Below are 230,686 nucleotides of genomic sequence, written 5' to 3'. Positions count from 1 at the left end.
CAATAATGTAGAGCAAAAGGTGCGAACGATTGAATATGGATATACGGCATATAGTTCTACTGCAACCTTTGAGACGATTTTTAAGAAGCCGTTATCAGGAAAAGACTTTGATACATATCGTGATATAAAAAAAGAAATCAGTTATATAGAAATGATGGGGATAGAAGGAAGTCAACATAATCTGATCAGCTTAGCAGAAAATTGGGGAATAATTGACGGCTCTTTAAAGAAATTATCGGAAGAGGAAATAGCTGGGTATAAGGAAAAGTATGTGGAAGAGGCGACGCAAAGCTTATTTTGGAGACCTACAAGTATTGGAATTGAGATGATTATGACCTTGCCTGTTTATCAGCGGGATAAATTTGCTTTAGGGATATCTAATATTCCAAGAAGCAGCATTGATGAGATTGTTGATAATGAACAAGATAGTTTAGTAGAAATTTATAATAGTAAAAATGAATTATTATATTCAAGTAGAAAAAAGGAAAGGATATTGTCTCACGAGAATTATGAGAAAATGATAAATGAGGGGGAGAATATCAAAATAGTAGACACAGATGATAAAAAGTTTGTGTATGCTCAGTCAGACTATAATCGCTGGATTTATGTTGTACAGATTAATCCAAAAGAAATCTCTAATATGATTAATAATACAAGGATTGGTTTACTAATTGTCTCGACCTTATTGATTATTTTGGTCGGTATCATTTCCTATATGTTAGCAAATTCTTTTTCAAGACCTATCCGCAAATTACAGGAGAAATTAGCAATAGATCATCTAAGTGGGCAGAAGAATGAACTTTCCCTTGTTGCTGATTCTGTTGATAAGATTATTGGTCAGAATGAAACATTAATGGCTAGCTTAACCATGCAAAAACCACAACTTGAGACGCTGTTTGTCTTAAGCTTATTTAGAAATAGAATAACAACAAATGAAGCAAAGCACAGGTTAAAACAATTTGGCTATTTCTTTAATGATAGGCATCATTTTTACACAGGATTAATACAAATTGACAATATGGATAGCCAAAAAATTGTTGAGAAAGATTTATACTTATTGGCTTTAAATAATATTGTCGAAGAAATAGTCCCTGCTAAGGAAAGATTGATACCTATTGTATTAAATGATGAGATGCAAGCAACCATATTTATAACCGATGTAAATGATCATGATTCCAGTCGAAGAATTATGAAGTATTATGAGGAAATACAATCTGCGGCAAAGGAATATTTAAATATTACTATCAGCATAGGGATAAGTCCGGTTTATCAAACATTAATTAGTAGCAAAAAGGCAGTTGATTTAGCAAAAGAAGCGCTGCATTATCGTGTAAATGTAGGACCAGAGTCCATCATTTTTTATGATGATATTGCTCCTCTCTTGAATGATGCTTCTATTTCTAAATATCCTGTAGAATTACAAAATGAACTTTTAAATACGATTCGCTCAGGTAATGAGGAGGAAGTGCAGGAGACAGTAGATACGTTAATTAACGAAATCTTCCGGATGAATAAAAATCCAGTCAGCTTAGAGGTGACACTTATTCGGTTAATTAATGAGATTATTCAACTTGGGCAGCTGTTAGGTGCAGAGGCGAAGATTTTTGATAGTATAAAGCCACTTTATTATGAAGCGATTAATGCCTATTATCCTGCTCGAATTAAACAAATGCTAATTGAGCATCTTATTACGCCAATTATTATCAGCACACAGGATAAAACAGATAAGGAGTTTCGGTCTTTATCTGATAAAATTGTTCAAATCATTCAGACAGAGTATGACCAGGAAATTTCTTTAGACATTATTGCTGACCGTCTTCATTATAATCCGAATTACTTAAGCAGCGTATTCAAGAAGGAATATGGAGAAAACTTTGTTGACTATCTAATGGGATTCCGACTGCAAAAAGCTAAATCCTTGCTCGAAGAAACAAATATACCGATTAAGGAGATTGCCGAAAAACTCCAATATCGAAATTCTCAAAACTTCATCCGCTTTTTTAAGAAAAAAGTCGGCATGACCCCAGGAGATTATCGGAAACAATATAATCATTAATTAAAAAGCGTGCAAGAAAGAGCTTAATCTTGCACGCTTTTTATGAACCGCAGAGCACATCCGGTATTTCTAAGATACCCTCTTAAACGGTAAGGGGCAAGCTGGATGAGAAATGGCACGCTTTTAAATGTATGAGGTTATAAGTTACTAGAATATCGTTTTTTTAAAGGCTCCTTTTTTTCAGTAACGTCACCCCTTTACAGAGCCTACTAATGCCCCTTTGACAAAATATTTTTGAACAAATGGGTACGCAATAAGCATTGGTACTGTTGCTATAACAATAACGGCCATCTTAATCGTTTGCGCAGGTGGAATAACGTCAACTGACGAACCTTCTGCTTGCATACCGCTTGAAACGATAACAATCTGTCGCAATAAAACTTGAATTGGCCATTTTGTAGAATCATTAATATAAAGAATAGCTGTCATATAAGTATTCCAATAGGTAACAGCATAAAACAAAGAAATGGTTGCAATTGATGGTAGTGCCAAAGGTAGCATAATCTTCCAAAAGACACCTAAATCCGTGCAGCCATCCATTTTAGCCGATTCTTCTAAACTATCCGGTAATGCTTGGAAAAAGTTTCTCATGATAATTAAATTAAACGCATTAATTGCTACAGGCAGTATCAAAGACCAATAAGAATCAATTAACCCAAAGGCTTTAACTACTAAGAAGGTAGGAATCATTCCACCGCTAAATAACATAGAGAATACAACAAGAAAGTTAAGAAATCCCCTTCCATGAAGATATTTACGTGATAAGCCATAGGCCATCAAAGAAGTTAGGACCATACTTACTAAAGTACCGACGCCAGTAACGCCAACCGATACTGCTAAAGATTTAAAAAGTGTGGGTGTAGAAAGAATATAACGGTATGCATCTAACGAAAAAGTTTCAGGAATTAGAATAAATCGTTTAGCTACAACCTCTTGTGTAGAAGCAAAGGAACTAGCTATAACATTTACAAAAGGCAGAAAACAAATTAAGGCGATAATGATTAAAATGGTTCCATTAATAATAGAAAAGACCTTTCCTCCTTTTGTTATTTTCCTATTTTTATGCGTTTTCTCCATATAGATCCTCCTTATTATTTTGTTTAGCTAGTTGCTTTACTGAAGATGTTTTAATTGCTCGGTTAAGACTGTTAAACGAGCAGCAAGCAAACGGAGAAAGGCCGGTTTAATAAAGGTGGTTCGCCTAAATCCACTTTGCTTTCCGCAGGTGCGTATCTGCGGATTCTCACACTTTAGAAGCCTTCGTAAAGTCAAGACTCTTTGTAGAAAACAGCGTAAGAAATAGATCTACTCTCTTACTATAAAGTTACTTTATCAAGAGAGGATAATTACGTATATAATCAATATTTCAGAAAAGGAAAACGCTTACCAAGTGCGTTTTTTTCGATTGAAAAGGCAGATAATCATTTGGACAAAATGGTAATCATTACATTGGGTGGGGAAGAGGAAACTATTGATATAACAAGGTTTTGTAAGCGTTATCAAATAATGATTATATACGTAATTATGCTTTTTCCATATGCTTAAAGTATGAATTGAACATCACATCATAAAGTAAGGGGGTAAATAATGGAAAGTATCATTAAGCCTAGTGATCAGACATTACCTGAGTTAACTATGAAGCAGCGTAAGAAGATTAGAAGACAAAAAACTTGGGCTAATATGAGAAAGAACAAACTTCTATATTTAATGATTTTCCCTGGCTTTCTCTATTTTATTATTTTCAAATATTTACCGATGGGCGGATTGATCATTGCTTTTCAAGATTATCAACCGTTTTTAGGAATTTTGGGCAGCCCATGGGTAGGGATGAAGCATTTTATTCGCTTATTTACAGAACCAACCTTTTTTATGCTTTTAAGTAATACACTTATTTTATTTGCTTTAAATATTTTCATTTTCTTTCCAATGCCGATCATCTTAGCGCTTATGCTAAATGAAGTCAAAAACAAATATTTTAAATCTGGTATCCAAACGTTAATTTATATCCCCCATTTTATGTCATGGGTAATTATTGTTTCCATTACATATGTCTTTTTAAATGTTGATGGTGGATTGATTAATGAAATGTTAGCAGCAATGGGCTTCAATAAAGTCAGTTTTTTAACTTCACCTGATTGGACGCGAACCGTTTATATTGCCCAAGTAATTTGGAAAGAACTAGGCTGGTCTACTATCATATATATTGCCGCTATTACAGCTGTAGATACTCAATTATACGAAGCAGCGGAAATGGATGGAGCAGGACGACTGCGCAAAACATGGCATGTAACATTACCGGCCATTCGACCAGTAATTATTACATTATTAATCTTAAAAATTGGCAGCACGTTAGATTTAGGATTTGAACACATGTATCTATTATTGAATTCATTAAATAGAAGTGTTGCAGAGATTTTTGACACCTATATTTATACTGCTGGTTTGAAGAATGGACAATTAAGTTTTAGTACTGCTGTTGGTTTATTTAAGGGATTAGTAGGATTAGTTTTAGTTATGCTTTCAAATAAGCTTGCCAAGAAGTTTGGTGAGGATGGGGTTTATTAAAGTTAGGGGAAAGCGAGGAATTGGATGTTAAAATCAGTGGAAAAAATAAATCACATTTTTATAACAATCTTAAACTTAGTTTATGTGAATTTCCTCTGGTGGCTCTTTACTTTATTAGGATTGGGGATATTTGGGGCAGGACCAGCAACCTATGCACTAGTTAGTATCATCCGACAGTGGATGAGGGGAAATACCAGTGTCCCTATCTTTTCTTCTTATTGGAAGTATTACAAAGAGTCCTTCAAGGAATCCATGGTTACTAGCTGGATTTATTTACTACTCGGCTATGTGTTAGTAATCGATTTACTCCATGTTACAAACTGGTATCTCAAAGTATGCTTGATGATCATATTCTCGTTATATTTCCTTTCTGCCGTTTATATTTATCCATTAATGGCTCATTATAACTGGAAGGGAATATTCTTTCGCATAAAGATGTCCTTTATCTTTGGTTTTTCTTGCTTGCAATATTCTCTATTATTGTTTGTTGTGATTGGAGCTACCTATTGGACAGCAATCACACTTTTTCCTGGGATTCTCACTTTCTTCGGTATTAGTTTCTTATTTTATATGATTACTTGGACAGCAAATCAAGTGTTTACTAGAATGGAATTACAAAATACAGAAGAAGTAGAAGATACAACTGTCTATCCTACGCTTAACGGACAATAAGACTTAACTTTCAGCTTATCCAATTCGGGGAAGATAGGTGGGAGAGCATCGATATAGACCCGAATGGTTCCACTAATCAGTGCGAACATTCATTGATGGAACTTCACTTTATCAAATTGTAAAGGAGCGTTTAAATGAAAAAACTATCAAAGTTAGCTAGTGTTAGTTTAGCAGGTATGTTGTTATTAGCAGGATGTAGTGGAGGAAAAGAACAATCATCTGGGACGTATGATGAAAATAGTAAGGCTGAAATTACATGGCTGAATATTCTACATACGGCATCTCCTCCAACAGATACTATTTTAGACAAAATTGAAGAGAAAACTAACGCTGAAATCAAATTTTCGTGGATTCCAGATGCTTCAAAGGAAGAAAGAATTAATACAGCTTTAGCATCTGATTCATTAGCAGATATTGTTACTTTAACCATTCTAGATAATTCCTCTGTCCGCAATGCATTGAAGTCTGGAATGTTTTGGAATGTAGAAGATTATTTAGATGAATTCCCTAATCTGAAGGAAATTTCACAAGATGTACGGGTTTCTGCTTCCATAGAAGGAAAGCTTTATGGCATTCCCTTCCAGAAGGATTTAGCTCGTAATGGTGTCGTTTTACGTAAAGACTGGCTTGATAATTTAGGCCTGAAAGTCCCGAAGACTGTTGATGAATTAATGGAAGTTTCGAAAGCGTTTACAGAAGGTGATCCTGATGGTAATGGGAAAAATGATACGACTGGATTTGTAGATAGGAACGATTTAATATATGGAGCCTTTAAAACATTAAGTTCTTATTTCGGTACACCTAATGTATGGGAAATGGATGAAAATGGAGACTTCATCCCGGAATTTGAAACGGATGGTTATGTAAAAACAATGGATTATATGAAGGAGCTGTATAGCAATGGCTGGATAAATAAAGACTTTGCCGTTACCGCAAAAACAGACCAGCAGCAAAGCTTTGCACAGGGAAAAGCAGGAATTTATATTGGCGCACTTTTCGATGCTAAAAACCTACAAACGATGGCTGCAGGCATCCAAGATAACATGGAATTAGCATTAGTGAACGATATGGTATCGGATTCAAATCCTGAGCGTGCCATTTGGGCTGCGAATAATGGAATTGGCGGATTATTGGCATTTCCGCGTTCCGAAGTAAAGGATGAAGCAGAATTAAAGAGGATTCTCAAGTTTGTAAATGATTTACTAGATCCAGAAATTTACACATTAATGACATATGGTTTGGAAGATGTCCATTATAAACTAACAGATGATGGTGCATATGAAATTACCAATCAGGATTTATGGACACAGGAAGTGCAGCCATTTGCGGCTTCTAGACCAAAAGAGTCAGGCTATGATTTAAAAGATCCCAACCCTATTAAAGCATTAGCAGATGAGATGATTGCAGACAATGCGAATTATGCCGTGTTAAATCCTGCTTATTCTTTAGAATCTGCAACCAATACATCACAAGGATCGGAATTACAAAAGATTATTACTGATGCCACATACCAGTATATTTTAGGCGAAATAGATCTGGATGGTTTCAAACAAGCTGTAAAGACATGGGGAGATTCTGGCGGAAACACGATTAAAGAGGAATATAAAGCAGCATACGAACAAACGAAATAATTTTGAATAAAGGTGAGGGGAAAGCAGATTTCGGCTAGACACTCACCTTAAAAAATTTAAAAACAAGATTTTTATAAGGCAAGCAACAATCTTCATGAAGAGGCTTTATAAAGAATCTAAATAGGATGGGAGAATATAAGAATGGCAGAAATGAGTTGGTCAGAGAGAACAGCACAATCCATTATGGAAAGACTTCCACGATTATATGAAGATAGAGGCTATAACGGAAAATGGTCTTATGATTATGGAGTTGTTTTAAAAGGGTTTGAAAACCTTTGGAAACGAACAGGCAAGAAGAAATATTTGCATTTTATAAAAGAAAACCTCGATTATTTTGTGCAACCGGATGGAACGATTAAAGGATTTGAAGTATCAGAATTTAATATTGACCATATTAACAATGGAAAATTACTATTTCAACTTTTTAAACAAACGGGGGAGGAAAAGTATCGGCAAGCAGCCGATTTATTGAAATCCCAATTAGAGCTGCATCCAAGAACATCAGAAGGTGTTTTTTGGCATAAGCAAATTTATCCATATCAAATTTGGCTGGATGGCTTATATATGGGGGCGCCATTCTATGCGCAATATCAAATGGAATATCGAGATGGAGAAGGTCTTGACGATATACTTCACCAATTCAAAATCAGTTATCAACACTTATTAGATGAAAAGACAGGGCTTCTTTATCATGCATGGGATGAGAAGAAAGTCCAGCCATGGGCTAATAAAGAGACAGGACTATCAGAGAATTTTTGGGGAAGAGCTATGGGATGGTATGTCATGGCATTAGTAGATACATTAGAAATTATTCCAAAGGATACACCTGATCGCCCTTTTTTAGAAAAAATTCTTAAGAATACATTGGCAGCATTACTAAACTATCAGGATAAGGAAAAGGGTGTTTGGTATCAGGTAGTCGATAAGCAAGGGGAAAAGGGAAATTATTTGGAGGCGTCTGCAAGCAGTATGTACGTATGTTCTATTGCAAAAGGGATACGGCTGGGAGTTCTAGAAAAACAAGAATGGCTGCATCCATTAAAGAAAAGCTACCAAGGATTATTAGATGAATTTGTTTTACTGACAAAAGAGGGATGGGTCAATTTAAATAAAAATTGTCAGGTAGCAGGACTTGGCGGAGCTGACAAACGAGACGGAACTTATACCTATTATATTAGTGAACCAATTATTTGCAATGACCAAAAAGGCTTAGGGGCCTTTTTACAGGCATTAGTGGAAGTGGAGGAAGTCATTAACGAATAAGGAGATTATAAAATGAGCGATTATATTATCACTGAATTCGGTGCAGAGAATGATGGGAGTATATGTACAGAGTCGATTCAGAAGGCGATAGATAAGGCATATGAAAATGGAGGAGGCAGAATTGTTATCCCGCCAGGCGAGTTTTTGACAGGTGCGCTTTTTTTAAAGGATCATATTGAACTTCATTTAGCCGCAGGAGCAGTATTGAAATTCTCTAATCAGCAAGCAGACTATTTCGTTGTTACATCTAGATGGGAAGGTGTAGTTAGAGAAGTATATGCTTCATGCTTATACGCAGAAAATAGCCAGCATATTGCGATCACTGGCTTTGGAACCATTGACGGAAATGGAGAGAAATGGTGGCAACTTTTTCGAAATGAGCGAGAGAAGCTGCTTTATCCGCGGCCAAAATTGATTAGCCTAGATGGTTGTGAAAACATATCGATTAAAGATGTGACCTTAATAAATTCTCCAAGTTGGACGGTTAACCCCATATGCAGTAACAACATTACGATCGATAATATAAAAATCAATAATCCGCAAGATTCACCAAATACAGATGGCATTGATCCGGAATCCTGCATGAATGTTAGAATCAGTAACTGTCATATTGATGTAGGGGACGATTGTATTGCGATTAAGGCAGGAACAGAGGACACTGCAGAACGGATAGCTTGTGAAAATATAACGATTACAAATTGTACCATGGTTCATGGACATGGAGGAGTAGTGCTTGGCAGTGAAATGAGCGGAAATATCCGAAATGTCACCATAAGTAATTGCGTCTTTCAAGATACTGATCGTGGCATTCGGTTGAAGTCGAGACGAGGACGTGGGGGAGTAGTTGAAGACATTCGTGTAAGCAATATCGTAATGGAAGGTGTAATGTGTCCGTTCATTTTAAATTTATATTATTTCTGTGGGCCTAAAGGAAAGGACAAATACGTATGGGATAAAAATCCTTACCCAGTAACTAATGAGACTCCGATGTTTAGGCGCATTCATTTTGCCAATATAACGGCTAGGAATGTTCAGGCTGCAGCCGGATTTATTTACGGTTTAGCCGAGCAATATATATCAGAACTAACTTTTAATCAAGTGGATATTTCATTGGCGGTAGATGCGATTCCTGGAAAACCAGCAATGATGGCAGGCATAGAAGATATGAATAACCGGGGCTTTTATGTAGGCTTTGCAAAGGATATTTTATTTAACCGGGTGACGATTGAAAACCATGAAGGTCCAGCTTTTTTTCTAGAAAATTGTGAGGATATCGAGTTAATAAACTGTAAGTCTAAAAATACAAAGAAGGAAGAAGCGCTTTTAAAGGAAGTGAAGGCATAAGTGGAAAAACAGCGAAAAAGGCTAATCGAGTTATTAGGGGATTATCCACATGCAAAGGATAGGAAGGTGCAGCTAATAAGGAGAGAAGAGAAGGATAACTATGTATTAGAAAGCCTCATGCTGCAATTAAATGAGGAGGAATCCGTACCCGCTTATGTTGCTAAACCTCTAAACAAGGAAGGTCCACTGCCTATCGTCCTTTTTAATCATTCACATGGAGGGAATTTCGATCAAGGAAAAGAAGAGCTGTTAATAAGTAACAGTTATTTACAATCTCCCTCTTTTGTCGAGGCTATAACGACTTTAGGATATGCCGTTGGATCCATTGATATGTGGGGATTTAATGAGCGGAAAGGTAAATTAGAGAGTGAATTAGTTAAAGAAATGTTATTAGATGGAAGATCGCTATGGGGGATGCGGATCTTTGATAATATTGCTTTTCTAGATTATCTTGTAGACCGGCCAGATATCGACCAAAACAGAGTAGCGACGATTGGAATGTCAATGGGAGGCCTTATGAGCTGGTGGATGGCAGCACTAGATGAGCGTATAAAAGTAACCGTAGATATAGCTGCACAGGTACATATAGAAACATTAAGGCAGAAACGGGGGCTAGATCATCATGGTTTTTATTATTATGTGCCAGGCTTTTTAAAGCAGTTTTCTACTTTAGCTGTACAATCGTTAATTGTCCCAAGACCGCGCTTGAGTCTTGTTGGAAAAGATGACCGCATGTGTCCGCTGGAAGGCGTAATGCTGCTAGATGAGGAATTAGGAAAAATATATGGAAAATATGATGCAAAAAATCAGTGGAACAGCCAAATTGTAACTGGCGGTCATCAAGAGACAAAGGAAATGAGAAAGCAATGGGAAAACTTTTTGCAGAAGCATTTATGAAAAATGAACTTCAATTTGTCATTGGGAAAGGCAATGATTGTGATTTTACGAGTATTCAAGAAGCCATTATGCATTGTTCCAATATCGAGAGACCTGTTACATTCATCATCCTAGGTGGAGATTACTATGAAAATATCCTTCTTTATCAATCAAATCGCAAGTTGTTTGGAATAGGGACGGTCAGAATTATTGGAAATAAATATGCACGGCAATTGGATGAGTTTGGTTGTGAAATTGGTACTTTTCAAACAGCGACTCTTTTTATCAATGGAGAGAATATCTGGATAGAAAATATCGAAATCATAAATAATTCGGGGCCGGGAGAAATAGTGGGGCAAGCAGTTGCTTTATATAATGAAGGAAACAAAGTTAGCTTTAAAAATTGTTCCATAAAAGGGTACCAAGATACCGTTTGTCTCGGTCCATTGCCAGATGTACAAAAGGATGGAACTCCTTTTACAACTCCAGAAATAAAAAATAACTTTCAGAACAATATAACAACCTTTATCCATTGTTCTATTGAAGGAACCGTTGATTATATATTTGGTGGAGGAGAAGCAAAGTTTGAAGAATGTGAATTGAAATCTCTTAAACGGCCTAACAACCTGCCAGGATATATTACGGCAGCAAGTACTGCAACCGGGAAAAATGGCTTCCTATTTTCTCGTTGCTATTTAACAGCAGATAAGGATGTAACAAATGTCTTTTTAGGGCGGCCGTGGAGACCATACGCCAATGTAACCTTTTCTCAATGTAGAATAGGGACTCATATTCACTCGGATAAATGGGACGATTGGGGAAAGAAGGAGAATCGAGAAACAGTAACATTTCGGGAAATAGAAAATTACTACAGGTAGAGACTAGGAGAAGGGAACGAGGGAAATGAAACGGAAATGGGAAGTAATAATTGGGATGGCAGGAATGGTGTTATGTGTCCTATTTCTAGGAGGATTTTCACTAACAATGACCTCTATGGATATAGAAACATATAAAGAAACAGTGTTTCCTATTCTGCAGGAAGGTGTCTCTTTCGGTGAGATGCAGGATAGTTTAGAAGCCATGAATGTCTTAGCTATATGGTTCGGTATTACACTAGTACTTGTCCTAGCATTTGTTATAGTTGCGACAGCTTTCATCTGGAGAAATCGACATCCGAGATGGGCTGGAGTCCTCTATCTCGTTGCTGGATTTTCAACATTGATAGGTACCCAGTTTATTGCTTTTCCTATCGCCTTTCTCTTTTTTTTAGCAGGAACGTTATGTTTGTTGCGAAAAGGAGTTAATGTGAGTCAGAAAGGAGAAGGCTATGTATCGAACCACTGTTAAAAATCCTATTTTACGGGGGTTTAATCCAGATCCCAATATTTTAAGAGTAGATGACACTTATTATATTGCTGTTTCCTCTTTTGAATGGCTGCCAGGAGTACGAATCTATCAGTCTAATGATTTAGTAAATTGGGAACACGAAACAGATATTATTACGAATCAAGTTGATTTAAGAGGCAATCCACAAAATGGTAGCATATGGGCTCCGCAAATTAGTTATTCAGAGGGGCTGTTCTACCTAATTTATACAGATGTTAAAAGTACAAAAAGACCATTTAAGGATTGTCATAACTATTTGATTACCGCGCCAAATATAAATGGTCCTTGGTCAAGTCCTGTATATCTAAACAGCAGTGGATTTGACCCATCCTTATTTCATGATAAAGATGGACGTAAATGGCTGTTAAATGAAATTTGGGATTATCGCATGATAACAGGAAATAAATCAGCAGGTATTGTCATGCAGGAGTATGATGCTAAGAATCAAGCGCTGATTGGATCCGTTTATAAACTATTTGATGGGACAGAATTAGCTAAAACGGAAGCTCCTCATCTCTATCAATATGGAGGCTATTATTACTTAATAACGGCAGAAGGAGGGACTGGGAAAGGGCATTCAGTAACTGTCTGCCGCTCAAAGGCAATAACAGGACCCTATGAATTAGATCCAGAATATCCTATGCTTACAGCTAGTGATAAACCTGAGTCATCGCTCCAATGCTCAGGACATGGAAGCATCGTGCAGACGCCCCTTGGAAATTGGTATATGGTTTATTTATGTACTAGACCATTACAAAATAAAGCTGCGATACTAGGAAGAGAAACAGCGATAGAAGAGGTTTATTGGACAGAGGACGGCTGGCTGCGCCTTTCATCTGGTACAAATGGTCCCAGTCTGGTGACTGAAATTGTTACGCACGAACAAGTAATTTTTCAAAACAATACAGATTTTGAGGATGACTTTGCTGGCCCTTTAAAAAAAGAGTGGAATACTTTACGTATTTTAGCAGATGACTCTTGGTGTGATTTAACAAGTAGATCTAATTATTTACGTATGTTTGCAGGGGAATCCATTCAGTCCATGTTCGAGCATCATATTCTTGCCATTCGTCAAAAGGACTTTCACTTTCAGGCAGAAACAAGCGTAGCATTCCATCCTACTACCTTTAATCAAATGGCTGGTCTCATGCTTTATTTAAATGATAGCAATTATCTATATGCTTACGTGACATTTGATGAAGAAAAAGGCCAAGTTCTTCGCTTTATGCGTTGTGAAGATGGGCAATTTCAACTAGATCCAGCCATCATCACTATTACTGCAGGAGAAGTGCAGCTAAAGGTTATTGGAAACGGAGCGAGAGGAACCTTTTACTTTCGTTCAGATGAAGAACATTCTTGGCAAGAAATAACCAGCAGCCAAGATATTCTATTTTTAGCAGGGGGATTTACCGGAAATTTCATTGGGATAGCAGTCCACGATATGGATAAAAAAGCAAGTACATACGCTGATTTCGCATACTTCCGTTATGAGGGATTAGATAATAATTGAGTGGATCTACTTCTGTCATTTCCCATAGTAATGTAATAACGAAGCGGATCGGTGCTAGCGCTGTGGATAGCAATCCTCTTTCCAAAAATAAAAAAGCCCGAACAATTATATGAAAATCGCATAAGAATCTCCATATAATTGTTCGGGCTTATATTGGTTGGAATATCGGTGTCCCAACCGCTTCATTATTTATTTCCCTAACATAGCATTTACTTTATCCTTATTATTATCGATCCATTCCTGTGCAACTTCTTCCTCATCAGCGCCATCTTCGATTTTAACAATCATTTCTTCAATATCCTCAACAGGCATGCTCCAGTGGCTGAGGAATTCATAAACCTCAGGGGATTTTTCTTTTAGACCATTATTTACGACTACGTGAACTTCTGATGTCTTAAAGAAACTTTTTGGATCTTTCAATACTTTTAAGTCATAATCAACAAACATTGGATGTGGGCGCCATCCTAAGAAAAGGACAGGATCGCCACTTTTGATAAACTTAGAGGCTTGTGCCAGCATACCACCTTCACTAGAAGCAACATATTCTAAATCTAATCCATATTCTTCAATCATTTCCTTAGAAGTGACGGTCATTCCGGCACCTTCTTCAATACCGTACACTTTTCCGCCAAAGAGATCTTCTTTTCCTTTTAAATCTTCTACGCTATCAATGCCCTCTACATTAGAGGGAATGACCCAGCCGAGCTCCCCTTCTTTATAGCTGACTGCTAAATCTTCCAATTGATTTTTGTATCGACTCATATAATTTGCATGCATATCAGGTAGCCAAGCATCCATAAATACATCTAAGTCACCGCGGGAAAGTCCTGTATAAACGCCGCCGGCATCAGCATTACTCTCCTTAACCGTATAGCCCATATCTTCTAATAATAGTTTAGCAACTTTTGTTGGCGGAATAGTACTAGTCCAAGGAGTAACACCGAAAGTAACAGTTTTAGAATCTCCTGACTCGCTACCTCCTGTATTTTGGTTTTGGGAGGAACAGCCAATTAAAAGAGTGAATAGTAGTAACATCAAAAAGCTAAGTTTTAATTTTTTCATAAATTCGTATACTTCCTTTCTCCTGTTAATTTGGTAGATTGTTTGTTTTTATGCTTTTTTTCCTAATCCCTGTGTTATTCGATCCAGGATGATGGCGAGAACAACAATTCCAAGTCCACCAGTAAGACCTAATCCAACATTTACACTAGAGATACCGGATAAAACAGTGCTTCCTAGTCCAGGAGAACCAATCATAGATGCAATAACAGCCATGGATAATGCCAACATAATCGTTTGGTTAATTCCAGCCATAATAGTTGGGATGGCATTAGGTAACTGAACTTTTACGAGCAACTGCCAAGAAGTAGAACCAAAAGCTTTAGCAGCTTCTACAATATCAGCGGGAACTTGTTTAATGGCCAAGCTTGTCATACGGACTGCTGGCGGAGTAGCAAAAACAAAGGTAGAGATAACTGCTGGGACTTCCCCTAAACCAAAGAGCAGGATAGCAGGGATTAAATACACAAAACTAGGTAGTGTTTGCATGAAATCAAGTAATGGTCGGATAATATGATCCAATGTTCGATTTTTAGCAGTGAATATTCCTAAAGGAACCCCAACAACAATAGAGAAAAAGGTTGCTACAATAACAATAGAGAGAGTTTGCATAGCGCCTGTCCATAGACCTACCGAACCTAAGTAAAGAGCACCAATAATGGTAAAAAGAGCTATTCCTTTTCCCGCAAGGCGCCAAGCTAAAAGAGCTAAAAGGATTGCTATTATTTCAGCAGGGATGAAGGTAAATAAATTGGTGACAGCATTTATAAATACGCTTAACACTCCGCTGAAGGAGTTGAAAAAGTCACCTAAAACTGGCAGCAGCCAATTGTCTACAAATTGATTTGTCCATTCTTCTAATGGAAAGAAGAAGTAGTTCATATGATAGCCTCCTTTTGTTCTTTTCCGAGAATCAGTCCAGACAATATAGAGACTCGAACGATGATTCCTAACAATCTATTATTTTCTGTAACGGCAATAGGGAATTTTGATTCTGCTGCAACCCCAATTAAATCGTTTAATGGGGTATCGTATGTAGTAGAATGGAAGTCGTGTTCTAATACGTCTTCAACCCACTTATTTTCCTTATAGGCATTAATGGCAGCATCAATAGTAAGAATGCCTTTTAACTGTTTATCCTTATCTACTACGAAGATACTGGATAGACCAGCTTCTTCCATTTTTCTTACGGCCATTCTCGGACCATCCTTCCAAGTGGTAATAAGATCGGGCTGTTTCATAATTTGACCAGCAACTAACACTTTCGAACGGTCAACATCTTCTACAAATGTCGATACATAGTCATTCGCTGGATTTTCTAAAATTTCTTCAGCTGTCCCTAACTGTACAATCAAGCCATTTTTCATAATGGCAATACGGTCACCGAGTTTAAGAGCCTCATCTAAGTCGTGAGTGATGAAAATAATTGTTTTTCCAAGCTTGTTTTGTAAACGGATGAGTTCATCTTGCATTTCTTTACGAATAAGAGGATCTAATGCACTGAATGCTTCATCCATTAGAAGGATATCACTATCATTTGCTAATGCTCTAGCAAGACCTACCCGTTGCTGCATCCCGCCACTAAGTTGATTAGGGAAACTTGCCTCATAGCCTTTTAGACCGACATCATGAATGGCTTTAAGAGCTTTTTTTGAACGATCACTTCACTCTGCGGATGTCCTTGGATTTCTAAACCATATTCAACATTTTCTTGCACGGTTCGATTTGGAAATAACGCAAAATTCTGAAAAACCATACTGAGCTTTTTACGTCGTATATCGATAAGTTCCTTTTTATTCATGGTAGTAATATTTTTCCCGTCAATTAGCACTTCACCTGAGGTTGGCTCAATCAGGCGGTTAATGAGACGTATAAGCGTAGATTTTCCACTGCCGGATAATCCCATTATGACAAAGAATTCTCCTTGTTTTACTTGGAAAGAAGCATTATCAACACCAATTGTCATTCCTGTTTCTTTCAGTATTTTTGTTTTATCTTCGCCAGCCTTTAGTCTTTTCAGCCCTTCTTTTGGGTTTCCCCCAAATATTTTTGTAAGATTTTTAACTTCAATTTTAGGCATTAATCACTTCTCCTTCTTTTTTATTTGAGAGAATTTCCGAATATGGATAAATAAATAGGAAATAAAAAATAAAACTGATTATTTATAGAGGAATAGTAGGAATTAAGCGAGTATTATGGCAATACTTTTAGTGGAACTTTGGGTGAAAATTAGTGTGATATAGTATTACTTGCTTGTTGTTACTCCCAGTATGGTAATGGGACTTATCCATATCCTTCTCCTGTAGAGTCCTTCTTATTATATAAAACAAATAAAAGACAGTGCAAACGTGAAAATATAGCATATACAGTTTATATCGTTCGTAAAGTTTTTTCTGATTAAATTAAATATACTGTATACTTATAAATACTACCTGATTCACTAAATAACTCAAGATTCTGCACTTTTAGTGTATAAAAAGAAACGTACGATCTAAAACTGGCAGTTAGTTCTATATTTTGAGTAGAGAGATTGTTTGATTTCACAAAATGTTGTTTAAAAGTTACTAGATAGGATTGAAAAAGTTCCAAAAACAAGGTAGTATGTAAATGAGAATGATAATCAATTTAACTAATAAACAGAATGAGTTAATCATATATAGATAGTATAAAACTTTCATTATAGGAGTGAGCGGGTTAATGGAGCATACAGAACTATTCGATGTGACGATAATTGGCGGCGGGCCAGCAGGTCTATATTCTGCTTTTTATAGTGGGCTTAGAGAAATGAAGACAAAAATTATTGAATTTTTACCACAGTTAGGCGGAAAGCTGCATTTATATCCAGAGAAAATGATCTGGGATGTTGGCGGCATCACTCCAATGCCAGGGGAAAGGTTGAGAGAACAGCTTGTCCAACAGGGGTTGACCTTTAACCCCGAAGTAGTGACAAATACGAAGATTCATTCTATCTCCAAAAATGAAGAAGGAATTTTCTTGCTGGAAACAGATTCCGGAGAAGTTCATTATTCCAAAACAGTCATTGTGGCAGTAGGAAGCGGAATCGTCACTCCACAAAAATTAAAAATTGAAGGTGCCGAAAGATTTGAAGTGGCAAACTTAAACTATACGGTAAAATCTTTAATGCATTTTAGAGATAAAGTGGTTGTTCTTTCTGGAGGAGGAAACTCTGCAGTGGACTGGGCTCTTGAACTAGAGCCGATAGCTAAGAAAGTGTATTTAACATGTAGAAAAGATACACTTGCTGGTCATGAGGCAAAAGCGAGAGAATTGCTAGAAAGCAATGTAGAGTGTTTGTTCCATACCTCTATTACTAAACTGATTGCGAATGAAAATCATGATCGTATTGATTCTGTTGAATTAACGAATACACAATCAGAAGAGGTTAAGACTTTAAAAGTAGATGAAGTAGTTATCAACCATGGCTATGAAATGGATTCGTCGCTTTTAAAAAATAGTAAATTAAAAATTGACATGCTTGAAGATTTTTACATAGCAGGTAATGTTAATAGTGAGACATCTGTGCCAGGAATATTTGCTGCTGGAGATATTCTAAAGCATGAAGGCAAAGTCCATTTAATTGCTGGTGCTTTTCAAGACGCTGCAAACGCAGTCAACAAAGCTAAATTGTATATCCAGCCAGAGGCAAGTAATAGCGCAATGGTCTCATCACATAATGAACTATTTGAAGAGAAGAATAAAGAATTAATAAAAAATATGATTCAATGCGATGATTGTTCAGTAATGAAAATCCGTGCTTAATTTCAATTGATCGTTACATGGTGCAATATTTTTAATAGCATAGACAAAAGAGCTATTGGAGAAGGCGGATTTCCGCTTATCCAGTAGCTCTTTTTTGTTAGATGAGAAATGGCTGCAAAGTAGCGTGTTTGGCTGATACCCGTGTTGCTTTGGCTGATAAATTTGAACTTTGTCTGATACCCGTGTTGTTTTGGCTGATAAATTTGAATTTTGGCTGATACTCGGGTTGTTTTGGCTGATAAATTTGAACTTTGTCTGATATCCGTGTTGTTTTGGCTGATAAGTTTGAACTTTGTCTGATACCCGTGTTGCTTTGGCTGATAAATTTGAAATTTGGCTGATACCCCTGCTGTTTTGGCTGATAAATTTGAAATTTGGCTGATATCTGGGTTGCTTTGGCTGATAAATTTGAAATTTGGCTGATACCCGTGTTGTTTTGGCTGATAAATTTGAAATTTGGCTGATACCCGTGTTGCTTTGGCTGATAAGTTTGAATTTTGGCTGATATCCGGGTTGTTTTGGCTGAAAAAACCGAACTTTGGCTGATATCCAGGTTGTTTTGGCTGATAAAACTGAATTTTGGCTGATACCCGTGTTGCTTTGGTATAAAAAATCAAGATTTAACCGGAATCCAGTTGTTTTTCACTAAAGCAATACGAATTATTCTGTTGAGACAGTCATCATTAAAGCATTTATCGGTACTTCTCCTGTTTCTAAAGTATAAACAATATTTCCTTCTTCCCATCTCGCCATACTCTCAACTTTATCGGCATTTTCCGGATAATTTACTTCTATTCTTCCATTTTCTTGTGGGACTGGCAGAGCATTTTCCTCCAAATAATCTACCATTTTTCTTGCGATATCAGTAGTGTCTAACTTATCAGCAGAAATGGATTTAATTTGTACTACCCATCGTCCCTCTTTCCAAAGTAAATACGAACTTCCCGCTGCTCCTTCCTTCATTCCTGTAATTTTATGTCCTAAATCTACCTTCATTTCATCTGGAATAGAATCTAATGAAGTCTCGGGAAAAAGCTCCTCTTGGTTGTTTTTATCATGGAATGTTTCTGCTTTAAACGTAGCAAGCAAATTACCATTTGTGTCTAAAGATTTATCATTGATAGAGACAGGTTCTTGTGTTCGATAGAACGAAATAGAATATTGGTCTGTTTCATTTTTATTAATTTTAGCTCCAACATATTCGGAATCAGTGATTGGGAATTTCATCGGTAATTTATTACCTTGCATCTTGAGCATAGAGCGAATTTCTTTCATCTGTTCATTGTTTGATGGGGATTTCTCCGTAGTTTGTTCCGTCTTCGTATTAGCTTGTCCAGCTGCGTCGGCTTTCTCCATTGTCGGCAGTTTTGATTGACTTTCTGCTGGTCCATTGGAGCAGCCACCTGCTATAAGTGAAAAGATAAAGAGTGAAGAAAATAGAATTTTTTTCATTCATCGTACTCCTTTCTATACCTTATTAATACTGTATATTCCCTAAAATAAGAAAAAAATGAGTTATATAAAAAATTTTTAAAAATTTATGGATGAATTTTTGAGAAGGAAAGTCGCGATTGTGTGAGAAAAAGTAACTTATATCCATGACAAATAGGGATGAATTGTTAAGGGGACATGGGAACCTTTTTATTTTGGTAAAAATACTAACAAAAGTAAGAAGATTTATTTTATATTTGACAGAATTGTTAAAAAATATTTGAAATTTATTCCTTTAAACGTTAGAAATAGTAACGTTATGGTGAAGTTTGTCGGCTATTGATTATTTTTGTCTTGTTCGTTATGATTAATTTCGCAATATAAAAAAGATTAGAATAGTCTGACTAGTTAAATTAATGGATTTGATAAGCACTTATAATTAATAGGTAGTATTATTTTCTTTTTATTGTCAGAATAATCAAACAAAAGGAGGATTTGTATGAAGAAAAAATTAAGTCTTTTAATTACCGCTTCTACCTTAGTTGCTGGAATGTTGGCTGGGTGTAGTGCTGGTGGTAAAAATGCATCAAAAGAGGATGAATTTAAGGTTGGAGTGAACTTGGAGCTTTCTGGAGCTGTTGCATCATATGGACAATCATTAGAAAGCGGTATTGATTTAGCTATTAAAGAGATTAATGCAGATGGTGGAATAGATGGCAAGAAAATAGTTCCTGTTAAGGTAGATAATAAATCTGATTTAACGGAGGCAACTAATGGTGCATTGAAGCTAATCGACCAAGATAAGGTTTCGGCAATTATAGGGGCAGCTACAAGTGGTGATACAGTAGCACAAGTGCAAATAGCTAATGACAAGCAAACAGTCTTATTAACTCCATCGGGTACAGCACCAAACGTTACGGTTAATGAGGATGGAAAGCTAAATGAGTATGCATTCCGTACATCCTTTATTGATCCATTCCAAGGAAATGTGGCTGCAAATTTTGCTATCAATGATTTGAAAATTAAAAATGCTGCCATTTATGCGGATAGTGCAAGTGATTATGCAAAAGGATTAGCAGCAGCATTTAAAGAAACCTTTACAGCTGCTGGTGGAAAAATAGTTTCAGAAGAATCTTATGTTGCAAAGGATACAGATTTTAGCGCAACACTAACGAGAATTAAAGGGAAGAATCCAGAGTTTGTGTTTATTCCTGGCTATTATGAAGAAGTGGGCTTAATTATTAAGCAAGCGCGCGAAATGGGTATAACAGCTCCTTTTATGGGTGCTGATGGCTGGGATTCTCCAAAATTAATTGATTTAGCAGGAGCAGAGAACTTAAATAATACGTTTATTACAAACCACTATTCTTCGGAAGATCCAGATGAGAAAATTCAAAAGTTTGTTTCAGCATTTAAGGATGAATACGGAAAAAGCCCAGATGCATTTAATGCTTTAGGCTATGATTCTGTTTATCTATTAAAAGATGCTGCTGAAAGAGCAGGAAGTACTGATTCGGATAAGATTAAAGAAGAATTGGCAAAAACAAAAGATTTATCGCTGATTACTGGGATAGTGACAATCGATGAAAATCATAACCCAATCAAATCAGCAACAGTTTTAGAATATCAAGATGGAAAACAAGTATTTAAAACAAAGGTTGATCCAAAATAAGACTTGGTGGATGGGGAGGGTGAGCCTCCCTATTTTCCATGGAAGGAAAATTAGAGATAAAAGAATGATAGAGATAGAGAGTATAAACAAAAACGTTTTTTATAAGAATTAATTAGTAGTAGGCTATGTGAAAAAGTTATTGCTTAGCAAAAGGGAGTGAATAAATAGATGGAATGGATACAACAGCTAGTTAACGGCATTTCCTTGGGAAGTATATATGCTCTTATCGCCTTAGGATATACGATGGTATATGGAATTATTAAACTTATTAACTTTGCTCATGGCGATGTATTTATGGTGGGAGCATTTATTGGCTTTTATGCTATTACTGGTTGGGGACTTAGTTTTTTTCCAGCATTGATTGTTTCCATGATTGCTTGTGCTATCTTTGGAATTATCATTGAAAGAATTGCATATAAACGGTTGAGAAATGCGACAAGAATTGCTGCCCTCATTACAGCAATCGGGGTTTCTTTATTGATTGAGTATGTTTTTATTTATTTTAGAGGTGCGGGCTTAGAAACCTATCCAAGTGTTTTACCAACAAAGACATTTGATGTGTTTGGGGCACAAATTACAAGTAAGTCCCTAATTATTTTAGGAACGTCGGTTGGATTAATGTTGATTTTGCAATTTATCGTTCATAAAACGAAGACAGGAAAAGCAATGCGGGCGGTTTCTCATGATATAGACGCTGCAAGATTAATGGGGATTAATGTAGACCGGACTATTTCCGCTACTTTTGCCATTGGTTCTGCTTTAGCGGGAGCAGCAGGCGTTATTTTTGGCGCTTATTACACCAAAATTGAACCGCTAATGGGAGTTATTCCAGGATTAAAGGCATTCGTTGCCGCTGTTTTAGGGGGGATAGGCATTATTCCAGGCGCGATGATTGGCGGACTTATCTTAGGGGTAGTTGAAACGGTTGTTAGTGCTTTAGGTTTTTCTTTATGGAGAGATGCTGCGGCTTTTATTATTTTAATTTTGATTCTTATCTTTAAGCCATCAGGCATTCTTGGTAAGAATACAAAAGAGAAAGTGTAGGTGACTGGAAGGGTGAAAAAATCAAAAGCTTTTTGGATATTCCTTATACTGTCCGCACTTATTTACGGCGTAATTCAGTTCCTGATGATTGGAGGCTGGATTGACACTTTATACAGCAATATGATTATTTTAATGGCTATCAATATTATGCTGGCAGTTAGCTTGCATCTTGTCATAGGAATTACCGGACAATTTTCAATTGGGCATGCTGGCTTTTTGGCGGTAGGGGCATACGTATCAGCAATTGCAACGATGAAGTTTCAAATGCCTTTTCCAATTGCTATTTTAGCTGGTGGAATTGTTGCCGCACTAGCTGGACTATTAGTTGGAATTCCAACCTTGCGATTAAGAGGCGATTATTTAGCCATCGCCACATTAGGATTTGCAGAAATTATTCGGATTTTCTTCTTAAATATTGATTATGTCGGTGGGGCAGCGGGAATGCAGATTACTCATTTGACTACTTGGACAAGTACGTTTATTTGTTTATTTATTACTATTCTAGTCATTGTTAATTTTACTAATTCAAGACATGGCCGTGCAGCCATTGCAATTAGGGAGAATGAAATTGCAGCAGATGCAATGGGAATTAACACAACTTATTATAAGGTTGCCGCTTTTGCATTAGGGTCTTTATTCGCTGGGGTAGCCGGTGCGCTTCAAGCTCATAACTTTTATATTATTAACCCAACTAACTTTGGATTTTTAAAGTCCTTTGACATTTTGATTTATGTGGTCCTTGGAGGATTAGGGAGTTTATCAGGATCTGTTATTGCAGCAAGCTTCTTGACTATTATTTCTACTTATCTTCAAGATTATCCAGAAACGAGAATGATTATATATAGCCTTGTTTTAGTAATCGTCATGCTCTATCGTCCAAAAGGATTAATGGGAACAAAGGAAATTACAGATTTGTTTAAACGCAAAGGAGGTAATTCTAATGACTAAGAAGGAACCTTTATTGCAAATGAAAAATGTCGGTATTTCTTTTGGAGGTTTAAAAGCAGTGTCCGCGATTGATGTAGAGCTGAATCAAGGAGAGCTAATTGGACTAATAGGCCCAAATGGAGCGGGGAAAACGACTACCTTTAACATGTTAACGGGTGTATATGCACCAACAGAAGGAGAAATTCTTTTTGACGGAAAAAGCTTAAAGGGTTTGCAGCCTTTTCAGGTAACACGCAGAGGGATTAGTAGAACCTTTCAAAATATACGTTTATTTGAAGAACTATCTGTTTTAGATAATGTAAAGGTAGCATACCATTCTTTGGCTAAGCACTCTATGCTAAGCAGTATTTTGCGGCTCCCTTCCCATTTTAAAGGGGAGAAAGAAATGGAGGAAAAATCTATAGAGTTTCTTAAGATTTTTCAACTCGACCGATATATGGAGGAAAAAGCGAAAAATCTTCCGTACGGCCAGCAGCGCCGCTTAGAGATAGCAAGAGCTTTAGCGGCAGGTCCTAAATTGCTGCTATTGGATGAACCTGCTGCAGGGATGAATCCCCAAGAAACACATGAACTGATGGAATTGATTGCTTTTATTCGCAAAAAGTTTCAGCTGACCATTTTACTTATAGAGCATGATATGCCTCTTGTTATGGGGATTTGTGAACGAATTTATGTTTTGGATCATGGGCAACTGATTGCAGAGGGTACACCTGAAGTGATTAGAAATCATCCAAAAGTAATCGAAGCTTATTTAGGAGAGGAGGTTGCTGAATAATGCTCCATATAAAGGATCTAAATGTATATTATGGAAATATTCAGGCGTTAAAGGGAGTAACGCTTGATATTAAGGAAGGAGAAATAGTAACGCTTATTGGTGCGAATGGTGCGGGGAAAAGTACATTATTAAAGACATTATCCGGTCTAATCAAGCCCAAAAAGGGTTCTATAGAATATTTAGGCAAGTCTATTGCAGGAAAGCCTGCACAATCGATTGTAAAGGCAGGTATGTCACATGTTCCAGAGGGAAGACGTGTCTTTTCTAATATGACTGTGGAGGAAAATCTTGAACTAGGTGCCTTTTTACGAAAAGATAAACAGGAAATTCAGAAGAATTTACAAAAGGTTTATGAGATTTTTCCGCGGTTATTTGAAAGAAAAAAACAATTAGCTGGTACTTTATCTGGTGGAGAACAACAAATGCTGGCAATGGGAAGAGCTATAATGGCAAAACCGAAATTGCTTCTTTTAGATGAGCCCTCCATGGGATTAGCACCGATTATTGTTCGTACCATCTTTCAGGTTATTCAAGAAATTAATGAAGAAGGAACGACGGTTTTATTAGTGGAGCAAAATGCCCATATGGCATTATCGATTGCACATAGAGGATATGTCATTGAAACAGGAAAAGTGGTTTTATCAGGATCTGCACAAGAATTACAGGAAAGTGATGAATTAAAGCAGGCTTATTTGGGTGGGCATTAATAGTAGATTTGGAAGAACTGGTTATTCACTGGAATAACAGTTCTTTTTTTATTTCTTGAAGAGTCTCCCGGTTGAATCAACATTTCATTTTCTCTCTTGCTCTATCATAAATGACAGATACACTTTTTAAGTGGAAAAGAATTTTGTTAGAATAGTAGTAAATATAGGAGGAAAGATGATGACCCCTTTTACAAAAAAAGCAGTGGAGATTATTGCAGATATTCCAGAAGGAAAAGTAATGACCTATGGGCAGATAGCTGCTGTAGCTGGAAGTCCTCGGGCAGCAAGACAAGTTGTTAGAGTTCTTCATACCTTATCAGAAAAATACCAACTTCCTTGGCATAGAGTGCTTAATAGTAAAGGCTGTATTGGATTAAGCGGTGAACATGGCCAGCTTCAAAGAAGATTGCTAGAAGCAGAGGGAATTGTATTTCAACAAAACGGATCGATTAATTTAAGAGAATATGGATATGAACCGCTGAATTTTATCGATGAACGGATCTAGGAGTGATTAGTAGACTGCTGAAATCATAAAAAACATAGCAGTAAAAAAACCTATTGCTGCGTTCGCAATAGGCTTTTATCCCTTATTAATTTAGAGCTGATTTCATTGTTTGTTGTAAAATTTCGACAGAATGGTTAAATTGTTCTGTTTCCTTTTCATTTAATTCTAGCTCCAGTACTTCACGGATTCCTTGGCGGTTAATAATGGCAGGTACGCCAATATAGATGTCTTTATGACCATATTCACCATCTAGGTATGCAGATACTGGTAAAATAGAGTTCTCATTGCCAAGAATAGCTTTTGTAATGCGGACAAGTGACATGCCAATTCCATAATAAGTGGCACCTTTGCGCTCAATAATATGATAAGCTGCATCGCGGACGTTAATGAAAAGTTCATCTAAGTCTTTTTGAGAGTATTTGTCATTTTTAGCAAGCTTTGTTTCAATGCTTTCTAATCCAATCGTTGTACTGCTCCATACAGGCAGTTCCGTATCTCCATGTTCACCGATAATAGCAGCATGGATGTTTCGTGTATCAACATCGAAATACTCACCTAGCATATAGCGGAAACGGGCAGAATCTAATGTGGTTCCAGAACCGATTACGCGTTCCTTCGGAAGTCCAGATTCTTTCCAAACCACATAAGTCAGAATATCAACAGGGTTTGTCGCAATTAAATAAATTCCATCAAAACCGCTAGCAGTAATTTCTTTTACAATACTTTTAAAAATAGCTGTATTTTTGGCAACTAAATCTAAACGAGTTTCTCCTGGCTTTTGAGGTAGACCAGCAGTAATGACAATTAAGTCAGCTTCTCCACAGTCTGAATAGTCGCCAGCCCATACTTTCGTTGGTGCTGGGGCAAATGGGATACCATGGTTTAAATCCATTGCTTCCCCTTCAGCTCTTTCTTTATTGACATCAATCAGAACAAGCTCTTCTGTAACGCCTTGATTAATTAATGAATAAGCATAGCTGCATCCTACGGCACCTGTACCAATTAAAACGACGCGGTTAATATTTTGCTGTTTCATTATTTTGCAACTCCCTTTTTCTAAATGAATAGATTAATAGTTTTTAGAGCTATTTATTACTAAATGGAGAACAAATTCGTTAATCATTTACTTTGCTGTTACTTTTCTCCATAATATCTTATCATTCTTTCTTTTGTAAAATGTTATTACTGTTTATATAGTGATTATACACTTAAACTTTGTGAAAAACATCACATGAATATGTCTATTTTGTGAAAGTTTCTAAAAGATCAACGGAAAATATATATTTAAGTTTCCCTTCTAATAGGAAGGATAAACAGAATAATCAAAAAGTATCAGTGAAAAATGATTGACAAAAATTATGTGTATTCGGTAATGTAGTAAGTAATTGAATAGGAAAATCCACTAGGGGAGCCTTTTTGGCTGAGACAAGATTACTTGGACCCTTTGAACCTGATCTAGTTCATACTAGCGTAGGAAAGTGGAGTCGGCCCATTGAATATTAGTGTTTTATTTATTCATTATAAAGCCACTCCATTTTTTGGAGTGGCTTTTTTGTATACAAAGTTACTCCATGTTTTCCTTTTCAATAAAAATTAAAGGAGGAAATGGACATGAGTTTTTCACAAGAATTACGTGCACAGGCAGAACCAATTTTTCAGGCAATTATGGAACATCCATTTGTACAAGGAATTGCTAAGGGGGATTTAAAGAAAGAGCAGCTTATACATTATGTGAAACAAGACTTTGAATATTTAAATGCTTTTATGAAAATTTATGGATTGGCGATTTCAAAAAGTACGAACAGACAAGACATCGAGCTATTTAATAACCAAATTTCCTTTGTGCTTCATAGTGAGATACACCCTCATAATAATTTTTGTGAGGTAGCAGGTGTTAAATATGAAGACCTACAAGGATTCCCAGTAGCTCCCGCTGCTCACCATTATATTCGCCATATGCTAACAGTTGCCCATCAAGGAGGAATTGCTGATATTATCGCAGTGCTTTTACCTTGTCCATGGACGTATGTAGAAATCGGGAAAAAACTTTTAGAAGAGGTAAACCCAGATAGTACCCATCCTTTTTATGACTGGATCCATTTTTATGGGGATGGTCCTATGACAGTTACTACTCCGCTTTGTCAGCGATTAGATGAACTTGCTGAAACCCTTAATGAAGAACAGAAGGAAAAGTTAAAGGAATACTTTTTATTAAGCTGTCAGCTAGAATATAAGTTTTGGGATATGGCATACCAGGTGGAGGAGTGGCCAGTAAAGACGTTTGAGGTGTCTATATGAACTGGAAAGTTAAAGAGGTTGTCTTACTAGTAGTGATTGCCGTAGCATGCGGTGTTCTCTATATGGGCTGGTCCACTTTATGGCTCCCTATTTCGGCACTTGTCGGCCCAGTTGGTGCTAACTTTATGTTTGGTATATGGGTGATAGCCAGTCCCATAGTTGCCTTTATTCTGCAGAAGCCAGGGGCTGCTTTAATTGCAGAGGTAGTAGCAGCTTCGGTCGAGCTCTTGATTGGCAGTCACTTTGGTTTATCAGCACTTTTAATTGGCGTATTCCAAGGAGTCGGGGCAGAAATAGCATTTGCGATTTTTCGTTATAAAAAATACCATGTTTCTGTCTTAATGTTATCTGGAGGATTGGCAGCTTGTGGCAGCATACTATATAGCCTTCTAGCAAATGGTTTTTCTTATTATACGACAACGACACTTTTATTAACCTTTGTTATTCAAGTAATAAGTAGTCTTATTTTGGGTGGATTATTAGCAAAGGCAATTGTAGAGGGACTTGGAAAAACAGGAGTCTTAAATGGTTATGCGATTTCTAAAGTGAATCGAAAGAAGGAGAGTAATGATGAGTTCATTGTTAGGATGTAACCATCTGTCTGTGCGCTTCTTGGAGGATAGGGAACCTGTCCTCCAAGAAGTGACACTACATATTAATCAAGGAGAAAAAGTATTAATCCTAGGTCCAAGCGGCAGTGGAAAATCTACTATTCTATCTGTTTTAGCGGGCATTATTCCAGAACATATCGAAGCATATGTATCGGGAGAAGTGATTAGGAGAAAAGGCACAGGGGTTCTTTTCCAAAATCCTGATACCCAGTTTTGCATGCAGCATGTTGATGAAGAAATTGCCTTTAGTCTCGAAAATAGAAAAGTACCCAGGGAAGAAATGGATGCCATTATTTTTGAACTTCTTGAAAAGGTAGGACTAACAATAGAGCCGCATACTCCTATTGCAAATCTTTCAGGGGGAATGAAACAGCGTCTAGCACTGGCCTGCCTTTTAGCATTGGAGCCAGAGGTGCTTTTTTTAGATGAACCAACAGCACAGCTAGATCCGGCAGGTAGAAAAGAAGTCTTTGAGGTAATGAAAGATACTGCCGCTGGAGCTGGGCAAACAATGATAATGGTAGAGCATGTGTTAGATGGCTGTATCGAATGGATGGATCGTGTCATTCTTTTCAATAAAAAAGGGCAAATAATTGCTGATGGCGCCCCAGCTATGGTAGTTAAACAATATAAAGCGGAGATGCGAGAGGCAGGTATATGGCTTCCACAAGTTTTTCCATATAAGTGGGAGGATATAATCCAAAATGAAAATCATTCGAGAAGACGAGAATTAATAAAGGCATATGAAAGAAAAAGGACAATGGCTCTTGAAATAAAACCCGACCCTATTCTGGAAGTGAACAATTTAACAGCTGCTTACCTTAAAGAGAACATTTTAGAAAACATCGAGTTAACCGTAAATAAAGGAGAATGGATTGCTGTTATTGGTAATAACGGTGCGGGAAAAAGCACCTTTTTAAAGCTGATTGCTCATCTTAAAAAAAGCCAAAAAGGAGACATCTGCTTTCATGGCAAAGATCTGAAAAAGTGGAAAGACAGAGAGCTGTATCAGCACTTAGGATTTGTATTTCAAAACCCTGAGCTCCAATTTATTACTCAAACGGTTTTTGATGAAATATCATTCTCCGGTATTCAATATCAATGGGAAAAAGCGGCTATTCATAAAAGAACGACAGAGCTTTTGCAGGAATTTGGATTAGAGCCTTATAAAAATCAACATCCTTTCACCCTTAGCTTTGGGCAGAAAAGAAGATTAAGTGTAGCTACGATGCTGTTATTAGATCAAGATATTCTTCTATTAGATGAACCTACCTTTGGGCAAGATGCAAAATCGTCGCATGATTTATTACAGGTTCTTGAAAAAAGAAAGAAAGAGGGAACTTCCATTATTATGGTTACACATGATATGGATATAGTGGATCAATATGCAGACAAAGTCGTTGTCCTACAACAAAAGAACCTAGTTTTTGCTGATCAGCCGTACTCGCTTTTCTCCAATCAAGAGCTTTGTAAAAGGCTAGCTATTATTCCTCCTATTCATTATCAATTAATCGCTGATTTAAAGGAGGCGGAAGACAATCAAAAGCAACGAGTCTTATCTATCACAACTTAATCCAGCGATGAAATTAATGACCCATATCATACTAATGGTTATTTTAATGACGATTCAAAGCGCCTTTTCGACTGTAGCAATTTGGCTATATGTGTTAATACTTGGTTTAACATTGGGGGGATGGAAAGGTAAATTTCTTGGTAAAGTGCTTCTCCCATATTCTATTTTTTTTGTACTTACCTTTTGGATGTTAGCGGCATTTGGAAAAGGAGAAACAGTCGTTTGGAAGTGGGCTTGGTTTCAAGTAACTGAGGAAAGTATCAATAGTGGTTTGCTTATTGCCATGCGGATGCTGGCATTTGTGACTATCGGATTGCTTTTTACAACCACCACGAATTTATACGAATTAATGATGAGTCTTATCCATCAATGGAAATTATCTCCGAAATGGGCATATGGAATGATGGCTGGTTTTCGCTGTATACCGATGTTTCAATCAGATCTTGCCCAATTAAAGGAAGCCCATCGAATCCGAGGTTATAAACATAGCGGTACCTGGAAGGCTTTCCTCCGCTATGCAGTTCCCTTGTTAACACAGGCAATTCGCCGTTCCGAGCAAATGGCGATGGCAATGGAAGTAAGAGGATTTACAGGAGAAAAAGATAGGACATATTTTCAAAAAACTTCTATTACATTATTTGATTATTTATATTTTAGTATGATGATAGTTATTGCTATTTGTATTGCTGTATTTATATAGGTCTTGGCAGTTCAGATCCCACATTTATTCATATCTTCCGGAATGTATACGAAGGGAAATGAATAAATTGTAGGGATCTATTTTTATTAGGAAAATATGGACAAATAACGCCTTTCTCCCTAATCTCAAATATTTATTTTAATTGTATTGACACTACCTGTATATACAACTATAATGAAAACGTAATCAATACTTGTATATACATGTATTGATTATGCAATAGGAATTATAATCGATTTAATAAATACAGGATAGTATAGTCAAAAGGGGGAAGAACGATGGGGAAGTACACAGAACAGGCAAAAGAACTTCTTGAGCATGTTGGTGGAAGCGGAAACATTTCTGTGGTGACACACTGTGCGACAAGAATGCGCTTTGTTTTAAATGATCCATCTAAGGCTGATATTGACAGCATTGAAAAAATCAAGCTTGTAAAAGGAACGTTTACTCAAGCAGGTCAATTCCAAGTTATCATTGGCAATGAAGTTTCATCTTTTTACAATGAGTTTATCGCTATTGCGGGAGTAAGTGATACTTCTAAAGATGAAGCGAAAAAGGCAGCGAAGCAAAACATGAATTTTCTGCAAAGAATGATTGCCCATTTAGCAGATATCTTTACTCCGCTCATTCCAGCGATTGTTGTGGGAGGATTAATTCTTGGTTTCCGTAATGTTATAGGCGAAATTAAATTAGTGGAGGGCGGAACTAAAAAATTAGTAGAAGTATCGCAGTTTTGGGCCGGAACAAATGATTTCTTATGGTTAATAGGAGAAGCAATATTCCACTTCTTGCCTGTCGGAATTACATGGGCAGTTGCAAGAAAGATGGGGGCTACTCCCATTCTTGGAATTGTATTAGGGATCACACTGGTGTCGCCGCAATTATTAAATGCTTATGCAGTAGCTGGAGCAGAAGAAATTCCATTTTGGGATTTTGGGTTTGCTCAAGTAGACATGATTGGGTACCAAGCTCAAGTAATTCCCGCTATTTTAGCAGGTCTATTACTTTCATTTCTAGAGCTGCGTTTGCGTAAAATCATTCCAAATGCAATTTCGATGATTTTTGTGCCATTCCTTGCATTAGTACCAACTGTATTAATTGCCCATACCGTATTAGGCCCAATTGGATGGACAATTGGTTCTGCCATTTCCGATGTTGTCTATTCTGGACTAACTTCTTCGGTAGGATGGTTATTTGCGGCCATATTTGGCTTTGCTTATGCACCACTTGTTATTACAGGATTACATCATATGACAAATGCAATCGATTTACAATTAATGAGTGTATTTGACGGAACAAATCTATGGCCAATGATTGCTTTATCTAACATTGCCCAAGGATCAGCAGTATTAGCGATGATTTATTTAAATCGTAAAGACGAACAAGAAAAACAAGTATCCGTTCCAGCGGCAATCTCTTGTTATTTAGGCGTTACAGAGCCAGCCATGTTTGGTATTAATTTAAAATATGGCTTCCCATTCTTAGCGGCCATGATTGGATCGATGGTGGCAGCAGTTATCTCAGTTGGATCAGGAGTTATGGCTCATTCTATTGGGGTAGGAGGATTGCCAGGATTTTTATCTATCAAAGCAGAACATATGCCTACATTTTTAATTGCAATGGTAATCGCAATTATTATCCCGTTTATTCTAACAATGGTTTTCTCTAAGCTTAATATGGGGAAAGTTTCTTTGAAAAGAGTAAGAGGATAAAGGTTAATAAAGTAAGAGTCGAACCAGTTCCCCTTGGGAGGATAGCTTCGACTCTTTTTTAGTTAACATTCTGTTATTTGTACATGGATGAAGAGGCTCTCTAATTTAATAAAAAAGGATCGGACAAAGGTAATCAAATTCTATTGGTCCATAGAAATATACATACTTTTACGGACATTACCCAATAATAGCGTAATTTATTCATTGTAATGTTTTTATGTTACATTCTGTTATCGGTAACACTGAGAAAGCGATTGCATTAAAACGGTTTCAAATCTACAATAAGAATGTGAGATAAATAAGGAGGGAAAATTTCATGAAGAGTTATAAAAAACTATTAATGTCAGGAGTAGCGTTACTTACTGCATTCTCTTTAACCGCTTGTGGCGGCAATGATACGAAAGAAAGCTCAAAAGGCGGATCTTCTGACGGAAAACAAACATTAACAGTGTCAGTAGATGGAGATGGGTATAAAAAATATATTGATAGTATCAAAGGCGATTTTGAATCTAAAAATAATGCTGAAGTAAAAGTTGTCGTAATGGCGATGACAGATCAAGCTGACGCATTAGCGCTAGATGGTCCTGCAGGCACTGGTCCAGATGTTTTTATCGCACCATATGACCGTGTTGGTTCAATGGGAAGTCAAGGGCATTTAGCTGAAGTAACAGCACAGCCTGAAGGAATTACAGAAACGGAAGAAAAACTAGTAACGTTTGATGGCAAACAATATGGAACACCATTTGTTATCGAAACTTTAGTAGGGTTCTATAATAAAGATTTAATTAAAGAAATGCCTAAAGATTTCTCAGAGGTAGAAGCATTAACAAAAGATAGCAAGTATGCGTTTGAAGCTGAGTCTGGCAAGAACACAGCTTTCTTAGCAAAATGGACGGACTTCTATTTTAGTTATGGATTAGTTGCTGGATATGGCGGATATGCATTTGGAAGTGAAGGAACAGATCCAACTGACATTGGGTTAAACAATCAAGGTACAATCGATGCCATTAAATATGCAAAGACTTGGTATGATCAATGGCCTAAAGGTATGCAGGACGTAACCGGTTCTGGTGATTTTATCACAGAAATGTTTACTACTGGGAAAACAGCTGTAATTATTGATGGCCCATGGATGGCAGCTACTTTTAAAGATGCTGGCGTTAATTATGGAGTTGGTGCAATCCCTACATTACCAAATGGTGAAAAATTCGCTGCATTTGGTGGAGGAAAAGCGTGGGTAGCTTCTTCTTATGCGAAAGATCCGGAATTAGCTGCAAAATGGTTAGAGTATGTTGGGAATGCTGATAATTCAACAAAATTCTTTGAAGCTACAAATGAAATTCCTGCAAACACAATTGCACGTAAAGCGGTACCAGCAGATAATGAATTAGCTCAAGCAGTTATTGCAAACTTTGAAAACGCTTCTCCAATGCCTAATATTCAACAAATGGCTGAAGTGTGGGATGGCGGACAATATCTAATGTTTGATGCAGTTTCTGGTGCGAAAACACCTGAACAATCTGCAGAAGATACAGTGAAAAATATTAAAGAATCGATTGATCAAAAATATAAATAAGGTAGCTTAAAGGAAGGGAGATATTCCACTCCCTTTTAGTCGAAATTTCTAATTGTCATAACTGATAATTAGAAATTTCGTCTTTCCATAACGCAATCGTTTGCATTGAAAACACTTTCAAAAAGAGTTGGTTTATCAAAAGAAGTTGGGCGAGTGATGATTTCTTTTGGTAAATCAATAAATTACCATTATGCAACAATATGCAATTTTATAGAAAGGGGATAGCCCACAATGAGTCGAAATGAAACAAATCATAAAAAGAAAGCATCCCTGTTATCCATTATTCCTGGGTTAGGTCAGTTTTATAATAAACAAGCATTCAAAGGAATAGTATTTTTTGCTCTCTTCTTGGTTTTTGCAATAGAGATGGCATTAACTGGATTTCAGGCTTTGGAAGGCTTAATAACATTAGGAAGTATACCTCGTGATGATCACTCGTTATTCCTAATGATTAAAGGAACATTACAGTTAATTTTAACTGTTATCTTTCTCTTCTTCTATATACTAAACATTTATGATGCTCGTAAAATAGGGGCATTAAGAGATAGAGGAGAAAAAATCAATACGAAGACGGTTGATATATTGAAAAATCTTTGGGAGCAAGGATTCCCTTACATCTTTACATTCCCGTCTTATATTTTAATGGCTTTTATCATTATTTTTCCGGTATTAGTGACATTATTTATAGCATTTACAAACTATGATTTTCAACATATACCGCCATTTAAGCTGATTGATTGGATTGGTTTTGAGAACTTTACCAACATCTTTTTCTTAAGTTCTTATCGTGCAACATTTATGAAAATCCTTGTTTGGACATTAATTTGGACATTTGGGGCAACCACTTTACAAATCGTTCTTGGTGTTATTGCTGCTGTAGTGCTACATCAGAAGCATGTAAAAGGGAAAGCATTTTTCCGAATTCTTTTCTTATTGCCATGGGCTGTACCAGCATTTATTTCGATCATGGGATTCTCTAATATGTTTAATGACAGTATCGGTGCCATTAACGCACAAGTAATCCCATTGATCAATCATCTTCCATTCATTGATATACCGGCAATTTCTTGGAAGACAGATGCGACTTGGACAAAAACAGCACTTATTATGATTCAAGGCTGGCTTGGATTCCCATATATTTTTGTAATGGTAACAGGAGTATTGCAATCTATTTCAGATGATTTATATGAAGCAGCAAACCTTGATGGAGCAACTGCTTTGCAGCAATTCCGCAATATCACATTACCGATGATCCTTTTTGCAACAGCGCCAGTTATGATCACACAGTATACATTTAACTTTAACAACTTCTCTATCATCTACTTGTTTAATGAAGGTGGTCCAGGAAGTATTGGATGGAATGCAGGATCGACAGATATCCTCATTTCGTGGATTTATAAATTAACAACAGGGCAAGCACCGCAATATGCAGTTGCAGCAGCGGTAACATTGATTATTTCCGCAATTGTAATTGCAGTATCACTCATAACATTTAAGAAAACAAATGCTTTTGGCAATGAGGAGATGATGTAGGATGAGCATGAAAGCATCGCGACTTATCAATAGAATATTAACATATGGTTTTCTTGGAATCCTATCAATAGTAATCATTTACCCATTATTAGTAACGGCATCAAGTGCCTTTCAAGCTACTAATATGGCGGCATTTACATTGAAATTGGATGCAAACTGGGGACTTGATAATTTCCAAAGACTTTTTAGTGAAACGAATTATTTAAGCTGGTATAAAAATACGATTATTATTGCGGTTGCAGTAATGGTTGTGCAAGTAACATTGGTCACTCTTTCTGGATATGTATTCAGCCGCTATCGCTTTGTTGGAAGAAAATATAGCTTAATTTTCTTCCTTGTTATTCAAATGGTTCCAACAATGGCAGCATTAACTGCTTATTACGTACTAGCAACAGTACTTGGAGCAATTGATTCTTATTGGCTGCTGTCATTAATCTATATCGGTGGTGGTATCCCGATGAACGTATGGTTAATGAAAGGGTATTTTGATACCATACCGCGTGAATTTGACGAAAGTGCAAGAATTGATGGAGCAGGTCATTTAAGAATCTTTGTACAAATTAACTTACCATTAGTGCGCCCAATGCTTGCCGTTCAAGCTTTATGGGCATTTATGACACCATTTAATGATTTCTTATTATCTAAGTTTTTATTACGCTCCAACGAATTATTAACATTGGCTGTTGGATTACAAACATTAATTTCCAACCCGCGTGAACAAAAGGTAGCGCTATTTGCGGCAGGAGCGGTTCTCGCAGCATTACCAATTGTTGTCTTATTCTTCTTCCTGCAAAAGAACTTTGTATCTGGTTTAACTAGCGGCGGATCAAAAGGCTAATCGGTGACCAACTGAAGAAATGTTAGAGACGTCTGCTAGTAGTGGCGCGGACGTCTTAGGATAGAAAGAAAACAACAAAGAATTTTAAAGTAAGAGAGTGGGATTACAATGAAGAAGTCGGAACCATTTTTGATGCAATATTTCAAGTCTATTATTACACCGACAAATGTATTTAAGGGTAAGAATCTATTAACATGGCCGAAAATGATTTTCCTTTTTATTTTCTTAATTGCATGTATGATGATGCCAACCTCTATTCAAATGGCAAAACTAACAAATTTCCCATTTGAGTTTTTGTTTCCACAAACAGCTGAATTAATTACAGATGATTTTGCTAAGTCATTGTCTTCAAAACAAGTGAAAAACGGCAAGTTAGTGGGAATAGACAGTCAATATGCAGAAGAGACAGGCGGAAATGTGATTGCGATTGATAAGGACAATAAATATCAGATGACTGGAGAAGATCAGACAATTGGTATTAAAGGATATGCAAATGCCGTTGTTTTTAAAGAAGACTATGCTGTAATTGCCGAAGAAAATGGGTTTGGGTTTCAATTGTATTACCCAATGAATGAGGAGAAATATCCTTTCAAAATAGAAAACAAGGAAGATGTCCTGCAATATATCGGAACATTATGGTATGTACAGAACAAAGCGTACCTTCTGCCAATCCTGTTACTATTACTAGCAGGTGTTTATACAGCGATGAATGTAGTGCAATTTCTATTTATGTCACTCGTATTATGGCTGACAAAGAAATCCAATATTACCGATATAAGAACCTTTAAAGAGGCAGCAACCATTGTCCTGAATGCAGCAGGACTACCAACCATATTAGCTGTAATCTATGGATTTATTCAATTTGATGTTGCAACCTTCATCATGATACAAGGACTTGGAACGGTATTAATGATTGCATTTGCTTTTTTTAGAACAGGATTTAAAGAAAAAAGACTAAAGATAGATTCAGATAAAGCATAGGGAGAGAAGATTATGACAAATAAGCGTCTTTTCGAAATAAACAGCTGGAAATTAATATCAAATAAGTTGGAAAAAAAAGAAAAGCGACTGCAGGAAAGTCTAACCTCCATCGGAAATGGTTATATGGGGATGCGTGGTAACTTTGAAGAAGGATACTCAGGGGATTTCCATCAAGGTACGTATATTGCAGGTGTATGGTTTCCTGATAAAACAAGGGTTGGCTGGTGGAAAAATGGCTATCCTCAATATTTTGGCAAAGTGATCAATGCGCTGAACTTCATTGGTGTAGATATTTATGTAGACGGTACCAAAGTAGATTTGTATAAGGAAAACATTATTGATTTTCACCTAGAGCTCGATATGAAGGAAGGCGTTTTAAGAAGAAGCTTCATCCTCCAAAAAGGAGAAAGTCAAATCAAGTTTGAGTTTGAACGCTTTTTAAGTATTGTTGCAAAAGAAGTTTGTGCAATAGATATAAAGGTAACAACGCTAACAGGAGCGCATAAGATTGAATTGGTTCCATATTTAGATGGTGATGTGACTAATGAAGATTCCAACTATGAAGAAAAATTCTGGGAAGAGACTGGCAGAAAAGTAGAAGCTAATGCTGCCAATCTAATAATGAAAACGGTTGATAATCCTTTTGGAACACCAAGATTTGCAGTATCTGCTTCGATGGCAAATACCATTAATCATCTAGAAGTAACTTCTTACAATGAAAAGCCAATGTATGTTGCTAATGCATATAACAATAAGCTTAAACAAGGAGATACAATCCACCTCCAGAAATATGTGGCAGTTTCGACCTCTCGCGATTGGGAAGAAGAAAGATTAGGGGCTGTTTCTGACTTGTTAGCAAAACAAGCGAAAGAAAAAGGATATGATTCCTTAAAAGAAGAACATATTGCTGCATGGGCAGCCCGCTGGGAAAAGGCGGATGTTCAAATTGATGGGGATGAAGAAGCACAGCAGGGGATCCGATTCAATATTTTCCAATTATTCTCTACGTACTATGGGGACGATGCGCGTCTCAATGTAGGGCCAAAAGGTTTTACAGGAGAAAAATATGGTGGAGCAACCTACTGGGATACAGAAGCATATATCGTTCCAATGTATTTGGCAGTAGCAGAGCCTAAAGTAACAGAGCAGCTATTACGCTATCGTCGCCAACAGCTGCCAGGTGCGGAGCATAATGCCAAACAGCAGGGACTGAAAGGTGCATTATATCCGATGGTAACCTTCACAGGGGTAGAATGCCATAATGAGTGGGAGATTACCTTTGAAGAAATTCATCGTAACGGTGCCATTGCCCACGCCATTTTTAATTACACAACGTACACAGGTGACGAAACCTATGCACTAAATGAAGGATTAGATGTGTTAGTCGGAATCAGTCGCTTTTGGGCAGATCGCGTACATTATTCGAAAAAAAATGATCAATACATGATACATGGAGTAACAGGACCAAATGAATATGAGAATAACGTGAATAACAATTGGTATACGAATAAGATTGCGACGTGGACATTAAGATATACTTTAGAATTACTTGAAAAAACAACTTCAAAAAGAAAAATAGATTTAAATATTGGCAAAAGTGAATTAGCAAAATGGCAAGAAATCATTGACAAGATGTATTTCCCAGTAGATGAGGAATTGGGAATCTTTGTTCAGCACGATACATTCCTTGATAAAGACTTAAGAACCGTAGATACCCTTTTAAAAGAAGAGAGACCACTTAATCAAAATTGGTCTTGGGATAAAATCTTACGTTCTTGTTTCATTAAGCAGGCAGATGTTTTACAAGGGATGTATTTCTTAAATCATGAATTTAGCTTAGAAGAGAAAAAGCGCAACTTTGATTTTTATGAGCCAATGACTGTCCATGAATCAAGTCTTTCCCCTTGCGTCCATTCTATTTTAGCAGCAGAGATCGGGCTGGAGGAAAAGGCATATGAGATGTATCAGCGCACGGCAAGATTAGACCTTGATAATTATAATAACGATACAGAAGATGGATTGCATATAACTAGTATGTCAGGAAGCTGGCTGGCTATTGTCCATGGCTTTGCTGGAATGCGCACAGCAGCAGGAACTCTTTCCTTTGCACCATTTGTTCCGAAAGGATGGAATAGCTACACCTTTACAATCAATTATCGGAATCGATTAATTCGGGTCACAACGACTTCAGAGGAAGTGAAATTAGAACTTCTATCCGGGAGTTCGCTAAAGATGCAGTTATATGGAAAAGATATTTTACTAGAAAAAGAGTTTGTTGGAAAGAAATAACTAGTTAGAAGAAGGGAGCCGCTGATTGATTGTATTCTATTGCTAGAGAAGAGCGCTAGAATAAAGCAAGCACGGCTCCTTTTATATAGGGAGGCCAATTAATATGTTAAAAGGAATTATCTTTGATTTAGACGGTGTTATTACAGACACTGCAGAATATCATTATTTAGCGTGGAAGAAAACAGCTGAGGCCATTGGAGTTCCTTTTGATCGTGAGTTTAATGAAGAATTAAAAGGTGTTAGCCGCATGGACTCTTTATATAAAATACTAGATCATGGGGGAATTCGCGGGCAATTCTCTGAAGCGCAAGTGGAAGAGCTGGCACACGATAAAAATACCTATTATCAAGAGCTAATTAAAGAAATTACCCCTCATGATTTATTGCCAGGGATAAAAGACTTCTTGGTAGAATGCAAAGAAGCCGGCTTACAGCTTGGCCTTGCTTCTGCAAGTAAAAATGGTCCAGTGATATTAGATCGATTAGAAGTAACAAACTTTTTTGATACCATCGTCGATCCCGGAAAATTAAAAAAAGGGAAGCCTGATCCAGAAATCTTTGTAAAAGCAGCAGAGCAGCTGCAATTACAAGTGCGTGAATGTGTGGGAGTGGAAGATGCGGAAGCTGGCATTCAAGCAATAAAGGGAGCAAATATGTTTGCAGTTGGTGTTGGCACCCCTGACCGCATGAAATTAGCAGATTGGCAAGTCGGAAGTACCGCAGAAATAACCCTTGAACGGCTAAGAGAGAAATTAGGAGAATAATAGAGTGAGAGGGAATGGAGTGTATTGTATGCTCTGTTCTTTTTTATTGGCTGGGGAAAGTGCTGTTTTGGGGAGAGGGGATAAAAGTAGCATTCTAAGAGAGATGAAAGCCAGAAAAAGAGGGAGAGTCGGAAAAAGTGGCGTTCATGTGAGCGATAAAAGCCAGAAAAAATGATATTCAACACATATAAGTCCCAGCCAAGTTAATAACAATAACAAAAAGCGTATTCCCTTTGCATAGCGCAGAAGGAATCCGCTTTTTAAAAGAGGTTGGTGTTAGCTTTTCACCTTGAATTGTAAAATTGAAAACGCACCTGGAGACAATGTTAATTCTTTTTCTAGGTCCCAAATAATCTCTTTATCATGATAGAGATCTTGAACATTTTTATTATCGATATACTCAACGGGAATCGTGAAAGTTTGTTCTTGATCTGTGTTATTAATAGAGAAAATAATATGTTCCTCTTTGTATGTTTTTTGGTACATTGTAATATTATTATTATTGGAATCCAAGAAAATAAATGATCCTTTGTTACCAAATGCCGGATGGTTTTTACGAAGTGAAATTAATTTTTGAATATGGGCAAATAAGTCAAGATCTTGCTTCTCTTTTTCCCACACCATACACTTTCTGCAGCCTGGATCCTGTGGGCCATCCATCCCTATTTCATCGCCGTAGTAGATACAAGGTGTTCCTGTGAAAGATAAAAGGAATAAATAGAGTAGTTTCACTCTATCCTTTCGATTATTTGCAAGGGTCAAAATACGAGGCGTATCATGACTATCTAATAGATTAAAAGATACTTCATTAACACTATTTGGATACATATGAAGGACATTGGTAATCGTATGTTTGAATTCTGTCGAAGTAATCGAATCCTTCGCAAAGAAATTTACGGCACCTGTTGTGAACGGATAATTCATAACAGCATCAAACTGGTCTCCTTGCAACCAAGGCATAGAGTCATGCCATATTTCTCCGAGAATATACACATCGGGCTTCAATGCTTTCACCTCTGTGCGGAAATCTCTCCAAAATGGATGATCTACTTCATTGGCAACGTCCAGCCTCCAGCCATCGATGGCAAATTCTCTTACCCAATATCGGCCAACCTCTAATAAATATTCTTTTACTTCTGGATGGCTTGTGTTTAGCTTTGGCATAAACGGGGTAAAGGCAAAAGTATCATAGTTTGGAATTGGTGCTGTTTGAATTGGGAATTCACGAATATGGAACCAATCTTTATAGATAGATTCCTGCCCCTTCTCCATGACATCTTGCCATTGAGGGAAGAAATAGCCACTGTGATTAAAAACAGCATCTAACATAATCCGAATCCCATGATCATGAAGAACATCTACCATTTTTTGAAACGTCTGTTTATCGCCAAACTGGGGATCGATTTCCATATAGTCAATCGTATCGTATTTATGATTAGAGTAAGCTTTAAATATTGGAGTGAAATAAACACCATTAACTCCTAAATCAACTAAATGATCAACATGATCGATAACACCTTGAAAATCGCCACCAAAAAAATTGGTAGGGGTAGGCTCTGTACTTCCCCATTCGAGCGTATCAGCAGGATTAAGCATAGGATTCCCGTTGGCAAAACGTTCTGGGAAAATTTGATACCAAACCGTATCTCTTACCCAGTCGGGAGCATGAAAAGAATCCTCTTTATGCACAAAAGGGATACAAAAATAATAGGCAGTATCGTCTGTTGGAATTGCTTCATAAAATCCTTTTTCTGTATAGATAAGTGTCTCCTTTTCAGATGAAAGCTCAAATCCATAGCGTAAGCGTCGATACTCAGGCTTTATTTCAATAAACCAATAATCATAAAGCTCTGTGCTGCCACTTTTTTTCATGGGAGCTTTTTCGTATTGCCAAGCTTGATTTACAAAAATGTAAGGGTCTCCAAAAATAAGCTGAACAGATTCCATTTCTGCTTTTTTTGTCTGGAGACGGATGTGGACTAGATCGTCTTTATAAATATAAGAAAAATTATTGCCAGGCCGATGATAAATAGCTTCTTTTAACATAAAATCTCCCTTTCTACGCAAGCGTTTGCATTATTAAAGAGTTGAGTATCTAGCAAAAAACAATTATAATATAAAAAGATAAAAGGAAAACGTTTGCACCCCTCTATTATCAACCCATTTTCGTTATTTATCAAGCATAATTATAAAAAAGTTTAGTTTAAATATAATAGTGAATAATTATTTGTTGTAGAATAAATGAAGTAGTATAATAAATCGCTTTCAATAATTAGTAATCTAATGAATAGAGAAATCTAAATTTAATACTGGGGGAGTTCCATTGGCAACACTTTCAGATGTGGCAAAAAAAGCAAATGTCTCAAAGATGACAGTTTCAAGAGTGTTAAATCATCCAGAGCAAGTAACAGATGAATTAAAACAGCTTGTATATAAAGCAATGGAAGAATTAAATTATGTTCCTAACTATGCGGCAAGAGCATTGGTTAATAATCGAACACAAGTGATTAAATTACTTATTTTAGAAGAAATGGACACGGTTGAACCTTATTATATGAATTTATTAACGGGAATGAGCAGGGAGCTGGATAAGAACCATTATTCCTTACAGCTAGTAACAAGGACATCACTTAATATAGGAAAGTGTGATGGCATCATTGTTACGGGTATGCGCGAATCTGACTATGCTTTTATTGAAAAGTTAACAATTCCGGTTGTATTATTTGGAGAGAATTTGCATGGATTTGATTTTGTCGATGTGGATAACAAAAAAGGGACATATGTTACGACTAAACATATTTTAGACCAAGGATATAAGCAGCTAATTTTTATCGGAATTGATGAGAAAGAGCCTTTTGGGCAACTTCGCGAGGCAGGGTACCTAGATGCAATTTCAGAGAATGCTATAGAAGGAAAAATTATAAGAGTAGCAAATAGTTCAAGAGCAGCCGAGGCAAAGGTTTCTGAATTCCTATCAAAGAACGATGGTAAATTTGGGTTTGTTTGCGCCTCAGATCGCATTGCAACAGGAGTAATTCGTGCTATTCAGAAGAAGGGGAAAAGTGTGCCAGAAGACTACGCAGTAACTGGGTTTGATGGCGTCTTTCTAGATAGAATCTCCTCACCAAAAATTACCACAATTAAGCAGCCCTTAATGGAAATGGGAGAGGCTTGTGCACGCATGCTCCTAAAAAAAATTAATGAACGGAACAAAAATCAAGGCAAACATATTTTTGAGCCGAAGCTTATTGTTCGAGGATCGACTATTCTAGAAGAGTAGAGTGATTTAACCATTTTAGTAATTGTCAATTTGTGTTTTGGCGAGGATAAACAATAGCAGTGAAAATAAGAGGATTGTTCTTTTATGATAAAAACAGCCGATATGCTCTTCAAAAGAGGCACAAAATACCCGCTTAGGAGCACGTAAACTCAGTCACTCGCTTCTACGGGTATTTATCAAGCATTATTATTCCATATTGCTATGTCTCTTAAAGGCTTCCTCAAATCCAATCTCATTTAGCTCAGCAAAATTTAGACAAATGGTATCAAAGACAATATGGGCACACTGATCAAATAATGAGCCTAAGGGCTGGATAGACTTCATCTCATTTGCCTGCCGATATTTCGTGCTTGCCGGAATGCAGATTGTATGGGTTGCCTCTTCCACAAGTGGAGAGCTAGGGTCAGTAGTTAAGACTAACACAGTGCATCCTAGTTTATGAGCAGTTTCAGCTGTCCAAATAACAGACTTTGTTTTCCCAGAACCAGAAATCGCGACTAATATATCTTCAGAAGAAATAGAAGGAGTAATTGTCTCGCCCACTACATAAACGGTTGCTCCTAAATGCATTAATCTCATGGCAAAGGATTTGGCCATGAGCCCAGATCGTCCTTCTCCCACGACAAAAATTCTCCTTTTTTCTCTAATTAATGCTGCTGTATCAATTAATAAGTTCTCATCGACTTGTGACAAAACGTCTTGGATTTCCTGTTGAATAGCTGTAAGCTTACTCATTGGACAATACCTCCTGATTAAATTGTCTTGCCGCCTTTGCTGGATCGGCAGCCTTCGTAATAGCGGATCCGATAATGGCTATATCAATGCCGTTTGTTTGAAGCTGTGGGATGGAATCGATAGTAATTCCGCCTGCCGCTGCAATTGGGGTTAGATAGGCAGTGCCGGTTTCCCATTCGCTTTTCCCATTTAGTTCTTGCTCATCCTTACTTATATGGTAGCAAAAAATAGCATCCTTAATCGTGGCAAGTGATATCATTTGTTCTCTGGAAGTGTTTAATAAATCAATCATTACTTTTTTTTGCTTCTTTTTTGCTACTTCCATACATGTCTCAATGGTTACTTTTGGGGCTGTTCCCATAACCGTGATGATATCTGCCCCGGCAGCAAAGCTAATCTCTGCTTCATATTTCGCATTATCCATTGTTTTCGTGTCAGCAAGGATCTTTTTATGGGGAAATGCTTTTCTCATTTGGCGGACGCTGTCTATTCCAAATTCCTTGATTAGAGAGGTCCCAACTTCAATCCAGTCAATATCAGCTTCTACTAACTGGGCTATACGAATTGCTTCCGAAATAGTTAATCGGTCCAAAGCTAATTGAATGATCATTGTTAACCGTCCTTTCTTTCAATACTAAACCGGTTTATTTAAACAGTAAAAATTTTTAATAGAATAATGGAACAGTATAGAAGCGTCATTCTGCTCATATAGAAGGAACGCTTCTCCGATCGATTTTTTATATTTTCTTTATGGAGGATGGTCTAACAATTAATTCACAAGGATAAATAATTTTTTCTACTTTAAAATGTTCCTTGTTAACTTGTTTTAATAATATTTCCGTAGCCTTTTTTCCCATTTCAAAGGCAGGCTGTGCAATCATCGTCATTGGAGGATTGGAAAGATGTGCAAAAGGAAAATTATCAAAAACAATTAGGGATACATCTTCAGGAATACGCAGTTTCTTTTCCTGTAAAAATGCTAAAGTCTCTAAGAATACTAAATCATTACCTGCCAGGATAGCAGTGGGCGGGTTCTTTTTCTGAAATAGGTGATGTAATTCAGTTTTCACATTTTCTATTTCTGAGCTGATAATATAGTCTTCGCATATGTCTATAGAGTTTTCTAGCAATGCTTTCTTATAGCCTTCAATTCGTTCTTTTCTTGTTGAGATAGTTAATGGCTGTGTCAAAATAGCAATATTCTTGTGGCCATTTTCCAAAAATAATTTGATTGCATGATAGCTTGATTCTATATTTGTGGATAAAATAAAAGAAGCATTTATTTCCGGAATATCTCGATCCATAAAAACAACGGGATAATCTTCCTCTATCATTTTGGCATAAATATCGGTGTTTTGCCCTGTAGGAAAAATAATCAGACCATCTACCTGTTTGGCACGCAATGTTTCGATATATGTTCGTTCCTTTTTGGGATTGTTGTCAGCGTTGCAGATGATTGCCTGATAATCATGCTCGAAGCAGTAATCTTCAATAGAACGGCAGATTTCTGTCGAAAAACGATGAACAATATCGGCTACAATAATTCCAATCATAGAAGTTTTCTTTTGCTTAAGGCTGCGTGCAATATAATTGGGATGATAACCTAGTTGTTCAATGGCACTTTTGATTTTTTCCCTTGTGTCTTCTCCCATATATTCATAACGCTTGTTGATATATTGTGAAACGGTGCTTTTAGAAACACCTGCATATTTCGCTACATCCGCCATGGTTACTTTCGCCATTTGTTTTCCTCTCTCGCTACTTTAATAGATTCTTTTTCTAGTATAAAACAATCTATCGTTACAAGAAAGCGAAAGAGGAAAACGCTTAAAAATTACTCATGCAATGGTTGCTGTGCTAATTTTCCTAATACCTTCTTTTCCTTTTTTGTAGCAATAATTGTTAAAATAGCTGACAATAATAAGGAAATTGCCATGAAATTATAAGAAGCTCCAAAACCACCAGTTAAATCATTTAAATAGCCAACGATATAGGCTCCAGCAAAAGAGCCTAATGCTCCCATACTATTGATTAATGCCATTGCCCCACCAGAGACGTTTCTAGGAAGGATTTCTGGAATAATCGCAAAGAACGGACCATAAGGTGCATACATTGCTCCTCCTGCAATAGAAAGGAGAATAAAGGATAACCAGAAATTACTTGTGCCAATTAAATAGGAGCCGTAGAAGCAAATTGCCCCAATTAAGAGGAATGGATAGACAAATAGTTTGCGATTTTGAAATTTATCTGAGAAGTAAGAAACCGCTAACATTAACACACATGCTAATACATAAGGAATTGATGCGAGCCAGCCCGTTGTTACAATACTTGCATTTGGGGCTGAATTAATAATAGTAGGAAGCCACATCACAAAACCGTATACGCCAATGCTCCAAAGCGCATATTGAAGACTGAGCAGAATAACAGTCTTTGACTTAAATGCTTCACGATAGTCCTTAACTGGTTTAAGTTCCTTTTGTTCGTCCAGCAATGATTGATGAATGGCAGCCTTTTCGTCGCTGTTAAGCCATTTTGCATCTTTTGGATGATCATTGACGAGTTTCCACCATAAAAATGCCCAAATCACGGCAGGTAAACCTTCTAATATAAACATCCATCTCCAACCGAGTGATTCAAGAATATAACCAGATACAATACTCATCCATAAAACAGTTGCCGGATTTCCTAGAATGAGGAATGTATTTGCTCGAGAACGCTCTGCTTTTGTAAACCAATGACTTAGAAATACTAGCATCGCAGGCATAACAGCACTTTCTACTACCCCTAAGCTAAAGCGTATGACGAATAAAACGTTCACATTTGAAATAAGACCAGTAGCTGTTGCTAAGAAACCCCAAAGGATTAATGCCCAAAATACTAGCTTTTTTGCACTCTTATTCTCTGCGTAATGAGCACCTGGAATTTGAAAGAAGAAATAGCCTAAAAAGAATAATGCACCAAGTAGAGAAGAGGTAGCCGCAGTAATATTTAAATCCTCAGCTAAGCCGCCAGCAGCTCCAAAACTATAATTTGCTCTGTCTAAATAAGCTAAGCTATAAGTAATAAAAACAATCGGGATAAGACGAATCCATCTTTTTTTAGAAAGGGTATTCATATACGTACACTCCTTTGAGAATGATTGTTTATAAACTGCCTAAGTTCTTGTTTATCCGGGTAGCCAGTATTGTCACCCAGCGATTGTACAGCTAACGCGCCAATTGCATTTCCGCGCTGCACAGATTCCTCTACAGGAAGACCTTCTAAGAACCCACTTATTACTCCAACAGCAAAGCCGTCACCTGCACCAACTGTATCAATCACCTTTGCTACAGGGTAGCCATAGATGGTTCCTTCTTCTGTAGGGGATTTATAATAGGCACCTCGCGCGCCAAGTTTGATGATAACTAATTCTACGCCAGCGTCTAAATAATAGGAAGCAATATCGGCAGGCGTTTGATAGCCCGTTAGTTTGATGCCTTCCTCTACTCCTGGTAACACATAGTTCGCTTGTTTCGCGAAGAAATTGATGGTATCTACCATTTCCTTTTCTGAATTCCAAAGTTTTGGTCTCAAATTTGGATCGAAAGAAACCTTTTTACACTGCTTTTTAAAAAATGATAAAGCATGCTGAGCAAAGTCTCTAGTTTCCAAGGAAAGCGCTAATGGAATACCAGTCATATGCAGATGCTTTGCCTTCTGAAAATAATCTTCATCAAGATCAGCAATAGCTAGATGGCTTGCAGCAGAGCCTTTTCGGAAATATTGGACTTCTGGATCACCTTTGGTTACCCGTGATTTTAATTGAAATCCGGTTGGGAAATATGCATCTGTCATGATTTTTTCTACATCAACTTGATTCTTTTGGAGGTTTTCCATAATGAATTTTCCAAAGGCATCAGCACCAACTTTACTTACAAAGCTAGCTTTATATCCTAATTTAGCTAAGCCGATTGCTACATTTGTTTCCGCCCCTGCCAGTTCCATTGTATAATGCTGTACCTCATGTAGTGGGCCGCAAGAGTCGGCTATAAACATCGCCATGGCTTCGCCGAATGTAATGACATCAATTGAGTGCATGTAATTTTTCCCTCCTTTGATTTGAATGGACAATATCTATAAATTTATTAATCTCCACCATTGATCTCTCCAAGGAAAACTCCAATGCTCTCGGAATGGCAGCTGGAATCAAATGATCCATTTTTCGCCAATCAGCATTTGGGTCAAGTGGCAAGGGCTCGGTAAAAAAATGCTTGCCTTGTTTAAATACATGTTTTAAATGAAAATAAAAAATATAAGGCTGGAAAATTTGGAATGCTGCCAATGCATCTTCCTCCTGAATGGTCCAATTGCCTATATCAAATGTCATTTTGATTGGCATCCTTAAATTAGAAGCGTTTTCAAAAAAGGATGCTAACGGCTGGATTTTCCCCCCTTCCCTTGTTTGATCATTTTCCACTAATAATGAAAGAGAAGGGTAGTTGTGGATAATTTTCCATAAGTCGTGTAGATCTGATTTATTCTCCAGATAATGTCCCAAGGGTAGCTTAACCCATTTTGCTGAGAGAATCTCGCTCTCTTCCAAGATAGTATGAAGTGCTTGCTCATTTACAGCCCCAGCATTGTTCCAGATTGGAATAGGAGCAGAGTAAACGGTAAATAAGTTAGCTTGCTGGAGAATAGGCTGTATATGTTGTAAGGTTGTTAGCAACTCCTCTTCATGTAATAATTCTCTCCTAATTTCAATTCCGGAGGCATTTGATTTTTCAATAATTGAAATGGCTTGAAGTAAATCTTTCGTTGCTATTTTTTTATCAAAAAAGGAATTTAAAGGGATATATATAGTAGACATTTATATCTCACCTCTCATAAAACGATTTAGTAAACCGGTTTAGTGATATTATAAATGGAATGAAAGCGCTTTTCAATGATTAGTTTGTAATTTTCAATAATTAGGGAAAAAGTAGGAGAAGGGGATAATATGAATTATTGGGGGGATATTCGCGAAAAGAGGGAAGGTATTCGTGAAAACACTTGAGAAATTCGCGAAAAAGAAGAGAAAATTCGCGAAAAACACTAATTATCAGCCAAACCAAAAAAAGGTCTATGTAAAACACTCTTTTACATAGACCTTTCCAAAATAGTTTTATGCAATCGAACGATTAACTTTCACTCGTTCCCAAGGTTTTGTCTTCCAGCGTCTGAAGGCAAATATTCCTCTAAACCATTCATCTATCCCTTGAGCCAACCAGATACCAAGAAGTCCCAACCCTAATGTAATTCCGAGAGCATAGCTCAACGTAACGGCAATTCCCCACATGGAGATAATACCAATAATGACAGGAAAGCGAACATCACCGGAGGACTTTAAGGAACTCATTAAGACAATATTCATTGCTCTTCCTGGTTCTGTAAAGACCACTGCCCAGAGAATAGGTAGCCCGATAGCAATAATTTCATAGTTATCTGTAAATAGCTCTAATATTGGCTGACCGATTAATGCCATTACAAGAGCTGCCGCTAATGAAACGACCATGGCCAGTCTAAGTGTTTTAATGCCTCGTTTCAATGCACGGTCAAACTGCTTCCCGCCGATATAACGTGCAACCAGGAGCTGAGTACCTTCAGCAATTGCTAATGTAAATAAGTAGCAGATCATGGAAATATTACTAATATAAACTCTGGCTGCTAAGGAGGCATCTCCTAAAGAAGCAACCATTGCAGTAATCATAAGCTGAGAAAATTGATACGATAAATTTTCTCCCGCAGAAGGAATGCCGATATAGAGCATATCTCGAATATCTTGTTTATTGACTTTGATGAAATCCTTAATGGAAAAAGTTAAAGCAATTCTCTTATAAACAAGATAAAGCAAAACAAGTACAGCAAATGTACGGGCTATAACGATAGTCCAAGAAACACCAATGACACCTGTAATAGGTAAACCAAAAACACCAAGAATACTAATGGCATAACCGGTTACGCTAATTACATTCATCAAAACACTAACAATCATGGATTCTTTTGTAAAGCCGTGACTTCTTAATATGGCACTAAGTGCAAGTGAGAGAGATTCTAAGAAGAGGGACGCACCACATATACGAACAAATATTAATCCATATTCTAATACTTCACCGCGAATATCGAAAAGTTGTAATAAATGTTCACCGAAGATAACAACGAGGGCTGCAATAATTATTCCGAACCAGAAGTTTAAACCAACCGCAGAGCGTGCAAACCTTCTAGCAAGGTTAAGCTCATTAGCCCCAAGTTTTTGCCCAATTAGTATCATGGCAGCAATGGATGTTACATTAAAGACTAGAATAAAAATTCCCAGAAGCTGATTGGCAACTCCTACACCTGCAGCTGCGCTATCAGAATAATGGCTTAGCATTAAGGTAGCAGTTACTCCCATACCCATGTGTAAAGCAAGTTCAATAAACAGTGGCCAAGATATATTAAAAAGAGACTGATTTTGTATTTTATTTGTTGAAACACTCAACAGTTAAAACTCCCCTTTACATTTAAAAATAGAAAACATAACAATCATTTTATGCTTATTTGGAAGAAAGTAAAGGGAAAGATAACATTTTTTTTTAGAAATTTTTCAAAAATCTTGAATATAGTAGTAATTAACGCTTTTTTTGGAATTATTTAAATGAGGATAATCCATTATTTACCGCAATTTTTGCTAAAAATGTTTGAAATGTAATGAATAGTGTCATGACAAGTGTTATTATAATAGTTAGTTTTCATAATTACACCTATCAGTGGAAACCTAAGGGGAAAATGGGAGGATTACAATGAAAAAGGAAATATCTCAAAGAAAGATTCTTGGTATCGCAGGCTTAGGGTGGATGTTTGATGCGATGGATGTTGGAATGCTTTCATTTATTATTACTGCTCTCCAAGCAGATTGGGGTTTATCGGGCAAGGAGATGGGCTGGATTGGCAGTATGAATTCAATAGGAATGGCTGTCGGTGCACTTGTTTTTGGATTAATGGCAGATAGAATCGGAAGAAAACATGTATTTATGATTACATTATTACTCTTTTCTATTGGCAGCGGGCTCTCTGCCTTTACTACTTCCTTAACGATCTTTCTAATTCTACGTTTTTTCATTGGAATGGGACTTGGTGGGGAGCTGCCGGTAGCATCTACACTTGTTTCTGAAAGTGTTCCAAAGGAAAAACGAGGCAGAGTCGTTGTCTTACTTGAAAGTTTTTGGGCATTTGGCTGGTTACTCGCTGCAGTAATTTCCTACTTTGTTATCCCAAAATATGGATGGCAGGCAGCACTTATCATAAGCGTTCTTCCAGCTTTTTACGCTATATATTTACGTTTGCATTTACCGGATTCACCGAAATTCTTAAAAGTAGAAAAAGAGAAAAAGCTGACAATTAAGGAAAGCCTGCAAGCTGTATGGTCGAAGGAAAATCGGAAGCAAACAGCAACCTTATGGATTTTATGGTTCTGTGTAGTCTTCTCTTATTATGGAATGTTTTTATGGCTTCCAAGTGTCATGGTATCTCAAGGATTTAGTATGATAAAAAGCTTTGAATATGTATTAATTATGACACTAGCACAATTACCGGGATATGCTTTGGCAGCCTATTTAATTGAAAAAGCAGGAAGAAAGTTTGTACTCGTGCTATTTTTAATTGGGACAGCAGGAAGTGCCTTTATGTTTGGGTTAGCGGGAAGCACAGCGATGCTTCTTACAGCAGGAATTCTTTTATCCTTCTTTAACTTAGGTGCATGGGGAGCTCTTTATGCCTATACACCAGAACAATACTCTACAAAGGTTCGAGGGACAGGTGCAGGAATGGCAGCTGCGATTGGAAGAGTTGGCGGAATCTTAGGACCATTATTAGTTCCTTATTTAACAGCACAAAATGTCTCCATTCCCTCTATTTTTACTATTTTTTGTATTGCTGTATTAATCGGGGCAGCAGTAGTTCTGTTTTTTGGAAAAGAAACAAAGAATACCGAAATTATTTAGAGTGGTTCGCCACTCTTTTTTTTGTTAAATAATCTAACAAAACTTCAATTGAGTAAAAAAATCTACATATAGCCTTCATATTGATTTTATTTTTCTTGAATAATAATCACTTTTTACAGAAAGAAAAGATGAAGATTGCATTCTGATTTTGATGATAGCGTTTTAATAAAAACTGAAATAAAAAAATTATTTACATATTCTGAATATTGATGATATTATAGCTACACACTATTAAACGGTTTAGGAGGAGCATAACATGAAGATCAAAACAAATACAGCACTGATTATTATACTCATATTATGCTCTTAGGATTAAATAATCCCTCTGTATTATAACGGGAATTGTTTAGTCCAGTTTTTGTTATTAAAAACAAGGCGCTAAACAGTTTGTAAGACTTGAAGGTGCCTATCCATTATTGGACAGGCTTTTTTGTTTTTATCTAGCTAATAATTATTTTTAAATAGAGGAGTAGAAAATGATGAAGACTAAAGAATATTTTATGGAACGAATGTATAAAGCCTCAGCAGGAATGTCAAATGCAGTCCTTGTAACGTTAGGAATGGGATTGTTGTTAGAATCGATCGGAAAAGCATTTGGCTGGGATGTCTTAGTTCAAATTGGCGGAGTGGCAAAGGTATTGTTAGCCCCGGCATTTGGAGCGGGAATTGCCTATCAGTTAGGTGGAAACACATTAGTTATTTTTAGTGCGATGGTTTGTAGTACGATTGGGGGGAACGCGCTGCATGCAACGGATGCTGGAATGGTGCTTGTTTCCGGACAACCAATCAGCGCAGTATTAGCAGCGGTAGTGGCAACATATGTTGGGAAGCGGGTTAACGGAAAAACAATTTTAGATATGGTGGCCATTCCAGCTGCAGCAATTTTAGTTGGAGGAATTGCTGGAGTAGGTTTGGCGGCAGTTACAACTCCGATGCTAGAATGGATTAGTGCCCAAATCACTTCATCGGTACAAGGCTCACCTTTAGTAGCGCCAATGGTTATCTCGTTAGTATGGAGCATCCTACTGATGACCCCAGCATCATCAGCAGCTTTAGCAATTGCATTACAAATGGATCCAGTATCAAGTGCGGCTGCATTAATCGGGTGTACGGTCCAATTTGTTGGATTTACTGCGATGTCTCTTCGTCAAAATGATTTAGGGGGATTTCTTGCACAATCGATCATTACACCAAAAGTACAATTCCCTAATTTGGTGAAAAATCCGCTGTTAATCATTCCACCTTTTGTAGCAGCCGTCATTTGTGCCCCGATTGCAACATTAGGATTCGGATTCACGGCAACGTATGAATTGGCTGGATTAGGATTGAATTCTTTAATTGCGCCAATCAGCATTATGGCCACTCAAGGCTTGCAGGGATTCTTAATTTATGTGGCAGTAGGTATGGTTCTTCCAATTGTGATTACCCTTCCTCTTTATTTCGTAATTCTTCGCGTAGGCTGGGCAAAAACTGGAGATTTGGCTATGAGGGTTCAGTAAAACTTATGAATGGAGGCTTCCGATAGATAGGAAGCCTCTTTTAATGAAAATGGATCAAAGATATTGTAGTGGAGGTGGTAAGAATGAATCAATCGGGCATTACAGTTAATGATTTATTACGACTCCCTGTTTTAAAGGAGGCAAAGGTGATAAGTGGGAGGGAAGGATTAAATAGAAACGTGCAAAATATTGATATTATGGAGGTTCCCGACATCGACGGCTGGTTAAGAGGGGGAGAGTTGCTGCTCACAACAGCTTATTCCATAAGACATGATCTTTCCTTATTGACAAAGCTTGTGGAGAAATTAGCGCAGGCAAATGCTGCTGCATTAGCAATAAAACCGGAAAGGTATTTACATGAAATGCCAAAAGAAATGATGGAGGTAAGTAATAAATATAACCTTCCCATTATTCAGCTTCCAGTTGGTGTGCCATACATTGATATTACAAATGCTGTCATGGAACAAATTGTGAATAAGCATGCTGCTTTACTGAGAAGGTCGGAAGAAATTTATAAGAAGTTAACGACATTGGTTCTTGAAAACAGTGGGATACAAACGGTTGCTGATAATGTATCACAAATGATAGAAGCACCTATTATTCTCTTAGATAAAGATGGTAAAAAAATTGTTTGCTCCCCAAAGGAAGGATGGATGAACGAATTTACGCATATAAAGCAGTGGGATATTACAGTAGATAAGGAGCGAGTTGGCAAATTTTTAATTGAAAAAGAACAGTTGGATGAAATGGATAAAATTTGTGTAGAACAGGCACGTCTAGTTTTTTCTTTAGAACTAATGAGAAGAAAAACAGCAATGGATACAGAGAATCATTTAAGAGGAAACTTTATTGAAGAACTGCTTGCAGGCATATTTCTCCCCCAAGAGGAAGTAGTGAATAAAGGAAGGCAACTTGGATTGGATCCTGAAATAATGTGGGAAATAATCGTGATGGAAAGTGCAACCCTTATGGAAGAAGGTTCATCATTGTTACATGATTTAAGCAGCATTATAGAATCCATTAATCTATCCCATGCTAATAAGATTTACACACAGAAACAAGGAAGCCGGCTTGTCATCCTATCAGCCGTTCCCTATCAACCAATTATAACAAAAGAAACAAATCAACTATGGATGGATAAATTACTCCCTCTTATCAAGAAATATACCGATTTTCAAGTAGGATTTGGCGGAAGAGCGCTATTATGGGAGATACATTTAAGCTATTTAGAAGCTAGAAATTCACTTTTAATTGGATCCAGTCTTAATAAAGGGAAAAGAATGTACCTTTATGAAGATATTGAGCTATTTAAATTGTTACTAGACAGTTCCGACTATGTCAATATGGATCCAGTAATCGAAAGGAAAATAGGTAAGTTAATACAATATGATAAAGAAAATGACAGTGATCTTGTCAAAACACTCTTTTATTATTTGACTTTTAATGGCAGTTTAAAGGACACAGCAAATCAATTATATATTCATCGTAACTCAGTAAAATATCGCATGGATAGAATAAAAGAAATTGCAGATATTAAATTAGATACTTTCCAAGAGAAGGTTTTATACTATTGCTGTATATTCTTTCATAACTTTAAGGGTTCCTAAAACAGAGGGGGCTATTGTACTCGGAGCACAATAGATCCTTCTGTTTTTTGTTTTTTTAGGACATTGTGACAAAAAGACAGAAAAGTTAAAATGAAATATAAATATTCAGAAAATTTAAATTAGGAGAGTGGGGATATGATTGGTGTCATTCGTGTTTTTACAACGGAGAATAAAGCAGTCTTGGACCATCATGGCAAAATAATTACAGAATTGTTTGGATTGCCAACAGTAAATCAATGTATTCCAGATCAAGCGTTAGGTATTTATGATGATGCTTCAGAAAAAGAAGCAATACCAAAAATCGTAGAGTTAGGAAAAAAGATGGAAAGGGAAGGAGCAAGGATACTTGCTATTAGCTGTGCGGCAGATCCTGGGATTGAAGAACTAAGAAAAGCGGTGTCTATCCCAGTAATAGGGGCGGGAAGTGCTGCTGCATTAACAGCTTTTTCTTTAGGAAAACCTGTTGGGATATTAGGGATAACTCAGGATGTTCCAGAAGTTATGAAGAAAATTTTAGGGGAGCTGTTGGTTGGCTTCAAAGTTCCAGAAGGTGTAGAAAATACGACTGATTTACTGAAAGAGGAAGGGAAGGCAAAGGGGCTAAAGGCTGCTAAAGATCTGTTAGATCAAGGAGCCAAGGTAATTGTGTTTGCTTGCACAGGTTTTTCAACAATTGGACTGGCAGACCAATTGCGTAATGAATTGAAAGTTCCCGTTATCGATGCAGTCGAAGCAGAAGGACAGTTTGCAGCACAGTTATACTGACCAAATAGTTCGTTTCTTTGTTTTAGTATTTTATGTTGTCATATGGACAAATAAAACTTTCATTATTTGCCAGATTTTATTTGTTACTAAATAAGCATAACAAATTAATTGCCTTATTTTTAATATTCTTTATTCAAACCATCAAATGTACCACTTAGTTTAGTATGACTCCACTCTTTAACATCAAAATGCTATTTAAAAATAATTTGGAGGCTAGTATATGAAACAAGTAGAACCAGTAAAAAAACACCCTCGTCTATTTGAACCTGTTTCCCTCATATTTACCATTATTACAGCAGTGTTTGGCGCCATTATCGGGATGCAAATTATCGTCTCTTTAGGAGTGACACCAAATACATCTATTATTGGTGCGCTTCTAGCAATGCTGATTGCTAGAATTCCAGTTACTATCTTTAAAAGGTATAAGTCTATTCATAGACAGAATTTAATGCAAACCTCTATATCTGCAGCAACTTTTGGGGCTGCAAATAGTTTATTAATTCCTATCGGTATTCCTTTTCTAATTGGGGAACCAGATTTGATTGTTCCGATGTTGATTGGAGCAGCATTGGCCATGTTTGCAGATGCTGCCATTTTATATAAACTATTTGACTCCAAGCTGTTTCCTGCATCAGGTACATGGGCACCAGGAGTAGCAACAGCACAAGCTATCGTTGCTGGTGATAAGGGAGGAAAACGGGCAGGGCTTCTTGGAATTGGAACACTTATTGGCGTTATCGGTTCGATTTTGCATATTCCGATGTCTGCCTTTGGGGTTGCTTTTATCGGTAACATTTGGGCTTTAACGATGTTTGGGATTGGCTTACTATTCCGACAATATTCTATTCCTGTTTTTGGTGTAGATGTAAACGCCCTTTACATTCCACATGGCATTATGATTGGTGCAGGAATTGTGGCGTTAGTCCAAGTTACGCTATTAATCTTTGGAAAAGATAAGAGAAAGCAAAAGGGAAAAAATCAAGAGGTAGCTGCAGCTATGGAAAATGAGGTTGACGACTCGAATTATACAACACCTATTTCAGTAGCAAGAAAGACTTTAGGAATTGGCTTTATTGTTTATATTGCGATTGCTTTAATTATTGCTTTAACAGGCGGACTTATTACAGATATGTCATTTGGTATGTTGATTGGATTTCTGATTTTTGCCGCATTTGCTGCATTTGTTCATGAATTAATCGTTGGTATTGCTGCCATGCATTCAGGGTGGTTTCCGGCCTTTGCGGTTGCCTTTATTACCCTCCTTATCGGTATGATGATTGGTTTTCCGCCTTTAGCACTTGCTTTACTTGCAGGATTCAGTGCTGCAACAGGACCGGCCTTTGCAGATATGGGCTATGACTTTAAAACAGGCCATATTTTACGAGGAAATGGTGCTGATAAAGAATATGAAATAGATGGAAGAAAGCAACAATATATGACGTCATTAGTTGCCTTTGGAGTCGCATTGCTGACAGTGCTAATCACTTATAAAGGATATTTTGCCAATAACCTTGTTCCTCCAATAGACGCTGTCTATGTTTCTACGATTCAGGCAGGCACTTCAATGGAAGTCGCTCGGCAATTATTAATATGGGCTATTCCAGGTGCTATCTTACAAATACTTGGTGGTTCAAGCAGACAACTAGGAGTAATGTTTGCAACAGGTTTATTAATTTTAACTCCATATGCAGGCATTGCAGTATTGGTAGGGATTGCGATTCGATTAATGTGGGTGAAGAAAAAAGGAAAAGAAGCAGAGACGCCAATGAGTATTTTAGCTGCAGGGTTTATTGCTGGGGATGCACTGTATAGTTTCTTTAACTCTGTATTTAAATTAGGGAAATGAGGAGATGAAACGTGACAATAAAATTAGATGAACAAATCGTAGAATTTGCTGTATATGGTGGTGCCATACTAGGCGGCGGCGGAGGAGGAAAAATAGAAGATGGACTTCAAATAGGACGCCTTGCTTTAGAGGTTGGTCAGCCTATCTTAAAAACAGCAGAGGAAATGGCAGATGAAGACTTCCTTGTAACGGTTTCGCTAGTTGGCGCTCCAGCTGCTAAAGAGCAGTACGTAAAGCCAGTTCATTATGTCAAAGCAATGGAGCTATTGGCAAGTAAGCTAGATAGACCACTTCAAGGAATTATTACCAATGAAAATGGAGCTGGCACTACAGTAAATGGCTGGTTTCAATCCGCTATGACAGGATTACCAGTAGTAGATCTGCCTTGTAATGGAAGAGCTCATCCAACTGGCACAATGGGGTCATTAAATTTAACAGAGATGCCTACTTATATTTCTTATCAAGCAGCCGTTGGCGGGAAAGGAGATAAGTATGTAGAAATGCTTATCACTGGTTCCCTTGATATAACAGCAAAAGCAGTTCGCCAATTGTCTGTTGATGCTGGCGGGTTAGTAGCAGTGGCAAGAAATCCTATAACAGTGGGATATGCAAAGCAAAACGGAGCGAATGGAGCCATATCGCAAGCAATTACAGTTGGCAAAGCCTTGCTGTCTAATAAAGGAGAATCTGCTATCGAAGCAGTTGTGTCTGAACTAGGAGGATCTGTAATCACAGAAGGAACAGTAACGGCATGTACTTTAGAAACAATAGGAGGTTTTGATGTAGGAAAAGTAACGATTGAGGATTGCTATGATATGACCTTTTGGAACGAGTATATGACAATTGAGAAAGATGGAGTGCGTTTTGGCACCTTTCCAGATCTTATTATGACATTGGATACAAAAACAGCTAGACCTATTGTAACCGCGGAAATGGCAAAAGGGCAGCAAGTAGCTGTTATAACCGTTCCTAAGGAAAAATTACGCTTAAGTAGTACGATGAGTAACCAAAAGTTAATCCAACCAATTGAAAAAATAATAAACAAAGAAATTCTAACTTATCTTTAAAAAGGAGAGATTGATAGGATGGTTTTAAAACAAACTTTAGTAGCTTTAGAAACGTTAGATAATGCATTTGTAACAGGGGAAATAGTTGCCGATTTATTTAAAGAATATCCAAATGTACAAACAGATGTTGTAAAAGTAACAGGGGAAACAGGAAGCACAGATTTTATTAAGATTACCATACCGGGAGCAAAAGGGAAATCTGCTGGTGGCACCGTTCCGACATTGGGGATTATTGGGAGATTAGGAGGGATTGGTGCACGACCAAGCAGAATTGGGCTAGTATCTGATGCTGATGGTGCCGTAGCGGCAATTGCTTCTGCTTTGAAACTAGCTGATATGCAGGTAAAGGGAGATGTACTTGCTGGGGATGTGATTGTATCCACACATATTTGCCCAGATGCACCAACAAGACCACATGAACCAGTTGATTTTATGGATTCTCCAGTTGATATTTTAACAATGAATAAACATGAAGTAATTCCAGAAATGGACAGTATTATTTCAATTGATACCACAAAAGGAAATAGAGTGATTAATCATAAAGGGATTGCTCTTTCTCCAACAGTAAAAGAAGGTTACATTCTTCGAGTTAGTGAGGACTTACTAAGAATTATGGAAATGACGACAGGGAAATTTCCCGTCACCTTCCCTGTCACTTCACAAGATATAACGCCATATGGAAATGATTTATACCATATCAATTCTATTTTGCAGCCATCTGTGGCGACAGACGCACCAGTTATTGGCTTGGCAATAACTGCTCAATCAATCGTCCCAGGGTGTGGAACGGGAGCTAGTCATGAAACGGATATTGCAGATGCAGTTCGTTTTTCCATAGAGGTGGCAAAGGAAACAGCTAATGGTACTTGTGAGTTTTATGATAAAGATGAATTTAATAGAATAACAACCTTATATGGTTCCATGAAAGTCCTGCAAACAATGGGAAAAGCTGCTTCTCCTCAGTCTTAACCAAGTAATGCAGAGAGGGAGCATTGCTTCCTTTCTTTCCTTATAGTAGAGGAGAGAGTGACTTATAAAAAGGAGTTGTTTATATGAAAAAACTTGGAATGATTACAATTGGTCAAGCTCCAAGAACAGATGTTGCTCCAATTGTAGAGAAGTATGTAAACAAAGCGGAGCTTGTCCAAGTTGGAGTATTAGATGGGATGTCGAAAGATTATATTGAGACAAATCTATATCCTGAAGAAGGCGATTATGTTTTAACCTCTAGACTAGTAACAAATGAGTCGGTAGTTATGTCTCGCGAAAAAATAAAGCCAATTTTACAGGAGAAAATCTATTATTTAGAGAATATGGGAATAAGCCAAATATTGCTGTTGTGCACGGGTGTTTTTCCAGGGCTGCAAACAAGGAAAGCTTATTTAATTGAACCTGATCATATCATTCCCCCCACCATTAATGCGTTAGTAGGAAATAGAAGACTGGGAGTAATTGTTCCACTTAAGGAACAAATAAAGACGTCTCTTCCTAAATATGCCCCCTTAGGATTAAAACCTATTTTTAGTGTGGCATCACCATATAATATGAGTAGAGAGACCTTTAAGAATGCGGCTCAAGAATTAAAGAAGGAAGCAGATATAATTTTGTTGGATTGTATGGGGTATACAGAGAATGCTAGAGAGATGGTAGCCGAAATAGCTAATAAACCAGTCATTCTCTCCAATGCAATCATGGCAAAATTAGTATCAGAAATGATATAGGAGAGGGTAAAATGAATGAAAAAATGATAGAAACAAGCAAAAATGTTCTTGCTAACTGTTTAGGCATAAAAGAAGGAGAGTCATTTCTCGTTGTCACAGATGAAGCAAAGAGGGAAATAGCTGAATCCATATATGAAGCTGGCAAAGCGTTACGTGCTGAGACGATGTTTATTGTTATGCAGGACAGAGAAAAGTCGGGACAAGAGCCACCAGCAACTGTCGCAGCGGCCATGAAAGCAGCAGATGTGGCTGTTTGTGTAACGGCGCATTCCTTAACCCATACACAAGCTAGAAAAGAAGCAGTAGAGACAGGAACAAGGCTTGCAACAATGCCAGGAATAACAAAGGATATGTTCTTAGAAGGAGCCATTTCTGCAGATTATGAACAAGTGAGAATTCTTACGGAAGAAATAACAGACCAGCTTACAAAGGGAAAGCATGTCAAAATTGAAAAAGACGGCTATTGTTTAGCATTGGATATTACAGAAAGAAAGGGCATCCCAAGTACGGGGATGTACTTATATCCAGGGGAATCAGGTAATCTGCCGTCAGGAGAAGCATATATAGCACCAGTAGAAGGAACTGCAACTGGCACAATTGTCGTGGATGGCTCTGTGGCTGGAATAGGAAAGCTAAGTAATCCACTTAAGCTTACAATAAAAGAAGGTCGCCTAGTCGAGGCAGAAGGAGAAGAAGGAGAGCAATTATTAAAGATATTAGGCAATGGGGAAGGCAGAATGCTCGCAGAATTTGGGATAGGAACAAATGATAAGGCAAGGATCACAGGTGTGGTATTAGAGGATGAAAAAGTATACGGGACCATTCATGTAGCTTTTGGAAGCAATGCCACGTTTGGTGGAATAGTTTCAGCAGGCGTTCATATAGATGGAGTTGTCACCCAACCTACCGTATATATAGATGATGCATTATTGATGGAGAAAGGCGTACTGATCAAATAGCAAGGTGGTGGCATGAGTGAGGGAATATACAAAAAGGGAAACGAGAATTGAGTTAGAAGGCTTATCAAAAGAGGAGCATTTACTTAATGAAACGATCGAGGTACTTACTGCTCATGAATCAGTAAGGGCTTTTCAATCGAAAGATATTCCGGCCAATATTCTTCAAACGATTATAACTGCAGCTAGAAGTGCACCAACTTCTTCAAACTTGCAGGCGTATAGCATTATTGTAATAAAGGATGAAGAAAGGAGATCACGGTTAGCTACCCTTTCTGGCGAACAGTCATTTATCCATGAGGCACCTGTGTTTCTAGTTTTCTGTGCAGATATTTACCGTTTGAAATATGTGACAGAATCACAAGGATATTCTTTTTTAGCCAATACGCTAGAAATGTTTCTTCTTTCCTCAATGGACGCCACCCTCGCCCTGCAAAATGCAGTAGTGGCTTCGGAATCATTAGGGTTAGGTTGTGTACCTGTTGGTTCCATTCGTAACCATCCTGATGCGGTTGCAGAGGAACTCGGCCTCCCAGCAGGCGTATTTGCTGTTTCGGGATTATCGATCGGCTTTGAAAAAGAAGGAACAAGGCGAGGCGTAAAGCCGAGATTGCCAGAAAAAGTAATGGTTCATCAGGAAAAATATACAATAGAAAATCTTGACGAGCTGCTAGAACAATACGATCATACGATGATTTCTCGTAAAACCTACGATGGCCGTAGAGTCTCCTTAGCTGGAGAACCAGAAAAGCAGGGAAAGGACTATGGATGGAGAGAACATACTGCTAGAAGATGCACGAGACCAGAAACGATCGCTGCCTCAGCAAGTTTAAGAGAAAATTTGAAAAAAGTATTAGAAAGTAGAGGCTTTTCTTTTTAAAGGAGGAATGGATATTGGATGTACTGGAGGCAATAAAAACAAGAAGAAGTTCACGCGCATTCGCAGAACGTGGCGGATTACCTCTAGAAATAGTTGATTCAATTGCACAAAGTATTTTACATAGTCCGTCAGGGAGCAATGCTCAAGAATCTCATTTCCTCATAGTCCAGAACGAAGAACAGATAAAAAGAATAAAAAGATTTTCCCCTGGTCTATCAGGAGATCCCGAGGCTATTATTGTGTTGTGCTCCAACCCTGCAGAAGCCCTCCATAAAGGCGGAAAAGATTCGGAAGAAGTATTGCGTTTTGTAAATTTAGGAATAGCCGCTGCTTATATTCTTTTATCTACCCATTCATTAGGTATCGGAAATTGCCCAGTTAGATCCTTTCATAAAGAAGCCATTAAGAAATTGTTGGAGCTTCCACATGAGATGGAGCCAGAGCTTCTCATCAGTTTAGGCTATTCAAAAGAATCTCCAAGAAAGAAAAAAAACAGGGAAAAAGAGGAGGTAATTTCTTTTGACAGATATGGAAACACGCAAAAATGAGAAGCTAGTAGAACTTGTTAGAGATTATAGCGGCTATATTCTTACAAGTGCAAAAGGACTATATCGAGAGCCTGCTCATTACGGACCACTAAGAATGGTTGGTGCATTGGAACGTACCTTAGTCTTATTAACAGAACTTGGAATAGAGGATAAGGAAATGGAAGAGGCGTTATCCTTTATACGAAAAGAGGGTTGGCGTGCTTTATCAGATCCGTTGGGATATGAGGAAGCATTAGACCAATCGATTGATCAGCTAGTTGAGCTTACCGTGCAAAATAAGGCGTAGAAGCATTAAAAAGTGTTTTTGAGTTGGCAAATAATAGAGGTTTTTCAACCGAAGACAAACCCAACTAATGATAGCGAAAATATTATAGGTTGGGTTTTAATTCATTAAAAAAGAAAGATTGTTGCATTATCGGTAGACTGAATAAGAGGTTTTGCTTTCTATTTAAACCTGGAATAAATTTCCGCGTTTCCTTTTGTGAATTTAATCACAAAATACTTGCATTAAGAAATATTCGATGTATAATAAAGATGTGAACGGAATGTGAATTCTATCACAATATATGTGATTTTTTTCACTAATTAAGTGAAAGGTTTCACATTCAATCTATTACAAAAGGAGTTTTTATACATGAAAGTAGTTGTAATTGGATGTACACATGCTGGGACAGCAGCGGTCAAAACGTTAGCAAATGTAAATAAAAATATAGATATAACTGTTTATGAAAAAAATAATAATGTTTCCTTTTTATCTTGTGGAATTGCTTTATATGTTGGCGGTGTTGCCAAAGATGCGAGTCAGTTATTTTATTCTTCACCAGAAGAGTTAAAAGCGCTTGGCGCAACGATGCATATGGAGCATGAAGTCCTAGAAATTGATACAGAAAACAAGCAAGTACATGTGAAGGACTTACAAACAGGCAAAGAAAAGATTGATCCATATGATAAGTTAGTAATGACTACAGGCTCTTGGCCAATAATCCCACCAATTGAAGGAATTAATCTGGATAATATATTGCTTTCTAAAAACTATAATCAAGCAAATGAAATAATTGAGCGCTCTAAGAATGTAAGAAATGTTACCGTAATTGGAGCGGGATATATTGGTGTTGAGTTAGTAGAGGCATTCGCGCTTAATGGAAAAAATGTCACGTTAATTGATAGTGAGGACAGAATTCTAAATAAATATTTAGATAAAGAGTTTACAGATGTGGTTGAGGCAGAATTTGCGGAGCGTAACATTCACTTAGCTTTACAACAAACTGTAACAAAATTTGCAGGTGATGAACGAGGAAAAGTAACAAAGGTTTATACCACAAAAGGAGAATATGAAACAGATTTAGTTATCTTATGTGTGGGCTTTAGACCAAACACAAATCTGTTAAAAGGTAAAGTAGATCTCCTTCCTAATGGTGCTATTAAAATTAATGAATATATGCAGTCAAGTAATCCATATATTTATGCAGCAGGTGACAGCTGTGCTGTTAATTATAATCCAACTGGAGAAAAAATGTATATCCCTCTTGCAACAAATGCTGTTCGAATGGGAACACTTGTCGGCTATAATATTGCTGGACGACCATTGAAATACATGGGAACACAAGGGACTTCTGGCTTGCATATTTTTGGCTTAAATATGGCATCTACCGGATTAACAGAAGTTACGGCTAAATTTAATAATATCCCTTATGAAGTGGCAGAAGTAATCGATAATGATCGCCCAGAATTTATGCCGACATTTCATGAAATTCGTTTAAAAGTACTTTTCCATCAAGAGACAAGAGAAATTTTGGGGGCACAATTAATTTCAAAAGCAGATGTTACGCAAATGATGAATACATTATCTGTATGTATTCAAACTAAAATGACGATTGACGAATTAGGATTTATCGATTTCTTCTTCCAACCGCATTTTAACAAACCGTGGAATACATTAAATCAAGCTGGATTGGCAGCTATAGCAAAACAAAAAGAACTTGTTAAGCACTAGGTGAAAAGGATCATCTCTTTTTATAAAGGGGTGATCCTTTCTTTTTTGGGGGAAAGAAACGTATACTAGAAGAAATATAATAGGAGAGAGACAAATGATTGATTATATAAACCAGTCAACAGAAGAAATAGCACAGTTACTTTTAGGAAAAAAGCTTATTCATAAAACGCCGGCATATACGTATAGTGGTTATATTGTAGAGACGGAAGCCTATGTTGGGATAGAAGATATGGCTTGTCATAGCTATGCAGGCAGACGCACGCCTCGATTGGAATCGATGTATAAGTCAGGTGGGACCATCTATATTTACACGATGCATACCCACCATATGTTAAACATTGTTACAAAAGAAGAGGGAAATCCTCAGGCTGTTCTTATCCGGGCGATTGAACCTTTTGAAGGAATAGAAGAGATGGAAAAGAACCGAAAAACAAATGGTATAAATGTATGCAATGGACCTGGGAAGCTAACAAAAGCAATGGAAATCACCAAGGCTTTAAATGGTGTCTTTATAAATGAAGAATCTTTATGGATTGTAGATGGGAAAGTACCATCCCAAATAATCGAGTCTCCGAGAATTGGGATTCCAAATAAGGAGGAATGGACGCTAAAACCATTACGATATTATGTAAAAGGGCACCCATACGTATCAGGAATGAAAAAAGGCGAGGTGCTGTCTGCTGCAGATTATTGGCATTATGGATAACGGATAATTTGTTTAGAAACCGCTTTCTAATAAAAGGCTGATAAGATATGATGGATATAACTAACATAGAAGGGAATTGGTTAAAAGGAGTGAGTGAAATTGTTACCAATAAGACAACAAAAGATACTGCATCAGCTTATGCAGTCAAAGTCTCCGCTTTCCAGTGATTACTTAGCAAATGCCCTGGATGTAACCACGCGAACAATTAGAAGTGATATGAAGGCATTGATCGATACATTAAAAGATAATGGAGCAGAAATAGTACTGACAAGAGGGAAGGGGTATGAATTAGTTATAGGAAATTATCATTATTTTAAACCATTTTTAACAAAAATAATGAATGAAAATAACGTAAGTACACCCCTTCCAACGGAACCTGAGGAAAGAGTCGACTATATTCTAAAACGTCTATTATTGGCGGAAGAATACTTGAAAATTGAACAGTTTGCTGAGGAGCTTTTTGTAAGTGAATCCTCTATTAAAAATGATCTGAAAGAAGTAAGAAGATTATTAAAAGACTTTAATTTAAATTTAGATAAGAAGCCAAACTATGGTTTAAAAATCATGGGACAAGAAGCTAAGCTGCGTTATTGTCTTGCGGCATATGTGTTTGACCAAGATGAAACAGATTGGATACTTCCAAATAAAAAACTAGAAGAAATAAGAAAAATTATTATCGAACAAGCCGAAAAGGCGTCTATTTTTTTATCAGATATTGGCGTAAATAATTTAGCAACACATATTGCGATTGCCTGTATTCGCATACAAAATGATAATTATGTTTCCATGCCTTTAAAGGAAATGGAGCCTCTTAAAGAAAAGAGAGAATTTGCGATTGCCAAACAGATTGTCTTTTTTCTAGAAAAAACGTTATATGTTACTTTTCCTGAATCTGAAATAGCCTATATAACCATCCATTTATTAGGTGCGAAAATGGTAGTTTACCAGTCTGATAGCAGAGAGAATATGTTAGAAATGATTGAGGAAGATATTCTAGCATTAACAAAAGCGATGCTCCAAGAAGTGGAGCAAGAATTGGATCTAGAAATAGCCTATGATGAAGAATTAATCTACGGGTTATGTCTGCACTTAAAGCCTGCTATCAATAGATATAAATATGATTTAACTATAAAGAATCCTCTTCTTGCTGAAATCAAGAAAAATTATCAAATGTCCTTTGACGCTGCTGTTATTATGGGGAAATACTTAAGCAAACATAAGAGGATGGACATTAATGAAGATGAAATAGGCTATTTGGCATTACATATTGGCGCAGCGCTCGAGCGAAAGAAAGCAAAAGGCAGTGTAAAAAGATGCTTGATTGTCTGTGCTACTGGGGTGGCAAGTGCTCAATTACTGTATCATAAGCTTCAGTCCACCTTTGGCAATAAACTTGAAATTGTAGGAACTGCTAATATGTTTACCATTGATAATTATGATCTAAGTACATTAGACTTCATTGTTAGTACCATTCCTATTAACAGGGAATTAACCATACCTGTTATTGATGTACATACTATTTTAAGAGAGGAAGACATTAGTAAATTAGAGCATATGGTTGTGGATAGAGTTGAAACTACCTTACAATATTTTTATCCTGACCTTGGATTTTTTCAACAAGAGTATCAAACGAAGGAGGAAGTATTAGCGTTTTTAGCAAGAGAAATTATACAGAAGGGGATTGCGCCAGATCATTTCTTTGAGTTAATCATGGAACGAGAAGAGATTGCTCCAACAAGCTATGGAAACTCCATAGCCATTCCTCATCCTCTAAAACCAATCACTGACAGTACTTTTTTATCTATTTGCACGTTAAAAAAACCAATTCAATGGGGCGAAAATAAAGTGCAGCTTATTTTCTTATTAAGTGTCCAAAAAAAGTACAAGAAAGATATTCAAAAGCTATATCAGCTGCTAGTCAAAATATCAGGAAATGCCTATATGGTGAATCAGCTATTAAAGGTAAAGTCCTTTGACGAATTCAAAGAATGTATTTTAGCTATTGGCCAATAGGAATTTATAGAAGGGAAGGAACTCCGGATTAGAGTTCCTTTTTTTGAGTCAGCCATTTCCAGTTTAACGTGGAAAATAAGTGTATGTAAATGTAAGCGCTTATCCAATAGAATGGAAAACAAGAAATGAATCATATCATTTCCATTTAAATTAGGAATGGAGGTTAATCAATGAGTTTTAAAGACAAAGCTACCGAGACCCTTGGAAATGTTGCTTACAAAATAACAAATCAGAAATATATTATGGCCATAAAAAAAGCTTTTGTGACGTTAATGCCTGTCATTATAACAGGAGCATTTGCCGTTTTAATCGCGAATATGGTGATGGGAACAGAGAGTGGTTTAGCCCATTTTAAAGCATTTGCCTTTTTGGCTGATTACCAGCCAATTATGAAAGCGATCCAATATGCTACCTTGAACTTCCTTACAATTGGGGCCGTTTTTCTTATTGGGATAGAGCTCGGACGGATCAATGGCCATCAGTCGTTATTCCCTGGAATATTAGCATTAATGTCCTATGTTTCTGTCGTTCCAACAACGCTAGAACTGCTTGTTAATGAGAAGAATCAATTAGTGGTTGATGTTTTAGCCAGGCAGTTTTCTGACCCAAAAAGTTTATTCCTCGGAATGATTATCGCCATTGTATCGGTTGAAATTTATTGCAAGTTATCGAAAGTAGATAAGCTGCAAATTAAGATGCCTGATAGTGTTCCGTCAAATGTTGCGACTTCGTTTTCAGCACTAATTCCTTCTATTTTAACTGTAACGATTGTTGCTACTTTTGGATTTCTTTTTTTCAAAGTTACAGGGATTTATTTATATGAAGCAGTATATAACATTGTACAAAGACCTTTAGAAAGTGTCATGCAAGGACTGCCAGGGATTTTGATTCTTATGTTTGTCGCCCAATTTTTCTGGGTGATTGGTATTCATGGAAATCAAATGGTAAAACCGATAAGGGAACCACTGCTGCTGGCATCTATTACTGTTAATATGACGGCATTCCAAGAGGGAAAGGAAATTCCTAATATTATCACAATGCCGTTTTGGGACGTGTATATGAATATTGGTGGTTCAGGAGTAACCATTGGTTTATTAATAGCGATCTTTATGGTATCTAAACGAGAAGAAATGAGAAGTATTGCAAAACTTTCCGCAGGACCAGGTGTGTTCAATATAAACGAGCCAGTTATCTTTGGATTACCAGTTATGTTAAATCCGGTTATGGCGATTCCCTTTATTATTACCCCGCTGATTACAGGGACAATCGGTTATATTGCTACAGTAACTGGCTTTGCTGCTAAGGCTGTTGTTATGGTTCCATGGACGACTCCGCCTATTATTAATGCATACCTATCTACGGCCGGAAGTATTGGAGCGGTTATTACCCAGATCATTTGTATTGTCGTATCTGTTCTAATTTACTTGCCATTTGTATTGATTGCCAATAAGGCTCCTGCTGTTCCGGAAGAAGAGTAATTTAATAGGGAAAGGGAGGGGGAGATAAATCTGACAATCGGATCGTATAGGAAAGAGGGGATGATTCCTCTTTTCTCCTATCCGACCAATACTTGTGAGGTGGTCTATGATGGATCATTAGGCAATGCAGTTAACAGCTACTTGTGAAGGGTAAGGAGGAAAAAATAATGGAACAAATGAAAGTTACTATTCCAGATCATTTTATTTTAGGAGCAGCATCATCTGCGTGGCAAACGGAAGGATGGGCTGGAAAGAAGGATTCACAAGATTCCTATATGGATATCTGGTATAAAAATAATAAAAATGTTTGGCACAATGGCTATGGACCAGGAATCGCTACAGACTTTTACCATCGATATAAAGAAGATATCAGCATAATGCAGGAAATTGGGTTAACGCATTACCGGACATCGATCAATTGGTCCCGTTTCTTGGTGGATTATGAAAACGCAGTGGTAGATGAGGAGTATGCTCGATATGTCGATAATGTTATTAATGAGCTGATAGATAAAGGTGTAGAGCCAATGATTTGCTTAGAGCATTATGAATTACCGGCTGCTCTTTTTGAAAAATATGGCGGTTGGAACGATAGACATGTTGTGGACTTATTCGTCAAATATGCAGAAAAAGTATTCGAGCGTTACGGTCGTAAAGTGAAGCACTGGTTTACTTTTAATGAACCAATTGTTGTGCAGACCCGTGTATATTTAGATGCAATACGTTATCCATTTGAGCAAAATACCCAAAAGTGGATGCAGTGGAATTATCATAAAGCACTTGCTACTGCTAAGGTTGTTGCCTTGTTTAAAGAAAAGCAGCTGCATGGAACAGGAGCTAAAATCGGGGTTGTTTTAAACCCAGAGGTAACATATGCGAGATCTTCGGCTCCGCATGACCAAGATGCTGCCCGCATTTATGATTTGTTTTTTAATCGAGTATTTCTAGATCCCTCGATTAAAGGAGAATATCCAGCAGAATTAATGGATCTTTTACACAAACACGATATTTTATTTGAACATACAGAAGAGGATTTAACGGTAATAAGAAATAATACCGTTGATTATGTGGGGATTAACTTATATTATCCTCATCGTGTAAAGGCAAGGACAACGGCATGGAACGAAAATACCCCTTTTCATCCGGCTTATTATTATGAAATGTTCGATATGCCAGGTAAGAAAATGAATCCATTCCGAGGCTGGGAAATCTATCCGCAGATTATGTTTGATATGGCAACTCGCTTGAAAGAGGATTATGGCAATATTGAGTGGTTTGTAGCCGAGAATGGAATGGGTGTGGAAAATGAGTTTAAGTATAAAGACGAAAGTGAAGTAATCCAAGATGATTATCGCATTGAGTTTATTAGCGAACATCTTAAATGGTTATTAAAGGCAGTCGAACAAGGTGCAAACTGTAAAGGATATATGCTCTGGGCATTTACGGACAATGTTTCGCCGATGAATGCTTTTAAAAATAGATATGGACTAGTTGAAATTAATTTAGAAGAAAATCGAAACCGAAAAATGAAAAAGTCAGCTTATTGGTATAAGGAAATCATTAAATCTCGAGAAATCACCGTAAAAAATGATGATTTTATTAAATAATAGGAGGAATGAAGAATGAAAAGAATAATATTAGCTTGTGCAGCAGGTATGTCTACTTCCATTGTAGTATCAAAAATGAAGGCAGCTATTAAGGCAAGAGGCGAAGAAATTGATGTTTATGCCATTCCAGAAGGAGCAATTGCTGATGAATTAGCAACTTCAAGCGAAGGGGTAATGGCCATTCTTCTAGGGCCACAAGTACGATTTATGAAACAGGCGGCAGAAAGTGCTGCGAAACCATTTGGAATTCCAGTGGATGTCATTGATACAAGATTATACGGTACAGCTAATGGAGAGAAAATACTAGATCATGCATTATCATTAGCTAAAAATTGACGAAGAGAATAGGGGTGGTGAAATTGAATACTTTAGAGGAAATGCAGACAGCAGCTTTTCAGATTATTTCATTCGCTGGAGAAGCAAGAAGTTGTTATGTAGAAGCTATTCAGATTGCAAGAAATGGAAAAATGGACGAAGCGAAGCAAAAAATAGAAGAAGGTGTTCAATTTTACAATGAAATTCATAAAGTCCATGCTTCTCTTATCCAAAGAGAAGCTGCTGGAGAACAACTGCCATTCTCCCTTATTCTCATGCATGCAGAAGATCAAATGCTCACAACCGAAACATTAAAGATTATGGCAAGTGAGATGATAGAAATGTGTGCCATGATTATAGAGAAAAAATCATAAAAATTAACACGAAGCAGACACATAGATTTTTATAGGATTAGCGAGCAGAAGAAGTCAAGACCTCAAAGGCTAAGTTGAGGAGACCGAAAGTCAGCAGCTTAGAAAGTGAAATGGATTTTAGTCTGCGGGTAATACCCACAAACTAATAAAAAACCAAACGATTGATAAGGAAAATATTAGTAGCATTTTCTTATCAGTCGTTTGGGATTATCCTCGATTAGAATACTTAAAACCTCTTAATTTTCAAATGAATTAAGAAATTTTCCCTTCCTTTATTTTCCCTATTACAGGCTTTTCATAGACTAATTTAATGAAGTACCCATATAAAGCTGCTAGAATTTGTTGGAATAGCATGCCAATCACAACGGGAACTGCTACTGCTGGAGGGAAAAAGCTCACAGCGAGAACTGCTCCAGCACTAATATTTCTCATCCCGCCAGAATAGATCATTGCTATTGTTTCTTCTTTGCTTCGTTTGGTAACTACTCCTAATATCCACGCAAAAAAGTATCCGGATAATGCTATTACAAAAACAGTAAGCGCTACTTGGAGAAACTTTTTATCAATATTTCGTAAGTAAGGGGCTACTACAGAACTATTAATACTAACAACTAGTGCTAACCCAATTTTAGAAAAAGGGGATAGTGTGTGATTCCACTTTTTAGCCTTTTCCACTGAAAACTGATTGATCACCATACCGAAAATAGATGGCAGAACAATCATTCCAAGCAACCCCTTCATCATCCCCCAAACCTCAAGCTGTACCGTTTCTCCTACAAAAAGGTTCATACTTAATGGAACAAGGAACGGAGACAGTAAGGTGTCGAGCAAGATAATCGCAAGAGTAAGTGCAATGTTTCCTTTATAGAGGCTAACCCAGATAACACTCGTGATTCCAGTTGGAATAACAACAGCTAATGTAAGCCCTGTAATCGTGTAAGGTTCATTTTGGAAAAATAAGTGACCAATCCAAAATGCCCACAAAGGAGTAAGAATATGTAGAATAGCCAGTGTTAAAAGCAAAGAAAACGGATGGGTGATTGTATATTTCACTGATTTTAAGTTAGATGTCAAGCTCCCTATAAAAGTCATCACTGCAAAAATCCATGGAACTAAGAAAGAGACATGATGAAGGATATCTGATAGCAATACCCCAATTAGGACACTAATCGGGGTTAAAAGGGGCATCCACTTCCCAAGAAAAGCATTGATTTTTTCTAACATGTACAGGACTCCAGTTCTTGTAAAAATATAAGTTCATTTTAACATAGAAATGCTGTGGATAAGCTGTAGTTGCGAAAATTTTCAGAATATTGATTTCGGAATAGTCTCCTGTAAAGCCTTCATTTATTCGAATGAACTTTTTTCTATAATAATTACCCATTCGCCTAATTTTACATATAGTATAGCAAGAGTAAATTTAGAAGCATGGCATATTCATTGACAATAGGGAGTTTTAAAGGCTGTTGATCACTTTTTTTCTCTACACGAGACCATGTGAAGTGAACGATAATTCAGTTGAGTATAACAGGCACGAGAATTGGTCTATAAAAAACACCTTAAAAATATGAATATTTTAGAACGGAGGGCTGTAATTGTATAAATTAGAGGTTAAGGACAGTAGTAAGGTTTTTCGAAAAAATGGCAAGGAGTTTTTCGCATTAAAGGATACAAATTTACAGATTCCAGAAGGGAAATTTGTCAGTATTATCGGTCCAAGTGGATGTGGAAAATCAACGCTATTCAATATAATTGCAGGATTAATAAAACCATCAACAGGCCATGTCTTGTTAGACGGAAGGGACATTGTTGGAAAGAGTGGGCATGTTGGCTATATGCTTCAAAAAGACTTGCTCCTTCCGTGGAGAAATATTCTTCATAATGTGATTTTAGGATTGGAGGTAAAGGGTGTTCCTAAAAAGGAGGCGATCCAAAGAGCACTGCCTTTACTAGAGAGATATGGATTGGAAGGCTTTGAAAAACATTTTCCGGAAGAACTTTCTGGAGGAATGAGGCAGCGTGCAGCTTTGTTGCGAACATTGCTTTATGATCAAGATGTTATTTTACTGGATGAACCTTTTGGTGCTTTAGATGCACAAACACGCTTATTTATGCAGGAATGGCTTTTACAAATATGGGGAGATTTTAAGAAAACTATTTTGTTTATCACCCATGATATAGATGAAGCTATTTTTTTATCAGATGAGATATATATTTTGACGCCGAGACCAGGCACCATTAAGGAGAAGGTATCGATCCAATTACCAAGACCAAGAAATGAACAAACACTGCTAGACTCTAAATTTATTCAGTTAAAAGAATATGTACTACAAGCACTAAAATCAACAGAAGAAAAAGAATAGGGAGGGAGGAATGGAGATATGGAATCACAGGATAAAACGAAAGTTCTTTATATAGAGGATGATGAGGCCATTGCCAAAAGAAGAAAGAAATTCACCCGCATTGGACAATGGAGCTTTGGACTTATTTTTCTTCTTGCGTGGGAGCTGCTTTCTAAGTGGAAAATAATTGATTCGTATTATTGGAGCAGTCCGTTTACTATTTGGAAAACTGGTTATGTAGCTTGGACGGAAGGAACTTTATGGAGTGATCTATTATACACATCAGGAGCCACTATCTTTGGCTTTGGATTAGGTACCTTTTTTGGCGCTTTATTAGGTCTTTCCTTCTGGTGGTCGTATTATTATTCTCGTATATCTGAACCATATTTAATTGCCTTTAATGCAGTGCCGAAACTGGCTCTTGCTCCTGTCCTTGTTATTTTATTAGGAATAGGCTTTAGCTCCAAGGTAGTTCTTGCTTTTATGATGACCATCATTACAACAGCTCTTGCAGCATATAGCGGCGTAAAGGCAGTTGATAAAGATTTGGAAAAATTGATGTATTCCCTTGGCGCAAAGAGATGGCATGTCTTCACAAAGGTGGTGGTACCGACTACAATGCCATGGATTGTGAGTAGTTTAAAAATAAACATTGCTTTAGCTTTGGCAGGTACGATCGTTGGCGAATTTATTAGCTCTAGACAAGGGATTGGCAGAATGATTCTATATGCAGGACAAATTATGAATATCAATCTTGTTTGGGTGGGCGTAGCTGTGCTGTCTATTCTTTCGATTGTAATGTATTTTGCTACAGTATGGATAGAAAGGCTTCTTTTGCGAGGAAGAAATGTGGAATAGAATATTTTCCCCCTTGAAAAGAACATAAAGAGAAAAAATGTTCCATATATATGAAATAGAATATGTATTTCCATTATCCGCAATATACTTCTGGTTCATCTTCATTTTCTTATCTACTACTAAATTTCCCATTCTATTCATATATGAAAAAGGGGGCTTTACCTTGAAAAAGTGGAGGCTTTTTCTACTTATGTGTTTTAGTTTTGTCTTAATCCTTGCAGGATGTTCATCAAAAGAAGAAAAGGGAACGAAGGATGGGTTGCGGAAGATTGTTATTTCAGAGCCAGTTCATTTGATCGGCTATCTTCCACTGTATGTTGCCATAGAAGAAGGTTATTTTAAAGAAGAGGGATTGGAAGTAGAAGTGATTACGGCAACCGGAGGAGCACATGTTACGTCTGTTGTTAGCGGTGATGCCTGGGGCGTTATGGGCGGACCAGATTCTGTGCAAATGGCCAATTTAGGAAGTTCTGATCCGATTCAGTCAGTAGTAAACGTCGTTAACCGTGCTAATGTTTATTTGATGGGAAACTCAGATGAAACGATTGATAGTACAAACGATGAAGAGCTGGCAAATTACTTAAAAGGGAAAGTTATTGCAGCTGGGCGTTATGGTGGTAGTCCGAATCTTTTAACTAGATGGCTGTTAATGGAGCTAGGATTAGATCCGGAAAAAGATGTAAAGTTAGAAGAACCAGCTGATGCCAGTGCCGTAGTTTCTCTTGTAGAATCCGGAAATGCGGATATTGCTAATGGTGGAGAACCGCAAATCACAGAAGGAATGAAAAAGGGAGCATGGAAAGAGCCATTCTACAGTTTTGCTAGTTTGGGAGACTACCCTTATTCTGTTGTCAGTGTAAAAAAATCTACGATTGAGAAAGAACCGAAAGTTGTGGAGAGCTTTGTAAAAGCAGTTTTAAAAGGACTTAAGAAAGTGGATGAAGACCCAGACCTAGCCATGAAAGTGTTAAAAGCAGAATTTCCAACTACATCGGATGAGATTTTACAAGCATCCTTGGATCGTGCTTATGCTGATGAATTATGGAGCAAGGACGGTTACATCTCAGAGGAAGCTGTTGCAAAACCAATGGATGTTGTCGAGAAAACGGGTGTCTATACGGAAGGCTATAAATACGAAGAATTAATCGATATGCAGTTTGTGGATAAATTGTCCAAGAAACAATGAGAATAATTCTTTGCGTCCTAAATGAAATAAGTTAAAATGAAGGTATAAGCATATATGGACTACTAGGGGTGCCAGTTGGTGGCTGAGAGAAAAACAAATTCGTTTTTTAACCCTAACGACCTGATCTGGATCATACCAGCGTAGGGAAGTAGCGGATTCACTCTATTTCTTTTGACTTTAGCAGTCAGGTCTATTTAGATCTGGCTTTTTTAGTTTGTAAAAAGCTGTCGTGTAATTGCCCTGTAAGCCTTATGGGTCTACGAGTCAATAGAAGGTTTGCTTAGTCTCCATGCTTAAAACTTTTTTGAGTGGAGGAAATAATTACGATGAAAAGAATTAAATTATTGGTGATTATGGCCATGTTTACGGCAATTGGGACATATGGCTCAACCTTAGTATGGTTTCCGGCAGGTATTGCCAAGGCATATCCTGTTCAGCATGCTTTAAATGTAATAGCGGGAGCAATACTTGGACCGGTTCCAGCAGTTATCATCGCTTTTGCTACTTCCTTGTTAAGAAACCTATTAGGAACGGGATCCTTATTAGCATTTCCAGGAAGTATGATTGGCGCACTTTTGGCAGGCTATCTATTTCATAAAACAGCTAAGCCAATCTTTGCAGCTTTAGGTGAATTTATTGGAACAGGCGTCATCGCCTCCTTAGTGGCAGTACCATATGCATCGTTTTTCTTAGGGACAAAAACGGGTGCTCTCTTTTATTTGCCATCCTTTGCTGTTAGCAGTTTTGCAGGATCCATCATTGGTGTCATCTTAGTAAGTCGTTTAGTAAAAATAAAATCAATTCAAATGTTAACTCAAAATTAGCAGCATAATAGATGAAGGACCGGTTAGAACATGCTTATGGGATAACCGGTCTTTTTGTGGATAAATATACTGATTTTGTGGATGGTATGTGGATAACGCAGGTGATTTTTATTGTATTTGTGGAAAACCAAGTAGGAATCAGGTGATATTTAGTAGGAGAAAAGATGTTCTGTGGATTTATTGTGGAAAACTAGGCGAGGGAGAAGGCTAGGAAAGAGAAGTTAGAATGAAGAGAATAGAGGAAAAACAGTTGGAACAAAAAAGGATATTTGTTATTACAAATATCCTTTTGATTGCCTTCTTCAATAATTCCGCTCAATAACAAAGTGTGCTCTGTCTCCTCGGAAAATAGTTTTGGAGTATTCAATGGCAGTTTCATCTTCTGCATAAGCAAAGGTTTCAAGTAGAAAGCAAGGGGATCCTGCAGGAATTTCCAATTTCTTAGAAATAGTGTCATCTGCTAAAACTAATTCTAAGTGCTCTATTGTTTTGCGGATTTTAATATTATACTTCGTTTCCAGCATCTTGTATAAAGATTTTTCGCAAGCAGCGCTATCTAATCCTGGTGCCTTGTGCCAAGGCAGATAAGAGATTTCATATTGTAGTGGAGCATCATTTACATAACGCATGCGTTCTAAGCAGTTAACGGGATCCCCTATATTTTGGTTGAATTGCTTAGCTAGAAAATCGGTCGCTTCAATAACCTTCAGCTGAAGCACCTTGATAGAAGGGGCTTTCCCTTGCAAAGTAATTTGTTCAGAGAATTGCTCTACTGTACTAGTTAAAGATTGTTTGATTTTATTTTCGGCTACAAAGGTACCTTTTCCTTGTACTCGATAAACATAGCCCTCAACTGTTAGTTGTTGAAGGGCTGTGCGAATCGTTGTTCTGCTGACACCGAATGTGTTACAAAATTCAGCTTCGGTTGGTAATTTAGTATTTGGTTGATATTCGCCGCTTTTAATCATGTCGATAATGGACTCTTTTACAATCGAGTGTAGCGCAGCATCTTTGTTCATTTCTTCCACAATCGTTTCCCTCCATATTGTCCCTAAATATAGAATATCTTTTCTATTCCTAATAAGCAAATAAATAACAAATTTGTAGTAACAAATAAATTTGTTATTGAAATATGTCATATTTGTTATTACAATATGAATATAAGATATTACTACTTTCCGAAGAAGGGTGGCTGATAAAAAGACGTACGAAAGGAAACATTTTTTAGAATGAAATATCGGAATAATCTATCAATTAAAAGGGGATGGAATAGTGAATATTTTACTATGTTGTTCAGCCGGAATGTCTACAAGTTTATTAGTTTCAAAGATGGAGCAAAGTGCCAGAAACCAAGGGATAGACTGCAAGATTTGGGCAATAGCAGCCTCAGAAGTGAACAACGAGATAGAGAAAGCTGATGTTATTTTGTTAGGTCCTCAAGTACGATTTCTATTACCACAAGTAAAAAAAGCCGGCGACCAAAGAGGAATTCCAGTTGCAACAATTAATCCACAGGACTATGGATTATGTAATGGTGAAAAAGTGTTAGAACATGCCACAGCTTTAATAAAGGGGGAATAAAGAGATGATGGGATTTATTGAAAAATATATTATGCCTTTTGCATTAAAGCTTGGTAATCAAAGACATTTGCTTGCTATCAGGGATACGTTAATTGGAATGATTGCTATTACCATTGTAGGTTCATTTGCTGTACTTTTTAATAATCTAGGTCAAATTATTCCCCCTTATGGAAAAATGATGGAAGCAATATTCGGAGCTAACTGGTCGACTTTGGGTGGGGACATATGGTTTGGAACATTTGCTTTTCTTTCTGTATTTGCAGTCTTTGGGATTTCCTATAAATTAGCTAGATCCTATGGGGATGAAGGGTTTGAAGCAATGCTTATTTCTGCTGCATGTTTCTTTTTACTTTTGCCCCAAACAGCAAGTGTCACGTTACCAATAGATGAAGCTGCTACTGAAACAGTTGCAGGTGGAGTCTGGGGGCTAGTATCTGTCAATTACTTCAATGCCACTGCCCTTTTTACTGCTATTATCGTAGCGATAATCGCCACAGAAATTTTCTTGCGTTTATCGAAAATCAAGGCTTTAATCATCAAAATGCCAGATGGAGTACCGCCAGCTGTTTCTAAATCCTTTGCAAAATTAGTACCAGGTATGGGAACTATTTTTCTAGTTGGCGTGTTTGGCGTTATCTTCAGAATGATAACAGATGGAAAAGTTCTAAATGATTGGTTAAATACGGTTATTGTCTCTCCATTAACAAATGCAGTTGATTCTCTTCCATTTGCAGTATTAATTGTTTTATTAGTGCATTTATTCTGGATGGTTGGACTTCATGGTCCAAACATATTAGGTGGGATTACGACACCATTATTTGAAAAAACAGGAGCAGAAAACATTGATTTAGCGCAATCAGGAATTCAAGCATTAGGAGAATATCATATATTAGCTGGATCCTTCCTAGATGCATTTGTTTACTTGGGCGGATCAGGTGCTACTTTAGGATTAATTATTGCGATGATAATTGCAGGGAGAAAACGGTATAAACAAATGATTGGTCTTGGCGGGGCGCCTGGGGTATTCCAAATTAATGAACCAATCCTTTTTGGTTTGCCAATCGTCTTAAACCCTATTTGGTTTATTCCATTTGTAATTGGGCCAGTTATTACAACTGTCATTTCTTATCTTGCTGTGCAGTATGGCATCGTTCCACCGGTAACGGCTAAGATTCCATGGGTTACACCACCGATAATTGGCGGGTACTTAGCGACGGGGGGAAGCTTTTGGGGAGCTGGTTTGGCAGCATTAAATTTAGTGATATCAACAGTTGTTTATTTACCATTTGTTTATGCACAAGTAAAAATTGATTCCAAAAATAAAACAGAGCTTACGAAAGATTCGGATTCAGTTAGTCTCTAAAGGAAGAAGGGTGCAAACATGAATAAGGAAGAATTATACCAACTCTCCTTTCAGCTGATATTACATAGTGGAAATGCGAGAAGCTTTGCGATGGAAGCAATTCAAGACGCGAAAAAAAAGGATTTTGCTGAAGCCAAAAAGAAGATAACAGAGTCGGAAGCAGAACTATCGGAGGCTCATAAAATCCAGACCAAATTACTCCATCTTGAAGCCGGCGGAGATCAATTTATGATTCCGATTATTCTTATTCATGCACAGGATCACTTAATGAATGCAATGACATTGAAGGATCTTGCGGTTGAAATAATTGATTTACGGCAGGAGTGTATGCAACAGACAACGAGAAAGGGGTCGGTAGAATGAGTCGCGGTTTAAAAATTGTAACTATTGGAGGTGGCTCAAGCTATACACCGGAACTAATAGAAGGCTTTATTAAATATCATAACGAGTTACCAGTTAAAGAAATTTGGCTGGTAGATATTGAGGAAGGAAAGGAAAAGTTAGAAATTGTTGGGGAGCTTGCGCGTAGAATGGTAAAGAAAGCGGGAGTTTCTATTGATATTTTCCTTACGCTGGATCGAAAAAAGGCTCTGGAGGGAGCGGATTTTGTTACAACACAATTACGAGTCGGTCAGCTCGCTGCAAGAGCACTTGATGAAAAAATCCCTTTGAAGTATGGAGTCATCGGACAGGAAACAAATGGACCTGGGGGGTTATTTAAAGCTTTTCGAACTATTCCGGTTATTTTGGAAATAGCGAAAGAAATGGAGGAGCTTTGTCCGAATGCCTGGCTCATAAATTTTACAAATCCAGCTGGAATGGTAACAGAAGCAGTTCTTCGCCACAGTCGTATCACAAAAGTTGCTGGCTTGTGTAATGTGCCAATCGGGATGGAACGGGGGGTTGCTGATTTACTAGCAGTTGATCCTGCCAGAGTGAGAATTGATTTTGCAGGGTTAAATCATATGGTTTACGGGCTAGACGTTTATATAGATGGTAAAAGTGTAAAGGAACAGGTCATTAAGTTAATCACAGATCCGAAAAAGGCTATTACGATGCAAAATATTCACGCGATGGGCTGGGAACCTTCGTTTTTAAGAGGATTGAATTTATTTCCTTGCCCTTATCACAACTATTATTATAAAACAGGAGATGTGCTCGCTCAGGAATTAAAGGAAGCAGAAAAGGGGGAAACGCGAGCAGAGGTTGTACAGAAGTTAGAAGAGGGTTTGTTTGAATTATATAAAGATCCAGAATTAGCGATTAAGCCTCCTCAGTTAGAAAAGCGCGGAGGAGCTTACTATAGTGACGCTGCTGTACGTTTAATTTGCTCCATTTATACAGATAAATGTGATATTCAAGCGGTGAATACTGCTAATCATGGTGCCATTACAGGAATTCCATATGAATCAGCGGTAGAAGTAAGCTGTATAATTACAAAGGATGGTCCCAAGCCAATAACAGTGGGAGAACTTCCAGTAGCAGTTCAAGGATTAGTAACCCAAATCAAGTCCTTTGAAAGGGTAGCGATAGAAGCAGCTATTTCCGGTGACTATGATAAGGCATTGCTTGCTATGACCATTAATCCCCTTGTCCCAAGCGATCGAATTGCTAAACTGATCCTAGATGAGATGCTTGAAGCACATAAGGAATATTTACCACAGTTTTTCACGGAAAAGGAAAGTATTCGTATGTAAAAAGCGGAGTTATGCTGAATGTGACTAGCTTTAAAAGGAGACGAATCCATGACAAAAATAATCATTAATGCAGATGATTTTGGTTTTAGCCGAGGAGTTAATTATGGAATTGTTGATTCCCATCTTAAGGGAATTGTTACTTCCGCAACCATGATGATGAATGCAACAGCAACAAAGCATGCCATCACTTTAGCAAAGGAGACACCTTCTTTAAAAGTTGGTGTCCATCTTGTATTAACATGGGGAAGGCCACTTTTACATGATGTTCCAACACTTGTAGATGAGTCTGGTAATTTTAAAAAGCAGCCTTTTGTATATGGCGATCCAGAATCTATAAGCTTAGATGATTTAGAAAGAGAATGGACCGCACAAATTGAAAAGTGCTTAAATGCCGGCCTTGCCCCTTCCCATTTAGATAGTCATCATCATATGCATGGAATAAAAGAATTTTATCCGGTAATTAAAAAGCTTTCGGAAAAATATAAATTACCTGTAAGAAATGGAGGCACTCATTTTACGGATATTCCAACATTAACAGATGTTTTTCTTGATGATTTCTATGGTGAGGGAATTACAGAGAATTATTTTGAAAAATTAGGAGAGCGTGTGAAACCTGGAACAAGCATTGAAGTAATGACCCATCCTGCTTATATAGATGAGACATTAATGCAGGAATCATCCTATAATATGCAAAGGATAAAAGAAACAAGGATATTAATGGAAGCAAGCCTAAAAAACGGCTGATTTAATCCTGCGTGACAGACCTTTCAAAGGAGTAAATTCTTTTGAAAGGTTTTTTGTTGAAGAAAAGGTAAAAGGGAACCAACCCATCTTAGGTTTTACTGGCGAGAACAAGCAAACGAGAAGTGATACCGTTTTGGCCGAAAGAATATAATCTTCTAAAGATTCTTATTGTTGAAAGCGTTATAAACGAGATAAAATAAAGATATAACAAGATTGAACGATTTTAGTAAGCGTTTTGGAGAGGAGTAGATGGATGACAGCTGAGCCGCGAAACCCGTTTAGAAGGGATATGTATGATTCCCTTGAAAGTTTTGTAGATCATGTTAGTGAATTATTAGGATGTCCGATTACGTTGGAGGATCCTCATCATCGTGTGCTAGTATACAGCAGTCATGACGAAGAAACGGATATGGTCAGAATCTCTACCATAATTAGCCGCAGGGTTCCGGAGAGGGTAATCAATCGTTTATGGAAGGATGGGGTGATTCCGCAGCTTCTTCAAAGTAAAAAGCCAATTCGAATTAAAGAGAAAAAGGAAATCGGCCTTGGAAATCGGGTGGCAGTTTCCATTTGGAGAGGGGAGGAGGTAATCGGATATATTTGGGCCATTGAAATGGGTACCTCTCTAACAGAAGAAAAGATGGGGTTTTTAGAGAACGCGGCATCAGTAGCGCGTCATTTATTGTCACGCTTTGCTACAAGCAAAACTCCTACTTTACAGGACAATCAAGAATTTTTTTGGAGAATGTTAACTGGGTATGTGAAAGAGACAGATATAGACGAAAAATTAAAGGAAATGGGAATGTCTGCAGCAGCTTGCTTTACGGTGATGATTTTTCCGTTTTCTAAAATGATTACAAAGGAAATAGAAAAGCATATCCTCTATCTATTGAAGGTATCCCAAGATGTAAAAATTTCTTTCTCCACTATTGAAGATAACGAATTAATTATTTTGGCAACTCCCCTTGAGGATAACGGGGACTCTATTGCTTGTTATAAAAAATTCATTAAAAGTTTTCAACAAAACCTAGAAGAAAGATTTTCTATTAAAGAAGTAAGGGGTTCCTTTGGAGGGATTTACAAACAGCATCGAGATATACCAAAGAGTTTCAGAGAAGCGAGGACTGTTTTAGAGGTACGTGAGAAATTCCCTCAGGAAGCAGGGGCATTCGTTCACTACCAAGAGTTAGGTATCTATCAGTTTTTAGATATCCTTTTAGAAAAACGAAGACAAGATGGATCGGAAAATGTTGCCATTCGAAATCTAAAAAAATATGATTCAACCCATCATACAGAATTATTAGCAACACTAGAGGCTTACTTAGATGAAAGTGAAAATATTCAAAAGACAGCTGCGCGTTTGCACATCCATCCTAATACGCTTACTTATCGTTTAAAGCGGATGGTAGAAATCATGGAAGTGGATTTGTCGGTTCCTAGTCAAAAATTTATGATCTACTTAGATTTAAAATTAATGCATTGGCAGAAAGAATAGAAATAGGATTAGAAACCTTTCCTCTTTTCCCTTTGTGTTTTTTCACAAATGAGCGATTTTTGTTTCATTAATTTTAACAAAGATAATTTTCTGAATTCGTCCTATTATAATATTAACACAACTAACAATTAATGTTAGTTTTTATCACAAGGGGGAATTCTCATGATTATTGGTATCCCAAAGGAAATTAAAAACAATGAAAATAGGGTCGCAATTACTCCTTCCGGTGTGTCTTATTTAAAGAATGGCGGTCACGAAATTTTAGTAGAACAAAATGCAGGAATCGGCAGTGGCTTTACAGATGAAGAATATACGGCGGCGGGTGCGCAGATAATCGACTCAGCTGCTCGAGTATGGAATACAGCAGAAATGATTATAAAAGTAAAAGAACCGCTCGCTTCAGAATACCAATATTTCCGTAAAGGACTTATTTTATTTACGTACTTACATTTAGCGGCAGAACAGGAACTAGCAAAGGCGTTAACAGAGAATGGTGTGACTGGAATCGCTTATGAAACAATTGAAGTAAATGGTAAATTACCATTATTGACACCAATGAGTGAGGTTGCAGGAAGAATGGCTGTTCAAATTGGTGCTCAGTTCTTAGAAAAGCCTCATGGAGGAAAGGGAATCTTATTAGCAGGTGTCCCTGGTGTCAAAAAAGGGAATGTAACCATCATTGGCGGTGGAGTTGTGGGAATGAATGCAGCGAAAATTGCCATTGGCTTAGGGGCGAATGTAACGCTGTTAGACTTAAATCCAGAAAGATTAAGAGAGTTAGATAATCAATTTGGTGCAAGCCTAAGTACTGTTATTTCTAACCCAGTAAACATTGAAGAAGCTGTGGTGAATGCAGATTTGGTGATTGGTGCTGTATTAATTCCAGGTGCAAAGGCACCGAAGCTAGTAACAGAAGCGATGGTGAAGAAGATGGCTCCAGGTTCTGTTATTGTGGATGTGGCAATTGATCAAGGCGGGATTTTTGAAACAGTAGATCATATCACTACCCATGATAATCCTACCTATGTGAAGCATGGAGTTGTGCATTATGCTGTAGCAAATATGCCTGGTGCTGTTCCGAGAACATCTACGATTGCCTTAACAAATGTAACAATGCCATATGCACTTCAAATTGCTAATCTAGGCGCAGTAGCGGCAATTGAAACGAATTACGCTATTAAACAAGGTGTAAATACTTTTGCTGGAAAAATCACCTCTGCTCCAGTAGCAAAAGATCTTGGTTATGAGTATAAATCAGTTCAAGAACTTATTAACAATTTATCTACAACCACTGTTTAAACATACAAGTTCTATAGGAATATCCATAGCCGTTCCCTCTGAATAAATCAAAGGCGAGCGGTTTTTTATTTATTTTTCCTAAGAGTTATAGCGGATTTGGTCTGCTCCCACTAGAAAAAATATGTAATCAGCCAGCGTGTTGTCAGTATGGAGAAAAAAATTTCCAAAAAAGTTTATTTAATTGAAACTTTTCCTAAAAAAAACCGTATTAGTATACGGAAAGTGAAGGAATACATCTTGTGGGTAGACGGAACTACTTAAGAGCAATTATATAGAAGGGAGAAAAAAATGAGCTTAAATGCATTAGAGGTCACAAATCTCACTAAGAGAATTAAAGGCAGAAACATTGTTGATAATGTTAGTTTTTCTGTGGAAAAAGGGGAGATATTCGGATTATTAGGTCCTAACGGAGCGGGGAAAACAACGATTATCCGCATGATTGTTAACCTAATAAATAGAACGAATGGAAAAGTAATCATCGATAGCTATAATGTGGATGATAATTTTTCAGAAGCGATGAGCAGCTTAGGTGCGATTGTAGAAAATCCTGAGTTCTATAAATATATGAGTGGATATAAGAATTTAAAGCATTATGCAAGAATGGCTAAGGAGCCAATTTCAGAAGAACGCTTTAATGAAGTTATTAAACTAGTAGGATTAGAAAATGCCATTCATCAAAAAGTGAAGACCTATTCGCTTGGTATGAGGCAGCGTCTTGGAGTTGCTCAGGCGTTATTACATAAACCAGCACTTCTTATTCTAGATGAACCTACAAATGGTTTAGACCCCCAAGGGATTCGCGAATTTCGTGATTATTTGCATTTATTAGCGAGTGAAGGGATTTCTGTTTTAGTATCCTCTCACCTTTTATCGGAAATGCAATTAATGTGTCATCGATTTGCGATTATTGAAAAGGGAAAATTAATTCATATTTCTAATATGGACGAAACAGTTTCGGATGAAGAAGTAAGTGTAAGGGAAGTAACGTTTGAATTAGACTCGCCCGAAAAAGCAGTTGAACTCCTTCGTAATAGTGAATATGAAGTCGCGGAAAGTTCCGTGAAAGGCAGAGAGTTGATGGCGAAGCTGCCTAAAGAAACGATTCCTCTTGTTAATAAATTGTTTGTCGAGAACAATGTTGCTGTATACGGCATTTATGTTGTAAAAGCTACATTAGAGGATCGCTTCTTAGAAATAACCAATCAGAAGAGAGAGGAGGAAACAAAATGATTGGATTAGTACAAAATGAACTTATAAAGATTTGGGAAAAGAAAAACAGCTGGATATTTCCCATCATTCTCTTATTTGCCCTTATTGGCGGAAGTTTCTTGGAAACGAAGATAACTCCCCAATATAAAGGAGATGACTGGCGTGCAAAAGTACAAGCAGAAATAAATGAACTGGAACAGAAACTGCCTACAGCTGAAACAGAAGATACTTTAATGAAAAGTGGAAAAGATTTTGATTGGGATGATACGAAAGAATCGATTGAAACGAAAATCCAAGATTATCAAAATAATTTAAAGCAGGACGTCAGTCCGTATTCAAATACTTGGTCCAATATGAATGGAATAGTTATTGGAATGAAATCTCTAGTAACTTTATTTGTGGTAATTATATGTGCGGGTAGCGTTTCCTCGGAATTCTCAGATGGAACCATTAAGCAATTGTTGATTCGACCATATAAGCGTTGGGCAATCCTACTATCTAAATATATTGCTTTATTGATATATACTGCCATATTAATTGCGTTCTTAATGGGTGTTGGCTATTTAGTAAGTATTGTATTTTTCGGAGTTGGAAATTTTGAAGATAAAGTGCTTGTTTTTGGGACAGTTGACCAAATTGTAGCAAGTGGTGGACCGTTCTTTTTGAAAAGCATCCTATATTATTTACCGGGATTATTGTTTGTATTAACTTTATCCTTTATGCTATCGACATTATTCAAAAATCAAGCAATCGCAGTGGGAGTTGGGGTATTTATATTGTTTGTTTCCTCAACAATTGGTCAACTTATTCAATCGTTAGCTGAAAAGTATGCCTGGCTAAAACTGTTAGTGTTCCCACACTTAGACCAAACGGTTTTCTTGTTTAAAGATAAAATAATCGAAACAATAACCATGCCGATGTCTCTAGGTATCTTATTTATCTACTATGCGATAATCATGATCATCACTTTTTGGTTTTTCAAAAAGAAAGATGTTAGTATTTAATGATCACAACCATCTGTTAGTTCCCCATTTTATTGGGGACTTAACGGATGGTTTTTTTGTTAGATTATTAAAAGAAATAGACAATCACTTGCGATTGTAGGTAAATTCTTATAAAATGATGTTAAGTTTATTAACAATAAAGTAACATGATTTGTTTCTTTGAAAGTTAATGAATGATAGAGTCACTGTTTATAAACAAAAAAGGAATCCATCAATCGTTTTTGATTGGGAATTCCTCTATATAACAACATGAATTGTAAAGGTTATACAGTTTGTTTAGCTATTCTGAACAATTCGAAGAAGTTCATGGGCGTGTTCACCCGCAACTTCTGCTAAGTGTTCCCAAATTTCGTCTCTCAAAAGATCAAGTTCCACAATCTTTTTAGCTAAATCGACTGCTTCTTTGGTTATCATCTAAGAAGGCTCCTCTCCATTTACAAAAAATAATACCTATTACCTATTCCTTGGCTGGAAAATAAGAAATAGTTTATACATTTAGCATTTTAACGAAAAGTAAAGAAAAAATCATTAAAAATGTAAGGAAATCTTACCTATTTTTTAATTTTATGTTAGGAAATATAACAAAAGGTGTTCTGTTTTATCTGAAAAGTATTATAATTAGGATAAATGAGAATACTACTTTACTTCATGAGGTGAGATGTAATGGATCATGAACCGTCCTATAAGAAAAGAAAGGTCATTACTATTGGTGTTGTAAGTGAACTAACTGGATTAACGGAAAGACAAATTCGATATTATGAACAGCGAAAATTAATTTTTCCGGAGAGACCAGAAAGAGGAAATAGAAAATATTCATTCTCTGATGTAGAAAGACTGATTGAGATTGCTAATAAACGAGAAGAAGGAGTTCGGACACATGAAATTAGACAAGAGATTATGAAAAAAAACAAGGAAGAAGAAGAGCGGAAAGTCAAAAAGCAAATGCTCCGTGGTCAAATCAATGCGAGATTTGGCATTCAGAACGATTAATAAAAAACACTATATGTTATTTTTTTAGTCCATTTGATGTCATAATGGACTTTTTATTTTGGAAAAAATTTTTTTCACTCTTCTGTTTTGTTAATAAAAATTCCTCTATTTTATTTTCCCTTCAATTATTGATAAAATAGCCATATTTCATATAAACTGTAATTTGTTGCTTATGATAAAAATAGCTTTTTTAAATGACTAATAAAGAATGCTAAAAGTACTAATGAGATGAAACTTCTTGTGGATGATTTTGAGAGTACCTATACTGTTCTAGTTGGAGAGATAGTATGACATATATATCAGTGGAAAAAACATATGACATTATGGAGATCTGCATATTAGCAGGAAGTATTATGCTGCAAAATGGAGCGGAGACCCATCGAGTAGAAGATACGATGACAAGAATTGCAACTGCTTATGGTGTGACCGATTCTGACTGCTTTGTTACCCCAACAGGCATTATTTTATCATTAGAAGGGGAAGAACCGACAAAGACGAAATTAAATCGGATTATTGAGCGGACAACTAATTTAGAAAAGGTAGCTCGTGTAAATGATATTTCTCGTAAAATAAGTACAGGAACAGTAAGTATGAAGGAAGCGTACCATTTATTGAAAGATGTGGAAGATGAAAAATGTACGTATTCGGATTCCTTTCAAGTCATCGCAGCTGCCATTGCAAGTGGTTGTTTTTTAATCATGTTCAATGGAGTTTGGGGAGATTTTATCCCTGCCTTGCTAGCTGGTGGTTTAGGCTTTTTGTGTTCCTTGTATTTTCACAAAGCTTTGCAAATAAAGTTTTTTGCTGAGTTATCGGCAGCCTTTGTTATTGGGCTAGTGGCATTTTTCTCTGTTTCCATTGGCTTTGGACAAGAGGTGGATAAGATTATTATCGGCTCTGTAATGCCGCTTGTACCAGGTTTGCTTATTACAAATGCAGTGCGGGATCTAATAGCAGGTCATTTAGTATCTGGTATTTCAAAAGGAGCAGAGGCTTTTTTAACAGCTACAGCAATTGGTTCAGGGATCGCCGTTGCATTTTTTATTTTTTAAGGAGAGGAATAAGTAATGAATGAATTTTTAGCACAGGCAATAACTAGCTTTGTTGCAACGTTTGGCTTTGGAATTATTTTTCATATTCCTCGGAAATTATTAATCCAATGTGGATTTGCAGGGACAATTGGATGGATGGCATATTGGACAATTGTTCATTTTCATCAAAATGAAGTAATTGCGGCCTTGTCTGGCTCTTTTCTTGTCGCCGTCATAAGTCAAGTGTTCGCCCGAATATATAAATCACCAGTTATTATATTTAGTGTCGCTGGGATCATTCCTTTAGTTCCGGGGGGAGCTGCTTATAATGCGATGCGTAATTTTGTCGAGAATAATTATTATGTAGCGGTAAGCTTAGCAGCAAAGGTCTGCTTAATTTCAGGATCTATTGCAATGGGTCTAATGTTATCGGAAGTAATTAATCAATTAATATTCCGGGCAAGCGCTCGGAAAAAGTCACTTGATAAAGGGTAAAAGCTCTTTATCAAGTTTTTTTATAAGCAAATAGAGCAAAGGAATTCTATTGTTTTTTTAGAGGGGGCAGTATTCCTTGTGGAACAGCATGTTTTTCTTTTGGAACACGTTCCAATATGTGTGAAAAAAACCTATTTCCCAGCATCCTATTTACTCGGGATTAGTTAGACGTTAAGGTTGTAAGTGAAGAGATATTCGTTTGATTTTTATCGGTAATTTTGTAAGGGATTGCAGAAATAAACGGAAAAGGAAGGCGATCTATTATGGGAAAAGGGATTAAAATTGTTACTATTGGCGGTGGGTCAAGCTACACACCTGAATTAGTGGAAGGATTTATTAAGCGATATGATTCATTACCTGTGCGGGAACTTTGGTTAGTAGATATTCCTGAAGGACAAGAAAAGCTTAATATTGTTGGAAATCTAGCGAAGAGAATGGTGAAGAAAGCAGGTTTACCAATTGAAATTCACTTAACTCTAGATCGAAGAGAAGCGCTTAAGGATGCTGATTTTGTTACAACTCAATTTCGAGTTGGTTTACTAGCTGCACGTGCAAAAGATGAAAGAATTCCTCTAAAGTATAATGTGATTGGACAAGAAACGAATGGTCCAGGAGGACTGTTTAAAGGATTAAGAACCATTCCTATCATTTTAGATATTGTAAAGGATATGGAAGAGCTTTGTCCAAACGCTTGGCTCATTAACTTTACAAACCCAGCTGGAATGGTGACAGAAGCTGTTCTTCGTCATAGTAATTGGAAAAAGATTGTCGGGTTATGTAATGTACCGATTTCTATCCAAATGGGTATCGCTAAGCTATTAGAAGTAGAATCTAGTCGTGTACACGTTGATTTTGCTGGCTTGAACCATATGGTATTCGGGTTAAATGTATACTTAGATGGGGAGAACATTACACCAGAATTTTTAGAGAAAATGTCGAAGCATAAAAGTGATACGATGAGGAATATTGCTGCTATTGACTGGGAGCCAGACTTTATAAAAGCATTAGGAGTTATTCCATGTGGGTATCACCGTTATTATTATAAGCAATCAGAAATGCTGCAAAATGAGCTGGAAGAAGCAGCAGAACAAGGTACACGTGCTGAAGTCGTTCAGCAATTAGAAAAAGAGCTGTTTGAACTTTATAAGGATGAAAACTTAGACATAAAACCGCCGCAGCTAGAAAAAAGAGGTGGCGCTTATTATAGTGATGCAGCTTGCAGCTTAATTGATTCTATGTACAATGACAGAAGAGATATTCAGCCTGTCAATACAATAAATAATGGAGCTATTGCAAGCATTCCAGATGAATCAGCGGTAGAAATTAGCAGTATTATCACAAAGGATGGTCCAAAACCGATTGCAATCGGCGATTTACCTGTTGCAGTTCGCGGACTTGTTCAACAAATTAAGTCCTTTGAAAGAGTGGCAGCAGAAGCGGCAGTTACCGGGAATTATCATACAGCATTATTAGCTATGACGATTAATCCGTTGTTGCCGTCAGACAAAGTGGCAAAACAAATTTTGGATGAAATGCTAGAAGCACATAAAGAACACTTACCGCAATTCTTTAAAGAAGAAGTAGTATCTTCATAAGATAGGATTAAATGGCTATGTATTCGGGAATCCCGTAATACATAGCCATTTTTTAATTTTGCCCATTTCGGACAGTATTTTGGAAGAATAAGAATAGTTTCCACGTAAAAACTAAAGAAACAGGATTGACTAAAAGAAAGAAGGGAAAAAGATGGCCGAAGTTCTTGATTGCATTATTATAGGCGGTGGCATAGCAGGATTGCAGGCAGCGATTCAATTAGGAAGATATAATCATGATGTGCTTATTATTGATGCAGAGGATGGTCGATCTACGATATGTAAAAGCTATCATAATATTTTAGGATATCCTGATGGAATCAGCGGCTCAGAATTGCGGAGCTTAGGAAGGAAGCAGGCAGAAAACCTTGGGGTAGAGTTTCTGAAGAGTACTGTTACTTCTTTAAAGAAGGAAGAGGGGCATTTTACGGCAGCAACGGCAAAAGGCTTGTTTCAATCTCGGAAAATTTTGCTTGCAACAGGTGTCATGGATAATATTCCTCCATTTACAGAATTGTATCCTTGTCTTGGAATCAGTGTTTATTTATGCCCGGATTGTGATGGATATGAAGTAAAGGATAAAAAAACAATAGTGATTGGAAATGGAAGTGTCGGGGCAAATATGGCCCTTACTTTGTTGTATTGGACAAGTGATATTACGTATATTAATCATGGTGGGGAGGCTATTTGCGAAAAGCTGGGAAGACAATTAAGTGATAGTGGAATTTCCGTTTTTACAGAGAGAATAGATCGTGTATTAGCAGATGATTCCCAAATCAAAGGGTATGTATTGGGAAATGGGAAGATGCTCGAGACGAGTCATAGTTTTATTGCATTTGGCGGGAATAAAGTAAAGTCAGATTTGGCAGTGCCTTTAGGGGTCGAGATAATGGAAAATAATCATATAATCGTAAATGCGCGTACGAAAATGACCAATATAGATGGGGTTTGGGCAGCGGGTGATGTTGTGGCTCATTCGGAGCAGGTTACAATCGCAATGGGAGAAGGATCGCAAGCAGCTATATGGATTCATAAAGCTTTACTAAAGGACAGCTGAAAATAAAAAAGGAGGTTACTCAAATGGATGCTAATCTTTTTGAGTAACCTCCTTTTTTTACAAACTAGCTCTATAGACTCGATAACCGATTATATCACCATAGGTATAAAGAATATAGGAATGGTCCATCAATTTACCTTCTAATTGGACATTCGTTGGTACGGTTCTATCAATTGCTTCATCTTCTTTTTCCATTCCCGTCATCATATGGGAAAAAACAGAGTGCCCAAGTTTTATTTCTACTTTGGGAAAACCAGCTTCCGTCATTAAATATATCCATTCTTTTTCTGTATAAACCTTTTCAATGCCATATACTTCACACATATTCTGTTGTTCTATTGCATGGAGACTTCTTTCTGCCGTCATTTCTAACAATAGTAGGATGCCGCCTGGTTTGAGTACTCTTTTAATTTCGGCAAGGGAGTTTTTGCAATTAGTGAAAATTAGTACAGATTCTATTAAAATGATGTCAAAGCTGTTGGAAGGAAAGGGCATCTTCTCTAGGCTTCCTTGCACTAATTGGATCGACAGCTTTTCTTTTTTAAATCGTTCTTTTGCTCTTTTCACCATTGTAGGATGATAATCAATACTTGTAACAGCACAAGGATAGTTCTTTTTTATATAAGCTGATGTTTGGCCTGTGCCGCAGCCGCCATCAAGTAATGTTGTATGGCTCGTAATTTTTTCTTGTTCCAATAAAAACTTTGTTAATGTTAATCCACCTGGATGTGCACCGCTCACCCCGAAATAGGCAAGGGCATCTTGATAGGTCGGTTTCATTTTATTCCTCCCAGCAAGTCGATTTCTACTTTCCATACTATATGAAGAATATGATGCTTTGGTTCTGCAATAATTAATACTCATTTTGGGTGGCGATATGATATGGTTTAATTAGAGAAAATTTACCAGCGTTAGGAAAGGAAGTGTATATAGCTATGGCTATTACCAAAACAAATGCAATGCGAATTTTGGATGCCGAAAAGACTCCCTACAGTGTACATACCTATGAAAATAAGGATGGAAAAATCGATGGTATATCCGTTGCGGGTAAGATTGGTAAAGAAACCGAAATGGTGTATAAAACACTTGTGGTGAAAGATACGGGGAATGGAATTTATGTATTTGTTATCCCTGTTGAAGCAGAGCTTGATTTAAAAAAGGCAGCAAAAGTAGTCAATGCAAAAAAGCTAGAAATGATTGCCGTAAAGGATATTCAAAAAACAACTGGTTATATTCGGGGTGGCTGTTCGCCAATCGGCATGAAGAAAAAATATGAGACAATCCTGGATGAGAGTGTGAACAAACAATCCTCAATTATTGTTAGTGGAGGGAAGATTGGTGTTCAAATTGAAATGGAAGTTAACAATTTAATCCAAGTAACAGAAGCAAGAGTAGAAGATGTAATTCATTAAATTTTTAAGAGCAGGGCAGGCCGTTCAACATGTCTTAGTAAAGAGGTATCCTCAAAGGCTCTTTTGCGAAAACCGAAGAGTGAAAAGGTAACAGAGGAAGAACCGAAACAAATAAAACATTAAGGCGGCCTTCTTTAATGAAGACTCGCCTATTACCGGATTCATTCTGGATGATCTAATGCATATAATTGCTGGTAGCGGCTGCTTGTAGCTAGCAGTTCTTGATGGCTTCCTCTCAGAACGATCTCTCCTTGATCCATAAAGATAATTTCATCCATCTCTTCTACACCTACAAGATGATGGGTAATCCAGATGATTGTTTTTCCTTCCAATGTTGTAAAGATTGTTTTAAGCAATGCTTTTTCTGTTTTTGGGTCAAGACTGGCATTTGGTTCATCCATAATAACAATAGGAGTCTTTTGGAGCAATATTCTGGCTAGTGCTACTCTTTGTCTCTCTCCGCCAGAAAAACGTTGGCCAGTTTCCTCCATAAAAGTATCCAACCCATTTGGCAAGGAGGAAATTAACTCCTCTAATTGAGCCGCTTTAATCGCTTTTATTAGTTCTTCATCGGATGCTTCTTCTACCCCTAGTAAAATATTATTTCGTAAGGTTGTTGCAAAGAGGTGAGGTGTTTGATTGAGCACAGATATAATCGAAGAAGTCTCTGCATGAAACGAAGCAGATGTCTCTCCATTATAAGTGACTCTTCCTGTTGTTGGCTGGATTACTCCTTGAATCAATTTCAGTAAGGTTGATTTACCAGCACCGCTTCTACCGATAATGGCAATCTTTTTCCCCTGTGGAATATCTAAACTTACATTAGATAGGGATAAAGTTTGTTCTTTCTCATACTGATAAGAAATTTGATCAACTTGAATATTGACTATATCGGTGTCCAAGATCGGACGAACTCTTTCGTTTTTTTGTTCAGGAACATTTAGTTTGTTAAGTCTAGCTAGCGAGTCTTGATAGGCTGGCAGTTTTTCAAATGCATCAGAAACGACTAGAAAAGCGTCCAAGATTGGCAAGGCAACTAGAATAATAGCAGCAATTAATGTAACAGGAATAGCGCCACCGATATATTGCTTACTAGACCAGAAAACGAGAGAAAGGATAATCAATGCCGCAACTGCTTGGGAAGCAAAGTTGCGCCACCGAGTAAATTGAACAAGTTTATAATTGATTTGCGCAACAATCGCTTCCTCTTTTTCATATTCCTCTATAAAGCTTTTCGACCGACCGCTGATAACCCAGTCGCTAATACCTAAAATACTATCCGTTAATTTTTGATATAGCCCGTTTCTTTTTTGTTTAAATTCTCTTTGGTTTTCGCGCATGAGCACTAAAGAAAGAATAGGAAAGACGAATAATAATAGGCCTAAATAAATGGCCATAAGAATGGCGAAAGGAATATCTAATATCCCAATAGCACATACCACTAAAATATATAAAACAGAGGTTGCAAAGGTAGGGAAAATGGTCCGTAAATATATATTTTGCAGTTTCTCAATGTCATCAGAAAGAATCCCGAGCATGTCGCCAACTTTAAATCTGCTTTTTAAAAACAAAGCTTGTGGTTCTAAAATTTGATATAGCTTTATCCTCATTTTCGATAAAATGCGCAGAACGGTATGATGACCAGCCAATTTTTCTAAATAGCTTAAAACAGCCCGACTAATACCAAAGGTTCTCACGCCAACAATTGGTACATAAACCATTAATATATTTTCGACTGGGATGGCTGATTTAGAAATAAGATAGCCAGAAGTAAAGGTAAGCATCGCAGCTGTAAGTAAAGCTAGGACACTCAAGAAAAGAATTAAGACAATTCGGCCACTATTTGCTTTCAGAAATGGAGAAATCCATTTGTTTTCATTCATTTTTAGAGTCATCCTCCTTACTGTTGTAATAGCTTATAATAAAAGCCCTTTGCTGCGACTAGCTCTTCATGTGTGCCTGTTTCTACGATGGTGCCTTGATCCATGACAATAATCGAATCCATCTCTTTCATCCAATGAAGACGATGAGTTGCCAGGAATACTAATTTCTCATTAAATAAAGGAAGCATCATTTCTTTTAATTCAAACTCCGTTTCAATATCTAAATGGGAAGTTGGCTCATCTAACAGCATGATTTTTCGATTGGTTAAGAATGCACGTGCCAAAGCAATTCTTTGTTCCTGCCCGCCACTTAAATTTCTTCCTCCATCTCCTAATATTTCATCTAGACCATTAGGAAAAGTGGTGTAAATGTCGTATAGCCCAGTTGCTTTTAATGCTTGGATAATTTCCTCGTCGGTAGCATCTGGATGATAAAAGGCAATATTTTCTCGTAACGTCATGCTAAATATATAAGGAGCTTGCGGGATATACGTAGTCAGCTGTCTCCATTCCTCTGTCATAAGGCTAGGTAAAGAAACACCATTTACAGAAATACTCCCCGCGCAATGCTGAGAAAACCCGCTTAGGAGGTCAATAAGCGTAGACTTCCCCGCGCCACTTTCACCGACAACACCAATTTTTTTATAACCATCAATCGTAAAGGAAAGGTTTTTTAAGGTTGCCTTTTCCTTTGGATGATGCTGAAAGGTAACATGGTCAAACGTTAAGAAAAGATTATTACCTAAAGAAATAGACTGTCCTGTCATTTTGGTAGATTTTTGGGTTTGGATAATCGTTTGGATTGCATCCCCAGCTTCTTTTCCGTCTAATGTTGCGTGATAATCAGCTCCGACCATTCGAACAGGCAGGAAAAATTCTGGTGCTAAAATAAGAATCATTAAGGCAGGTAATAAAACTAAATCACCGTTTATTAAGCGTAATCCTAAGTTTACTGCTACCACTGCAACAGAAAGCGAGGTAAAGAAGTCTAAAGAAAAGGAGGATAAGAATGCTAATCGTAATGTTTTCATCGTTGCCCCGCGATATTGTTCACTTACTTTTTCGATATTTCCGCTATGCTGTTTGCTTCTTCCTAGAAACTTCAGTGTTTCTAGTCCTCTTAAAGAATCCAAAAAGTGATTAGATAAGATTTTGTAGGTGGCAAGCTGCCGATTCATTTGGCTGCTAGCTGCCATGCCCACAAGTATTAGAAATCCGATTAAAATCGGCGTTGTAACTGTTAAGATTACACCCGATAGCCAATCATTCCAATATACATATAGAATAATCATGCCTGGAACTATTCCGGTAGCCAGCATTCTTGGTAGAAAAAGCTCCAAATATGTTTTATATTGGCTAATCCCTTCAAGGACAAGTGTAGCAATGTTTCCACTTCCTTGTTTCTTGGTGAACTTAGGACCTAATTCAAATAATTTTTGCATTAACTGAAGACGAAGCTCTTTACTCGTTTTTTCAGCAAATGCGGTAGCGATATTTTGTTGGATAGTGTGTAAAAAATGCCGCCCTAAAAAAGCTAATAAGAACAATATGATCTTTACATATTGTTCTTGATAGGCCTCTCCGTTATATAAAGAGGCTATTATTTCTGCAAGCCATTTGGCCTGCAGAATAATAGCAGCTCCTTCCACAATGGTTAATATTCCTATAGTTGCGAGAATCGGCTTGATCCCAGTAAGTTTTAAAAGATTTTTATCCATTAGTATTCTAAATGGGACTTCTCAGTAATACGTTTCCGGAACACAATATAGCTCCATATCTGATAGCCAAGAACAAATGGCAGAAGCGTTAGGGCTACAATTGTCATCACTTTTAAAGAATAGTGACCGGAAGCTGCGTTGTGAATGGTTAAACTAAATGCATCACTTATTGAGCTAACCATTACTCTAGGGAATAAGCCGATGAAAATGGAAGCAAAGGATAAGGTGATAACGGCACCAGTCATCCCGAAAGCCCATCCATCCATTTTTCGAGAGATAAAGAATCCGCCAACGACAAAAGCAATAACCCCTAATGAGAAGATAAAGGAAAGGATTAAGCCGCGTTCTTGGAAAATATCTGTTTTAATATAGGTTAATGCAGAAAATAACGTTAATAAGATACCTAGTAAAGGCAAAAGCTTTTGTGCTAAATTTCTTGCTCTTTCTCGTAAGTCACCAACGGTACGTAAGGTAGTAAATACTAGTCCGTGTACAAGGCAAAGGACTAATACTGTAAGCCCTCCTGTTAATGTATAGTAGTTTACAACATCAAAGAAGCCAGCTTTTAATTCCATATTTTTATCGATTGGCAGTCCTTGCATAAAGCAAGCAAAAACAACGCCAAATAATAAAGGTGGAAGAAAGCTTCCTAAGAAAATACAAAGATCCCATGCCTTTTTCCATGCAGGGTGGCTATCTTTTGCACGGAATTCAAATCCTGTTGCCCGAACGATTAATGCTAATAAAACAACTACAAGCGGTGTATAAAATCCGCTGAACATCGTAGCATACCAATGAGGGAAAGCGGCGAACATGGCGCCCCCTGCAGTAATTAACCACACTTCATTTGCATCCCAGTAAGGACCAATAGAATTAATGAGTATTCGTTTTTCCATATCATTTCTTGCTAAAAGCTTTGTTGACATTCCAACCCCAAAATCAAAACCTTCTAAAAAGAAGAATCCAATAAATAAAACAGCGACTAAGATAAACCAAAGAACATTTAACTCAAGCATGGAAACCCTCCTTCGCAAACGGGTCATTCGTTACTTTTGTATCTTCTTTTTCCATCAAATATGGCCCTTTTTTAATAACTTTTACATATAAGTAAACCATGATAGCACCTAGAATCGCGTAGATGGTACAAAAGGCAATGATAGAGAATAATACTTGCCCGGCTGAAACACTTGGGGAAATACTATCTGCTGTTGTCATTAATCCAAAAACGGTCCATGGCTGTCTGCCAATTTCTGTCATAATCCATCCAGAGGTATTAGCGATAAATGGCAGGGAAATTCCTGCTACCATGAAACGGTAGAACCATTTATTAGGTTTAGTAACTAATTTCTTTTTCCAAGCCAGAAATACGCCATATATCCCAAGGAGAATCATTGCTACTCCTGCTGCAACCATAATGCGGAAACTCCAGAATGTTGTTTTAACTGGAGGAATATAATTGCCATCCCCATATTTCTGCACATACTCTGCTTGCAGGTCATTCATCCCTTTTACGCTGCCATCTAATGTGTTGTAAGAGAGGATGCTTAGTAGATAAGGGATTTTTACTTCTCCGCTATTTTGTTTGTTTTCAACATCAATATTGGCAAAAACGGTCCATGGTGCTGGATCTTCGCTTTCATCCCATAGTCCTTCACTAGCAGCCATTTTCATTGGTTGTGTTTCTACTAAAAATTGCGCTTGGGCATGACCAGCAACAAGTGTTAGAAAAGTAGCACTTAATGCAACGGTAATACCGATTTGAAAAGATTTTTTAAAGAAATCCACATCTTTTTTGCCTAGCAATTTAACAGCACTAATTCCACACACTAAAAATGCGCCAGTAGCTAGTGCTCCAAATACAGTATGAGGGAACTCAACAAGAACTTGGCCGTTTGTAATAAGTGCAAAAAAATCATTCATTTCAGCGCGGCCATTATTAATCTCAAATCCAACTGGGCGCTGCATAAAGCTGTTTGCTGCTAAAATCCAGAAAGCGGAAATGGTTGTTCCAAATGCGGTAAGCCAAATACATGCTAAATGTACTTTTTTTGATAAACGATCCCAGCCGAATATCCAAAGTCCGATAAAGGTGCTTTCCATAAAGAAAGCGAGCAATGCCTCAATCGCAAGTGGTGCCCCAAATACATCACCAACAAAGCGAGAATAGTTAGACCAGTTCATACCAAACTGGAATTCTTGAAGAATCCCTGTAACAATACCAATAACAAAATTGATTAAAAATAATTTGCCCCAAAACTTTGCCATTTTTTTATATTCTTCATTCCCAGTTTTCACATAAAAAGATTCCATGATTGCGATAATAAATACTAAACCAATAGAAATGGGAACGAATAAAAAGTGGAATATGGTCGTTGAAGCAAATTGTAAACGCGATAGAAAAATCATATCCATGAATTTCTCCTCCTTTTTTGTATTTTGAACAGATTTGTGAATCTTCCAGTTCGCTAAAGCGATAAAAATCATTGCATAAGATGAAATTCAATTAGATTTAATTGAGGTAGTAGGATAAAAAAGCTTGTTAAAAGTGCTATTCCTTGATGTTCATCCTATGTAATTTATTGATGGAAAAAGTCGATAAACATTGATATAAAAGGTTTTTAACAAAGTTGATTTTTCCGATCGTCTCCTTTTGGTAAATGATAGGTATATCATAATGAAATTTCGTCTGTTTGCGGTAAAGTTCACTCATTGTTTGAAAAATGTTCACATATCCGTTCACAGAAAAGACAAAATAGAAGATGGTTTAGGAAGAAAGCTGAGAAGGGAAAGAGGACAGCAGGGATATTTCATTAGTGGGTTAGTGAAGGTATTAGATAAGAAGCGCCGCAAGAAAAGAGTGGAAAGCCGCAAGTAAAGGCATTCCTATTCCTAACCTGTGCTCCTGCATATAAAGCAAGCAGATAAATAATTTACAAAAAGACAAGCATCTCTTAAAGTTCTCTTCCTTTTGCTGCTTGTTCTTTCATGTTATGATGATAAAGGAATTAGAAAATTTTGATGAAGCTGAATAAATTATTGAGGGTGTTTAGATGATTAAATGCATAGCAATTGATATGGATGGGACGTTGTTAACATCCACACAAGAAATTACGAAAGAAAATCGAGAAGCAATTAAAGAAGCACAAGATAAAGGAGTAGAGGTAGTAATTGCTACTGGTCGTGCTTATGAAGAAGCAGGAGACCTTTTAAAAGAGGCAGGTATTATTACACCGATGATTTGTGCAAATGGAGCAGAAATTAGAACGAATGAGCATATTATCGTCGATACAAATCCATTAAGTAAAGATCTAGCCAGACAAATGGCTGAAATTTTACATAAATATCAAGTGTATTATGAAGTTTATACTAATAGAGGGACGTATACGCTTGATAAAACAGTAGCAAGATCACTGATTATGGATATTTTTACAGTAAGTGGCCATGTGAAAGATATGGAAGAGATTAAAAAAGCGGCTGAGGAACGACTTAAGGAAATTCATCAATTAGATAGTTATGAAGAATTATTTGAGGATGATGACCAGGTTATTTATAAATTATTAGCATTCCATTTTGATCCCATTGTTTTAGGTAATGTTAGAGAAGAGTTGACTAAGCTTGAAGGAGCAGCAATCAGTGCTTCCGGTAAGGAGAACTTAGAAATTACTTCTGTTGATGCCCAAAAAGGGATTGCGCTTGAGAAATTTGTGAAAGCTCGTGACATTTCTCTTTCTGACACGATGGCAATTGGGGATAATTATAATGATGTTTCCATGTTTCAAATGGCCGGCAGAGCAGTAGCAATGGGAAATGCGGTGGAAGATATTCAACGCCAATGCCACTTTGTGACAGGAACAAATGAAGAAAGTGGAGTTGCTCAAGCAATTAGAAAAGCATTAGAAGAATAATATAGTCAAAAAAGGTAGATGAACATGGATAAGTTCATCTACCTTTCTTTGTAAACTTCTATAGGTTTTAATCCGCAAAGAAAAATTCCATTTCTTCCACTAGAAATCAATTATTCAATTAGTCATTTATCCGTTATAATAGTAATGATAAACCTAAAAAGATAGATCCTATTGAGGTGGAAAATGGCTGATTTTCATGCAAGTGTTATTATTTGTGAGCCCATTGAAGAGGTTTTTGCGTATTTTGCTGACATGGCAAATGCTTCCGCGTATATGAATAAAGTAATATCGGCAGAGAAGTTGACAGAAGAGCCAATTGGCGTTGGCACAAAATATAAAGAAATAAGAAATGTTCGTGGAAATAGAGTGTATGCAGAAATAGAATATCTTACATTTGATAAAAATAAGGCATTTACTAGAAGAAGTAGCTCCAATGGACTGATGGTTGACTATGCTTATCGCTTTTCGGAAATTCCTGAAGGTACACAAGTAGAGTTTGAAGGCACTGTACATGTTAAGGGACTAAAAATGCTGCTTATGCGCAAGTTTCTTGTCAAAATGGTGAAATCTGAAGATAATGATCATGTGCAGAATGCGAAAGAAGTATTAGAAGAAAGAGTAGAAAATTTATAAAATATATCTTTTTGATGAAATGCTGAGGAAAAAGACTTTTCCTCAGCATTTTTAATAAAAAATAAATTGACTTTGAATGAGGAAACAGTTATCATGAAATTAAATTGTGCACAACCTAATTTGCGGGCAGCAGATTAAACTAACTACTTATACTCTTTATGTAAAGGAACAGAAAACATAGGAGCAAAAAATTTTAATCTAATAAGTTGTGCGCAATTAAATTTTAGAAAATTAAAAAAGGAGTAATTTGCTATGAATAACAAAAATGAAATTGTATTAGAAGAAGCGGCTAAAAAATTTACAGAAGACACAGCTGATCCCCCATATTTATTTGAGTTGGAGCCAGCAGAAGGAAGAGTAGCAGTAGATGAAGTGCAATCTAGTGAAATAGATAAATTACCAGTGATAGAAAACGAATTTTTTATTAAAGGTGGACCGACCAATCAAGTATCAATTAAAATTGTTCGTCCAGAGAACAGCTCTACAACTAAATTGCCAGTGATTTTATATACACATGGTGCAGGATGGGTATTCGGTAATGCACATACACATGATCGCCTAATTCGTGAATTAGCAGTAGGTTCGAACGCTGCCGTGGTATTCACCAATTATAGCCTTTCTCCAGAAGTAAGATATCCGGTTGCGATTGAAGAAATATATACGGTGTTAGAATGGATTGCAGCAAAAGGAGAAGAGTATGCCTTTGATATTAATAAAATTTCTGTAGCAGGTGACAGTGTGGGAGGAAATATGTCCGCAGCTATCACATTAATGGCAAAAGAACGCAAAGGTCCTGCTATTCAAAAACAGCTACTATTTTACCCTGTTACAGACGCATCCTTTGAAACAGATTCTTATAAACAATTTGCAGAAGGGTACTTTTTAAGAAGAGATGGTATGCAATGGTTCTGGGATCAATATACTGTTGATCCAAAAGTAAGAGCAGAAATTACAGCATCTCCTTTAAGAGCAACAAAAGATCAATTAGTTGGGCTACCAGATGCTTTAATCATTACAGCTGAGGCAGATGTGTTAAGAGATGAAGGAGAAGCTTATGCGAATAAACTTCGTGAAGCGGGAGTAAAGGTAACCTCTGTTCGTTTTGGTGGAATCATTCATGATTTTGTTATGCTAAATGCATTGGCGCACACTGAGGCAGCAAAAGGAGCGCTTCTACTTGCAAATGCTTGGCTGAAAGCTTAATTTAGGCGATTATTCTTTAATAAAAATCATACAGGGACAAAACAAAATAGATAATGGGAAAAGATGAACAATATCTAATATAGCGATTTAATAACGATTGCTTTCACAACTTTGGGTATTTAGGTAAATAAAAACCCAAGAGGCGAAAGCAATTCGTTCTGTTACTCTACAGACAAACAATGTACTAGGGAAAAAGAAGGGGCTAAGGCGTCTCTTTTCTCGCAGAAGCAGATGTTACCACAAACCTTTTTATATTCGCAATACGTATGCCCCTATCACTTTCCCTGTTTTTTTAAAAATTAAAATTTATATGTCCAATATTTTTCCGTATATAGTCGAGCTAAAACTTCTGGATCCTGATTCTTTATTCCTTCTTGCAATACTGCCACATATTGTTGTGTTTGAGAAAGATGGGCTGCAATCGTTTTGATTTTCTGGTCTGCAAAATTTTCCACATCAATTTCAATATCTGGCTGTCCAAGATCTTCCTCTGTGTTCTTGGAAAACGCTACACAATAAAGTTTTGGTCGTTTAGAAGCTTCTCTCTTTGCGATGGCTTTTACAACAGCTGCTCCTGTAGCATCGTGGTCCGGATGCACAGAATAACCTGGATAAAAAGTAATTACTAAGGAAGGATTTAATTCATCTAGTAATGCTGTAAATTCATCGACTAATATTTCCTCTTTTAGGAATTCGATTGTTTTATCACGATAGCCGAGCATACGGAGATCTTCTAGTCCCATTGCTCTTGCTGCTTCCTCTAATTCATTCCTGCGAATTTCTGGCAAGGATTCTCTTGTTGCAAATGGTGGGTTTCCTAAGTTTCTTCCCATTTGTCCAAGGGTTAAGCAAGCGTAAGTAACTGGAACTCCTTCGTGTAAAAATTTTGAAATGGTTCCAGATACGCCGAATGCTTCATCATCGGGGTGAGGAAAAATAACTAATACTTGTCTTTCTGTTTCCATCTGAGTTCCTCCTTTCATGTAATGAAAAAAAGTATGTTCCATTAATTGTTTATTCAAATGGTGTTTCGCTTATTTCTAAGGCTACTGCTAATTTTCCAGTAAAGTCTAAGCCTGCCAATAATAATCTATTTTTATCGTCAATTTCATAGTGGGTAATACCTTCAGCATAAATCCAGCCTATTGCTGTTTTTAAGCCAATTCGATAAGGGCCGTTTCCTGTAATTTTGCCATATTCATAAGTTAGCTGGGCGTTACGGATATAGGCGCCTGAATTGAAGAAGGTTTCATCATTATGGTTGGCATAAGCGCCATTTGTTGTTTCTAAGTGGATATAGATTTCCTTTCCACTAAAACGGTCGATTTCGTTTTGCACTTTTTCCAGTTGTACAAATTCCACAGAATATCCCTCCTTGCTAATAGTTTATTTAAATAATAAAAAATGGTAAGGGCATACTCTCCTTTTATAATAGCATGGCAAAAGGAGAATATATTGAACTGCTGTTTTTATTTTGCACTGAGCTTTTCTTTTTCGTTACGATATGCTCCATGCATAGTTGGTCCTACATACTCGTTTAATTTAAAACCATTGCGGATAGCTGCTGTAATAAAATCTTTTGCTGTTTGAACAGCTTCCTCTACGGTAGCACCTTTAGCTAGTTCAGCTGTAATAGCAGCCGAGTTTGTGCAGCCTGCCCCATGAGTATACGTTGTATCTATTAGTTCGCTCTCAAAGAGAGTAAATTCTTTTCCATCGTACAGAAGATCAATTGCTTTTTCATGTCCTAACTTACTGCCGCCTTTGATGAGAACATATTTAGGTCCAAGTTCGTGAATTTTAACTGCCGCTTCTTTTAGATCCTCTACTGTTTTAATTGGTTTATCAGTTTGTGCAAGCTGCCAAGCTTCAAAAAGGTTTGGTGTTACTACAGTTGCTCTTGGAACAAGCAATTCACGTAGGGCATCAGCTGTTTCTGGATGAAGAACTTCATCTTCGCCCTTACAAATCATGACAGGATCAATCACAACATTTTTGATATTATTTTCATCAATTAGCTTTGCCGCTGCTTCAATGATTTCAACAGATCCAAGCATTCCTGTTTTCATAGCATCAATTCCCACAGATAACACGGTTTCTAATTGTGCGTTAACTGTATTAATATTCTGTGGAAATACGTTATGGTGCCAATGATTTTTAGGGTCCATTGTTACAATCGTTGTTAAAGCAGTCATACCATAAACACCTAGTTCTTGGAATGTCTTTAAGTCTGCTTGAATACCTGCACCACCGCTTGTGTCAGAACCTGCTAAAGTTAGTACTTTCTTCATTTGTTACGCCTCCTATGTAATGGCTATTATTTCAGCGAAAAGTAATTTTGTTTGATTGAATAATTGTAGACCATTTTAATTAATCATACAACTTTTCAGCACCCTTTGCTTAGTCTGCTTTACAAGATGATTTTGCATACCAATGATAAAAAATATGGAAAAGAGCAAAGAGTAGTAAGAGAATTCTGTCTTTGTTTATGGTAACCTTTAAATATAATCTTTCCGTTTGAAAGAAAAATAGAAAAATCGATAAGAAAAAAAGGTAAGAGTAGATCGAGAGAGGAATTCATATGAGATTTGAAATAACGGACCGTCCAATTAATTTGCAAGAGGTTATTGATAAGGTTGTAAGAAGAAATGCAGGTGCGATTACTACTTTTATTGGTACGGTAAGGGAAATGACTGCTGGAAAAAAAACATTATTTTTAACATATGAGGCATATGTGCCGATGGCTGCGAAAAAACTTGCGCAAATAGGGGAAGAGGTAAAGGAGAAGTGGGGAGACATTGATATTGCAATTACTCATCGAATCGGCAAGCTGGAAATCAGTGATGTAGCGGTAGTGATAGCAGTTTCGACTCCTCATCGAAAGGATGCTTATGAGGCCAATCAATATGCGATAGAAAGAATAAAAGAAATCGTGCCAATTTGGAAGAGGGAACATTGGGAATCTGGTGAAGAGTGGATTGGGAACCAGAAAGGAACGAAAAGGTATGAAGATGGCACACCAAGTGAGGAGGAATTAAATTGATCCAATTACTTTTCTTTGCTGGAGTGAAAGAAATAATAGGAAAAGAGGCAATGGAATTGGAATGGCAAGGGCAGACGATTGCACAGCTTAAGGAATATTTATTAAATGCATTTCCTTCGCTGTCTCTTCAAGGAGTAATGGTTGCGGTAAACGAGGAATTTGCATTGGAAGAAGATACAGTGGAAGAAAACGATACAATTGCCTTTATTCCACCTGTTAGCGGGGGATGAGGAAGGAGTAGTTACAAATGGATCAAAGCAGATATTCACGCCAAGTTTTGTTTTCCTCTATTGGAAAAGAAGGGCAGAGAATAATTGGCAGGAAGCATGTATTAATTATTGGTGCAGGTGCATTAGGGTCTTCCGTTGCAGAGATGTTATGCAGAAGCGGTATCGGAAGCTTAACCATTATAGATAGAGATTATGTCGAAAAAAGCAACCTGCAGCGGCAGCAGCTATATACAGAAAAGGATGCTGATGAGAAAATACCAAAAGCATTTGCCGCCGAAAATAGACTAAAGGAAATTAATAGAGACTGCACAGTGAAAGGAATAATTGGTGAGGCAACGGCTGCGCTATTAGAACAGTTAGTTGAGAATATCGACTTAATAATAGATGCTACTGATAATATGGAAATAAGAATGATAGTAAATGATATGGCTGTTAAGCATAGAATTCCCTGGATTTATGGGGCCTGTGTCGGGAGTTCGGGGATGAGCTACACAATAATACCAGGTGAGACACCTTGTCTTCATTGCTTATTGAAAACAATGCCTATGACTGGTTTAACTTGTGATACGGTTGGAATTATTGCGCCAGCTGTACAGATGGTCGTTTCTCATCAAGTAACAGAGGCGTTGAAGCTTTTAATAGAAGACAAAGCTGCTTTGCGCGGAACTTTTTTAACGTTTGATTTATGGAATAATGAATATCACAATGTGAAAGTAAGCCGTGCGAAGGGAAGTGATTGTCCTACATGTGGTGAAAAACGGACATATCCTTTTCTCGAAAAGGAGAATCAGACAAGGGTAGCTGTATTATGTGGAAGAGAAACGGTCCAAATTCGCCCCTCTATTCCAAAAAATATTCCTTTTCAACGATTAACTGAAAGCTTTCAAAAGAAAGGCTACAAAGTTCGACAAAATCCTTTCCTCCTATCTGTTCAGCTAGAAAGGAACAGAGTAGTATTTTTTAAGGATGGGAGAGCGTTAATTCATGAAACAAATGATGCTGTCTATGCAAAGAAGCTCTATGACCAATTATTAGGATAATAAAAAAATCCCGCTAGAAGAAAGCGGGATTTCAGACTGTCGACAAACTCCTAATTCAGTAATTAGGAGTTTGTCTTAGTTTATACATATACATTCTTTTAAATAAGAGTTGATTTCCGTTGCAGGGATTCGCTTTCCGTGGGGCTCGCGCTGAGCCGCTTCGCCCTAAAGGCCTGCAGGGTCTCAGACTGTCTCGCAGATCCCACAGGAGTCTCACCCCTTCCACTCCAATCAATGCATAATAATTCCTTTTGCATTTCCTAAATTCCTTTTGTCAACAAGCTGAAATCCCGCTAGAAGAAAGCGGGATTTCTTTTTATTCTTGTGAACCAACGATTACTAATTTACCTGTATCTAATACTTCCTCGTATTTGGCCGCTTCGGCATCTGTTAAGCCAACTGATTGTAATTTAGAACGCAATTCATCTCCTCTTTTTCGGAAAACGTTGCTGATAGAATCAAGTAAACCTTGCTCCTTCATCGATACATTTCCAGTTTCCGTTGCATTTGTTAAATCCTCAGAACGGTCTTTATCGTGAGCAAAAATGTAAATATTCTCTTTTTTGTAGCCTTGATTTTCTAATGCATTAATAATATTTGTTGCTTGTACACCGTTTTCTACTACTTCTACTTTATACATAATGATAGCCTCCTAAAATAGTGGAATTTATCTATGTTTTTTATATAGCCTCTTAAAATGGTAATGAAACAATTTTTTCGTTGGTAATTTTTTCATAGTCTGCGATTTGGGAAATACTACATAGACAAATATCCCCACAATCGACAAATTTCCCTATATAATAGAAGGAGACAATAATAGGATCAGGAGGGGTTAAATGGTAAGTAAAAAAGAAAAAGAACGAATCAACCGGGAGTTAAGTGCAGGGAAAAGGGAACAGGCAAGTACAGCAATGGAGTTAAATAACAGAAGGGGAATTCGCTTTCCTTTTTTTGGTTTATATAGACTAAGGAATCGGTTAAATAAAAAAATCATGCTTTTTTTAAGTGTGTTAATCATACTTTTGATAGCCGGAATAGTAGGTTTGTGGAAAGTAGCCTTTCCGAAAGAGTCTGTTCTAAAAACAACAGCTTATCTAGAACAGATGAAAGATTTATCCACTTTAGCCACCTCTCAAGCTTTTGTAAAAACAATTCTAGAAAAAGAGGATAATGAAATTTTTGGTAAGGAAATTGAAACGGATTTCCCTGGAACAAAAAGAAAAATATTGTTAGTTGTACCAGGGACACTAACAGCTGGTGTAGACTTATCACGAGTTACGGAAAATCAATTAAAAGTAAATGAGGATGAGAAAAGCATCCATATCGAGTTACCAAAGGCAGATTTTCTTCAGGATCCTTCCATTGATTTTGACAATGTAGAAACATATTCTGTTGCAGGCATTTTTAGAGGAGATGTAAAGTGGGAAGAAGCATATAGTTTAATGGATGAAGCAAAGGAAACGATGAAGGAAGAGGCTGTAGACCAGGGGATTTTAGTGAAAGCAGAGGAAAATGCTCAAAAAACATTGAAGGAATTCTATGGAAGACTAGGCTATACGCTTGAAGTCAGCTTTGCAGGAGAATAAAGGAGGAGATAGTATGGCAGCATCATGGGAGCAATTATTGGAACAGGAGCGTCAGAAGGAGTATTTTATCCAATTGGAAACCTTCTTAGAAACAGAATACAGAGAATCTACTATTTATCCTAAAAGAGAAGATATTTTTAATAGTTTAACCTATACTCCTTATGACAGAGTAAAGGTTGTTATTTTGGGACAGGACCCTTATCATGGCCCGAATCAAGCTCATGGCTTAAGCTTTTCCGTTAAGCCAGATGTAAAAGTTCCGCCATCTTTAAAAAACATTTATAAAGAGCTTCACGCTGATCTTGGCTGTTCTATTCCGAACCATGGCTATTTAAAAAGCTGGGCAGACCAAGGAGTGCTTCTATTAAATACCGTTTTAACAGTGAGAGCGGGACAAGCAAATTCTCATCGTGGAAAAGGATGGGAAGTATTTACAGACAAAGTAATAAAGATGTTGAATGACAGAGAAGAACCAGTTATTTTTGTGCTATGGGGAAATCCAGCTCAAAAAAAGCTTGCTATTATTGATCAAGAAAAGCATGGCACCATTTTATCGACACATCCAAGTCCACTTTCTGCTCACCGTGGTTTTCTAGGAAGCAGACCATTTTCTACTATAAATAGGATGCTTGAAAATAATGGACAGTCCCCGATCAATTGGTGTATAGATGATTTTTTGTGAAAAGAAGAATATAATAAAGGAAATATATATGAGGGTCATTTCTATTAGATAAATAGAAGTATCTACTCATCATGTATTTCCTTCTAAGGGATTAGAAGGGGTTTGGAATGGAAAAGAAGAAGGTTAATTGTTATAAATGCAAATTCTACTATGTTACATGGGATAGTCAGTTCCCTAAAGGGTGCAAGGCATTCCAATTTAAAGGCAGAATGATGCCATCTGTCGAGGTAAAAAGAGCATCTGGACAAGAATGCCTGCGATTTCAGGCAAAGGAGGGATGAAGTGAATATATCAATCCAGCAATTATTAGCTAAAATAGAGGATCAGCTGACAGAAGCAAAAGCAAGCAATTCTGACGCAAGAATAAGAGAAAGAGTTTACGCAATTAAATCCTTATGTGAATTGGTTTTAGAACAGGAAAGAAAAGAAGGCATAACCTATCAGCAACCCGTTCAGCAACCATCCTTCCAAGCTGTTCAAGCACCAATAAGCATTCCAAAACAAACTATACAAACACAAACAAATAAAATAAAAATGGACGAAGGAAATGGCGATTCCTTATTTGATTTTTAAGCATACTTGTTTTACGATCGTAAATAAAAGGGGTAAGCAATATCCAAACTATTTACATAGATTCTGTTAGCAAAAAGCCTTAAAAAAGGAGATAAAAATGAAAGCTTTCATTATTATTGGAGCAATTAATGCATTATTATCCGTCGCTTTAGGAGCGTTTGGTGCCCATGGCTTAGAGGGGAAAATCACAAATAAATACCTTGAAGTATGGAAAACTGGCGTTACCTACCAAATGTTTCATAGTACTGGTTTAATTCTAATCGGTTTACTCTTAGGGAAGTTTCCAGAAAGCGGTTTGTTAAACTGGGCAGGCTGGCTGATGTTCATTGGGATTATCCTCTTTGCAGGAAGCCTATACATATTGGCTGTTACCCAAATAAAAGTATTAGGCGCTATCACACCACTTGGCGGAGTAGCGTTTATAGTAGCGTGGCTCTTAGTGATTATTGCTGCATGGAAATGGATGTAATAAGAGTATATTAAAAAGGATAGGTGAGCAGATCATAATGTTCATCCTATTCTTTTTTGTCTCTATAAAAAGAGAAACATTATTAATCTTAATAAAGAACAAAAAAAGTACATCACTAAATGAGTGATGCACGGGAAGGCTTTTTGGTTATCTAGGCGGGGATGTTGCTAACCCTGGCATGCCAGCGGCAAAAGGATATTCATACTCTATTTCTTCATCAAATGTAACATAATCGATATAGAGCATTAGAATTAAATAGCGAATTCCAGATTGTGGATCACTTAAGATAACATGATCTCGCCCTGCTGCTTCAATAATTCCCTTGAAGATTTTGGCATTCCATTCTCTATTGTTTTCAAATGTTGCATAGACAGTAGCAATTTTCCCTTTGTTAAGGCGTAAAATATTCTCGATATAGGATGCTTCTATTGGCAACTGTCCTGGTAATGTAGTAGGTGTAGCAGGCGGTGTTGGTGTTGGTGCCTGTGTAGGCATAGGCATTCCTTGCTGTATTGGTACTTGTTGTTGAAACCCTTGCTGATTTCCATAGGTAGGAATTTGCCCAGAAAAATTCCTATATCCTTGTGGATAACCATAGTTCCCATAATTTGACTGACTCATTTTCATCCCTCCATTATCTTCTATCCACTCTTCACTACATACTTCCGCCATTCGAAGTTGACCATAAATTTTAGAAAGTAGACGGTGAATGTTGTTTCATTCATAGGTCATCGCTCACTATTTCATCCTATGAGAAAAAGGAATAAGTTATGACAAGGAGAGTTGAATTTTATATTTAAATTAATGAGAAAATTTTATAAAAAAAATGAAGAACTCCTAAATTATCTATCAGCTAGATTCTTTAGGGAATTCTCCATATTGTGTTAGTTTACATGTAAATATTTAGTGATTGCTTCTTGTTTTAGAAGGGTTCCTACAAAGAAAGAACCAAATTCACCATAACGGGCGCTTACTTCATCAAAACGCATTTCATATACTAACTTTTTAAATTGAAGAACATCGTCTGAGAATAAGGTTACTCCCCATTCATAGTCATCGAAACCAACAGATCCTGTTATAATCTGTTTTACTTTCCCTGCATATTGGCGGCCAATCATGCCATGGCTGTGCATTAGGCTTCTACGATCTTCCATAGGTAGCATATACCAGTTATCTTCTCCTTGACGACGTTTATCCATCGGATAGAAGCACACATAGCTGGATTCTGGTAGGATTGGGTATAGTCTAGATTTTACATATGGGTTCTCATATGGATCTTTATCGGAATCGGAAGGCAGGTAATTGCTTAATTCTACAACAGAAACATAGGAATGAGCTGGAACCGTAAACTCAGCTAATTTGGTTTTATTAAATTCTGTTTCTAATTGCTGTAATTCTTCCATAGTGGGACGGAGAATCATCATCATGAAGTCCGCTTTTTGCCCAACAATTGTATATAATGCATGGCTGCCGCTATTATTTTCTTGAACAGTGTTCCATTTTTCCAATAGACCTAGGAATTCAGTGATAGCTTCTTGTCTTTCTTCGTCAGGTAACATTTTCCAGGTAGTCCAATCTACTGTCCGGAAATCATGAAGACAATACCAGCCATCTAATGTTTTTGCTGCTTCACTCATTTATATGTTCACTCCTTATTAATAACGTTAATACGATTTTAACTATATCATAGTTTCTCCAGATTTTAGTGGAATAACCCTTAGGATAATTGTGAACTTATTGTGACTTCTAAAAAATGGAAGTTTCAGTTTGGTCAAAAGAGTATAAGGAAGATAAATATAGGGAAATATCACATTGTATAAATAGAACTACAACCAATGTTTTTTCTTCTCCATCTTCTTCTGAGTGAGATGAGTAGATCTTGCTTTATATGGGATAAAAATAGAAGAAAGTAAGGAAAATTTCTTGAAATTTTATGATGGTAGAGTATCCTATTAAGTGTACATAAAAAGGAGGAAGAAAATTAATGAGTGATTTATTTACAGGTTTAAAGGAAAAAGTAACTGGTCAAAACGTAAAAATCGTTTTTCCAGAAGCTTTAGATGAGCGAATTTTAAAAGCTGCTGGTCGTTTAGCAGAAGATAAAGTGTTAATCCCTGTTTTAATTGGTGACATAGAAGAAATTCAAACAAAAGCAGACAATCTTGGTGTTTCATTAGAAAACGCAGAAATTTATGATCCAAAGAAATATGCTCAGTTTGATGCACTAGTTGCTTCTTTTGTGGAAAGACGTAAAGGAAAAGTAACGGAAGAAGATGCTCGTAAAATTCTTTTAGATGAAAACTATTTTGGAACAATGCTTGTATATGCTAATCAAGCAAATGGTTTAGTAAGTGGCGCTATTCACTCAACAGCAGATACAGTTCGTCCAGCTTTACAAATCATTAAAACAAAACAAGGTGTGAAAAAGACATCTGGTGTATTTATCATGGTGCGCGAAGATGAGAAATATGTATTCGCGGATTGTGCAATCAATATTACTCCAGATAGCCAAGATCTTGCTGAAATCGCTGTGGAAAGTGCGAAAACAGCAAGAATGTTTGACATTGATCCACGTGTTGCAATGTTAAGCTTCTCTACAAAAGGCTCTGCAAAATCACCAGAAACAGAAAAAGTAGAAGGTGCATTAGCAGAAGCTAAATTAAGAGATCCATTATTAGTAATCGATGGTGAATTCCAGTTTGATGCTGCATTTGTTCCATCTGTAGCAAAACAAAAAGCTCCAGATTCTCCAATTCAAGGTGATGCAAATGTATTTGTATTCCCTAGCCTTGAAGCTGGTAATATTGGCTATAAGATTGCCCAAAGACTAGGTAACTTTGAAGCAGTAGGACCAATCCTTCAAGGATTAAATGCTCCTGTAAACGATCTTTCTCGTGGATGTAACGAAGAAGATGTTTATAAATTAGCTCTAATTACAGCTGGTCAAAGCTTAACAAAATAAATTTAAAAGCAGGCGTCTCCTTAGAATGGGAGGCGTCTTTTTTGTTTATGTCATCTACCTTTTATCTTATCCCTCTCATAAAATTTTCAAGTTATACAACATATGGGTAGTATCTGTCCCGGATTAAAGAAAAAGTAATTAGAGCGAATGAACGAAGCAGATTTAAGTTTATTCCTAAAAAAGGATGCAAAAAAATATCAAAAAAGAGAGGATTACTTTTGAAATAGCTATAAATTCGTTATAATAAATCATTGTGATGAATAAAGAGGACTAAATTTTTTTAAAATAGAATAGATAGTTGGTATAAACAGAAGGAGCTAAGTGATGGTTGGCAATACTAGTTTATTAAAACAAGAAAAATGGAGAATTATTGATCAGTCTACAACAGGTTTACATGTATCCGCGCTTACATCTTTTGGTATGGATGATACCTTATGTTCTTCCGTGGGAAGCGGGATGGCACCAGCTACGGCCAGAACATGGGTGCATGATCGGACAATTGTATTAGGAATTCAAGATACGAGATTACCACGTTTGAAAGAGGCATTAACTTTTTTAAAGGAGCAGGGATACCACTATATTGTTCGTAATTCAGGTGGTCTAGCTGTCGTATTAGATAAGGACGTGTTAAATATATCACTTATTCTCCCAGAGCAGGAGAAACGAATTGATATTAACAGTGGTTATGATACGATGTTTGAATTGATTAAATATATGTTCCGTGAGTATGGAAAAACGATTGAAGCAAAAGAGATTGTTGGTTCCTATTGCCCTGGCAGCTATGACTTAAGTATTGATGGAAAAAAATTCGCTGGAATTTCCCAGAGACGCTTAAGAAACGGAGTTGCTGTGCAAATTTATCTTTGCGTAAATGGAAGTGGACAGGATAGAGCAGGGATCATCAAACAATTTTATTCTTCTGGTCTACAAGGAGAGACGACAAAGTTTGAGTATCCCGAGATAGACCCTGAAGTAATGGCATCCTTAGCAGAATTGTTAGGAGTATCTTTAACAGTTGATCAAGTTATGACCAAATTGTTACTAGCTTTAAAGGATCATGCAGAATTTTTATTTGCAGATCAATTACAAGGAGAAGAGCTTTCGCTATTTGAATCTTATTATGATCGGGTTGTGGAAAGAAACGAGAAAATCATGCAGCCATTTCGCTAAAACCAAAAAGAGGATAAGGAAGGGGGTTTCAAGTAAAGAAAATCCCTTTTCTTATCCTCTATTTATAATCGAGAAATGTGCTGCCAACTATTAATCCTCTCTCTTTTTAATAAATTTGGACCGCTACAGGTAGATTAGATAATGGCTTCACAACCTCTCCCTACGATAAGTCAACATCGACTCACTGGCGTTCGCCGTGTATCCTTTATCTCAGTCGAAGCCCTTCGACGTATAGGATGTACTAGTGTCGACGTTGCCACAGGACGTGGCGTTTTTAGTCGACCAGTTTGTACGCTGATGAGCAAGGCGCTTCCGCTTTTTAGTTACTCTGCGACTTTTTCGAGGTTTCCGTTTCGGTCCATTTTAAATTTGGTTGGGCGCTCGTCTTCTTCTAGGAGGACGAGTTTTCGGGCTCTGTTCATAATTTTCATCAGTGTCTCGTAATCTTCTTGCATGGTTTCTGAGTTGTTTTCGATTTGATGGAGCTTGTCTTCTAATTCCTTGTTTCGACTTTTAATGGAAGTCATTTCTCTTTTTAATCTTTCATTCTCGCTTTTTAAGATTTCCATCTGGATGGTAGCATTTCGGAAATTTTGTAAGTAGGAAAGAACCATGTCGAAATTTAGTGTGCCAGCTTGGCTATGATTTACAGATGAATAGACAGGTGCTTGTTTCGCTTCATACGCTGGTAATGGCTGCTCATCTTCTTCTGATTGATAGTTTGCAAGCTCTTCTTCTTGTGGACTATTAACATTTGTATCTAATGTTTCTGCTGTAATGAATGTTTCCATAGCATCTAAATCCATAGAACCCATTTCTAAGCTAGTGGATACAGTAAGTGCTTCGAAATCATCCACTGTTGGCACAGGTGGTGAATATAATAGCTTTTTCTTGCCGCCTTGATCTTTTCCTAACATCCGTTGTCGTTGCTTTCGTTGTTTTTTGGCAAGCTGAAGTGCTTTTTCATATTGATGGCGAACGACTGCATTCCAGCGGAATCCACAGGCTGCCGAAGTTCTGTTTAGTTTATCCCCAACTTCTTCAAAGGCATTTAACTGTGTGCTCCCTTCTCGTACATGTCTTAAAACTGTTTCTGCTAATAATAGGTCATTTTCTTCTGACCATGCATCTTGTCTAACTTTCATTGATAACTCAACTCCCAACTTAATCACGATAAATAAATATTTCTAGTCCCATCTTTTCCAGAAACTTGGATGTTTATACAAAAGAAATACAAGGATAGTAGATTTTTTTATAGAATTGAAAAAAGGGAAATTAGCGGATAAAGAGGATTAAAAAAACAGCCGGCGATAAACCGACTGTTTTTGGAACAAAGAAGATGGGAATCTCTATACATTTTTTTCAACTAAAGCTTCTTCGTTTCGAATGAAGAATGCAGAAAGAAAAGCAAATATGCTAACAATAAATCCAAATAGGAAGAGATGGTGAATGCCATCCATAAAGGTTGTACCACTATTTAGCAATGATCCCATAATCGTTACGCCAATAGCTGTTCCCATGTTTCGGCAAAACATAAAGAAGGAGGTGGAAATTCCCTTTTCATGGTTTCCAACTAGTGCCTGGGCACCAATCACACCTACTGTACTTAGTAAGCCGAAGGCAAGACCTTGTACGACCATAAGAATAAATACGTACCAGAAGCCATTTGATTCATTTAATAATACTAATAATATTCCTGAAAGCAGCAATAGGGCATTTCCAATAATTAATAGAATGCGATAGCCATATTTTAATATCCATTTCCCTGCAGGAACAGACATGGCCATCCATCCAACCGATAGGCCAAGGAGAGAAACCCCACTCCATAATACAGACAACCCTGCCTGATTTTGGAGGAATAATGGAATATAGCTCGATGTTCCAAATAAGGCCAATGTTCCAACAAATCCATTAATAAACATCCAAGTGATCGTCTTATTTTTGAAAATGGATAATGGAACAATAGGAGATGTTTGTCTTTTTTCAAAGAAATAAAAGGTGATTAACAGAAGGACACCTATTATAGCATAAAGATAAAGGTAGCTTTCAAGGACTGTAACTAGTAATAAACAAGTTATTCCGATTCCAAATAGCATTGCTCCGATGTAATCCACCTGTGCCTTTTTAGCTTGATAAACTTCTTTATATGGAATTAAAGTTAGGAGTGCAATAATGCATACTGGTAAATTGATATAAAAAATCCATCTCCAACTCATAAATTCTACAAAGAGAGAACCAAGAGTAGGGGCTAATATGGCGGATAAAGCCCACATGCCAGTAAATAATGCTTGGATTTTCCCTCGCTTTTCAATAGAAAAAAGATCCCCAGCAATGATTGCAGGAAATGGCATCATGAATCCAGCTCCCATCCCTTGCAATGCTCTAAAAATAACTAATTGAGTCATAGTGGATGAGATTCCGCATAGCAGGGAACCAATTAAAAAGACAATAATTCCAAAAGCAAACAGCTTTTTTCTTCCAAATAAATCGGAAAGTCTTCCTGCAATTGGTGATAGAATTGTGCTTGCTATCATATAAGCAGCAAAAGACCAAGCGTATAATTCCGTACCGCCAAGTTCTTCTGCAATAATTGGCATAGTTGTATTCATAATAGTCGTATCAATAGAGGCAATAAGCATCGCAAGAACAATGCTGCACATTACTAATATTCTACTTTTGTTCATTGTATAACCTCCCTATATTCAAGAGAAAATTATAACCCATATTGCTTAATTAATATAGAGAAGCGAGCTAGTTTACAAAAATTATTGTTATAGTAGTGGGGGAATAATACTGTTGGACTAGTGGATTTTCTCCACAAATTCGTCACTATTTTACAATCTTTTGCATCTTGCATTGCTAGTGGAGAAGGGGTAAAATACCATATAGTAATAAGTGAGAATGTTGTCGAATAAATTTTCGATAACGTAATTGGAGAGCATGTATAGAAAGGGTTGTCCAAATGGCAAACGAATTTCGTGTTTGCGACGATTGTCAGGCAGTGAATTTAAAAACGTTAATACCCCGTTTAAAGCAAATTGATCCAGATGCTAAAATTGATATAGGCTGTCAATCCTATTGCGGTCCTGGTCGTAAAAAAACATTTGCTTTTGTCAATAATCGTCCACTAGCTGCATTAACAGAAGAAGAGTTAATGGATAAGATCAATGCGAAGCTGAAAAAATAATCTTCGTATAAAACAACAATGAAAATGAACAGAGCCTTAGTAAAACAGAGGAGTTTCCACTGGATAGTTATTTTATGGAGAAAGCCATGATTCTTTTCCCTTTTAAAATGCCTACACGGAACCCTCTTTTTCTATCTTTAGAATATGGAATTACTCTAATTACTAGAATGAATAAAAAATAGCCAATGAATGAAAGAGAGTGAGAAAGATGCCATATTCGACGGATAAGCTAAATGAAGAGAAAGTATTTAAAGATCCAGTCCATCGCTATATTCATGTTCGCGACAGAGTGATATGGGACTTGATTGGAACAAAAGAATTTCAGCGACTGAGAAGAATTAAACAGCTGGGCACGACTTATCTTACCTTTCATGGTGCAGAACATAGCAGGTTTAATCACTCTCTAGGAGTATATGAAATTGTTAGAAGAATCATTGACGATGTTTTTGAAGGCCGAGAAGAATGGAACAATGACCAAAGGTTGCTTTCTTTATGTGCCGCTCTCTTACATGATTTAGGCCATGGCCCTTTTTCTCATTCTTTTGAAAAAGTGTTTGATCTTGATCATGAAGAATTTACACGCAGAATTATCTTAGGAAAAACAGAAGTTAATAAGGTTTTGACAAAAGTAGAGAAGGACTTCCCTAAAAAGGTTGCCGAAATAATTGCCAAAACCTCCAAGGAAAAACTAGTAGTTAGTTTAATTTCCAGTCAGATAGATGCAGACCGAATGGATTATTTGCTAAGAGATGCATATTTTACAGGGGTTAGCTACGGGAATTTCGATATGGAACGAATTTTGCGCGTAATGCGCCCGCGTGAAGATCAGGCTGTTATTAAAAAAAGCGGAATGCACGCGGTAGAAGACTATATTATGAGCCGTTATCAAATGTACTGGCAGGTCTATTTCCATCCAGTGACAAGAAGTGCGGAAGTAATTCTTACGAAAATTCTACATAGAGCGAAATATTTACACGAGCAATTCTACTCTTTTAAATATCACCCTATTCATTTTTACTCAATTTTTGAAGACGAAACATCGTTAGAAGACTACTTAAAATTGGATGAGGCTATTATTCTCTACTATTTTCAGATGTGGCAAGAAGAAGATGATGCCGTTTTGAAGGATCTCTGCCGCAGGTTTATGAACCGAAATCTTTTTAAATATGTGGAGTTTGATCCAGCTAAAGAATATAAAAAGCTTCAAGAATTATCTGGTTTATTCCAAAAAGTAGGTTTGGATCCGGAGTATTATTTAGTTGTCGATTCTTCGTCAGATCTTCCCTATGATTTTTATCGACCTGGAGAAGAGGAAGAGCGATTACCGATTCATCTATTGATGAAAAACGGAGAAATTAGAGAGCTTTCCAGAGAATCAGAAATTGTTGATAGTATTTCTGGAAAAAGAAGAACCGATCACAAGTTATATTTTCCTAAGGATATTTTAAAGGATGACAGTTCCAAAGGGGAAATAAAAAAACAAATTCGTCAATTGTTGGATATTCAATAGATGTATGTCTTAGGATTAAATGGAGTAGGAGATGACCCAATTTGTTAAAAGATCATGCCAAAGTAATGAAAGCAATTGCTGCTTCGGGCGAAATTATTGGAAGAAAAAAGCTGCAAAAAATGATATATATCGCAAAAAAGCTCGATTTTCCATTTCATGAAAAATATCAGTTTCACTTTTTCGGTCCCTATTCAGAAGAACTAACCTTGCGAATAGAAGAATTATGCAATATGGGTTTTTTGAATGAAGTAAAAGAGAAAAAGGGAGGATATTTCCAATATCGATATACTTTAACCGATAATGGAAAGGAATTTTTGGACCTTAATGAGGTGGAAATGCCTGATTTGTCTCCTTGTCTAGAAGATATGAATGGCCAGAATTCTCGCTTCCTTGAGCTTGTGTCAACCGTTCTTTTCTTTGATAGCCTTCCAAAGGAAGAAGTGAAGGAAAAAGTATTCACATTAAAGGCCAAACAAAAATATACGGAAGAAGAAATAGAGATTGCCTATGCGTATATTGAAAGCTTAAGAGAGAAAAGAAATCATTAAAAAAAGGTCCTGCCGTGCAACGATTTGATTTGCTGGGCGGGACCTTTTTGAACTGCTTTTACTGATCGCTTAGGCGTTTGCCTGCAACAGCATAATGGTTTGTAGGCATTTCTTCAATAAAGACTACTACTTTTTCCTTTGATGCGCCTGTTGTCTCCACAACTGCTTCTGTTACTTTCTCTACTAAATTTTTCTTTTGCTCCTCCGTTCTACCTTCTAACATTTTTACAGTGACATATGGCATTTGTTCAAATCCTCCTTAGTTTTGATTGTAGTTTTTCATATTTCTTGGAAAAGTGCAAGTTTCTAATCAGCGTATATGCATGTAAATAGAGTCTTATGAAGAGGCAACAAAAGAAAATTTTCCTTTCCAATTTAATATCATGTATAATTTTAAAAGGAAACATTACTAGATAGAGAATATTCATTTTCCATAGAAACTGTGTATAGAGGGGAGCTAATCATTTGTTATTTTCGCAAAATTTGGCGGATTTGCCATATATTATTATTTCCATTGTAATAGGTTTTACCTTCCATGAATTCGCACATGCATTTGTAGCCTATAAATTTGGAGATCCCACGGCGCAAAAGCAAGGAAGGTTAACGCTAAATCCAATCGCTCATATTGATCTCATAGGGGCAATTTTTATCTTAATCGCAGGATTCGGATGGGCGAAGCCAGTACCGGTTAATCGTCATTATTTTAAGCGGCCAAAATTAGCTGGAGTATTGGTGACTTTAGCAGGTCCTGTTAGTAACTTAATACTAGCTTTTCTTGGTTTTATCATTCTTGCAATATTAATAAAGTTACAAGTACCAATGGGAAGTAATTTTGATTTATATCCGTTTTTTGAAATTTTTGTTTATATGAACTTATTACTATTTGCTTTTAATTTGCTTCCTTTGCCCCCTTTAGATGGTTACCGAATTATTGAAGATCTGGTTTCCTCACGAGTCAGAGCAGCGATGTCCAAGTATGAAGTTTATGGATCTATTTTATTTATTGTATTAATTGTTACAGGTTTATCAAGCTATACGATATTCCCTTGGATTGAAGTGATACGATACTTTTTTCTGTCGCTGTTTAATCAATTGTTATTTTGATTTTACAGAGGATAAAAGTCGGTTTTATATATACGACTAATAAAAATCGTCAAGCTATACCAATCCGCGATCGTTTATAATAAATCGCAAAAGGAGTATGAAAATGGAAGAAAAAAAGAAGAAAACAATAGGCTTTAATATTATTAAAAATGACCCAACCGATGGGCATAAAGGCTTTGGAATTGGCAGTCTTAGTTTAGAAAATGTATCTCCTGTTATTATTGATGTAGAAGAGGGAGAAGCGATCGTTGATATCGGCGCCATGCATGCAAGAAGTGCAGTGGAACGTGGCATCAAATTTTTGAAAACAAAGGAAGAGGTTCCTAATGGCAAGCCTTACTGGTTAGTTTGGGTGACAATTGACCGTAAGCCTGAAGGTCCTTATTATGCTGGTGTAACAGCATGTGAAATGACTGTAGACCGTTCTATTCGAAGAGGTTATAAGTCTCTTCCAGAGCATGTGAATAAGATGGATAAAAGTATGAAAAGACATATTATGGTCGATCATATGGATGAGAAGTCTAAAAAGGTGCTGGCAGATTTTCTGAAAAAACATGATCAGCGCCTATGGGATAACTCTGTAGAACAGCTGAAACAAGACTTGTTAGGATAATTTTTTTGAAAATGTTGACAAATGAGCGAGGAAATCGATAAACTGAAAGAGAAATTATAATAAATAGCCCTTTTAAAGGAGATTGTTTTATGAGTGTGAGTGTTCTTAACTAACCGTTAATTATATACGGCCTTGAATTTTGTTAAAAAACTGGGGATATACCGGTTTATTTAGCATGGGAATTTCAAGGAAGGTTAAGAATAAGCCTCATAGCAAGCAATAGATGATAAAAAGCTATGGCATATTTGTCATAGTTTTTATTTTTTTATTGTAAAGGATCTCCTACTCCGCTTCTTAAAGTGGATAGGTCTACCCAAAAAGCTAGTGTGAGTGTTTGTTCACGCTGGCTTTTTCTATTTTTAAGGGCTATTGGAAGAAAAATAGGAGGAATTAAAATGAATCAACAGGCATTTGAAGTATTAGGTTTTTATAAAATTTTAGAAGAGATAGAATCCTATGCCAAAACAAATTTAGCGAAAGAGACAATACGAAAACTGCGGCCGCTGCAGGATAAAAGAAAAATGGAGCAGTCAATCAAGGAAATAGAAGAGGCGATGAAAATCATAGAAATATCTAGTAGTGTGCCGATTCATACACTTGATGAAATGTCTATTTATTTAAGCCAAGCAAAAAAAGGGATTTATATTCGGGCAGATCAATTTCCGTTTGTTATTTCCTTTTTGGAACATTGTACAAAGCTTAAACAATTTATGCGGGATAAAGAATATGCGGCACCAAATGTCTCGCTTTATGTTCAATCCATTCCTGATGTTAGCGAGCTTACAGAGGAAATAGCAAGATGTATTAGACATAGTAATGTGGATGATTATGCTTCAAGTGATTTAGCCTATTTAAGAAGACAGCTGTCCATCCTGACAGATAGAGTAAAAGAAAAAGCGAGCCAATTAGTGAAATCCAAAAAATATGCGAGTTATCTTCAGGACAAAATTGTTTCGGAACGTAACGGTCATTTGACACTCTCTGTAAAAAGAGAATATCGAACAAAAATCCAAGGTAGCGTACTGGATACATCCGCATCTGGAGCAACTGTATTTATTGAGCCAATCGAACTTGCTGACATGCAAGCAGAAATCGAAACCATGAAGCTAGCAGAAGAATCTGAAGTAGAAAGAATTCTATATGAATTAACGGAGAAGCTTTTGGCTGAGGAAGAGGCTATTAATTTAGCGATAGAAACGATGCACTATTATGATGTTTTATTTGCGAAAGCAAAATATAGCCGAGTGATTGCTGCAAAGCCGCCTTTCTTATCAGAAGATTATACGATTTATTTAAAAGAGGCTCGGCACCCAATGCTTGGAGACAAAGCAGTTCCTTTAACTCTTTCATTTGGAGAAGAGCATCGTGCCCTTGTTATTACAGGACCAAATACAGGTGGGAAAACAGTCACATTAAAGACAATTGGTTTATTAACAATGATGGCTCAATCTGGTTTACTAATTCCGGCGAAGGCAGGGAGTAAAATCGCTATTTTTCAACATATATTTGTGGATATAGGCGACGGACAAAGCATTGAACAAAATTTAAGTACGTTTAGCTCCAGATTAGTGAATATAATTGATATCTTAAGAACAACCAATGATCGCTCCCTTGTATTACTTGATGAGCTGGGATCAGGGACTGATCCGGGAGAAGGGATGGCGCTTGCTATTGTCATTTTAGAACAGCTTTATCAAAAAGGAGCAACCTTATTTGCGACCACACATTATAGCGAGATGAAAGAATTTGCAGATCAAACAGAAGGTTTTTTAAATGGAACAATGGAATTTGATATCAATACATTGCGACCAACATATAAGCTATTACTGGGACAAAGCGGAAGAAGCCAGGCGTTTGAAATTGCAAGCAAATTAGGCTTGCACCCTAAGCTCATCGAAAAAGCGCATCAGATAACGTATAAAACATATCGGAATTTCCATCATGACCAGAATTTAAAGGAGCTGGATTTTCAGCAGCAAATTGTAGTCAATAAGTACGCGCGAAAGTCAGTTGAGAAAAAAACGGTTAATCCCACTCCATCCCGGGAGCCTATTTTTGAGAAAGGGGATAATGTGATTCTTACAGAAACGGATGAAATGGGAATTGTTTATCAAGGTCCTGATGTACAAGGAAGATATATAGTCCAGGTTCGGCAGGAAAAAAGAACCGTGAACCAAAAACGATTAAAGCTCTATATAAAAGGAACAGAGCTATATCCAGAAGATTATGATTTCGATATTATTTTTAAATCGAAAGAATATCGGAAAATAAACAAGCAGCAAAAAAGAAAGCATGTAGAAGATGTGTGGTTGGAGGAGGAATAGGAGCAAGAACCGTTGTCTATGCCATCTGGGGAAAAGGAAGTAAGAGGAAAGATAATAGAGAGAGACCCCCGTTCCCGTTTGGAGGGAGAAGAGAGAGAAAAGGGAACAGAGAGAGGCCCTCCGTTCCCGTTTGGAGGGAGAAGAGAGAGGAAAGGGAACAGAGAAAGGCTCTCCGTTCCCGTTTGAAGGAAGAAGAGAGGGAAAAGGGAACAGAGAGAGGCCCTCCGTTCCCGTTTGAAGGAAGAAGAGAGGGAAAAGGGAGCAGAGAAAGGCTCTCCGTTCCCGTTTGGAGGAAGAAGAGAGGGAAAAGGGAACAGAGAGAGGCCCTTCGTTCCCGTTTGGAGGAAGAAGAGAGAGAAAAGGGAACAGAGAAAGGCTCTCCGTTCCCGTTTGGAGGAAGAAGAGAGGGAAAAGGGAGCAGAGAAAGAGCCTTCGTTCCCGTTTGGAGGAAGAAGAGAGAGAAAAGGGAACAGAGAAAGGCCCTCCGTTCCCGTTTGGAGGAAGAAGAGAGAGAATAGGGAACAGAGAAAGGCCCTCCGTTCCCGTTTGGAGGAAGAAGAGAGGGAAAAGGGAACAGAGAAAGGCCCTCTGTTCCCTTTTGGAGGAAGAAGAGAGAGAAAAGGGAACAGAGAGAGAGCCTCCGTTCCCGTTTGAAGGAAGAAGAGAAAGAAAAGGGAACAGAGAGAGGCCCTCCGTTCCCGTTTGGAGGAAGAAGAGAGAGGAAAGGGAACAGAGAAAGGCTCTCTGGTACCATTTAGAGGAAGAAGAGAGCTTTACCCTGTCGCACCTAAACAAAAAAGCATACTTCCCACAAAATAGCTGGTAGTATGCTTTATCAAGTTTATCCTACCAAGGTAAAATTCGTTTATACCATGGTACTTTTTCTTTTCCTTTTTCCTTATTTGCTGGTTTTTCGCTAGAATCTTCTTTTGGTAAATCAGCACAATATTCTGTTGGTACAGTGTCTTTGGTAAAATACATCATTCTTTTTGTATTACATGCAGCTGATGCGAGTTTGCCGCTCGTAGGATCGATATAAACGCCAACAGTACCTTTGGTAGGTGTAAATCCTTTGATCGGCTCCTTTTTTAAACTTTGTTCCATGAACTGAACCCAAACTTTCTTTGCATATGTTTTATCAGCTGCTAAAGTTATAGGCTCTCCTTGATCATAGCCTGTCCAAACAGCGGATACTAGCTGTGGAGTATAACCAATCATCCAACTATCTGATTCAGTGGAGCCAGATTTTCCTGCATAAATTCTTGTGATGTCGTCTTTAATAGTACTTCCCGTTACCGAGGCATAGCCATTGAGAGTAGGGTCAAACATGCCTGTCATCATTTGATTCATCACAAACGTTAAATCCGTATCTAAAATCTTTTCTGGTTTTGGCTTATGTTCATAGAGTAATTGCCCATCATTTGTCTCAATTTTTGTAATGAAAACAGGAGATACCCTATTTCCTCCGTTGGCAAATATACTATAGGCATTTGCCATATCAATCACACGAACATTGGAAGTTCCAAGAGCGAGAGATGGAACCTCTTGTAAATCGGTTGTAATGCCGAATTTCTTTCCTGTTTTCACTAATGTATCTTGCCCTAAAAAAAGATGGGTTTTAACAGCATAAACATTATCAGAGACAGCTAGTGCCTGTGCCATGGTAATATTTCCATCGGCATATTGATTGTTAAAATTATGCGGGGTATATGGATCTCTCCCATCATCAAAGCGAAAGGTTGTTTGTTCGCTGCTCATCATCGTAGCAGGTGTAAATCCATGTTCAAGTGCTGCATAATACAATAAAGGCTTAATCGTTGAACCAGGTTGCCGAGTTGCTTGAATTGCTCTGTTGAATGGGCTTTCTTCATAATCTTTTCCGCCTACCATTGCCTTAACATTGCCTGTAGTTGGATCCATAGCAACAAAGCCAATCTGTATATTACTAGCCTTATTTATCGTCTGATTAATCGTTTCCTCTGCTATTTTTTGCTGCTCTGTGTTTAAGGTTGTATACACTCTTAATCCACCTAATTGAATCGTTTTATCATCTAAATGAAGCTGGTTTTTCAGAATGTTTTTTACAGTATCTTGAAAATAAGGTGCTGTTTCCACACTAGCATTTGGAAATTTTCCTACTAACGATAGTTTTTCCTTTGCTGCTAACTTTTTATCTTCCTCTGTTATATATCCATTTTCAATTAAGGAATTTAGGATGATGCCCTGTCTTTTCTTCGCATTCTCCATCGATGAAAAAGGAGAATAAATACTAGGTCCCTTCGGAATACCAGCAAGCATGGTTGCTTCTCCTAAAGTTAGTTCGGAGGCCTTTTTTCCAAAGTAATATTGGCTTGCCGCCTCTGCTCCATATGCTCCATGACCATAATAAATAGTGTTGATGTAGCCTTCTAGTATTTCATCCTTTGTATAGAATATTTCTAATCGAAGGGTGTAAAAGGCCTCTGCAATTTTTCGCTTCCACGTCTTTTCATGCTCTAAAAATAAGTTTCGGGCATATTGCTGGGTTATTGTGCTCGCCCCTTGAACTTTTGCCATTGCTTTTATGTCGGCTAAAATAGCACCGCCAATTCGTTTATAGTCAAAGCCGTGATGGGAATAAAAATTTTTATCTTCAATAGAAACAGTAGCGTCTACTAAATAGGGACTAATATCATCAATGGACACCCAATACCTTTTCTGTCCATTGCTGCTTTCGCCAATAATGCTGCCATCATCTGAATAGTAGATTGTTGACTGAGAAACAGCAAGTGGTGGAGGGCCTAGTGTACGAGCATATACATATATACCGATAAAAATGATGCTGGCGGTTATCATGAAAAGAAGCCCTAATATAATCAATAGACGTAAATACTTGCCAGAGTTTTTAAGTTTATTTACAATGACCTCCAAAACATGACACCTCCTAAATAGAAACTTCTTTGTTCTTTTATCACATTAAATGAAAGGTAAATAGATAAAACTAGTATGTGGTAAACATTGGCGTTTTAAACATTTTTATCATGGAATATAAAAAAAATCTTTGCATTTTAACGAATATCCACTATACTTTTTTCGTGTTTGTTATTTGTTTGATTGGGAAGTATAAAAAGAAGATTGTACTCACAAGAAATGAAGAAATAAGGAACTTTTAGCATATAAGAAACTTTATACCAATCAAATGAATGGAGGATATGTCAATGGGAATTTGGTTTACAGAGAAGCAGACCGACGATTTTGGAATCACGATGAAAATCAAGCGTACATTACATACAGAACAAACACCATTTCAAAAGTTAGATATGGTAGAAACGGAAGAATGGGGAAATATGCTATTATTGGATGATATGGTGATGACTTCTGTTAGAGATGAGTTTGTTTACCACGAAATGGTAGCCCATATTCCACTGTTTACACATCCCAACCCTGAGTATGTTCTAGTTGTTGGCGGTGGGGACGGCGGAGTTATTCGAGAAGTTTTAAAGCATCCTAGTGTCAAAAAAGCGACGCTTGTTGATATCGATGGTAAAGTAATTGAATATAGTAAGAAATTTCTACCAGAAATAGCAGGTAAGCTGGATGATCCACGAGTAGATGTACAAGTAGGCGATGGGTTTATGCATATTGCCAAAAGCGAGCAGGAATACGATGTCATTATGGTCGATTCAACAGAACCAGTGGGTCCAGCTGTTAATCTGTTTACTAAAGGCTTTTATGCAGGAATAGCGAAAGCGTTAAAGGACGATGGACTTTTTGTTGCTCAAAGTGATAATCCTTGGTTTAAGGGAGAGCTCATTCGTTCCGTGCAAAGAGATGTAAAGGAAATATTCCCGATCACCAGATTATATATCGCCAATATTCCGACGTATCCAAGTGGCATGTGGGCATTTACAATTGGATCTAAAAAGTATGATCCATTAAATGTTCCAGAAAGTCGATTCCATTCGATAGAGACAAAATATTATACGAAAGAGTTACACAAAGCAGCCTTCATCTTACCAAAGTTTGTTCAAGATCTCTGTGAAGGGGATAGTAACAAAGCAAGTGAATGATTGGACTGTCTTTGAATAAAAAGGAGAGATGACCAATGCGTTTTGATGAATCATATTCAGGAAATGTATTTATTAAAAGTTTTCCAAATTATGAAGAAAGCCAAGTAGTATTGTATGGTATGCCAATGGACTGGACCGTTAGCTTCCGTCCGGGCTCCCGTTTTGGCCCAGCAAGAATTCGAGAGGTTTCTGTAGGGTTAGAAGAGTACAGTCCTTATTTGGATAGAGAGCTTGATGAAGTAAAATACTTTGACGCAGGAGATATTCCTTTGCCATTTGGAAATCCGCAACGCAGCTTAGATATGATTGAAGAATTTGTGGACAAAGTATTAGATGATAATAAATTTCCGCTTGGAATGGGAGGAGAGCATTTAGTATCTTGGGGCGTGTTCCAAGCAATGTATAAAAAATATCCAGATTTAGCTATCATACATATGGATGCCCATACAGATCTTCGCGATGAATACGAAGGAGAGCCATTATCTCACTCCACACCGATCAAAAAAGCAGCCAATTTAATTGGTCCAAAAAATGTTTATTCTTTTGGGATTCGTTCTGGAATGAAAGAAGAGTTTCAGTGGGCAAAAGAAGTAGGGATGCATATTTCTAAGTTTGAGGTGCTAGAGCCATTAAAAGAAATCTTGCCAACACTTGCAGGCAGACCTGTATATGTAACTATCGATATTGATGTATTAGATCCTGCGCATGCCCCTGGAACAGGTACGGTGGATGCAGGGGGGATTACTTCAAAAGAATTATTAGCATCCATTCATGAAATAGCACGTTCGAATGTTCAGGTAGTTGGAGCAGATTTAGTTGAAGTAGCGCCAATTTACGATCCATCTGAACAAACAGCGAATACAGCAAGTAAATTAATTCGTGAAATGATTTTAGGGTTTGTAAAATAATATAATTTTGATAAGTGGGGACATAGTTCCAGCTAGAAATAAAGCCAAACAATTGTACCAAAGATTTCATATGGTTGTTTGGCTTTATTATTACTGGTTAGTGGTTTTCCTCCGTAACTGGATGCACTTTACTTACCATCGGAAAAATGGATAAATATGTTAAAATATAGAAAGTGAGAAGTTAATCTATTTAGTAGACGCTTTAAAATTCAACCATTAACTTTAGAAAAAGGCTACTATCAATTTTTACTAGATAAGTGCCGTTTGGCAAGAAAATTCCCCTCGAGATTGGAATGGCAATGAAAATATTGTAGCTTTGTAATGTAGATATTAAGAAACTGAAATAGTGTTCTGCTAGACTACATATGGAGCATTTTGCGCATGCTTGTCCATGAAAAAAAGAAGCTTGATTATACATAGGGAGAAGGATGGAAATGGGAAAAAGGATTTTTGTTCTATTAGTAGGAGTAATGGTTTTATTTGCTGGCTTTCATTCGGTAAATACGGCTCAAGCTGCTAGTAAAAAAACGAAATATGTGACAGCAAGCACTCTTAATATAAGAAGCGGGGCAGGTACTTCTTATAAAATAGTGACAACCGTTAAGAAAAATCAGGCTGTAACAGTAACCCAGACAAAAGGTTCTTGGGATAAAGTGACAGTTGGAAAGAAAACCGGCTGGGCCTCTAATAAATATTTAACGACAAAAAAGCCAGCAGCAAAAGCTACGACATCTACAAAAACGATGTATGTTACAGCAAGTACGTTAAATGTAAGAAGTGGTGCAGGAACTAACTATAAAGTAGTTACGACAGTCAAAAAAAATCAATCTTTAAAAGTATCTCAAACAAAGGGATCTTGGAGCAAGGTAACGGTGGGCAGTAAGACAGGCTGGGCATCAAGTAAATACCTAACAACCAAAAAACCCGCATCACCAAAAAATTTAGCAGCAGGCCTAAAAACAGTAGGAAAAAATAAACAATTGATCCTTGTTACTTCAAATGGCTATAATACATCCTCTGCTGATATTCGTACCTTTGAAAAAAATAAAAAGGGTGAATGGATTCCAGTTTTAACGACAACTGGACATATTGGGAAATACGGCTTTACCTCAAATATGAGTGAAGGCGGAAAAAAATCACCCATTGGTAAGTTTACGATCGGAACAGCGTTTGGTACACAAAAAAACCCTGGGACAAAATTACCTTATCGAAAAATAACCAAAGATGATGTATGGGTAGATGATCCGAAATCTAAGCTATATAATACTTGGCAGTCGAAAAAGAAAACAAAAGGTCAATGGAAAAGTGCTGAAAATATGAATGTGCCGGCATATAAATATGGATTTGTTATTGACTATAATACAAAGCGAATTCCTAATAAAGGAAGCGCAATCTTCTTCCATATTGCAAATAGTTATACACTAGGCTGTACAGCAACGACAGAGGCAAATGTTGTGAAAATTTTAAAATGGCTAGATCCATCTAAAAACCCTGTGATTATCCAAACACCAATCAAGGAACTAAGCAATTATTAAAGAGAAGAGGCTGGGACAAAACAAAATATATATTGGATAAAGACGAACAATCTCTAATTCAGTGGTGAAACCAATTCGTTCCATTACACTACAGACACACGATGCGCCGGGGAGCAACCTAAGTCTCCTCGGCTAAAGCCTGTGGAGTCTTAGGCTTTGCTCTGCTTCCCGCAGGAGTCGAGTATCCTCCGTTCCATTTCACTCCTTTTTTAAAGCTTATTTTGTTTTTAAGCAAACTAAAATTACTAGGAAAAAACAGAGCAGACTGAATACACGTAGACTCCTATGGGAGCTGCGAGAAAGTCCAAGACCCCGCAGGAACGAGGAGGCTTGGCGCTCGCCCCATGGAAAGCGAAGTGTATTCAGTCTGCGGGTGATTACCACAAACCTTTTTTCTTAAAATAAATAAAAACCCCCAAACAATTATACGAATATTCTCTAATATGTACGCATAATTGTTCGGGGTTATATTGGGTTGAAATACTTATGTCTCACCCTTTTTACACATGCAGGGTTCTGTCAAGAGAGAATATCTTCGTTCTTTTGCGAACCATCTTGCACTTCCCCTTTAAAAAATTTATACTTATAAAGTTACACAGTAAATGAAAAGGAAGTGTTGTCGTTGTCTCAACCATCAGGGCAACAGGTGCCTGTAAAATTACACGTTACAACACATATATATAATGGGAAAAATAAAGAAAGTATTGAGTGGATTGGGTTTGGTCAATACTTAGAAAAAGATACTAGTAAATATATAAAATATGAAGAAATCATAGAAGAAGGAACCATTAAAACAATTATTAAAATTACAGAAAAGGAAGGACTAATCCTTCGAAGTGGAGCGGTCAAAATGCGCCTTCCTTTTCTTATTAATAAACAAAAGATCGGCAGCTATGAAAGTCCATACGGTGTATTTCAGCTAGTTACCGATACAAAGAGACTTGCGCTAGAAGTGGAACAGCAAGCAACCACAGGTTCATTAGATATTTTATATGATTTAAAGATGCAAGGCAGCAATAATGGAACCTATCATATGACTATTTCATTTAAGGAGGAGACAGAGTAAGAATGAATATTGTAGATCAAATAAAGGACAAGCTAAAGGAAGAAATTAAACAAAGCGTCATAAAAGCTGGATTAGCAGCAGAAGAACAAATTCCAGAAGTAATCTTGGAATTGCCAAAAGATAAAGCCCATGGTGATTATTCAACGAATATGGCGATGCAATTAGCGAGAGTTGCCAAAAAAGCGCCAAGAATGATTGCGGAGGCTATTATTGAGAATTTCGATCAAACGAAAGCTTCTATTAAAAAAGTAGAAATAGCAGGTCCAGGTTTTATCAATTTTTATATGGATAACAGCTATCTAACGGATTTAATTCCAACCATCCTTCAAGCGGGAGAGCAATATGGACAAACTACAGTTGGAAATAATGAAAAAGTACAAGTAGAGTTTGTTTCAGCTAACCCAACTGGCGACCTTCACTTAGGTCATGCGCGTGGAGCAGCTGTAGGAGATTCTCTTTGCAATATCTTAGACAAAGCTGGCTATGAGGTATCAAGAGAATACTATATTAATGATGCTGGTAACCAAATTAATAACTTGGCATTATCTGTAGAAGCGCGTTATTTCCAAGCGTTAGGAATGGAAAAAGAAATGCCGCAAGATGGCTATCATGGGGAAGACATTATCGGAATCGGGAAAAAGTTAGCAGAAGAATATGGGGATAAGTATGTCCATGTTTCAGAACAGGAACGTTTTGACTTTTTCCGTGAATACGGACTGAAGTATGAAATGGCTAAACTGAAACAGGATTTAGAAGATTTCCGTGTAAAATTTGATGTGTGGTTCTCCGAAACATCTCTTTATCAAAACGGAAAGATTGATATAGCGTTAAACAAGTTAAAGGAGAATGGCTATATTTTTGAACAAGATGGAGCGACATGGTTACGTTCTACTGATTTTGAAGATGATAAAGACCGTGTGCTTATTAAAAATGACGGATCTTATACGTACTTATTGCCAGACATCGCTTATCATAAGGATAAATTAGATAGAGGCTTTGAAAAGCTTATCAATATTTGGGGTGCAGATCATCATGGTTATATTCCTCGTATGAAAGCTGCAATCCAAGCATTAGGATATAACAAAGAAGCATTAGAAGTGGAAATTATTCAGCTTGTTCACTTATACAAAAATGGCGAAAAAATGAAGATGAGTAAGCGTACAGGAAAAGCTGTAACAATGAGAGACCTAGTAGAAGAAGTAGGCCTAGATGCAACTCGTTATTTCTTTGCTATGAGAAGTGCAGATACGCATTTAGATTTTGACTTAGATCTAGCTGTATCCCAATCGAATGAAAACCCAGTATATTATGCACAATATGCCCATGCTCGTATCTCTAGTATCCTTCGACAAGGAAAAGAACAAGGAATCGAGCCGAAGGACGAGCTAAATGCTGCACTAATTACGGCGGAAAAGGAATTTGACCTATTAAAGAAATTAGGAGAATTCCCGCAAGCAGTAGGAGAAGCGGCATTAAAGAGAATGCCACACCGTATTACGAATTATATTTACGACTTGGCATCTACTTTCCATAGCTTCTATAATGCTGAAAAAGTATTAGATGCAGACAACTTAGAAAGAACAAAAGCACGTTTAGCATTAATCCAAGCAACGCAAATCACATTAAGAAACGCCTTGGCGCTTATTGGCGTATCTGCACCAGAAAAAATGTAATAAATCAAAAAGAGGAAAGCGAAAATAGACGCTTTCCTCTTTTTAATAAGTTGTTTCTTCAACATTTGCAGAGCTTCCGATTTCTCCTTTTCTTTTTTCTATTCCTATAATACTCTTCAGTCTTTGTAAGATAATATAAGAAATAAATAAAGAGATGATGAAACTGAATATTATATTAGCATTGCTGTCAGCATCGATCATCATCAGCATTTTCATTTGCCTTTATATAGCGCGAAGCATTATAACCCACTTCCAGATAGGGCGTGGGTTTAATGATTTCTATATAAGGGTATTTTCACTCGCACTTCTCCGCCACCCTCTATCGTGTTTCCAAGAGTCAGTTCTCCATTATGGAGATTCACAGCATTTTTTGCGAAGGTCAACCCCATTCCATAATGACCTTTAGACTGACGGGCCTTGTCATCCATGTAAAAAAGTTCTGTTGCTTTTTTTAGCCCGCTTTCCGAAAATCCATTTCCTGTGTCTTTTACAAAAAAGTAAAGAGTATCAGAATCGCATTCCGCATGCACCGAGACAGTCCCATCTTCCGGTGTATAATCAACCGCATTTGTTAAAATATTCAATAACGCCCTATGTAACAGCTGCCAGTCTATTTCCGCCTCTTTCTTGAGATTTTCTTTTTTAAATGAAATAGTTATTTTTTTATTCCCTTTATAGGCGGATATATCTTTCTGCAGAGTTTCTGTCAGCTTATCTATAAAGGCTTTCTCCAAATGAATAGTTAAGGACTCCTCTGTTTTCGAAAGATAAATCAGCTGAGAAATATATTGTTCAATTTGATTTCCTGCTCCAAGAATATACTTTGTATACTCAGCTTGTTCTTCGTTTTGAATAGACAAACTGAGTAATTCAGCATTTCCCTTAATAATGGTAATCGGGATTTTGATATCATGTGCCAAAGCACCAATTTGCTCTTTCTTATTTTTTTCTAACCGCCACTGAGCCTCGAGTGATGACCGAAGAGCATCTCTCATTTCAATTAAGGAGTCAATTACATCGTCAAATTCCTTAATATGTGTAAATTCGGGGGTAAACTGCAAATTTTGCTCTTTTATATATCGAGTAATTACATTCAGTGTTTCAAAATGTATTCTTAATCTATTAGCAAAGTACGTTGTTATAATAGAAATGTCTATAATGAGCAAGACTATCAAAATACTGATACTCGTTAATTCATAATTAGGAAGGTATTTTCTTAATAAAGGTGAGCTAAAATCTGCCCGTAATGAATATTGCAAAATACAATACTCATTTTTTCTTTCTATAACCAAATATCCTTTTTGTTTATAATTAACATACGGTTTTTTTTCAATCTTCTTTTTTACCAGTTTCAGATCTTTTACTTTAATAGTTCCAGCTGTTTTTTGTTTTGTTTCTTTATCAAGGAGGGCAAATGACATCGTATCGGGAATCATATCAGCAGTTATTTTATCTACATGTTCCAGCTTCGGCATAAGTTTCTCTGCTTCTCGTTCATTATAATTTGCTGGATGTGAGAAGCCCATATTCATAGCGATGGTATTCATAAATAAATAGAGTAAAGCAAGTACAATCAAACTAATACATAACGCAGCTATATACTTTATCAGTTCTCTAAGAAGTGTTTTTTGGCCTTTATGATTTATTCCCATTTGTACCCAAAGCCCCATACCGTTTTGATAGGGTCTGCATTATGCTCGTTACATTTTCTGCGAATCGTTCTGATAAACTCCGTAATTGTTGAATACAAGGCATTCCCCTCTAATCCATATATCTCTTCGTAAATTTGTTCTCTTGAAAAAGTTCTCCCTTTATGTTGAGCTAAAAATTCAAATATTTTATATTCATTTTTTGTTAAGTTAAGTTTTTGGTTATTGATAAATACTTCTTTACTATCAAAATGAAATAAAAAACCAGAGATGACTCTTTTCGATTGATGTTTGTCTCTCCGTTCCCTTCTTAAGTGAGCATTAACTCTAGCACTAAGCTCCCTAACGCCGAAGGGCTTTGTAATATAATCATCTCCGCCAGTAATGAGGCCATTGATTATCGCTTCCTCTTCGGTTTTAGCTGTGAGGAATAATATGGGACAATCCACCAAAGGGCGTATCTGTTTACATAGCTCAAAACCGTCAATGTCCGGCATCATAACATCAAGCAAAATTAAATCATATCCTTGAAATAAATCAGGCGGCTGGCCTTTAACACGATCTAAAGTGTCGACTTTATGCTGGTCACGGCGCAAAATGTTTTGTATCAGTGCAAGAATATCTTTTTCATCATCGACAGCAAGGATTTTTGCCATTTCCCGTCCTCCTCATGCTATTCAAATGTTTTTCTGCCTTCCCATCTGTTAAACCATATTAGACCGGCAATGATTATACAGATTGTACCAAAAATCACAATGAATACTCCTGAATTTATTTCATGCATTAATAAAGAATAATTATCTTTTTCTATAAAATGGAGAACCCCATTTAAACCTGATAGTCTAATACTCCAAGCCCAAGGATTATATTTCCATATCGCATCTCCTAATCCAGTATTCATGAGTGCTGTCATAAGCAGGCCTGCTCCGCCTATCAGGACAGAAGCACCCATTCCAAACATACAGCTGATAAAAAAATAAATAACATATAGAATGACACTACCTGCAACCAGCCAGGCAGCACCTGTTATAAAAATATCATAAGACAAATCCGGCACATTTAAAATAAATGTTAATCCCATTATATAAAGGAAAAGCGCTATGCCAATTGAGCAAAGTTCCATGAGAAGAAGCATTAACATTTTACTGGCATAAGCAATAATTTTTGGAGATGTGCCTCCCAGCAACACTTGAAATTTTCCAGCCTGTTCTTCTAAAGATGCGGTCATGCCGCATAAGACCCCTATGAGCAACGGCAATGCAATAGCAATAGCTTCCATAAAAGATTTATACAAGTGAAATTGGCTTTGGTCTCTTCCATAATAATACAGGATTAATACAACTGAACAAACTATAGGGATAATGAAATGCAGCCACATAAAGGAGGTGTGCCTGTTTTTTTGAAAATCAGCTTGTAAACACCTCAAAAGCAGTCTCACTTTACATCGCCCCTTGCTTTTTTATTCTATAATCAATGGAAGAAGCAAACGAACGGCTGGTCAAAAACGCCATTATCAAAAATAATAGTACAGAAATCAATATAGCAGGAGGGACGACCATCCAACTCAACAAAGGATTATTTTTTTCAAGCAACAGACCGTTAGGGTGAATACCTATTGTTGGACACATCATTCGAATTGGCCAGCTCCAAGGAATAAACCACCAAAAAGAGCGAGATGCCGGCATTATACCCAGAATAAATGTTCCTATGAGATTCAACATTACCGCTATCGTAAGACCCCACTTTTTGGCCACAAATAAACAAAGTGGAACCTGCCAAAGGCTTGTTACCCAAAGCAATAAACTTGCGGCAACTGTAGAAAGCGTAACAATGGTAAAATCAGCTATAACGAATCCCATGAGTAACATAAACAATAAAAATACAATTTGAGATAATAACGAATAAATCATAATAATGACAATCTTAGAATACCATAATCTCCCCAAATCAATAGGCAATGAATATGTGCCAGTATAATTAGAGGCTTTTTTTTCTTTTTGATGAGATAATGAACAAAGTAAAGCAATCATCACCGGCATAAAAATAATAGACCACCAGTTAAAAGTACCGGAAACAAAAAATTGATTGTTCATTAAAAAAGAAAAACCTATATTAAGGAGCGGTACAAAGATTATCATTTTTCTAGAAAAAGTCCGCTTAAACTTCAGGTTTTCGGCCTTCATATAATTTATCATTTTTTTACACCCTCTTTTTCACGGCTTGCCTTTACAACTTCCATAAACAAATGCTCTAAATCATCAATTTTATTTATTTCGCCCTGGTATCCAAGGTGACCGCCGATGATAATCCCAATATGATCTGCTATTTGTTCGACTTCTGAAAGGATATGACTAGATAAAATAACGGTTATTCCTTCTTGAGGAAAAGAGCGGATAAGGTCTCTGAGCTCCTGAATACCGATTGGATCAAGCCCGTTCGTAGGTTCATCAAGAATTAATAATTTAGGATGATTTAATAAAGCAATAGCGATTCCCAGTCGCTGCCTCATCCCCATAGAAAACTGGCCTGCTCTTTTCTTACCAGCATGCTGCATATCTACAGTTTTTAGCACACTGTGTATCCGCTCCTCAGATAGGCCCAGCAACGTGGCATGTACTTTTACATTTTCAAATGCTGTTAAATTATCGTAAAGGGGCGGAGCTTCTATTAAAGATCCAATATTTTGCAAATCAGAACGTTTCCATTTATGTCCGTCGAAGAAAACCTCACCAGAAGTCTTCCGTAAAATTCCTGTCAAAATTTTTAGTGTTGTTGATTTCCCAGCTCCATTTGGTCCAAGTAGACCATAAATACTGTTTTTCTGAACAGTTAGTGAAACATCTGAAACAGCTGTTTCTTTGCCAAACTTTTTTGTAAGACTTTTGGTTTCTAATAAGGCTGTACTCATGTCACACCCTCCCTTATTCCTTTTCATTCTTAATCAAAACTGCCCGATAATACTCACGATTAAACTCCACAATGATTTCATCTTCGGCATTGGAATCCTCGTTTGCACTGTAAACCTTCCCATAGCGTAAAGGTTTTTTCTCTTTGATTTCATCAGGGTCTAGAGAGAGATACGGTTCTTTCAGTTCTTCTTCTGACCATCTCTTTCCATCGCTATCTACAAAGAAAGTTTTGCCTATTGCCCCTATGACTTTTCCTTTTTTGTCTTCATCAACTTTTTCTTTCAGCTGATAAAGTTTTTCGTTGTAGACCACTTGATCGAGTTTTCCCTTATCAATCAACCTCTCCATTGTTTCAGCTGTTTCGTTTTCGTTACCCTCAGTAAAATGCATTGTTTTTTTTGTTTCTTCCATTGTTTTATCTTTAAACTTTGTTAATGATTGACATGCAGATAACATAAATAAAACAATAATACAGCCTGAAATGTTTATACATCTTTTTAAAAACATATACATCACCTCAATCTTATGACTTTTCCCCCTGTGCGTGTCTATGTGGGATGTTGATTATTTTAGAATACTTTTATCAAAATTTAATCAAGATACATTTCTAACTGGAAACTAAAAACATTTGGGCTACTGGCAATACGATCAACTTGTCCAATAAATAATCTTTAAGGTTATACAATTTTAATTCTTTAAAACAAAAATTATGTGGAGTGAATAACTGATATTCAAGATTTTCTTTCCTGCACTGCCTGTTTCCAAAGTATAAAAAATTCCTGCTGTCCAATTTTCAAGAAATAAAATAGAAAAGTGACTGGAATCGTCAAGTAAGGGCAGTGAGACTTTGGATTCGATGACATCAAAAACGTAATTAAAAGTATAGAAAATAGATTTTTTAGGAACGGAAGGGGGAGGAAGTGCCTGTAGAAGAGAAACAGGGAATGTATATTTATAAACTAAGACAAACCCCTAATTACTGAATTAGGAGTTTGTCGACAGTCTGGAGTTCCTTTGTATATCTTATCAAAGGAACATTCATGCTGCTTAATTAATAACCCATTTATCCTTCAAAAATAGCATTCTGCCAATCAAAAATGAAATAATGATAAAGACTAAATTAGATCCTAGGGTAAGAAGCAAATGCTGATAGATTATTTCCCCGAATATTAACTCCTTTAAAGTGCTAAATACATTAACAAAAGGAATAATAAAATGGTTAGTAGTTAATTCATTTATTCCAGTAGTTGATAAGAGCATCATTGGAAAAATAGTCAGAAGCAGTATCGGCGTGCTATAACTTTGAGCCTCTTTAATCGTTTTACCAATAATACTAGTAATCATAAGCAAGGAAGCAATTAACATAGAGTAAATAATCGTCATAACCAAAGCGAATACGATAATTAATGCAAAATTATTATGCACAGGAACAGCATTCTTCAAGTTTTCCGTAAAAAAGGCAATTTCAAGCACAACTACCAGCAAAGTGATCAAACCAGTTAAAACCCCGATAGTAGTGATTGTTAACCATTTAGAAATAACTAAAGTTGAACGCTTTACGGGAGTCATTAATAATGCCTCCATTGTTTTCTTTTCTTTTTCTCCTGCAAACAGATCTGCAGCGGCAGGAGAAGCGCCGATTCCTAAAGCTAATGATAGGATTAATGGAATAAGCATAGCGACTAAATTAATGGTTGGGTCCTCTGCAGAAATTTCTTGCTGTTCAATAGAGAAAGGCTGCACAACCGTACTTTCGACACCTGCTTCATTTAACCGTTCTGTTACCACCGTCTTTTCGTATTCATTTAATGCATTCATAACAATTGAAAGTAATGTAGAAGATTTTTCACTAAAAGAATCTCCAATGAGAACGATATTGGTATTTTCTCCTTTGCTGAGTTTTTCGCTAAAATCATTCTCTATCAGAATGGCAGCTTGTGCATCTCCGTCTTTTACCATTTTTTCGGGATTATCAGCAGCTACTAATTCAATGTTTGTATAAACAGCTAAATTTGCTTGCATCTCTTCATTTATATTTGTTGGAATGGCTAATTGGTAGGTGTCTCCTTCATCACTAGATACTAACTTTTCATAAAAGAGGGTTAAGCCTGTCATCATAATAATCGGTAAGAAAACGGTAAGTAATAATGTTCGTCTATCACGAAATGAATCCTTTAATTCTTTCAAAAATAATTTAAATAGCATATGTGTTTCCTCCTCTAACTAATTTGCTCATAAAGATGTAGTTTAGGTCCTTGCTGCCTTCCGCTTTGTATAAATCGTCAAGCTTTCCATGATAGACAAGCTCTCCTTTATGTATCATTGCAACGCTATCACATAGCATCGCAACTTCCTCCATAATGTGGCTGGAAAATAAAATGGTTTTCCCTTCTCTTTTTAATTGATGAACAAGCTGACGGAATACATTTGAAGCAGTAATATCCAAGCCTGTTGTAGGTTCATCAAAGAGAATAATTTCGGGGTCATGAATAATCGTTCGGGCAATAGCCACTTTTTGTCTCATTCCTTTAGAGAATCCGCCAACTTTTCGATCTAAATAATCTCGCATCCCAAACATTCTTGAAAGCTCATCGATTCTAACCTTTGTTTCATGTTTTCCTAATCCATATAGATTGGCAAAGTACTCTAGATTCTCTCTTGCAGTTAATCGCTCATAAAGACCAGTTTCTCCACCGAATAGAACACCAATTTTTTGTTTAATTTCATTGGGGTTTTTCTTTGTATCATATTGATCAACCGTTATAGTTCCTTCTGTTGGTTGGATAAGGGTGGCAATAGAACGTAGAAGCGTTGTCTTGCCTGCTCCATTCTCTCCAAGTAAAGCAATGGTTTCTCCTTTTTGTATGGAAAATGACACGTGTTTAAGGGCTGTTACAGAAGTTTTTTTATCTTGAAATTTTTTAGTTACCGTTTGAATCGTTATCATACTCTTTCACCTCGTATTGGTTTCGTTACATTTATCATAATTGGAGAGCCTCTTTTTTTCTGCCATTATGTCACGAAAATGGCTTATCATGTCGTGAAAAGGGAAGATGTCGCATATAGGAATACTTGTGGGGATGGAAAATGCGGTGAAACCCATCCGAACGTAGAGAAATCATGGTAAAATAAAAAGGGTAATTTCTGTCAGTATTTGTGGGGATGAAGGGAGAAAGAAGAGTTGAGAGTTGGTTTAGTAGATGACCGTATGATTGATCTAGATAAATTAATAGGCATTGTTTCCGGTATTCCTGATGTTGAGATTATCTTCTCAACGATATCGGCGGAAGAAGCTTATACGGAAATAAAAAAAGAAAGCATTGATTTATTAATTGCGGATATTGAAATGCCAGGTTTATCGGGATATGAATTAGCGGACATTATTCATTCTCATGCTTTGAATATTTTGGTCATCTTTGTAACAGGTACTAGTGGCTATGCTGTTCATGCCTTTGAACTGAATGTCCATGACTATATTATGAAGCCTTATAATAAGGAGCGTCTTACTCAATCGGTACAGCGAGCGTTAGAAAAGACAAAGTCTACAGAGATTGCAGGAAGACTTTATATTAAACAAAAGAGTGAAATTCACATTATCCAAAAGAAGGATATTGTTTTTATTGAACGATCCGGAAGGTCAACAACCATTTATACTAAAGCCGAAGCGATCAAAACATATCAAACGCTAAATGAATTAGAGGGAGAGCTGAGAGAAAGAGATTTTATACGCTCCCATCGATCTTTTATTATAAACATTCATTATGTTAAAAATTTTTCTCTTTATGCAAAGAACTCTTATGCTGTAGCATTCGAAGGATTAGAGGAAAAGGCAATGATTACAAAGGAAAAAGTAGATTTTCTTCAGGAAAATTACTTTTAAAGAGGTATATATGATTAATAATAACCATTTTTATTGGCTGCTTATTGCTGTTTATAGCACCATACATAGCAAAAGAGTAATCGACCACGTAAGTTTTTCGGTGCAAGCATATTGGATCTTTGCATTCTTTGTGGGGATATGCTTTGTTCTTTCGAAATATTTACATGCAGATAAAGCTGTTATTACTTCCAGAATAGAAGTTCTCTTTTGGCTTGTACAATCATTGGTTTTGCTTTTGCATATTCAAGTTGCATTCACATACTGGAATATATTATTCCTTCTGTTGTTCGTACTAATCGAAATAGTGCGGTTTATGATTGGAGCAAAAATTTTTTCACTGCAACAGGCAAAAGAGTCCTATGAGAAGGAGATAAGCCAATATAATGAACTTTTTCAAGTAGTGCGCAGCGAAAGACATGATTTTCTAAAGCATATTTCAGCAGTGCATTTTATGCTGGAAAAAGAGGGTTCCTCCCATGCTAAATCTTATTTAGACGAATTGGTAGAAGGATATGAAGAAACAAATCTATCTATAAAAGGGGAAAGTGGATCTGTAGCTTCTGTCTTACATAGAGTTTATAAGCAGGCGGTCCAGGAAAATATCGCGCTAAAATATGATTTTGATATCCCTTTATCAACGTTGCCGATGAAAGAAAAGGATATCGTCGGTTTAGTAGGGAATTTATTGTCTAATAGCTTAGAAGCAAGTCGAGAATGGCAGCAAAAGTATCGACGAGAGCCCCATATTATTATTCGGCTCTCCAAAAGAAGTGGGCTTTACTTACTGACATGCAAAAATGACTGCTTGCCTATTCCAGTTTCCATCTTAGACTCTTTATATAAGAAATTTGGTAAGTCGACGAAGAAGGGGAAAGAACGTGGATATGGAACAAGAATCATCCTTGATATCGTGAAGAAGCATCATGGCTATCTTGATTACACCTATAAGGAGGAATCATTTTTTGTCAAAATAAAAATACCAGTCATAAAAAACAGCAACGATGATTAATTGGATATTGGTTGCAAATCCGAAGCAGCTTAGGTGTAGCACCATGAAAAGTCCGTCTGCGGGAAATACCTACAAGTAATTCTTTTTTTAATAAAGACCCAAACAGTCGCAAGATGTTTTATTACTTCTTCGTATAATTGTTTGGGTTTATGTTTGTTGGAATACTTATGTCCTGGGCATGTCTATGCAAATCGTCTAGGATAGTTCCGTAATCGCTAATCCATTTATAGAAATGGAGCGAAAAGGCGGGCTATCCATTCTTTTAGCTTACTTCTGATTGTGATAGTATCTAAACCTTCAAGCGATAACTCCTTTGCCTGCTGTAAATCTTCTGTTGTAATCTTGTTCATTCTTTCTATAAAGCCTTTGTCGTAGATACAACAATTTAACTCATGATTTAAAAAGATGCTCCGTCTATCAAAGTTGGCTGAACCAATAATAATAATTTCATTATCAATGTTAATTAATTTACCATGAAAAAAACCATTCATATACTGATAAACACTTGCTCCATGTGCAATCAATGTACGTAAATATGGAAAGGAGGCCTCTTTGACTAACAAGTGATCTGCCTTATCAGGTATAAGGATGGTAATGGAAATATTTCTATGTAATGCTCTTAGTAACTCCTTTGTTATTTGTTTACTAGGTATAAAATAAGGAGTGGTAATTAGAAGAGAACTTTTGCAGTTTTTTATGACATGACAGACTATTTCCTCTAAATAAACCCCTTGTGTAGGAATTATTTGATGTCTAGATTCTCCCTTTTTTTGCAGGGGAAAATATACACGATTTTGCAGTAAATTTATCTTAGAAGCTTTTAACCAATCCATTAAAAATTCTCGTTGTAAGTCATCGACCCCTTCACCAATCAATTTAAGATGATAGTCACGCCAAGGGCTCAATTTATAATTAGCATGAATATAATCCTTGCCAATATTAAAGCCCCCCATAAAACCAACCTTACCATCGATAATAGCAATTTTTCGGTGGTTTCTAACCTGCAAGGAATAAAAAAGATAAGGGAAAATTGGAAGCTGACAAAATGCAAACTGAACGCCGGCCTTTTTTAATTTTGCCCTAACCTTTTTTCTTATTTTATAACTTCCTAACCAATCTAAAATAAGTCGCACTTCCACTCCTTCATGTGCTTTTGTTTTTAAAAGATTGAGAAACTCGTTGGAAATACTGTCTGTTTTAATAGTATAGAAAAGAATATGGACATGTTCAGCAGCCTCTTCAATTGCTTGAAAAAGGGCTGGAAATAGTTCTGTACCGTCCGAGTAAATGTGAAAGTCACTATATCTAAAAGGATGATTTTTTCGATTGCTTTTTTTTTGCTGAGCTCTCTTTCCTAATTGAAAGTCCAGGTAAAGAAGGAAAATAAGTATGGCAATAATGCTTAGGATAATCAGGAATGTCTTCATTCATAATGCCCTCCTTAGAAGGATAGTATTGCCGATATTCCCTTCTTTTCATACCTTGCTTGGTCATGTCCGTAAGAGATTGCTATTCACCAAAAATACAATAGATAATGGAAGAGAGAAGAAAAAATAGCGTTTAGACTTGCGTGCCCCTTGATAGAATCGTTATCCTAGAAGTAAGAATATTCTACATTTAGTTGGGGTGGATTAACAGTGCGGAAATTATGGATATGGCTGGGAATGCCTGTATATATAGTGGTGTTTTCTTTCCTTTATAAGCACCAATTAGGTTCCATTGGCTTCTTTCTTTTATCCCTTCTGTTTTTTAAACTAGCTAAGAATAAACACTCAAAAATAACGGGAAAAGAGAAGGAAAACTTTTATTTTGAAGAAAAGTTAAATAAACCTTAACTAGAACTAGCATATTCACCTAAAATTTGTTTATAATGGAGAATATGTATTTTTACTATTTTAGTTAGAGTTCTTTTCAAAAGGCTTTAAAATAGGTTAGAGGATTTATTGCAGAATGGTCAACAAAAGCATAAAAAAATAATAAACTCCCGAAAAGTGAAACTTCCACCTGAATTTCGGTCCGAGCTTTCAGGAAAGGGATAAGAGTAGATAAGAAAGGAAGTGCGAAAGAATGAGTATTGATAAATACACTCAAGAAGAACTAAAAGAAATGTCGCTAATTGATGTAGCACATGAAATTATGAATGGTGGTAAAACACCTTATGCATTTAATGAACTAATGGATCAAGTAGCAAAATTAGTTGGGTTAAGTGAAGAAGAGGTTAATGAAAAAATAGCACAATTATATACAGATGTTAATATTGATGGTCGCTTCTTATCATTAGGAGACAATCGTTGGGGACTTCGTTTATGGTACCCTGTAGATAAATCAGAAGAAGATGTCGTAACAGTTACAAAACCGAAGAAGAAGAAAGCGAAAAAAGCTGTTGATGATGACTTCGATGATTTTGATAGCCTTGATGAGGATGACGATTTTGATGACTTTGATGCTGATCTAGATGACGAAGAGCTTCTAGATGAGGATGAGGATTTAGATGAAGAAGATGATGATCTATTAGATGACGATTTGTCGGAAGAAGATGATGATTTCGATGAAGATTATGAAATCGATGACGATGAGCTAGATGAGGATGAAGAGGAAGAAGACGACGAATTTGATGACGAGGATGAGGATAAATAATCTCCTAGTCTTGACATTTATAGTCGTTGCTAGTAAAATCTTTTTTGGGCTCCTTAAAAAGAGGAACGAACTAAATTCGCTAAATATAGCGCTCCCTTACTTTTAGAAAGTAAGTGGAGCGCTTTTTATTTTTTAGTAAAGAAAGTAAATAGCAATCGTTTCATACCCCTCTAAAAAAATTAGTTAATTCGTCTTAAATAAAGAGGAATTGGAGCAAACTTAAATCAAGGGGGATAATATAATGACAAAATATATTTTTGTAACAGGTGGAGTAGTATCTTCACTCGGAAAAGGTATTACAGCAGCATCACTAGGACGCTTGCTGAAAAATCGTGGTGTAAGTGTAACGATTCAAAAGTTTGACCCGTATATCAATGTGGATCCTGGTACAATGAGTCCATATCAGCATGGAGAAGTGTTTGTAACAGATGATGGCGCAGAAACAGACTTAGACTTAGGTCACTATGAGCGTTTTATTGATATCAATTTAACGAAATATAACAATGTGACAACAGGAAAAATCTATTCTACTGTATTAAGAAAAGAACGTAGAGGAGATTATCTTGGTGGAACAGTGCAAGTAATTCCGCACATTACAAATGAAATCAAAGAACGTGTATTTAGAGCTGGTCGTGAAACAAATGCAGATGTAGTAATTACAGAAATTGGCGGAACGGTTGGAGACATTGAATCTTTACCATTCTTAGAAGCTATTCGTCAAATTAAAAGTGATATTGGTCGTGACAATGTTATGTACATTCATTGTACATTGGTACCATACATCAAAGCTGCAGGGGAAATGAAAACTAAACCAACACAACATAGTGTAAAAGAGCTACGCAGCTTAGGAATTCAGCCAAATGTGATTGTAGTAAGAACAGAAAAACCTATTTCTGAAGATATGAAGGATAAAATTGCTTTATTCTGTGATATAGACAATAAATCTGTTATTGAATGTCGTGATGCAGATACACTTTATACTATTCCGTTAGCTCTTCAAGAGCAAAATCTTGATCAAATCGTATGTGACCATTTAAAGCTTAAATGCCAAGAAGCAGATATGACAGAATGGATTGAACTAGTAGATCGCGTTCGTCATCTTTCTAAAACAACAAAAATTGCCCTTGTTGGTAAATATGTTGAATTACAAGATGCTTATATTTCTGTAGTAGAAGCATTAAAGCACGCCGGGTATGCATATGATGCTGACATTGAGATCGATTGGATTAATGCAGAGCAGGTAACGAAAGAAAACGTGCAAGAAATATTACAAGATGCAGATGGAATTCTCGTACCAGGTGGATTCGGAGACCGTGGTGTGGAAGGAAAAATTCTTGCAACGCAATATGCACGCGAACAGAAGGTTCCTTTCTTTGGGATTTGCTTAGGTATGCAGGTAGCATCTATCGAATTTGCTCGTAATGTTTTAGGGTGGAATGATGCTCATTCTTCTGAAATTAACGAAGCAACAACACATCCAGTTATTGACCTTCTGCCAGAACAGAAGGATGTGGAAGATTTAGGTGGAACACTTCGCTTAGGTTTATATCCATGTAAATTAAAAGAAGATACAAGAGCGTATGAAGCATATCAAGACGAGGTAATCTATGAGAGACATCGTCATCGTTATGAGTTCAATAATCAATATCGTCAAGAGATGGAAAATGCAGGATTTGTATTCTCAGGAACTAGCCCAGATGGCCGTTTAGTGGAAATTGTTGAATTAAAAGATCATCCTTGGTTTGTTGCTTCTCAATTCCACCCAGAATTTATCTCGAGACCAACTCGCCCGCAACCTCTTTTCCGTGAGTTTGTCGGTGCATCTATCCGCTTAGCAGAAAAATAAAATTTTGGCGAACTTAAAAAAAGAGGCTATTCCATTTATTTGGAAAAGCCTCTTTTTGTAATGTTTTCTAACGTTTAGTGTAATGGTAATTCTTTTTTATAAATCATATTCTTTCAAAATTTCATCAGTGGTAAATTTAATGCCATGATAAATAAAAAGAGCAACAATTAACGATGGATAGCCATATCGCTTTCCTTCATCGTCAGGCAATAAGCCTTTAGAAAGTCTTAAGTCGATAGAAACATCTGCAAAGTCTACCAGTGATTCAATATCAGGATTGGTAATAGAACAGATGGAAATAAAAGGAACTTGAGCATCGTATAGTTGTTTAGCAAATGTGTTTATTTCTTCCTCTTCATTTGTTCGAGCAAAAAGAATAAACCGATCGTTTGAGGTAATAGATTCAAGCGATGCATTTGCCCATTTTTCTGTATTTAGCATCGGCTCCATCCCAGTTGTAGCCTCTGCTATCACTCCTGCCATTTCATTTGTTGCATAGATATAAACCTTTCCGTCACTGACAATGGCTTGGGCTAATAGTCTTGAGCTGTCTTCGATTGCTTCCTCTTCTTTCTCATGCAATCTTTTAAATAACCCACTTAGTTGAGTGGAAAACATTTTAAGCAAGTGGAAAACCTCCATTTTATTAAATTAAAACAGTAATTTGCTTCATATAGTAGATAATTATAATTAAATTGAAGGAAAAGGTAAAATTTAAGGGGATTAGCAGGAAAAGTCGAGTAAATAGTAGAAAAAGATAAAGTATGATAAAAACGAGAGAATACATACATATAACTTGAGTTAGAAGGGAAGGTTCCTTATGAAAGGGAAAATATTAATTGTTGATGATCAATTCGGCATTAGAATCCTTTTGAATGAAGTTTTTCAAAAGGAAGGATATAAGACATTCCAAGCTGCAAATGGAAATCAGGCGTTAGAAATTGTGACAAGAGAATCACCTGATTTAGTGCTGCTTGATATGAAAATTCCAGGAATGGATGGAATTGAAATATTAAAACGAATGAAAAAGCTTAATCAGGATATTCGTGTGATTATCATGACAGCTTATGGAGAACTAGATATGATTCAAGAAGCGAAGGACCTCGGTGCCCTAACGCATTTTGCTAAACCGTTTGATATTGATGATCTGAGAGAGGCTGTTAAGAAGTACATTAATTATTAATCGCCATATTTTATACATATTTATTAGCCAGCCAGTTCCTATATGTTTTCCCTTAACCCGAAAAATGTAGTTTCTGTTTTGAAGCTATTGGTTTTCGAAAACTAGATCTGTGATATTTTTTACTAAGCCATCATGGACCATATTTTCAATACCTATTCTATAGTTTATAAGTGGATTTAGAATTAAAGTGCTTTCATTCGACAAAAAGTCTACTAATTTGTGACAAAATAGAAAAAAAAGCTTGAACGATAGCATTTCTTGATTTATTTTGGTATGATTACAATTGAGTTTTTAAATGGAATGATTCGTTTTGTTTTACTTGAGGTATTATATACATATTCAACTTTCCTTTGGGAAATTTAATAAAGATTCTCTTGTAAAAAAGAACGATCATTAAATAAGGAGGAAGAAATATGCCTTTAGTTTCAATGAAAGACATGTTAAACAAAGCAAAAGCAGAAGGCTATGCTGTTGGTCAATTTAACTTAAATAATCTTGAGTTTACTCAAGCAATTCTTCAAGCTGCAGAAGAAGAAAAATCTCCAGTTATTCTTGGAGTTTCTGAAGGTGCAGGCCGCTATATGGGTGGCTTCAAAACTGTTGTAAAAATGGTTGAAGGTTTAATGGAAGACTATAACATCACAGTTCCTGTTGCTATTCATTTAGATCACGGTTCAAGTTTCGAAAAATGTAAAGAAGCAATCGATGCTGGCTTTACATCTGTAATGATCGATGCTTCTCACCATCCATTTGATGAGAACGTTGAAATTACTTCTAAAGTAGTAGAATATGCACATGCTAAAGGTGTTTCTGTAGAAGCAGAACTTGGTACTGTTGGTGGACAAGAAGATGACGTTGTAGCTGAAGGTGTAATTTATGCTGATGCTAACGAATGTGTTGAACTTGTTAAACGTACTGGCATTGACACTTTAGCTCCTGCTTTAGGATCTGTTCACGGTCCTTACAAAGGTGAGCCTAACTTAGGTTTCAAAGAAATGGAAGAAATCGGTAACTTAACTGGTTTACCATTAGTATTACACGGTGGTACTGGTATCCCAACTAAAGATATCACAAAAGCTATTTCTTTAGGAACAGCTAAAATCAACGTTAACACTGAAAACCAAATTGCTTCTGCAAAAGCAGTTCGCGAAACATTAGCTGCTAAACCAGAAGAATACGATCCACGTAAATACTTAGGACCTGCTCGTGATGCGATTAAAGCAACTGTAATCGGCAAAATCAAAGAATTTGGTTCTTCTAATAAAGCATAATTTTATTTGTAGGAAAGAGAGGATATCTTTTTAGGGGCAGACCCTTAAAGGATATCCTTTTTTTTATGGCATTCTTCAAAAAAAGCTGTTTTTGGAAGGGGGGAAAGGTAATATCTTCAAATAATTGCGTAGGTAAATATTTCGAAAATAACTTCCCTATTTATATTCCAAAAGGTTACTAGCAATCATCAAGCGAGCGGTTTCAGTTGATTTGTGAATTACCAAGGGATATCATGACTTGTTTATGGAAAAAGCGTATATGAAAGTGGAAGATTATAGTAAAAGAAAGTTGTCGATGAATTGGTTCCAAGTATCAGGACTCCTTATATAGGTAATACTAAAAATGTTTGTACTTTGTTAACACAATAGAACGTAAAGTTCATACATATATACTTTTCCATTGAGTCTTAATATTTGGTATAATAAGTAACAGTAATTCAAACAAGATTCTACATCCAAGCCTCATCTTGATTAACTTATAGCAGAATTCGTACTTTTGCATTGGCTTAGAAGGGAGCTAGAAATGGAAAAACTTATGATTGCAGGTGGATCACCTTTAAAAGGAACGGTTAGAGTGAGTGGTGCAAAAAATAGTGCAGTGGCACTTATTCCAGCAACCATTTTAGCTGAATCTCCCGTTACAATTGAGGGACTGCCTGACATTTCAGATGTTCAGATATTAAAAGAGATTATGGAAGAGTTAGGTGGAACGGTATCTATATCAGAGTCTGATATAACAATTGATCCCTCTTCTATGATTTCTATGCCTATGCCGAATGGGAAGGTAAAAAAATTGCGTGCTTCTTATTATTTAATGGGAGCCATGCTAGGACGATTTAAAAAGGCGGTAATTGGCTTACCTGGTGGCTGTCATCTAGGACCAAGACCGATAGATCAGCATATTAAAGGATTTGAAGCACTTGGTGCACAGGTTACAAATGAACAAGGAGCCATTTATCTTCGGGCAGATGAGTTAAGGGGAGCAAGAATTTACTTAGATGTAGTAAGCGTAGGGGCAACAATTAATATTATGCTTGCAGCAGTACGAGCAAAAGGGAAAACCATCATTGAAAATGCAGCTAAAGAACCGGAAATTATTGATGTGGCAACACTTTTAACCAATATGGGAGCGAAAATAAAAGGTGCAGGGACTGATGTGATTCGGATTGAAGGGGTAGATCATCTTCATGGTTGCCGTCATACTATTATTCCGGATCGTATCGAGGCAGGTACGTATATTATTATTGGAGCAGCGGTTGGAGATGGTGTGCTTGTGGATAATGTAATCCCCCAACATTTAGAGTCTTTAATTGCGAAATTAAGAGAGATGGGAGTCTCGATAGAATCAAGTGATGAACAAGTGTTTATCAGCTCCAATAATTCTTTGAAACCAGTAGATATAAAAACACTTGTATATCCTGGGTTTCCAACAGATCTTCAGCAGCCATTCACATCCCTTTTAACAAAGACAAATGGTACAAGTATGGTTACAGATACAATTTACGGTGCTAGATTTAAACATATTGATGAGCTGCGTCGAATGAATGCCACAATAAAAGTAGAGGGACGATCTGCCATTATTAATGGTCCAGTTCATTTGCAAGGTGCCAAAGTAAAAGCAAGTGACTTACGTGCTGGTGCCTCCTTAGTAATAGCAGGGCTAATGGCAGATGGAGTGACAGAAATTACAGGTCTTGAGCATATTGATAGAGGGTACAGCCATATAGTAGAAAAACTTACTGGTTTAGGGGCGACAATATGGCGAGAAAAGATGACCGAAGAGGAATATGAACAAATAAATAATGGCTAATCAATTGTGAACTAGTACAGCGCCGTGTTATTCGAATCATGTGTTGAACCTTTTTCTAGTTATTAGCCAATATAGGATAGCAGGGGAGGAAGTTCCCTCTGTTCTAAATTCATTAATAACTTTTTGGAAAAAGAAAATAAGTCTAGATAAATTATTTATACGTATTTTAAAAGCAGATTTTTGCTACTAAAGGCATGTAGGGACCATCCTTTTAAATTTGTTTATGAAAGAATAAATGTCCTCCAATACGGGAATATTCATTAAGCTTCCTCCATACCTTCCTTTTCGAAAGACCCTAAAAAAGAAGGATGAAAAACGAAACTTCATCCATATTCTGCTTCCATTATGGAGTGAACAAGTGTTGGTAAAAAAATTCTTGTTGCACATTTTTCGTAGATGGAGGTAAAATAGAGATTGCTTTTAATTGATTCTCGTCGAAGCTAATAGAAACATGAAGGATAAAATAAAAACTCCTCTTAAGATAAATTTATATTCAAATCACGGCTCCTTCCGCTTTATTGAAAGACAGCCATTCTTATGAAAAAGTTATAAGAAAATGAAAGTATACGATTTATCGATAGCTGGAGAAGAAGCAGGATTCTTCTTTTCCATCCTTCACTTTAATTATTTCTCGCATCAAAATTTCTCTTCAAAAAAGCTTTCGCCTCAAACAGAAGAATAACCTTCCCACATTTCGAAATAAATGGTAGGGATAACTGAAAATATAAAAGAGTGGTGTAAAAATGGGATTAAATATATCTAGTTTAGAAAATATGAAATTAAAAGAGCTGTATGAATTAGCTCGCGAATATAAAGTTGCCTATTACAGTAAGTTAACTAAAAAGGAACTGATTTTTTCCATCTTAAAAGCAAGAGCAGAGCAAGAAGGCTATTTCTTCATGGAAGGCGTTCTAGAGATTATTCAGTCAGAAGGATTTGGCTTCTTAAGACCGATTAATTATTCTCCAAGTTCACAAGATATTTATATCTCAGCATCTCAAATTAGAAGATTTGATTTGAGAAATGGAGATAAAGTTTCAGGGAAAGTTCGCCCGCCTAAAGAAAACGAAAGATACTTTGGCTTACTTCAAGTAGAAGCTGTTAACGGAGACGATCCAGAGTCAGCGAAAGAAAGAGTTCATTTTCCAGCCTTAACACCTCTATACCCGAATCGTCAAATACATTTAGAAACAACACAGAGAAATGTATCTACTAGAATAATGGATGTGTTAGCTCCTGTTGGCTTTGGACAACGTGGTCTGATTGTAGCTCCTCCTAAAGCAGGTAAGACAATGCTGATTAAGGAAATAGCAAATAGTATTACAACAAATCATCCAGAGGCAGAGCTGATTGTTTTACTCATTGATGAAAGACCTGAAGAAGTAACAGATATTGAAAGATCTGTAAGTGGAGACGTTGTTAGCTCAACATTTGATGAAGTTCCCGAAAATCATATTAAAGTTGCTGAATTAGTATTAGAAAGAGCAATGCGTCTTGTGGAACATAAACGTGATGTTATTATCTTGATGGATAGTATCACAAGATTAGCACGTGCATATAACCTAGTCATTCCTCCAAGTGGAAGAACTTTATCGGGAGGAATTGATCCAGGGGCATTCCATAGACCAAAACGATTCTTCGGTGCTGCACGTAATATCGAAGAAGGCGGTTCTTTAACGATATTGGCTACAGCATTAGTTGATACTGGTTCACGTATGGACGATGTTATTTATGAAGAATTTAAAGGAACAGGTAATATGGAGCTTCATTTAGATCGTGCATTAGCAGAAAGAAGAATATTCCCTGCTATTGATATTAGACGCTCTGGAACACGGAAAGAAGAACTATTGATTCCTAAAGAACATTTAGACAAGCTATGGGCTATTCGTAAGTCAATGTCTGATTCACCAGACTTTGCTGAAAAGTTCTTAAGAAAATTAAGACAAACGAAAAGCAATGAGGATTTCTTTGCGATCCTTGGTGAACAAATGAAAGCAGGAACTGCTAAACGTTCCTAAATATATAGAAGTGATTTTAAATAGTTTATTTCTATGATGGAAAGCTTTCAGTATTTTTCAATATTTGGTAATTAATGCATGGTTAATAGTGTTGCAAAACAAGAATGTACTTGTTATAATATAATCAATGTGTTTTACAATTACAGTGTCTAAGCACTGTTTTAGAACTCTGTTTCGAAAGTTGCAGGGCGGAAGGAGATGAAAAGGAATGAAAACAGGAATTCATCCAACTTATAACGAAATTACGGTGAAATGTGCTTGTGGTAACGAGTTCAAAACTGGTTCTGTTAAAAAAGAAATCAAAGTTGAAACTTGTTCTGAGTGCCATCCGTTCTATACTGGACGTCAAAAATTTGCTGAAGCTGGCGGACGTGTTGATCGCTTCAACAAAAAATACGGTCTTAAGTAATATGGAATATCAAGAACAGGCAAGAAGTTACTTCTCCTTGCCTGTTTTTTATTTGGACTGATAGTAGGATTTTTAAGAATGAAAGTCATGATATAACTTTTATTCTTAAGTATCTTATGTTATTTTTCTTCTATTTTTCACTCGAGATGCTAGTGAAAAAATGATATTTGAAGTGAATCTATTATTTCCATTAGCATGGATAGCTGTTAAAGTATGTAAGAGAGAATATGAATAGTGATTTTCATATCTTGACTATTAATTAGAAAAATATAAATAGAGTAATGGAAGAGACAAGTTGTTTTATCTAGGAAGGAGCGGTTTCATGTATGTAATGAAACATCATGGATGGGTAGAAGTTATTTGCGGAAGTATGTTTTCAGGAAAATCAGAAGAACTCATCCGTCGTGTAAGAAGAGCGCAATTTGCTAAGCAGAAGTTTATAGTGTTTAAACCAAGTATCGATAATCGCTATAGTGAAAAATCTGTCGTTTCCCATAATGGAACTGCAACTAATGCGATTCCTATTAGTAAATCAGCCGACATTTTTGAATATGTTACTTCCGATATAGAGATAGTTGCAATAGATGAAGTGCAGTTTTTTGATGATGAAATTATTGGAGTTATACAACATTTAGCAAATAGTGGCCATCGAGTGATTTGTGCCGGTTTAGATCAGGACTTTAGAGGCGAGCCATTTGGAAAAATGCCAGAATTAATGGCGATCGCAGAATTAGTGACGAAGCTTCAGGCAGTTTGTGCCGTTTGCGGTTCTCCAGCAAGCAGAACACAAAGGTTGATTAATGGTGCCCCAGCTAACTACGAAGATCCTGTAATTTTAGTAGGTGCTTCTGAATCTTATGAACCAAGATGTCGCCATCATCATGAAGTACCTAGAAGTACAGAGAAAGCAAATAAAGATAATACCTCAACGGCTTTATAAGAAAAAGCTCTTGTTAGGAATGGTTGGTCCTTCTTAACGGGAGCTTTTTTTTATTGTTTATAAAAAAGCTCGAAAAGCCGTACAAAACCGTAGAATTGATAAAACTCATGGAAGTCATTCGCTATACTTAGTTATATTCAGTAACAACGTGAATGATAAACCATAACGTAATACTGTACGGATTTTTTTTTTCATGTTACTATATAATTAACTTATAAACAGAAAGGGGTTTTTTCATTGGGAAGGCGTTATTGCGTATTGGCCAAGTGGCGAAATTAAGTGGATTATCTACAAGAACGATTGATTATTATACAAGTAATAAATTGCTTCCGGTGACGCGATCTGATTCCAATTATCGCCTGTATTCCGAAGATGTTCTCTATACATTGGAACGAATAAAACTTTTGAAAAAACAACGTATGTCGATTGGAGAAATACGAAATGTTATTCATTCAATGGAAGACCAAGAAATTGAACCAATAATGGATGAGGTACAGGACGAAATTGCCTGTTTGCATAAAAAACTGGCCTCTTTGGAAGAACGATTGAAAGATGCGCCGCAGGAAGAGAAAAAGAAAGTGTATCGTACACTTGAAACAAAATTATTAGACGTAATGAAATTACTGTCTTTAATGTAACCATTCCTGGAGGTGAATCCCTCGAAACGAGGGAAATAATTGGACATAATAACGATAATCAATTTATTTTTACTGGTGCTATTATTAGCGCTAACAGCTTTCTTTGTTGGTGCTGAATTTGCTGTTGTTAAAATTCGTATGTCAAGAATTGATCAGTTAATAGCAGAAGGAAATAAGAAGGCCATTATGGCGAAGAAAGTAGCAAGTGAGTTAGATTACTATCTTTCTGCCTGTCAATTAGGTATTACCGTAACAGCGCTTGGTCTTGGTGCTTTAGGGAAACCGGCAATTGAGCAACTATTGTATCCAATCTTTAATTTACTGAATGCTTCTCCCTCTGTTGCTTCAGTTGCTTCCTATGCTATTGCTTTTGCATTGGTAACTTTCTTGCATGTGGTGGTAGGAGAAATGGCTCCGAAAACACTTGCTATTCAATTCGCTGAGAAATTAACCTTGTTGCTGGCACCGCCATTATATTGGTTTGGTAAGGTAATGAAACCTTTTATATGGGCATTGAATGGTTCGGCACAAGTAGTACTTCGTTTAATGGGGATTAAACCTGCTAAGCACGAACAGGCTTATTCTGAAGAAGAATTGAAAATAGTAATGACACAGAGCTATCAAGGTGGAGAAATTGACCAAACAGAGCTTGAGTATATGGAAAATGTATTCTCCTTTGATGAAAGAGTAGCGAAGGATATTATGGTTCCTAGAACAGAGTTGGTAACACTAAATAAAGATATGTCTTATGAAGAGATTGTAAAAGTCTTGGATGAGCATAATTATACGCGTTATCCTGTAACAGAGGATGGAGATAAAGATCATATTATTGGTGTCGTGAATGTAAAGAAAATGCTAACACAGATGGCTTGGGGAAGAAATCGTCAATTAGACGAATTCGTTCGCGACCTTCCTGTTGTGTTAGAAGTAACAAGATTGCAGGATGCTCTGTTAAAAATGCAGCAGGAGCGAGTGCATATGTTATTGGTTATTGATGAGTATGGTGGTACCTCTGGTATATTGGCAATGGAAGATATATTAGAGGAACTTGTTGGAGAAATCCGTGATGAGTTTGATGCAGATGAAGTGGCGGACATCCGGGAGTCAGGTAAAGATAAATATTTCATTAATGGCCGTGTATTGCTAGATGAACTAGAAGAACGTTTTGGTATTCCATTTGAAGAAAGGGAAGAACTTGATACTATTGCCGGTTGGATTCAATATCAGCTATTAGATACAGCGAAAATTGGGGATCAAGTAGAACAAGGGGACCGGTTATGGACAGTGACCGATATGGATAATTATCAAATCAAAGAGGTTAGCCTTATACAAAACGCTTTTAAAACAATCTAGATGTCAAAACTGCTTTATCGATAACTCATGGAGGTGAATCCCTTTAAAAGAGGGAAATAATTGGACAGTATAATACTATTGAATTTGTTTTTAGTAGCAGTATTTATTATGTTAACGGCGTTTTTCGTTGGGGCGGAATTTGCTATTTTAAAAGTAAGAACGTCACGATTGGATCAGCTTATTGCCGAGGGGAATAAAAAGGCAATTACTGCAAAGAAAGTAGCGCATGACCTGGATTATTATTTATCTGCCTGTCAGCTTGGAATTACCATTACGGCATTGGTTTTAGGAGCATTAGGAGAACCGACAGTAGAAAAAATTCTTCATCCTTTATTTGAGAGGTTTGATGTGCCTAATGCTTTATCAACAGTACTCTCCTATGCAATTGCTTTATCTGTTGTTTCTTTTTTACATGTTGTAGTCGGAGAATTAGCTCCAAAGACATTGGCTATTCAATATGCTGAAAAAATGACGTTGATGCTTGCTCCTGGTTTATATTGGTTTGGGCGGATTACAAAGCCGATTATCCATGCTTTAAATGGATCATCAAGAGCGATCCTCGGTTGGTTTGGTATCAAACCAACTGGACATGAAATAGCCCATTCGGAAGAGGAATTAAAGTTGATTGTGACTCAAAGTTACGAGAGTGGCGAAATCAATCAAACAGAATTAGCTTATTTAAAGAATATTTTTGCTTTCGATAATCGAATTCTCAAAGAAATTATGATTCCGAGAGAACAAATTGTAAATGTAGAAATAGAAATGTCACTGGAAGAGATGCTGACAGTCTTGGATAAACAAGAATACACTCGTTATCCTGTTACAAAGAATGGTACAAAGCTAGTAGGGTATGTAAATACAAAAGAGATGCTAACAAATGTGGTAGCGGGAAGAGAAACAAAAATGGAAGAATTTATTCATGAGATGCCTATTTTTCTTCAAACGTCGCCTATTAAAAATGTTCTTCTTAAAATGCAGCAAGAGAGAGTGCATATGGCTCTAGTGAAAAATGAAAGAGGCGTAATTGTAGGTCTTGTTACAATGGAGGATATTCTAGAAGAAATTGTTGGCGAGATACGTGATGAATTTGTAGGAGAAGAGATTCTGAATAAAGGATTCTAATTTCGAATTTACTAGTTCAATAGAAAAAGAGTAAAAACTCTGCTAAATCATTTATTGTTACGCAGGAAATCAATTTCCTGAGTGGTGTAAACAATTTAGCGGAGTTTTTTATGGTTTATGCTTTGCGAAAAGGCAGTGCATTTATGCTGGAGGCTGCGACTTCTAAAGATTTTCCCTGTAAAGATAGCGCTTGTTTGAGCGTACTAAATGTGGAAACCTTTCCTAATTTAATTCCCAAGGCAGCAATCATTTGAGCAGTATCAGGACTGAGTCCAGAAATAGTAGACTCGATACCAATAAAAGAAAGTATTTTTGTTAGTTTCATTAACTCATGCAAAACCATTGTATCAATGGAAGAAATACCTGATAAATCAATGAACAAATGCTCAATGCCTTCCTCTTTGCAGCGTACAGGAACGGTTTCTAATATTAGTTTTGCCCGTAGGCTATCAATGTCACCGATTAGGGGAAGAACACCAATCGATTCAGTAATTGGGATAACAGGAACACTTAATTGTTGGATAAGCTCCTCCTGCGAGTGGATTTTTTCTTTTGTAAAAGCATGATACATACTGGTAAATTGATTTGTCAATTGATCAAAAGTAGATTGATATTTAGAGCTCCATTGTAAAACTAAGGCTGTTGAAACCTCTTTATGCTCCAGGATAAACTGTTCAATTGTATTCCATATTGCTTTTCTGGTGATGCTTAATGCCTCTAATACTTCATGAACTGGCGTTGCTAGTTCTACCCTGCTTTTAGCAACCTCATTTGCCCATACTTCTAGGTTATTAGCAAAGATGCTTTCATCCTCTAGAAATGCACTGATGACAGTCTGAATGGTAAAAGCATGCTGTTTTTTTAGCAATTTTTCAACAGCAGGGGAGGAGTTTTTTGAATAAATAGAGCCTGGTTCTCCATCTTTAATAGCAAACCAAGTTTTCGTAATAGAGGGTGCCTTGTCCATCACATATTCATAAATGGAATGGTTTGTTAGGGACATAGTTCATTTCCTCTCTTTTTAGTGTTATATCTATTATAATAGATAATAAAAAAATTGGCTTTACATTCTTCTGTTTATTTAACTAATACGCTATTTTTCATAAGAATTGGTTTTGACGAGGAAAATAGCCTATAATATAATGAGTACGTTATGGATAAAAACGAGGTGAATAGTGTGTTTGATCGTCTTCAAGCTGTAGAGGATCGTTATGACAAGCTTAATGAATTATTAAGTGATCCTGAAATTGTGAATGATACAAAAAAACTGCGTGACTATTCGAAAGAACAATCGGATATTCAAGAAACAGTAGAAGTTTATCGTGAATATAAAGAAGTAAAAGAACAGCATTTAGAAGCTAAAGCAATGCTGGAAGAAAAGCTAGACCCTGAAATGCGTGAAATGGTAAAAGAGGAATTGGATGAAACGGCTGCACGTATTGAAGAGCTAGAAGCACGTTTAAAAATATTATTAATTCCTAAAGATCCTAATGACGATAAAAACGTTATTATGGAAATAAGAGGTGCTGCTGGAGGGGATGAAGCTGCTTTATTTGCAGGAGATCTTTTCCGTATGTACAGCCGTTTTGCGGAGGCGCAAGGATGGAAGATGGAAGTCATTGATGCGAGCTCAACGGGTGTTGGCGGCTACAAAGAAATCATCTTTATGATTAACGGAAAAGGGGCATACAGCAAATTAAAGTTTGAAAATGGGGCCCACCGTGTACAACGTGTGCCGGAAACGGAATCTGGCGGACGTATCCATACGTCTACTGCAACAGTTGCTTGTTTGCCTGAAGCAGAAGAAGTAGAGATTGAAATCCATGAAAAAGATATACGCGTAGATACATTTGCTTCTAGTGGTCCTGGAGGGCAAAGTGTTAATACAACGATGTCTGCTGTCCGTTTAACGCATCTTCCAACAGGTACAGTCGTTTCCTGTCAGGATGAAAAATCACAGATAAAAAATAAAGAAAAAGCAATGAAAGTATTACGTGCGCGTGTTTATGATAAATTCCAGCAAGAAGCACAAGCAGAATATGATCAACAACGTAAATCTGCAGTTGGAACAGGGGATCGCTCTGAACGTATTCGTACGTATAATTTCCCGCAAAACCGTGTGACTGACCATCGTATCGGATTAACTATTCAAAAGTTAGACCAGATTCTTCAAGGGAAAATGGATGATATAATCGATGCCCTCATTTTTGAAGAACAATCTAGTCGTTTGGAAAGTGCTTCTGATGTGTAAGGTATTCGAGGCCCTCAAATGGGCTTCTTCTTATTTAAAGGAGCATAATAGAGAAGAATATGCAGCGGAGTTATTATTAAGGCATTCTTTACAAGTGAGTAGATCTGAATTGCTTATAAAATTTCGTGAAGACATAGATGAAGAACAATTTAAGGATTTCCAAAAGTTAGTCTCCTTACATGCTGAAGGACAACCAGTCCAATATATTATTGGTCAAGAAGACTTTTATGGCAGAGCTTTTAAGGTGAATAAGGAAGTGCTCATTCCTCGACCAGAAACGGAAGAGCTTGTACAATCCGCACTTACGCGGATAGATAGACTGTTTGGAGAAGGTGCGGACTTAAAGCTAATAGATGTGGGGACAGGAAGTGGTGCAATTGCTGTGACTATGAAGTTAGAATGTCCATCCTTGCAGGTGATAGCTAGTGATCTTTATGAAGTTTCTTTAGCTGTTGCAAAGCAGAATGCTGCGAATTTAGGGGCAGAGCCAATAGATTTTGTACAAGGAGATTTATTACAGCCTTTTATTGCTCAAGGGAAGAGCTTTGATGTTGTACTATCCAATCCTCCCTATATACCAGAAAGGGATGTTGTGACGATGTCTGACGTTGTAACTGAGCACGAGCCGCATAGAGCACTGTTCGCTGGAGAGGATGGACTCCTTTTATATAAAAGGCTATGTGAAGAACTACCTCAAGTCGTCAAGGAAAAAGCTATTATCGGCTTCGAAGTAGGCGCAGGCCAGAGCGATGCTGTTGCAAAGCTTTTAGAAGCCGCCTTCCCTCAGGCAAAAGTAGAAGTTCAATATGATATCAATGGCAAAGATCGCATGGTATTTGCAGAAGTGGGCTTTTGATTTGTGGGATGCTGGCAGTAGAAAAGGCATATGCTATACACGGTTATACGGTGTATAGCATATGCCTTTTTTATTTGGGGATGAGCCGTTGTTAAAGAAAGAGAGGTTGAGTCGCAAGAAAGAGGGGTGGAATTGCAAGTAGAAGTGTGAAAATCGTAAGAAAGAGAGAGGAGGTCGCAAGTAAAAGTGTGGGAATCGCAAGAAAAAGCAGCAGAACCGCAAGATAAATGAGGGCAAATTCCAAATCTACAAAAATTACTCTAAAAAAATGAAATTTACTAGTTTAAGATTCTATTAATCTGCCCACACTGTGTTAGTGAAGGGGCGGTGCTAAAGATGAAAAATAAACCGATGGCAACTATTTATTTATTTGTACTTATTTTATCTACAATGATGAGTTTATATATTCCCAAAAATGAAGTGACAGCTAATAATGAAGTAATTATTCCAAACGATGCGATTCGTCTAAGAATATTAGCGAATAGTGATAAGGAAGATGATCAGGAGTTAAAAAGAAAAGTAAGAGATGCTGTAAATGAGGAAATTACAAACTGGGTTTCCGAATTAACTTCTAAAGAAGTGGCTAAAGACTTATTGAAGGAAAAGTTACCAGAGATTCAACAGATTGCAGAAAGAGTAGTAGAAGATGAAAATGCCAACCAAGCCGTAAATGTTACGTTTGATAAAGTAGATTTTCCAACAAAGCTTTATGGGGAGTTCTTATATCCAGCTGGTCAATATGATGCCATTCTAATTACTTTAGGAGAAGGTGAAGGGGCCAATTGGTGGTGTGTTCTTTTCCCACCATTATGCTTCTTGGATTTCTCTAATGGAGTTGCGGTAAGTGATGGATTTGAGGAAGGGGAAGCTGAGAAGAAAGAAGGAAAGGCAGATAAACCAGCAAAGGAAGAAAAGAAAGAACAAACTAAAGCGGAAGAGAAACAAGATCCTGTATTTGTAGAAGGAGAAAAAGAAGAGGAAGTAGAAGTGAAATTCTTTCTTGTGGAGTTATGGGAGAAGATATTTGGATAACAAAATAGTTTTTAAGAGAGATGCTGTTAATAAAGGCATCTTTTTTATTGAATGTTAGTAAAGTTACTTAAAAAAATTTACCTAATTATGATTAAATCATTGACATTTTTCGGATAGTTAAGTATTTTGTATATAAACATAAAAGTTTCCTTGAGGAAACAAATTGTCCAATGGGTATATTTGTTGAGATAAAGAAAAGGAGGAATAAATAATGTGGAAATTGATACTAACAGGATTGCTAATGTCGTTTGTTTTTCTAACAGGATGTTCAGCTGAATCAACGGGATCTAAAGAAGATGGTAAGCTTACGATTGTTACTACAATTGCGCAAATTGCAGAGCCTATGTCGGTTATTGGCGGCGACAAAGTAGAGGTGCAAAGCTTAATGGGACCTGGAGTGGATCCACATTTGTATACAGCGACACAAGGAGATATCCAGAAAATGGATGGGGCGGATATCGTTTTTTATAGCGGGTTGCATCTAGAGGCCAACATGGTAAAGGTTTTTGCAGAAATCAGCAAAACAAAACCAGTTCTTGCGATCGGGGATGTTATTGCAGAGGAGAAGCTTTTGAAGGATGAAGAAGGAGCGATTGATCCCCATATTTGGTTTGATGTTGATTTGTGGAAAGAGGCACTTGATGCTGCAACAACCGAGTTAAAGAAAGCATCACCTGATAATAGTGACTATTTTGAACAAAATAAACAGGAATATTTTGCGAAATTAGATTCGTTAAAAGAAGAAGCAAAAACACAAATGGAATCATTGCCTGAAGATAAGCGGGTATTAGTTACAGCACATGATGCATTTGGTTATTTTGGAAGAATGCTAGATATAGAGGTTGTTGGTTTACAAGGTTTAAGTACGGAAGCTGAAATTGGGTTATCGGATATAGAGGATACTATTGCATTACTAGTAGAGCATCAAGTTCCAGCAGTTTTTGTTGAAAGCAGCATTAACCCAGCCTCCGTCAATGCGGTTGTGGAAGGAGCAAAAAAACAAGGGCTTGATATAGAACTTGGAGGAGAATTATTCTCTGATGCTATGGGCGATGCGAAATCGAAAGAAGGAACATATATTGGGATGTATGAACATAATGTTGCAACCATCTATCAAGCATTGAGCAGAGGAGTGGAATAAAGATGGAAACAATACTTACAGTGGAAAATGTGTCCGCTGCTTATCGAAAAAATGAAGTGTTATCTGATGTTAGTTTTCAAGTGGAGAAGGGAACTCTGACGAGTATCGTCGGACCAAATGGGGCTGGAAAATCCACTTTGTTAAAAGTAATATTAGAGCTTCACCATGCTATTAGTGGAGAGGTGAATTTTTTCGGTGAAACCTATCAAACAGCAAAATCGAGAATTGGGTATGTGCCCCAGCGTGGTTCGGTAGACTGGGACTTTCCAACAAATGCTCTCGATGTAGTTACAATGGGCTTATATGGGAAAATAGGGTTGCTCAAGTGGCCGAAGAAAGAGCATAAACAAAAGGCGATGGCAGCTTTAAAAGAAATGAAGATGGAAGACTATGCAGATCGTCAAATTAGTCAGTTATCAGGTGGCCAGCAGCAGCGCGTGTTTCTTGCGCGCGCGCTTGCGCAAGATGCTGATCTATACTTCTTAGATGAACCGCTTGCCGGAGTAGATGCGACAACGGAAAAGGCGATTATGGAAACCTTAAAGATGCTGAAGGAGCGAGGTAAAACAGTCATGGTCGTCCACCATGATTTGCAGACAGTTGAAGAATATTTTGACCATGTTCTCTTATTAAATAAAACGGTCATTGCCCATGGTCCTACAAGTGAGACTTTTACAAAAGAAAATATTAGGAAAGCGTATGGTGGTACATTGCACTGGATGGGAGAGAAGAGATAATGTTTAGTATTCTATCTTATAATGCGCAATCTGTATTATTCAGTACGTTCTTATTAGGAATGGCAGCAGGTGTTATTGGAAGCTTCGCTTATTGGAAGAGACAAAGTTTAATGAGTGATGCTCTTTCTCATGCTGCGTTACCAGGAGTGGTATTAGGGTTTATACTACTGGGAGAAAAAAATCTCTTTGTTATGATAATTGGAGCAGCGATTACCGCTTTATTAGGTGCATTTCTTATTCAGTGGATCAGAAGCTCCAGTCGTGTGAAAGAAGATGCAGCCATGGGAATTGTGTTATCTGTTTTCTTCGGCTTAGGGATTATGCTGTTATCATTTGCTAATCGAATGCCTGGCGGTAATCAGAGCGGGCTGGATAGTTTTATATTTGGGCAAGCGGCATCCATGGTATCAAGAGATGTCTGGACTATGATGATGGTGGCTATTATTGTACTTTTCTTAACAGTAATTCTTTTTAAAGAGTGGAAAATCTTTTTGTTCGACCCAAGCTTTGCAAAAGGAATAGGTATATCCATAACTGGGATGAATGCACTCTACATGGCAATTCTTGTTTTAGTTATTGTGGTTGGTATTCAAGCGGTCGGCGTCATATTAATGGCAGCCTTATTAATAATTCCAAGTGTAAGTGCTAGATATTGGACAGAATCCTTTAAAGTGATGGTGATTCTTTCCGCCTTGTTTGGAGGAGCCTCCGGAATGATGGGGACATTTTTAAGCACAATTGGAAAAGGATGGCCAACTGGTCCGTTTATCGTAGTAACCGCAGCTGCTATTTTCTTTATCTCCTTATTTTTAGGAAGTAAAAAAGGATTGGCTGTTGTCTTTTTTCAACAGAAAAGACAAAGGAAGGGCATGGAGTTAGTAAAAATGACGAGGGAGGTAGAACAATAATGAGCTATACTGGTTGGATATTGTTGACTGCCTCATTAGTAGGACTAAGTTGTGGTTTAATTGGCGTTTTGTTGATTTTAAGAAGAATGGCAATGATGGCTGATGCTATTAGTCATACCGTGTTATTGGGGATAGTGTGTGCTTATTTAATAACACGAGAATTAACAGGAATTCATATGTTAATTGGAGCGGTTATTGCTGGACTTGTTACTGCGGTTGTCATTCAGTGGCTGCATACACACGGAGTTCAGCAAGAAGCTTCGATTGGAATTGTCTTTACTACACTATTTGCGATAGGGGTCATTTTAATTGCAACAAAAGTAGGTAATGCTCATTTAGATGTGAAACATACGTTGATGGGGGAAATTACTTTCATTCCATGGGAAAGAGTAGAAGTTCCGATTTTAGGAAGGGTTCCAGAGGCAGTAGTATTACTAAGCGCCGTGCTATTTGTAGTTCTATTGGTCATTATAGCATTCTATAAAGAATGGAAAATTACTTCATTTGATCCAGCACTTGCAGCAAGTCTGGGCATTCCTGTTATCTTTATGCATTATTTATTTATGTCTTTAGTATCCTTAACAACAGTGGCTGCTTTTGATGCTGTCGGTGCCATTATGGTAGTAGCGATGCTTATTACTCCAGCGGCCGCCGCTTATTTATGGACAGATCGATTATCCTTTCTTTTTCTGTTAAGCAGTGGGTTTGGGATTCTAGCGGCGTTTATTGGCTATTATATGGCGGTATGGTTAGATACCTCTATTTCAGGGGCGATGGCTTTTTCTACAGGCATCATTTTTATGATAAGCTTCCTTTGCTCTCCTAAATATGGAGTATTAGCAAAAAGAATGACAAGAAGAAAACACAACGCGAGAACATACAAAATTAGTTAAGAGATTGTCTATGAAGTACGCTTTTAAAAGAGGGGTTAGAACCTTCTTTTAAAAGCGTACTAGTCGGACAGTCTTTTTTATGTGATCGTCAGCCTCATTAATCACTTCTTATACTCTCCCCTCTAAATTTTAAGCCGCAATCAAAAGAAAAAATTATGCGCTTCCAGTATTTTAATAATAAAAATTAATCAGAAAATTATAGATTTCAAAGCTGGTATTATTGTATAATCGAAATATGAATTATACACAAATGTACAGTGTTTAAATTTTAAACAAAAGTGTTCAAAAGGGGAGCTTGATAATGGAAGTTGCATTGAGAAATATGTTTCAGTCATTAGCTAAGAATAAGTCCGCCAATAAACTAGCTCGCAAATATGGTTTACGCTTTGGAGCGAAACGATTCGTTTCTGGTGAAACGATAGCAGAAGCAATTTCAAAAGTCAGCGAATTAAACAAATCTGGTAGAGTGGTTACGCTTGATCATTTAGGAGAGTTTGTCTACACGAAAGAAGAAGCCGATGAATCAACGAGAATGTCTTTAAAAACACTAGATGAGATTCATGCATCTGGCGTTCACTCCCATTTATCAGTCAAAATGACATCACTGGGGTTGGATATTGATAAGGATTTATGCTTGAATAACATGCGGAAAATTGTTTCTAGAGCCAGCCAATACGGAAACTTTGTCCGCATTGATATGGAAGACTACGCTCATTGCCAAGTAACCATTGATATTTATGAAGAGCTCCGCAAGGAATATGATAATGTTGGTTTGGTCATTCAAGCCTATTTGTATCGAACAGAAGAAGATATGAAACGTTTGAATGAATTAAATGCAAATCTGCGTTTGGTAAAGGGAGCTTATAAAGAGCCACCGGATGTTGCCTTTCCAGAGAAAAAGGATGTAGACGAAAATTACAAAAAAATTATTGAAATGCATATGCTGAATGGAAACTACACAGCTGTTGCCAGCCATGATGAAAAAATAATCCAATTCACTAAAGAGCTTGCCGCAAATCAGGGGATTGCTAAAGACAAGTTTGAATTTCAAATGCTGTATGGAATATGTGAGGATTTGCAAAATAAGCTAGTGAGAGAAGGGTACAAAGTAAGAGTGTATGTGCCATACGGAAAAGATTGGTTCGGCTATTTTATGAGAAGATTGGCAGAAAGACCAGCAAACGTTTGGTTTATTTTGAAAAACTTATTTAAGTAAGTCGATTGAATCGAGCTCCCCTTTTTATATATTAAGTTTGCAAGACTTAGGATGAAAAAATATAAACAAAAAAGGAGAAATAAAGATGACGAATTTGACAAGTATCCCACCGTATAAAAATGAACCGTTTACCGATTTTACTCAAATCGAGAATCAGCATGCAATGGAAGCGGCTATTCAAAAAGTAAAAAGGGAATTAGGAAAAACATTCCCTCTTGTAATTGGCAAAGCCAAAATAATGACAGAAGAAAAAACGGTATCGATTAATCCGGCGAATGTGGATGAAGTCATCGGAGAAGTAAGTAAAGGGAATAAAGAGTATGCGGAAAAGGCTATGCAGGAAGCCTTGCATACGTTTGAGACATGGAAGAAAGTAAAACCAGCTGAGCGTGCTGAATATTTGTTTAAAGCTGCACAATTAATGAGGGAAAGAAAACATGAGTTTTCCGCATACTTAATCTTAGAGTCAGGGAAGAACTGGGTTGAAGCAGATGCAGATACTGCGGAAGCAATTGACTTCCTTGAGTTTTACGGGAGAGAAATGATTCGTTTAAGTGAGACATCGATCCATCAACCGCTGTACCCGACAGCTGGTGAAGTAGATAATAAGATTACCTATATTCCGCTTGGGGTTGGAATTGTTATTTCTCCATTTAACTTCCCGCTTGCTATTATGGCAGGGACAACAGTTGCTGGAGTCGTATCGGGGAATACTGTTATCTTAAAGCCGTCCGATAATACACCAGTTATTGCCGCTAAGTTTGTGGAATTAATGGAAGAAGTGGGTTTACCATCAGGTGTTATTAATTATCTTCCTGGCGATAGCTTGGAAGTAGGAGAATATTTAGTGGAGCATCCCAAAACAAGATTCATTTCCTTCACTGGATCTCGTGCTGTAGGCTGTCGTATCTATGAGCGTGCGTCTGTTGTACAGCCGGGCCAAATATGGTTAAAGCGAATTGTAGCCGAAATGGGTGGGAAAGATGGCATTGTAGTCGATGAAACAGCAGATCTTGATGCAGCAGCAGAAGCGATTGTGGCAGCGGCATTTGGTTTTCAAGGTCAAAAATGTTCTGCCGGATCTAGAGCAATGATTGTGGAATCTGTGTACGATAAAGTAGTAGAAAAGGTACTAACACGAACAAAAAATCTAGCTATTGGCCTACCAGAGACTAATGCAGCAGTAGGGCCAGTAATTGATGAAAAAGCATTAAACAAAATACTAGGCTATATTGAAATTGGAAAAAACGAAGGGAAACTAGCAATAGGCGGGTCGCGTGCAGAAGGAAATGGCTACTATATTGAACCAACCATTTTTATCGATGTTCCTGCAGATGCTCGCATTATGAAAGAGGAAATTTTTGGTCCAGTTCTTGCAATTTGTAAGGTACCTGATTGGAAAAAAGGTATTGAAGTATACAACGATACCGAATATGGCTTGACTGGCTCCTTTTTTTCTTCTCAAGAAGATCGAATCGAGTATGCATTAGAAAATCAGCATTGCGGCAATTTGTATATTAATAAGAAATGTACTGGTGCATTAGTAGGGGTGCATCCATTCGGGGGCTTTAATATGTCTGGAACGGACTCCAAAGCAGGAGGATTCGATTATCTGCTGCTTTTCACACAAGCGAAACTAAGCACAAAAAAAGTAGTGTAATCAGTGTAATTGCTAGCTCTAGCTGGCTTTTGGAAAAGTGCTAGCAAGCAGTGTTAAATCCATAGTCGAAAATAAATCAACTTTATCAAGCTGACTCTATTAGGAACACAAGAATATTACTAGAAGGAAGTAGTACCTTCTGCATTTTAATCATTCGAGTGTAGTCCTATTAGAGCCAGCTTTTTTCTATAGCATAAATCGCATCCATTTTCCCTTATTGGAAAAAACGGTTATTTAGTGATAAATTAACAATAATAAGGAAAGAAAGGATAAAGATATGTTTACAGATTCACAAATGAAGATTGAAACTTCATTTACCATCCTCTCAGACAACGAAAAAATTAGCACGCTAACAGAGGTGTTAGCAGATTATTCCTACGTTATTATTGAAAGTGAGCAGCTATTTACGATTGGAAATGAAGAGCAATACCTTTTAGCAGCTGTAAGGAATAATCAAACAATAAAAGATTGGCTAGAAGTAAGTAATATATTACCTTCAGAGGTAATTGCTGTACAGGATATAAAGAGAGAAAATCTAAGTTGGTTAAGACCAGTCATTATAAAGACACAAAATGAATTTCAAGGGATTGTAACTGCAGCAGCAAGAATCCAAGCTTTACAAAAGGAAAATAAATATCTCGCTACTTATTTTGAAACACTTGCAGAGACAATGAATGATGCTGTAACAGCAGTAGATAGTGATGGAACCGTTTTTTACTGGAATAGTGTAGCAGAAGATACCTATCAAATTACAAAAGCAGCGATTATCGGCAAAAAAATTGGCGAGCATTTTGAAACAGATTCGATTCAATTGCATCGTATTTTAAAAGAAGGCAATCCGATTAGAGGAACGTATCATCACCCAAATGAACATACACATGTGTTAATTAATGCTTCACCTGTTCTTGTAGATAATAAAATAATCGGTGGCATTTCAACAGAACATGATATTACGAAGCTAATACACCTAAATCAAGAATTAGATTCGACTACCTCTATATATGTACAAAAAGATGAGCCTTTTTCTTCTATTTTATCAAGCAGCAAAGAAGTGAAAAGAGCGGTTGAAATGGCACAAAAAATAGCCTCGGCTGAAATACCTGTTCTTATATCTGGAGAAACAGGTACCGGAAAAGAACAGCTAGCGCAAGCGATTCACTATGGGGGATCGAAAAGAAAGAATCAGTTTTTATCGTTAAATTGTTCCACTGTTCCAAAAGATTTGGTGGAGATGGAACTGTTTGGATATCAGAAAATGACTTTTAATGCAGGAGATCCAGAAGAAATAGAAGGAAAGATAGAACAGGCTGAGTCAGGGACACTCTTTATCGAAGAAGTAGATAAAATGCCTTTAGCCGTTCAGGAAAAACTTTTGCACTATATGACAGAGCGATCCTTTACTAGGGTTGGTGGGGAGCAGCAGAAAAAGCCAGCAACAAGACTTATTTTATCTTCTACCCAGCCTCTAGGAGAGTTAGTAAGAAAAGGGGAATTTAACGAAAAGCTTTATTACCAAATTAGCGTTGTCCATATTGAAATTCCTCCCCTCCGCAACCGAAAAGAAGATATACCGCATTTAGTTAATAGTTTTATAAAGATGTACAATGAAAAATATCAGAAAAACATAATAAAAATAAATGAACAAGCAATGCATATTGTATGTTCATACGATTGGCCAGGTAATATAAAAGAGTTGAAGAATGTGATAGAGCATAGTGTATTAGTATGTGAGGGGAATAGAGAATTAACGCTTGAACATATCCCGGCAGAAATTGTGGAAAAGTATAAGGTTTCTATTCGGGGTGAAAGAGGGAATAGGGAAGATAACGAAATGGAACGAATAGAAGAAGCGCTCAAAAAAACCTATGGAAATAAGAGTGCTGCAGCAACATTGCTAGGAATATCAAGAGGAACGCTATATAACAAAATAAAAGAATTTGGCCTTAAGTAAGAAATCTCGCATTTTTTCCTCCATCATTTCATAGTAATAGATTAAATACTAGATGGTGAGGGGATGAGGAAGATGCATATCATTCGACAAGCAGAAATAGGAGATTTAGAAAGAATTGCTGCTTTTTTAACAAATGCAGAAGTGACAGTAGAAGGGTTGCAAGAATGGCTGGACTACTTTTTGCTTATGGAAGCGGAAGCTGATCAAACTCTGATAGGCACAATTGGAATAGAACCTTTTGGGAAAACAGGATTACTGCGTTCGATGGTTCTTTCTAAAGGAAATGTGGAAGATATATTGTTTTTAATACAGCAAGCGTTAAAATTAGCGAAGGATAAAGACCTGGATGCTATCTATTGTAAGGTTCATAATCCGCATTCCATGCAATTATTTCGTTTATTAGGATTTCAAGCGATAGAAGAAGAAAACATTCCAGCAGCAATGAAAGAGTCGAATACTGTAAAAAACGTTTACACTGTTGATAAGTCACATTTTATGTATATTCCGATGAATATTGTGGATAAATAGCAAAAGTTATCCACTTTTCAGGGGTGTTTATTCACAATTTGTGGACAAGTCAGATTTTTATCCCCATTTAAGAAGAAACTTGTCCTTTTTCACAAATGGTGGTATTGTCGAAAAATGAGGAATAAGAAGCGATTTAGAGAAATTGATATTAGAATGGAAAAAGGTGGATTTGAATGAAGACAAATTATTGGTCAGTGGATAAAAATGTGGATAAAGAGGAAAGTTATTCACAAATAAAACAAGCTGCTGATCTTTTAAGAAAAAATGAGGTGGTTGCGTTTCCGACAGAAACGGTTTATGGCCTTGGGGGAAATGCAAAAGAAGATTCCGCCATTTCAAAAATATTTGCTGCTAAAGGAAGACCGTCTGACAATCCGCTTATCATCCATATTGCAAAACGAGAGCAATTAGATGAATTAGTTGAAAAAGTGCCGGAGACAGCGGAGAAATTAATGGATGCCTTCTGGCCGGGACCACTTACGATTATTTTCGAAAAGAAAAATGGGGTGTTATCGGAGTTGTCGACTGCTGGTCTTTCTACAGTAGGGATTCGAATGCCTAATCACCCTGTTGCATTACAGATTATTGAGCAATCAGCCCTGCCCATTGCAGCTCCAAGTGCTAACCGTTCTGGGAAACCGAGTCCTACGAAAGCAATTCATGTGAAAGAAGATTTAGATACATACATTGCCGGAATAGTGGATGGTGGTTCCACAGGAGTAGGTGTAGAGTCTACTGTTGTGGATTGTACGGATGAGAAAGTAATGATTCTCCGCCCAGGAGGCATTACAAAAGAACAACTAGAAAGTGTTGTTGGCGAAGTGAAAGTTGATCAGGCGCTGACTGATACGGAAATAAAACCAAAGTCACCTGGCATGAAATATACTCATTACGCTCCCAATGCGCCATTGTTTTTAGTCGATGGTTCTAAGGAGAAAATTCAATTACTAATAGAAGAAGAAAAACAAAAGGGACATAGAGTCGGTGTCTTAACTACAGAGGAAAATAAAGTATTCTATCAAGCTGATTTTATTTATGCTTGTGGTGAGCGACAGGATCTATCTACGGTAGCCGCTGATCTATATGATGGTTTGCGAAGCTTTGATCATCAGCAAGTGGATATTATTTTCGGAGAAATTTTTCCGACAGAGGGTGTTGGACAAGCTGTTATGAACAGACTGATGAAAGCTGCTTCCCACCAAGTAATAAAATAGTATTTAAATCAGAAGTTAGCTCTTAAATTATTTGCAGATTCTTACTTCTAAAAGAACTTGGACGTGCATAATCTCTAATGAGCAAGTCCAAGGGGGCCAAAAAATGTCTGCAGTCGTAGGAGAACTTTTTACACTTATTTTAATGGCATTTGCTTTAGGAATGGATGCATTTTCGGTTGGGCTAGGGATGGGGATGTTTCAATTAAGATTAAAGCAAATCGCAAAAATCGGTTTTATAATTGGGGTTTTTCATGTAATAATGCCTTTGCTGGGGATGATTACAGGGAAGTTTCTTTCGGAAAATTTTAGTGAAATAGCCGGATATATAGGTGGAGCACTTCTGGTTATATTAGGAATTCAAATGATTTGGACAGGATTTAAAGAAGTGGAGACAAGTCGCATTACGCCGGCTGGTCTCGGCTTGCTTCTATTTGCGGTTAGTGTTAGTTTGGACAGCTTCTCCGTTGGTTTAAGTCTAGGAATATATCAGGCAAGAACAGTAGTGGTTCTGCTTTGCTTTGGAATTAGTGCGATGGTGCTGACGTGGTTAGGCTTACTAATTGGAAGAAAAGTACAGGGTTGGTTAGGCTCCTATGGAGAAATGCTTGGAGGAGGAATCCTTCTTATTTTTGGAATCAAGCTGCTTATTAGTTTATAGTAGTTCTAGATACGGAGAAGTGGCTTTCATCTTTTGGTGAAAGCCATTTCGCGTTCGTTTGTTTAGAAAATATAGAGTGAAAAGACAATTTTTTAGGTAGTGTAAAATACTAACAATTAATAAATGCTAAAAATATACTAGTTTTAACCGATAATAAACGAGTATTTGCACCGTCTTCTTTGTAGGTTAAATAGAATTTTTAGGTAAAATGGTCTATAATAGAACCATATAAAGGAGGATAAATGATGATTCGCATATTGTTTGTTTGTACAGGTAACACGTGCAGAAGTCCAATGGCAGAAGCTATTTTAAAGCATAAATTTTCTGCTGATGTCGAAGTCAAATCCGCTGGAGTCTATGCGGTAGATGGTAGTGCTGCATCTTTGCAGGCGCAGGAGGTTCTTTCTGAAAAGGGAATCCAGCATAACCATTTTTCCACAATGGTCACAAAAGAGTTAATAGACTGGGCGAATTATATATTCACTATGACAAAAGGACATAAAAATATGCTTGTGTCAGCATATCCATCCTCCATTGAGAAAACGTTTACGATAAAAGAATATGCAGAGGATGACCTGAATGGGGATGTGAGTGATCCTTTTGGAGGGACTGTTTCGATGTATCGAGACACATATGAAGAATTAGAAATCTTGATAGATAAAATAATGGAAAAAATAACAAAAAGTGAGTGGTAAGGTGTTTCTTATTCATGAGGGGGAAAAAGAGTGGGAACAAAGGGGCAGTATAAGTTTAGTTTACGAAAGAAATTGGCGCTATTTATTACGATTCTTGCGATTATTACGTATTCAACAAGTGCTTTTTTTATGTATATTCTCTATCCAGTCATTGAAAGCAAAATCGCCATTAGTTCCGTTATTTTTAATATTGTCACCTTAGTATTAGGTATATTTTGGTCTGGTTTTTTGGGCTTTTTGGCGGCGGGGTTTATTATTAAACCGTTAAAGCGATTGGAACAAAGTGCATTAAAAGCCGCACATGGAGATATAAGCCAAGATGCGGAAGTTTCAAAATCAGATGATGAAATTAAATCTTTAGGATTAGCCTTTAATCATATGCTTTTTAATTTACGCGACATGGTTCAAAGTATTGAAAATAATTTTAACAAAACAAACGAAACAGTAAAACGGATTTCTGCTGAATCGGATAATGCACTGGAGCAAACATTAGCAATTTCTAATTCGGTTGGAGAAATTGCTGGGGGGGCTGAAATGTCTGCACAAAGTGTACAAGCATCAGCAGAGTCTGTGGAAGAATCAATGAATATCGCTCTTAGTGTGGAAGAAAAAGCGAATATGTCCAAATCTATTTCCGGACAAATGTCTGAAAAGTTAATAGAGACAAATACAGTAGTTCGTTCCTTGGTGGATGGGATGATGGAGTTGGCAGTAGAAAATACGCATTCCTTAAAGTCTGTGCAAAATTTAGAAATTCACTCTAAAGAAATTGAAGAAGTGTTAAAGCTTGTTGGAGAAATTGCCTCACAGACGAATTTATTAGCATTAAATGCTTCTATTGAAGCTGCACGAGCTGGAGAACATGGTGCTGGCTTTAGCGTGGTTGCTGAAGAAGTAAGAAGACTTGCTGATGAGAGTGGTAAAGCAGTAGAAGGAATTGCGGAGATTATCCGTAATATGCAGACAGAAGTTAAAAATGTCGTCACGCAAATTACAAACCAAGTCGAGAATGCCCAAGAAAAAGCGGAAACAGGGAAGAAAACGAATTTAATTTTCAATGAAATGAATGAAACTACAAATAAAATGATAGATGCAACAGCTGATATAACCGAATTGATTCATAAGCAAAAACAGCAAATTTATGAAACAACTCAGCAATCGCAAGAAGTTGCAGCGATTGCGGAAGAAACGGCTGCCGGAGCACAACAGGTAACGAATATTGCGGATAATCAAACGGCACTTATTCGCAAGGTGGATGGATTAGCATTGGAATTACAAGCGCATGCAGAAGAATTGCAGCAAACCATTTGTCGTTTTCAAATTAAAGAATAGTATACTTGTACTCCCTATATCTTTGTGCAATGATGGTTATAGTATAAGAAATGTAGGTAACTTGAAGAGGGGTGTTTGAATTGAATGAGGAAACACTTAAGCTAAAGGAGCAGTTACAAACGATTCTAACGGAATATCAAGAACAGGCACAGCTGAAAGAACAGCAATTATTTGTGATTGGCTGCAGTACAAGTGAAGTTATCGGCCAAAAGATTGGTACCGCGGGAACGGTAGATGTCGCTTCCTTAATTTTTGAAGAATGCCAAAAATTTCAGCAGCAAGCAGGGATTTCGCTTGCTTTTCAATGCTGTGAACATTTAAACCGAGCTTTAGTAGTCGAAAGAAAAGTAATGTTAGCAAGGAACTTACCGGAAGTTTCTGTTGTACCGGTGCGTCATGCCGGTGGAGCTATGGCCACTTTTGCTTTTCAGCAGATGGAAGATCCGGTGGTCGTAGAGTTTATTCAGGCAGATGGCGGAATCGATATTGGCGACACCTTTATTGGTATGCACTTAAAGCATGTTGCTGTACCAATCAGAACCTCGCTGAAGGAACTAGGAAATGCTCATGTCACACTGGCGAAATCCCGTCCTAAATTAATTGGTGGTCCAAGAGCTGTATATGAGAACACAAAAGAAAATCTTTCTTGTTAATGAAAAACCAATGAAATTCCTGCATGCTTTTTAGGGATTTTGTTGGTTTCTTGTTTTTATGCACTGGCGTTGAAATTAAGAAGAGAGAGAAAAAAGATAATAGAGACTCCGACACCTCCGCTCACCTATATCCTATTCCCCTGAGTACTATCGCTAAATAATAATTTTTTGCTAAGAAAACCACCCAATGATAATAAAAAAATTAATATTTTAACACAGGTTCATTTTATTGAAATAGTAGAAAAATAATTTTTTTTGTATCTTTTAAAAAAAATAACGAAAATACTTTAAAAAAACCGAACGAAAAGTGTATAAATCATTTGATAATTCGTAAATTTGCTCTTTCCTTTTAAAATATATACATGATAGAATAGAGGCAGATTTACGGTGGAAAAGAGAGAATAGTCGGGAGGAAATACATATGAAGCATTTAGCGGAGCAAGATGAACTGGTTTTTAAAGCAATACAACAAGAATTAGGACGCCAAAGAGCGAAGATTGAATTGATTGCATCAGAAAACTTTGTTAGTGAAGCGGTAATGGAAGCGCAAGGATCTGTATTAACTAATAAATATGCAGAAGGTTATCCTGCTAAACGTTATTATGGTGGATGTGAATATGTAGATATTGTCGAGGATATTGCTCGTGATCGTGCGAAGGAAATCTTCGGTGCGGAACATGTAAACGTACAACCGCATTCAGGTGCGCAAGCAAATATGGCTGTTTATTTTACCATTTTAGAGCATGGAGATACTGTGTTAGGAATGAATTTGTCACACGGTGGGCATTTAACACACGGTAGCCCTGTTAATTTTAGTGGTGTTCAATATAATTTCGTGGAGTATGGTGTGGATAAAGAAACACATTATATTAACTACGAAGATGTTCGTGAAAAAGCGTTGGCTCATAAACCAAAATTAATCGTAGCTGGAGCAAGTGCATATCCACGTGAAATCGATTTTGCGAAATTCCGTGAAATTGCTGATGAGGTTGGAGCATACTTAATGGTGGATATGGCTCATATAGCTGGTTTGGTTGCTGCAGGCTTACATCAAAATCCAGTTCCTTATGCTGATTTTGTTACTACTACAACACATAAAACTTTACGTGGGCCACGTGGAGGAATGATTCTATGCAAAGAGGAATATGCCAAGAAGATTGATAAATCTATTTTTCCAGGAATTCAAGGTGGTCCGTTGATGCATGTAATTGCAGCAAAGGCTGTTGCGTTCGGGGAAGCATTGCAAGCTGATTTTAAAGATTATGCAGAGAATATTATTGCAAATGCAAAGAGGTTAGCAAGTGGTCTGCAAAAAGAAGGATTAAACTTAGTGTCGAACGGTACGGATAATCATTTATTATTAGTTGACCTTCAATCATTGGGTTTATCTGGAAAAGTGGCAGAGCATGTATTGGATGAAGTGGGGATTACTGTAAATAAAAACACAATTCCTTATGATCCAGCAAGTCCTTTTGTGACAAGTGGAATCCGCATTGGAACAGCAGCGGTAACATCTCGTGGCTTTAGTTTAGAGGACATGGATGAAATAGCATCTATTATTGGGTTTACACTTAAAAACCATGAAGACGCTGAGAAGTTAGCAGAAGCTGCCAAAAGAGTAACAGCATTAACAAGTAAATTTGAATTGTACAAGGAACTATAAGAGGAAGAGAACAATCGATAAGGCGCATAGCGGCTTATTGACTGTTCTCTTTTTTTAAGACGATTTTTTTCTAGGTTTTCGGAAAAACTATCATAGAAAATTCAAATTTAGAAAAGAATTTCAGTTGATTCAGAAATACTTTTTCTGTAGAATAAATAGAAGTGTGTTAACGAAGTATCCTGTCGAAAAAAGCGGATATTTATACTAATGAAGGAACGGAGTGAATAGTTGTGGCAAAAGTATATGTATTTGATCACCCATTAATTCAGCATAAACTTACATACATCAGAGAAAAACAAACAGGTACGAAGGAATTTAGGGAGTTAGTAGACGAAGTGGCTACTTTAATGGCTTTTGAAATTACTCGTGATATGCCATTAGAAGAAATTGAAATTGATACACCGGTCGCAAGAACAAAATCAAAAGTTCTTTCAGGTAAAAAACTGGGTATCGTTCCTATCCTGCGTGCTGGTATCGGAATGGTGGATGGGGTTCTAAAATTAATCCCTGCTGCGAAAGTTGGACATATTGGATTATATCGTGATCCTAAAACATTAAAGCCAGTGGAATACTATGTTAAGTTACCTTCGGATGTCGAAGAAAGAGATTTTATTGTTGTAGACCCAATGCTTGCTACTGGTGGTTCTGCAATTGAAGCAATTCACTCTTTAAAAAATAGAGGCGGAAAAAATATTAAATTTATGTGCTTAATCGCAGCTCCTGAAGGGGTAGAGGCATTAAAAGAGGCACACCCAGATGTAGATATCTACATTGCGGCACTAGATGAAAAATTAAATGAAAAAGGTTATATTATACCAGGTCTAGGAGACGCTGGAGACCGATTATTTGGTACAAAATAATACCGTTGGAAGAAATGCTCAGAGCAACATAGCTCTGGGTATTTTTTTATTCTGCTCATCTAAAAAAGTCTTCTTAGGAAAAGAATCTTTATAAATTTGAGAGTCTTTTGCTTTCCTCAATAGTTGAATATTCATTTGTGATAAATGTCACATCTGGATTGCGATGTGTATTTTTGCCAATACATAAAAACACAACTTGCGGTCAAAATAAAAAGCATAAAGATTTGCAGGGGGCGGTAATAATGCTACAAAAAACACTCGGAATTCTCCTCTTTATACCACTATTACTATCACATTTAACAATGGCAGCATCTTTAAAAACTCCAAATCTTCCCTCGCAAAATTCCAATGAAGTTCAAATTGCTATTGTGCATACAAAGAAGAATTATGCCGAACAAGAAATCGATCGGCTGCTTAGCCGATATCCTGATTTAAAAAGAAGATATATTTTTACAGAGGTATTCAGTGGTTTTTCTGTGGAAGGACCGGTATATGAACTTGAAAAATTAAAACAAAGCGAAAGCGTGAACCAAGTCTCAAAGGTTCAGACTTATATGGCAGAAGCAGAAGACCCAGTTGAAATAATAGGAGCAGATGAAATTAGGAATTACTTAGGCAAGTCATTAGATCATATTAGTGGCAAAGGAATAAAAATAGGGGTCATCGATACAGGGATAGATTATCAACATCCTGATTTAGCCAAAAATTATCGGGGTGGCTATGATTTCGTGGATAAGGACAAGGACCCGATGGAAACAAAAGGGTTAGGGAATAAAGATACTTTTCATGGAACTCATGTTGCTGGAATTATTGCAGCAAACGGAAAAATCAAAGGAGTTGCTCCGAACGCAACAATTTATGCCTATAGAGCATTAGGTCCAGGTGGTTCTGGAACAACAGAACAAATATTAGCAGCAATCGATAGAGCTGTCAGAGATAAAGTTGATATTATCAATTTATCATTAGGCAGTGATGTGAACGGCCCAGATTTGCCAATTAGTCTGGCTTTAAATGAAGTCGTTAAGAAGGGGATAATTGCGGTTGCAGCAGCTGGAAACGCTGGCCCGGCCGAATGGACAGTTGGCTCTCCAGGAACAGCAGCTAAAGCCATTTCCGTTGGCGCTACCACGCCAAATATCCATACTCCTTTTTTCACCATAAATGATAAGAAAATTGCCTTAACAAATATGGAGAACAGTAAAGAATGGAAGGGGATGGCATCTATTCCATTAGCAAGCGGTGGAATAGGAAAGAAGCAGCAGTTAACGAATGCAAAAGGAAAGTTAGTATTAATAGAAAGAGGAGAATTGACATTTACTGAAAAAGTGCAGAATGCCTATGAGGCTGGGGCGGTCGGGGTATTAATATTTAATAACTTGCCCGGAGCATTTCAAGGAATGCTAGAAAAAGAAGTCCCTATACCAGTAGCAGGAATTACAAAGGAGGAAGGAGAATTTATAAAGAAGACTATTCAAAAAAAGAAAATATATGTAACCATCGAAAAAAAGTGGGAAAAGGATATACTGGCAGATTTTAGCTCGCGTGGACCTGTTACAAGTACATGGGAAATTAAACCAGATGTTCTCGCGCCTGGAGTTGTGATAAATAGCACAGTTCCAGATGGATATATGGCTTTACAGGGAACGAGTATGGCAGCTCCGTTTGTTGCTGGAGCCTGTGCGTTATTGTTGGAAGTGCATCCTGACTGGGGTCCGGAAGAAGTAAAAGCGGCTTTAATGAATACCGCAAAGTCAGTCAAAAATAGACAAAATGTGACATATAAAGTGTATGAGCAGGGAGCGGGTCGAATTCAAGTTGACCAAGCCGTAGATGCCAATATTTTAATTATGCCAGGTAGTATTCGTTTCGGAAAATATAAATTAGTAAAAGAAAAGAATCAATATAAAGCGTATATCACTATTAAAAATGCAGGGAAAAGAAAGGAAAAAATATCTTTTGATTTTCCCAAAGGAAAGCGCGGGATTAGCTGGAAACTTCCTCTTTCTTTTACAATAAAACCAGGAGAAAAGAAAAATATTCCAATAATAATGAATATCGATGATAACCTTTTCAATAGGAAACTGCAAGATGGTATAATTAGAGTGAGGGCAGGCGGAAAATTAATTGAATTACCCTATTTATATGTATTGGAAGAACCAGATTATCCAAGAATTATGGGATTCGATTTTCACAAGAAAAATGGAGAAAGCTGTTATGAATATGAGACCTATTTGCCGACTGGTGCTGAAGAATTTGGAATTGCTCTTTTTAGAGAAGATACATTACAATTTGTCCGGTTTCTAGATTGGAAAAAAGAAGTAAAAAGAGGTCGGTTAAAAGGTGAATTTGCCCTAACAAAAGTAGAAGAAGCAGGGACATATCGAATGAAAATATTTGCCAAAAAAGCTGGGAAGGAGGACATGCTTGAAAAAATTCTAAAAATAAAATAAGCTATAAGAAAGAGATTGTTAAATGGTGAGCAATGAATTTTTTTTTTGTATTTAAATGCATTGACATTGACAATACCCTATTGTATGCTTACAAGGGGTATGAATAGGTTTTCACCCGCGGAGTATCAAGATTTTAACACTAGTATAGTGTTAATAGAGTTAAGGGGCAAGCGATATAATCGCTTCGTTTATCGGTTGAAAAGGAAAGATAAACATATGGTATAATGCCCGAAATGATACAAAAGGAATGTGCTTTTTCTCTGCTTCGCTTTATTTTCGCGGGTTTAGAGTGATGCCCTGAAAATAAGGAGGATAGAGAATTGGAACAATTGTTTGAGATTTATATGAGGGTTAAGAAATACCTTTATTTCTTTTTATCATTTTGTGCATTTGCTTGGGCGCTCACCCCCTATCAATCTGTTTTTCTTGGTCTATTCGTCGGGACAAGTGCCAGTGTATTCAATCTCACCTTACTGGTTAGAAGAGCAAAGGTCTTTGATAAAGCCATTGAAGAACAAGGAAAGGTTTATGGCTTAGGAACCATTTCCCGAATGGCTACAGCAGTAATAGTTTGCTTAATTGCCGTAGAATATCCACAAAAAGTTCACTTAATAAGTGTTGTAATTGGATTGATGACAGCTTATATTGTCATTATGGCAGATTATTTAGTGCGTTATTTTATTTTACATAAGAATGGTGAGAAAAGAGGTGAGTAATATTGCATCATGAAGCACCGATTCATGAACACTTTGGATTATATTTTAACTATTCCAATGTTTTAATGATTGTTGTATCAAGTTTAATTGTTTTTTTAATTGCGTTTTTTCTCACTCGGAATCTTCAAATGAAGCCGACCGGCAGACAAAATTTGATGGAGTGGATTATGGACTTTGTCCGTAATATTATTAAAAATAACATGGATTGGAAAGACGGAGGAAGGTTTCATGTTTTAGGAATCACTCTTCTAATGTATATCTTTATTTCCAATATGTTAGGTTTACCTTTTGCTATTACAGTCGACCATCAGCTTTGGTGGAAATCGCCAACTGCAGACCCTGGTGTAACGTTAACGCTGGCAATTATGGTAGTCGGTTTAACTCATTACTACGGTGTCAAAATGCGTGGTACAAAAGGGTACTTTAAAGAGTTTGTCCAACCAGTAGGATTTTTATTACCATTGAAAATAGTAGAGGAATTTTCAAACACACTCACACTGGGTCTTCGTTTATACGGAAACATTTATGCAGGTGAGGTACTACTAAACTTACTAGTAAATGGTTTAGCGAAAGCCAATTATATTGGAACAGTAGCGGCCTTCCCATTAACAATGGTATGGCAGGGATTCTCCATTTTTATCGGAAGTATCCAAGCATTTATTTTCACTTTATTAACAATGGTTTATATGGCTCATAAAGTAAGTCAAGACCATTAATATATATACCCAGTTCAGAATATGGACAAACTTTATAATAATTACAATTTAGGGAGGATTTTAATAATGGGTTCATTAGCAGCAGCAATTGCAATTGGTTTAGCAGCACTAGGTGCAGGTTTAGGTAACGGATTAATCGTTTCTCGTACAGTAGAAGGGATTGCTCGTCAGCCAGAAGCAAGAGGTATGCTTCAATCAACAATGTTCATCGGGGTTGCATTCGTAGAGGCGATTCCTATCATGGCGGTTGTTATCGCATTTATGGTTCTTTAATAGAATAAGAATAATATTATTCCAGTTATGGCGAAGATCATTCGATAAGAACCTTCGCCATTCCTTTATTTAAAATCAACAATTCACATGAAAAACATGTGAAAAGCGTATTTCGATAGCTAACAAATTGTTCCTATTATTTTATAAATAAGCATATTCACCTTTTTTCCATAAGCGAATAAAGGTTTCCTGTATGTGATACAAAACACTATCTGAAAGGAGTGAATCAAGCGTGTTCACAAATGGATTAGTATTAGGTGCCGTAATGAATTTTGCGGGCGGTGATGTAATCGTTCAATTACTATCTTTCTTATTATTACTGTGGGCAATCAAAAAATTTGCATGGGGTCCTTTAATGAAAATGATGAAGGATCGTGAGGAATTTGTTGCAAATGAAATAGATAATGCAGAGAAAAGCAGACAAGAAGCTGCCAAACTATTAGAAGAACAAAGAGCATTATTAAAAGAAGCACGTAATGACGCACAAGAATTAATTGATAAAGCAAAACAACAAGCAGATGCTCAAAGAGAAACAATCATTGATGATGCAAGAAAAGATGCAGAGCGAATCAAAAATTCTGCTCTAGTAGAAATTGAACAGCAAAAAGAAAAAGCTGTTGCAACAATTCGCGATCAGGTCACTTCTCTTTCTGTTTTAATCGCTTCTAAAGTGATTGAAAAAGAATTAAATGAACAAGATCAAGAAAAGTTAATTCATGATTACATTCAAGAGGTAGGCGAGAAACGATGATGGATACAGGTGTTGCAAAGCGTTATGCTTTAGCCCTTTTCCAAATCGCCAAAGAAAACGGACAGATCGATCAGCTAGATGAAGAAGTACGAGTAGTAAGATCATTAGTCACTTCTTCACCTGATATTCATACATTTCTACAATCTTCTAATATTGCATTAGAAAAGAAAAAAGAAATGGTGAAAGTGGCATTTGCTTCTGCGAGTGAGTATATACAAAACCTTTTAATGCTATTGATTGATCGTCATCGTGAAGAGATGATTACTAGTATATGTGATCAATTTATTGCACTAGTTAATGAAGCAAAAGGGATTGCAGATGCAAAAGTATATTCCATCAAACCGTTAACTATGGATGAGAAAAGAGCTATTTCAGCTACATTCGCTGCAAAAGTGGGGAAAATATCGCTAAATATTGAAAATATCATTGATTCTAACCTATTAGGCGGAATTAAGGTGAGAATCGGTAATCAAATATATGATGGTAGTCTTCAAGGGAAGCTGAACCGTCTACAACGACAATTATTAGGATAGTAATTCTTTAGATAGGGGTGAAACGCATGAGCATCAAAGCGGAAGAAATCAGTGCTCTTATAAAAAAGCAAATTGAAAGTTACCAATCGGAAGTTCAAGTAAGTGAAGTTGGTACTGTAATTAATATTGGTGATGGTATTGCTCGTGTACATGGCCTAGATAACTGTATGGCTGGAGAGCTTGTTGAATTTTCTAATGGAGTAATGGGCTTAGCTCAAAACCTAGAAGAAAGCAATGTCGGTATCATTATTCTTGGACCTTATACAGATATTCGTGAAGGTGATGAAGTTCGTCGTACCGGAAGAATCATGGAAGTCCCAGTAGGAGATGCGCTGATTGGACGCGTAGTAAACCCTCTTGGTCAACCAGTTGATGGACTAGGTGCAATTAACACTACCAAGACTCGTCCAATTGAGTATTTAGCACCTGGTGTAATGGATCGTAAATCAGTAAGTGAGCCACTTCAAACAGGAATTAAGGCCATTGATGCACTAGTGCCGATCGGTCGTGGACAACGTGAGTTAATCATTGGTGACCGTCAAACAGGTAAAACATCTGTAGCGATCGATACGATTCTAAACCAAGCAGACCAAGATATGGTTTGTATTTATGTTGCGATTGGACAAAAGGAATCAACAGTACGTAACGCTGTAGAAACATTACGTAAAAATGGTGCATTAGATTACACAATCGTTGTAACAGCATCTGCTTCTCAACCAGCACCACTTCTATACTTAGCTCCATATGCTGGTGTAGCAATGGGTGAAGAGTTTATGTATAACGGTAAACACGTTTTAATCGTATATGATGATTTAACAAAACAAGCATCTGCTTATCGTGAACTGTCCCTATTACTTCGTCGTCCTCCAGGTCGTGAAGCATATCCAGGGGATGTATTCTACTTGCATTCACGTCTACTTGAGCGTGCCGCTAAATTGAGTGATGCAAAAGGTGGAGGGTCAATTACGGCTCTACCATTTATTGAAACACAGGCAGGAGATGTTTCTGCTTATATTCCAACAAACGTAATTTCGATTACAGATGGACAAATTTTCTTACAATCTGATCTATTTTTCTCCGGCGTACGTCCAGCGATTAATGCAGGTTTATCTGTTTCTCGTGTTGGTGGTTCTGCCCAAATCAAAGCAATGAAAAAGGTTGCTGGAACATTACGTCTTGACCTTGCATCATTCCGTGAGCTAGAGTCATTCGCTCAATTTGGATCTGATTTAGATAAAGCGACACAAGATAAATTAAATCGTGGTGCTCGTACAGTAGAAGTATTGAAACAAGATCTTAATAAGCCATTAAAAGTTGAAAAACAAGTTGCAATTCTATATGCACTTACACGTGGTCATTTAGATGATATTCCTGTAGTGGATATTAAACGTTTCGAAGAAGAATTCTTAAATTGGTTAGATCATAATCATACAAATGTGGTAGAACATATTGTTAAAACTAAGGATCTTCCATCTGATGATGATATGAACGCAGCAATTAACGACTTCAAAAAAACGTTTGTAGCTTCTGAATAAGAAGGCAAACTTATAGATTGGTGGTGAGAATCTTTGGCATCTTTACGTGATATAAAAGCTCGTATTGACTCAACAAAAAAGACTAGCCAAATTACGAAAGCCATGCAGATGGTGTATTCGGCGAAAATGAATAGAGCGGTTATTAATGTAAAAGCATTTATTCCGTATATGTCTAAAATGGAAGAAGTGACACATTCTGTGGCTCTAGGCAGCTCAGGTGTTAGCCATCCAATGCTTCAAACACGCCCTGTTAAAAAAACAGGATATCTGGTTATTACTTCTGAACGTGGATTAGCAGGAGCATACAACAGTAACGTACTAAGAAAGCTAAATCAAACAATTAAAGAACGTCATCAATCAAAAGATGAATATGCCATAATTGTTATTGGTAGAATCGGTCGAGACTTTCTATTAAAGCAAGGACATAATGTCATTTTGGATGTAGTGGGAATTCCTGATTTACCAGATTTCCTAGATATTAGAGATGTAACAAGCAAAGCAGTAGGTATGTATGATGATGGTACTTTTGATGAACTTTATGTTTACTATAGTCATTATGTAAGTGCTATTCAGCAGGATGTGATAGAGAAGAAGGTTCTTCCGTTAACGGAAATGGATGCTTCTAATAAGACATTAACATCCTATGAATTTGAGCCATCAGCAGAAGAAATTCTCGATGTTCTATTACCACAGTATGCAGAAAGTCTACTTTATGGTGCTCTGCTTGATAGTAAAGCTAGTGAGCATTCTGCACGTATGACAGCGATGAAGAATTCTACTGATAATGCGAAAGAATTAATAGACAATTTAAGTTTACAGTATAACCGTGCAAGACAAGCCGCGATTACACAAGAGATTACGGAAATCGTTGGTGGAGCTGCAGCGTTAGAATAACGATATAAATAAGTTCTGCTAGACTTAATGTTTTAGCAGAACCTGCTTTAAGAAAGTTTAGGAGGGAAATTAATGAGCACAGGACGAGTTCTTCAAGTTATGGGACCAGTTGTTGACGTGAAGTTCGATGGAGGAAGTCTACCTGACCTTAACAACGCATTACGCATTGTTCAAGGTCCAAATAGTTCTTCTAACATAGAATTAACCCTTGAAGTGGCCCTTCATTTAGGTGATAACACAGTTCGGGCTATTGCAATGTCTTCTACAGATGGCGTTACAAGAGGCGCAGAGGTATTAGATACTGGAAAATCTATTTCCGTACCTGTTGGGGATGTAACACTAGGTCGTGTATTTAATGTATTAGGAGAAACAATCGATTTAGATTCAGAAATTCCAGCAAGTGCAAGACGTGATTCTATTCACAGAGAAGCTCCTAAGTTTGAGCAATTATCAACCCAAGTAGAAATTTTAGAAACTGGTATTAAAGTGGTAGACTTATTAGCGCCGTATATTAAAGGTGGGAAAATTGGTCTATTTGGTGGAGCCGGTGTAGGTAAAACAGTTTTAATTCAGGAATTAATCAACAATATCGCGCAAGAACATGGTGGTATTTCTGTTTTTGCTGGTGTTGGGGAACGTACTCGTGAAGGAAATGACCTTTATCATGAAATGACGGATTCAGGCGTTATTAAGAAAACAGCGATGGTATTCGGACAAATGAATGAGCCGCCAGGTGCTCGTATGCGTGTTGCCTTAACAGGATTAACGATGGCTGAATATTTCCGTGATGAACAAGGACAAGATGTTCTTTTCTTCATCGATAATATTTTCCGCTTTACTCAAGCTGGTTCTGAGGTTTCCGCGTTGCTTGGCCGTATGCCATCAGCGGTTGGTTACCAGCCAACATTAGCAACTGAAATGGGTAAATTACAAGAACGTATCACATCAACAAATGTAGGTTCTGTAACTTCTATCCAAGCAATCTATGTACCAGCGGATGACTACACAGATCCAGCTCCAGCTACAACGTTTGCTCACTTGGATGCAACAACAAACCTTGAGCGTAAATTAACAGAGATGGGTATTTACCCAGCGGTAGATCCACTTGCTTCTACTTCTCGTGCCCTTTCTCCTGAAATAGTTGGGGAAGAACATTACAATGTAGCGAGAAATGTGCAATCTACACTACAGCGTTATAGAGAGCTTCAAGATATCATCAGTATCTTAGGAATGGATGAGCTAAGCGATGAAGATAAATTAGTTGTTCACCGTGCAAGAAGAATTCAATTCTTCTTATCTCAAAACTTCCACGTTGCAGAACAATTTACAGGTCAAAAAGGTTCTTACGTACCTGTAAAAGAAACGGTAAAAGGATTTAAAGATATTCTTGATGGTAAATATGATCACCTTCCAGAAGATGCATTCCGTTTAGTTGGTCGTATTGAAGAAGCAATCGAAAAAGCTAAATCTATGGGTGTAGAAGTATAAAATAATCAGGAGGGGTAGTAATGAAGACGATTAAAGTCAATGTAGTAACTCCTGATGGCCCGGTGCATGAATCAGATGTAGAAATGGTGATCGCAAAAGCAGAAAGTGGAGAACTTGGAATTTTAGCAGGCCATATTCCAATGGTTGCTCCACTTAAAATAGGAGCTGTTCATTTGAAAAATGGTTCAGATTCTGAATATATAGCGGTGAATGGTGGAATATTAGAAGTTCGCCCAGATCAGGTGACAGTACTTGCTCAATCTGCCGAATTAGCGGAAGAAATTGATTATGATCGTGCCTTACGTGCTAAGGAGCGCGCTGAACAAAGATTACATGCTCAAAAATCAGAACATGTGGACTTTAGACGTGCAGAACTTGCTCTTCAACGTGCAATGAATCGTATATCCATTGTTGAGAAAAAATACTAAAAAAGTCCCTAAGGGGGCTTTTTTTAGTGGGTTAGACCTAAAGGAAAGATATAGAGCGGTAAAGTAGATGTCCTATTATTTTAAAAATTATTGGGCAGTTAAATAAGTGACACTAAGAGTAAAGCTAACACTCCGGATTGGGCATAAAAATGCAACAAACAGTCAGCAGGGAGGAGAGAAACCCACTCTGGATGAATGTTTACATTTTTTAAGATGAAAAAAATAAAAAAATAATAACACAAAGTGAAACCTTTTTATAAGTCAATACGTCAAATAATAGTTGAAACAGAAGGGATAGATGGGAGGAAAAAATGGTAGAAGCTTTTGGACAACAGGCATTACTGAGTATTTTGATACATATCGTTTTTATCGCTCTTTCGTGGTGGGCATTACAGTCACTAAATTTTGAGAAATTCCTTCGTAAAAACAGAGTTTTTCAAGCACGAGTATTATATGTATTATTAGCCATTATAATGGGATCGGTTGTCAGTAATTTTTTACTCGACTATTTAGTTTGGTCTCAACAATTACCATTAATATTGAAGTAATTACCAAAATAAGAAATAATTAATTACAAAGATAGGTCTTCATACATGTTTTCATTCGTTCGTTTTTTAAGTAAAATTCATTTTGTGTGCTTAAATAGTTTGTTCATTGATTAACGTTTTATTCATGTCAAAAAGTGACGATTAATCATTAGTATGCAATTCTTCTCCTTGGAAACAATGGTAGTATGGGGGAGGAATAACAATGAAAATAAATAAAACGTTAATTATAATAACAATATTAATTGGTTTGGCTTGTCTTACAATTGGGAATAACATCACTATCGCGAGAACGAAGTCTGACTTAATAACTATAAATGAAATTTTACAAAAACAAGAAAATGTAACGATTAATGAATGGTCTCTGCATGCAAGAGAAAGACTGGAAAATGTTACAAGCATTGAAGATGCAAAAGCATATCAGTCGGAGTTAAAAACAGTTTTCCCAAATGGTGATTGGGTGGAAACGAAAAATCATCAGAGCTGGCAAGCAAAGATGGTCTTGAAATCCAGTGGCCAAACAGAAGAAAGTATAATCTTAACCACTTCTTTAACAACTGATAACGTCCAATCATATATTATGTATGAGGTGAGAGGAAAGAAGTTAGCGGACAAAGAAATGAAAAGGTTAGATATGGAAATTAATAAAAAAATTTCTGACATATTTCGAGGAAAACCAACAATTTTCTCTTGTATTAAAGGCGAATTCAGTGATAAGATGAATGAGACTTTGCCTTATAAAGTTAACCATTTGCTAGATGCATTTCAGGCAAAAAAAGTAGAGGCGTTGGAAGAGGATGATTTTATATCCACCTCCGCATATACGCCGTTATTTGAAGAACGAATTGATAATAGCGAAAAGGAAATGAATGTACAAATAGGACTAAGAACACAAGATATGGGAGGAAAAACTACCTTCGTAGTTGGCACACCCATCATAACGATTGAATATTAATATAGAGATATTGGACGCGGAGGGGAATAGACTTTGGATAAAATCATCGTCCGCGGCGGAAAAAGGTTGAATGGAACGGTTAAAGTAGAAGGCGCAAAAAATGCCGTTTTGCCTGTGATCGCCGCTACATTATTAGCAAGTGATGGAAAAAGTATAATTAAATCAGTTCCGACTCTTTCAGATGTATATACGATTAATGAAGTATTGCGATATTTAAATGCAGAAGTACATTTTGAAAACGGAGAAGTAACTGTAGATGCATCAAGCGATTTAAGCGTAGAAGCGCCATTTGAGTACGTAAGAAAAATGCGCGCATCTGTTTTAGTAATGGGTTCTTTGTTAGCAAGAAATGGTCATGCAAGAGTAGCATTACCTGGTGGTTGTGCAATTGGATCAAGACCAATTGATCAACATCTAAAAGGTTTCGAAGCAATGGGAGCAAAGGTTCAGGTTGGTAATGGATTTATCGAAGCTTCCGTAGATGGACGTTTAAAAGGTGCGAAAATCTATCTTGATTTCCCAAGTGTTGGTGCTACGGAAAATATCATGATGGCTGCTTCTTTAGCAGAAGGTACGACTATTATTGAAAACGTGGCAAAAGAACCGGAAATTGTTGACTTAGCAAACTTTCTAAATAAAATGGGCGCAACAGTAAGAGGGGCAGGTACAGGAACTATTCGTATTGAAGGTGTAGAAGTGCTGCATGGTACAGAACATACGATTATTCCGGATAGAATTGAAGCAGGCACATTCTTAATTGCTGCTGCTATTACGAATGGAAATGTCCTTGTACAGGGTGCTGTTCCAGAACATTTATCATCCTTGATTGCCAAAATGGAAGAAATGGGTGTTGTTTTCAAAGAAGAAGAAGACGGTATCCGTGTGATTAGTGCAGAAAATTTAAAAGCTGTAGATATCAAAACAATGCCTCATCCAGGATTTCCAACAGATATGCAATCTCAAATGATGGCATTACTTCTTCGTGCAAAGGGAACTAGCATGATTACAGAAACTGTTTTTGAAAACCGTTTTATGCATGTAGAAGAATTTAGACGTATGAATGGCGACGTGAAAATTGAAGGTCGTTCTGTTGTTATGAATGGACCAACTAATCTTCAAGGCGCAGAAGTAGCTGCTACTGATTTACGTGCTGCAGCTGCCTTAATATTGTCTGGACTTGTTGCAGACGGTATTACACGCGTTACAGAGCTTAAGCATTTAGATCGTGGCTATGTTAATTTCCACGAAAAATTAGCTGCATTAGGCGCTGATATTGAAAGAATTACTGAAGAAAGCGAATTAACGTTAACAGCAAGCTATGTTGCAGATTTAAATGCATAATATATTAAGCAAACTTTATTTATCGATTTCATTCCGATAGATAAAGTTTGTTTTTTTGTGGGTAAAATTATACATAATATGAAAAATATTTTAGAAGTTCAATGAAGGCTCAAATTGTGTTTAGGTATGTGCCATAATTTTTATTAAAAGGCTGTTATATAATAGAGGGAAATGCAGAAGATGTTTAAATAACAGGATTGCTAAAATAGTATGCAAAACCGAAATATTTAGAACCATAAATTAAGGGTATTTCTCTAGAAAAAAGAAGGAATAAAAGCTTGTCCATTCCCATAAGAATGTTTTAGAGACAGTTAAGAAGGTCTTATTTCTATCTTATGGAGGCTTTATTCATGATTAAAATCAAACCTTTCATCGTACTAGGAGTCATTCTGTTTGTTATTACTTTACTTGTTCCTACCATCCTTGTTCTCCCCTCTATTCAGGATAAAAAGGAAGAGGTAAAGAGTCATATACCACCTGCAGAAAAGCCAGAGCCTGCTATTGAAGTAGCTGTATATCGTGAAAATAAACAAGAAGTAGAGAAATTAGACTTAGAAGAATATGTAGTTGGAGTTGTTGCATCAGAAATGCCAGCGAAATTTGAAAAAGAAGCATTAAAAGCACAAGCCTTAACAGCTAGAACATATATTGTAAAAAGAATGATGAATCAAGAGAAAACAAATCTGCCAGAGGGAGCTTTAGTTGGCGATACAATTAACTATCAAGTGTATAATAATCGCGATGAATTAAAGAAAATTTGGGAAAACGATGGGTTGGACTGGAAAAAGAATATGGCTAAGATAGAAGAGGCTGTAGCGGCTACAAAGGGGCAAATTTTAACGTATGAGGGTACTCCTATTGATGCCACCTTTTTTTCTACAAGCAACGGATACACGGAAAATTCAGATGATGTCTGGGCTAATTCGATCTCTTATTTACAAAGTGTGAAAAGCCCCTGGGATGTCAATTCGCCGAAATTTAAAGGGGAAGTGACCATACCAGTAAAGGACTTGGAGAAGAGCTTAGGCGTTACGCTGACAGCCGATAGGGAAGTATTAGAAGACGTTAAATATACAAAAGGAAAACGGATTGCAAGTGCCAAGATTAATGGAAAAAAAATATCAGGAACAGACATTAGAGAAAAGTTAAAATTAAAATCAACGGACTTTACAATGGAACGAAAGGGAAATACCGTTTATATTACTACAAAAGGATACGGTCACGGTGTCGGCATGAGCCAATATGGGGCAAACGGAATGGCCGCAAATGGGAAAAACTACAAGGAAATCGTAAAATACTATTATAAAGGGGTAGATGTAACAGCATCTGATGATATGCTAGCGAAATATACAGCCCAGAAATAAGAAAATCAGCCAAAGTAGCGGAGGAATCAGCCAAAGTAGCGGAGGAATCAGCCAAAGTAGCGGAGGAATCAGCCAAAGTAGCGGAGGAATCAGCCAAAGCAGTGGGAGAATCAGCCAAAGCGGCGGAGAAATCAGCCAAAGTAGTGGGAGAATCAGCCAAAGCAGCGGGAGAATCAGCCAAAGCGGCGGAGGAATCAGCCAAAGTAGCGGAGGAATCAGCCAAAGTAGCGGAGGAATCAGCCAAAGTAGCGGAGGAATCAGCCAAAGCAGTGGGAGAATCAGCCAAAGCGGCGGAGAAATCAGCCAAAGTAGCGGAGGAATCAGCCAAAGCGGCGGAGGAATCAGCCAAAGTAGTGGGAGAATCAGCCAAAGCAGCGGAGAAATCAGCCAAAGTAGCGGAGGAATCAGCCAAAGTAGCGGAGGAATCAGCCAAAGTAGCGGGGAAATCAGCCAAAGCGGCGGAGGAATCAGCCAAAGTAGCGGAGGAATCAGCCAAAGTAGTGGGAGAATCAGCCAAAGTAGCGGAGGAATCAGCCGAAGTAGCGGAGGAATCAGCCAAAGTAGCGGAGGAATCAGCCAAAGTGGCGGGGAAATCAGCCAAAGTAGCGGAGGAATCAGCCAAAGCGGCGGAGGAATCAGCCAAAGTAGCTGGGAAATCAGCCAAAGCGGCGGAGGAATCAGCCAAAGTAGTGGGAGAATCAGCCAAAGCAGCGGAGAAATCAGCCAAAGTAGCGGAGGAATCAGCCAAAGCGGCGGAGGAATCAGCCAAAGCATTAATTACAGATTCATCTTACAGCTTAATCCCATAACTTCCCCACTTTAAAAAGCAAGTCTTCTTCAAGAAGGCTTGCTTTTTTGCGTTCTTTATTCAGCTAATAATTAAAATTTTCGTTTCTATGTATAAACTCTAGAACTTTGTCGAAAAATAAGTCCAAAAAATTTTTTTAGCATGTAGGTATATATTTATCATTATCTGTTCAGAATGATTGCTGAGGTGATGATAAAATGAGAGAGGAAGAAAACAAACGTACTTCTCCAAAGTCAAAAGTAAAAAGCTTTTTTAAAAAGCGTTGGGCATTTCCAGCCATTTATATCGCAAGTGCAGCTATTATTCTAACAGGTGTCCTTTGGTATCAAAATAGCGCATCAGAAACAGATAAGTATAAATATGATAACGCTGATATGCCAACAAAACAAACAGATGAACCTGCAGAACCAGTTGCAAAAGAATTTGAGAACTTTGCATGGCCAGTAGTTGATGAAGAGTCTTTCATTACACAAAAAGAGTTCTATGATAATACGGCTAGTAAAGAAAAACAAGCTGAATCCTTAGTATTCTACAATAATCAATATCAGCCAAACACAGGTATTGATTTGAAAATGGAAGATGACAGCGAATTTGAAGTAGTAGCTGCTCTAAGTGGAACCGTTACAAAAGTTGCGGAGGATTCTCTATTAGGGAATACAATTGAAATTGATCATGACAATGGGATTAAAACATATTATCAATCTGTGAAGGATTTCCAAGTGGAAGAAGGCGCTGAAGTCAAGAAAGGCCAACCATTAGCAACTGCTGGAAAAAGTAAGTTGAATCAAGAAGCAGGTGTTCATGTACACTTTGAAGTAAGAAAAGATAATGTAGCTGTGAACCCTATTGATTATTTTGGTAAACCGTTAAGTGCTTTACAAAGTGATGATACTTCTGGTGCTACTTCTGAAAACGGATCAGCAGTAGAAGAATCAAGCAATTCCGATGAAGAAATGCCGACAGATAACAATTTAAAAAATGGAACAAACGCTAATCAGGATGAAGATTCAGAAGGATCTACATCCACAGATCCGAACGCTTAATTACTAGAGGTTGCTATAAGTAGTTTTTACAAAGCATAAAATAATATTATGCGAGTGATAGCTGCTTTATGGCAACCTTTATGTATTCTCGAAAGAAGTATTTTATGGATGGGAAATGTCGAAAATAATAAGAAATAGAAAAAATTCTCATCTAGACATCTCTATTTATATCCTCGAATAGTCCACTAAAGGCAAGAAAAATAATGACTCAAAATATTAATAAGTAAAAAGTATTAGTATAATTTAACTATAAGTTAGAGACACAAATGAAAAATTGTCACTTACGAGCGGAAAATGACAAATTTCTCGGGAAATATTTAACCTCCAAACAGTGAAAACGACAGATATTTCACCAAAAATAACAGATGTAAAACCGTACATCAGCAATTTCCTCTTTGCAAAATATAATTCCTATCAATTGTTTCACATAAGACTTAGCCATTTAATTCAAAAAAAACAAGTAAATATAGAAAAAAACAGATAAACCTTGTCCCTATTCATATTTTTCTGCATAAAGTCTTACCCAAGCTAATAAAATGTTACAAACCTTACAAAGCGGAAGTTTGGAGTGAGGGGTCGTTTGAAGACAGTGGATATGTAGTTGAGGACATGTTTAATCCCTATAACAACAGAAAGGTTTTAACTTTCTGCCGCATGAAGAAAAGTATTATGCAGGAAAGGAAACGTGCGGGATGAAGAATTTCGATGAAGCGAAAAGCGAGTCTCATTTCACACTTCTCACATCCAATTTAGGGAGGGCGAGTGGTGTGCACGATTACATCAAAGAGAGAACTATCAAGATTGGAAAGTATATCGTGGAGACGAGAAAAACGGTTCGCGTAATAGCGAAGGAGTTTGGCGTATCCAAAAGTACAGTCCATAAAGATTTAACAGAAAGACTTCCTGAAATTAACCCAGATTTAGCAAATGAAGTGAAAGAGATCCTTGATTATCATAAATCTATTCGACATCTACGCGGTGGGGAAGCAACAAAAATGAAGTATAAAAAGGAAGAGCTTGAAGGGGAAACTGTACAGTAAGAAATTCCAGGGTAATTCTTTATTATGACGACATTAATTATATAGAAAAAGTATCGATAGGAAGTTACCCTGGAAATATTTAAAACAGAAAGGGAAGTTTAGAAAAATGGAGTTTCAACAGTCTATCGGTGGAGGTGCCTCCATCGATAGAGAAAAAGAATGAGTATAAAAAGCAACTCATTTTGGAATGCTGATAAAGGGTACATAATAGCTTTAAGGACCTTGGAAGCAATGTCCTTTTTCTTTTTTGAAAAAAAGAGGATTATTTTGTGAAAAAAAACTCATTTTTTTTACAAAAAGTTACTTATTTCGTTATCTTATGATAAAATAAAAAATTAGAGTGGTTTAAATAGATAGAGAAAAAAACATACAAATTTTAACCTGAAAACATACATAATTCACTTTACAAAAGAATGAAAATGGTTGATTTAATATAGAGCGATAAGAAAGACATATTTAAGCGATGTAAATATTTAGTGGCATTTAAAAAGGTGCTATAACTGTGTGAATGAAAGGTATTCTTAGGAATGTTTTTCATTTAACTACATTTAATGAAACTTAAATATGAGGATGTCGTTACATATAGTGTGGAAGCCAGCTCTTTGTCTCTATAAGGAAAATGAAATTATAAAATGAACAAACGAAAAAAATGGAAAAGCTAAAGGCGAAGGAGGAGCATATATAATGTTTGCTAGAGATATTGGTATCGATTTAGGAACAGCAAATGTTCTCATTCATGTAAAAGGAAAAGGGATTGTATTAAATGAGCCTTCTGTTGTGGCATTAGATCGCAATACAGGCAGAGTATTAGCGGTAGGAGAAGAAGCTCGTCGTATGGTCGGACGTACGCCAGGAAATATTGTTGCTATTCGCCCATTAAAGGACGGTGTTATCGCTGATTTTGATGTAACAGAAGCGATGCTAAAGCATTTCATTAATAAATTGAACGTAAAAGGATTTCTTTCAAAGCCAAGAATTCTTATTTGTTGTCCTACAAATATTACTAGTGTGGAACAAAAAGCAATTAAAGAAGCAGCGGAAAAAAGCGGTGGAAAGAAAATCTATTTAGAAGAAGAACCAAAGGTTGCAGCGATCGGTGCAGGAATGGATATTTTCCAACCAAGTGGAAATATGGTTGTTGATATTGGTGGCGGTACTACAGATGTAGCAGTGTTATCAATGGGTGATATCGTTACTTCTTCTAGTATTAAAATGGCTGGAGATAAATTTGATAATGAAATTCTACAATATATTAAACGAAGATATAAGCTGTTAATTGGAGAACGGACGGCAGAGAATATAAAAATTAATATTGGAACTGTTTTTCCAGGTTCTCGAAAAGAAGAAATGGATATTCGCGGTCGTGACATGGTTTCTGGTCTTCCAAGAACCATTACGGTACATTCAGAGGAAATTGAGCAAGCATTAAGAGAGTCCGTATCTATTATTGTACAAGCTGCTAAAAGTGTCTTAGAAAGAACACCGCCTGAGCTTTCTGCTGATATCATTGATCGTGGAGTTATCTTAACTGGTGGTGGAGCATTGCTGCACGGGATTGACTTACTATTAGCGGATGAGTTGAAGGTTCCCGTATTAGTAGCTGAAAATCCAATGGATTGTGTAGCAATCGGGACAGGAATAATGTTAGATAATATTGATCGTCTTCCCAAAAGAAAATTAGGCTAAAAAATGGGGGGGCATAAACAAGTGAAAAATACTTGTTTATGCATAGGAAAATGAAATCTATTTATTTCATACCCGTTTGAATAAGTCTTAAACATAAAAAATCGGAATGGAAAAATTTCTTTTTCTTTTTCCGATTTTTTATTTTGCCATTTCTGTTTTTCTCAGTGGCGATAAGATTCTTCCTCCTTTATCTTCCAGTAGATTGTTCTTATGAATAGCCGATATAATAAATGATAAATATAATGAACATTTTTAGACTTTTTTCAACAAAATTTAATGTAATCTTTTGATATTTTTTTTATAATAGAATATATATGCTTGAATCGAAATCTTTGTATAGATAGGAGACAGTTATGTTTAAAGGGTTCTATACAGCAGCTTCTGGTATGCTTGCTCAGCAACGCAAAACCGAAATGCTTTCTAATAATATGGCCAATAGTACGACACCGGGTTTTAAGGCAGACAAATCATCCATGAGAGCTTTTCCTGAATTATTACAGCAAAGTGTTAGGAAAAATGCGGTTGGTGCGATAGAAAAGCAGCAAGTAGGCTATTTAGCAACAGGAGTCTATATGCAAGAAGCAATACCGAAGTTTACTCAGGGTGATCTTAATCAAACAGGATTAAAGACGGATTTAGCGATCTTAAACGCGAATGTTCCAGGGAATGGAACGAATGCTGGCGGCGGATTATTTTTTACAGTACAAAATGATAATGGAGTTGCCTATTCAAGAAACGGAAATTTTACATTAGATGGCCAAGGGTATTTAACTACTTCTAGTGGTGCTTACGTTTTAGATGAAAATAACGAACGAATTCAGCTTACAAGCACGGATTTTTCTGTTACATCTGATGGAGTGCTTACAAGCAGTAATGGAGAAGCGTATCGTCTTGGAATAAGTTATACAGATTCACCAGAACAACTCGTAAAAGAGGGTGATGGTTTGTATCGAGCACAAGATGGAGCCACTTTACAAAGTGCATATGCAAATAACCAAGTTACCTTTCAAATCAATCAAGGCTTTTTAGAGAATTCTAATGTTGATACAGCGCAGACAATGACAGATATGATGACTGCTTATCGAGCATTTGAAGCTAATCAGAAAATATTGCAGGCTTATGATAAGAGTATGGATCAAGCCGCAAATGAAATTGGTAAGCTATAAGAATGATTTAGATAGTAGTAAAGGGGGGAATCGCTATGAATAGAACGATGATAACGGCTAGTAATACTTTAACACAGCTGCAAAAGCAAATGGATCTTATTAGTAATAATATGGCTAATGTAGATACTACAGGCTATAAAAGACAAAATGGGACGTTTACAGATATGCTTTATCAGCAATTTAATAATCAAAAGGATGAAACACAAGAAGTCAATCGTCAGACGCCAAACGGAATTAGGCAAGGCGTAGGCGCTAAAATGGCTCAAACACAATTAGTGATGACACAAGGAACGATTAAAGCAACTGATCGCGTTTTAGATACAGCACTGACGAAAGAAGGACAATTATACAGAGTATTGGTGCAAGACGGAGGAACTTCCGAAATGCGTTATACGAGAGATGGAGCGATGTATTTATCACCTGTATCTAATAATGAGAACATGCTGGTTACGAAAGAAGGCCATGCTATCCTTGATGAGAATAATAACCCAATTTTATTAAATAATAATGTTAAAGAATATGCTTTTTCACCAACCGGATCTTTAACAGTTAAATTGGATAATGGCGGTCAGGAAACCTTTAATCTTGGCATATCGTATGCTAATAATCCACAAAGCCTTGAAAAAACAGGGGAGAACTTATATCGACTCTCTGACACTGCTGATGAAAATCAAGTGATGGTTGATTTGAATGGCGGCAGAAGAAATGAAATCGCAATGAAACAGAATGCATTAGAACAATCTAATGTGGATATAAGCAAAGAAATGGTCAATCTGATTGCTACACAGCGCTCCTATCAATTTCAGTCCAGATCCATCTCTTTAGCAGATCAGATGATGGGATTAGTGAATGGAATACGTTAAAAAGGAGAAAAGTGATGGCATTAAATAGCAGTAGTCAAGAAATGGTTAAGACAAGAGAACAGGTTAAAGAAGATCAAAAAGAGAAGAATAATCCAGAAGAGAAAACTTCTCCTAAGCAGAAGATTAGAGTTCGTCTGTTTCCTATATGGCTACGTATTGTTGTCATTCTTTTAGTACTGGCTGTAAGTGTTCTAGCTGGAGCCGTTGTCGGTTATAGTGTTATGGGAAACGGAAAAGCAACGGATACCTTTAAAAAAGAAACCTGGACGCATATTGTCAATTTAATAAATGAAGAGTAATTAAGAGAGGAATTTGTAAAAATAATTACAGATTCCTTTTTTGGTGATGTGCTGGAATGATCAAGTTAATGTAATAACTGTTCAGGATGTTAGCTAAAATAATTATTTTGAAAAACATCTTAAAAAAGGAAGGGATATCCCTTCCTTTTTTATAGCTTTTTTTAGTACAATATAATATAACCACATATTAGTAGGAGGTCACAAAATGTTAGATATTAATCAAATTAAAGAAATTATTCCGCATCGATATCCATTTTTATTAGTAGATAGAATTTTAGAAGTGGAAGAAGGTAAAAAAGCTGTAGGAATCAAAAATGTATCGGCAAATGAAGAATATTTTAATGGTCATTTCCCTGAATACCCAGTTATGCCAGGTGTATTAATTGTAGAAGCTTTAGCACAAGTAGGAGCGGTTGCCATGTTGATCAAGGAAGAGAATAAAGGAAGATTAGCTTTCTTTGCTGGAGTGGATAACTGTCGCTTTAAAAAGCAAGTGTTTCCTGGGGATCAGCTGCGATTAGAAGTAGAAATGACGAGATTACGTGGCAACTTTGGAAAGGGAAAATGTGTAGCCACTGTTGACGGAGAAATTGCATGTGAAGCAGAAATTATGTTTGCTCTTGGAGATAAGAAAGAAGCATAAAAAGGTAGAAAGAAGAGGTGTCTGTATAACGAGGAGCTTCTTCTTTTTTTCATTCAAACATTGTTTATTATTGGAATTGAATATTAAGGCGTAATAATTTTCTTTTCTTGGATAACCTAATAACTGACCAAATAATTGGTCATGAATGATACTTATCAAGAAAAGGGGTATAACGAATGACTAAATGGATGAAGTTATTAGGAGTTTCAGCATTATCTGCTATGCTGTTAACTGCTTGTGGTAACAATGATGATAATCAAAGTCCTCCACCGGATGATGATACCACAGTCGAAGATAAAGATCTAGATACGAATGACGTTGTTCCAGACAGAGGTACTGATTTGGATAATGACAACGAATCAGATGTACCAGATGAAAATAGAGATGATGATCTAGATCCAACAAAGGATGATAATGATCCTGGTGAAGACATGATCGAAGATAAAGATGATATGAATGACAAAGACGATTTAGATCGATAAAAAGTCTATTTGTTCAGAATCTCAAGGTTATTTTGGACCTTGAGATTCGTCTATTCTATAACCTACAACTTCTTCTCCAAAAACGTTTGTGGTTTACTTTGCATCAGCTCAGTAAATTTATTCGATAGCTTTTTCCCTTCATAGCCTTCTTCGATTAGATATTGGAGCAATAGCTCTGCATAGTCTTTTCTGTCTCTTTTTAATGTTCCTTCTAATAGAATGCTTGCTTTATCGCCAAAATTTTGGATAGAAAGAATGGTTACTTCAAAAGGAGCGGGATCATTTTCTTTTTTTGAAATAACAGCTTGAACAAGCAACTCTTCCTTCTTCTGAAATGCTTCATCAAGAAAAGCAATAGCAGCTAATTCTGTATAAACTTCAATTAGCCAATGATTAAAATCATCTTCTTTATTTATAATCAATCCATCAATCAATTTAATCGGTATTAGCTTTTCCTTCGTCAGGATCTGTAAGGAAATTAATTTAAACGTTTTCACAATAATCCCTCCCCAGGCAAATTCTTCATTTCTTTTATTATACCTTACCTTCATGAATTATCTAAGCTCTCGAATGCTCTGATTGAAAAATAAGTGAATATAATTTTATTTCGTATAGTACAAAAATATTTTCCCTGCTCCATCTGAAAACAATCTCTTTAAAAATTATATTAATAAAAGTTTGTTCCATATTGTTCACTATTTATTCGACCATTCTTTCTGAAATGAAAGTGTTTTATCATTTTGCTAACATTTCCTTCTTAAAAGTAGCTTCTATTACAGCTGTACCACTATTTTCTATAAGGTGATTATATCCTGAAATTGGCAGAAAAGCAGAATAACGTCAACTCTTGCCGAAAAAAGAATAAAAATGCGATATTAACTGACTAAATTACTAGCATATCAAGCAAGAGACAGTACTTTCGTCCCTTAAAAAATATAAGAATATTATGATATTTTTATATAGTTCGATATATTCCGAAAATAAAGAAGGATTAGAGGGGAGTTTTAACGTGAAACTTAGAAAAGTATTTTTTCTAGTTATTATGCTCTTTATGCTATTTTCCAATAGTGTATTGGCAGCAACTGTACCTGATAAGGAAATAAGTAAAAAAGGAGAAGAAAACAAGCAAAATATCCAAACCATAAAGGCGGACGAGCTAGAGACTGCTTATAAAAAAACCGATACGGTCCGGGTAGTGGTAGAGATGAACACGGAGCCGACGGTGCAATATGCTCAAGCACAGGCAAAGCAAGTAAAAGAATTGCCTAAATCAACAAAAGAAAAATTAAAGAGTGAGAAGTTAGCAGAGCAGAAAACAGTAAAAGAAAAAGTAAAAGCAAAAAAAGTAAAATTTAAGGAATTAGAGAATTTCACCACTATTTTTAATGGTTTTAGTGGAGAAATGAAGTACGGGGATATTGAAAAAATCGAAGAACTTCCAGAGGTAGCAAAAGTACATATTGCCACAGCTTATGAAAGACCAGAAGAAGAAGCAGACATGATATATAGTAAAGAACTTGTACAAGCTCAAGATGCTTGGCGAGATTATGGTTTTAAAGGGGAAGGAATGATTGTTGGTGTAATTGATACCGGCATTGACCCGAATCATAAGGACATGGTGCTTTCTGATGAAACAGAAGAGGAATTAAGCAAAGCAGAAATTGCCCAATTTAAAAAGGAAAATGGGCTGCAAGGCAAATTTTATAGCGAAAAGGTTCCATACGGATATAACTATATGGATGAAAATGATATTATCCAAGATATCGCTGAAGGGGCAAGCATGCATGGGATGCACGTCGCAGGTACTGTTGGCGCAAATGGCGATGAAGACAATAATGGGATTAAAGGAGTTGCGCCAGAGGCACAGCTTTTAGCCTTAAAGGTTTTCGGAAATGATCCAACTGTTTCTACTACTTGGGGAGATATTTATATTAAAGCTATTGATGATGCGATCGTATTAGGTGCAGATGTCCTTAACATGAGTTTAGGATCTCCAGCAGGCTTTGTTGCGGCTGATGCACCAGAGCAGCAAGCTGTAGAGCGTGCTGTGGAAAATGGAATAATGATGTCTATTTCGGCTGGAAACTCCGCCCACTTTGGAAATGGCTTTGCCAATCCATCTAGCTCTAATCCTGATATTGGCGTATCTGGTTCACCAGGTGTCGCCTATGATAGTTTACAAGTTGCGTCTATTGAAAATAGTTTTATAGATATTGATGCACTTTCCTATCAATATGATGGTCAAACGGAACAAGCTGGATTCCTGTCAGCAAGCAGTGTTCATCCGAATTCAGTTGCGGAAAAAACATTTAAAATTGTTTATGCTGGATTAGGAACACCAGAGGAATTAGCCGCAGTTGATGTGAAGGATAACTATGCGCTCATCCAAAGAGGCGAAATCGGCTTCGTGGATAAAGCAATCAATGCACAGAAGGCAGGGGCAGCTGGTGTAATTATTTATAATAATACAGATGGCTTTGTTAGCATGGCAACAGATGCAAGCATTAAGATTCCTCAACTATTCTTATTAAAAACAGATGGGGATAAATTAGCAGCAGCTCTTCAAAGTGGTGAAAATATCTCGATTACATTTGATGGCAAAAAAATAACTTCCGCTAATCCAGAAGCAGGAAAAATGAGTAGCTTTTCCTCATGGGGCCTAACGAATAACTTAGATTTTAAACCAGAAATCACAGCGCCAGGCGGCCAAATCTATTCTACTTTAGAAAATAATCAATATGGGATGAAGAGTGGAACGTCGATGGCAGCCCCACATGTTTCAGGAGGTTCTGCCCTCGTATTAGAACGTGTAGATAATGAATTCGATGTATCAGGCTTTGATCGAGTAAACATTGCCAAAAATCTTTTAATGAACACTGCTAAACCGGTGACAGATATTGGAACAGTAAACAGTGCATTTGACTGGGAAGTACCATATTCTCCACGCCGTCAAGGAGCTGGATTAATGCAGCTGCATGCAGCGTTACAATCACCTGTAATTGTAACGGAGAAGAAGACGAAAGAAGGGAAAGTAGCCTTAAAAGAAGTAGGAAACACCTTTACTTTTACTCTAGAAGCGAAAAATTATAGTGATAAGAAGGTTAAGTATGATGTGGCTGCAAATATTCAAACAGACTTTGCGGCTTACGGAGAGCTAGGCTATACTGCTGACCTATTAGAAGCACAGAAGATTTTGGATGCAAAGATAAAAGTAAATGATAAGGATGAAACAACGATCAGCATTCCTGCTAATAAAAGCAAAAAAATTAAAGTATCTGTTGATTTAACAAATGCAAAAGTAATTGATCCTTCTCAAACAGGCAGTTGGGAAACGCCTGTAGCGATTGATCGCGTATTTGAAAACGGCTATTTTGTGGAAGGGTATGTAACATTAACAGATCCACAGGAAAAAAATGCAACATTAACCGTGCCATATGTTGGCTTTAAAGGTGACTGGAACAAAGCCCCAATTTTAGATGGGATGAAATATGATGAAACATCTTTCTATGGTATGGCTGGAGCGGTGACAAAAGAAGGAGAAGACTTCCTATACCTTGGATATGATCCGATTACAAGTAAGTTTATAAAAGAAGGAATTGCTATTTCTCCAAATAATGATGGAGTCCAAGAAGAAATTATTCCGATTCTATCATTTTTAAGAAATGCAAAGAAAGTTCAATTCTCCATTGTTGATAGTAAGGGAAAAACCGTAAGAACATTACGTACACAAGAAGAAATTAGAAAGAATTTCTATGATGGCGGCAAAGGAACAAAATATGTTCTTGATTCCAATTGGGCTTGGGATGGAAAAGTGAATGGAAAGCTAGTGGAAGGGCAATATTTCTACCGCGTTAGTGCAACTCTTGACTATAAAGGTGCAAAGCCACAGATAGTAGATATTCCAGTTATTGTTGATACAGTAAGTCCAACAGTTGAAGTGGATTTAGCAGAAGGTAATAAAGTATTGGAAATTGCTGCATCTGATGATGAAAATGGCTCTGGCATCTCTTATTTAGATATTTTAGTAGATGGAAAATCGGTTGTAACTACTCCAGTCAGCGGTGAAACAACTGAATTTACTTTGCCGAATGAAGTAAAAACAGGTACATCTGTAACAGTTGTTGCATATGATTATGCTGGCAATAAACAGGAAGCAAATGTGGTTGCAGAAGAAGAGAAGAAGGATACAACAATTCCTGTAATCTCTTTAACGACTCCAGAAGCTTTAGAGGTGTATGGAGAAAAGGAAGTAGCGTTTAGTGGAACAATCAAGGATGATTCGGACCTTAAAGAATTTACGATTGGCGGACAAAAAGTAGATGCTGATTATAATAAGGAGAAAGAAGAATATACCTTTAATACAGTTATTCCTTATGAAAATGGCGTGCATTCTGTTGAAATCAAAGCAACAGACAGTGCTGATAATACAGCAGTCTTTAAACGAAGCTTTATCGTTGATGCAGAGGCGCCCGTCATCTCTTTCAAAGGGCTTTCTGGCAATCGAATTGTAAATAGCAATGGCAAAAATCCAACTGTGCATGTAACAGTAAAGGATAATTTTGATGATATTCAATTAGCTCTAAATGGAAGTGAGCTTTACTATCAGACATTTAAAGAGCCGTATGCTATGAGAAGTCTAGAAAAAACAGTCAAGAAAGTGGAATTAGACTTAGAAAATGGCTTAAATGAATTTGAATTCACAGCAACCGATTTAGCTGGCCATAAAACAACGAAAACTGTTTATTTCTATAAGATGACTAAACAAGAAAAACGAAAAGATATTAAAGTTCCAGAGGATAAATAAACAAACAGATCTATAAAAGAAGACGAGTAACGGGTTGGGACATAAATAGTTCAATCAAAGATAAACCCCGCCAAGGATACCGAGTAAATTGTATCCTTGGTGGGGTTTTTATTCATGTCTTCTGTCATTATCCATTTGGTTGTGCTCTGCTTGCACCCTATAAGGCTGCTGGGTTTTCATTCAATGACACCAAATCCTTTAATTCATCTGTTGTTAACTCTGTCATCCAATTTTCGTTTTGGATAATTTGGTCATTTAGTGATTGTTTCTTTTCCAGCATCGCATCAATTTTTTCCTCTAATGTTCCTGTACAAATAAGCTTATGAACATGAACAAAACGAGTCTGGCCAATGCGGTATGCACGATCTGTCGCCTGATTTTCTACAGCAGGATTCCACCAGCGATCATAATGAATAACATGGTTGGCAGCTGTTAAATTTAATCCTGTTCCCCCAGCTTTTAAGGAAAGGAGGAAAATCGGAAATTCTCCAGCTTGAAATTGCTCAATTAAGCGATCACGTTGTTGCTTGGACATACTACCATTTAAGAATGGAACGTCGATGCTGAACTTTTTCTTCATCATTTCCTGAATCATATGTCCCATTTCAATATATTGTGTGAAAATAAGGCAGCTTTCACCTCTCTCTAAAATGGTATCGGTCAGTTCTGCCAATTTCTCCATTTTTACTGATCGATCAATTAGGCTAGTAGGTGCTTGCTCTTTTAAATAAAGGGCAGGATGATTGCAGAGCTGCTTCAATTTGCTTAACATCTGCAAGACAAGGCCTTTCCGCTCAAATCCAGAGAGCTGCTCAATTTGGACAAATGTATCGGTAACTAATTGTTCATACAAGGCAGCCTGCTCCGTTGTTAAAGGACAATATTCCTTTTGCTCCAGTTTATCAGGGAGATTTAAGGCCACCTCTTCATCCTTTTTCGTTCTTCTTAACAAGAATGGACGAATAAGTGTCTGCAATTGCTGGATTTGTTCGGTTTTATTTTCCTTTTCAATCGGAATGACAAAGCGCTTTTGAAATTGTCCGAGACTACCTAAATAACCGTGATTGGTAAAATCAAAAATAGACCAAAGCTCATTGAGACGATTTTCCATCGGTGTTCCAGAGAGTGCAATATAATGTGCTCCCTTTAATTTTCTCACAGCTCTTGATTGCTTTGTCTGCGCATTCTTGATATTTTGTGCTTCATCAATTGCAATGGTACTCCATGTGAGCTCTTCGAAGTTTTGCTTATCGATATGTGTTAATCCATAAGAGGTTAAGACTACATCTGATTCGTGTGCTCTTTTAGAAAAGGCCTCATCCTTTAAGCGATTAGCTCCATAATGGAGATATACATTTAAATCAGGTGCGAATCGCTCTAACTCTTTTTGCCAGTTGCCGAGGACAGAAGTAGGACAAATGATAAGAGCAGGAGTCGTTAGTTCCGCTTCTATTTCTTTCACTTTTAATAAATAAGAAATAAGCTGAACTGTTTTTCCTAGTCCCATATCGTCTGCTAAAATGGCGCCAAAACCATACTTTCTTAAGAAGAGAAGCCAGCTCATTCCAAGTACTTGATATGCACGCAAATCGCCTAAAAAGCTGTGCGGAACGTCTTCTAATGGTAGATTCTTTACTTCTTTTAATTGATGAATCATCGTTCGCCATTGTCTATTTAGTTCGATTTGGATTTTGGCAAATGTTTTCGGATTCTCTAGCTCATCATTCTGCTGTTCTTCTGCTTGCATTAACTCTTGTTCAATAATATCGCGGACATGTAAACCTTCTTTTTCAGCTTTTTTCATTAAATCTTGAATTTGGCGAATAAAAGCAGGATCTAATTTAATCCAACGGCCTTTAATAAAGACAAGGCGGCGTTTTTCCTCCACTAATTTATTGAATTCATCTTCAGAGAGGGTGACGCCATTCATAGAAAAGCGCCAATTATAGTCCAGCATTGCCTGCAGGCCGACAAAGGATGGACGATGACTTGCACTCGAAACCTTTGCTTTCACTTTCAAATTGGCTGACTTCATTGCTTGCCACCAAGAAGGAAGAAGAATATCCACTCCAAGGGCAAGGAATGTTTCACTAGCTTCTGATAAGAAAAGCCAAGCTTCTTCTTCTGTTAATTGATTGGTTATCCCGCTTTTTCCTTTTAACCATGGGAAAAGCAGGATCCAGCGCTGTTGTTCCTCCTCTATATAGGAGGTATAGTTTAACCACTTCTTCGGCATATTACTTTCATCATGTATATCCACAACGAGATCAGGATTTTCCTTTGAACGTAAAAATAAGTCCAAATCCCAAGTTGTATCGATTTCAGTTGGTTCTTCCAGACGGATTCCTAATGTGAATGGATAGTCTGTTTCTTTTAACCCCATCCATTCCTGCCATTTATCTTCAGTGAAATAAGCAGCCAGCTGCTCGGATGGAATATTTGCATTCTTTAATGTTTGGATTTGTTCATGGAAATTTTGTTTTGTCTCTTGATGGTCTTCTAAATAATGATTGAGCGAATGCTGGAACCACTGCTGGATAAAATCTCTATTTGTTTGACCTGCCAACTCATCGTGAAGTTCCATTTCCCAAAAGCTCGGATCGAATTCGTCCATGACACGATTGGGAAGGGACCATTGGAAATTCCCAGCCTCCCATTGGCTGAAATCCGGTATCCATTCTTTATGTTTAATAGCTTCCAAAATACTTGGAGCAGCAGCCAGACAAACCTGTGCAGTATCATTCCAATCCCAATCTACATAACGATTGAACCCTTCAGTAGCAAGCAAAGTCACCAACTGCCAGCCACTTAATAATACGCCTTCTATTTCATCAATTGTTACAGTATCTAGGATAGTTCCATAATAGCTCTCTTGATGCTGCTGAAAAAGAAGTTTTTTCCAATAATTAGGATATAGATAACGATTCTCTATTTCTCCTGTTAAAAAAAATCCTCTATTGTCATAGTAATGAACATTTATTTTTAGATAGTTAGTTTTCAGCATGGATTAACTTTCCCTTTCTACATTCTTCATGAAAGGCTCTTAATCGTTTCGTACGTTCTAAGATAACCAATAAGAATTGCTCGAATTCGGTTTGTTTTTTCAGCTTTTTATAAAGGGTACGCAGTTTTTTTAATTGGCGGACAGCGATTCGATAATGCTCTCTATTTTTCCCTTCGATATGTTCTTGAATCGAACGATGATATAAGGAAAGCAATAATGATTGATCATATTCCTGCAGCGTTTTTATTTGTTCTTTGTGAAGATGATCTAGTCCATATCCCATCATGGTAAACAGATCCATCCATTTATCAAATTGTTTCTTCTCATACAGAAAATCCTCGTATTTGCGGTAGCTATATGGAAGTGTATGAATATAGGCTTTTTCAAGCAAGTCTTCTTTATTCATAGCTAGGCAGTAAGGAAGAATTGCTCGGATTGCCATCTGTGTAAATTCGTAACAATAATCGTCATCATCATCTGTACATATATAATTTTTCAGCTCTTGAATAAATGCTGGTATATATAAATCCATTCTTTTCCAAGATTTGCGACTCGATAAATAATCAATCCAATAAAGCATGTACGAGGTCACTTGTGTATCGAGTGATTGAATGATTTTAAGGGCATTCTCATCCTTTTGAAGTAGGATTTCAAGATGAATGATGGCAATTTTTTCGGAAAAGCTTGGCTTGGTGCTCGCTGATAATTGTGCCAATTCATCCTGTCTCCATCTTTTCGTGGCAAAAAGATCTGTCCACATTAAGCGATAAAGCTGAATACATTCAAATGCTAATATTGGCTGGATGGTAAGAATGGTTCTAATATCACCCTTTAGACTAATTAAAAAATTATCAAACGCAAATGGAAAGGTAAAGTTCGATAATTTATAGAGGTTATCCTCGATGCTATTCATTAAATCATGAAAAAGATGTCGATAATAGCGATTGATTGTTTGTGTATTATGATCTAATTTTTTACTAAGTATTAATAATTGCTTGAAAGTAAATACATGGGCGATGACTAAATACAGGAGCTTCCACTCTGTTTGGAGAGGAGTAGCTGCTTTTATTTTTCGTATATAAATATAATACGTTTCTGCAATCATATATGGTTTAGTATGATTCGTCTCTATAAGGGATTGAAAGCTCTTTTCAAATGTTTCAATCCAATCTGTATAATTTGGCTCTTTGTCTTCTTTTTCCTTCAGTAAATCACTTGCTCGCATAATACCGAGATTTTTCAACATTTCTGCATTCTCAATGGGTTTACGCCAATTTTCCAACCAAGTGGACACTTTCCCAACTTGTGCGAGTAAATAGAAAAATAGAGCGAGCTGATGGCGACAAAATCCTTCAGCGTGACAAGTACAAGAGCTCTGTTGAACATAATCCAAATCTAAAGTGGCCCTTACAGGCGTCACATCTTGGATCATTCCCGTCACCAATTCATTGGAGAACTTGACCTGATAGACAAAGCTTTGTCTGTACAGAAGAAGTCCCTTTTCCACAATTTTTTTCATTTGGGGATCATTTGCATCCAATAAATCCATTAAGTTTTCTGCACAAAAATTCACTGGCTCCAAATACTTTTCTAGAAGCATAATGTATCCCTCCCATATTGGTAAATCGATTAATTTTGCTTAAAGATGTGCTCTAAAATGTAGAGGCACCAAAAAAGTCCATTCTTTAATTATAACGCTTTTTGAATGGAGATGGTAGGGGACAGAAGAAGAGAAGTAAGAGAGCGCAATTGGATTACTAGTTTTGAAGTAATGAATATAGGGAATGAAGAGAAAATATAGGCAGTTTGGTAAAAGTTTGGCGTAGAATGGTGCGAAATTGCAAATGTATTAGCAAAATGGAAGAATAATTGTGCCAAGGTAAGGGGTTATCAGCCAAACTGGGGAGGAAATCAGCCAAAGAAAGGGATATATCAGCCAAACCGGGGAGGAAATCAGCCAAAGTAGAGGATATATCAGCCAAACTGGGGAGGAAATCAGCCAAAGTAGAGATATATCAGCCAAACCGGGGAGGAAATCAGCCAAAGTAGAGGATATATCAGCCAAACCGGGGAGGGAATCAGCCAAAGTAGAGATATATCAGCCAAACTGGGGAGGAAATCAGCCAAAGTAGAGGATATATCAGCCAAACTGGGGAGGAAATGAACTAACCCGAAAGCAAACAAAAAGACTGCCTGCTAAATAGACAGTCCTTTCTACTATTATCTTTTAATATAAACGTTTGAAACTATCAAAATGCTCTTTATAGTATGAGTTATCTAAACTTGTAACACGAACGCCGCTTGAGTCCGCGTGAATAAATTCATTGTTGCCAATATAAATACCCAAGTGAGAGATACCTTGTTTGTAGGTATTTTTAAAATAGACAATATCTCCAACAGCTGGCACATCTACATAATAGCTGCGGTCATAGTAGCCTTCAGCAGAATAACGTCCAATAGATTTACCGCTTTGATTTAACACATAGTAAACAAATCCGCTGCAATCAAACCCTGCAGTAGTTGAGCCTGCCCAAACATATGGAATGCCAACTAAACTTTTAGAGACAGAAACGACTTTGGAAGCATAGGATTGTCCATTGTTTCCGTTAGAAATAAGGGTCGGTTTACTGGAAGAAGAATTAGAATTACCAGTGTTAGTTACTTTTTCAGAGGCAGTAACCTTCAATTTTTGTCCTGGGAAAATCAAATCAGATTTTAGATTATTTAATTGCTGTAGTTGGCTTACAGACATTTTATACGAAGAGGCAATTTTACTTAAACTATCTCCGCTTACAACCGTATAAGTTCCTGTAGAAGCTGCCGTATTTTCTTTTACAGCTGTATTGCTGTTATTTCCAGAATTACTAGATGGGTTGGAATTAGAATTTCCAGTGTCAGTTGCCTTTTCAGAGGCAGTAACCTTCAACTTTTGTCCTGGGAAAATCAAATCAGATTTTAGGTTATTTAATTGCTTTAGTTGGCTTACAGACATTTTATACGAAGAGGCAATTTTACTTAAACTATCTCCGCTTTTAATCGTATAAGTTCCTGTAGAAGCAGTTGTAGTTTCCTTTACAGCTGTGTTGCTGTTACTGCTAGAACTTCCAGAATTACTAGATGGGTTGGAATTAGAATTACCAGGTTTGGAAACATATAAAATATCACCAGGATAAATAAGCGAAGAGGATAGATTGTTCCATTGCTGTAACTCTCCTAAAGATATAGAATGCTTATTTGCTATTTTAATAAGAGAATCCCCTGAAACGACTTTATATGTTTTGGCACTTGAGCTTGTCTTTGTAGAAGATTTACTAGCTTTAGTTGTATCGCTGCTAGATTTTGAATCATCGCCAATAGATAATTTTTGATTGATTAAAATAAGGTCTGATGAAAGATTATTTTGCGACTTTATGTCATTAACAGTCGTATTGAATTTCTTCGCAATCTGTCCTAAAGTATCCCCCTTTTTTACTACATAAGTACTAGCGGAGGCGTTCGCTGCGAAAGTGGTTGACAGAATAGCGGTAGTTGCCAATACTGTGACTTTCTTCTTCATTTTTTATCACTCACTCCTAATGATTAAACTATGGTATATCTATCTTACCATAACCTATCAGACTATTGACCTTTTATTTTAATTAAATAGATAGAGTTTTACGAAAATAGGTAATTATTCATAGAATCTTATCGTTAGGACATTAGTTATTGGGAGTGAAAACTAATTTTATAAACAGGTGCAAACTAACTAGGTATATATGCGGGCAGCAGATGGAAAATGATCATATCCGGCTTAAGAAAATAATAGAAAAAAGATGCCTGCAACTATTTCTCGATTCGTAAGAGAGAATAGTTGGAAGACATCTTTATAATACATATATTATGTTTGCCAGCTGCGGATTTTTCCTTCGATATAATCAGTATAACGATGATCTTTTACTAATTGGAAAATCATGAGTGCATCTTGCATATAAGGAATAGCTAGGTCAAAATTCTTTTGTAATTCATAGTTATATCCGATATGATAGTGAAAGTGAGCCAGCAAATAAAGGTTATCCTGTTGGATCGCCCAATCGATACCTTCCTTACAATAGGTAATGGATGCATCGTACCTTGATTGATCTGTTAAGGATTTTGCGATATTAAAATATAATCTGCTTTTAATCGTATCATCCTGTAAATAGGGTAGTTGGTTGATCGCTTTAAAGGCTTGTTCATAAATGGTCAAAGAATCATCAATAAATCCTTCTTCATAGTGGAAGATTCCTTTGCTAATAAAGATTTCTATTTCTCTTTCCGTGAAAACAGTGTCAAAGGTAAGTTTAATTGCTTCATTAATAATCTTTACTGCTCGATTAAAATCACGGTCGATTTCAAATACATAAATCGCCTTATGCCAAAGCAACAATTGATAGTTTTTTTTATGGTGCGTAAATAAAGGATTTTTTTCTTCTGCTTTTACAATCTGTTTTATTGTGTGATAATCAGTATTTCTTCTAGCTGCTTTTAGTTGCCGAAAAGTTTCTTCCACATAATCTAGTCTAGGGGTCGTACCAATATCGAAGAAGTAATTTACGTCTACTCCCAATCGTTTCGATATAAGATAAAGAGTAGAGGACAATGGAAGTACTTCTCCTTTTTCAATCTTGCTTATTTGCGCTTGTGTACAAATATTGTGAGAAAGTTCCTTTTGTGATAGTCCCATTTGCTTTCGTAATTCCTTGATTTTTTCCCCAACCGCTGAAAAATCCAATCGCTTCACTCCTACATAGAAAAGCTCACCTTTTTAAATGATATTCCTAAAGTTATATTTTCGAAGGTTTTTTGTGAAAAAACAGTACTAAATGCCTTAAAATGGCGAAATACACTTAAAAATCAAGAATTCATCTATCTTTATAATATGATTTAATTGTTTTTACCGCAATATATTAAGAATATTTTTGCTATTTTTAGAAGTGCCTACCTACGCCTTCTGATTATTCGCATAATAAAACTTAATTGAGCATTTTTAATAGAAATTTTAAGATTTCTATTAAACCCCAATATCTGTTTTACGAGTAGTCCTTTTATCTCCAATTTTCTGCCGTTTTCTGATGAGAAAGCGGTCTTTTTTTATTCGAAAAAACGCTTTTTCATTTCTTCTGTTGGGAGCATACAGGAATCTTGTTTGCCAAACCATTTATAACGATTTCTAGCAATAATTCGATAAAGAGGGTCTCTGATGAATGGCGGGATTACTTTAAAAATAGCTAGAAGCTTCCATCCACCTGTAAGATGGCTGCAAATTTCTAAAGCAGCATCCGATTCTGTATAGTATTTATCATCTTTCAAAAGGATGACACTATCAACCTCAGATAAATGATATTTCTTCAATAGATCTTTGCCCGTTTCGCTCTGTAAGGAAGCAAAGGAAAATTGGTTAACTGGATCTCTTTTAATAATAAACTGCACACTTTTGTTGCATAAATTACAAACTCCATCAAATAACACAATCATCTATATCCCCCCTTAGCCTGTATTTTAGCAAATGATGAAACAAAAGTATGTTAAAAACGATTTGTAACTTTTTCAATTGGTTTTCGTAATAAAGTTATTATTTTGTCAGAAAGGTAATAATATACAGGATGCAGGAAAGAAGAAATAAAAAAAATGACCATTTTGTATGTAATTCTTTTTCCGTTTTTATAAAAAAATGGTACGCTAGTAATAGTAGATTAGAAGGGGAGATAGGAATGAAAAAGAGATGGATGCTTTTACTGATATTTGTATTGATAGCAGTGGTAACAGGATGCAATAAAAATGATCCTACCCCAGATGAACGGCTATCACAATATATAAAACTGTGGAATGATGAAAAATTCAAAGAAATGTATGCTTTCTTATCAACAGAAGCAAAGAAAAATGTTTCGGAAGAAGAATTTGTTTCTAGATACGAAAAAATCTATAAAGATTTAGGTATTAAAGATTTAGAGGTAACATATAAGAAGCCTTCAGAAGACGAAAAATTTGATAAAGTAGAGAAAGCAGAAATTCCATTTTCGGTTAAAATGAACAGCATGGCCGGAGAAATCAGCTTTGATAATAAGGCCAAGCTTGTAAAAGAAGAGCGAGACAAGGATGAGAATTGGTATATTAATTGGGATACTACTTATATTTTTTCTGAGTTAGGTCCTGATGATAAAATTTCAGTCAACACAATACCTGCAGAACGCGGCAGTATTGTTGATAAAAATGAAAATCCGATGGCAATGAATGGAGTTATTTATGAAATTGGACTGGTTCCAGAACAAATGGGAGATAATCCAGATGCAGTCGTAAGTAATCTAGCAAAGCTTTTGGATATTAAAAAAGAAACCATAGAGAAAGCGATCAAGGCTGATTGGGTACAACCGAGCTTTTTTGTACCAATTAAAAAAGTTGCCACAGGAGACCGTGCTTATTTAGATAAACTCTTTAAACTACCTGGTGTGCAGAAGCAGGATACTAAAGGAAGAATTTATCCATTTGGCGAAAGTGCTGCCCATTTAATTGGTTACATTGGCAGCATCACTGCAGAAGAGCTAGAGGAGAATAAAGGGAAGGGCTATTCAAGCAGTGATGTAATTGGAAAAAGAGGCTTAGAGCAAGTGCTGGAAGAACGATTGAAGGGCACGAATGGCGAAGAAATTTCTATTAAAAAAGCCGACGGTAGTACAGTTAGTTTAGCCAAAAAAGATGTAAAGAATGGCGAAAATATAAAGTTAACAATCGATGCAGACTTGCAAAAGAAAATATATGAAAAAATGGATGGCGAAGCAGGTGCAGCTACAGCTATTAATCCGCAAACAGGGGAAACACTAGCGCTAGTCAGCAGTCCCGCATTTGATCCAAACAAGATGATTGTTGGCCTGACAACATCTGACAAAGAAGCATATGAAAATAATAAGCTAGATCCTTTTACCAATCGCTTTAAAAACAAATATGCTCCTGGTTCTGTTATGAAGCCGCTTGTAGCAGCTGCTGCATTAACAGAGGGCGTTATCACTCCTGAACAGGAAAGAAAGATTACCACTAAGAAGTGGCAGAAGGATAAATCTTGGGGCGGTTATTATGTCACAAGAGTGCATACAAGCTCAGAGCCTGTAAATCTCGCAGATGCTTTGATATATAGTGATAACATTTACTTTGCGCAAACAGCACTTGACTTAGGCAAAGATAAATTTGCAGCAGAACTAAAAAAATTCGGGTTTGAAGAACCGTTTAATTATGCTTACCCAATTGAAACATCTACCTATGGTAAATTAGATACGGAGCCGCTTTTAGCAGACTCAGGATATGGCCAAGGGCATGTGGAAATGAGCGTGATTCATCTTGCGACAGCATACACACCATTTGTGAACGGTGGAAATTTAATAACACCTGTATTATTAGATAGTGAAGAGAAGAGTAAGGTTTGGAAAGAAAAAATCATGGATGAATCAGTAGCCAATACCATTTCAGACGACTTACAACAGGTTATTGAAAGTCCTCACGGTACAGCACGTGCCGGAAAAATAAGCGGCAAGACATTCGCAGGAAAAACAGGTACAGCTGAATTAAAAGAAAAGCAAGGCGAAAAAGGAACAGAAAACGGCTGGTATGTTACCTATGATAAAGGCAATAAGAATCTCTTGATTGCAATGATGATGGAAAGCGTACAAGATAAAGGCAGCTCCGGATACGTTGTGAAAAAGGTGAAAGAGATAATAGAATAAGGAGAAAAGGAGTGTTCCGTGGGAATGCTCCTTTTTTTGGAATAAAAGTAGAAAGAGGGACGGTCAAGGGCAAAAGGCGGGATGAAAGCGGGAAAGTAAGAGGAACGACAGCATATAAGCGTACATATGCAGAAGGAAAACTAAAAAACAGTCAGGATAACTGAAAAAGGTGTTCATACCCGTGATGAAAGCCAAAACCAAATTAGTCCAACAAAAACTAGCTTTTATCACCAAGATAAACCACAAAAAACCAGCACTATACTTACTCTAAAACCAATTCCCCAACACCCACACAAGCATTAAATAAAAAGATCTATCCAACTCAATTTTATTCAATTTACTCATGATTCTCTTTTTCTTTTCATACATTAGTTTAAACGGTGAAAGGAGAGAGCGGAATGAATGAGGTAGAACAAAAGGAACTGGAATATGCCATTGAAGAAATCACCGAGATTGCTACTGGATTTGGACTAGACTTTTATCCAATGAGATATGAAATTTGTCCTGCGGATATCATTTATACATTCGGTGCTTACGGAATGCCTACTCGATTTTCCCATTGGAGCTTTGGAAAGCAGTTTCATAAAATGAAATTACATTATGATTTAGGCTTATCCAAAATATATGAATTAGTCATTAACTCAAATCCTTGTTATGCTTTTTTGCTTGATAGTAACTCTTTAATAAATAATAAGCTTATCGTTGCCCATGTTTTGGCACATTGTGATTTCTTTAAAAATAATGTTCGCTTTCAAAATACCAAACGAGAAATGGTTGAAAGTATGGCTGCAACAGCTGATCGGATTCGTCAATATGAAATTAAATACGGGAAGCAGGAAGTGGAAACGTTTTTAGATGCGGTATTGGCCATTGATGAACATATTGATCCAAGCTTAATGAGACCTAAATTAGCCTGGTCTATGGACGATGTAGAGTTTGTAGAGGAAGAGGAGCCAGCAAGTACGCCTTATGATGAATTATGGGGATTAGACGACCGAAATAAACCAAAGAAGCCGAAGAAAAAGGTAGCCAAGAAATTCCCGCCCCAGCCAGAGAAGGATTTATTACTTTTTATTGAAAACTTTAGTAGAGAGCTTACCGACTGGCAAAGGGATATTTTAACGATGATGCGCGAAGAAATGCTTTATTTCTGGCCGCAATTAGAAACAAAGATTATGAATGAAGGCTGGGCATCCTATTGGCATCAGCGGATTGTTCGAGAATTAGATTTAACAAGTGCGGAAGCCATTGAATTTGCGAAGCTGAATGCTGGTGTAGTACAGCCATCTAAAACGGGTATTAATCCCTATTATCTAGGATTAAAGATATTTGAAGATATCGAGGAACGCTATAATAATCCAACAGAAGAAATGAAGCAAAGAGGTGTCAAACCGGGATCAGGACGGGAAAAAATGTTTGAAGTTCGGGAAATAGAATCAGATATTTCGTTTCTGAGAAACTATTTAACCAAAGATCTTGTCATGAGAGAAGATATGTATTTGTTCCAAAAGCAAGGAAGAGATTATAAAATTGTCGATAAGGCATGGGAACAAGTCCGAGATCAATTAGTCAGCATGCGCGTTAATGGGGGCTTTCCATATATTACAGTCAATGATGGTGATTATAATAAAAATGGCGAGTTGTACTTAAAGCATGGCTTCGAGGGAATTGAATTAGACTTGAAATATTTAGAAAAGGTTCTTCCGTATATTCATCAATTATGGGGAAGAGGCGTGCATATGGAGACGGTAGTAGAAGATAAACCGCTTCTTTATAGCTATGATGGAAAAGCGCTGCATCGGAAGTATTTATAGAAAAAATAGACCCACAGTGCTTTATAGCGCACTGTGGGTACTTATGTTTCTTTTATTCATCCCAATTCCAAAACCCTATTTCATCAATATGAATTGCCCTTATCCAGTTTTCTTTTTTTAATTTGAGAATTTCCTCTGTAGGACCAGTAATAACAACCCCATAATGATTAATACCATGTTTTTTCATATAAGCAATTCGTTTATTTAATTCTAAATGACCAAAATAAAAATTTTCCGCCTTTTTTTCATAGGGTTCCAAAAATGCAAGTGTTTTTAGAAATTGTTTATGGAGAATCTCCGCATCTCCTTCTGTATACTCTGGCGAAGAAGAAGAGCTCGATTCAATGGAAAACCAAAAGTTTCCTTCCTTTTCGGTTGAATCTGTAATCATATCATCATCATGCCAAATGGGGGTATTAGGAAACCCGATTGGGTCTATACCAAATTCGTCTCTATTCTCTACCCCTGTATCAACAGCAAACCAGATAATTTCTACATTTCTATCTTTTAAATAATCAAACACTTTATTTGTTGATAATAATTCAGAGAAGGACAGATAAACAGACGCAACAGTGCCATTCTTTACTTTTTCTAGTCGCTTCCATTCCGATGGTGATGATTCTTTTGGTAAAAAGGAAAAGGAGGCTTGTTGTTGGGAGATGACTCCCTGTGTTTTCTTTTCAGGCACTCCCATGAGAGAAAAGAAGAAATTTGTTTTATATTCCCCCGTTTTATAGATTTCATCCCCGACTCTTTTTTCAATATCTGTTGTTGTTTCCAGTCCAAAGTATGGCTTTGTAGCTGTACTTGTTCCACTGTACTGCCCATAGGGATCTGTTACAGTAAGGGTTAAATCAATAATGTTTCGGTATACATCTGTTCTATCGGGAGTGCCCCAAGCGTAATAAACGGCAGTGAAAATGGAAGAAAGAATGGTGAAAAGAATGATTAGTCCTAATGCAGTGAGCGCTGTTTGTAATCGGGCTATCCACTTTCCTCTTCTTACAATTCTCCTTTGTTTTTTTGAATCAATCAGCAGTGGTGCGGCTTGATGAGGATTGCCTATTTCTGCTTCCTCAAAAACTTGAAAATATTGCTCCATTTTTTCTAAATCTCTCTCTATTTCTTCTGCTTCCTCTTTAGAAAGTTCTCCATTTTTATATGCTTCTAACCTTTTTTTGTACTCTTCACTCACGAATTTGTTTCCCCCTCTGTCTTATTGTTTGTCTCCCTCGGAAGAGTAAAACTTTAAAGTAGGTTGGACTAATGTTCATTACCATGGCACCTTCCTCTGTTGTAAGCTCTTGGAAGTCTGCTAGTAATACGGCCATCCTTTGTTTTTCTGGTAATACTTTTAGAATGGTTTTCACTCTTTGAATCTCTTCTTTTAATAAGACTGTCTCCTCTATTCTTTGCGCGTTCTCCATCTTTTCTTGAAAGAAATCATTCTCTTTGACTACTAGTCGCTTATTTTTTCGAAACTGATCGATAAAAACGTGATACGCCACCGTGAAAAGCCAGGCCTTCACATTTTTTCCTTGGAAAGTTTCCAGATAGAGATGTGCTCTGAAAAATGTCTCTTGAACTAAGTCTTCTGCAGAATGATGATTATGGCAGAGTGAAAGGAGAAAATAATAAATATCATTAAAATAAGTTTGATAAATAGTATCAATTGAATCCTTCATCTTCGCCCCCTATTGCTTATAACACGTTTAATGAGAAGAAAAGTTACAGTGAAAAATTTTTTATTCCAAAATAAAGGAAATACAAACGAAAAAAAAGAAGTCTATAGCAAGAATAGCAAAGAAAGGAATATCTGAAACAATGAAACAAAAAAAAATAATCATTACGGGATATGGCACAGTCGGGAAGGAATTTATCGAATTATTATATCGGAAAAAAGAAGTGTATATAAAACAGTATCAGACAGAATTGATAGTAACTGGCGTGGTTGGATCTGTAGGGATGATCTATGAACCACAAGGCCTGGATCTAACTATTTTAAATCAGCTCCCCACAGGATCGATCGGAATTTCGCAATATGCTAGTATGAAAGATTTAGTGCTTGAATCTCCAGTAATCCAAGGAGATATTCTCGTAGAGTGTACCCCTACGAATTTAGAAACAGGCGAACCAGCACTTTCTTACATAAAAAAAGCGCTCGAGGCAAAAATGGATATCGTATCTATCAGTAAAGGGGCACTTGTTCATTCCTTGCCAGAATTACTGGCAATTGCCAAAGGAAAAGGGTGTCATATTAAGTATAGTGGTGCTACGGCAGCAGCGTTGCCTACATTAGATATCGGTGAATTTAGTTTGGCAGGCAGTACCATTCAATCGATAAAAGGGATTTTGAACGGGACATCCAATTTCATCCTGACAAGTATGTCAGAGGGAAACCTGACTTTTGAAAAAGCATTACAGTTAGCACAGGAAAATGGAATTGCGGAAAAAAATCCTGATTTAGATATTAAGGGGTTGGATAGTGCATGCAAAATATTGCTATTAGCAAATGGATTACTTCATACGAATCTAACTTTAGAAGATGTGGATATCGATGGCATCGACAAGATTACGAAAGCAGATATACAGCGTGCCAAAATAAATAGCTGTGAGTGGAAGTTAATTGCAACAGCGAAAAAGCAACGAGATAAGTTTATCTTACAAGTAAAACCCGAAATGATTCCTCCTGAAAATCCGCTAATCCATGTAAAGGGAACAAATAAAGGAATCTTGTTTGAAACGGAAGAAATGGGAGCAATTTGCTGTGTTGGCGGTGCGTCACATCCAAGGGGCGCAGCGGCAGCGGCGATGAAAGATATGATTAATCTTATTCGGCAGGAATAATTGTAGAAGAGGATTCAGGAGAATTTTGTATACTTGTCTATTTTTGAGCCATTTTTTTCTGATACATGACAATATATGTATCCAGCAGTTCACTTATTTGAATGGTATTGGGATCATTTAATCCTTTTTCAATCCCATATTTAAGTAATTGTATTTTTAAAGAATCGATTGTGTCCATAAGTTCACAAACATTTTCTATATTCATTCGAGAAAGTACCATTAACATTTAAAACTCCTATATTTTATAGATTGCTTTATTATTTTACCAAATTAAATTGGAAAAAATAAGTACTTTTTCTATTAAATTTACAAAAATGTAGGAGAATGACTTGTTGGATAATTTTCCTTTTTTGCTAGAAGGATAGTGATATCCAACCATGTCACCTAAAAGGAGTCTGGAGGATACGATGATTTTTTAATAAAGAAAAATCATCGTATCCTTCAGATTATTTTTCCGAAGCAAGGTTAAATAAATATTCAAGGTAGGATTCTAATTCGAATTTATCTTTGTCAATAAAATCAGTCATTGCAGTATTTGTTTGTAGTTTCATCATAATCCTCTCCTTTAAAAATGATTTTTTCTTTTCAGTAGTATTTGTCTATAATATTCCCAAACTATTAAACTTTTATACATAGTTTTTAAAAATAATTTGGAAAAAGTTTTTTTCGGAAAATATCAGAAAGGAGAATGGTGGTAATGAAGGGATGGTACGGGCATCTTTATGATGATTTTCCCTTTGAATTATTTTCTGTTTCCCATCTAATCATGATAGGTATTCTTATAATAGGGGGAATTTTCCTTGTTATTTTTCGGAATTGCATCCAAATGATCAGGGGTATTTTTCAGTCTGTTTTCTTTGTATTATTACTTGGTTTTGAGGTGATGTATCATTATTGGATGTATAAGGATGGTTTATGGGATGCTTCTTTTATGCTGCCGTTCCATCTGTGTTCCATTAGCTTAGTGCTTTGTTTGCTGCTTCTGATTACAAAATGGGAGTTTGTTTTTCAAGTTGTCTATTTTTTCGGCATGATTGGCGCCTTAATGGCTATTGTCACACCTGAGTTATTTATAGGTTATCCCCATTTCCGCTATTTTCACTTTTTTGTTACGCATATTCTTATTATATGGACTTGTCTTTATTTTGTGCTTGTCCACCAATATAAACCGACTAAAAAAGGGATGGTTTTGTCCTTTGTTTTTCTCAATAGCAGCGCAGTGCTTGCATGGATTGTTAATGTTTATACAGGCGGTAATTATATGTTTTTAGCATATAAACCGGAAAATGGTTCTTTACTCGATTATTTAGGTCCATATCCATATTACATACTGGTTCTTGAGGCAGTCGCCTTTTTTTTATTTTTTGTTTTGCTTATGCCTTTCCGATGGAAGAAAGGGAAAAAAGGATAATAAAAAGACTGCTTCTTAGTGGGGAAGAAACAGTCTTTTCTATTCAATTAATGATTGACTCGTTCTCTTTTTAATAGTGCTAAAAATTCCTGTTCGTTAATAATTTCTATGGGCTTTCCTTTTGCCTGTAAATCATACGCTTTTTTCTCTTTAGAACTAATGCCTTCAGATCCAACAAGCTTTTGGTCTTGGTCACCGACCACCAAATAATCTGTTTTACTGCTGACACCACTTTTAATAATACCTCCAACATTAACTACTTGCTGCATCGCATCTTTCCGTTCTAGTGTACGCAGATCACCAGTAAATACAAGATTTTTTTCATATAGCGGGTGATCCACATCAAAGGAATCCGTTGTTGGTGTTATGTCTGATATGGAAACGGAAGAAAACTTCTTGAATGGTTTTTTGTTGGAAAAATTAGTTGCTCTTCCAAAAGTTCTTTGTGGTTTTAATTCTGAAAATTGTTTTATAGGAAGAGTTGGATAGGACGCACAGTAATGGCTTAACGAATTCTTCTTTCTCGATTGGATACAAGCGATTACTAGCTCTGCACATGCTCGCGCATCGGAACCTGCATGGTGATGTTCTTGCATAGAAATGCCAAAATAAGAGGTCCGGTCCTTCAATGATTGCCCAATTTTTGCTCCTCTTGTTGCCCGATTGCTAATAGGAATACTGCAAATATAGGAAAAATCAGGTTTAGCCAATTGATATTTTTCTAGACAGGAATACAGAACACTCATATCAAACTGGGCATTATGAGCGATAATAGTATGGGAAGAAATATCTTCTTTTATTAGTTCCCACACTTCTGGAAAACTCTTCGCATTCTCAACATCCTTTTCTGTTATTCCATGAACCGCTATAAACTTTGGATCAAATGATAGACTTGGCGGCTTTATTAAAAAATATTGTTCTTTTATTATCGCGTTATTTTCTACATAAGCTAATCCGATGGAACAGGCACTTGCCATATCAGCATTCGCAATTTCAAAATCGATAGCAATAAAATCCACTGTTTATACGCTCCTTCTTTTTTCTATTAGTATATCATGTTCGTTCCTTTCTTTAGAGAAATTAGCTAATAAGAAGATATTGGAACCGTAGGAAAGTTATTCTTGAATAATAGTGTAATAGATTTGTAATCGAATTTCTATCTAGCTGTAACCTAATTATCTGAATAATATGAGAAGATAGATTTTGTTGATAGAAGGAAGCCTTGGGAACAATATTTTAAAATGAGGTCACTACATGAAAAAAGTTCTTGTTATGTCACTCCTGTCATTTGGTTTGTTATTTTCCGGCATATTTAATGCCCATGAAGCAAGCGCTGCTTCAAAGAAATCAGTTGTTACTGTTGCAAAAAAATACATTGGAACACCATATAAATATGGAGGAACATCTCCAAAAGGATTTGACTGCTCCGGCTTTGTCGGTTATAGCTACAAAAAGGTCGGCAAATCACTGCCGCGAACAACCGCGAGCATGTATAAAAAAGGAAAAAAAGTAAAGAAATCAAACTTGAAAAAAGGAGATTTAATCTTCTTTAAAACATATAAAAAAGGTGCCTCCCATGTTGGCATATACATAGGAAGTAATCAGTTTATCCATAGTTCCTCCTCCAAAGGAGTAAAAGTGGACAAGCTATCTAACTCTTATTGGAAAACAAAATACTATGGTGCAAAAAGAATTTAACCCTTTCTCAGAAAGGGTTTTTTGTTTTCTGAATGGAGGCTAGGATAAAATATATAATAGATAAAGACAAACAATCTCTAATTAAGAAGTAAAATCAACTCGTTCTATTACGCTACTGACACTCTATGCGCCGGGGAACAACCTAAGCCTCCTGTAGGGTCTAAAGATTGCTTTGCTTCCCATAGGATTTGAGTGTCCTCCGCTCCATTACACTCCGTTTTTAGTGTTTATTTAGTTCTATTTTTTTTAGTAAACTAAAATTACTAGGGAAAATGGAGTTGACTGAATACACGGAGACTCCTATGGGAGCTGCGAGAAAGTCCGAGACCCTGCAGGAGCGTATACGCCGAAGCGGCTCGGCGCTCGCCCTATGGAAAGTGAAGTGTATTCAGTCTGCGGATGATGACCACACCCCTTCTTTTTCTAATGAATAAGGATTTTTTTCAAGAATTTACGAAATAAACTGAAAAAATCATCCCAACATATTCCAAAAAGACCAATTTTTCTATATCATTAAGAGTAAAATGAGCAACTGGGAAGAATTTGGGGGAGTATTATGAGTGCAGCAATGAAATTTGCATTATCGATGGCTATATTTGGTTCGGTTGGCTATTTCTCTGCCAAAACAAATTTGCCATCAATCGAACTTGTATTTATTCGGTGCATTTGTGCATGTGTCGTATTAAGTTTGGTGTATTTATTTTCAAATAAGAAAAAAGAAACGGTGGAGAAAAAGGAGATTGGCTTTAGTGTCCTGTGTGGTGTGTTTCTCGTTGTCAATTGGGTCTTTTTCTTTCGTTCCTTTGAGCATATGTCCGTAACGGTTGCCGTTTCGATCTATCATTTGGCACCGGTTCTAGTTGTGTTACTGGGAAGTTTTCTTTATCGGGAAAAGATCACTTTAAAAGTAATGTTGACGGTTATTACATGCTTTATTGGAACATTATTAGTTGGGGGAATGCAAGATTATCTGTCTTTAGAAAGTCTTATGTCAGCTGGATTGCCGTGGGCATTTGGAGCAGCCTTGTTTTATGCATTAACCACTTTGATGGGCAAGAAAATTTCAAAATTAAATCCTATTTTAACAACCATTATCCAAACAGGTGTAGGGGTTCTCATGCTATTGCCATTTGTCCAATGGGATTATTTTAGCCAGTTAACGGGAGAGAATTGGTTTTATATTTTATTAACAGGGATCGTCCATACGGGGTATGTGTATTATTTGTTTTTTAGCAGTTTGCCAAAGCTGTCTTCAGGGACAATTGCAATCCTGGTATTTATCGATCCAGCAGTTGCAATCTTTATGGATATAGTTTTAACAGCATATCGTCCTGATTTTCTGCAGATTATTGGTATCTTACTTATCTTTTGGGGACAAGCTCATGCTGCTTTGAAGCGGAAGGTGAGTGAATCAGGGAATTAGCCTATAAAAGAGGAATGGAAAAGATTCCATTCCTCTCAGACTGTAGACAAACTCCTGTATTTTGGAAATAGAAGTTTGAGTAAAGTATATTTATTAATCTCTTTGAATTTAGACGTTACTTTCCGCTCCGGGGGTTCGCTTTCCGTGGGGCTCGCGCTGAGCCGCTTCGGCTTACAGCCTGCAGGGTCTCAGACTGTCTCGCTAATCCCACAGGAGTCTCACCCCCTCCACTCCAAGCAACGCATGAAAATGCATTTTTACTTCTCCAATATCTTTTTGTCGACAAGCTAAGAGGAATGGAAAAGATTCCATTCCTCTAATTTTCTCATATTTTTGGAAAATGTAATTCATAAACTGGCCTTTTAAAATATGGCGGTCTTAACGTTATTTTGGGCATTGTCCATTTATGGTTGATATAGGTCATATACACAGTTTCATTAGAATGCTTTTGTAGTAATAGTTTTACCTTTGGGTTAAATTCATATCTCATCTATACCCCTCCTTCATTTCTTCTTTTAATGTATTCATTTCCGACAAAAGAGAGTTAGTCCCAAAAAGATAATTAGGCACCAAATAATAAATGCCACATACGATATGTTACGACTATGAGGAGGGATCAGTATGTCTATTTATGTAAATGATCCGAGAGATCCGATGTACCAAGTGCCAAAAGCATATTATGAATTAGTAGAAACAAGAAATCATCAATCAGAGAAGCTTTTGGGATTAAAGGAAGTTCAAGAACTTTTTGCTGACAATAAACAGACAGACCCATATCCGCTTTATCCGAACTACGGAAGAATCACAAAGTATGAGGAAATACCGATTAATTTTCCTGAAAATAGACAGCTTCGTCAGCCGGGACTTGAAAGTTATATGGTTCCAAGGCCAATTATTGAAAATGACCACTACATAGGAAGTGGAAAGCTGAAAGGGAAAGTGGCTTTAATAACAGGAGGAGATAGTGGAATTGGTGCAGCCGTTGCCATTGCCTTTGCAAAGGAAGGGGCAGATGTAGCGATTGCCTATTTAGATGAGCATGAGGATGCGAATCGTACGAAAAAAAGAATTGAGGAGTTAGGGCAGCAATGTCTGTTATTACCAGGAGACTTGCGCAAGAAAAAACAGTGTATAGATATTGTAGAGAAAACAGTTAAGGCATTTGGAAAATTGGATATTCTTTGTAACCATGTCGGCATTCAATTTCAACAGGCGAGATTAACAGATATTACGGATGAACAATTTGATAATACATTTAAGGTTAATATTTATTCTCATTTTTATACGACAAGAGCAGCGCTTCCACATTTAAAGCCGGGCAGCAGCATTATTAACACTGCTTCTGTTGTTGCATATGCTGGGGAACCTCTGTTAATTGACTATGTTGCCACAAAAGCAGCAAATGTCGGCTTCACTCGCGCTCTTGCCAGAAGTGTTATCAAAGATGGCATTCGAGTAAATGCAGTAGCGCCAGGACGAATTTGGACACCATTAATTCCGGCGAGCTTCTCCTCTGATCAAGTGGCTATCTTTGGTTCAGAGAATCCAATGCAAAGAGCGGCCCAACCATTTGAACTAGCACCAACCTTTGTATACTTAGCTTCCGATGATTCCCGATTTGTAACAGGGCAAGTTCTGCACGTAAATGGAGGCGAAGCAGTAAGCTCCTAAAGAGAGAATAGAAAAATGGGCTAGCAGCTAGCCCATTTTTTCTTATTCGCTAAGCAGTTTTACAAACTTTCTTTTTCCTACTTGAATAATCAAGTCCTTATTGATTGAAACTTCAAGGTCCATTTCTTCGACTTTCTCTCCATTGATGCGTACACCACCGTTTTGTATCATCCGTCTTGCTTCACTTTTCGAGGTTAATAGATGTAAGTCTACTAATAGCCGAACAAGCGATTCAGGATTTTTTCCAGTCCACTTAGCGGTTGGAATATCCTCTGGTAAGGAGCCTTTTTGAAAAACTGCAATAAATTGCTGTTCTGCTTTTTCGGATGCTTCTTTGCCATGGTACATACGGACGATTGTTTTGGCTAGCAGCATTTTAGCATCCCGAGGGTGAAGAGTTCCTGTATGCAATTCTTTTTTTATTTGCGTGATTTCAGCAGGCTCCAGATCTGTAATAAGCTCATAGTATTTGCTCATTAATGGATCAGGGATGGACATTGCTTTGCCGTACATTTCATTGGGATTCTCATCAATGCCAATGTAGTTATGCTTTGACTTAGACATTTTTTCTACCCCGTCTAATCCTTCTAATAGCGGCATTAATATAGCAATCTGCTTTTCTTTTCCAAACTTCTCTTGGTAGTGGCGGCCCATGAGAATGTTAAAATGCTGATCTGTCCCACCAAGCTCAATATCTGCCTCTAACATAACAGAATCATACCCTTGCATTAATGGGTAAAAAAATTCATGCAAGGAAATCGATTTTCCATATGCTAATCGCTCTTCAAAATCATCTCGTTCTAGTAAGCGGGCAACGGTTATTTTTCCAGCAAGTCCTATAACATCTTCGAAAGAAAGGGAAGAGAGCCATTTAGAGTTGTAATGAAGCTCAACCTTCTCCATGTCTAAGACTTTTCCGAATTGCTCAAAATAAGTTTTCGCATTCTCCTTTACTTCTTCATCTGTCAGTTGTTTTCTAGCAGAAGATTTTCCAGTTGGATCACCGATTTTCCCAGTGAAATCGCCGATAATCAATTGAATAGTATGCCCATTTTCCTGGAATTGGCGTAATTTATTCAGTACAACAGTATGGCCAAGGTGAACATCTGGCGCAGATGGGTCAAGACCAAGCTTTACTTTTAATGGCGTATTGGTCACAAGGGATTTTGCAATTTTTTCTGCGAGTTCTTCTGTTGGAATGATGTCTTGCACGCCTTGGCGATAGACATCTAGCTGCCTCTTCATTTCTTTTTCTTGGTCGCTCGTTAACTGTTCAATAAATGGACTCATCTTTTTTCTCCTTTCGTTAAATTAAATGATTAATAAACAAAAAAACACGCCCCTAAAAAAAGGGACGTGGTTGCTTGTAAGCACGTGGTACCACCCTAATTGAAGAATATAATTATTCCTATTCTTCCACTCATTATGGGTAACGGCTCATCCGTTCTTTGCTAATCGAATAAAATTCTTTCACAAAGAATGCTCTTGGAGGTAATTCGCGTCTATTTTTGTGTCAATTTGCACCGGCCATTGACTCTCTAAGAACAGGGAAATAGGCACTACTGATTCCAATCAAAGCATATATATTAAAAGATATAATTAGTAAAATTTAAAGTTAGCGCTAACTTGATAAAGATACTAACAGATAAAATTTGCAAATACAAGAGGTTATGTTGATTTTATGTTTAAAAATTTTTTCGTTTTGGATCTCTTGACCTTTTGAAATGTATATTTTACTATATATGTAATATTATTGAGCGATGAGGAAGAAGAGTAGGCAGTTGAAAGGTTTAAGAGAGCTGATGGTTGGTGCGAATCAGTACGGATTGATTGCTGAATGGGCTTCGGAGCTTCAAGGCTGAACCAATAGTAGGCTGCGCGGAACGTCTTACCGTTAAAAAAGACAAAGTATAAGAAACGGCTATGTTTCTGTACGGATAAGTGCGTTTATCGGATATAAACGAATGAAGGTGGCACCACGGGTTACTCGTCCTTTTTTAGGATGAGTAGCCCTTTTTGTGTTTTATCCGATGCTTATCGTCCCGCTGACGGAGGTTTCGCTTAAGAAAAGGGAGGATTATCAAATGGAGCAAATTGTCTTAACAGGTATTAAGCCAACAGGGCAGATTCATTTAGGAAACTATATAGGAGCGATTAAACCCGCTTTGAAGCTAGCAGAAAATAACGATTATCAAGCAGCTTATTTTATTGCGGATTACCATGGTTTAACAAAAATTCACGATCAGGAAGAATTTCGAACATTAACATATGGAGTAGCAGCGACATGGTTAGCGCTTGGATTGGATCCTGAAAAAACAATCTTCTATCGTCAATCGAATGTGCCGGAAATTTTTGAATTGAGTTGGATATTATCTTGCTTTTCCCCAAAGGGATTGCTAAACCGAGCTCACGCCTATAAAGGGATAGTTGATAGCAATAAACAAGCAGGGAAAGAGGTAGATGACGGGGTAAATATGGGATTATTTACGTACCCAATCTTGATGGCAGCTGATATTCTTGCTTTTCAAGCAAATATGGTACCAGTCGGAAAAGATCAAATTCAGCATGTGGAAATTGCTCGCGATATTGCGGATAGCTTTAATCACCAATATGGAGAGACATTTGTACTTCCAGAATATATTGTAGATGAAGAAACAAGCATTTTGCCTGGTTTAGACGGTCGAAAAATGAGCAAAAGCTACCATAACACAATTCCGCTTTTTGAAGAACCGGCAAAGCTACAAAAGCTCATTAATAAAATCAAAACTGACTCGCTTCCGCCAGAAGCTCCAAAGGATACAGAATCGTCTATTCTATTTACACTATATAAGGAATTTGCCAGTGTCGAAGAAATAGCGCAGATGCGTAAAAAGTACGAAAGCGGAATCGGATGGGGCGAAGTGAAAAAAGAATTATTTGCTGTGATGAATCGATTCTTAGAAGAACCAAGAAAGAAATATCAGGAGTTAATGGCAAATCCGGAAAAAATAGATCTTATTCTCCAAAAAGGAGCAGAAAAAGCTAGAGCGCGAACATTGCCATTTTTAGAAGAAGTAAGAAAGCGGATCGGCGTGCTGCGTTGAGTGGAGAGTCGCAAGTAAAAGAGCGGAAGTCGCAAGCAAAGTGGAGAAAGTCGCAAGAAAACTAGATAGACCCGCAAACAAAAGCATCAATAAGTTTTAGTGTGAACTTAACTGCTCGCTCATTTGTCAAAAAAGGAGATTCTTTTCACTTTTTGCTTGCCTTTCCATTTATTTTGAATAAACTGCCATCTAGTTGTAAACATTATAGGTAAAAAACACTAAGAGGTGTAGTAATGGCACATAAGATGGAAGCGCTTCTTGACTATATTAGGACAAGATTTGATTCAGAACCAAAACCTTTGCTTCATATTGGAGAGGCGATGGGCTGCTGGACATATCATGCTGCAATTGCGGATGAAATTCCGGTCCTTGAGATGGCACTTAATACAACGACAGATAATGTTTTAATTAAATTGGTTCATGAAGCAAAGGAATTAGCAACAGAGCAGCGCAGAACTTTAGAGGAGTTTATGATTAAGGAAGGTGTTCCTCTCTCGAATTCTGCTGAGTCAAAGCCTAAGTCTGATCCGAATGCCGTTCCATTAGGAGCGAAATCTACTGATATGGAGATAGCCAATTTGCTGGCGGCAAAAGTGACAAGCAATATTGTTATGTGTTCCACTAATATCACGCAAAGTGTGCGCAGTGATGTGGGGTTAATGTGGATTCGTTTCCATACGGAGAAAAGCATTTTTGGGATGGAGCTGAAAACAAGAATGAGGGAGCATGGATGGATTAAGATGCCGCCGAGCTTCTATCCTCCAGGTGCACCACATCAGTAATTCACAAATACGAGTATATTAACAGAATCTAGTGCGGAGAGCACTAGATTTTTTTGTGAAAAAACATAACCTTTTAGGAAAACGATGACTACCTTTTGAAACCTTTTCCCATATAGCGGCGTAATAAGTACTATATTGAGAGAAAAGAAAATAATCTTATCATAAAAGGAGATAGGCCTATGGAAGAATTCCTGCTTGGT

At 36.9% G+C, this 230,686-nt stretch carries 216 protein-coding genes, 1 pseudogene, 2 riboswitches and 2 other annotated features (2 of these 221 cut by a window edge); of the genes and pseudogenes, 161 read left to right on the top strand and 56 right to left on the bottom strand.

The features are described from left to right. Nucleotides 1-2,056 carry the 3' portion of a helix-turn-helix transcriptional regulator gene (locus C2I06_RS17635; RefSeq protein WP_123258550.1) on the top strand. 158 nt of this gene lie to the left of the window's left edge, so 2,056 of the gene's 2,214 nt are visible here — the last part of the coding sequence; the start codon falls outside the window, past its left edge; the stop codon is at nt 2,054-2,056. Nucleotides 2,057-2,245: 189 nt separating this feature from the next. On the opposite strand, the gene C2I06_RS17630 is transcribed toward C2I06_RS17635, so the two are convergent. Beyond that, entirely contained in the window at nt 2,246-3,133 is an 888-nt protein-coding gene (locus C2I06_RS17630) for a carbohydrate ABC transporter permease (RefSeq protein ID WP_123258549.1), read from the bottom strand. Between the two features lie 558 nt (nt 3,134-3,691). Between C2I06_RS17630 and C2I06_RS17625 the strand changes: the two genes are divergently transcribed. The 9 genes from C2I06_RS17625 to C2I06_RS17585 all read left to right on the top strand — a co-directional run bounded on the left by C2I06_RS17625 (nt 3,692) and on the right by C2I06_RS17585 (nt 13,303). Beyond that, the gene (locus C2I06_RS17625; RefSeq protein WP_213084020.1) at nt 3,692-4,621 is read left to right on the top strand and encodes an ABC transporter permease; all 930 of its coding nucleotides are present in this window, start codon (nt 3,692-3,694) and stop codon (nt 4,619-4,621) included. Nucleotides 4,622-4,645: 24 nt separating this feature from the next. After that, nucleotides 4,646-5,293, top strand: coding sequence for a YesL family protein (locus tag C2I06_RS17620; protein WP_095329432.1), 648 nt, complete (start codon nt 4,646-4,648; stop codon nt 5,291-5,293). A gap of 134 nt (nt 5,294-5,427) precedes the next feature. Next, entirely contained in the window at nt 5,428-6,924 is a 1,497-nt protein-coding gene (locus tag C2I06_RS17615; protein WP_123258548.1) for an extracellular solute-binding protein, read from the top strand. A 141-nt stretch (nt 6,925-7,065) separates the two neighbouring features. Next, nucleotides 7,066-8,187, top strand: coding sequence for a glycoside hydrolase family 88/105 protein (locus C2I06_RS17610; protein ID WP_171510195.1), 1,122 nt, complete (start codon nt 7,066-7,068; stop codon nt 8,185-8,187). Nucleotides 8,188-8,199: 12 nt separating this feature from the next. Continuing rightward, nucleotides 8,200-9,531, top strand: coding sequence for a glycoside hydrolase family 28 protein (locus C2I06_RS17605; RefSeq protein ID WP_123258547.1), 1,332 nt, complete (start codon nt 8,200-8,202; stop codon nt 9,529-9,531). Then, nucleotides 9,532-10,428, top strand: coding sequence for a dienelactone hydrolase family protein (locus tag C2I06_RS17600; RefSeq protein WP_061796992.1), 897 nt, complete (start codon nt 9,532-9,534; stop codon nt 10,426-10,428). It abuts the gene before it with no gap. Beyond that, on the top strand, nt 10,398-11,285 hold the full coding sequence (locus tag C2I06_RS17595) for a pectinesterase family protein (protein WP_204259823.1): 888 nt from the start codon (nt 10,398-10,400) through the stop codon (nt 11,283-11,285). Before C2I06_RS17600 ends, C2I06_RS17595 begins: the two co-directional genes overlap by 31 nt. Nucleotides 11,286-11,310: 25 nt before the next feature. Continuing rightward, nucleotides 11,311-11,754, top strand: a complete 444-nt coding sequence (locus C2I06_RS17590; RefSeq protein WP_123258546.1) for a DUF4064 domain-containing protein — start codon at nt 11,311-11,313, stop codon at nt 11,752-11,754. Beyond that, nucleotides 11,735-13,303 (top strand): glycoside hydrolase family 43 protein, encoded by a 1,569-nt coding sequence (locus C2I06_RS17585; protein WP_123258545.1) that lies wholly within the window; start codon nt 11,735-11,737, stop codon nt 13,301-13,303. The genes C2I06_RS17590 and C2I06_RS17585 overlap by 20 nt, the downstream gene beginning before the upstream one ends. 189 nt (nt 13,304-13,492) lie before the next feature. On the opposite strand, the gene C2I06_RS17580 is transcribed toward C2I06_RS17585, so the two are convergent. The 3 genes and pseudogenes from C2I06_RS17580 to C2I06_RS17570 all read right to left on the bottom strand — a co-directional run bounded on the left by C2I06_RS17580 (nt 13,493) and on the right by C2I06_RS17570 (nt 16,442). Continuing rightward, nucleotides 13,493-14,365, bottom strand: a complete 873-nt coding sequence (locus C2I06_RS17580) for a glycine betaine ABC transporter substrate-binding protein (RefSeq protein WP_123258544.1) — start codon at nt 14,363-14,365, stop codon at nt 13,493-13,495. 48 nt (nt 14,366-14,413) lie between these two features. Next, nucleotides 14,414-15,244 carry an ABC transporter permease gene (locus tag C2I06_RS17575; protein ID WP_095329438.1) on the bottom strand — a complete coding sequence of 277 codons (831 nt, stop codon included), beginning with the start codon at nt 15,242-15,244 and terminating at the stop codon, nt 14,414-14,416. Further along, nucleotides 15,241-16,442: pseudogene (locus C2I06_RS17570) on the bottom strand (quaternary amine ABC transporter ATP-binding protein). The gene C2I06_RS17575 and the pseudogene C2I06_RS17570 overlap by 4 nt, the downstream one beginning before the upstream one ends. Nucleotides 16,443-17,059: 617 nt before the next feature. On the opposite strand from C2I06_RS17570, the gene C2I06_RS17565 reads away from it, so the two are divergent. Next, nucleotides 17,060-18,142, top strand: coding sequence for an NAD(P)/FAD-dependent oxidoreductase (locus C2I06_RS17565; RefSeq protein ID WP_095329440.1), 1,083 nt, complete (start codon nt 17,060-17,062; stop codon nt 18,140-18,142). A 2-nt stretch (nt 18,143-18,144) separates the two neighbouring features. Here C2I06_RS17565 and C2I06_RS17560 read toward each other — a convergent pair whose 3' ends face one another. Then, a complete protein-coding gene (locus C2I06_RS17560) occupies nt 18,145-18,759 on the bottom strand; it encodes a hypothetical protein (protein ID WP_123258543.1) in 615 nt (204 codons plus the stop codon). Nucleotides 18,760-18,802: 43 nt separating this feature from the next. Beyond that, the gene (locus C2I06_RS17555; protein WP_123258542.1) at nt 18,803-19,594 is read right to left on the bottom strand and encodes a hypothetical protein; all 792 of its coding nucleotides are present in this window, start codon (nt 19,592-19,594) and stop codon (nt 18,803-18,805) included. 478 nt (nt 19,595-20,072) lie between these two features. On the opposite strand from C2I06_RS17555, the gene C2I06_RS17550 reads away from it, so the two are divergent. From C2I06_RS17550 to C2I06_RS17525, 6 genes are all read left to right on the top strand, one after another. Next, on the top strand, nt 20,073-21,245 hold the full coding sequence (locus C2I06_RS17550; RefSeq protein WP_095329442.1) for an ABC transporter substrate-binding protein: 1,173 nt from the start codon (nt 20,073-20,075) through the stop codon (nt 21,243-21,245). Between the two features lie 168 nt (nt 21,246-21,413). Then, nucleotides 21,414-22,289, top strand: coding sequence for a branched-chain amino acid ABC transporter permease (locus C2I06_RS17545; protein WP_047940874.1), 876 nt, complete (start codon nt 21,414-21,416; stop codon nt 22,287-22,289). A 12-nt stretch (nt 22,290-22,301) separates the two neighbouring features. Continuing rightward, nucleotides 22,302-23,237 carry a branched-chain amino acid ABC transporter permease gene (locus C2I06_RS17540; protein ID WP_123259183.1) on the top strand — a complete coding sequence of 312 codons (936 nt, stop codon included), beginning with the start codon at nt 22,302-22,304 and terminating at the stop codon, nt 23,235-23,237. Continuing rightward, on the top strand, nt 23,230-24,012 hold the full coding sequence (locus tag C2I06_RS17535) for an ABC transporter ATP-binding protein (protein ID WP_123258541.1): 783 nt from the start codon (nt 23,230-23,232) through the stop codon (nt 24,010-24,012). The genes C2I06_RS17540 and C2I06_RS17535 overlap by 8 nt, the downstream gene beginning before the upstream one ends. Further along, a complete protein-coding gene (locus C2I06_RS17530) occupies nt 24,012-24,719 on the top strand; it encodes an ABC transporter ATP-binding protein (protein ID WP_061796971.1) in 708 nt (235 codons plus the stop codon). Before C2I06_RS17535 ends, C2I06_RS17530 begins: the two co-directional genes overlap by 1 nt. A 178-nt stretch (nt 24,720-24,897) precedes the next feature. Next, nucleotides 24,898-25,224, top strand: a complete 327-nt coding sequence (locus tag C2I06_RS17525) for an MGMT family protein (protein WP_123258540.1) — start codon at nt 24,898-24,900, stop codon at nt 25,222-25,224. Between the two features lie 85 nt (nt 25,225-25,309). Here the strand turns inward: C2I06_RS17525 and C2I06_RS17520 are convergent, their stop codons facing one another. Next, complete coding sequence (locus C2I06_RS17520; protein ID WP_095329446.1) at nt 25,310-26,260, bottom strand: L-lactate dehydrogenase; 951 nt, start codon at nt 26,258-26,260, stop codon at nt 25,310-25,312. A gap of 358 nt (nt 26,261-26,618) precedes the next feature. After that, nucleotides 26,619-26,718: riboswitch (TPP riboswitch) on the top strand. A 117-nt stretch (nt 26,719-26,835) separates the two neighbouring features. On the opposite strand from C2I06_RS17520, the gene tenA reads away from it, so the two are divergent. From tenA to pgmB, 11 genes are all read left to right on the top strand, one after another. After that, nucleotides 26,836-27,522 carry a thiaminase II gene (tenA, locus tag C2I06_RS17515; protein WP_095329447.1) on the top strand — a complete coding sequence of 229 codons (687 nt, stop codon included), beginning with the start codon at nt 26,836-26,838 and terminating at the stop codon, nt 27,520-27,522. Further along, complete coding sequence (locus tag C2I06_RS17510; RefSeq protein WP_123258539.1) at nt 27,519-28,115, top strand: ECF transporter S component; 597 nt, start codon at nt 27,519-27,521, stop codon at nt 28,113-28,115. Before tenA ends, C2I06_RS17510 begins: the two co-directional genes overlap by 4 nt. Beyond that, on the top strand, nt 28,093-29,706 hold the full coding sequence (locus tag C2I06_RS17505; protein WP_123258538.1) for an ABC transporter ATP-binding protein: 1,614 nt from the start codon (nt 28,093-28,095) through the stop codon (nt 29,704-29,706). The genes C2I06_RS17510 and C2I06_RS17505 overlap by 23 nt, the downstream gene beginning before the upstream one ends. After that, nucleotides 29,672-30,406 carry an energy-coupling factor transporter transmembrane component T family protein gene (locus tag C2I06_RS17500; protein ID WP_123258537.1) on the top strand — a complete coding sequence of 245 codons (735 nt, stop codon included), beginning with the start codon at nt 29,672-29,674 and terminating at the stop codon, nt 30,404-30,406. Before C2I06_RS17505 ends, C2I06_RS17500 begins: the two co-directional genes overlap by 35 nt. Before the next feature lie 278 nt (nt 30,407-30,684). After that, nucleotides 30,685-32,118 (top strand): PTS system trehalose-specific EIIBC component, encoded by a 1,434-nt coding sequence (treP, locus tag C2I06_RS17495; protein WP_095329451.1) that lies wholly within the window; start codon nt 30,685-30,687, stop codon nt 32,116-32,118. Nucleotides 32,119-32,434: 316 nt separating this feature from the next. Then, the gene (locus tag C2I06_RS17490) at nt 32,435-33,694 is read left to right on the top strand and encodes an extracellular solute-binding protein (RefSeq protein WP_095329452.1); all 1,260 of its coding nucleotides are present in this window, start codon (nt 32,435-32,437) and stop codon (nt 33,692-33,694) included. A gap of 231 nt (nt 33,695-33,925) precedes the next feature. Then, the gene (locus C2I06_RS17485; RefSeq protein WP_123258536.1) at nt 33,926-35,227 is read left to right on the top strand and encodes a sugar ABC transporter permease; all 1,302 of its coding nucleotides are present in this window, start codon (nt 33,926-33,928) and stop codon (nt 35,225-35,227) included. Nucleotide 35,228: 1 nt separating this feature from the next. Continuing rightward, on the top strand, nt 35,229-36,065 hold the full coding sequence (locus C2I06_RS17480) for a sugar ABC transporter permease (RefSeq protein WP_047940863.1): 837 nt from the start codon (nt 35,229-35,231) through the stop codon (nt 36,063-36,065). Between the two features lie 108 nt (nt 36,066-36,173). Beyond that, the gene (locus C2I06_RS17475) at nt 36,174-37,046 is read left to right on the top strand and encodes a DUF1189 family protein (protein WP_123258535.1); all 873 of its coding nucleotides are present in this window, start codon (nt 36,174-36,176) and stop codon (nt 37,044-37,046) included. Nucleotides 37,047-37,058: 12 nt separating this feature from the next. Beyond that, a complete protein-coding gene (locus C2I06_RS17470; protein WP_123258534.1) occupies nt 37,059-39,335 on the top strand; it encodes a glycoside hydrolase family 65 protein in 2,277 nt (758 codons plus the stop codon). 103 nt (nt 39,336-39,438) lie between these two features. Further along, the gene (gene pgmB / locus C2I06_RS17465) at nt 39,439-40,098 is read left to right on the top strand and encodes a beta-phosphoglucomutase (protein ID WP_095329456.1); all 660 of its coding nucleotides are present in this window, start codon (nt 39,439-39,441) and stop codon (nt 40,096-40,098) included. A 276-nt stretch (nt 40,099-40,374) separates the two neighbouring features. Here pgmB and C2I06_RS17460 read toward each other — a convergent pair whose 3' ends face one another. Next, entirely contained in the window at nt 40,375-42,144 is a 1,770-nt protein-coding gene (locus C2I06_RS17460; protein ID WP_123258533.1) for an alpha-glycosidase, read from the bottom strand. A gap of 277 nt (nt 42,145-42,421) precedes the next feature. Between C2I06_RS17460 and C2I06_RS17455 the strand changes: the two genes are divergently transcribed. Further along, entirely contained in the window at nt 42,422-43,378 is a 957-nt protein-coding gene (locus tag C2I06_RS17455; RefSeq protein WP_095329458.1) for a LacI family DNA-binding transcriptional regulator, read from the top strand. 186 nt (nt 43,379-43,564) lie between these two features. Here the strand turns inward: C2I06_RS17455 and hxlB are convergent, their stop codons facing one another. The 7 genes from hxlB to C2I06_RS17420 all read right to left on the bottom strand — a co-directional run bounded on the left by hxlB (nt 43,565) and on the right by C2I06_RS17420 (nt 50,612). After that, nucleotides 43,565-44,113, bottom strand: a complete 549-nt coding sequence (hxlB, locus tag C2I06_RS17450; protein ID WP_095329459.1) for a 6-phospho-3-hexuloisomerase — start codon at nt 44,111-44,113, stop codon at nt 43,565-43,567. After that, nucleotides 44,106-44,723 carry a 3-hexulose-6-phosphate synthase gene (gene hxlA, locus C2I06_RS17445; RefSeq protein WP_095329460.1) on the bottom strand — a complete coding sequence of 206 codons (618 nt, stop codon included), beginning with the start codon at nt 44,721-44,723 and terminating at the stop codon, nt 44,106-44,108. Before hxlA ends, hxlB begins: the two co-directional genes overlap by 8 nt. A 127-nt stretch (nt 44,724-44,850) precedes the next feature. After that, nucleotides 44,851-45,855: a LacI family DNA-binding transcriptional regulator gene (locus C2I06_RS17440; protein ID WP_123258532.1), complete on the bottom strand. Its 1,005-nt coding sequence runs from the start codon at nt 45,853-45,855 to the stop codon at nt 44,851-44,853. Between the two features lie 92 nt (nt 45,856-45,947). After that, nucleotides 45,948-47,228 carry an MFS transporter gene (locus C2I06_RS17435; protein ID WP_123258531.1) on the bottom strand — a complete coding sequence of 427 codons (1,281 nt, stop codon included), beginning with the start codon at nt 47,226-47,228 and terminating at the stop codon, nt 45,948-45,950. Beyond that, nucleotides 47,225-48,190 (bottom strand): sugar kinase, encoded by a 966-nt coding sequence (locus C2I06_RS17430; protein WP_095329463.1) that lies wholly within the window; start codon nt 48,188-48,190, stop codon nt 47,225-47,227. The genes C2I06_RS17435 and C2I06_RS17430 overlap by 4 nt, the downstream gene beginning before the upstream one ends. Beyond that, entirely contained in the window at nt 48,177-48,962 is a 786-nt protein-coding gene (locus C2I06_RS17425; RefSeq protein WP_123258530.1) for a hypothetical protein, read from the bottom strand. The genes C2I06_RS17430 and C2I06_RS17425 overlap by 14 nt, the downstream gene beginning before the upstream one ends. 294 nt (nt 48,963-49,256) lie before the next feature. Next, on the bottom strand, nt 49,257-50,612 hold the full coding sequence (locus tag C2I06_RS17420; protein WP_095329465.1) for an MATE family efflux transporter: 1,356 nt from the start codon (nt 50,610-50,612) through the stop codon (nt 49,257-49,259). A gap of 301 nt (nt 50,613-50,913) precedes the next feature. Here C2I06_RS17420 and C2I06_RS17415 point away from each other — a divergent pair, with 301 nt between their 5' ends. The 19 genes from C2I06_RS17415 to C2I06_RS17325 all read left to right on the top strand — a co-directional run bounded on the left by C2I06_RS17415 (nt 50,914) and on the right by C2I06_RS17325 (nt 71,485). Next, on the top strand, nt 50,914-52,113 hold the full coding sequence (locus C2I06_RS17415; protein WP_095329466.1) for an MFS transporter: 1,200 nt from the start codon (nt 50,914-50,916) through the stop codon (nt 52,111-52,113). Between the two features lie 479 nt (nt 52,114-52,592). Then, nucleotides 52,593-53,612 carry a PTS sugar transporter subunit IIC gene (locus C2I06_RS17410; protein WP_095329467.1) on the top strand — a complete coding sequence of 340 codons (1,020 nt, stop codon included), beginning with the start codon at nt 52,593-52,595 and terminating at the stop codon, nt 53,610-53,612. Between the two features lie 83 nt (nt 53,613-53,695). Next, the gene (locus tag C2I06_RS17405) at nt 53,696-55,219 is read left to right on the top strand and encodes a PucR family transcriptional regulator (protein WP_123258528.1); all 1,524 of its coding nucleotides are present in this window, start codon (nt 53,696-53,698) and stop codon (nt 55,217-55,219) included. Nucleotides 55,220-55,354: 135 nt separating this feature from the next. Beyond that, entirely contained in the window at nt 55,355-55,984 is a 630-nt protein-coding gene (locus tag C2I06_RS17400; protein WP_095329469.1) for an aspartate/glutamate racemase family protein, read from the top strand. A 220-nt stretch (nt 55,985-56,204) separates the two neighbouring features. Then, the gene (locus C2I06_RS17395) at nt 56,205-57,830 is read left to right on the top strand and encodes an OPT/YSL family transporter (protein WP_095329470.1); all 1,626 of its coding nucleotides are present in this window, start codon (nt 56,205-56,207) and stop codon (nt 57,828-57,830) included. 11 nt (nt 57,831-57,841) lie between these two features. Then, nucleotides 57,842-58,897 carry an S-methyl thiohydantoin desulfurase family protein gene (locus tag C2I06_RS17390; RefSeq protein ID WP_123258527.1) on the top strand — a complete coding sequence of 352 codons (1,056 nt, stop codon included), beginning with the start codon at nt 57,842-57,844 and terminating at the stop codon, nt 58,895-58,897. Between the two features lie 18 nt (nt 58,898-58,915). Further along, nucleotides 58,916-59,866, top strand: coding sequence for a DUF1177 domain-containing protein (locus C2I06_RS17385; RefSeq protein WP_123258526.1), 951 nt, complete (start codon nt 58,916-58,918; stop codon nt 59,864-59,866). An 83-nt stretch (nt 59,867-59,949) separates the two neighbouring features. Next, nucleotides 59,950-60,618 carry an AroM family protein gene (locus C2I06_RS17380; RefSeq protein WP_123258525.1) on the top strand — a complete coding sequence of 223 codons (669 nt, stop codon included), beginning with the start codon at nt 59,950-59,952 and terminating at the stop codon, nt 60,616-60,618. An 11-nt stretch (nt 60,619-60,629) separates the two neighbouring features. Then, on the top strand, nt 60,630-61,577 hold the full coding sequence (locus C2I06_RS17375; protein WP_095329474.1) for an aminopeptidase: 948 nt from the start codon (nt 60,630-60,632) through the stop codon (nt 61,575-61,577). A 16-nt stretch (nt 61,578-61,593) separates the two neighbouring features. Next, nucleotides 61,594-62,454 carry an NADPH-dependent oxidoreductase gene (locus tag C2I06_RS17370; RefSeq protein ID WP_123258524.1) on the top strand — a complete coding sequence of 287 codons (861 nt, stop codon included), beginning with the start codon at nt 61,594-61,596 and terminating at the stop codon, nt 62,452-62,454. A 14-nt stretch (nt 62,455-62,468) separates the two neighbouring features. Next, a complete protein-coding gene (locus tag C2I06_RS17365; protein WP_095329476.1) occupies nt 62,469-63,002 on the top strand; it encodes a nitroreductase family protein in 534 nt (177 codons plus the stop codon). After that, nucleotides 62,983-63,288 (top strand): DUF6092 family protein, encoded by a 306-nt coding sequence (locus C2I06_RS17360; protein WP_095329520.1) that lies wholly within the window; start codon nt 62,983-62,985, stop codon nt 63,286-63,288. Before C2I06_RS17365 ends, C2I06_RS17360 begins: the two co-directional genes overlap by 20 nt. Before the next feature lie 348 nt (nt 63,289-63,636). Then, nucleotides 63,637-64,995: an FAD-dependent oxidoreductase gene (locus C2I06_RS17355; RefSeq protein ID WP_123258523.1), complete on the top strand. Its 1,359-nt coding sequence runs from the start codon at nt 63,637-63,639 to the stop codon at nt 64,993-64,995. Between the two features lie 97 nt (nt 64,996-65,092). Continuing rightward, a complete protein-coding gene (locus C2I06_RS17350; protein WP_204259824.1) occupies nt 65,093-65,701 on the top strand; it encodes a DNA-3-methyladenine glycosylase in 609 nt (202 codons plus the stop codon). 99 nt (nt 65,702-65,800) lie between these two features. Continuing rightward, the gene (locus C2I06_RS17345; protein ID WP_123258522.1) at nt 65,801-67,714 is read left to right on the top strand and encodes a BglG family transcription antiterminator; all 1,914 of its coding nucleotides are present in this window, start codon (nt 65,801-65,803) and stop codon (nt 67,712-67,714) included. A 170-nt stretch (nt 67,715-67,884) separates the two neighbouring features. After that, complete coding sequence (locus C2I06_RS17340) at nt 67,885-69,192, top strand: PTS sugar transporter subunit IIC (protein WP_095329480.1); 1,308 nt, start codon at nt 67,885-67,887, stop codon at nt 69,190-69,192. Between the two features lie 167 nt (nt 69,193-69,359). Beyond that, on the top strand, nt 69,360-70,796 hold the full coding sequence (locus C2I06_RS17335; protein ID WP_095329481.1) for a glycoside hydrolase family 1 protein: 1,437 nt from the start codon (nt 69,360-69,362) through the stop codon (nt 70,794-70,796). Nucleotides 70,797-70,811: 15 nt separating this feature from the next. Beyond that, complete coding sequence (locus tag C2I06_RS17330; protein WP_123258521.1) at nt 70,812-71,132, top strand: PTS sugar transporter subunit IIB; 321 nt, start codon at nt 70,812-70,814, stop codon at nt 71,130-71,132. Between the two features lie 17 nt (nt 71,133-71,149). After that, a complete protein-coding gene (locus C2I06_RS17325) occupies nt 71,150-71,485 on the top strand; it encodes a PTS sugar transporter subunit IIA (protein ID WP_249879551.1) in 336 nt (111 codons plus the stop codon). A 252-nt stretch (nt 71,486-71,737) separates the two neighbouring features. Here the strand turns inward: C2I06_RS17325 and C2I06_RS17320 are convergent, their stop codons facing one another. Next, nucleotides 71,738-72,709: a bile acid:sodium symporter family protein gene (locus C2I06_RS17320; RefSeq protein WP_123258519.1), complete on the bottom strand. Its 972-nt coding sequence runs from the start codon at nt 72,707-72,709 to the stop codon at nt 71,738-71,740. A 371-nt stretch (nt 72,710-73,080) separates the two neighbouring features. Here C2I06_RS17320 and C2I06_RS17315 point away from each other — a divergent pair, with 371 nt between their 5' ends. The 4 genes from C2I06_RS17315 (at nt 73,081) to thiW (ending at nt 76,695) form a co-directional block, all read left to right on the top strand. After that, nucleotides 73,081-73,848, top strand: a complete 768-nt coding sequence (locus C2I06_RS17315) for an ABC transporter ATP-binding protein (RefSeq protein WP_095329485.1) — start codon at nt 73,081-73,083, stop codon at nt 73,846-73,848. An 18-nt stretch (nt 73,849-73,866) separates the two neighbouring features. After that, nucleotides 73,867-74,685: an ABC transporter permease gene (locus C2I06_RS17310; RefSeq protein ID WP_095329486.1), complete on the top strand. Its 819-nt coding sequence runs from the start codon at nt 73,867-73,869 to the stop codon at nt 74,683-74,685. A 190-nt stretch (nt 74,686-74,875) separates the two neighbouring features. Then, nucleotides 74,876-75,871 carry an ABC transporter substrate-binding protein gene (locus C2I06_RS17305; protein ID WP_235973207.1) on the top strand — a complete coding sequence of 332 codons (996 nt, stop codon included), beginning with the start codon at nt 74,876-74,878 and terminating at the stop codon, nt 75,869-75,871. 54 nt (nt 75,872-75,925) lie between these two features. Then, nucleotides 75,926-76,035: riboswitch (TPP riboswitch) on the top strand. 162 nt (nt 76,036-76,197) lie between these two features. Further along, complete coding sequence (gene thiW, locus C2I06_RS17300; protein ID WP_047940833.1) at nt 76,198-76,695, top strand: energy coupling factor transporter S component ThiW; 498 nt, start codon at nt 76,198-76,200, stop codon at nt 76,693-76,695. A gap of 302 nt (nt 76,696-76,997) precedes the next feature. On the opposite strand, the gene C2I06_RS17295 is transcribed toward thiW, so the two are convergent. Next, nucleotides 76,998-77,714 carry a GntR family transcriptional regulator gene (locus tag C2I06_RS17295; RefSeq protein WP_047941033.1) on the bottom strand — a complete coding sequence of 239 codons (717 nt, stop codon included), beginning with the start codon at nt 77,712-77,714 and terminating at the stop codon, nt 76,998-77,000. Nucleotides 77,715-77,967: 253 nt separating this feature from the next. Between C2I06_RS17295 and C2I06_RS17290 the strand changes: the two genes are divergently transcribed. From C2I06_RS17290 to C2I06_RS17250, 9 genes are all read left to right on the top strand, one after another. Beyond that, on the top strand, nt 77,968-78,276 hold the full coding sequence (locus C2I06_RS17290) for a PTS sugar transporter subunit IIB (protein ID WP_047940831.1): 309 nt from the start codon (nt 77,968-77,970) through the stop codon (nt 78,274-78,276). A 4-nt stretch (nt 78,277-78,280) separates the two neighbouring features. Then, nucleotides 78,281-79,639, top strand: coding sequence for a PTS sugar transporter subunit IIC (locus tag C2I06_RS17285; protein ID WP_095329488.1), 1,359 nt, complete (start codon nt 78,281-78,283; stop codon nt 79,637-79,639). Nucleotides 79,640-79,657: 18 nt separating this feature from the next. After that, complete coding sequence (locus C2I06_RS17280) at nt 79,658-80,002, top strand: PTS sugar transporter subunit IIA (protein WP_047940829.1); 345 nt, start codon at nt 79,658-79,660, stop codon at nt 80,000-80,002. Beyond that, nucleotides 79,999-81,336: a 6-phospho-beta-glucosidase gene (locus C2I06_RS17275; protein ID WP_123258517.1), complete on the top strand. Its 1,338-nt coding sequence runs from the start codon at nt 79,999-80,001 to the stop codon at nt 81,334-81,336. Before C2I06_RS17280 ends, C2I06_RS17275 begins: the two co-directional genes overlap by 4 nt. Before the next feature lie 48 nt (nt 81,337-81,384). Then, the gene (chbG, locus tag C2I06_RS17270) at nt 81,385-82,080 is read left to right on the top strand and encodes a chitin disaccharide deacetylase (RefSeq protein ID WP_095329490.1); all 696 of its coding nucleotides are present in this window, start codon (nt 81,385-81,387) and stop codon (nt 82,078-82,080) included. Between the two features lie 253 nt (nt 82,081-82,333). Continuing rightward, entirely contained in the window at nt 82,334-83,575 is a 1,242-nt protein-coding gene (locus C2I06_RS17265; RefSeq protein ID WP_095329491.1) for a PucR family transcriptional regulator, read from the top strand. 162 nt (nt 83,576-83,737) lie between these two features. Further along, nucleotides 83,738-84,874 (top strand): alanine dehydrogenase, encoded by a 1,137-nt coding sequence (gene ald, locus C2I06_RS17260; protein WP_123258516.1) that lies wholly within the window; start codon nt 83,738-83,740, stop codon nt 84,872-84,874. A 288-nt stretch (nt 84,875-85,162) separates the two neighbouring features. After that, nucleotides 85,163-86,104, top strand: a complete 942-nt coding sequence (locus C2I06_RS17255) for an ABC transporter ATP-binding protein (RefSeq protein WP_095329493.1) — start codon at nt 85,163-85,165, stop codon at nt 86,102-86,104. Continuing rightward, the gene (locus C2I06_RS17250) at nt 86,101-87,087 is read left to right on the top strand and encodes an ABC transporter permease (protein WP_095329494.1); all 987 of its coding nucleotides are present in this window, start codon (nt 86,101-86,103) and stop codon (nt 87,085-87,087) included. Before C2I06_RS17255 ends, C2I06_RS17250 begins: the two co-directional genes overlap by 4 nt. Before the next feature lie 276 nt (nt 87,088-87,363). Here C2I06_RS17250 and C2I06_RS25145 read toward each other — a convergent pair whose 3' ends face one another. Then, a complete protein-coding gene (locus tag C2I06_RS25145; protein ID WP_162837571.1) occupies nt 87,364-87,501 on the bottom strand; it encodes a hypothetical protein in 138 nt (45 codons plus the stop codon). A 249-nt stretch (nt 87,502-87,750) separates the two neighbouring features. Here C2I06_RS25145 and C2I06_RS17245 point away from each other — a divergent pair, with 249 nt between their 5' ends. From C2I06_RS17245 to C2I06_RS17225, 5 genes are all read left to right on the top strand, one after another. Beyond that, nucleotides 87,751-88,077 (top strand): MerR family transcriptional regulator, encoded by a 327-nt coding sequence (locus C2I06_RS17245; RefSeq protein WP_047940823.1) that lies wholly within the window; start codon nt 87,751-87,753, stop codon nt 88,075-88,077. 287 nt (nt 88,078-88,364) lie between these two features. Continuing rightward, nucleotides 88,365-89,129 carry a threonine/serine exporter family protein gene (locus C2I06_RS17240; protein ID WP_095329495.1) on the top strand — a complete coding sequence of 255 codons (765 nt, stop codon included), beginning with the start codon at nt 88,365-88,367 and terminating at the stop codon, nt 89,127-89,129. Nucleotides 89,130-89,144: 15 nt separating this feature from the next. After that, nucleotides 89,145-89,603 (top strand): threonine/serine exporter family protein, encoded by a 459-nt coding sequence (locus C2I06_RS17235; protein WP_123258515.1) that lies wholly within the window; start codon nt 89,145-89,147, stop codon nt 89,601-89,603. A 263-nt stretch (nt 89,604-89,866) separates the two neighbouring features. Next, a complete protein-coding gene (locus C2I06_RS17230; protein WP_095329497.1) occupies nt 89,867-91,198 on the top strand; it encodes a 6-phospho-beta-glucosidase in 1,332 nt (443 codons plus the stop codon). A 151-nt stretch (nt 91,199-91,349) separates the two neighbouring features. Next, on the top strand, nt 91,350-92,252 hold the full coding sequence (locus C2I06_RS17225; RefSeq protein ID WP_095329498.1) for an NAD(P)/FAD-dependent oxidoreductase: 903 nt from the start codon (nt 91,350-91,352) through the stop codon (nt 92,250-92,252). 57 nt (nt 92,253-92,309) lie between these two features. Here the strand turns inward: C2I06_RS17225 and C2I06_RS17220 are convergent, their stop codons facing one another. Further along, nucleotides 92,310-93,032, bottom strand: a complete 723-nt coding sequence (locus C2I06_RS17220) for a class I SAM-dependent methyltransferase (protein ID WP_163185134.1) — start codon at nt 93,030-93,032, stop codon at nt 92,310-92,312. A 155-nt stretch (nt 93,033-93,187) separates the two neighbouring features. On the opposite strand from C2I06_RS17220, the gene ybaK reads away from it, so the two are divergent. Next, nucleotides 93,188-93,664 carry a Cys-tRNA(Pro) deacylase gene (gene ybaK / locus C2I06_RS17215; RefSeq protein WP_123258514.1) on the top strand — a complete coding sequence of 159 codons (477 nt, stop codon included), beginning with the start codon at nt 93,188-93,190 and terminating at the stop codon, nt 93,662-93,664. A gap of 161 nt (nt 93,665-93,825) precedes the next feature. Here ybaK and cydC read toward each other — a convergent pair whose 3' ends face one another. The 4 genes from cydC to C2I06_RS17195 are packed head-to-tail and all read right to left on the bottom strand — an operon-like array spanning nt 93,826 to nt 99,677. Beyond that, the gene (gene cydC / locus C2I06_RS17210) at nt 93,826-95,547 is read right to left on the bottom strand and encodes a thiol reductant ABC exporter subunit CydC (RefSeq protein ID WP_123258513.1); all 1,722 of its coding nucleotides are present in this window, start codon (nt 95,545-95,547) and stop codon (nt 93,826-93,828) included. A 17-nt stretch (nt 95,548-95,564) separates the two neighbouring features. Beyond that, nucleotides 95,565-97,265 (bottom strand): thiol reductant ABC exporter subunit CydD, encoded by a 1,701-nt coding sequence (gene cydD, locus C2I06_RS17205; protein WP_123258512.1) that lies wholly within the window; start codon nt 97,263-97,265, stop codon nt 95,565-95,567. After that, the gene (gene cydB, locus C2I06_RS17200) at nt 97,265-98,281 is read right to left on the bottom strand and encodes a cytochrome d ubiquinol oxidase subunit II (RefSeq protein WP_123258511.1); all 1,017 of its coding nucleotides are present in this window, start codon (nt 98,279-98,281) and stop codon (nt 97,265-97,267) included. Before cydB ends, cydD begins: the two co-directional genes overlap by 1 nt. Further along, nucleotides 98,274-99,677, bottom strand: coding sequence for a cytochrome ubiquinol oxidase subunit I (locus C2I06_RS17195; RefSeq protein ID WP_123258510.1), 1,404 nt, complete (start codon nt 99,675-99,677; stop codon nt 98,274-98,276). Before C2I06_RS17195 ends, cydB begins: the two co-directional genes overlap by 8 nt. Before the next feature lie 262 nt (nt 99,678-99,939). On the opposite strand from C2I06_RS17195, the gene C2I06_RS25140 reads away from it, so the two are divergent. From C2I06_RS25140 to C2I06_RS17180, 4 genes are all read left to right on the top strand, one after another. Further along, nucleotides 99,940-100,140 (top strand): hypothetical protein, encoded by a 201-nt coding sequence (locus C2I06_RS25140; protein ID WP_141231332.1) that lies wholly within the window; start codon nt 99,940-99,942, stop codon nt 100,138-100,140. 175 nt (nt 100,141-100,315) lie between these two features. Beyond that, nucleotides 100,316-101,170 carry a Cof-type HAD-IIB family hydrolase gene (locus C2I06_RS17190; protein ID WP_095329505.1) on the top strand — a complete coding sequence of 285 codons (855 nt, stop codon included), beginning with the start codon at nt 100,316-100,318 and terminating at the stop codon, nt 101,168-101,170. Nucleotides 101,171-101,353: 183 nt separating this feature from the next. After that, nucleotides 101,354-101,803: an SRPBCC family protein gene (locus C2I06_RS17185; RefSeq protein ID WP_095329506.1), complete on the top strand. Its 450-nt coding sequence runs from the start codon at nt 101,354-101,356 to the stop codon at nt 101,801-101,803. Nucleotides 101,804-102,055: 252 nt separating this feature from the next. Next, nucleotides 102,056-103,006: an alpha/beta hydrolase gene (locus C2I06_RS17180; RefSeq protein ID WP_123258509.1), complete on the top strand. Its 951-nt coding sequence runs from the start codon at nt 102,056-102,058 to the stop codon at nt 103,004-103,006. Between the two features lie 299 nt (nt 103,007-103,305). Here the strand turns inward: C2I06_RS17180 and bshB2 are convergent, their stop codons facing one another. The 3 genes from bshB2 to pdxK all read right to left on the bottom strand — a co-directional run bounded on the left by bshB2 (nt 103,306) and on the right by pdxK (nt 105,297). Beyond that, complete coding sequence (bshB2, locus tag C2I06_RS17175; protein WP_095329508.1) at nt 103,306-103,971, bottom strand: bacillithiol biosynthesis deacetylase BshB2; 666 nt, start codon at nt 103,969-103,971, stop codon at nt 103,306-103,308. 49 nt (nt 103,972-104,020) lie between these two features. Next, a complete protein-coding gene (locus tag C2I06_RS17170; RefSeq protein WP_095329509.1) occupies nt 104,021-104,368 on the bottom strand; it encodes a YojF family protein in 348 nt (115 codons plus the stop codon). 107 nt (nt 104,369-104,475) lie between these two features. Continuing rightward, a complete protein-coding gene (pdxK, locus tag C2I06_RS17165) occupies nt 104,476-105,297 on the bottom strand; it encodes a pyridoxine/pyridoxal/pyridoxamine kinase (protein WP_123258508.1) in 822 nt (273 codons plus the stop codon). Nucleotides 105,298-105,587: 290 nt separating this feature from the next. On the opposite strand from pdxK, the gene C2I06_RS17160 reads away from it, so the two are divergent. Genes C2I06_RS17160 through C2I06_RS17150 form a run of 3 tightly spaced genes read left to right on the top strand, consistent with a single transcriptional unit; the run spans nt 105,588 to nt 107,319 of the window. Beyond that, the gene (locus C2I06_RS17160; protein WP_095329511.1) at nt 105,588-106,049 is read left to right on the top strand and encodes a molybdenum cofactor biosynthesis protein MoaE; all 462 of its coding nucleotides are present in this window, start codon (nt 105,588-105,590) and stop codon (nt 106,047-106,049) included. Further along, nucleotides 106,046-106,279: a molybdopterin converting factor subunit 1 gene (gene moaD, locus C2I06_RS17155; RefSeq protein WP_123258507.1), complete on the top strand. Its 234-nt coding sequence runs from the start codon at nt 106,046-106,048 to the stop codon at nt 106,277-106,279. Before C2I06_RS17160 ends, moaD begins: the two co-directional genes overlap by 4 nt. Before the next feature lie 17 nt (nt 106,280-106,296). Beyond that, entirely contained in the window at nt 106,297-107,319 is a 1,023-nt protein-coding gene (locus C2I06_RS17150) for a MoeB/ThiF family adenylyltransferase (protein WP_123258506.1), read from the top strand. A gap of 316 nt (nt 107,320-107,635) precedes the next feature. On the opposite strand, the gene C2I06_RS17145 is transcribed toward C2I06_RS17150, so the two are convergent. After that, a complete protein-coding gene (locus C2I06_RS17145; RefSeq protein ID WP_047940799.1) occupies nt 107,636-107,959 on the bottom strand; it encodes a YflT domain-containing protein in 324 nt (107 codons plus the stop codon). 196 nt (nt 107,960-108,155) lie between these two features. On the opposite strand from C2I06_RS17145, the gene C2I06_RS17140 reads away from it, so the two are divergent. From C2I06_RS17140 to C2I06_RS17120, 5 genes are all read left to right on the top strand, one after another. Further along, nucleotides 108,156-108,905, top strand: a complete 750-nt coding sequence (locus C2I06_RS17140) for a DUF4230 domain-containing protein (protein ID WP_123258505.1) — start codon at nt 108,156-108,158, stop codon at nt 108,903-108,905. Between the two features lie 13 nt (nt 108,906-108,918). Further along, nucleotides 108,919-109,587 (top strand): uracil-DNA glycosylase, encoded by a 669-nt coding sequence (locus C2I06_RS17135; RefSeq protein WP_095329522.1) that lies wholly within the window; start codon nt 108,919-108,921, stop codon nt 109,585-109,587. Nucleotides 109,588-109,694: 107 nt separating this feature from the next. Continuing rightward, nucleotides 109,695-109,868 (top strand): uracil-DNA glycosylase, encoded by a 174-nt coding sequence (locus C2I06_RS17130; RefSeq protein ID WP_095329523.1) that lies wholly within the window; start codon nt 109,695-109,697, stop codon nt 109,866-109,868. Nucleotide 109,869: 1 nt separating this feature from the next. Continuing rightward, on the top strand, nt 109,870-110,160 hold the full coding sequence (locus C2I06_RS17125; protein ID WP_123258504.1) for a YwdI family protein: 291 nt from the start codon (nt 109,870-109,872) through the stop codon (nt 110,158-110,160). 97 nt (nt 110,161-110,257) lie between these two features. Next, nucleotides 110,258-110,629, top strand: a complete 372-nt coding sequence (locus C2I06_RS17120; protein ID WP_095329525.1) for a DUF423 domain-containing protein — start codon at nt 110,258-110,260, stop codon at nt 110,627-110,629. A gap of 147 nt (nt 110,630-110,776) precedes the next feature. Here the strand turns inward: C2I06_RS17120 and gerQ are convergent, their stop codons facing one another. Both gerQ and hemQ read right to left on the bottom strand, forming a co-directional pair. After that, nucleotides 110,777-111,250, bottom strand: a complete 474-nt coding sequence (gene gerQ / locus C2I06_RS17115; RefSeq protein ID WP_095329526.1) for a spore coat protein GerQ — start codon at nt 111,248-111,250, stop codon at nt 110,777-110,779. A 263-nt stretch (nt 111,251-111,513) separates the two neighbouring features. Then, a complete protein-coding gene (hemQ, locus tag C2I06_RS17110) occupies nt 111,514-112,266 on the bottom strand; it encodes a hydrogen peroxide-dependent heme synthase (protein ID WP_095329527.1) in 753 nt (250 codons plus the stop codon). A 347-nt stretch (nt 112,267-112,613) separates the two neighbouring features. Between hemQ and pta the strand changes: the two genes are divergently transcribed. Together pta and lipL are read left to right on the top strand one after the other, a co-directional pair. Beyond that, entirely contained in the window at nt 112,614-113,591 is a 978-nt protein-coding gene (gene pta / locus C2I06_RS17105) for a phosphate acetyltransferase (protein ID WP_095329528.1), read from the top strand. Between the two features lie 324 nt (nt 113,592-113,915). Further along, complete coding sequence (gene lipL / locus C2I06_RS17100; protein ID WP_095329529.1) at nt 113,916-114,761, top strand: octanoyl-[GcvH]:protein N-octanoyltransferase; 846 nt, start codon at nt 113,916-113,918, stop codon at nt 114,759-114,761. Nucleotides 114,762-115,084: 323 nt separating this feature from the next. Here the strand turns inward: lipL and C2I06_RS17095 are convergent, their stop codons facing one another. Beyond that, the gene (locus C2I06_RS17095) at nt 115,085-115,906 is read right to left on the bottom strand and encodes an RsfA family transcriptional regulator (protein ID WP_095329530.1); all 822 of its coding nucleotides are present in this window, start codon (nt 115,904-115,906) and stop codon (nt 115,085-115,087) included. A gap of 204 nt (nt 115,907-116,110) precedes the next feature. After that, a complete protein-coding gene (locus C2I06_RS17090; protein ID WP_095329531.1) occupies nt 116,111-117,445 on the bottom strand; it encodes an MFS transporter in 1,335 nt (444 codons plus the stop codon). Between the two features lie 278 nt (nt 117,446-117,723). Here C2I06_RS17090 and C2I06_RS17085 point away from each other — a divergent pair, with 278 nt between their 5' ends. The 3 genes from C2I06_RS17085 (at nt 117,724) to C2I06_RS17075 (ending at nt 120,006) form a co-directional block, all read left to right on the top strand. Then, nucleotides 117,724-117,948 (top strand): YuzB family protein, encoded by a 225-nt coding sequence (locus C2I06_RS17085; RefSeq protein WP_095329532.1) that lies wholly within the window; start codon nt 117,724-117,726, stop codon nt 117,946-117,948. Between the two features lie 208 nt (nt 117,949-118,156). Continuing rightward, nucleotides 118,157-119,458, top strand: coding sequence for an HD domain-containing protein (locus C2I06_RS17080; RefSeq protein WP_095329533.1), 1,302 nt, complete (start codon nt 118,157-118,159; stop codon nt 119,456-119,458). A 41-nt stretch (nt 119,459-119,499) separates the two neighbouring features. Further along, nucleotides 119,500-120,006 (top strand): YwgA family protein, encoded by a 507-nt coding sequence (locus C2I06_RS17075; RefSeq protein ID WP_047940787.1) that lies wholly within the window; start codon nt 119,500-119,502, stop codon nt 120,004-120,006. 58 nt (nt 120,007-120,064) lie between these two features. Here C2I06_RS17075 and C2I06_RS17070 read toward each other — a convergent pair whose 3' ends face one another. Beyond that, nucleotides 120,065-120,250, bottom strand: coding sequence for a 2-hydroxymuconate tautomerase (locus tag C2I06_RS17070; protein ID WP_095329534.1), 186 nt, complete (start codon nt 120,248-120,250; stop codon nt 120,065-120,067). A gap of 221 nt (nt 120,251-120,471) precedes the next feature. Here C2I06_RS17070 and C2I06_RS17065 point away from each other — a divergent pair, with 221 nt between their 5' ends. The 4 genes from C2I06_RS17065 (at nt 120,472) to C2I06_RS25135 (ending at nt 124,873) form a co-directional block, all read left to right on the top strand. Next, nucleotides 120,472-121,110: a site-2 protease family protein gene (locus C2I06_RS17065; protein WP_095329535.1), complete on the top strand. Its 639-nt coding sequence runs from the start codon at nt 120,472-120,474 to the stop codon at nt 121,108-121,110. Between the two features lie 103 nt (nt 121,111-121,213). Continuing rightward, nucleotides 121,214-121,723 (top strand): YwhD family protein, encoded by a 510-nt coding sequence (locus tag C2I06_RS17060; protein ID WP_095329536.1) that lies wholly within the window; start codon nt 121,214-121,216, stop codon nt 121,721-121,723. A gap of 395 nt (nt 121,724-122,118) precedes the next feature. Next, nucleotides 122,119-124,047 carry an endonuclease MutS2 gene (locus C2I06_RS17055; RefSeq protein ID WP_123258503.1) on the top strand — a complete coding sequence of 643 codons (1,929 nt, stop codon included), beginning with the start codon at nt 122,119-122,121 and terminating at the stop codon, nt 124,045-124,047. Between the two features lie 286 nt (nt 124,048-124,333). Next, on the top strand, nt 124,334-124,873 hold the full coding sequence (locus tag C2I06_RS25135) for a hypothetical protein (RefSeq protein ID WP_164463732.1): 540 nt from the start codon (nt 124,334-124,336) through the stop codon (nt 124,871-124,873). Nucleotides 124,874-124,893: 20 nt separating this feature from the next. Here C2I06_RS25135 and C2I06_RS17040 read toward each other — a convergent pair whose 3' ends face one another. Beyond that, on the bottom strand, nt 124,894-126,957 hold the full coding sequence (locus C2I06_RS17040) for a transglycosylase domain-containing protein (RefSeq protein WP_123258500.1): 2,064 nt from the start codon (nt 126,955-126,957) through the stop codon (nt 124,894-124,896). A gap of 287 nt (nt 126,958-127,244) precedes the next feature. Here C2I06_RS17040 and speE point away from each other — a divergent pair, with 287 nt between their 5' ends. The 5 genes from speE (at nt 127,245) to argS (ending at nt 133,278) form a co-directional block, all read left to right on the top strand. Further along, nucleotides 127,245-128,096, top strand: coding sequence for a spermidine synthase (gene speE / locus C2I06_RS17035; RefSeq protein WP_095329539.1), 852 nt, complete (start codon nt 127,245-127,247; stop codon nt 128,094-128,096). Nucleotides 128,097-128,131: 35 nt separating this feature from the next. Continuing rightward, nucleotides 128,132-129,004, top strand: a complete 873-nt coding sequence (gene speB / locus C2I06_RS17030; RefSeq protein WP_095329540.1) for an agmatinase — start codon at nt 128,132-128,134, stop codon at nt 129,002-129,004. A gap of 434 nt (nt 129,005-129,438) precedes the next feature. Next, a complete protein-coding gene (locus C2I06_RS17025; RefSeq protein ID WP_123258499.1) occupies nt 129,439-130,539 on the top strand; it encodes an SH3 domain-containing protein in 1,101 nt (366 codons plus the stop codon). Between the two features lie 622 nt (nt 130,540-131,161). Next, nucleotides 131,162-131,605: a YwiB family protein gene (locus tag C2I06_RS17020; protein WP_095329542.1), complete on the top strand. Its 444-nt coding sequence runs from the start codon at nt 131,162-131,164 to the stop codon at nt 131,603-131,605. Between the two features lie 2 nt (nt 131,606-131,607). Further along, on the top strand, nt 131,608-133,278 hold the full coding sequence (argS, locus tag C2I06_RS17015) for an arginine--tRNA ligase (protein WP_123258498.1): 1,671 nt from the start codon (nt 131,608-131,610) through the stop codon (nt 133,276-133,278). Nucleotides 133,279-133,547: 269 nt separating this feature from the next. On the opposite strand, the gene C2I06_RS17010 is transcribed toward argS, so the two are convergent. The 8 genes from C2I06_RS17010 to C2I06_RS16970 form a co-directional block, all read right to left on the bottom strand. Beyond that, nucleotides 133,548-134,930, bottom strand: a complete 1,383-nt coding sequence (locus tag C2I06_RS17010) for a HAMP domain-containing histidine kinase (RefSeq protein WP_095329544.1) — start codon at nt 134,928-134,930, stop codon at nt 133,548-133,550. Then, nucleotides 134,921-135,583 carry a response regulator transcription factor gene (locus C2I06_RS17005; protein WP_095329545.1) on the bottom strand — a complete coding sequence of 221 codons (663 nt, stop codon included), beginning with the start codon at nt 135,581-135,583 and terminating at the stop codon, nt 134,921-134,923. The genes C2I06_RS17010 and C2I06_RS17005 overlap by 10 nt, the downstream gene beginning before the upstream one ends. 17 nt (nt 135,584-135,600) lie before the next feature. Further along, entirely contained in the window at nt 135,601-136,365 is a 765-nt protein-coding gene (locus tag C2I06_RS17000; protein WP_123258497.1) for a lantibiotic immunity ABC transporter MutG family permease subunit, read from the bottom strand. Nucleotide 136,366: 1 nt separating this feature from the next. Next, nucleotides 136,367-137,122, bottom strand: coding sequence for a lantibiotic immunity ABC transporter MutE/EpiE family permease subunit (locus C2I06_RS16995; protein WP_123258496.1), 756 nt, complete (start codon nt 137,120-137,122; stop codon nt 136,367-136,369). Beyond that, nucleotides 137,119-137,835, bottom strand: coding sequence for a lantibiotic protection ABC transporter ATP-binding protein (locus tag C2I06_RS16990; protein WP_095329548.1), 717 nt, complete (start codon nt 137,833-137,835; stop codon nt 137,119-137,121). Before C2I06_RS16990 ends, C2I06_RS16995 begins: the two co-directional genes overlap by 4 nt. Nucleotides 137,836-137,848: 13 nt before the next feature. Further along, entirely contained in the window at nt 137,849-138,343 is a 495-nt protein-coding gene (locus tag C2I06_RS16985; RefSeq protein ID WP_095329549.1) for a NisI/SpaI family lantibiotic immunity lipoprotein, read from the bottom strand. Nucleotides 138,344-138,883: 540 nt separating this feature from the next. Next, the gene (locus C2I06_RS16975) at nt 138,884-140,041 is read right to left on the bottom strand and encodes an ABC transporter permease (RefSeq protein ID WP_123258495.1); all 1,158 of its coding nucleotides are present in this window, start codon (nt 140,039-140,041) and stop codon (nt 138,884-138,886) included. Continuing rightward, nucleotides 140,031-140,783 (bottom strand): ATP-binding cassette domain-containing protein, encoded by a 753-nt coding sequence (locus C2I06_RS16970; RefSeq protein ID WP_095329551.1) that lies wholly within the window; start codon nt 140,781-140,783, stop codon nt 140,031-140,033. The genes C2I06_RS16975 and C2I06_RS16970 overlap by 11 nt, the downstream gene beginning before the upstream one ends. Nucleotides 140,784-141,017: 234 nt before the next feature. Between C2I06_RS16970 and C2I06_RS16965 the strand changes: the two genes are divergently transcribed. Next, nucleotides 141,018-141,716, top strand: coding sequence for a LytR/AlgR family response regulator transcription factor (locus C2I06_RS16965; protein WP_095329552.1), 699 nt, complete (start codon nt 141,018-141,020; stop codon nt 141,714-141,716). Nucleotides 141,717-141,726: 10 nt separating this feature from the next. Then, a complete protein-coding gene (locus C2I06_RS16960; protein WP_123258494.1) occupies nt 141,727-142,725 on the top strand; it encodes a sensor histidine kinase in 999 nt (332 codons plus the stop codon). Between the two features lie 224 nt (nt 142,726-142,949). Here C2I06_RS16960 and C2I06_RS16955 read toward each other — a convergent pair whose 3' ends face one another. Further along, the gene (locus C2I06_RS16955; protein WP_123258493.1) at nt 142,950-144,152 is read right to left on the bottom strand and encodes a phospholipase D-like domain-containing protein; all 1,203 of its coding nucleotides are present in this window, start codon (nt 144,150-144,152) and stop codon (nt 142,950-142,952) included. A gap of 210 nt (nt 144,153-144,362) precedes the next feature. On the opposite strand from C2I06_RS16955, the gene C2I06_RS16950 reads away from it, so the two are divergent. The 3 genes from C2I06_RS16950 to C2I06_RS16940 all read left to right on the top strand — a co-directional run bounded on the left by C2I06_RS16950 (nt 144,363) and on the right by C2I06_RS16940 (nt 147,208). Beyond that, nucleotides 144,363-144,560, top strand: a complete 198-nt coding sequence (locus tag C2I06_RS16950; RefSeq protein ID WP_095329555.1) for a hypothetical protein — start codon at nt 144,363-144,365, stop codon at nt 144,558-144,560. Nucleotides 144,561-144,792: 232 nt separating this feature from the next. Continuing rightward, nucleotides 144,793-145,362 (top strand): DNA-directed RNA polymerase subunit delta, encoded by a 570-nt coding sequence (gene rpoE, locus C2I06_RS16945; RefSeq protein WP_095329556.1) that lies wholly within the window; start codon nt 144,793-144,795, stop codon nt 145,360-145,362. A gap of 241 nt (nt 145,363-145,603) precedes the next feature. Beyond that, complete coding sequence (locus C2I06_RS16940; RefSeq protein WP_095329558.1) at nt 145,604-147,208, top strand: CTP synthase; 1,605 nt, start codon at nt 145,604-145,606, stop codon at nt 147,206-147,208. Between the two features lie 96 nt (nt 147,209-147,304). Here C2I06_RS16940 and C2I06_RS16935 read toward each other — a convergent pair whose 3' ends face one another. Then, a complete protein-coding gene (locus C2I06_RS16935) occupies nt 147,305-147,835 on the bottom strand; it encodes a DUF2529 domain-containing protein (protein WP_095329559.1) in 531 nt (176 codons plus the stop codon). 193 nt (nt 147,836-148,028) lie between these two features. On the opposite strand from C2I06_RS16935, the gene C2I06_RS16930 reads away from it, so the two are divergent. The 9 genes from C2I06_RS16930 to C2I06_RS16890 all read left to right on the top strand — a co-directional run bounded on the left by C2I06_RS16930 (nt 148,029) and on the right by C2I06_RS16890 (nt 157,952). Beyond that, the gene (locus tag C2I06_RS16930; protein ID WP_095329560.1) at nt 148,029-148,391 is read left to right on the top strand and encodes a response regulator; all 363 of its coding nucleotides are present in this window, start codon (nt 148,029-148,031) and stop codon (nt 148,389-148,391) included. 413 nt (nt 148,392-148,804) lie between these two features. Next, a complete protein-coding gene (locus C2I06_RS16925; protein ID WP_047940761.1) occupies nt 148,805-149,662 on the top strand; it encodes a class II fructose-bisphosphate aldolase in 858 nt (285 codons plus the stop codon). 523 nt (nt 149,663-150,185) lie between these two features. Further along, on the top strand, nt 150,186-151,472 hold the full coding sequence (locus tag C2I06_RS16920; protein ID WP_095322022.1) for a UDP-N-acetylglucosamine 1-carboxyvinyltransferase: 1,287 nt from the start codon (nt 150,186-150,188) through the stop codon (nt 151,470-151,472). 743 nt (nt 151,473-152,215) lie between these two features. Beyond that, complete coding sequence (rho, locus tag C2I06_RS16915) at nt 152,216-153,490, top strand: transcription termination factor Rho (protein ID WP_095329561.1); 1,275 nt, start codon at nt 152,216-152,218, stop codon at nt 153,488-153,490. A gap of 208 nt (nt 153,491-153,698) precedes the next feature. Next, nucleotides 153,699-153,899 (top strand): 50S ribosomal protein L31, encoded by a 201-nt coding sequence (gene rpmE / locus C2I06_RS16910; RefSeq protein WP_047940758.1) that lies wholly within the window; start codon nt 153,699-153,701, stop codon nt 153,897-153,899. 322 nt (nt 153,900-154,221) lie between these two features. Next, nucleotides 154,222-154,839: a thymidine kinase gene (locus C2I06_RS16905; RefSeq protein ID WP_047940757.1), complete on the top strand. Its 618-nt coding sequence runs from the start codon at nt 154,222-154,224 to the stop codon at nt 154,837-154,839. 251 nt (nt 154,840-155,090) lie between these two features. Beyond that, a complete protein-coding gene (locus C2I06_RS16900; RefSeq protein WP_095329562.1) occupies nt 155,091-155,477 on the top strand; it encodes a MerR family transcriptional regulator in 387 nt (128 codons plus the stop codon). Between the two features lie 39 nt (nt 155,478-155,516). Further along, nucleotides 155,517-156,830, top strand: coding sequence for a hemolysin family protein (locus tag C2I06_RS16895; RefSeq protein WP_095329563.1), 1,314 nt, complete (start codon nt 155,517-155,519; stop codon nt 156,828-156,830). A 60-nt stretch (nt 156,831-156,890) separates the two neighbouring features. Further along, a complete protein-coding gene (locus tag C2I06_RS16890; protein ID WP_095329564.1) occupies nt 156,891-157,952 on the top strand; it encodes a hemolysin family protein in 1,062 nt (353 codons plus the stop codon). Between the two features lie 115 nt (nt 157,953-158,067). On the opposite strand, the gene C2I06_RS16885 is transcribed toward C2I06_RS16890, so the two are convergent. Beyond that, complete coding sequence (locus tag C2I06_RS16885) at nt 158,068-158,955, bottom strand: STAS domain-containing protein (RefSeq protein ID WP_095329565.1); 888 nt, start codon at nt 158,953-158,955, stop codon at nt 158,068-158,070. Nucleotides 158,956-159,129: 174 nt separating this feature from the next. Between C2I06_RS16885 and prfA the strand changes: the two genes are divergently transcribed. The 41 genes from prfA (at nt 159,130) to C2I06_RS16680 (ending at nt 200,219) form a co-directional block, all read left to right on the top strand. Further along, nucleotides 159,130-160,203, top strand: a complete 1,074-nt coding sequence (gene prfA / locus C2I06_RS16880) for a peptide chain release factor 1 (RefSeq protein ID WP_095329566.1) — start codon at nt 159,130-159,132, stop codon at nt 160,201-160,203. Then, nucleotides 160,196-161,059 carry a peptide chain release factor N(5)-glutamine methyltransferase gene (prmC, locus tag C2I06_RS16875; protein ID WP_123258492.1) on the top strand — a complete coding sequence of 288 codons (864 nt, stop codon included), beginning with the start codon at nt 160,196-160,198 and terminating at the stop codon, nt 161,057-161,059. The genes prfA and prmC overlap by 8 nt, the downstream gene beginning before the upstream one ends. Before the next feature lie 336 nt (nt 161,060-161,395). Further along, a complete protein-coding gene (gene spoIIR, locus C2I06_RS16870; RefSeq protein WP_123258491.1) occupies nt 161,396-162,091 on the top strand; it encodes a stage II sporulation protein R in 696 nt (231 codons plus the stop codon). 211 nt (nt 162,092-162,302) lie between these two features. Continuing rightward, complete coding sequence (locus C2I06_RS16865) at nt 162,303-163,232, top strand: metal ABC transporter solute-binding protein, Zn/Mn family (protein WP_095329569.1); 930 nt, start codon at nt 162,303-162,305, stop codon at nt 163,230-163,232. 2 nt (nt 163,233-163,234) lie between these two features. After that, the gene (locus C2I06_RS16860) at nt 163,235-163,969 is read left to right on the top strand and encodes a metal ABC transporter ATP-binding protein (RefSeq protein ID WP_095329570.1); all 735 of its coding nucleotides are present in this window, start codon (nt 163,235-163,237) and stop codon (nt 163,967-163,969) included. Beyond that, on the top strand, nt 163,969-164,877 hold the full coding sequence (locus C2I06_RS16855; RefSeq protein WP_095329571.1) for a metal ABC transporter permease: 909 nt from the start codon (nt 163,969-163,971) through the stop codon (nt 164,875-164,877). Before C2I06_RS16860 ends, C2I06_RS16855 begins: the two co-directional genes overlap by 1 nt. Beyond that, entirely contained in the window at nt 164,877-165,770 is an 894-nt protein-coding gene (locus tag C2I06_RS16850) for a metal ABC transporter permease (protein WP_095329572.1), read from the top strand. The genes C2I06_RS16855 and C2I06_RS16850 overlap by 1 nt, the downstream gene beginning before the upstream one ends. Nucleotides 165,771-166,071: 301 nt before the next feature. Next, nucleotides 166,072-166,986 (top strand): proline dehydrogenase family protein, encoded by a 915-nt coding sequence (locus C2I06_RS16845; RefSeq protein ID WP_095329573.1) that lies wholly within the window; start codon nt 166,072-166,074, stop codon nt 166,984-166,986. An 85-nt stretch (nt 166,987-167,071) separates the two neighbouring features. Beyond that, nucleotides 167,072-168,646: an L-glutamate gamma-semialdehyde dehydrogenase gene (gene pruA, locus C2I06_RS16840; RefSeq protein ID WP_123258490.1), complete on the top strand. Its 1,575-nt coding sequence runs from the start codon at nt 167,072-167,074 to the stop codon at nt 168,644-168,646. Between the two features lie 277 nt (nt 168,647-168,923). Further along, a complete protein-coding gene (locus C2I06_RS16835; protein ID WP_123258489.1) occupies nt 168,924-170,597 on the top strand; it encodes a sigma-54 interaction domain-containing protein in 1,674 nt (557 codons plus the stop codon). 72 nt (nt 170,598-170,669) lie between these two features. Then, nucleotides 170,670-171,125: a GNAT family N-acetyltransferase gene (locus C2I06_RS16830; protein WP_095329576.1), complete on the top strand. Its 456-nt coding sequence runs from the start codon at nt 170,670-170,672 to the stop codon at nt 171,123-171,125. Nucleotides 171,126-171,298: 173 nt separating this feature from the next. Beyond that, nucleotides 171,299-172,339, top strand: coding sequence for an L-threonylcarbamoyladenylate synthase (locus C2I06_RS16825; RefSeq protein ID WP_095329577.1), 1,041 nt, complete (start codon nt 171,299-171,301; stop codon nt 172,337-172,339). Between the two features lie 103 nt (nt 172,340-172,442). Continuing rightward, the gene (locus C2I06_RS16820) at nt 172,443-172,997 is read left to right on the top strand and encodes a manganese efflux pump MntP (protein WP_095329578.1); all 555 of its coding nucleotides are present in this window, start codon (nt 172,443-172,445) and stop codon (nt 172,995-172,997) included. A 245-nt stretch (nt 172,998-173,242) separates the two neighbouring features. After that, entirely contained in the window at nt 173,243-173,692 is a 450-nt protein-coding gene (locus tag C2I06_RS16815) for a low molecular weight protein arginine phosphatase (RefSeq protein WP_095329579.1), read from the top strand. Between the two features lie 30 nt (nt 173,693-173,722). Next, nucleotides 173,723-175,024 carry a methyl-accepting chemotaxis protein gene (locus tag C2I06_RS16810; RefSeq protein ID WP_095329580.1) on the top strand — a complete coding sequence of 434 codons (1,302 nt, stop codon included), beginning with the start codon at nt 173,723-173,725 and terminating at the stop codon, nt 175,022-175,024. Nucleotides 175,025-175,104: 80 nt separating this feature from the next. After that, nucleotides 175,105-175,677 carry a TIGR01440 family protein gene (locus C2I06_RS16805; protein ID WP_095329581.1) on the top strand — a complete coding sequence of 191 codons (573 nt, stop codon included), beginning with the start codon at nt 175,105-175,107 and terminating at the stop codon, nt 175,675-175,677. 421 nt (nt 175,678-176,098) lie between these two features. Further along, nucleotides 176,099-177,340 carry a serine hydroxymethyltransferase gene (gene glyA / locus C2I06_RS16800; protein WP_095329582.1) on the top strand — a complete coding sequence of 414 codons (1,242 nt, stop codon included), beginning with the start codon at nt 176,099-176,101 and terminating at the stop codon, nt 177,338-177,340. 230 nt (nt 177,341-177,570) lie between these two features. Then, entirely contained in the window at nt 177,571-178,200 is a 630-nt protein-coding gene (gene upp / locus C2I06_RS16795; RefSeq protein WP_095329583.1) for a uracil phosphoribosyltransferase, read from the top strand. 242 nt (nt 178,201-178,442) lie between these two features. Beyond that, the gene (locus C2I06_RS16790; RefSeq protein ID WP_235850239.1) at nt 178,443-180,650 is read left to right on the top strand and encodes a S8 family serine peptidase; all 2,208 of its coding nucleotides are present in this window, start codon (nt 178,443-178,445) and stop codon (nt 180,648-180,650) included. Nucleotides 180,651-180,970: 320 nt separating this feature from the next. Next, nucleotides 180,971-181,366, top strand: coding sequence for an ATP synthase subunit I (locus C2I06_RS16785; protein ID WP_095329584.1), 396 nt, complete (start codon nt 180,971-180,973; stop codon nt 181,364-181,366). A 2-nt stretch (nt 181,367-181,368) separates the two neighbouring features. After that, nucleotides 181,369-182,082 carry a F0F1 ATP synthase subunit A gene (gene atpB / locus C2I06_RS16780; RefSeq protein WP_095329585.1) on the top strand — a complete coding sequence of 238 codons (714 nt, stop codon included), beginning with the start codon at nt 181,369-181,371 and terminating at the stop codon, nt 182,080-182,082. Nucleotides 182,083-182,148: 66 nt separating this feature from the next. Further along, the gene (atpE, locus tag C2I06_RS16775; protein WP_016204791.1) at nt 182,149-182,355 is read left to right on the top strand and encodes a F0F1 ATP synthase subunit C; all 207 of its coding nucleotides are present in this window, start codon (nt 182,149-182,151) and stop codon (nt 182,353-182,355) included. A gap of 232 nt (nt 182,356-182,587) precedes the next feature. Then, the gene (gene atpF / locus C2I06_RS16770) at nt 182,588-183,106 is read left to right on the top strand and encodes a F0F1 ATP synthase subunit B (protein ID WP_095329586.1); all 519 of its coding nucleotides are present in this window, start codon (nt 182,588-182,590) and stop codon (nt 183,104-183,106) included. Further along, entirely contained in the window at nt 183,103-183,639 is a 537-nt protein-coding gene (locus C2I06_RS16765; protein WP_123258488.1) for a F0F1 ATP synthase subunit delta, read from the top strand. The genes atpF and C2I06_RS16765 overlap by 4 nt, the downstream gene beginning before the upstream one ends. Nucleotides 183,640-183,665: 26 nt before the next feature. Further along, nucleotides 183,666-185,174 (top strand): F0F1 ATP synthase subunit alpha, encoded by a 1,509-nt coding sequence (atpA, locus tag C2I06_RS16760; RefSeq protein ID WP_095329588.1) that lies wholly within the window; start codon nt 183,666-183,668, stop codon nt 185,172-185,174. 33 nt (nt 185,175-185,207) lie between these two features. After that, nucleotides 185,208-186,068: an ATP synthase F1 subunit gamma gene (atpG, locus tag C2I06_RS16755; RefSeq protein ID WP_095329589.1), complete on the top strand. Its 861-nt coding sequence runs from the start codon at nt 185,208-185,210 to the stop codon at nt 186,066-186,068. Nucleotides 186,069-186,140: 72 nt separating this feature from the next. After that, nucleotides 186,141-187,556, top strand: a complete 1,416-nt coding sequence (gene atpD, locus C2I06_RS16750; protein ID WP_095329590.1) for a F0F1 ATP synthase subunit beta — start codon at nt 186,141-186,143, stop codon at nt 187,554-187,556. Nucleotides 187,557-187,576: 20 nt separating this feature from the next. Beyond that, nucleotides 187,577-187,984 (top strand): F0F1 ATP synthase subunit epsilon, encoded by a 408-nt coding sequence (locus C2I06_RS16745; RefSeq protein ID WP_047940726.1) that lies wholly within the window; start codon nt 187,577-187,579, stop codon nt 187,982-187,984. A gap of 311 nt (nt 187,985-188,295) precedes the next feature. Next, complete coding sequence (locus C2I06_RS16740) at nt 188,296-188,532, top strand: DUF1146 family protein (RefSeq protein ID WP_095329591.1); 237 nt, start codon at nt 188,296-188,298, stop codon at nt 188,530-188,532. 202 nt (nt 188,533-188,734) lie between these two features. Then, entirely contained in the window at nt 188,735-189,484 is a 750-nt protein-coding gene (locus C2I06_RS16735; RefSeq protein ID WP_095329592.1) for a YwmB family TATA-box binding protein, read from the top strand. Between the two features lie 33 nt (nt 189,485-189,517). Then, complete coding sequence (gene murA, locus C2I06_RS16730) at nt 189,518-190,825, top strand: UDP-N-acetylglucosamine 1-carboxyvinyltransferase (protein WP_123258487.1); 1,308 nt, start codon at nt 189,518-189,520, stop codon at nt 190,823-190,825. 350 nt (nt 190,826-191,175) lie between these two features. Beyond that, a complete protein-coding gene (gene spoIID / locus C2I06_RS16725; protein WP_095329594.1) occupies nt 191,176-192,189 on the top strand; it encodes a stage II sporulation protein D in 1,014 nt (337 codons plus the stop codon). A gap of 101 nt (nt 192,190-192,290) precedes the next feature. After that, nucleotides 192,291-192,998, top strand: coding sequence for a hypothetical protein (locus tag C2I06_RS16720; RefSeq protein WP_123258486.1), 708 nt, complete (start codon nt 192,291-192,293; stop codon nt 192,996-192,998). A gap of 196 nt (nt 192,999-193,194) precedes the next feature. Then, nucleotides 193,195-194,040: a stage II sporulation protein SpoIIQ gene (locus C2I06_RS16715; RefSeq protein WP_095329596.1), complete on the top strand. Its 846-nt coding sequence runs from the start codon at nt 193,195-193,197 to the stop codon at nt 194,038-194,040. A 767-nt stretch (nt 194,041-194,807) separates the two neighbouring features. Beyond that, complete coding sequence (gene spoIIID / locus C2I06_RS16710; protein ID WP_016204804.1) at nt 194,808-195,080, top strand: sporulation transcriptional regulator SpoIIID; 273 nt, start codon at nt 194,808-194,810, stop codon at nt 195,078-195,080. Nucleotides 195,081-195,764: 684 nt separating this feature from the next. Further along, nucleotides 195,765-196,766 carry a rod shape-determining protein gene (gene mreB, locus C2I06_RS16705; protein ID WP_095329597.1) on the top strand — a complete coding sequence of 334 codons (1,002 nt, stop codon included), beginning with the start codon at nt 195,765-195,767 and terminating at the stop codon, nt 196,764-196,766. Between the two features lie 353 nt (nt 196,767-197,119). Then, nucleotides 197,120-197,932 carry a flagellar hook-basal body protein gene (locus C2I06_RS16700; protein ID WP_095329598.1) on the top strand — a complete coding sequence of 271 codons (813 nt, stop codon included), beginning with the start codon at nt 197,120-197,122 and terminating at the stop codon, nt 197,930-197,932. 35 nt (nt 197,933-197,967) lie between these two features. Next, nucleotides 197,968-198,795 carry a flagellar hook-basal body protein gene (locus C2I06_RS16695; RefSeq protein WP_123258485.1) on the top strand — a complete coding sequence of 276 codons (828 nt, stop codon included), beginning with the start codon at nt 197,968-197,970 and terminating at the stop codon, nt 198,793-198,795. A gap of 14 nt (nt 198,796-198,809) precedes the next feature. After that, the gene (locus tag C2I06_RS16690; RefSeq protein ID WP_095329600.1) at nt 198,810-199,094 is read left to right on the top strand and encodes a DNA-directed RNA polymerase subunit beta; all 285 of its coding nucleotides are present in this window, start codon (nt 198,810-198,812) and stop codon (nt 199,092-199,094) included. Between the two features lie 205 nt (nt 199,095-199,299). Further along, nucleotides 199,300-199,737, top strand: coding sequence for a 3-hydroxyacyl-ACP dehydratase FabZ (fabZ, locus tag C2I06_RS16685; RefSeq protein ID WP_047942697.1), 438 nt, complete (start codon nt 199,300-199,302; stop codon nt 199,735-199,737). 176 nt (nt 199,738-199,913) lie between these two features. Beyond that, entirely contained in the window at nt 199,914-200,219 is a 306-nt protein-coding gene (locus C2I06_RS16680) for a hypothetical protein (protein ID WP_095329601.1), read from the top strand. Between the two features lie 62 nt (nt 200,220-200,281). Here the strand turns inward: C2I06_RS16680 and C2I06_RS16675 are convergent, their stop codons facing one another. Continuing rightward, on the bottom strand, nt 200,282-200,716 hold the full coding sequence (locus C2I06_RS16675) for a YwpF family protein (RefSeq protein WP_095329604.1): 435 nt from the start codon (nt 200,714-200,716) through the stop codon (nt 200,282-200,284). 512 nt (nt 200,717-201,228) lie between these two features. Here C2I06_RS16675 and C2I06_RS16670 point away from each other — a divergent pair. After that, on the top strand, nt 201,229-205,023 hold the full coding sequence (locus C2I06_RS16670; RefSeq protein WP_206427976.1) for a S8 family serine peptidase: 3,795 nt from the start codon (nt 201,229-201,231) through the stop codon (nt 205,021-205,023). A gap of 157 nt (nt 205,024-205,180) precedes the next feature. On the opposite strand, the gene C2I06_RS16665 is transcribed toward C2I06_RS16670, so the two are convergent. Together C2I06_RS16665 and C2I06_RS16660 are read right to left on the bottom strand one after the other, a co-directional pair. Further along, on the bottom strand, nt 205,181-208,027 hold the full coding sequence (locus C2I06_RS16665) for a DEAD/DEAH box helicase (RefSeq protein WP_123258484.1): 2,847 nt from the start codon (nt 208,025-208,027) through the stop codon (nt 205,181-205,183). Further along, nucleotides 208,014-209,627 carry an SWIM zinc finger family protein gene (locus C2I06_RS16660; protein ID WP_095329603.1) on the bottom strand — a complete coding sequence of 538 codons (1,614 nt, stop codon included), beginning with the start codon at nt 209,625-209,627 and terminating at the stop codon, nt 208,014-208,016. The genes C2I06_RS16665 and C2I06_RS16660 overlap by 14 nt, the downstream gene beginning before the upstream one ends. A gap of 269 nt (nt 209,628-209,896) precedes the next feature. Between C2I06_RS16660 and C2I06_RS16655 the strand changes: the two genes are divergently transcribed. After that, nucleotides 209,897-210,076: a hypothetical protein gene (locus C2I06_RS16655; RefSeq protein ID WP_123258483.1), complete on the top strand. Its 180-nt coding sequence runs from the start codon at nt 209,897-209,899 to the stop codon at nt 210,074-210,076. Nucleotides 210,077-210,254: 178 nt separating this feature from the next. On the opposite strand, the gene C2I06_RS16650 is transcribed toward C2I06_RS16655, so the two are convergent. The 3 genes from C2I06_RS16650 to C2I06_RS16640 all read right to left on the bottom strand — a co-directional run bounded on the left by C2I06_RS16650 (nt 210,255) and on the right by C2I06_RS16640 (nt 213,520). Then, entirely contained in the window at nt 210,255-211,583 is a 1,329-nt protein-coding gene (locus tag C2I06_RS16650; protein WP_123258482.1) for a C40 family peptidase, read from the bottom strand. Nucleotides 211,584-211,904: 321 nt separating this feature from the next. Beyond that, a complete protein-coding gene (locus tag C2I06_RS16645) occupies nt 211,905-212,777 on the bottom strand; it encodes a helix-turn-helix domain-containing protein (RefSeq protein ID WP_095329607.1) in 873 nt (290 codons plus the stop codon). Nucleotides 212,778-213,136: 359 nt separating this feature from the next. Beyond that, entirely contained in the window at nt 213,137-213,520 is a 384-nt protein-coding gene (locus C2I06_RS16640) for a thiol-disulfide oxidoreductase DCC family protein (RefSeq protein ID WP_095329608.1), read from the bottom strand. A 236-nt stretch (nt 213,521-213,756) separates the two neighbouring features. On the opposite strand from C2I06_RS16640, the gene C2I06_RS16635 reads away from it, so the two are divergent. The 3 genes from C2I06_RS16635 (at nt 213,757) to C2I06_RS16630 (ending at nt 217,571) form a co-directional block, all read left to right on the top strand. Then, nucleotides 213,757-215,757: a penicillin-binding transpeptidase domain-containing protein gene (locus C2I06_RS16635; RefSeq protein ID WP_095329609.1), complete on the top strand. Its 2,001-nt coding sequence runs from the start codon at nt 213,757-213,759 to the stop codon at nt 215,755-215,757. An 11-nt stretch (nt 215,758-215,768) separates the two neighbouring features. Then, nucleotides 215,769-215,921, top strand: coding sequence for a hypothetical protein (locus C2I06_RS25130; protein ID WP_164463731.1), 153 nt, complete (start codon nt 215,769-215,771; stop codon nt 215,919-215,921). Nucleotides 215,922-216,155: 234 nt separating this feature from the next. Beyond that, nucleotides 216,156-217,571, top strand: a complete 1,416-nt coding sequence (locus C2I06_RS16630) for a SpoVR family protein (RefSeq protein ID WP_123258481.1) — start codon at nt 216,156-216,158, stop codon at nt 217,569-217,571. Nucleotides 217,572-217,623: 52 nt separating this feature from the next. On the opposite strand, the gene C2I06_RS16625 is transcribed toward C2I06_RS16630, so the two are convergent. Together C2I06_RS16625 and C2I06_RS16620 are read right to left on the bottom strand one after the other, a co-directional pair. Further along, entirely contained in the window at nt 217,624-218,766 is a 1,143-nt protein-coding gene (locus C2I06_RS16625) for an anti-sigma factor (protein ID WP_249928237.1), read from the bottom strand. Beyond that, entirely contained in the window at nt 218,759-219,256 is a 498-nt protein-coding gene (locus tag C2I06_RS16620) for an RNA polymerase sigma factor (RefSeq protein WP_095329611.1), read from the bottom strand. Before C2I06_RS16620 ends, C2I06_RS16625 begins: the two co-directional genes overlap by 8 nt. A gap of 112 nt (nt 219,257-219,368) precedes the next feature. On the opposite strand from C2I06_RS16620, the gene C2I06_RS16615 reads away from it, so the two are divergent. After that, on the top strand, nt 219,369-220,418 hold the full coding sequence (locus C2I06_RS16615; RefSeq protein ID WP_275068616.1) for a homoserine dehydrogenase: 1,050 nt from the start codon (nt 219,369-219,371) through the stop codon (nt 220,416-220,418). Nucleotides 220,419-220,455: 37 nt separating this feature from the next. On the opposite strand, the gene C2I06_RS16610 is transcribed toward C2I06_RS16615, so the two are convergent. Further along, nucleotides 220,456-220,644: an aspartyl-phosphate phosphatase Spo0E family protein gene (locus C2I06_RS16610; RefSeq protein ID WP_095329613.1), complete on the bottom strand. Its 189-nt coding sequence runs from the start codon at nt 220,642-220,644 to the stop codon at nt 220,456-220,458. 471 nt (nt 220,645-221,115) lie between these two features. Here C2I06_RS16610 and C2I06_RS16605 point away from each other — a divergent pair, with 471 nt between their 5' ends. Continuing rightward, on the top strand, nt 221,116-221,829 hold the full coding sequence (locus C2I06_RS16605; RefSeq protein WP_095329614.1) for a YwaF family protein: 714 nt from the start codon (nt 221,116-221,118) through the stop codon (nt 221,827-221,829). Nucleotides 221,830-221,876: 47 nt separating this feature from the next. Here the strand turns inward: C2I06_RS16605 and C2I06_RS16600 are convergent, their stop codons facing one another. Continuing rightward, nucleotides 221,877-222,848, bottom strand: coding sequence for an exonuclease domain-containing protein (locus C2I06_RS16600; protein WP_095329615.1), 972 nt, complete (start codon nt 222,846-222,848; stop codon nt 221,877-221,879). Between the two features lie 235 nt (nt 222,849-223,083). On the opposite strand from C2I06_RS16600, the gene C2I06_RS16595 reads away from it, so the two are divergent. Together C2I06_RS16595 and C2I06_RS16590 are read left to right on the top strand one after the other, a co-directional pair. Continuing rightward, nucleotides 223,084-223,527: a C40 family peptidase gene (locus C2I06_RS16595; RefSeq protein WP_095329616.1), complete on the top strand. Its 444-nt coding sequence runs from the start codon at nt 223,084-223,086 to the stop codon at nt 223,525-223,527. A gap of 556 nt (nt 223,528-224,083) precedes the next feature. After that, nucleotides 224,084-224,950 carry a DMT family transporter gene (locus C2I06_RS16590; protein ID WP_095329617.1) on the top strand — a complete coding sequence of 289 codons (867 nt, stop codon included), beginning with the start codon at nt 224,084-224,086 and terminating at the stop codon, nt 224,948-224,950. Nucleotides 224,951-225,275: 325 nt separating this feature from the next. Here the strand turns inward: C2I06_RS16590 and C2I06_RS25125 are convergent, their stop codons facing one another. Beyond that, the gene (locus C2I06_RS25125) at nt 225,276-225,440 is read right to left on the bottom strand and encodes a hypothetical protein (protein ID WP_164463730.1); all 165 of its coding nucleotides are present in this window, start codon (nt 225,438-225,440) and stop codon (nt 225,276-225,278) included. Nucleotides 225,441-225,571: 131 nt separating this feature from the next. Between C2I06_RS25125 and C2I06_RS16585 the strand changes: the two genes are divergently transcribed. Continuing rightward, complete coding sequence (locus tag C2I06_RS16585; RefSeq protein WP_371473119.1) at nt 225,572-226,621, top strand: SDR family oxidoreductase; 1,050 nt, start codon at nt 225,572-225,574, stop codon at nt 226,619-226,621. Between the two features lie 42 nt (nt 226,622-226,663). Here the strand turns inward: C2I06_RS16585 and tyrS are convergent, their stop codons facing one another. Next, complete coding sequence (tyrS, locus tag C2I06_RS16580; protein WP_123258479.1) at nt 226,664-227,911, bottom strand: tyrosine--tRNA ligase; 1,248 nt, start codon at nt 227,909-227,911, stop codon at nt 226,664-226,666. Nucleotides 227,912-227,968: 57 nt separating this feature from the next. Further along, nucleotides 227,969-228,206, bottom strand: a binding site (T-box leader). Between the two features lie 166 nt (nt 228,207-228,372). Continuing rightward, nucleotides 228,373-228,619, top strand: a binding site (T-box leader). An 86-nt stretch (nt 228,620-228,705) separates the two neighbouring features. Between tyrS and C2I06_RS16575 the strand changes: the two genes are divergently transcribed. The 3 genes from C2I06_RS16575 to C2I06_RS16565 form a co-directional block, all read left to right on the top strand. Further along, nucleotides 228,706-229,704, top strand: coding sequence for a tryptophan--tRNA ligase (locus C2I06_RS16575; protein ID WP_095329620.1), 999 nt, complete (start codon nt 228,706-228,708; stop codon nt 229,702-229,704). A 233-nt stretch (nt 229,705-229,937) separates the two neighbouring features. Then, complete coding sequence (locus C2I06_RS16570) at nt 229,938-230,486, top strand: DUF3231 family protein (RefSeq protein ID WP_095329621.1); 549 nt, start codon at nt 229,938-229,940, stop codon at nt 230,484-230,486. Between the two features lie 179 nt (nt 230,487-230,665). Next, nucleotides 230,666-230,686: the 5' portion of a DUF2500 domain-containing protein gene (locus tag C2I06_RS16565; protein ID WP_095329622.1), read on the top strand. The gene runs 354 nt beyond the window's last position; only the first 21 of its 375 coding nucleotides appear in the window; its start codon is at nt 230,666-230,668; its stop codon lies beyond the right edge, outside the window.

It is taken from the genome of Niallia circulans (genome assembly GCF_003726095.1).
Taxonomy (GTDB): Bacteria; Bacillota; Bacilli; order Bacillales; family Cytobacillaceae; genus Niallia; species Niallia circulans_A.
The sequence above is the reverse complement of the archived record's forward strand: the minus strand, read 5'-3'. Positions and strand labels throughout refer to the sequence as shown.

Bases quoted from the DNA above. Each gene is read 5' to 3' on its own strand.
- C2I06_RS17630 (WP_123258549.1), bottom strand. From the start codon at position 3,133: ATGGAGAAAACGCATAAAAATAGGAAAATAACAAAAGGAGGAAAGGTC.
- C2I06_RS17625 (WP_213084020.1), top strand. From the start codon at position 3,692: ATGAAGCAGCGTAAGAAGATTAGAAGACAAAAAACTTGGGCTAATATG.
- C2I06_RS17620 (WP_095329432.1), top strand. From the start codon at position 4,646: ATGTTAAAATCAGTGGAAAAAATAAATCACATTTTTATAACAATCTTA.
- C2I06_RS17615 (WP_123258548.1), top strand. From the start codon at position 5,428: ATGAAAAAACTATCAAAGTTAGCTAGTGTTAGTTTAGCAGGTATGTTG.
- C2I06_RS17610 (WP_171510195.1), top strand. From the start codon at position 7,066: ATGGCAGAAATGAGTTGGTCAGAGAGAACAGCACAATCCATTATGGAA.
- C2I06_RS17605 (WP_123258547.1), top strand. From the start codon at position 8,200: ATGAGCGATTATATTATCACTGAATTCGGTGCAGAGAATGATGGGAGT.
- C2I06_RS17595 (WP_204259823.1), top strand. From the start codon at position 10,398: ATGGGAAAACTTTTTGCAGAAGCATTTATGAAAAATGAACTTCAATTT.
- C2I06_RS17590 (WP_123258546.1), top strand. From the start codon at position 11,311: ATGAAACGGAAATGGGAAGTAATAATTGGGATGGCAGGAATGGTGTTA.
- C2I06_RS17585 (WP_123258545.1), top strand. From the start codon at position 11,735: ATGTATCGAACCACTGTTAAAAATCCTATTTTACGGGGGTTTAATCCA.
- C2I06_RS17580 (WP_123258544.1), bottom strand. From the start codon at position 14,365: ATGAAAAAATTAAAACTTAGCTTTTTGATGTTACTACTATTCACTCTT.
- C2I06_RS17575 (WP_095329438.1), bottom strand. From the start codon at position 15,244: ATGAACTACTTCTTCTTTCCATTAGAAGAATGGACAAATCAATTTGTA.
- C2I06_RS17565 (WP_095329440.1), top strand. From the start codon at position 17,060: ATGGAGCATACAGAACTATTCGATGTGACGATAATTGGCGGCGGGCCA.
- C2I06_RS17555 (WP_123258542.1), bottom strand. From the start codon at position 19,594: ATGAAAAAAATTCTATTTTCTTCACTCTTTATCTTTTCACTTATAGCA.
- C2I06_RS17550 (WP_095329442.1), top strand. From the start codon at position 20,073: ATGAAGAAAAAATTAAGTCTTTTAATTACCGCTTCTACCTTAGTTGCT.
- C2I06_RS17545 (WP_047940874.1), top strand. From the start codon at position 21,414: ATGGAATGGATACAACAGCTAGTTAACGGCATTTCCTTGGGAAGTATA.
- C2I06_RS17535 (WP_123258541.1), top strand. From the start codon at position 23,230: ATGACTAAGAAGGAACCTTTATTGCAAATGAAAAATGTCGGTATTTCT.
- C2I06_RS17530 (WP_061796971.1), top strand. From the start codon at position 24,012: ATGCTCCATATAAAGGATCTAAATGTATATTATGGAAATATTCAGGCG.
- C2I06_RS17525 (WP_123258540.1), top strand. From the start codon at position 24,898: ATGACCCCTTTTACAAAAAAAGCAGTGGAGATTATTGCAGATATTCCA.
- C2I06_RS17520 (WP_095329446.1), bottom strand. From the start codon at position 26,260: ATGAAACAGCAAAATATTAACCGCGTCGTTTTAATTGGTACAGGTGCC.
- tenA (WP_095329447.1), top strand. From the start codon at position 26,836: ATGAGTTTTTCACAAGAATTACGTGCACAGGCAGAACCAATTTTTCAG.
- C2I06_RS17510 (WP_123258539.1), top strand. From the start codon at position 27,519: ATGAACTGGAAAGTTAAAGAGGTTGTCTTACTAGTAGTGATTGCCGTA.
- C2I06_RS17505 (WP_123258538.1), top strand. From the start codon at position 28,093: ATGAGTTCATTGTTAGGATGTAACCATCTGTCTGTGCGCTTCTTGGAG.
- treP (WP_095329451.1), top strand. From the start codon at position 30,685: ATGGGGAAGTACACAGAACAGGCAAAAGAACTTCTTGAGCATGTTGGT.
- C2I06_RS17490 (WP_095329452.1), top strand. From the start codon at position 32,435: ATGAAGAGTTATAAAAAACTATTAATGTCAGGAGTAGCGTTACTTACT.
- C2I06_RS17485 (WP_123258536.1), top strand. From the start codon at position 33,926: ATGAGTCGAAATGAAACAAATCATAAAAAGAAAGCATCCCTGTTATCC.
- C2I06_RS17480 (WP_047940863.1), top strand. From the start codon at position 35,229: ATGAGCATGAAAGCATCGCGACTTATCAATAGAATATTAACATATGGT.
- C2I06_RS17475 (WP_123258535.1), top strand. From the start codon at position 36,174: ATGAAGAAGTCGGAACCATTTTTGATGCAATATTTCAAGTCTATTATT.
- C2I06_RS17470 (WP_123258534.1), top strand. From the start codon at position 37,059: ATGACAAATAAGCGTCTTTTCGAAATAAACAGCTGGAAATTAATATCA.
- pgmB (WP_095329456.1), top strand. From the start codon at position 39,439: ATGTTAAAAGGAATTATCTTTGATTTAGACGGTGTTATTACAGACACT.
- C2I06_RS17460 (WP_123258533.1), bottom strand. From the start codon at position 42,144: ATGTTAAAAGAAGCTATTTATCATCGGCCTGGCAATAATTTTTCTTAT.
- hxlB (WP_095329459.1), bottom strand. From the start codon at position 44,113: ATGAGTAAGCTTACAGCTATTCAACAGGAAATCCAAGACGTTTTGTCA.
- hxlA (WP_095329460.1), bottom strand. From the start codon at position 44,723: ATGATCATTCAATTAGCTTTGGACCGATTAACTATTTCGGAAGCAATT.
- C2I06_RS17440 (WP_123258532.1), bottom strand. From the start codon at position 45,855: ATGGCGAAAGTAACCATGGCGGATGTAGCGAAATATGCAGGTGTTTCT.
- C2I06_RS17435 (WP_123258531.1), bottom strand. From the start codon at position 47,228: ATGAATACCCTTTCTAAAAAAAGATGGATTCGTCTTATCCCGATTGTT.
- C2I06_RS17430 (WP_095329463.1), bottom strand. From the start codon at position 48,190: ATGCACTCAATTGATGTCATTACATTCGGCGAAGCCATGGCGATGTTT.
- C2I06_RS17425 (WP_123258530.1), bottom strand. From the start codon at position 48,962: ATGTCTACTATATATATCCCTTTAAATTCCTTTTTTGATAAAAAAATA.
- C2I06_RS17415 (WP_095329466.1), top strand. From the start codon at position 50,914: ATGAAAAAGGAAATATCTCAAAGAAAGATTCTTGGTATCGCAGGCTTA.
- C2I06_RS17410 (WP_095329467.1), top strand. From the start codon at position 52,593: ATGAAGACTAAAGAATATTTTATGGAACGAATGTATAAAGCCTCAGCA.
- C2I06_RS17405 (WP_123258528.1), top strand. From the start codon at position 53,696: ATGAATCAATCGGGCATTACAGTTAATGATTTATTACGACTCCCTGTT.
- C2I06_RS17400 (WP_095329469.1), top strand. From the start codon at position 55,355: ATGATTGGTGTCATTCGTGTTTTTACAACGGAGAATAAAGCAGTCTTG.
- C2I06_RS17395 (WP_095329470.1), top strand. From the start codon at position 56,205: ATGAAACAAGTAGAACCAGTAAAAAAACACCCTCGTCTATTTGAACCT.
- C2I06_RS17385 (WP_123258526.1), top strand. From the start codon at position 58,916: ATGGTTTTAAAACAAACTTTAGTAGCTTTAGAAACGTTAGATAATGCA.
- C2I06_RS17380 (WP_123258525.1), top strand. From the start codon at position 59,950: ATGAAAAAACTTGGAATGATTACAATTGGTCAAGCTCCAAGAACAGAT.
- C2I06_RS17375 (WP_095329474.1), top strand. From the start codon at position 60,630: ATGAATGAAAAAATGATAGAAACAAGCAAAAATGTTCTTGCTAACTGT.
- C2I06_RS17360 (WP_095329520.1), top strand. From the start codon at position 62,983: ATGGAAACACGCAAAAATGAGAAGCTAGTAGAACTTGTTAGAGATTAT.
- C2I06_RS17355 (WP_123258523.1), top strand. From the start codon at position 63,637: ATGAAAGTAGTTGTAATTGGATGTACACATGCTGGGACAGCAGCGGTC.
- C2I06_RS17340 (WP_095329480.1), top strand. From the start codon at position 67,885: ATGAGTTTTAAAGACAAAGCTACCGAGACCCTTGGAAATGTTGCTTAC.
- C2I06_RS17335 (WP_095329481.1), top strand. From the start codon at position 69,360: ATGGAACAAATGAAAGTTACTATTCCAGATCATTTTATTTTAGGAGCA.
- C2I06_RS17330 (WP_123258521.1), top strand. From the start codon at position 70,812: ATGAAAAGAATAATATTAGCTTGTGCAGCAGGTATGTCTACTTCCATT.
- C2I06_RS17320 (WP_123258519.1), bottom strand. From the start codon at position 72,709: ATGTTAGAAAAAATCAATGCTTTTCTTGGGAAGTGGATGCCCCTTTTA.
- C2I06_RS17310 (WP_095329486.1), top strand. From the start codon at position 73,867: ATGGAATCACAGGATAAAACGAAAGTTCTTTATATAGAGGATGATGAG.
- C2I06_RS17305 (WP_235973207.1), top strand. From the start codon at position 74,876: ATGTGTTTTAGTTTTGTCTTAATCCTTGCAGGATGTTCATCAAAAGAA.
- thiW (WP_047940833.1), top strand. From the start codon at position 76,198: ATGAAAAGAATTAAATTATTGGTGATTATGGCCATGTTTACGGCAATT.
- C2I06_RS17295 (WP_047941033.1), bottom strand. From the start codon at position 77,714: ATGAACAAAGATGCTGCGCTACACTCGATTGTAAAAGAGTCCATTATC.
- C2I06_RS17285 (WP_095329488.1), top strand. From the start codon at position 78,281: ATGATGGGATTTATTGAAAAATATATTATGCCTTTTGCATTAAAGCTT.
- C2I06_RS17280 (WP_047940829.1), top strand. From the start codon at position 79,658: ATGAATAAGGAAGAATTATACCAACTCTCCTTTCAGCTGATATTACAT.
- C2I06_RS17275 (WP_123258517.1), top strand. From the start codon at position 79,999: ATGAGTCGCGGTTTAAAAATTGTAACTATTGGAGGTGGCTCAAGCTAT.
- chbG (WP_095329490.1), top strand. From the start codon at position 81,385: ATGACAAAAATAATCATTAATGCAGATGATTTTGGTTTTAGCCGAGGA.
- C2I06_RS17265 (WP_095329491.1), top strand. From the start codon at position 82,334: ATGACAGCTGAGCCGCGAAACCCGTTTAGAAGGGATATGTATGATTCC.
- ald (WP_123258516.1), top strand. From the start codon at position 83,738: ATGATTATTGGTATCCCAAAGGAAATTAAAAACAATGAAAATAGGGTC.
- C2I06_RS17255 (WP_095329493.1), top strand. From the start codon at position 85,163: ATGAGCTTAAATGCATTAGAGGTCACAAATCTCACTAAGAGAATTAAA.
- C2I06_RS17250 (WP_095329494.1), top strand. From the start codon at position 86,101: ATGATTGGATTAGTACAAAATGAACTTATAAAGATTTGGGAAAAGAAA.
- C2I06_RS25145 (WP_162837571.1), bottom strand. From the start codon at position 87,501: ATGATAACCAAAGAAGCAGTCGATTTAGCTAAAAAGATTGTGGAACTT.
- C2I06_RS17245 (WP_047940823.1), top strand. From the start codon at position 87,751: ATGGATCATGAACCGTCCTATAAGAAAAGAAAGGTCATTACTATTGGT.
- C2I06_RS17240 (WP_095329495.1), top strand. From the start codon at position 88,365: ATGACATATATATCAGTGGAAAAAACATATGACATTATGGAGATCTGC.
- C2I06_RS17235 (WP_123258515.1), top strand. From the start codon at position 89,145: ATGAATGAATTTTTAGCACAGGCAATAACTAGCTTTGTTGCAACGTTT.
- C2I06_RS17230 (WP_095329497.1), top strand. From the start codon at position 89,867: ATGGGAAAAGGGATTAAAATTGTTACTATTGGCGGTGGGTCAAGCTAC.
- C2I06_RS17225 (WP_095329498.1), top strand. From the start codon at position 91,350: ATGGCCGAAGTTCTTGATTGCATTATTATAGGCGGTGGCATAGCAGGA.
- C2I06_RS17220 (WP_163185134.1), bottom strand. From the start codon at position 93,032: ATGAAACCGACCTATCAAGATGCCCTTGCCTATTTCGGGGTGAGCGGT.
- ybaK (WP_123258514.1), top strand. From the start codon at position 93,188: ATGGCTATTACCAAAACAAATGCAATGCGAATTTTGGATGCCGAAAAG.
- cydC (WP_123258513.1), bottom strand. From the start codon at position 95,547: ATGAATGAAAACAAATGGATTTCTCCATTTCTGAAAGCAAATAGTGGC.
- cydD (WP_123258512.1), bottom strand. From the start codon at position 97,265: ATGGATAAAAATCTTTTAAAACTTACTGGGATCAAGCCGATTCTCGCA.
- cydB (WP_123258511.1), bottom strand. From the start codon at position 98,281: ATGCTTGAGTTAAATGTTCTTTGGTTTATCTTAGTCGCTGTTTTATTT.
- C2I06_RS17195 (WP_123258510.1), bottom strand. From the start codon at position 99,677: ATGGATATGATTTTTCTATCGCGTTTACAATTTGCTTCAACGACCATA.
- C2I06_RS25140 (WP_141231332.1), top strand. From the start codon at position 99,940: ATGAAATTTCGTCTGTTTGCGGTAAAGTTCACTCATTGTTTGAAAAAT.
- C2I06_RS17190 (WP_095329505.1), top strand. From the start codon at position 100,316: ATGATTAAATGCATAGCAATTGATATGGATGGGACGTTGTTAACATCC.
- C2I06_RS17185 (WP_095329506.1), top strand. From the start codon at position 101,354: ATGGCTGATTTTCATGCAAGTGTTATTATTTGTGAGCCCATTGAAGAG.
- C2I06_RS17180 (WP_123258509.1), top strand. From the start codon at position 102,056: ATGAATAACAAAAATGAAATTGTATTAGAAGAAGCGGCTAAAAAATTT.
- bshB2 (WP_095329508.1), bottom strand. From the start codon at position 103,971: ATGGAAACAGAAAGACAAGTATTAGTTATTTTTCCTCACCCCGATGAT.
- pdxK (WP_123258508.1), bottom strand. From the start codon at position 105,297: ATGAAGAAAGTACTAACTTTAGCAGGTTCTGACACAAGCGGTGGTGCA.
- C2I06_RS17160 (WP_095329511.1), top strand. From the start codon at position 105,588: ATGAGATTTGAAATAACGGACCGTCCAATTAATTTGCAAGAGGTTATT.
- C2I06_RS17150 (WP_123258506.1), top strand. From the start codon at position 106,297: ATGGATCAAAGCAGATATTCACGCCAAGTTTTGTTTTCCTCTATTGGA.
- C2I06_RS17145 (WP_047940799.1), bottom strand. From the start codon at position 107,959: ATGTATAAAGTAGAAGTAGTAGAAAACGGTGTACAAGCAACAAATATT.
- C2I06_RS17140 (WP_123258505.1), top strand. From the start codon at position 108,156: ATGGTAAGTAAAAAAGAAAAAGAACGAATCAACCGGGAGTTAAGTGCA.
- C2I06_RS17135 (WP_095329522.1), top strand. From the start codon at position 108,919: ATGGCAGCATCATGGGAGCAATTATTGGAACAGGAGCGTCAGAAGGAG.
- C2I06_RS17130 (WP_095329523.1), top strand. From the start codon at position 109,695: ATGGAAAAGAAGAAGGTTAATTGTTATAAATGCAAATTCTACTATGTT.
- C2I06_RS17120 (WP_095329525.1), top strand. From the start codon at position 110,258: ATGAAAGCTTTCATTATTATTGGAGCAATTAATGCATTATTATCCGTC.
- gerQ (WP_095329526.1), bottom strand. From the start codon at position 111,250: ATGAGTCAGTCAAATTATGGGAACTATGGTTATCCACAAGGATATAGG.
- hemQ (WP_095329527.1), bottom strand. From the start codon at position 112,266: ATGAGTGAAGCAGCAAAAACATTAGATGGCTGGTATTGTCTTCATGAT.
- pta (WP_095329528.1), top strand. From the start codon at position 112,614: ATGAGTGATTTATTTACAGGTTTAAAGGAAAAAGTAACTGGTCAAAAC.
- lipL (WP_095329529.1), top strand. From the start codon at position 113,916: ATGGTTGGCAATACTAGTTTATTAAAACAAGAAAAATGGAGAATTATT.
- C2I06_RS17095 (WP_095329530.1), bottom strand. From the start codon at position 115,906: ATGAAAGTTAGACAAGATGCATGGTCAGAAGAAAATGACCTATTATTA.
- C2I06_RS17090 (WP_095329531.1), bottom strand. From the start codon at position 117,445: ATGAACAAAAGTAGAATATTAGTAATGTGCAGCATTGTTCTTGCGATG.
- C2I06_RS17085 (WP_095329532.1), top strand. From the start codon at position 117,724: ATGGCAAACGAATTTCGTGTTTGCGACGATTGTCAGGCAGTGAATTTA.
- C2I06_RS17080 (WP_095329533.1), top strand. From the start codon at position 118,157: ATGCCATATTCGACGGATAAGCTAAATGAAGAGAAAGTATTTAAAGAT.
- C2I06_RS17070 (WP_095329534.1), bottom strand. From the start codon at position 120,250: ATGCCATATGTCACTGTAAAAATGTTAGAAGGTAGAACGGAGGAGCAA.
- C2I06_RS17060 (WP_095329536.1), top strand. From the start codon at position 121,214: ATGGAAGAAAAAAAGAAGAAAACAATAGGCTTTAATATTATTAAAAAT.
- C2I06_RS17055 (WP_123258503.1), top strand. From the start codon at position 122,119: ATGAATCAACAGGCATTTGAAGTATTAGGTTTTTATAAAATTTTAGAA.
- speE (WP_095329539.1), top strand. From the start codon at position 127,245: ATGGGAATTTGGTTTACAGAGAAGCAGACCGACGATTTTGGAATCACG.
- speB (WP_095329540.1), top strand. From the start codon at position 128,132: ATGCGTTTTGATGAATCATATTCAGGAAATGTATTTATTAAAAGTTTT.
- C2I06_RS17025 (WP_123258499.1), top strand. From the start codon at position 129,439: ATGGGAAAAAGGATTTTTGTTCTATTAGTAGGAGTAATGGTTTTATTT.
- argS (WP_123258498.1), top strand. From the start codon at position 131,608: ATGAATATTGTAGATCAAATAAAGGACAAGCTAAAGGAAGAAATTAAA.
- C2I06_RS17010 (WP_095329544.1), bottom strand. From the start codon at position 134,930: ATGGGAATAAATCATAAAGGCCAAAAAACACTTCTTAGAGAACTGATA.
- C2I06_RS17005 (WP_095329545.1), bottom strand. From the start codon at position 135,583: ATGGCAAAAATCCTTGCTGTCGATGATGAAAAAGATATTCTTGCACTG.
- C2I06_RS16995 (WP_123258496.1), bottom strand. From the start codon at position 137,122: ATGATAAATTATATGAAGGCCGAAAACCTGAAGTTTAAGCGGACTTTT.
- C2I06_RS16990 (WP_095329548.1), bottom strand. From the start codon at position 137,835: ATGAGTACAGCCTTATTAGAAACCAAAAGTCTTACAAAAAAGTTTGGC.
- C2I06_RS16985 (WP_095329549.1), bottom strand. From the start codon at position 138,343: ATGTTTTTAAAAAGATGTATAAACATTTCAGGCTGTATTATTGTTTTA.
- C2I06_RS16975 (WP_123258495.1), bottom strand. From the start codon at position 140,041: ATGCTATTTAAATTATTTTTGAAAGAATTAAAGGATTCATTTCGTGAT.
- C2I06_RS16970 (WP_095329551.1), bottom strand. From the start codon at position 140,783: ATGATAACGATTCAAACGGTAACTAAAAAATTTCAAGATAAAAAAACT.
- C2I06_RS16960 (WP_123258494.1), top strand. From the start codon at position 141,727: ATGATTAATAATAACCATTTTTATTGGCTGCTTATTGCTGTTTATAGC.
- C2I06_RS16955 (WP_123258493.1), bottom strand. From the start codon at position 144,152: ATGAAGACATTCCTGATTATCCTAAGCATTATTGCCATACTTATTTTC.
- rpoE (WP_095329556.1), top strand. From the start codon at position 144,793: ATGAGTATTGATAAATACACTCAAGAAGAACTAAAAGAAATGTCGCTA.
- C2I06_RS16940 (WP_095329558.1), top strand. From the start codon at position 145,604: ATGACAAAATATATTTTTGTAACAGGTGGAGTAGTATCTTCACTCGGA.
- C2I06_RS16930 (WP_095329560.1), top strand. From the start codon at position 148,029: ATGAAAGGGAAAATATTAATTGTTGATGATCAATTCGGCATTAGAATC.
- C2I06_RS16925 (WP_047940761.1), top strand. From the start codon at position 148,805: ATGCCTTTAGTTTCAATGAAAGACATGTTAAACAAAGCAAAAGCAGAA.
- C2I06_RS16920 (WP_095322022.1), top strand. From the start codon at position 150,186: ATGGAAAAACTTATGATTGCAGGTGGATCACCTTTAAAAGGAACGGTT.
- rho (WP_095329561.1), top strand. From the start codon at position 152,216: ATGGGATTAAATATATCTAGTTTAGAAAATATGAAATTAAAAGAGCTG.
- rpmE (WP_047940758.1), top strand. From the start codon at position 153,699: ATGAAAACAGGAATTCATCCAACTTATAACGAAATTACGGTGAAATGT.
- C2I06_RS16905 (WP_047940757.1), top strand. From the start codon at position 154,222: ATGTATGTAATGAAACATCATGGATGGGTAGAAGTTATTTGCGGAAGT.
- C2I06_RS16885 (WP_095329565.1), bottom strand. From the start codon at position 158,955: ATGTCCCTAACAAACCATTCCATTTATGAATATGTGATGGACAAGGCA.
- prmC (WP_123258492.1), top strand. From the start codon at position 160,196: ATGTGTAAGGTATTCGAGGCCCTCAAATGGGCTTCTTCTTATTTAAAG.
- spoIIR (WP_123258491.1), top strand. From the start codon at position 161,396: ATGAAAAATAAACCGATGGCAACTATTTATTTATTTGTACTTATTTTA.
- C2I06_RS16865 (WP_095329569.1), top strand. From the start codon at position 162,303: ATGTGGAAATTGATACTAACAGGATTGCTAATGTCGTTTGTTTTTCTA.
- C2I06_RS16860 (WP_095329570.1), top strand. From the start codon at position 163,235: ATGGAAACAATACTTACAGTGGAAAATGTGTCCGCTGCTTATCGAAAA.
- C2I06_RS16855 (WP_095329571.1), top strand. From the start codon at position 163,969: ATGTTTAGTATTCTATCTTATAATGCGCAATCTGTATTATTCAGTACG.
- C2I06_RS16850 (WP_095329572.1), top strand. From the start codon at position 164,877: ATGAGCTATACTGGTTGGATATTGTTGACTGCCTCATTAGTAGGACTA.
- C2I06_RS16845 (WP_095329573.1), top strand. From the start codon at position 166,072: ATGGAAGTTGCATTGAGAAATATGTTTCAGTCATTAGCTAAGAATAAG.
- pruA (WP_123258490.1), top strand. From the start codon at position 167,072: ATGACGAATTTGACAAGTATCCCACCGTATAAAAATGAACCGTTTACC.
- C2I06_RS16835 (WP_123258489.1), top strand. From the start codon at position 168,924: ATGTTTACAGATTCACAAATGAAGATTGAAACTTCATTTACCATCCTC.
- C2I06_RS16830 (WP_095329576.1), top strand. From the start codon at position 170,670: ATGCATATCATTCGACAAGCAGAAATAGGAGATTTAGAAAGAATTGCT.
- C2I06_RS16825 (WP_095329577.1), top strand. From the start codon at position 171,299: ATGAAGACAAATTATTGGTCAGTGGATAAAAATGTGGATAAAGAGGAA.
- C2I06_RS16820 (WP_095329578.1), top strand. From the start codon at position 172,443: ATGTCTGCAGTCGTAGGAGAACTTTTTACACTTATTTTAATGGCATTT.
- C2I06_RS16815 (WP_095329579.1), top strand. From the start codon at position 173,243: ATGATTCGCATATTGTTTGTTTGTACAGGTAACACGTGCAGAAGTCCA.
- glyA (WP_095329582.1), top strand. From the start codon at position 176,099: ATGAAGCATTTAGCGGAGCAAGATGAACTGGTTTTTAAAGCAATACAA.
- C2I06_RS16790 (WP_235850239.1), top strand. From the start codon at position 178,443: ATGCTACAAAAAACACTCGGAATTCTCCTCTTTATACCACTATTACTA.
- atpE (WP_016204791.1), top strand. From the start codon at position 182,149: ATGGGTTCATTAGCAGCAGCAATTGCAATTGGTTTAGCAGCACTAGGT.
- C2I06_RS16765 (WP_123258488.1), top strand. From the start codon at position 183,103: ATGATGGATACAGGTGTTGCAAAGCGTTATGCTTTAGCCCTTTTCCAA.
- atpA (WP_095329588.1), top strand. From the start codon at position 183,666: ATGAGCATCAAAGCGGAAGAAATCAGTGCTCTTATAAAAAAGCAAATT.
- atpD (WP_095329590.1), top strand. From the start codon at position 186,141: ATGAGCACAGGACGAGTTCTTCAAGTTATGGGACCAGTTGTTGACGTG.
- C2I06_RS16745 (WP_047940726.1), top strand. From the start codon at position 187,577: ATGAAGACGATTAAAGTCAATGTAGTAACTCCTGATGGCCCGGTGCAT.
- C2I06_RS16740 (WP_095329591.1), top strand. From the start codon at position 188,296: ATGGTAGAAGCTTTTGGACAACAGGCATTACTGAGTATTTTGATACAT.
- C2I06_RS16735 (WP_095329592.1), top strand. From the start codon at position 188,735: ATGAAAATAAATAAAACGTTAATTATAATAACAATATTAATTGGTTTG.
- spoIID (WP_095329594.1), top strand. From the start codon at position 191,176: ATGATTAAAATCAAACCTTTCATCGTACTAGGAGTCATTCTGTTTGTT.
- C2I06_RS16715 (WP_095329596.1), top strand. From the start codon at position 193,195: ATGAGAGAGGAAGAAAACAAACGTACTTCTCCAAAGTCAAAAGTAAAA.
- mreB (WP_095329597.1), top strand. From the start codon at position 195,765: ATGTTTGCTAGAGATATTGGTATCGATTTAGGAACAGCAAATGTTCTC.
- C2I06_RS16700 (WP_095329598.1), top strand. From the start codon at position 197,120: ATGTTTAAAGGGTTCTATACAGCAGCTTCTGGTATGCTTGCTCAGCAA.
- C2I06_RS16695 (WP_123258485.1), top strand. From the start codon at position 197,968: ATGAATAGAACGATGATAACGGCTAGTAATACTTTAACACAGCTGCAA.
- C2I06_RS16690 (WP_095329600.1), top strand. From the start codon at position 198,810: ATGGCATTAAATAGCAGTAGTCAAGAAATGGTTAAGACAAGAGAACAG.
- fabZ (WP_047942697.1), top strand. From the start codon at position 199,300: ATGTTAGATATTAATCAAATTAAAGAAATTATTCCGCATCGATATCCA.
- C2I06_RS16680 (WP_095329601.1), top strand. From the start codon at position 199,914: ATGACTAAATGGATGAAGTTATTAGGAGTTTCAGCATTATCTGCTATG.
- C2I06_RS16665 (WP_123258484.1), bottom strand. From the start codon at position 208,027: ATGCTGAAAACTAACTATCTAAAAATAAATGTTCATTACTATGACAAT.
- C2I06_RS16660 (WP_095329603.1), bottom strand. From the start codon at position 209,627: ATGCTTCTAGAAAAGTATTTGGAGCCAGTGAATTTTTGTGCAGAAAAC.
- C2I06_RS16650 (WP_123258482.1), bottom strand. From the start codon at position 211,583: ATGAAGAAGAAAGTCACAGTATTGGCAACTACCGCTATTCTGTCAACC.
- C2I06_RS16640 (WP_095329608.1), bottom strand. From the start codon at position 213,520: ATGATTGTGTTATTTGATGGAGTTTGTAATTTATGCAACAAAAGTGTG.
- C2I06_RS16635 (WP_095329609.1), top strand. From the start codon at position 213,757: ATGAAAAAGAGATGGATGCTTTTACTGATATTTGTATTGATAGCAGTG.
- C2I06_RS16630 (WP_123258481.1), top strand. From the start codon at position 216,156: ATGAATGAGGTAGAACAAAAGGAACTGGAATATGCCATTGAAGAAATC.
- C2I06_RS16620 (WP_095329611.1), bottom strand. From the start codon at position 219,256: ATGAAGGATTCAATTGATACTATTTATCAAACTTATTTTAATGATATT.
- C2I06_RS16610 (WP_095329613.1), bottom strand. From the start codon at position 220,644: ATGTTAATGGTACTTTCTCGAATGAATATAGAAAATGTTTGTGAACTT.
- C2I06_RS16605 (WP_095329614.1), top strand. From the start codon at position 221,116: ATGAAGGGATGGTACGGGCATCTTTATGATGATTTTCCCTTTGAATTA.
- C2I06_RS16595 (WP_095329616.1), top strand. From the start codon at position 223,084: ATGAAAAAAGTTCTTGTTATGTCACTCCTGTCATTTGGTTTGTTATTT.
- C2I06_RS16590 (WP_095329617.1), top strand. From the start codon at position 224,084: ATGAGTGCAGCAATGAAATTTGCATTATCGATGGCTATATTTGGTTCG.
- C2I06_RS25125 (WP_164463730.1), bottom strand. From the start codon at position 225,440: ATGAGATATGAATTTAACCCAAAGGTAAAACTATTACTACAAAAGCAT.
- C2I06_RS16585 (WP_371473119.1), top strand. From the start codon at position 225,572: ATGTCTATTTATGTAAATGATCCGAGAGATCCGATGTACCAAGTGCCA.
- tyrS (WP_123258479.1), bottom strand. From the start codon at position 227,911: ATGAGTCCATTTATTGAACAGTTAACGAGCGACCAAGAAAAAGAAATG.
- C2I06_RS16575 (WP_095329620.1), top strand. From the start codon at position 228,706: ATGGAGCAAATTGTCTTAACAGGTATTAAGCCAACAGGGCAGATTCAT.
- C2I06_RS16570 (WP_095329621.1), top strand. From the start codon at position 229,938: ATGGCACATAAGATGGAAGCGCTTCTTGACTATATTAGGACAAGATTT.